This is a genomic window from Kitasatospora sp. NPDC087315, assembly GCF_044744345.1.
In the GTDB taxonomy this organism is placed as follows: Bacteria; Actinomycetota; Actinomycetes; order Streptomycetales; family Streptomycetaceae; genus Kitasatospora.
In genome coordinates this window covers 144,921-366,715 of the sequence record NZ_JBIUYD010000002.1, presented here as the reverse complement: position 1 = coordinate 366,715, position 221,795 = coordinate 144,921, and the positions used below count along the sequence as shown (strand labels likewise).

The 221,795-nt window shown below is 73.4% G+C and carries 222 protein-coding genes and 3 pseudogenes (2 of these 225 cut by a window edge); 136 read left to right on the top strand and 89 right to left on the bottom strand.

The genetic code is table 11. The annotated features are described in order from the left end of the window. A protein-coding gene (locus ACIO5D_RS04645) for a cation:dicarboxylate symporter family transporter (protein WP_400793918.1) crosses the window boundary here: on the bottom strand, positions 1 to 956 show its 5' portion. Its footprint begins 490 nt before the window's first position; the window shows 956 of its 1,446 coding nt (coding positions 1-956); the start codon lies at positions 954 to 956; the stop codon falls past the left edge of the window. Between the two features lie 166 nt (positions 957 to 1,122). Here ACIO5D_RS04645 and ACIO5D_RS04640 point away from each other — a divergent pair, with 166 nt between their 5' ends. Both ACIO5D_RS04640 and ACIO5D_RS04635 read left to right on the top strand, forming a co-directional pair. Beyond that, entirely contained in the window at positions 1,123 to 2,763 is a 1,641-nt protein-coding gene (locus ACIO5D_RS04640) for an ATP-binding protein (protein ID WP_400793917.1), read from the top strand. Next, a complete protein-coding gene (locus ACIO5D_RS04635; RefSeq protein ID WP_400793916.1) occupies positions 2,760 to 3,500 on the top strand; it encodes a response regulator in 741 nt (246 codons plus the stop codon). The genes ACIO5D_RS04640 and ACIO5D_RS04635 overlap by 4 nt, the downstream gene beginning before the upstream one ends. 70 nt (positions 3,501 to 3,570) lie before the next feature. On the opposite strand, the gene ACIO5D_RS04630 is transcribed toward ACIO5D_RS04635, so the two are convergent. Continuing rightward, positions 3,571 to 4,095 (bottom strand): class I SAM-dependent methyltransferase, encoded by a 525-nt coding sequence (locus ACIO5D_RS04630; protein ID WP_400793915.1) that lies wholly within the window; start codon positions 4,093 to 4,095, stop codon positions 3,571 to 3,573. Positions 4,096 to 4,254: 159 nt separating this feature from the next. On the opposite strand from ACIO5D_RS04630, the gene ACIO5D_RS04625 reads away from it, so the two are divergent. Both ACIO5D_RS04625 and ACIO5D_RS04620 read left to right on the top strand, forming a co-directional pair. After that, complete coding sequence (locus ACIO5D_RS04625; protein ID WP_400649638.1) at positions 4,255 to 5,637, top strand: diaminobutyrate--2-oxoglutarate transaminase family protein; 1,383 nt, start codon at positions 4,255 to 4,257, stop codon at positions 5,635 to 5,637. Between the two features lie 86 nt (positions 5,638 to 5,723). Then, positions 5,724 to 7,169, top strand: a complete 1,446-nt coding sequence (locus tag ACIO5D_RS04620) for a pyridoxal phosphate-dependent decarboxylase family protein (protein ID WP_400793967.1) — start codon at positions 5,724 to 5,726, stop codon at positions 7,167 to 7,169. A gap of 91 nt (positions 7,170 to 7,260) precedes the next feature. Here the strand turns inward: ACIO5D_RS04620 and ACIO5D_RS04615 are convergent, their stop codons facing one another. The 5 genes from ACIO5D_RS04615 to ACIO5D_RS04595 all read right to left on the bottom strand — a co-directional run bounded on the left by ACIO5D_RS04615 (position 7,261) and on the right by ACIO5D_RS04595 (position 14,269). Continuing rightward, positions 7,261 to 8,061, bottom strand: coding sequence for an inositol monophosphatase family protein (locus ACIO5D_RS04615; RefSeq protein ID WP_400650301.1), 801 nt, complete (start codon positions 8,059 to 8,061; stop codon positions 7,261 to 7,263). 152 nt (positions 8,062 to 8,213) lie between these two features. Next, positions 8,214 to 9,428 carry a type III PLP-dependent enzyme gene (locus ACIO5D_RS04610; RefSeq protein ID WP_363608542.1) on the bottom strand — a complete coding sequence of 405 codons (1,215 nt, stop codon included), beginning with the start codon at positions 9,426 to 9,428 and terminating at the stop codon, positions 8,214 to 8,216. Then, complete coding sequence (locus ACIO5D_RS04605; RefSeq protein WP_400793914.1) at positions 9,425 to 11,203, bottom strand: IucA/IucC family protein; 1,779 nt, start codon at positions 11,201 to 11,203, stop codon at positions 9,425 to 9,427. The genes ACIO5D_RS04610 and ACIO5D_RS04605 overlap by 4 nt, the downstream gene beginning before the upstream one ends. An 88-nt stretch (positions 11,204 to 11,291) precedes the next feature. After that, positions 11,292 to 13,034 (bottom strand): IucA/IucC family protein, encoded by a 1,743-nt coding sequence (locus ACIO5D_RS04600; RefSeq protein ID WP_400793966.1) that lies wholly within the window; start codon positions 13,032 to 13,034, stop codon positions 11,292 to 11,294. A 29-nt stretch (positions 13,035 to 13,063) separates the two neighbouring features. Continuing rightward, a complete protein-coding gene (locus ACIO5D_RS04595; protein WP_400793965.1) occupies positions 13,064 to 14,269 on the bottom strand; it encodes an acetyl-CoA carboxylase biotin carboxylase subunit family protein in 1,206 nt (401 codons plus the stop codon). A 203-nt stretch (positions 14,270 to 14,472) separates the two neighbouring features. On the opposite strand from ACIO5D_RS04595, the gene ACIO5D_RS04590 reads away from it, so the two are divergent. After that, entirely contained in the window at positions 14,473 to 15,258 is a 786-nt protein-coding gene (locus ACIO5D_RS04590) for an iron-sulfur protein (protein ID WP_400649630.1), read from the top strand. Between the two features lie 108 nt (positions 15,259 to 15,366). Here ACIO5D_RS04590 and ACIO5D_RS04585 read toward each other — a convergent pair whose 3' ends face one another. Beyond that, complete coding sequence (locus ACIO5D_RS04585; RefSeq protein WP_363608536.1) at positions 15,367 to 15,660, bottom strand: DUF6191 domain-containing protein; 294 nt, start codon at positions 15,658 to 15,660, stop codon at positions 15,367 to 15,369. A 133-nt stretch (positions 15,661 to 15,793) separates the two neighbouring features. On the opposite strand from ACIO5D_RS04585, the gene ACIO5D_RS04580 reads away from it, so the two are divergent. From ACIO5D_RS04580 to ACIO5D_RS04565, 4 genes are all read left to right on the top strand, one after another. After that, positions 15,794 to 16,549 (top strand): dienelactone hydrolase family protein, encoded by a 756-nt coding sequence (locus ACIO5D_RS04580; protein WP_400756403.1) that lies wholly within the window; start codon positions 15,794 to 15,796, stop codon positions 16,547 to 16,549. Positions 16,550 to 16,794: 245 nt separating this feature from the next. After that, positions 16,795 to 17,472: a hypothetical protein gene (locus ACIO5D_RS04575; protein WP_400793913.1), complete on the top strand. Its 678-nt coding sequence runs from the start codon at positions 16,795 to 16,797 to the stop codon at positions 17,470 to 17,472. Positions 17,473 to 17,510: 38 nt separating this feature from the next. Further along, positions 17,511 to 18,767, top strand: a complete 1,257-nt coding sequence (locus ACIO5D_RS04570; protein ID WP_400793912.1) for a nucleotidyl transferase AbiEii/AbiGii toxin family protein — start codon at positions 17,511 to 17,513, stop codon at positions 18,765 to 18,767. Positions 18,768 to 18,812: 45 nt separating this feature from the next. After that, a complete protein-coding gene (locus ACIO5D_RS04565) occupies positions 18,813 to 20,834 on the top strand; it encodes an SMI1/KNR4 family protein (RefSeq protein WP_400793911.1) in 2,022 nt (673 codons plus the stop codon). A gap of 70 nt (positions 20,835 to 20,904) precedes the next feature. Here ACIO5D_RS04565 and ACIO5D_RS04560 read toward each other — a convergent pair whose 3' ends face one another. After that, a complete protein-coding gene (locus tag ACIO5D_RS04560) occupies positions 20,905 to 21,708 on the bottom strand; it encodes a MerR family transcriptional regulator (RefSeq protein ID WP_400793910.1) in 804 nt (267 codons plus the stop codon). Positions 21,709 to 21,900: 192 nt separating this feature from the next. On the opposite strand from ACIO5D_RS04560, the gene ACIO5D_RS04555 reads away from it, so the two are divergent. The 3 genes from ACIO5D_RS04555 to ACIO5D_RS04545 are packed head-to-tail and all read left to right on the top strand — an operon-like array spanning position 21,901 to position 25,417. Next, positions 21,901 to 23,562 carry an NAD(P)/FAD-dependent oxidoreductase gene (locus tag ACIO5D_RS04555; protein ID WP_363608524.1) on the top strand — a complete coding sequence of 554 codons (1,662 nt, stop codon included), beginning with the start codon at positions 21,901 to 21,903 and terminating at the stop codon, positions 23,560 to 23,562. After that, positions 23,559 to 24,527 carry an alpha/beta fold hydrolase gene (locus ACIO5D_RS04550; protein WP_400649615.1) on the top strand — a complete coding sequence of 323 codons (969 nt, stop codon included), beginning with the start codon at positions 23,559 to 23,561 and terminating at the stop codon, positions 24,525 to 24,527. The genes ACIO5D_RS04555 and ACIO5D_RS04550 overlap by 4 nt, the downstream gene beginning before the upstream one ends. Then, complete coding sequence (locus tag ACIO5D_RS04545) at positions 24,524 to 25,417, top strand: SDR family oxidoreductase (protein WP_400649613.1); 894 nt, start codon at positions 24,524 to 24,526, stop codon at positions 25,415 to 25,417. The genes ACIO5D_RS04550 and ACIO5D_RS04545 overlap by 4 nt, the downstream gene beginning before the upstream one ends. A gap of 107 nt (positions 25,418 to 25,524) precedes the next feature. On the opposite strand, the gene ACIO5D_RS04540 is transcribed toward ACIO5D_RS04545, so the two are convergent. The 4 genes from ACIO5D_RS04540 to ACIO5D_RS04525 all read right to left on the bottom strand — a co-directional run bounded on the left by ACIO5D_RS04540 (position 25,525) and on the right by ACIO5D_RS04525 (position 28,739). Next, a complete protein-coding gene (locus tag ACIO5D_RS04540) occupies positions 25,525 to 26,700 on the bottom strand; it encodes a serine hydrolase domain-containing protein (RefSeq protein ID WP_400793909.1) in 1,176 nt (391 codons plus the stop codon). After that, positions 26,697 to 27,635 (bottom strand): DUF6895 family protein, encoded by a 939-nt coding sequence (locus ACIO5D_RS04535; RefSeq protein ID WP_400793908.1) that lies wholly within the window; start codon positions 27,633 to 27,635, stop codon positions 26,697 to 26,699. The genes ACIO5D_RS04540 and ACIO5D_RS04535 overlap by 4 nt, the downstream gene beginning before the upstream one ends. Continuing rightward, a complete protein-coding gene (locus tag ACIO5D_RS04530) occupies positions 27,632 to 28,402 on the bottom strand; it encodes a hypothetical protein (protein WP_363608513.1) in 771 nt (256 codons plus the stop codon). The genes ACIO5D_RS04535 and ACIO5D_RS04530 overlap by 4 nt, the downstream gene beginning before the upstream one ends. A gap of 136 nt (positions 28,403 to 28,538) precedes the next feature. Next, positions 28,539 to 28,739, bottom strand: a complete 201-nt coding sequence (locus tag ACIO5D_RS04525) for a hypothetical protein (protein ID WP_363608511.1) — start codon at positions 28,737 to 28,739, stop codon at positions 28,539 to 28,541. Between the two features lie 157 nt (positions 28,740 to 28,896). Here ACIO5D_RS04525 and ACIO5D_RS04520 point away from each other — a divergent pair, with 157 nt between their 5' ends. Both ACIO5D_RS04520 and ACIO5D_RS04515 read left to right on the top strand, forming a co-directional pair. After that, positions 28,897 to 29,670 carry an SDR family oxidoreductase gene (locus ACIO5D_RS04520; protein ID WP_363608509.1) on the top strand — a complete coding sequence of 258 codons (774 nt, stop codon included), beginning with the start codon at positions 28,897 to 28,899 and terminating at the stop codon, positions 29,668 to 29,670. Between the two features lie 167 nt (positions 29,671 to 29,837). Continuing rightward, positions 29,838 to 31,655, top strand: a complete 1,818-nt coding sequence (locus ACIO5D_RS04515) for an ABC transporter ATP-binding protein (protein ID WP_400649600.1) — start codon at positions 29,838 to 29,840, stop codon at positions 31,653 to 31,655. Positions 31,656 to 31,705: 50 nt separating this feature from the next. Here the strand turns inward: ACIO5D_RS04515 and ACIO5D_RS04510 are convergent, their stop codons facing one another. Continuing rightward, on the bottom strand, positions 31,706 to 32,374 hold the full coding sequence (locus tag ACIO5D_RS04510; RefSeq protein WP_363615259.1) for a lysophospholipid acyltransferase family protein: 669 nt from the start codon (positions 32,372 to 32,374) through the stop codon (positions 31,706 to 31,708). A 210-nt stretch (positions 32,375 to 32,584) separates the two neighbouring features. Here ACIO5D_RS04510 and ACIO5D_RS04505 point away from each other — a divergent pair, with 210 nt between their 5' ends. Further along, a complete protein-coding gene (locus ACIO5D_RS04505) occupies positions 32,585 to 32,797 on the top strand; it encodes an EF-hand domain-containing protein (protein ID WP_363615257.1) in 213 nt (70 codons plus the stop codon). Between the two features lie 101 nt (positions 32,798 to 32,898). Here the strand turns inward: ACIO5D_RS04505 and ACIO5D_RS04500 are convergent, their stop codons facing one another. After that, the gene (locus ACIO5D_RS04500; protein ID WP_400793907.1) at positions 32,899 to 35,115 is read right to left on the bottom strand and encodes a CDP-glycerol glycerophosphotransferase family protein; all 2,217 of its coding nucleotides are present in this window, start codon (positions 35,113 to 35,115) and stop codon (positions 32,899 to 32,901) included. A gap of 665 nt (positions 35,116 to 35,780) precedes the next feature. On the opposite strand from ACIO5D_RS04500, the gene ACIO5D_RS04495 reads away from it, so the two are divergent. Both ACIO5D_RS04495 and ACIO5D_RS04490 read left to right on the top strand, forming a co-directional pair. Continuing rightward, positions 35,781 to 36,047: a hypothetical protein gene (locus tag ACIO5D_RS04495; RefSeq protein WP_363606336.1), complete on the top strand. Its 267-nt coding sequence runs from the start codon at positions 35,781 to 35,783 to the stop codon at positions 36,045 to 36,047. A gap of 280 nt (positions 36,048 to 36,327) precedes the next feature. Continuing rightward, on the top strand, positions 36,328 to 36,795 hold the full coding sequence (locus ACIO5D_RS04490; RefSeq protein WP_363606338.1) for a YjbQ family protein: 468 nt from the start codon (positions 36,328 to 36,330) through the stop codon (positions 36,793 to 36,795). Positions 36,796 to 36,818: 23 nt separating this feature from the next. On the opposite strand, the gene ACIO5D_RS04485 is transcribed toward ACIO5D_RS04490, so the two are convergent. After that, positions 36,819 to 37,499: a DUF1990 family protein gene (locus ACIO5D_RS04485; RefSeq protein WP_400793906.1), complete on the bottom strand. Its 681-nt coding sequence runs from the start codon at positions 37,497 to 37,499 to the stop codon at positions 36,819 to 36,821. Between the two features lie 130 nt (positions 37,500 to 37,629). Here ACIO5D_RS04485 and ACIO5D_RS04480 point away from each other — a divergent pair, with 130 nt between their 5' ends. Next, entirely contained in the window at positions 37,630 to 37,863 is a 234-nt protein-coding gene (locus ACIO5D_RS04480) for a hypothetical protein (protein WP_400649592.1), read from the top strand. Between the two features lie 62 nt (positions 37,864 to 37,925). Here ACIO5D_RS04480 and ACIO5D_RS04475 read toward each other — a convergent pair whose 3' ends face one another. From ACIO5D_RS04475 to ACIO5D_RS04465, 3 genes are all read right to left on the bottom strand, one after another. Beyond that, positions 37,926 to 38,228, bottom strand: coding sequence for a hypothetical protein (locus tag ACIO5D_RS04475; protein ID WP_363606342.1), 303 nt, complete (start codon positions 38,226 to 38,228; stop codon positions 37,926 to 37,928). A 113-nt stretch (positions 38,229 to 38,341) separates the two neighbouring features. Then, positions 38,342 to 41,482 carry an AAA family ATPase gene (locus tag ACIO5D_RS04470; protein ID WP_400793905.1) on the bottom strand — a complete coding sequence of 1,047 codons (3,141 nt, stop codon included), beginning with the start codon at positions 41,480 to 41,482 and terminating at the stop codon, positions 38,342 to 38,344. After that, positions 41,479 to 42,648 (bottom strand): exonuclease SbcCD subunit D, encoded by a 1,170-nt coding sequence (locus ACIO5D_RS04465; protein ID WP_400793904.1) that lies wholly within the window; start codon positions 42,646 to 42,648, stop codon positions 41,479 to 41,481. The genes ACIO5D_RS04470 and ACIO5D_RS04465 overlap by 4 nt, the downstream gene beginning before the upstream one ends. 473 nt (positions 42,649 to 43,121) lie before the next feature. Here ACIO5D_RS04465 and ACIO5D_RS04460 point away from each other — a divergent pair, with 473 nt between their 5' ends. The 4 genes from ACIO5D_RS04460 to ACIO5D_RS04445 all read left to right on the top strand — a co-directional run bounded on the left by ACIO5D_RS04460 (position 43,122) and on the right by ACIO5D_RS04445 (position 46,321). Then, on the top strand, positions 43,122 to 43,988 hold the full coding sequence (locus tag ACIO5D_RS04460; protein WP_400793903.1) for a hypothetical protein: 867 nt from the start codon (positions 43,122 to 43,124) through the stop codon (positions 43,986 to 43,988). A gap of 204 nt (positions 43,989 to 44,192) precedes the next feature. Continuing rightward, positions 44,193 to 44,831: a hypothetical protein gene (locus ACIO5D_RS04455; protein WP_363606348.1), complete on the top strand. Its 639-nt coding sequence runs from the start codon at positions 44,193 to 44,195 to the stop codon at positions 44,829 to 44,831. Positions 44,832 to 44,835: 4 nt separating this feature from the next. Then, positions 44,836 to 45,381 carry a glyoxalase gene (locus ACIO5D_RS04450; RefSeq protein ID WP_400793902.1) on the top strand — a complete coding sequence of 182 codons (546 nt, stop codon included), beginning with the start codon at positions 44,836 to 44,838 and terminating at the stop codon, positions 45,379 to 45,381. A 160-nt stretch (positions 45,382 to 45,541) separates the two neighbouring features. Beyond that, complete coding sequence (locus ACIO5D_RS04445) at positions 45,542 to 46,321, top strand: SGNH/GDSL hydrolase family protein (RefSeq protein ID WP_400793901.1); 780 nt, start codon at positions 45,542 to 45,544, stop codon at positions 46,319 to 46,321. Positions 46,322 to 46,387: 66 nt separating this feature from the next. On the opposite strand, the gene ACIO5D_RS04440 is transcribed toward ACIO5D_RS04445, so the two are convergent. The 4 genes from ACIO5D_RS04440 to ACIO5D_RS04425 form a co-directional block, all read right to left on the bottom strand. Beyond that, positions 46,388 to 47,275 carry a nitroreductase/quinone reductase family protein gene (locus ACIO5D_RS04440; protein WP_400793900.1) on the bottom strand — a complete coding sequence of 296 codons (888 nt, stop codon included), beginning with the start codon at positions 47,273 to 47,275 and terminating at the stop codon, positions 46,388 to 46,390. A 474-nt stretch (positions 47,276 to 47,749) separates the two neighbouring features. After that, positions 47,750 to 48,625 carry a hypothetical protein gene (locus ACIO5D_RS04435; protein ID WP_400793899.1) on the bottom strand — a complete coding sequence of 292 codons (876 nt, stop codon included), beginning with the start codon at positions 48,623 to 48,625 and terminating at the stop codon, positions 47,750 to 47,752. A 162-nt stretch (positions 48,626 to 48,787) separates the two neighbouring features. Continuing rightward, positions 48,788 to 49,255: a hypothetical protein gene (locus ACIO5D_RS04430; protein ID WP_400649573.1), complete on the bottom strand. Its 468-nt coding sequence runs from the start codon at positions 49,253 to 49,255 to the stop codon at positions 48,788 to 48,790. Positions 49,256 to 49,501: 246 nt separating this feature from the next. Continuing rightward, complete coding sequence (locus ACIO5D_RS04425; protein ID WP_400649571.1) at positions 49,502 to 50,494, bottom strand: helix-turn-helix transcriptional regulator; 993 nt, start codon at positions 50,492 to 50,494, stop codon at positions 49,502 to 49,504. 108 nt (positions 50,495 to 50,602) lie between these two features. Between ACIO5D_RS04425 and ACIO5D_RS04420 the strand changes: the two genes are divergently transcribed. Beyond that, a complete protein-coding gene (locus tag ACIO5D_RS04420; RefSeq protein ID WP_363606356.1) occupies positions 50,603 to 51,007 on the top strand; it encodes a DUF3224 domain-containing protein in 405 nt (134 codons plus the stop codon). Positions 51,008 to 51,034: 27 nt separating this feature from the next. Here ACIO5D_RS04420 and ACIO5D_RS04415 read toward each other — a convergent pair whose 3' ends face one another. Next, positions 51,035 to 52,012 carry a TetR/AcrR family transcriptional regulator C-terminal domain-containing protein gene (locus tag ACIO5D_RS04415; protein ID WP_400756438.1) on the bottom strand — a complete coding sequence of 326 codons (978 nt, stop codon included), beginning with the start codon at positions 52,010 to 52,012 and terminating at the stop codon, positions 51,035 to 51,037. A 188-nt stretch (positions 52,013 to 52,200) separates the two neighbouring features. On the opposite strand from ACIO5D_RS04415, the gene ACIO5D_RS04410 reads away from it, so the two are divergent. Further along, positions 52,201 to 53,409, top strand: a complete 1,209-nt coding sequence (locus ACIO5D_RS04410) for an FAD-dependent monooxygenase (protein WP_400756439.1) — start codon at positions 52,201 to 52,203, stop codon at positions 53,407 to 53,409. On the opposite strand, the gene ACIO5D_RS04405 is transcribed toward ACIO5D_RS04410, so the two are convergent. After that, a complete protein-coding gene (locus ACIO5D_RS04405) occupies positions 53,391 to 53,543 on the bottom strand; it encodes a hypothetical protein (protein ID WP_400793898.1) in 153 nt (50 codons plus the stop codon). The two genes, ACIO5D_RS04410 and ACIO5D_RS04405, sit on opposite strands and share 19 nt — an antisense overlap. Here ACIO5D_RS04405 and ACIO5D_RS04400 point away from each other — a divergent pair. Continuing rightward, positions 53,542 to 53,802, top strand: a complete 261-nt coding sequence (locus ACIO5D_RS04400; protein ID WP_400793897.1) for a hypothetical protein — start codon at positions 53,542 to 53,544, stop codon at positions 53,800 to 53,802. The genes ACIO5D_RS04405 and ACIO5D_RS04400 overlap by 2 nt on opposite strands. 122 nt (positions 53,803 to 53,924) lie before the next feature. Here ACIO5D_RS04400 and ACIO5D_RS04395 read toward each other — a convergent pair whose 3' ends face one another. From ACIO5D_RS04395 to ACIO5D_RS04380, 4 genes are all read right to left on the bottom strand, one after another. After that, positions 53,925 to 54,152, bottom strand: coding sequence for a DUF397 domain-containing protein (locus ACIO5D_RS04395; protein ID WP_363606384.1), 228 nt, complete (start codon positions 54,150 to 54,152; stop codon positions 53,925 to 53,927). Beyond that, positions 54,149 to 54,481 (bottom strand): DUF5753 domain-containing protein, encoded by a 333-nt coding sequence (locus ACIO5D_RS04390; protein WP_400793964.1) that lies wholly within the window; start codon positions 54,479 to 54,481, stop codon positions 54,149 to 54,151. The genes ACIO5D_RS04395 and ACIO5D_RS04390 overlap by 4 nt, the downstream gene beginning before the upstream one ends. A 162-nt stretch (positions 54,482 to 54,643) precedes the next feature. Beyond that, complete coding sequence (locus tag ACIO5D_RS04385; RefSeq protein WP_400793896.1) at positions 54,644 to 55,780, bottom strand: polysaccharide deacetylase family protein; 1,137 nt, start codon at positions 55,778 to 55,780, stop codon at positions 54,644 to 54,646. 207 nt (positions 55,781 to 55,987) lie between these two features. Beyond that, entirely contained in the window at positions 55,988 to 57,817 is a 1,830-nt protein-coding gene (locus tag ACIO5D_RS04380) for an AMP-dependent synthetase/ligase (protein WP_400649544.1), read from the bottom strand. Between the two features lie 578 nt (positions 57,818 to 58,395). Between ACIO5D_RS04380 and ACIO5D_RS04375 the strand changes: the two genes are divergently transcribed. The 6 genes from ACIO5D_RS04375 to ACIO5D_RS04350 all read left to right on the top strand — a co-directional run bounded on the left by ACIO5D_RS04375 (position 58,396) and on the right by ACIO5D_RS04350 (position 64,418). Further along, complete coding sequence (locus ACIO5D_RS04375; RefSeq protein WP_400793895.1) at positions 58,396 to 61,314, top strand: nitrate- and nitrite sensing domain-containing protein; 2,919 nt, start codon at positions 58,396 to 58,398, stop codon at positions 61,312 to 61,314. Then, positions 61,311 to 61,730 carry a roadblock/LC7 domain-containing protein gene (locus ACIO5D_RS04370; protein WP_363606390.1) on the top strand — a complete coding sequence of 140 codons (420 nt, stop codon included), beginning with the start codon at positions 61,311 to 61,313 and terminating at the stop codon, positions 61,728 to 61,730. Before ACIO5D_RS04375 ends, ACIO5D_RS04370 begins: the two co-directional genes overlap by 4 nt. Before the next feature lie 8 nt (positions 61,731 to 61,738). Beyond that, positions 61,739 to 62,206, top strand: a complete 468-nt coding sequence (locus ACIO5D_RS04365; protein WP_363606391.1) for a DUF742 domain-containing protein — start codon at positions 61,739 to 61,741, stop codon at positions 62,204 to 62,206. 121 nt (positions 62,207 to 62,327) lie between these two features. Further along, positions 62,328 to 62,876 (top strand): ATP/GTP-binding protein, encoded by a 549-nt coding sequence (locus tag ACIO5D_RS04360; RefSeq protein ID WP_363606392.1) that lies wholly within the window; start codon positions 62,328 to 62,330, stop codon positions 62,874 to 62,876. Between the two features lie 527 nt (positions 62,877 to 63,403). Then, positions 63,404 to 63,532 carry a hypothetical protein gene (locus ACIO5D_RS04355; protein WP_363606393.1) on the top strand — a complete coding sequence of 43 codons (129 nt, stop codon included), beginning with the start codon at positions 63,404 to 63,406 and terminating at the stop codon, positions 63,530 to 63,532. A gap of 82 nt (positions 63,533 to 63,614) precedes the next feature. Continuing rightward, on the top strand, positions 63,615 to 64,418 hold the full coding sequence (locus tag ACIO5D_RS04350; RefSeq protein WP_400793894.1) for a winged helix-turn-helix domain-containing protein: 804 nt from the start codon (positions 63,615 to 63,617) through the stop codon (positions 64,416 to 64,418). Between the two features lie 105 nt (positions 64,419 to 64,523). On the opposite strand, the gene ACIO5D_RS04345 is transcribed toward ACIO5D_RS04350, so the two are convergent. Beyond that, the gene (locus ACIO5D_RS04345; protein WP_400793893.1) at positions 64,524 to 65,306 is read right to left on the bottom strand and encodes an IclR family transcriptional regulator; all 783 of its coding nucleotides are present in this window, start codon (positions 65,304 to 65,306) and stop codon (positions 64,524 to 64,526) included. 464 nt (positions 65,307 to 65,770) lie between these two features. Between ACIO5D_RS04345 and ACIO5D_RS04340 the strand changes: the two genes are divergently transcribed. From ACIO5D_RS04340 to ACIO5D_RS04315, 6 genes are all read left to right on the top strand, one after another. Next, positions 65,771 to 66,811 (top strand): ABC transporter substrate-binding protein, encoded by a 1,041-nt coding sequence (locus ACIO5D_RS04340; protein ID WP_400793892.1) that lies wholly within the window; start codon positions 65,771 to 65,773, stop codon positions 66,809 to 66,811. 205 nt (positions 66,812 to 67,016) lie between these two features. Next, on the top strand, positions 67,017 to 68,039 hold the full coding sequence (locus tag ACIO5D_RS04335) for an NrtA/SsuA/CpmA family ABC transporter substrate-binding protein (RefSeq protein ID WP_400793891.1): 1,023 nt from the start codon (positions 67,017 to 67,019) through the stop codon (positions 68,037 to 68,039). A gap of 71 nt (positions 68,040 to 68,110) precedes the next feature. Beyond that, positions 68,111 to 68,971 carry an ABC transporter permease gene (locus ACIO5D_RS04330; protein ID WP_363606401.1) on the top strand — a complete coding sequence of 287 codons (861 nt, stop codon included), beginning with the start codon at positions 68,111 to 68,113 and terminating at the stop codon, positions 68,969 to 68,971. Then, complete coding sequence (locus tag ACIO5D_RS04325; RefSeq protein WP_363606403.1) at positions 68,968 to 69,675, top strand: ABC transporter ATP-binding protein; 708 nt, start codon at positions 68,968 to 68,970, stop codon at positions 69,673 to 69,675. The genes ACIO5D_RS04330 and ACIO5D_RS04325 overlap by 4 nt, the downstream gene beginning before the upstream one ends. A gap of 80 nt (positions 69,676 to 69,755) precedes the next feature. Beyond that, positions 69,756 to 70,661: an ABC transporter substrate-binding protein gene (locus tag ACIO5D_RS04320; RefSeq protein ID WP_363606405.1), complete on the top strand. Its 906-nt coding sequence runs from the start codon at positions 69,756 to 69,758 to the stop codon at positions 70,659 to 70,661. Between the two features lie 3 nt (positions 70,662 to 70,664). Further along, entirely contained in the window at positions 70,665 to 71,741 is a 1,077-nt protein-coding gene (locus tag ACIO5D_RS04315) for an LLM class flavin-dependent oxidoreductase (RefSeq protein WP_363606406.1), read from the top strand. 95 nt (positions 71,742 to 71,836) lie between these two features. On the opposite strand, the gene ACIO5D_RS04310 is transcribed toward ACIO5D_RS04315, so the two are convergent. Then, positions 71,837 to 72,826, bottom strand: coding sequence for an aldo/keto reductase (locus tag ACIO5D_RS04310; protein ID WP_400793890.1), 990 nt, complete (start codon positions 72,824 to 72,826; stop codon positions 71,837 to 71,839). Positions 72,827 to 73,129: 303 nt separating this feature from the next. Here ACIO5D_RS04310 and ACIO5D_RS04305 point away from each other — a divergent pair, with 303 nt between their 5' ends. The 6 genes from ACIO5D_RS04305 to ACIO5D_RS04280 all read left to right on the top strand — a co-directional run bounded on the left by ACIO5D_RS04305 (position 73,130) and on the right by ACIO5D_RS04280 (position 78,433). Next, positions 73,130 to 74,149: an LLM class flavin-dependent oxidoreductase gene (locus tag ACIO5D_RS04305; RefSeq protein WP_363606409.1), complete on the top strand. Its 1,020-nt coding sequence runs from the start codon at positions 73,130 to 73,132 to the stop codon at positions 74,147 to 74,149. 230 nt (positions 74,150 to 74,379) lie between these two features. Beyond that, positions 74,380 to 74,946, top strand: coding sequence for a TetR/AcrR family transcriptional regulator (locus tag ACIO5D_RS04300; protein ID WP_363606411.1), 567 nt, complete (start codon positions 74,380 to 74,382; stop codon positions 74,944 to 74,946). Between the two features lie 75 nt (positions 74,947 to 75,021). Continuing rightward, positions 75,022 to 75,627, top strand: a complete 606-nt coding sequence (locus ACIO5D_RS04295; RefSeq protein WP_400793889.1) for a DUF4865 family protein — start codon at positions 75,022 to 75,024, stop codon at positions 75,625 to 75,627. A gap of 17 nt (positions 75,628 to 75,644) precedes the next feature. Continuing rightward, on the top strand, positions 75,645 to 76,079 hold the full coding sequence (locus tag ACIO5D_RS04290; RefSeq protein ID WP_400756454.1) for a carboxymuconolactone decarboxylase family protein: 435 nt from the start codon (positions 75,645 to 75,647) through the stop codon (positions 76,077 to 76,079). Continuing rightward, complete coding sequence (locus ACIO5D_RS04285) at positions 76,076 to 76,990, top strand: phosphotriesterase (RefSeq protein ID WP_400793888.1); 915 nt, start codon at positions 76,076 to 76,078, stop codon at positions 76,988 to 76,990. Before ACIO5D_RS04290 ends, ACIO5D_RS04285 begins: the two co-directional genes overlap by 4 nt. 300 nt (positions 76,991 to 77,290) lie before the next feature. Then, positions 77,291 to 78,433 carry an alpha/beta hydrolase-fold protein gene (locus tag ACIO5D_RS04280; protein ID WP_363606417.1) on the top strand — a complete coding sequence of 381 codons (1,143 nt, stop codon included), beginning with the start codon at positions 77,291 to 77,293 and terminating at the stop codon, positions 78,431 to 78,433. Between the two features lie 100 nt (positions 78,434 to 78,533). On the opposite strand, the gene ACIO5D_RS04275 is transcribed toward ACIO5D_RS04280, so the two are convergent. After that, on the bottom strand, positions 78,534 to 78,863 hold the full coding sequence (locus ACIO5D_RS04275) for a MoaF-related domain-containing protein (protein ID WP_363606418.1): 330 nt from the start codon (positions 78,861 to 78,863) through the stop codon (positions 78,534 to 78,536). A gap of 315 nt (positions 78,864 to 79,178) precedes the next feature. Between ACIO5D_RS04275 and ACIO5D_RS04270 the strand changes: the two genes are divergently transcribed. Beyond that, positions 79,179 to 80,492 (top strand): esterase/lipase family protein, encoded by a 1,314-nt coding sequence (locus tag ACIO5D_RS04270; RefSeq protein WP_400793887.1) that lies wholly within the window; start codon positions 79,179 to 79,181, stop codon positions 80,490 to 80,492. Positions 80,493 to 80,617: 125 nt separating this feature from the next. Here the strand turns inward: ACIO5D_RS04270 and ACIO5D_RS04265 are convergent, their stop codons facing one another. Together ACIO5D_RS04265 and ACIO5D_RS04260 are read right to left on the bottom strand one after the other, a co-directional pair. Next, positions 80,618 to 81,157: a hypothetical protein gene (locus ACIO5D_RS04265; protein ID WP_363606420.1), complete on the bottom strand. Its 540-nt coding sequence runs from the start codon at positions 81,155 to 81,157 to the stop codon at positions 80,618 to 80,620. Between the two features lie 303 nt (positions 81,158 to 81,460). Further along, entirely contained in the window at positions 81,461 to 82,258 is a 798-nt protein-coding gene (locus ACIO5D_RS04260; RefSeq protein WP_363606422.1) for an IclR family transcriptional regulator, read from the bottom strand. Positions 82,259 to 82,448: 190 nt separating this feature from the next. On the opposite strand from ACIO5D_RS04260, the gene aceB reads away from it, so the two are divergent. Beyond that, complete coding sequence (gene aceB, locus ACIO5D_RS04255; protein ID WP_400793886.1) at positions 82,449 to 84,128, top strand: malate synthase A; 1,680 nt, start codon at positions 82,449 to 82,451, stop codon at positions 84,126 to 84,128. Between the two features lie 471 nt (positions 84,129 to 84,599). Here aceB and ACIO5D_RS04250 read toward each other — a convergent pair whose 3' ends face one another. From ACIO5D_RS04250 to ACIO5D_RS04225, 6 genes are all read right to left on the bottom strand, one after another. Then, positions 84,600 to 85,985, bottom strand: a complete 1,386-nt coding sequence (locus ACIO5D_RS04250; protein WP_363606426.1) for an 8-oxoguanine deaminase — start codon at positions 85,983 to 85,985, stop codon at positions 84,600 to 84,602. Between the two features lie 96 nt (positions 85,986 to 86,081). Continuing rightward, positions 86,082 to 86,996: a factor-independent urate hydroxylase gene (pucL, locus tag ACIO5D_RS04245; RefSeq protein ID WP_400793885.1), complete on the bottom strand. Its 915-nt coding sequence runs from the start codon at positions 86,994 to 86,996 to the stop codon at positions 86,082 to 86,084. A gap of 27 nt (positions 86,997 to 87,023) precedes the next feature. Further along, on the bottom strand, positions 87,024 to 87,359 hold the full coding sequence (gene uraH, locus ACIO5D_RS04240) for a hydroxyisourate hydrolase (RefSeq protein ID WP_400649511.1): 336 nt from the start codon (positions 87,357 to 87,359) through the stop codon (positions 87,024 to 87,026). A gap of 55 nt (positions 87,360 to 87,414) precedes the next feature. Next, positions 87,415 to 87,918 carry a 2-oxo-4-hydroxy-4-carboxy-5-ureidoimidazoline decarboxylase gene (gene uraD, locus ACIO5D_RS04235; protein ID WP_363606431.1) on the bottom strand — a complete coding sequence of 168 codons (504 nt, stop codon included), beginning with the start codon at positions 87,916 to 87,918 and terminating at the stop codon, positions 87,415 to 87,417. Positions 87,919 to 88,122: 204 nt separating this feature from the next. Then, on the bottom strand, positions 88,123 to 88,503 hold the full coding sequence (locus ACIO5D_RS04230) for a helix-turn-helix domain-containing protein (protein WP_400649505.1): 381 nt from the start codon (positions 88,501 to 88,503) through the stop codon (positions 88,123 to 88,125). Then, positions 88,500 to 88,745 carry a thiamine-binding protein gene (locus ACIO5D_RS04225; RefSeq protein ID WP_400650290.1) on the bottom strand — a complete coding sequence of 82 codons (246 nt, stop codon included), beginning with the start codon at positions 88,743 to 88,745 and terminating at the stop codon, positions 88,500 to 88,502. The genes ACIO5D_RS04230 and ACIO5D_RS04225 overlap by 4 nt, the downstream gene beginning before the upstream one ends. A 248-nt stretch (positions 88,746 to 88,993) precedes the next feature. Here ACIO5D_RS04225 and ACIO5D_RS04220 point away from each other — a divergent pair, with 248 nt between their 5' ends. The 9 genes and pseudogenes from ACIO5D_RS04220 to ACIO5D_RS04180 all read left to right on the top strand — a co-directional run bounded on the left by ACIO5D_RS04220 (position 88,994) and on the right by ACIO5D_RS04180 (position 99,971). Continuing rightward, positions 88,994 to 90,145, top strand: coding sequence for a glycerate kinase (locus ACIO5D_RS04220; RefSeq protein WP_363606435.1), 1,152 nt, complete (start codon positions 88,994 to 88,996; stop codon positions 90,143 to 90,145). Positions 90,146 to 90,347: 202 nt separating this feature from the next. Beyond that, entirely contained in the window at positions 90,348 to 91,724 is a 1,377-nt protein-coding gene (allB, locus tag ACIO5D_RS04215) for an allantoinase AllB (protein WP_400793884.1), read from the top strand. Then, positions 91,721 to 92,773, top strand: a pseudogene (gene alc, locus ACIO5D_RS04210) (allantoicase); the annotation flags it as partial. The gene allB and the pseudogene alc, both read left to right, overlap by 4 nt. A 421-nt stretch (positions 92,774 to 93,194) precedes the next feature. After that, positions 93,195 to 93,974, top strand: coding sequence for an IclR family transcriptional regulator C-terminal domain-containing protein (locus tag ACIO5D_RS04205; protein WP_363606437.1), 780 nt, complete (start codon positions 93,195 to 93,197; stop codon positions 93,972 to 93,974). A 203-nt stretch (positions 93,975 to 94,177) separates the two neighbouring features. After that, positions 94,178 to 95,149, top strand: a complete 972-nt coding sequence (locus ACIO5D_RS04200) for a metal-dependent hydrolase (protein ID WP_363606439.1) — start codon at positions 94,178 to 94,180, stop codon at positions 95,147 to 95,149. 96 nt (positions 95,150 to 95,245) lie between these two features. Next, the gene (locus tag ACIO5D_RS04195) at positions 95,246 to 96,331 is read left to right on the top strand and encodes a PDR/VanB family oxidoreductase (protein ID WP_400649497.1); all 1,086 of its coding nucleotides are present in this window, start codon (positions 95,246 to 95,248) and stop codon (positions 96,329 to 96,331) included. A 14-nt stretch (positions 96,332 to 96,345) separates the two neighbouring features. After that, on the top strand, positions 96,346 to 97,212 hold the full coding sequence (locus ACIO5D_RS04190) for a M24 family metallopeptidase (protein WP_400793883.1): 867 nt from the start codon (positions 96,346 to 96,348) through the stop codon (positions 97,210 to 97,212). Next, positions 97,209 to 98,933 carry an SDR family oxidoreductase gene (locus tag ACIO5D_RS04185; RefSeq protein ID WP_400793882.1) on the top strand — a complete coding sequence of 575 codons (1,725 nt, stop codon included), beginning with the start codon at positions 97,209 to 97,211 and terminating at the stop codon, positions 98,931 to 98,933. Before ACIO5D_RS04190 ends, ACIO5D_RS04185 begins: the two co-directional genes overlap by 4 nt. A 123-nt stretch (positions 98,934 to 99,056) precedes the next feature. Beyond that, positions 99,057 to 99,971: an SDR family oxidoreductase gene (locus tag ACIO5D_RS04180; protein WP_363606445.1), complete on the top strand. Its 915-nt coding sequence runs from the start codon at positions 99,057 to 99,059 to the stop codon at positions 99,969 to 99,971. Here ACIO5D_RS04180 and ACIO5D_RS04175 read toward each other — a convergent pair. Continuing rightward, entirely contained in the window at positions 99,962 to 100,966 is a 1,005-nt protein-coding gene (locus ACIO5D_RS04175) for a helix-turn-helix transcriptional regulator (RefSeq protein WP_400649488.1), read from the bottom strand. The two genes, ACIO5D_RS04180 and ACIO5D_RS04175, sit on opposite strands and share 10 nt — an antisense overlap. 122 nt (positions 100,967 to 101,088) lie before the next feature. Between ACIO5D_RS04175 and ACIO5D_RS04170 the strand changes: the two genes are divergently transcribed. From ACIO5D_RS04170 to ACIO5D_RS04160, 3 genes are all read left to right on the top strand, one after another. Further along, a complete protein-coding gene (locus ACIO5D_RS04170; RefSeq protein ID WP_363606447.1) occupies positions 101,089 to 101,304 on the top strand; it encodes a cold shock domain-containing protein in 216 nt (71 codons plus the stop codon). 82 nt (positions 101,305 to 101,386) lie between these two features. Beyond that, positions 101,387 to 102,010 (top strand): LysE family translocator, encoded by a 624-nt coding sequence (locus ACIO5D_RS04165; protein WP_363606448.1) that lies wholly within the window; start codon positions 101,387 to 101,389, stop codon positions 102,008 to 102,010. 149 nt (positions 102,011 to 102,159) lie between these two features. Then, the gene (locus tag ACIO5D_RS04160) at positions 102,160 to 102,453 is read left to right on the top strand and encodes a hypothetical protein (RefSeq protein ID WP_363606450.1); all 294 of its coding nucleotides are present in this window, start codon (positions 102,160 to 102,162) and stop codon (positions 102,451 to 102,453) included. On the opposite strand, the gene ACIO5D_RS04155 is transcribed toward ACIO5D_RS04160, so the two are convergent. The 4 genes from ACIO5D_RS04155 to ACIO5D_RS04140 form a co-directional block, all read right to left on the bottom strand. Next, entirely contained in the window at positions 102,435 to 103,688 is a 1,254-nt protein-coding gene (locus tag ACIO5D_RS04155; RefSeq protein WP_400793881.1) for an XdhC family protein, read from the bottom strand. The two genes, ACIO5D_RS04160 and ACIO5D_RS04155, sit on opposite strands and share 19 nt — an antisense overlap. A 163-nt stretch (positions 103,689 to 103,851) precedes the next feature. Further along, on the bottom strand, positions 103,852 to 106,218 hold the full coding sequence (pucD, locus tag ACIO5D_RS04150) for a xanthine dehydrogenase subunit D (RefSeq protein ID WP_400756602.1): 2,367 nt from the start codon (positions 106,216 to 106,218) through the stop codon (positions 103,852 to 103,854). Positions 106,219 to 106,220: 2 nt separating this feature from the next. Beyond that, a complete protein-coding gene (locus tag ACIO5D_RS04145; RefSeq protein ID WP_363606452.1) occupies positions 106,221 to 106,706 on the bottom strand; it encodes a (2Fe-2S)-binding protein in 486 nt (161 codons plus the stop codon). Next, positions 106,703 to 107,590 (bottom strand): FAD binding domain-containing protein, encoded by an 888-nt coding sequence (locus ACIO5D_RS04140; RefSeq protein WP_400793880.1) that lies wholly within the window; start codon positions 107,588 to 107,590, stop codon positions 106,703 to 106,705. The genes ACIO5D_RS04145 and ACIO5D_RS04140 overlap by 4 nt, the downstream gene beginning before the upstream one ends. Positions 107,591 to 108,007: 417 nt before the next feature. On the opposite strand from ACIO5D_RS04140, the gene ACIO5D_RS04135 reads away from it, so the two are divergent. After that, on the top strand, positions 108,008 to 109,600 hold the full coding sequence (locus ACIO5D_RS04135) for a PucR family transcriptional regulator (RefSeq protein WP_400793879.1): 1,593 nt from the start codon (positions 108,008 to 108,010) through the stop codon (positions 109,598 to 109,600). Between the two features lie 82 nt (positions 109,601 to 109,682). Here ACIO5D_RS04135 and ACIO5D_RS04130 read toward each other — a convergent pair whose 3' ends face one another. Beyond that, on the bottom strand, positions 109,683 to 110,822 hold the full coding sequence (locus ACIO5D_RS04130; RefSeq protein ID WP_363606456.1) for an alpha/beta hydrolase-fold protein: 1,140 nt from the start codon (positions 110,820 to 110,822) through the stop codon (positions 109,683 to 109,685). Positions 110,823 to 111,136: 314 nt separating this feature from the next. Between ACIO5D_RS04130 and ACIO5D_RS04125 the strand changes: the two genes are divergently transcribed. From ACIO5D_RS04125 to ACIO5D_RS04095, 7 genes are all read left to right on the top strand, one after another. Then, positions 111,137 to 112,156: a substrate-binding domain-containing protein gene (locus ACIO5D_RS04125; RefSeq protein ID WP_363606458.1), complete on the top strand. Its 1,020-nt coding sequence runs from the start codon at positions 111,137 to 111,139 to the stop codon at positions 112,154 to 112,156. Next, complete coding sequence (locus ACIO5D_RS04120; RefSeq protein ID WP_363606459.1) at positions 112,153 to 113,181, top strand: ABC transporter permease; 1,029 nt, start codon at positions 112,153 to 112,155, stop codon at positions 113,179 to 113,181. The genes ACIO5D_RS04125 and ACIO5D_RS04120 overlap by 4 nt, the downstream gene beginning before the upstream one ends. Beyond that, positions 113,178 to 114,071, top strand: coding sequence for an ATP-binding cassette domain-containing protein (locus tag ACIO5D_RS04115; RefSeq protein ID WP_400793878.1), 894 nt, complete (start codon positions 113,178 to 113,180; stop codon positions 114,069 to 114,071). The genes ACIO5D_RS04120 and ACIO5D_RS04115 overlap by 4 nt, the downstream gene beginning before the upstream one ends. Beyond that, a complete protein-coding gene (locus tag ACIO5D_RS04110; protein ID WP_400649470.1) occupies positions 114,068 to 115,174 on the top strand; it encodes an ROK family glucokinase in 1,107 nt (368 codons plus the stop codon). The genes ACIO5D_RS04115 and ACIO5D_RS04110 overlap by 4 nt, the downstream gene beginning before the upstream one ends. A 131-nt stretch (positions 115,175 to 115,305) precedes the next feature. Beyond that, a complete protein-coding gene (gene ggt, locus ACIO5D_RS04105; RefSeq protein ID WP_400793877.1) occupies positions 115,306 to 117,093 on the top strand; it encodes a gamma-glutamyltransferase in 1,788 nt (595 codons plus the stop codon). Positions 117,094 to 117,210: 117 nt separating this feature from the next. Continuing rightward, a complete protein-coding gene (locus tag ACIO5D_RS04100; RefSeq protein WP_400756474.1) occupies positions 117,211 to 118,014 on the top strand; it encodes an exodeoxyribonuclease III in 804 nt (267 codons plus the stop codon). A 167-nt stretch (positions 118,015 to 118,181) separates the two neighbouring features. Next, positions 118,182 to 118,781 (top strand): hypothetical protein, encoded by a 600-nt coding sequence (locus tag ACIO5D_RS04095; protein ID WP_363606465.1) that lies wholly within the window; start codon positions 118,182 to 118,184, stop codon positions 118,779 to 118,781. A gap of 148 nt (positions 118,782 to 118,929) precedes the next feature. Here ACIO5D_RS04095 and ACIO5D_RS04090 read toward each other — a convergent pair whose 3' ends face one another. Then, positions 118,930 to 119,664 carry a lysoplasmalogenase gene (locus ACIO5D_RS04090; protein ID WP_400793876.1) on the bottom strand — a complete coding sequence of 245 codons (735 nt, stop codon included), beginning with the start codon at positions 119,662 to 119,664 and terminating at the stop codon, positions 118,930 to 118,932. A 231-nt stretch (positions 119,665 to 119,895) separates the two neighbouring features. Between ACIO5D_RS04090 and ACIO5D_RS04085 the strand changes: the two genes are divergently transcribed. Then, the gene (locus tag ACIO5D_RS04085) at positions 119,896 to 121,650 is read left to right on the top strand and encodes a DUF2398 family protein (protein ID WP_400793875.1); all 1,755 of its coding nucleotides are present in this window, start codon (positions 119,896 to 119,898) and stop codon (positions 121,648 to 121,650) included. Between the two features lie 81 nt (positions 121,651 to 121,731). Here ACIO5D_RS04085 and ACIO5D_RS04080 read toward each other — a convergent pair whose 3' ends face one another. Next, the gene (locus ACIO5D_RS04080) at positions 121,732 to 122,694 is read right to left on the bottom strand and encodes a helix-turn-helix domain-containing protein (RefSeq protein ID WP_363606469.1); all 963 of its coding nucleotides are present in this window, start codon (positions 122,692 to 122,694) and stop codon (positions 121,732 to 121,734) included. 107 nt (positions 122,695 to 122,801) lie between these two features. On the opposite strand from ACIO5D_RS04080, the gene ACIO5D_RS04075 reads away from it, so the two are divergent. Continuing rightward, positions 122,802 to 123,131 carry a putative quinol monooxygenase gene (locus tag ACIO5D_RS04075; protein ID WP_400793874.1) on the top strand — a complete coding sequence of 110 codons (330 nt, stop codon included), beginning with the start codon at positions 122,802 to 122,804 and terminating at the stop codon, positions 123,129 to 123,131. A gap of 37 nt (positions 123,132 to 123,168) precedes the next feature. Here the strand turns inward: ACIO5D_RS04075 and ACIO5D_RS04070 are convergent, their stop codons facing one another. The 4 genes from ACIO5D_RS04070 to ACIO5D_RS04055 all read right to left on the bottom strand — a co-directional run bounded on the left by ACIO5D_RS04070 (position 123,169) and on the right by ACIO5D_RS04055 (position 127,115). Further along, the gene (locus ACIO5D_RS04070) at positions 123,169 to 123,348 is read right to left on the bottom strand and encodes a hypothetical protein (RefSeq protein WP_363606472.1); all 180 of its coding nucleotides are present in this window, start codon (positions 123,346 to 123,348) and stop codon (positions 123,169 to 123,171) included. A gap of 136 nt (positions 123,349 to 123,484) precedes the next feature. After that, a complete protein-coding gene (locus tag ACIO5D_RS04065) occupies positions 123,485 to 125,143 on the bottom strand; it encodes a BCCT family transporter (RefSeq protein ID WP_363606474.1) in 1,659 nt (552 codons plus the stop codon). A gap of 296 nt (positions 125,144 to 125,439) precedes the next feature. After that, positions 125,440 to 126,090 carry a TetR/AcrR family transcriptional regulator gene (locus ACIO5D_RS04060; protein WP_363606475.1) on the bottom strand — a complete coding sequence of 217 codons (651 nt, stop codon included), beginning with the start codon at positions 126,088 to 126,090 and terminating at the stop codon, positions 125,440 to 125,442. A gap of 113 nt (positions 126,091 to 126,203) precedes the next feature. Continuing rightward, a complete protein-coding gene (locus tag ACIO5D_RS04055) occupies positions 126,204 to 127,115 on the bottom strand; it encodes an acyl-CoA thioesterase II (protein WP_363606477.1) in 912 nt (303 codons plus the stop codon). Positions 127,116 to 127,252: 137 nt separating this feature from the next. Here ACIO5D_RS04055 and ACIO5D_RS04050 point away from each other — a divergent pair, with 137 nt between their 5' ends. The 4 genes from ACIO5D_RS04050 (at position 127,253) to ACIO5D_RS04035 (ending at position 132,492) form a co-directional block, all read left to right on the top strand. Continuing rightward, a complete protein-coding gene (locus ACIO5D_RS04050; protein ID WP_363606478.1) occupies positions 127,253 to 128,665 on the top strand; it encodes an SWIM zinc finger family protein in 1,413 nt (470 codons plus the stop codon). Continuing rightward, positions 128,662 to 131,370 (top strand): DUF6493 family protein, encoded by a 2,709-nt coding sequence (locus ACIO5D_RS04045; protein ID WP_400793873.1) that lies wholly within the window; start codon positions 128,662 to 128,664, stop codon positions 131,368 to 131,370. The genes ACIO5D_RS04050 and ACIO5D_RS04045 overlap by 4 nt, the downstream gene beginning before the upstream one ends. Before the next feature lie 82 nt (positions 131,371 to 131,452). After that, the gene (locus tag ACIO5D_RS04040; protein ID WP_363606481.1) at positions 131,453 to 132,004 is read left to right on the top strand and encodes a TetR/AcrR family transcriptional regulator; all 552 of its coding nucleotides are present in this window, start codon (positions 131,453 to 131,455) and stop codon (positions 132,002 to 132,004) included. A gap of 104 nt (positions 132,005 to 132,108) precedes the next feature. Beyond that, the gene (locus ACIO5D_RS04035; RefSeq protein WP_400793872.1) at positions 132,109 to 132,492 is read left to right on the top strand and encodes a hypothetical protein; all 384 of its coding nucleotides are present in this window, start codon (positions 132,109 to 132,111) and stop codon (positions 132,490 to 132,492) included. 75 nt (positions 132,493 to 132,567) lie between these two features. On the opposite strand, the gene ACIO5D_RS04030 is transcribed toward ACIO5D_RS04035, so the two are convergent. The 3 genes from ACIO5D_RS04030 to ACIO5D_RS04020 form a co-directional block, all read right to left on the bottom strand. Then, positions 132,568 to 133,788, bottom strand: coding sequence for an MBL fold metallo-hydrolase (locus ACIO5D_RS04030; RefSeq protein WP_400793963.1), 1,221 nt, complete (start codon positions 133,786 to 133,788; stop codon positions 132,568 to 132,570). Between the two features lie 252 nt (positions 133,789 to 134,040). Next, complete coding sequence (locus ACIO5D_RS04025; protein WP_363606484.1) at positions 134,041 to 134,493, bottom strand: MaoC family dehydratase; 453 nt, start codon at positions 134,491 to 134,493, stop codon at positions 134,041 to 134,043. Between the two features lie 180 nt (positions 134,494 to 134,673). Continuing rightward, positions 134,674 to 135,105: a pyridoxamine 5'-phosphate oxidase family protein gene (locus ACIO5D_RS04020; RefSeq protein ID WP_363606485.1), complete on the bottom strand. Its 432-nt coding sequence runs from the start codon at positions 135,103 to 135,105 to the stop codon at positions 134,674 to 134,676. A 195-nt stretch (positions 135,106 to 135,300) separates the two neighbouring features. Here ACIO5D_RS04020 and ACIO5D_RS04015 point away from each other — a divergent pair, with 195 nt between their 5' ends. From ACIO5D_RS04015 to ACIO5D_RS03955, 13 genes are all read left to right on the top strand, one after another. After that, complete coding sequence (locus ACIO5D_RS04015; RefSeq protein WP_363606487.1) at positions 135,301 to 136,155, top strand: hypothetical protein; 855 nt, start codon at positions 135,301 to 135,303, stop codon at positions 136,153 to 136,155. Between the two features lie 195 nt (positions 136,156 to 136,350). Further along, on the top strand, positions 136,351 to 136,917 hold the full coding sequence (locus ACIO5D_RS04010) for a hypothetical protein (RefSeq protein WP_400793871.1): 567 nt from the start codon (positions 136,351 to 136,353) through the stop codon (positions 136,915 to 136,917). Further along, a complete protein-coding gene (locus ACIO5D_RS04005) occupies positions 136,911 to 137,852 on the top strand; it encodes a hypothetical protein (RefSeq protein WP_400649425.1) in 942 nt (313 codons plus the stop codon). Before ACIO5D_RS04010 ends, ACIO5D_RS04005 begins: the two co-directional genes overlap by 7 nt. Before the next feature lie 209 nt (positions 137,853 to 138,061). Next, a complete protein-coding gene (locus ACIO5D_RS04000) occupies positions 138,062 to 138,814 on the top strand; it encodes an SAF domain-containing protein (RefSeq protein WP_400649422.1) in 753 nt (250 codons plus the stop codon). A 1-nt stretch (position 138,815) separates the two neighbouring features. Beyond that, complete coding sequence (locus ACIO5D_RS03995) at positions 138,816 to 140,144, top strand: hypothetical protein (RefSeq protein WP_400793870.1); 1,329 nt, start codon at positions 138,816 to 138,818, stop codon at positions 140,142 to 140,144. After that, positions 140,134 to 141,783: an ATPase, T2SS/T4P/T4SS family gene (locus tag ACIO5D_RS03990; protein WP_363606494.1), complete on the top strand. Its 1,650-nt coding sequence runs from the start codon at positions 140,134 to 140,136 to the stop codon at positions 141,781 to 141,783. The genes ACIO5D_RS03995 and ACIO5D_RS03990 overlap by 11 nt, the downstream gene beginning before the upstream one ends. After that, on the top strand, positions 141,780 to 142,763 hold the full coding sequence (locus ACIO5D_RS03985; RefSeq protein ID WP_363606495.1) for a type II secretion system F family protein: 984 nt from the start codon (positions 141,780 to 141,782) through the stop codon (positions 142,761 to 142,763). Before ACIO5D_RS03990 ends, ACIO5D_RS03985 begins: the two co-directional genes overlap by 4 nt. Continuing rightward, positions 142,760 to 143,638 carry a hypothetical protein gene (locus ACIO5D_RS03980; protein ID WP_363606496.1) on the top strand — a complete coding sequence of 293 codons (879 nt, stop codon included), beginning with the start codon at positions 142,760 to 142,762 and terminating at the stop codon, positions 143,636 to 143,638. Before ACIO5D_RS03985 ends, ACIO5D_RS03980 begins: the two co-directional genes overlap by 4 nt. 57 nt (positions 143,639 to 143,695) lie before the next feature. Further along, the gene (locus ACIO5D_RS03975) at positions 143,696 to 143,983 is read left to right on the top strand and encodes a hypothetical protein (RefSeq protein ID WP_400649414.1); all 288 of its coding nucleotides are present in this window, start codon (positions 143,696 to 143,698) and stop codon (positions 143,981 to 143,983) included. A 35-nt stretch (positions 143,984 to 144,018) separates the two neighbouring features. Then, positions 144,019 to 144,393, top strand: coding sequence for a TadE/TadG family type IV pilus assembly protein (locus ACIO5D_RS03970; protein WP_400649411.1), 375 nt, complete (start codon positions 144,019 to 144,021; stop codon positions 144,391 to 144,393). Next, positions 144,390 to 144,860, top strand: coding sequence for a TadE family protein (locus ACIO5D_RS03965; protein WP_363606502.1), 471 nt, complete (start codon positions 144,390 to 144,392; stop codon positions 144,858 to 144,860). Before ACIO5D_RS03970 ends, ACIO5D_RS03965 begins: the two co-directional genes overlap by 4 nt. 181 nt (positions 144,861 to 145,041) lie before the next feature. Next, the gene (locus tag ACIO5D_RS03960; RefSeq protein ID WP_363606503.1) at positions 145,042 to 145,590 is read left to right on the top strand and encodes a hypothetical protein; all 549 of its coding nucleotides are present in this window, start codon (positions 145,042 to 145,044) and stop codon (positions 145,588 to 145,590) included. Next, positions 145,590 to 149,402, top strand: coding sequence for a LysM peptidoglycan-binding domain-containing protein (locus ACIO5D_RS03955; RefSeq protein WP_400793869.1), 3,813 nt, complete (start codon positions 145,590 to 145,592; stop codon positions 149,400 to 149,402). The genes ACIO5D_RS03960 and ACIO5D_RS03955 overlap by 1 nt, the downstream gene beginning before the upstream one ends. Positions 149,403 to 149,525: 123 nt before the next feature. Here ACIO5D_RS03955 and ACIO5D_RS03950 read toward each other — a convergent pair whose 3' ends face one another. Next, positions 149,526 to 149,684, bottom strand: coding sequence for a hypothetical protein (locus ACIO5D_RS03950; protein WP_400793868.1), 159 nt, complete (start codon positions 149,682 to 149,684; stop codon positions 149,526 to 149,528). Here ACIO5D_RS03950 and ACIO5D_RS03945 point away from each other — a divergent pair. After that, positions 149,674 to 150,291 (top strand): TetR/AcrR family transcriptional regulator, encoded by a 618-nt coding sequence (locus ACIO5D_RS03945; RefSeq protein ID WP_400793867.1) that lies wholly within the window; start codon positions 149,674 to 149,676, stop codon positions 150,289 to 150,291. The two genes, ACIO5D_RS03950 and ACIO5D_RS03945, sit on opposite strands and share 11 nt — an antisense overlap. A gap of 136 nt (positions 150,292 to 150,427) precedes the next feature. Next, complete coding sequence (locus tag ACIO5D_RS03940; protein ID WP_400793866.1) at positions 150,428 to 152,521, top strand: hypothetical protein; 2,094 nt, start codon at positions 150,428 to 150,430, stop codon at positions 152,519 to 152,521. Between the two features lie 101 nt (positions 152,522 to 152,622). On the opposite strand, the gene ACIO5D_RS03935 is transcribed toward ACIO5D_RS03940, so the two are convergent. From ACIO5D_RS03935 to ACIO5D_RS03920, 4 genes are all read right to left on the bottom strand, one after another. Continuing rightward, on the bottom strand, positions 152,623 to 154,002 hold the full coding sequence (locus ACIO5D_RS03935) for a S8 family serine peptidase (RefSeq protein WP_400793865.1): 1,380 nt from the start codon (positions 154,000 to 154,002) through the stop codon (positions 152,623 to 152,625). A gap of 196 nt (positions 154,003 to 154,198) precedes the next feature. Further along, positions 154,199 to 154,957, bottom strand: coding sequence for a 3-oxoacyl-ACP reductase FabG (gene fabG, locus ACIO5D_RS03930; RefSeq protein WP_363606508.1), 759 nt, complete (start codon positions 154,955 to 154,957; stop codon positions 154,199 to 154,201). Positions 154,958 to 154,967: 10 nt separating this feature from the next. Further along, on the bottom strand, positions 154,968 to 156,158 hold the full coding sequence (locus ACIO5D_RS03925; RefSeq protein WP_400649396.1) for a thiolase family protein: 1,191 nt from the start codon (positions 156,156 to 156,158) through the stop codon (positions 154,968 to 154,970). A gap of 130 nt (positions 156,159 to 156,288) precedes the next feature. Next, complete coding sequence (locus ACIO5D_RS03920) at positions 156,289 to 157,437, bottom strand: acyl-CoA dehydrogenase family protein (RefSeq protein ID WP_363606511.1); 1,149 nt, start codon at positions 157,435 to 157,437, stop codon at positions 156,289 to 156,291. 121 nt (positions 157,438 to 157,558) lie between these two features. Here ACIO5D_RS03920 and ACIO5D_RS03915 point away from each other — a divergent pair, with 121 nt between their 5' ends. After that, positions 157,559 to 158,290, top strand: coding sequence for a TetR/AcrR family transcriptional regulator C-terminal domain-containing protein (locus ACIO5D_RS03915; protein ID WP_400756498.1), 732 nt, complete (start codon positions 157,559 to 157,561; stop codon positions 158,288 to 158,290). Here ACIO5D_RS03915 and ACIO5D_RS03910 read toward each other — a convergent pair. The 7 genes from ACIO5D_RS03910 to ACIO5D_RS03880 form a co-directional block, all read right to left on the bottom strand. Then, the gene (locus ACIO5D_RS03910) at positions 158,233 to 159,447 is read right to left on the bottom strand and encodes a nitric oxide synthase oxygenase (protein WP_400756500.1); all 1,215 of its coding nucleotides are present in this window, start codon (positions 159,445 to 159,447) and stop codon (positions 158,233 to 158,235) included. The two genes, ACIO5D_RS03915 and ACIO5D_RS03910, sit on opposite strands and share 58 nt — an antisense overlap. A gap of 114 nt (positions 159,448 to 159,561) precedes the next feature. After that, positions 159,562 to 161,004: a sugar porter family MFS transporter gene (locus ACIO5D_RS03905; RefSeq protein WP_400793962.1), complete on the bottom strand. Its 1,443-nt coding sequence runs from the start codon at positions 161,002 to 161,004 to the stop codon at positions 159,562 to 159,564. Between the two features lie 194 nt (positions 161,005 to 161,198). Beyond that, a complete protein-coding gene (gene egtD, locus ACIO5D_RS03900) occupies positions 161,199 to 162,170 on the bottom strand; it encodes an L-histidine N(alpha)-methyltransferase (protein WP_400793864.1) in 972 nt (323 codons plus the stop codon). A gap of 65 nt (positions 162,171 to 162,235) precedes the next feature. Beyond that, complete coding sequence (gene egtC, locus ACIO5D_RS03895; RefSeq protein ID WP_400793863.1) at positions 162,236 to 162,982, bottom strand: ergothioneine biosynthesis protein EgtC; 747 nt, start codon at positions 162,980 to 162,982, stop codon at positions 162,236 to 162,238. After that, positions 162,982 to 164,337, bottom strand: coding sequence for an ergothioneine biosynthesis protein EgtB (gene egtB / locus ACIO5D_RS03890; RefSeq protein ID WP_400649385.1), 1,356 nt, complete (start codon positions 164,335 to 164,337; stop codon positions 162,982 to 162,984). The genes egtC and egtB overlap by 1 nt, the downstream gene beginning before the upstream one ends. After that, positions 164,334 to 165,623, bottom strand: coding sequence for an ergothioneine biosynthesis glutamate--cysteine ligase EgtA (gene egtA / locus ACIO5D_RS03885; RefSeq protein ID WP_400793862.1), 1,290 nt, complete (start codon positions 165,621 to 165,623; stop codon positions 164,334 to 164,336). The genes egtB and egtA overlap by 4 nt, the downstream gene beginning before the upstream one ends. 210 nt (positions 165,624 to 165,833) lie before the next feature. After that, entirely contained in the window at positions 165,834 to 167,012 is a 1,179-nt protein-coding gene (locus ACIO5D_RS03880) for an aminotransferase class I/II-fold pyridoxal phosphate-dependent enzyme (RefSeq protein WP_400793861.1), read from the bottom strand. 249 nt (positions 167,013 to 167,261) lie between these two features. Between ACIO5D_RS03880 and ACIO5D_RS03875 the strand changes: the two genes are divergently transcribed. Both ACIO5D_RS03875 and ACIO5D_RS03870 read left to right on the top strand, forming a co-directional pair. Continuing rightward, entirely contained in the window at positions 167,262 to 168,068 is an 807-nt protein-coding gene (locus ACIO5D_RS03875) for an SAM-dependent methyltransferase (RefSeq protein ID WP_363606523.1), read from the top strand. Between the two features lie 11 nt (positions 168,069 to 168,079). Continuing rightward, the gene (locus ACIO5D_RS03870) at positions 168,080 to 170,179 is read left to right on the top strand and encodes a putative bifunctional diguanylate cyclase/phosphodiesterase (RefSeq protein WP_400756506.1); all 2,100 of its coding nucleotides are present in this window, start codon (positions 168,080 to 168,082) and stop codon (positions 170,177 to 170,179) included. Between the two features lie 43 nt (positions 170,180 to 170,222). Here ACIO5D_RS03870 and ACIO5D_RS03865 read toward each other — a convergent pair. From ACIO5D_RS03865 to ACIO5D_RS03840, 6 genes and pseudogenes are all read right to left on the bottom strand, one after another. Further along, a pseudogene (locus tag ACIO5D_RS03865) lies at positions 170,223 to 170,507 on the bottom strand (GTP cyclohydrolase); the annotation flags it as partial. Positions 170,508 to 170,658: 151 nt separating this feature from the next. After that, on the bottom strand, positions 170,659 to 171,513 hold the full coding sequence (locus ACIO5D_RS03860) for a glutamate ligase domain-containing protein (RefSeq protein WP_400793860.1): 855 nt from the start codon (positions 171,511 to 171,513) through the stop codon (positions 170,659 to 170,661). A gap of 19 nt (positions 171,514 to 171,532) precedes the next feature. Then, complete coding sequence (locus ACIO5D_RS03855) at positions 171,533 to 172,621, bottom strand: ATP-grasp domain-containing protein (protein ID WP_400793859.1); 1,089 nt, start codon at positions 172,619 to 172,621, stop codon at positions 171,533 to 171,535. Further along, complete coding sequence (gene dapF / locus ACIO5D_RS03850) at positions 172,618 to 173,415, bottom strand: diaminopimelate epimerase (RefSeq protein WP_400793858.1); 798 nt, start codon at positions 173,413 to 173,415, stop codon at positions 172,618 to 172,620. The genes ACIO5D_RS03855 and dapF overlap by 4 nt, the downstream gene beginning before the upstream one ends. 218 nt (positions 173,416 to 173,633) lie before the next feature. After that, the gene (locus tag ACIO5D_RS03845) at positions 173,634 to 174,095 is read right to left on the bottom strand and encodes an ATP-binding protein (protein WP_400793857.1); all 462 of its coding nucleotides are present in this window, start codon (positions 174,093 to 174,095) and stop codon (positions 173,634 to 173,636) included. Positions 174,096 to 174,425: 330 nt separating this feature from the next. Next, entirely contained in the window at positions 174,426 to 174,959 is a 534-nt protein-coding gene (locus ACIO5D_RS03840; protein ID WP_400793856.1) for an ATP-binding protein, read from the bottom strand. A 237-nt stretch (positions 174,960 to 175,196) separates the two neighbouring features. On the opposite strand from ACIO5D_RS03840, the gene ACIO5D_RS03835 reads away from it, so the two are divergent. Further along, positions 175,197 to 176,063 carry a helix-turn-helix domain-containing protein gene (locus ACIO5D_RS03835; protein WP_400793855.1) on the top strand — a complete coding sequence of 289 codons (867 nt, stop codon included), beginning with the start codon at positions 175,197 to 175,199 and terminating at the stop codon, positions 176,061 to 176,063. A 1-nt stretch (position 176,064) separates the two neighbouring features. Further along, on the top strand, positions 176,065 to 176,307 hold the full coding sequence (locus ACIO5D_RS03830) for a hypothetical protein (protein ID WP_400793854.1): 243 nt from the start codon (positions 176,065 to 176,067) through the stop codon (positions 176,305 to 176,307). Positions 176,308 to 176,453: 146 nt separating this feature from the next. Here the strand turns inward: ACIO5D_RS03830 and ACIO5D_RS03825 are convergent, their stop codons facing one another. Next, positions 176,454 to 177,887, bottom strand: coding sequence for a hypothetical protein (locus tag ACIO5D_RS03825; RefSeq protein ID WP_400793853.1), 1,434 nt, complete (start codon positions 177,885 to 177,887; stop codon positions 176,454 to 176,456). A gap of 470 nt (positions 177,888 to 178,357) precedes the next feature. On the opposite strand from ACIO5D_RS03825, the gene ACIO5D_RS03820 reads away from it, so the two are divergent. After that, positions 178,358 to 178,714 carry a hypothetical protein gene (locus ACIO5D_RS03820; RefSeq protein WP_400793852.1) on the top strand — a complete coding sequence of 119 codons (357 nt, stop codon included), beginning with the start codon at positions 178,358 to 178,360 and terminating at the stop codon, positions 178,712 to 178,714. A gap of 7 nt (positions 178,715 to 178,721) precedes the next feature. On the opposite strand, the gene ACIO5D_RS03815 is transcribed toward ACIO5D_RS03820, so the two are convergent. The 11 genes from ACIO5D_RS03815 to ACIO5D_RS03765 form a co-directional block, all read right to left on the bottom strand. After that, positions 178,722 to 179,183, bottom strand: a complete 462-nt coding sequence (locus tag ACIO5D_RS03815) for a hypothetical protein (protein WP_400793851.1) — start codon at positions 179,181 to 179,183, stop codon at positions 178,722 to 178,724. Positions 179,184 to 179,275: 92 nt separating this feature from the next. Then, positions 179,276 to 179,770: a hypothetical protein gene (locus ACIO5D_RS03810; protein ID WP_400793850.1), complete on the bottom strand. Its 495-nt coding sequence runs from the start codon at positions 179,768 to 179,770 to the stop codon at positions 179,276 to 179,278. Between the two features lie 53 nt (positions 179,771 to 179,823). After that, positions 179,824 to 180,513: a hypothetical protein gene (locus ACIO5D_RS03805; protein ID WP_400793849.1), complete on the bottom strand. Its 690-nt coding sequence runs from the start codon at positions 180,511 to 180,513 to the stop codon at positions 179,824 to 179,826. A 51-nt stretch (positions 180,514 to 180,564) separates the two neighbouring features. After that, on the bottom strand, positions 180,565 to 180,720 hold the full coding sequence (locus ACIO5D_RS03800) for a hypothetical protein (RefSeq protein ID WP_400793848.1): 156 nt from the start codon (positions 180,718 to 180,720) through the stop codon (positions 180,565 to 180,567). Then, positions 180,717 to 180,950, bottom strand: coding sequence for a hypothetical protein (locus tag ACIO5D_RS03795; RefSeq protein ID WP_400793847.1), 234 nt, complete (start codon positions 180,948 to 180,950; stop codon positions 180,717 to 180,719). The genes ACIO5D_RS03800 and ACIO5D_RS03795 overlap by 4 nt, the downstream gene beginning before the upstream one ends. Continuing rightward, positions 180,947 to 181,189 carry a hypothetical protein gene (locus ACIO5D_RS03790; protein WP_400793846.1) on the bottom strand — a complete coding sequence of 81 codons (243 nt, stop codon included), beginning with the start codon at positions 181,187 to 181,189 and terminating at the stop codon, positions 180,947 to 180,949. Before ACIO5D_RS03790 ends, ACIO5D_RS03795 begins: the two co-directional genes overlap by 4 nt. Positions 181,190 to 181,287: 98 nt before the next feature. Continuing rightward, positions 181,288 to 181,599 (bottom strand): hypothetical protein, encoded by a 312-nt coding sequence (locus tag ACIO5D_RS03785; RefSeq protein WP_400793845.1) that lies wholly within the window; start codon positions 181,597 to 181,599, stop codon positions 181,288 to 181,290. 39 nt (positions 181,600 to 181,638) lie between these two features. Then, positions 181,639 to 181,827, bottom strand: coding sequence for a hypothetical protein (locus tag ACIO5D_RS03780; protein WP_400793844.1), 189 nt, complete (start codon positions 181,825 to 181,827; stop codon positions 181,639 to 181,641). Positions 181,828 to 181,879: 52 nt separating this feature from the next. Next, positions 181,880 to 182,698 (bottom strand): hypothetical protein, encoded by an 819-nt coding sequence (locus tag ACIO5D_RS03775; protein WP_400793843.1) that lies wholly within the window; start codon positions 182,696 to 182,698, stop codon positions 181,880 to 181,882. A 40-nt stretch (positions 182,699 to 182,738) separates the two neighbouring features. Then, positions 182,739 to 182,936, bottom strand: a complete 198-nt coding sequence (locus ACIO5D_RS03770; RefSeq protein ID WP_400793842.1) for a hypothetical protein — start codon at positions 182,934 to 182,936, stop codon at positions 182,739 to 182,741. A gap of 32 nt (positions 182,937 to 182,968) precedes the next feature. Continuing rightward, on the bottom strand, positions 182,969 to 183,259 hold the full coding sequence (locus ACIO5D_RS03765; RefSeq protein ID WP_400793841.1) for a hypothetical protein: 291 nt from the start codon (positions 183,257 to 183,259) through the stop codon (positions 182,969 to 182,971). Positions 183,260 to 183,834: 575 nt separating this feature from the next. On the opposite strand from ACIO5D_RS03765, the gene ACIO5D_RS03760 reads away from it, so the two are divergent. Genes ACIO5D_RS03760 through ACIO5D_RS03750 form a run of 3 tightly spaced genes read left to right on the top strand, consistent with a single transcriptional unit; the run spans position 183,835 to position 184,746 of the window. Beyond that, complete coding sequence (locus ACIO5D_RS03760; protein WP_400793840.1) at positions 183,835 to 184,158, top strand: HNH endonuclease; 324 nt, start codon at positions 183,835 to 183,837, stop codon at positions 184,156 to 184,158. After that, entirely contained in the window at positions 184,155 to 184,505 is a 351-nt protein-coding gene (locus ACIO5D_RS03755) for a hypothetical protein (protein ID WP_400793839.1), read from the top strand. Before ACIO5D_RS03760 ends, ACIO5D_RS03755 begins: the two co-directional genes overlap by 4 nt. Positions 184,506 to 184,518: 13 nt before the next feature. Beyond that, positions 184,519 to 184,746, top strand: coding sequence for a hypothetical protein (locus tag ACIO5D_RS03750; protein WP_400793838.1), 228 nt, complete (start codon positions 184,519 to 184,521; stop codon positions 184,744 to 184,746). Between the two features lie 10 nt (positions 184,747 to 184,756). On the opposite strand, the gene ACIO5D_RS03745 is transcribed toward ACIO5D_RS03750, so the two are convergent. Continuing rightward, positions 184,757 to 185,014 carry a hypothetical protein gene (locus ACIO5D_RS03745; RefSeq protein WP_400793837.1) on the bottom strand — a complete coding sequence of 86 codons (258 nt, stop codon included), beginning with the start codon at positions 185,012 to 185,014 and terminating at the stop codon, positions 184,757 to 184,759. Between the two features lie 99 nt (positions 185,015 to 185,113). On the opposite strand from ACIO5D_RS03745, the gene ACIO5D_RS03740 reads away from it, so the two are divergent. From ACIO5D_RS03740 to ACIO5D_RS03550, 39 genes are all read left to right on the top strand, one after another. Further along, positions 185,114 to 186,775 (top strand): terminase, encoded by a 1,662-nt coding sequence (locus ACIO5D_RS03740; RefSeq protein ID WP_400793836.1) that lies wholly within the window; start codon positions 185,114 to 185,116, stop codon positions 186,773 to 186,775. After that, positions 186,775 to 188,235 carry a phage portal protein gene (locus tag ACIO5D_RS03735; RefSeq protein WP_400793835.1) on the top strand — a complete coding sequence of 487 codons (1,461 nt, stop codon included), beginning with the start codon at positions 186,775 to 186,777 and terminating at the stop codon, positions 188,233 to 188,235. The genes ACIO5D_RS03740 and ACIO5D_RS03735 overlap by 1 nt, the downstream gene beginning before the upstream one ends. Beyond that, positions 188,156 to 189,052 carry a hypothetical protein gene (locus tag ACIO5D_RS03730; protein WP_400793833.1) on the top strand — a complete coding sequence of 299 codons (897 nt, stop codon included), beginning with the start codon at positions 188,156 to 188,158 and terminating at the stop codon, positions 189,050 to 189,052. Before ACIO5D_RS03735 ends, ACIO5D_RS03730 begins: the two co-directional genes overlap by 80 nt. A 7-nt stretch (positions 189,053 to 189,059) precedes the next feature. Further along, on the top strand, positions 189,060 to 189,566 hold the full coding sequence (locus tag ACIO5D_RS03725) for a hypothetical protein (protein WP_400793831.1): 507 nt from the start codon (positions 189,060 to 189,062) through the stop codon (positions 189,564 to 189,566). 68 nt (positions 189,567 to 189,634) lie between these two features. After that, the gene (locus tag ACIO5D_RS03720; protein ID WP_400793961.1) at positions 189,635 to 190,660 is read left to right on the top strand and encodes a P22 phage major capsid protein family protein; all 1,026 of its coding nucleotides are present in this window, start codon (positions 189,635 to 189,637) and stop codon (positions 190,658 to 190,660) included. Between the two features lie 9 nt (positions 190,661 to 190,669). After that, the gene (locus tag ACIO5D_RS03715; RefSeq protein WP_400793830.1) at positions 190,670 to 191,098 is read left to right on the top strand and encodes a hypothetical protein; all 429 of its coding nucleotides are present in this window, start codon (positions 190,670 to 190,672) and stop codon (positions 191,096 to 191,098) included. Positions 191,099 to 191,130: 32 nt separating this feature from the next. Beyond that, the gene (locus tag ACIO5D_RS03710) at positions 191,131 to 191,478 is read left to right on the top strand and encodes a hypothetical protein (protein ID WP_400793828.1); all 348 of its coding nucleotides are present in this window, start codon (positions 191,131 to 191,133) and stop codon (positions 191,476 to 191,478) included. After that, positions 191,459 to 191,746: a DUF5403 family protein gene (locus ACIO5D_RS03705; RefSeq protein WP_400793826.1), complete on the top strand. Its 288-nt coding sequence runs from the start codon at positions 191,459 to 191,461 to the stop codon at positions 191,744 to 191,746. Before ACIO5D_RS03710 ends, ACIO5D_RS03705 begins: the two co-directional genes overlap by 20 nt. Next, on the top strand, positions 191,743 to 192,171 hold the full coding sequence (locus ACIO5D_RS03700; protein WP_400793824.1) for a hypothetical protein: 429 nt from the start codon (positions 191,743 to 191,745) through the stop codon (positions 192,169 to 192,171). Before ACIO5D_RS03705 ends, ACIO5D_RS03700 begins: the two co-directional genes overlap by 4 nt. 19 nt (positions 192,172 to 192,190) lie before the next feature. After that, entirely contained in the window at positions 192,191 to 192,796 is a 606-nt protein-coding gene (locus ACIO5D_RS03695) for a hypothetical protein (RefSeq protein ID WP_400793823.1), read from the top strand. Positions 192,797 to 193,040: 244 nt separating this feature from the next. Then, on the top strand, positions 193,041 to 193,178 hold the full coding sequence (locus ACIO5D_RS03690; protein ID WP_400793821.1) for a hypothetical protein: 138 nt from the start codon (positions 193,041 to 193,043) through the stop codon (positions 193,176 to 193,178). A 59-nt stretch (positions 193,179 to 193,237) separates the two neighbouring features. Then, positions 193,238 to 193,681 (top strand): hypothetical protein, encoded by a 444-nt coding sequence (locus tag ACIO5D_RS03685; RefSeq protein ID WP_400793820.1) that lies wholly within the window; start codon positions 193,238 to 193,240, stop codon positions 193,679 to 193,681. A gap of 11 nt (positions 193,682 to 193,692) precedes the next feature. Then, positions 193,693 to 195,894, top strand: coding sequence for a hypothetical protein (locus ACIO5D_RS03680; RefSeq protein ID WP_400793818.1), 2,202 nt, complete (start codon positions 193,693 to 193,695; stop codon positions 195,892 to 195,894). 4 nt (positions 195,895 to 195,898) lie between these two features. Then, positions 195,899 to 197,107: a phage distal tail protein gene (locus ACIO5D_RS03675; RefSeq protein WP_400793817.1), complete on the top strand. Its 1,209-nt coding sequence runs from the start codon at positions 195,899 to 195,901 to the stop codon at positions 197,105 to 197,107. A gap of 14 nt (positions 197,108 to 197,121) precedes the next feature. Further along, the gene (locus ACIO5D_RS03670) at positions 197,122 to 198,267 is read left to right on the top strand and encodes a hypothetical protein (protein ID WP_400793816.1); all 1,146 of its coding nucleotides are present in this window, start codon (positions 197,122 to 197,124) and stop codon (positions 198,265 to 198,267) included. Continuing rightward, on the top strand, positions 198,267 to 199,436 hold the full coding sequence (locus tag ACIO5D_RS03665; RefSeq protein ID WP_400793814.1) for a hypothetical protein: 1,170 nt from the start codon (positions 198,267 to 198,269) through the stop codon (positions 199,434 to 199,436). The genes ACIO5D_RS03670 and ACIO5D_RS03665 overlap by 1 nt, the downstream gene beginning before the upstream one ends. After that, positions 199,433 to 199,954: a hypothetical protein gene (locus tag ACIO5D_RS03660; protein ID WP_400793812.1), complete on the top strand. Its 522-nt coding sequence runs from the start codon at positions 199,433 to 199,435 to the stop codon at positions 199,952 to 199,954. Before ACIO5D_RS03665 ends, ACIO5D_RS03660 begins: the two co-directional genes overlap by 4 nt. A 146-nt stretch (positions 199,955 to 200,100) precedes the next feature. Further along, positions 200,101 to 201,846, top strand: coding sequence for a LysM peptidoglycan-binding domain-containing protein (locus ACIO5D_RS03655; protein WP_400793810.1), 1,746 nt, complete (start codon positions 200,101 to 200,103; stop codon positions 201,844 to 201,846). Further along, a complete protein-coding gene (locus ACIO5D_RS03650) occupies positions 201,846 to 202,091 on the top strand; it encodes a hypothetical protein (RefSeq protein ID WP_400793808.1) in 246 nt (81 codons plus the stop codon). Before ACIO5D_RS03655 ends, ACIO5D_RS03650 begins: the two co-directional genes overlap by 1 nt. A 41-nt stretch (positions 202,092 to 202,132) precedes the next feature. Beyond that, positions 202,133 to 202,417: a hypothetical protein gene (locus tag ACIO5D_RS03645; RefSeq protein ID WP_400793806.1), complete on the top strand. Its 285-nt coding sequence runs from the start codon at positions 202,133 to 202,135 to the stop codon at positions 202,415 to 202,417. A 122-nt stretch (positions 202,418 to 202,539) separates the two neighbouring features. Next, positions 202,540 to 203,238 (top strand): hypothetical protein, encoded by a 699-nt coding sequence (locus ACIO5D_RS03640; RefSeq protein WP_400793805.1) that lies wholly within the window; start codon positions 202,540 to 202,542, stop codon positions 203,236 to 203,238. A gap of 119 nt (positions 203,239 to 203,357) precedes the next feature. Beyond that, positions 203,358 to 203,909 carry a hypothetical protein gene (locus ACIO5D_RS03635; protein ID WP_400793803.1) on the top strand — a complete coding sequence of 184 codons (552 nt, stop codon included), beginning with the start codon at positions 203,358 to 203,360 and terminating at the stop codon, positions 203,907 to 203,909. Then, positions 203,906 to 204,097 carry a hypothetical protein gene (locus tag ACIO5D_RS03630; RefSeq protein ID WP_400793802.1) on the top strand — a complete coding sequence of 64 codons (192 nt, stop codon included), beginning with the start codon at positions 203,906 to 203,908 and terminating at the stop codon, positions 204,095 to 204,097. Before ACIO5D_RS03635 ends, ACIO5D_RS03630 begins: the two co-directional genes overlap by 4 nt. Before the next feature lie 698 nt (positions 204,098 to 204,795). Beyond that, a complete protein-coding gene (locus ACIO5D_RS03625; RefSeq protein WP_400793801.1) occupies positions 204,796 to 205,593 on the top strand; it encodes a hypothetical protein in 798 nt (265 codons plus the stop codon). A gap of 111 nt (positions 205,594 to 205,704) precedes the next feature. Beyond that, on the top strand, positions 205,705 to 206,457 hold the full coding sequence (locus tag ACIO5D_RS03620; protein ID WP_400793800.1) for a hypothetical protein: 753 nt from the start codon (positions 205,705 to 205,707) through the stop codon (positions 206,455 to 206,457). Between the two features lie 80 nt (positions 206,458 to 206,537). Next, entirely contained in the window at positions 206,538 to 206,843 is a 306-nt protein-coding gene (locus ACIO5D_RS03615; RefSeq protein ID WP_400793799.1) for a hypothetical protein, read from the top strand. Continuing rightward, positions 206,840 to 207,016, top strand: coding sequence for a hypothetical protein (locus ACIO5D_RS03610; protein ID WP_400793798.1), 177 nt, complete (start codon positions 206,840 to 206,842; stop codon positions 207,014 to 207,016). The genes ACIO5D_RS03615 and ACIO5D_RS03610 overlap by 4 nt, the downstream gene beginning before the upstream one ends. Then, complete coding sequence (locus ACIO5D_RS03605) at positions 207,013 to 207,192, top strand: hypothetical protein (RefSeq protein ID WP_400793797.1); 180 nt, start codon at positions 207,013 to 207,015, stop codon at positions 207,190 to 207,192. The genes ACIO5D_RS03610 and ACIO5D_RS03605 overlap by 4 nt, the downstream gene beginning before the upstream one ends. A gap of 44 nt (positions 207,193 to 207,236) precedes the next feature. Next, positions 207,237 to 207,596: a hypothetical protein gene (locus ACIO5D_RS03600; protein ID WP_400793796.1), complete on the top strand. Its 360-nt coding sequence runs from the start codon at positions 207,237 to 207,239 to the stop codon at positions 207,594 to 207,596. A gap of 21 nt (positions 207,597 to 207,617) precedes the next feature. Next, a complete protein-coding gene (locus tag ACIO5D_RS03595; RefSeq protein ID WP_400793795.1) occupies positions 207,618 to 208,526 on the top strand; it encodes a toprim domain-containing protein in 909 nt (302 codons plus the stop codon). Beyond that, a complete protein-coding gene (locus ACIO5D_RS03590; RefSeq protein ID WP_400793794.1) occupies positions 208,505 to 210,058 on the top strand; it encodes a phage/plasmid primase, P4 family in 1,554 nt (517 codons plus the stop codon). The genes ACIO5D_RS03595 and ACIO5D_RS03590 overlap by 22 nt, the downstream gene beginning before the upstream one ends. 623 nt (positions 210,059 to 210,681) lie before the next feature. Continuing rightward, positions 210,682 to 212,541, top strand: a complete 1,860-nt coding sequence (locus tag ACIO5D_RS03585) for a DNA polymerase (RefSeq protein WP_400793793.1) — start codon at positions 210,682 to 210,684, stop codon at positions 212,539 to 212,541. Then, on the top strand, positions 212,531 to 212,986 hold the full coding sequence (locus ACIO5D_RS03580) for an endonuclease domain-containing protein (RefSeq protein WP_400793791.1): 456 nt from the start codon (positions 212,531 to 212,533) through the stop codon (positions 212,984 to 212,986). Before ACIO5D_RS03585 ends, ACIO5D_RS03580 begins: the two co-directional genes overlap by 11 nt. 751 nt (positions 212,987 to 213,737) lie before the next feature. Then, positions 213,738 to 214,799 (top strand): hypothetical protein, encoded by a 1,062-nt coding sequence (locus ACIO5D_RS03575; RefSeq protein WP_400793790.1) that lies wholly within the window; start codon positions 213,738 to 213,740, stop codon positions 214,797 to 214,799. A gap of 58 nt (positions 214,800 to 214,857) precedes the next feature. Further along, positions 214,858 to 215,034 carry a hypothetical protein gene (locus tag ACIO5D_RS03570; protein ID WP_400793789.1) on the top strand — a complete coding sequence of 59 codons (177 nt, stop codon included), beginning with the start codon at positions 214,858 to 214,860 and terminating at the stop codon, positions 215,032 to 215,034. Positions 215,035 to 215,050: 16 nt separating this feature from the next. Further along, a complete protein-coding gene (locus tag ACIO5D_RS03565) occupies positions 215,051 to 215,374 on the top strand; it encodes a hypothetical protein (RefSeq protein ID WP_400793787.1) in 324 nt (107 codons plus the stop codon). Beyond that, complete coding sequence (locus ACIO5D_RS03560) at positions 215,371 to 215,538, top strand: hypothetical protein (protein WP_400793785.1); 168 nt, start codon at positions 215,371 to 215,373, stop codon at positions 215,536 to 215,538. The genes ACIO5D_RS03565 and ACIO5D_RS03560 overlap by 4 nt, the downstream gene beginning before the upstream one ends. Continuing rightward, positions 215,522 to 216,058, top strand: coding sequence for a hypothetical protein (locus ACIO5D_RS03555; RefSeq protein ID WP_400793783.1), 537 nt, complete (start codon positions 215,522 to 215,524; stop codon positions 216,056 to 216,058). Before ACIO5D_RS03560 ends, ACIO5D_RS03555 begins: the two co-directional genes overlap by 17 nt. Further along, entirely contained in the window at positions 216,055 to 216,249 is a 195-nt protein-coding gene (locus tag ACIO5D_RS03550; protein ID WP_400793781.1) for a hypothetical protein, read from the top strand. Before ACIO5D_RS03555 ends, ACIO5D_RS03550 begins: the two co-directional genes overlap by 4 nt. A gap of 78 nt (positions 216,250 to 216,327) precedes the next feature. On the opposite strand, the gene ACIO5D_RS03545 is transcribed toward ACIO5D_RS03550, so the two are convergent. The 3 genes and pseudogenes from ACIO5D_RS03545 to ACIO5D_RS03535 form a co-directional block, all read right to left on the bottom strand. Continuing rightward, positions 216,328 to 217,914: a recombinase family protein gene (locus ACIO5D_RS03545; RefSeq protein WP_400793779.1), complete on the bottom strand. Its 1,587-nt coding sequence runs from the start codon at positions 217,912 to 217,914 to the stop codon at positions 216,328 to 216,330. A 64-nt stretch (positions 217,915 to 217,978) separates the two neighbouring features. Next, positions 217,979 to 218,341, bottom strand: a pseudogene (gene ribA / locus ACIO5D_RS03540) (GTP cyclohydrolase II RibA); the annotation flags it as partial. A gap of 185 nt (positions 218,342 to 218,526) precedes the next feature. Further along, complete coding sequence (locus tag ACIO5D_RS03535) at positions 218,527 to 219,249, bottom strand: hypothetical protein (RefSeq protein ID WP_400793778.1); 723 nt, start codon at positions 219,247 to 219,249, stop codon at positions 218,527 to 218,529. A 449-nt stretch (positions 219,250 to 219,698) separates the two neighbouring features. On the opposite strand from ACIO5D_RS03535, the gene gdhA reads away from it, so the two are divergent. Then, entirely contained in the window at positions 219,699 to 221,078 is a 1,380-nt protein-coding gene (gdhA, locus tag ACIO5D_RS03530; RefSeq protein ID WP_363606530.1) for an NADP-specific glutamate dehydrogenase, read from the top strand. A gap of 257 nt (positions 221,079 to 221,335) precedes the next feature. Beyond that, a protein-coding gene (locus ACIO5D_RS03525; RefSeq protein WP_400649370.1) for a GyrI-like domain-containing protein crosses the window boundary here: on the top strand, positions 221,336 to 221,795 show its 5' portion. The gene runs 413 nt beyond the window's last position; the window shows 460 of its 873 coding nt (coding positions 1-460); its start codon is at positions 221,336 to 221,338; its stop codon lies beyond the right edge, outside the window.

The window sequence follows — 221,795 nt, the reverse complement described above, 5'->3', positions numbered from 1 at the left end:
CCGTCCAGGTTGAAGCTGTAGCCGGTCGGCACCGTGATGCCGACCACCGGGCGGCTGACGCCCAGGTGTTCCATCTTGGCGATCAGCCGCGGCAGCGCGCTCTCCGAGGAGGAGGTGGAGAGGATCAGCAGGAACTCGCGGCCGAGGTAGCGCAGCAGCGCGAACACGTTCACCCCGGCGACCAGGCGCAGCAGCGCGCCGAGCACCACGACCACGAACAGCGCGCAGGTGACGTAGAAGCCGATCATGATCACGGCGAGGCTCTTCAGCGCGGCCGTGCCGGTCGCCCCGACCACCGCGGCCATCGCGCCGAACGCGCCGATCGGTGCCACCCACATGATCATCGCCATGATGCGGAACACCAGCCGCTGCATGTGCTCGATCCCGCGCAGCACCGGGGCGCCGACCGGGCCCATCGCCTGGAGGGCGAAGCCGGCCAGCAGCGCGACCAGCAGGGTCTGGAGCACCTTGCCCTCGGTGAGGGACGAGACCATGGTGGTCGGGATCATCCCGAGCAGGAAGTCGGTGGTGGACTGCGCCTCGCCGGCGGCGGCCTGGGCGTGGCCGGACTTGGCGAGCGCCGCGGTGAGGTGGAGGCCGGAGCCGGGCTCCAGCAGGTTGCCGACCGCCAGGCCGATGGCCAGCGCCACGGTCGACATGGTGAGGAAGTAGCCGAGGGCGAGCCCGCCGACCTTGCCGACCTTGGCGGCCTTGGTCACCGAGCCGATGCCCAGCACGATGGTGCAGAAGATGACCGGGCTGATCATCATCTTGATCAGGTTGACGAAGCCGGTCCCGACCGGCTTGAGGCCGACCGCGAAGCCGGGCGTGGCCAGTCCGACCACGACGCCCGCGACCACCGCCGCGATCACGGCGAGGTAGAGGTAGTGGGTGCGGTCCTTCGCTCTGACCCCGGCCGGCCGACCGGCCGGCCCTGCGACTCCGGTGATGGACATCTGCGGCTCCTTCGCCCTTGCACGTCCGGCAAGTCCTGGCGGCCCCGGGTGGTGGGCCGCTCCGACTATGGGCCCGCCTCGTGACGAAGGTCACGTTTGTGTTCATAGAGTTCACGGCACGCGGTGGCCGGCGGCTCTGCTCCGGGTGTGGTGCACACTGTCAGGCATGTCCGTGCGCACCCTCCCCGCTCCGCGCCGGCTGGTCCGCAGTCTGGCCGGGCAGCTCTTCGTCGTCCAAGTGGTCATCGTCGCCGCGGTGGTGGCGGGCGGCGCCGTGCTCGCCTACCTGTTCACCGCCGGCCGCACCGAGGCCGCGGCCCGCCGCCAGGTCACCGCCGTCGCCCGCGCGGTCGCCGATTCCCCGTCGGTGCGGGCCGCCGTCGCCGGGCCGGACCCGTCCGCGCTCCTCCAGCCGTACGCGGAGCAGGTGCGGGCGGACACCGGGGTCTCCTTCGTCACCGTGATGGACACCGCCGGGGTGCGCTGGACCCACCCGCTGCCCGAGCAGATCGGCAGGACCTTCCTCGGGCACATCGACTGGGCGCTGGCGGGGGAGACCCGCAGCGAGACGTACACCGGCACGCTGGGCCCGTCGGTCCGCGTCGTCACGCCCGTGCTGGACGACCGGGGCCGGGTGGTCGCGCTGGTCAGTGCGGGCCTCACGGTGCAGTCCATCTCCGCCCAGCTGCGCGGGCCGCTGCTGGCCCTGGCCGGTGTCGCGGTGGCCGCGCTCGCCCTCGGCGGGCTCGGCACCTACCTCGCCAACGCCCGGCTGCGGCGGCACACCCACGGCATGGGGCCGGCCGAACTCAGCCACCTCTACGAGTACCACCAGGCCACCCTGCACTCGGTGCGCGAGGGCCTGGTGCTGCTCGACCGTGGGCACCGGGTGGTGCTCTGCAATGACGCGGCCCGCGAACTCCTCGGCCTGTCGGGGGAATTGGAGGGGCAGCCGATCGCCGGTCTGGGCCTGCCGGAGGCGCTGCTCGACGCCGTGCTCGGCGCCGGGCCGGCGCGCGACGAGGTCCACCTCACCGCCGAGCGGGTGGTGGTGCTCAACACCTCCGTCATCGGCACCGGCCTCGGCCGGGTCGTCACCCTTCGCGACCACACCGAACTGCAGTCCCTAAGTGGCGAGTTGGACTCCGTCCGGGGCTTCACCGAAGCGCTCGGCACACAGGCGCACGAGGCCGCCAACCGGCTGCACGCCGTCGTCTCGCTGATCGAACTCGGCCGCCACGAACAGGCGGTGGAGTTCGCCACCGCCGAACTCGCCCTCGCCCAGCAGCTCACCGACCGGGTGGTCGCCGCCGTCGGCGAACCCGTACTGGCCGCCCTGTTGCTGGGCAAGGCCGCCCAGGCGGCCGAGCGGGGAGTGGACCTGACCCTCACCGAGGACAGCCGCATCGACGACGGTGTGCTGCCGCCGGACCTCTCCGACCGCGATCTGATCACCGTCCTCGGCAACCTGCTCGACAACGCGGTGGACGCGGCCGTCGCCGGCGCCGCCGGGAACCCCGCCCCGCCCGAGGTCGCCGTCACCGCCCGGATCGACGACGGCCACCTGCTGCTGCGGGTCGCCGACACCGGTGCCGGGATCGACCCGGCCGCCGTGGACGACGTGTTCCGGCGCGGCTGGAGCACCAAGCGGGACGCCCGCGGGCACGGCCTCGGGCTCGCCCTGGTCGCCCAGACCGTCCGGCGCAACGGCGGCACCGTCGAGGTCGGACGCGAGCACGGCGCGGTGCTGACCGTCCGGCTGCCGCTCACCCCGGCCGCCCGGCCGCAGCCGGCGGTGGCCCGGTGACCCCCGCACCTCCCGCCGTGCCGCCGACGCCGGCCGGACCGCCCGCGATCTCCGTCCTGGTGGTCGAGGACGACCCGGTGGCCGCGGCCGCCCACACCCTGTACGTCGAGCGCGAACCGGGCTTCCGCGCCGCCGGGACGGTGCACAGCTGCGCCGACGCCCTGCGCTTCCTGGGCCGGGCCCGCGCCGCCGGGACGCCCGTCGACCTCACCCTGCTCGACCTCTACCTGCCGGACGGCCACGGGCTCCAGCTCTGCCGCGGCCTGCGCGCCGCCGGCCACACCACCGACATCATCGCCGTCACCTCCGCCCGCGACCTGGCCATGGTCCGCCAGGCGGTCTCGGCGGGGGTCGTCCAGTACCTGCTGAAACCCTTCAGCGGCGCCGCCCTGCACGACCGCCTGGAGCGCTACGCCCGCTACCGCGACAGCCTGGGCCGTACCGGCGAGGCCACCGGCCAGGACGAGGTCGACCAGGCCCTCGCGCTGCTCCGCACCCCCGAGCGCACCGACCTGCCCAAGGGTCTCAGCGCCCCCACCCTGGACACCGTCGCCACCGTCCTGCGCGAGGCCGCCACCGGCCTCTCCGCGGCCGCGGCCGGCACCGAGGCCGGCGTCTCCCGGATCACCGCCCGCCGCTACCTGGAACACCTCGTCGACACCGGCCTCGCCGTCCGCGAACCCCAGTACGGCACGGTGGGCCGCCCCGAGCTCTGCTACCGCTGGCGGGGCAGGTGAGCCCCGGAGGCCGCCGCCCGGGGCGACCGCCCCGGACCCGGACGTGCGACCGTGCCGCCACCGGTGCCGACTACGGGTGGACCCGGGTCGCCAGGGCGAGGTACCGGTCGTCCCGGTCCGTGTAGCTGTCCAGGTGCCAGTGGGAGGCGGCGAGGAGGGGGCGCAGGCGGGGTTCGGCGCGCAGGTCGTCGGGGGTGAGGGCGCGGCCGTGGCGGGCGGCGAGGGCGGCGCGGCCGACGGGGTGGAACAGGGCGAGGGCGGCGCCGGGGCGGGTGACGCGGGCGAGTTCGCGCAGGGTGCGGGCCGGGTCGGGGAGGTGGGAGATCAGGCCGGCCGCGAACACGGCGTCCAGGGCGGCGCCGGGCAGCGGCAGCCGGGCGCAGTCGGCGCGCAGCAGGGGCAGGGCGCGGCCGGTGCCGCAGCCCGCGTCGAGGACGGACTGCCCGGGCCGCAGGCCGAGTTCGGCGATCGCGGCCGCGTAGCGCGGGCCGTCGTCGGGGAAGCGGGCGTCCCAGTCGGCGGCGCGGGTGGCGAAGAACTCGCGGGTCCGGGCGAGTTCGGCATCGTACGGCGAGGACGGGGGCAGCTGCGGCATGCCCGGAAGAGTAGCGCGCGGGCCGTAACCACCAGGGCGGTCGCTCGTTGGAGAAGCGGGGTTCGTGTCACTCGCCAGGGTGGTTCTCGCTGCCTGTGGGGGGAGCCGACACCAACGGTCGGTAAAGTTAGGCTTACCTAACTTGACTGGGAGTATGCCTTGACGCTCGCCGCTGAGCCCGCCACCGGGCCCGCCGTCCCCGCCCAGGCCCCGGGCGACGCCATCCTGCGCCGCCAGCGCGTCCGCGAGTCCGCCGCCCGTACCTACGCCCGCTCGTTCCCGATCGTCCCCGTGCGCGCCAACGGCATGACCGTCGAAGGTGCCGACGGCCGCCGCTACCTGGACTGCCTCTCCGGCGCCGGCACCCTCGCGCTCGGCCACAACCACCCCGTGGTGCTGGAAGCGATCCGCCGCACCCTCGACAGCGGAGCGCCGCTGCACCTGCTGGACCTCGCCACCGCCGAGAAGGACGACTTCACCACCGCCCTGTTCGAGAGCCTGCCGAAGGGCTTCGGCGAGCACGCCCGGGTGCACTTCTGCGGCCCCGCCGGGACGGACGCCGTCGAGGCCGCGCTCAAGCTGATGCAGACCGCCACCGGCCGCTCCGGCGCCCTCGCCTTCACCGGCGCCTACCACGGCATGACGGCCGGGGCCCTCGCGCTGACCGGCAACGTCGCCGTCAAGGAGCCGCTCCCCGGCGGCGGGGAGGTGGTCCGGCTGCCCTACCCGTACGGCTACCGCTGCCCGTTCGGCGTCGGTGGCGAGACCGGCGCGGACCTCGCCGCGACCTATGCCGAACGGCTGCTGGACGACCCCTCGGGCGGGGTGGTCAAGCCCGCCGCGATGGTCCTGGAGGTGGTCCAGGGCGAGGGCGGCGTCGTTCCCGCCCCCGACGGCTGGCTGCGCGCGATGCGCCGGATCACCGCCGAGCGCGGCATCCCGCTGATCGTGGACGAGGTACAGACCGGCGTCGGCCGCACCGGCGCGATGTGGGCGGTCGAGCACAGCGGGATCGTCCCCGACGCGATGGTGCTCTCCAAGGCGATCGGCGGCAGCCTCCCGCTCGCGGTCGTGGTCTACCGCGAGGACTACGACGGCTGGCGGCCCGGCGCGCACACCGGCACCTTCCGCGGCAACACCCTCGCCATGGCAGCCGGCGCGGCCACCCTCCGGTACGTCGCCGCCCACGGCCTGGCCGAGCGCGCCGCCCTGGTCGGCGCCAGGATGACCGGGTGGCTGCGGGCCCTCGCCGACGAACTGCCGGTGATCGGCGACGTCCGCGGCCGCGGGCTGATGCTCGGCGTCGAACTCGTCGACCCGGACGCCGAACCGGACGCCTGCGGAGCCCGCCCGGCCGCGCCCGCCCTCGCCGTCAGGGTCCGCGAGGCCTGCCTGGCCCGCGGCCTGATCGTCGAACTCGGCGGCCGCCACGACGCCGTACTGCGTCTGCTCCCGCCGCTCACCATCACCGACGAGCAGGTCGCCGCGGTCCTCGACCGGCTCGCCGACGCCATCCGGGCCGCCTCCGGGGAAACCCGGTGACGGCCCCCGACGAGCCCCGCCTCGACGGATCCCCGCCGGCGAACCCCGGCCCGGTCGACACCCCGCTCGACACCCCGCTCGACGCTCTGGCCGGCGGTGTCGCCGGCCCCGCCGCGCTCGGACCGCTGCTGGCCACGGTGCTGGACGCGCTCGACACCGGGGCCGCCCGGCGCGGCGGTCCGCTGCCCGCCGGCAGCCCGGCCGCGATCGCCGCGCTGGTCACCGAGACCCTGGCCGGCGCCCACGGCCGGGGCGCGCTCGCCCGCCTCACCGAACTGCTGGCCCACGGCGCCGCCGACCCCGCCGACCCGGCCTGCGCCGCCCACCTGCACTGCCCACCGCTCGCCGTCGCGGCCGCCGCCGACCTCGCGGTCAGCGCCCTCAACCCCTCCCAGGACTCCTGGGACCAGGCCCCCGCCGCCACCGCGCTGGAGACCGCGCTGATCGCCGAACTCGCCGTCCTGGTCGGCTACGACCCGGCCCGCGCAACCGGCGTGCTCACCTCCGGCGGCACCGAGTCCAACCTGATGGGCCTGATGCTGGCCAGGGACCAGAAACTCGACGGCATCGTCGAGTTGGACGGCATCCCGGCGGGTGTGACCCCCCGGATCATCGCCTCCCGCGCAGCGCACTTCTCCGTCCAGCGCGCCGCCGCCCTGCTCGGTCTCGGCGAACGCGCCGTCGTCCCCGTCCCGGTCGACCGCGAACTGCGCATGGACCCGGCCGCGTTGGAACGCGCCCTGGCCGAAACCAGCTGGGCCGGGCAGACCCCGATCGCCGTCGTCGCCACCGCCGGCACCACCGACACCGGCGCGATCGACCCGCTGCACACCGCCGCCGACCTCGCCGCCCGCTACGGTGCCTGGCTGCACGTGGACGCCGCGTACGGGGGCGGCGCGCTGCTCTCCGCGCGGCTCGCCCCGCTGCTGGACGGCATCGCCCGCGCCGACTCCGTCTCCCTCGACTGGCACAAGCTCGGCTGGCAGCCCGCCGCCGCCGGGATCTTCCTGACCCGCCGCGCCGAGAGCTACGTCTCGCTCGCCCGCCGCGCCGAGTACCTCAACCCGGCCGACGACGAGCAGGCCGGCTACCCCAGCCTGCTCGGCCGCTCACTGCGCACCACCCGGCGGGCCGACGCCTTCAAGATCGCCGTCACCCTGCGCACGCTCGGCCGGGACGGCCTGGGCAGGCTGGTCGACGCCTGCCACGAACTCGCCCTCGACACGGCCGAGGCCGTCCGCGCCGAGCCCGAACTGGAACTGCACGGCGAGCCCGTCCTCACCACGGTGGTGTTCCGCTACCGCCCGCCGGGGGAGCGGGACCCCGCCGCCGTGGACCGGCTCAACGGCGCCCTGCGCCGGGCGCTGCTGCGCACCGGCCGGGCCGTGGTCGGCCGTACCGAGCTGCCGGGCGAGGGCCCCGGCCGGGTCCGGCTGAAGCTGACGCTGCTCAACCCGCACACCACCCCGGCCGACGTGGGCGCGTTGCTGCACGAGGTGGTCCGGGCAGGCCGGGAGGCCGGGGCGGGGTGACGCGGGGCCGCGGCGACCACGTCCGCGCGGCGGCGGTTGGCCGGTGGTCCGGGCGGGCCGGTGGTTCGAGCGGGTCGGGGCCAGGCGGGCGCTACTCCCCGAACAGGACGGCCCGGGTCTGCTCCCAGGTCTCCTGGTCGGCGGCGACCAGCAGGCCGTCCTCGCCGCCCGGCGCCTCCGGCCGGTACGGGCTGCCGTCCAGCCGGGCGGAGACCCCGCCGGACTCGGTGACCAGCAGCGAACCGGGGGCGTGGTCCCACGGCAGGGTGCGCCAGTAGAGGATGAAGTCCAGCGCTCCCTCGACGAGGTCCGGGTACTCGATCCCGGCGGCGTTCCGGCCGGGCGTGAGCTCGCCGAAGGCCGCCGCGGCGCTGGTCTGGAGCCGGCGGTGCGACGCCGGGTCGAGGTAGCGGCTCTTCACCGAGCCGCGCCACTTGGCGGGCACGGCGGGTGCCGGGGTCCGGGTCAGCCGGTGGCCGTTCCGCCAGGCGCCGGCGCCCAGTTCGGCGCTGTAGCAGGTGGCGGTGACCGGCTGCCAGATCCACGCGGCGACGGTCTGCCCGGCGCGCACCAGCGAGGCCATCACGGCGTAGTCGGGGCGCCCGGCGATGAAGTTCGACGTGCCGTCGACCGGGTCCACCAGCCAGACGGCGGGCTCCGAGTGCAGGGCCTGCGCGAGGGCCGGGTCGGCGGCGACGGCCTCCTCGCCGACCACCGGGACGGGCAGCAGCTCGCGCAGCCGCCGCTCGATGATCACCTCGGCCTCGCGGTCGGCTATGGTCACGAGGTCGCCGGGGGCCTTCTCCATCACCTCGCCCGCGGCCAGGGCCCGGAACCGCGGCTCGACCACCTCGGCCGACGCCTCGGCGAGGATCTCCGCCACCTTGTCCATCAGCACGTGCCCGCTCCCTTCGCTGCCTACCACTCTCGCACGCCTGTGCGGTGGTGACCTGCGGCAGCCCCCTCGGCGGGGCGCGCGTCGCGGCCCCGCGCCGGGCTCCGCCGGTGTCCTCGGCAGCCCCCGGCAGCCTCCCGGCTGTGCCGTCAGCCGTCCCCGGTGGCCGCCCCGTCCAGATAGTGGAAGCCCGGGCGAGGGTGCATCAGGAACTCGTGGTGCGAGATGTTCCACCCGTACGCGCCGGCCATCGCGAACAGCACCCGGTCCGCCGTGCGCAGACCGTCCGCCGCCGGGGCGGCGCGGGCGAGCACGTCCTTCGGGGTGCAGAGCTGACCGGCCAGGGTGGCCCGGCCGGTGGTGACGGCGGGCCGCGGCCAGGGGTGGGGCCAGTCCGGCACCGGCAGCACCGAGAACGGCTGGTCGTGGCCGCGGGTGGCGGGGGTGCGCAGATGGTGGGTGCCGCCGCGGACCACCGCGAAGTCCTCGCCGTGGCTCCGCTTCACGTCCAGGACCTCGGTGGCGTACCAGCCGCAGTAGGAGGTCAGCGCGCGCCCCGGCTCGATCCGCAGGGTCAGGCCGGGGTGGCGGTCGAGAAGTCCGGCCAGGCCCGCGCCGAAGGCCGTCCAGTCGAAGCGGGCGGCCGGGTCGGCGTAGTCCACGGCCATGCCGCCGCCCACGTTGACCTCGTCCAGGACGAACCCGTGCCGGGTGGCCAGCGCGGCCGACCAGCCGACGATCCGCTCGGCGAGGGCCAGCTGCTCCCCGGCGGCCAGCCCGCTGGCCAGGTGGGCGTGCACACCGCGCAGCCGCAGCCGCCGTCCGAGTGGCCCGGCGAGCAGCCGGACGCACTCCTCGGCCCGCTCCGGGTCCAGCCCGAACGGGGTCGGCCGCCCGCCCATCGCCAGCGCCACCGAGGCGAGCGTGCCCGTCGCCACCGGCAGGTTGACCCGCAGCAGCACGTCCACCACGGTCTGCGGCCGCCCGGCCAGGACGGCGGCCAGCCGGTGCAGCTCCTGCTCGCTCTCGACGTGCCAGCGGTGCACCCCGGCGGCCACGGCGGCGGCGATCTCGGCGGGCGTCTTGCCCGGGCCGCCGAACGCCAGCCGGGCGCCCGGCACACTCGCCCGGACATGGGCCAACTCGCCTCCGCTGGAGACCTCGTAGCCGTCCACGGTGTCCCGCAGCGCGGTCAGCAGGGGGGCCTCGGGGTTGGCCTTGGCGGCGTAGTACAGCTCGACCCGCCGGGGCAGCGCGGCCCGGACGGCGGCGGCGTGCGCGCGCAGCGCCGCCAGGTCGTAGACGTAGGCGGGCAGCGCCTCCGGCGCGAGGCCGGCCACGTGCCGGCGGACGGCCTCGGTCATCGGGCACTCCCTGCGGCAGCGGGAACGGCGGTGGCGGGAACGGGCCGAGCGCCCGCGAGCGCGTCCCGGCCCGGGGGCTGCACGGCCCCCGCCAGGACGTGCCCGGCCAGCGGGGACGGCAGCCGGACGTACCCGGCCTCGCGGTCCGCCTTGCGCTCCCAGCGGGTGAGCAGGTTGGCCTTGGCGGGCAGCGGCGCCCCGGCGAGCAGGGCGCGCAGCCTCGGCGGGCAGCCGTGGGCGTGTGCGTACCGTGCCAGTGTGTGGCGGACGGCCTCCCAGAGGGCGCCCTCCAGCGCGGGGTGGCGGTCGGCGAGCGCGGCCAGCAGTTCGGCGATGTGGTTGACCAGCAGGCAGTAGACGACGCGGTCCCAGCCGCGCTCGGCGTCGTACGCCATCGGCCCGGCCACCTCGGGCGGCAGGACGGCGAGCGGGGCGGCGTTCCGTTCGGGGAGGAGCTTGGTGCCCTCCAGGTCGCGGAAGATCACCTGGGCGGGCCACCCGGCCGCGTCCACACCGATCAGCACGTTCTGCAGGTGCGGCTCCAGCACCACGCCGTGGTCGAAGTAGGCGGCCAGCACGGGTGGGACCAGCAGCCGCAGATAGGCGTTCCACCAGTCGAGCGCCGCCCGCCCGTCCTCCCGTCGTTCCCCGCCCCCGGGGCCGTCCCGCTGCCCGAGCAGCCGCGAGATGTGCGCCGAGCTGGTCGGGTGCTCGTCGGCGACGGCGGCCGCGAGCAGCGGGGTGACGCCGGGCCGCAGCACACCGGCGAAGCCCTCCCGGACGATCAGGCCGAAGCCCTCGTACAGCGCCTGGTCCGGGCGGCCGTCGGCGCCGGGCAGGGCGAGGGTGCGGAACGCCGGTTCGCGCAGCACCGCGGCGTCCGGGAAGCGCTCGGCGAGGTCGGCCAGCGCCGGGGCGAGCAGCCGGGTGAGCGCGACGGCGCCGGTCAGCTCGTACGCGGCGTTCTTGCGCAGACAGTTGGTGATCCGGACGTTGAGGCTGAACTTCAGGAACGCGCCCGCGCCGTGCAGGGTGCGCACCGAGGCGGTGGCGGTGAACGGTTCCCCGCCGGGCCCGAGGTCCAGGATCTCCCCGCCGGCCAGCGCGTCACGCAACAGCGGGTGGTCGGCGAGGAGCTGGTACTGCCAGGGGTGGGCGGGCAGCAGTCGGTAACCGGCGGGCGCCTCGCCCAGTCCGTCCAGCAGCGCGGTGGCCCGCTCGTCCAGCGAGGAGTGCGCGAGCAGTTCCTCCCGGACGGCGAGGTGATGCAGCCGGAAGACGGCCCGGGACTCCGGCGCGTAGGCGCGCCAGTCGCCGCGCGCGGCGGAGCGGGACTTCGGGGCGGGGTGGAAGCGATGGCCGAACAGCAGGGCCTGTTCGGACTCCAGGTAGCGGTCGGTGCCGGGTTGTGGTCGGTTCTCCAGCCCCTCCCGCACGCCGTCATGGCTGGACGCCAGCTGGTCGAGGAACTCCTCGTTCACCGTTCCGGTCCGCAGCTCCAGCTCGTGCTGGACGTGCCCGGCCAGCTCACGCCAGTCCAGCTCGGTCCAGCCGTCCGGGCGTTCCTCCTCCACCGGGCCGGTGAAGCGGTGCGCGCCGAGCAGCGAGGTGCGGCGCAGCGTGATCCGCAGCCGGACGCCCCGCCGGGGCAGCCGGACCAGCAGCCGGCCGTCGGTGACGGCGGTCGGGCGCTCGGGTGCGGAGACCTCGCGCAGCAGGCAGTTGAGCAGGGTGTGGGCCACCGCCTGGTCGGCGGTCGGCAGTTCGTGGGTCATCGGCGACTCCAGCGCTTGCGGGACGGGAGGGCTGATCCGGTGGCCGCGACGGCACCGATTCCGGAGTACCACGCCACGGTGTTCGCGCTCATCGCGCGGGCCCGGGCGCCAGGAGGTAGTTGGGGCCGCTGGTGTAGTGCTTGTTGATGTCGGCGGCACCCGAGCGCTGCTTGCCGAGCAGGGTGCCGGCGGTGACCATGGCCTTGACGGGCAGCCGCCCGGCGTCCAGCAGGGCGGTGCGCAGCGGTGCGCCGGCCGGTCCGATCCGGTCGACGGCCTCGGTCAGGCGGCCGCGCAACAGGGCCAGGGTGTCGGTGAGTTCGGCGCGGCCGTGTGCGGCGAGGCCGAACGCCAGGGCGCCGGTGCAGAGATGGCCGGTGATGGTGGTGAACAGGTCGGTCAGCGGCCGGTCGTCCGTGCCGAAGATCCGGGCGTCGTCGAACTCCTCCCGGGCCGGGGCCTGTTCGCCGAGGGTGGCGGCGAGCCGGCCGGTGTGGACGCGCGGTCCGTCGTCGTCCTTGTAGAGCAGCCGCAGGCCGTCGCCGTCCAGGACGAGCGAGGTGTTCTGCTGGTGGGACTCCAGCGCGATGCCATAGCCGAACAGTGTGGTCTGCCAGTCGAGCAGCAGCTCCAGCAGGGCGTCGTAGAGGGCGAGCGGGTCACCGCCGTAGTAGCGGTCGGCCAGGTGGTCGAGGACGAGGCGGCCGCCGGGGGCGGGGGCCAGCAGGGCGGCCAGCGGGACGGTGACGGCCCGGTCGAGGCCGGCGGGGTAGCGGCGGCAGAGGACGGCGAGCAGTTCGTGCCCGGCGTGGGCCCAGCTCTGTTCGTCGGCGTGCAGGATTCGCCCGGCCAGGCGCGGTTCGCGGGCCAGCACGGCCTCGACCAGTCGCTGGCCGGCGGCGCCGTCGAGCAGGGTGCCGGGCTTGATGGTGCGCCGGTTGAGCCGGCCCAGCGTGGCGGTGGCGAGCGGGAGTTTGAGGTGGCGGGCGGGGTCGTCGGCGACCGCGACGGTGCGCATGGAGAGGGTGGGGACGACGGTCAGGTAGGGCCGGTCGGCGAGCACGGCGCGGTCGGCCAGGCCGGTGGCGCGCAGGGCCTCGGCGAGCGGCGCGCCGACGGTGAGGGGGTGCACCGGCAGGGTGGCCCAGGCGGCGTCGCCGCCGTCCAGGCCGAGGCCGAGCCAGCTGGGGGTGGGCCACCAGCTGGGCAGCGGCCGGTCGCCGTGCGCGGTGACGGCGCCGGCCGGGAGGGCCAGCCAGCGCAGTTCGAAAGCCGGGTGGAACTCCGGTGCATACGAGCGGAGTTGCTGTTCGGTGAGGCCGGCCCGGCCGCGCGCGGTGGGGTAGACCGGGTGGTCGAGATAGGCGGCGAGGGTGTCGTGGCCGAGGGCGGCGGCGGGGCCGGTCCAGTCGGCCGGGTCCGCGCCGTAGAGGTCGGTGAGCGCGGTGTGCACCTCGGCCCGGGAGCGCCGGTGCAGTTCCATGGTGGCCAGGGTCTGCCGGCACTCCTCGGTGAAGGCCGCCCAGCCGGGCCGGTCCTCGTCCTCGGAGAGCCCGGCGAGGGCGGCCACCACGGCCTCCAGGGAGGTGAGTCCGGTGCCGTGGAGTTCCAGCAGCGGCCGCCGGGCCGCGTACTCGCACTGGAAGCCCTCCGCGGCGACGGGCAGGGCGAGGCCGGCCTCGGGGAGGACCAGCCAGCGCCCGTCCGCCCGGTCCTCGGGCCGGCTGTGGCTGCGCAGCCCGAGCACGTCCTCGCGCAGCAGCGCGGAGAGCACCCGCAGGGTCAACTGGGCTTCGGCGGAATGGGGTTCGACGGAGTCCGGGCCGGTGATGTTCGCATCGGATGCAGGGCGCGCGGTGCTCACGGGGTGATCTCCCAGCGGTTGGCCGCGCGGAAGCGGGCGACGGCGGTGTCCACGGCGGCCTGGTCGGTGCCGACGGCCCAGATGACGCCGAGGTAGTCCCGGTTGGTGCGGTAGTGCTCGTGGCGTTCGCCGAGCGGGCGCAGCGGCCGGTAGGCGAGCCGGACGCCGTCGCGCTCCTCGTCGTACGGCCCGGGGGCGGCGGTGAGGATGCCGGCCCGGTCGGCGCAGACGGCCTCGTTGCGGGCGCGGCGGGCGGTGTCGGCGCAGTGCTCGCCGAGGTCCTCGGGCAGTGCGCGGCCGAGGTGGGCGCCGAGGATGTGCTCGAACAGCGGGATGCCGAGGACCTCGGCGAGCATCAGGTCGCACTGGTCGCCGATGGCACGGTAGTTGACCTCGATGATCCGGGCCCGGCCGTCCGGCTGGACGACGAACTCGGTGTGGCACGCGCCGAGCCCGATGCCGATCGCGTCGAGCTGGGTGAGCACCTGGCCGACCACGTGCGGCGGGTGCGCGGGGGTGAACTCCAGTGCCTCCTCGATGAAGTGCGGGGGAGGGGAGAGCCTGGTCCGGAAGCCGCCGAGGACATGCCGCCGCCGACCGTCACCAAGCGTCTCCAGGGTGTGCAGCCGCCCCGGCAGGAACTCCTCGACGACGAGGGTGGCACCGGCCCGGCGGTGCTGGATCTCCCGGCAGCGGAGCGCCAGTTCGGCGGCGTCGCCGACCAGTGTGACGTCCTCGCTGGCGACGCCCTCGCGCGGTTTGACGACGCAGGGGAACGGCGGGTCCAGCTCGGCCGGGTCCTGCCCGGGCGCCAGCTCGGCGGACCAGACGGAGTCCAGGCCGGCCAGGGCGAGGTGGCGGCGGAGCTGGCCCTTGTCCTTGGCGCGCAGCGCGGCCTTCCAGTCCTTGGCGGGCAGCCCGAAGTACTCGGCGGCCAGGGCGGTCTGGGTCTGGAGGTGGTCGCTGTTGCTGAAGACCGCGTCGGGCGCGTGGTGACGGGAGATGCGGCTGACCACCGCGCGGAAGTCCGGTGCCTCGCACTCCAGCACCTCGGGCGCGAACTCCATTCCGGTGTAGGCGCGGTGGTGAGGGCCGGCGTGGTCGGTGAGCACGGTGACGTCCAGCCCGAGCCGGGCGGCGGCCGGGAGGAACCCCTCGGTGACCGAGTCGGTGGGATTGAGGGCGAGCAGATAGAGCCGCATGTCTGGCCTCTCCGTGGTGCGGACGGCTGCCGCCGGGGCCGCGGTGTCCGGCGGGTCGATTCTCGGCACGGGGCGAGATCCTAGGTTAGGTTTGCCTAAGTCCGTCAAGTCGCCCCGGTGTGGTCCGGGGCATCCATTGATCGCCTATAAGGTAAGCCTCACCTCATTCGATCTCGGGAGTGCCGATGATCTCGGGAACACCTGTGCCCGCCGTGCCCCGCGTCGCGCAGCCCCTCCGCGCGGACTACCGGCGGCTGTCCGACCTCTGCCCGGTGCTGCGGGTCCGGCTGCTCGCCGCCGGCGAACCGCCCCCGCCGGCGGCCATGGGCTGGTACTCGGCGGTCGAACTCGTCCGTGACCCACAGGCGCTGGATGCCGCGCTGGCCGGCGAGGCCGCCCGGATCGCCGCGGCCGACGGCACCGCCCCGCGCCCCCATGTCACCGCCTCCCGGCTGCTGCACCACTACCTGTGGTCCGTCTGCGTCCTGATCGCCGGACCATGGCACCTCGGCCGCCGGGTGCCCACGATCGACCCCGCGGACCTCTGGCTGCACGCCCCCACCGGCGACCTCGCGCTCCGCCCGCGCGACCACATCACCCTCCCCGGTGACGACGAACTCCGCGCCGAACTGCGCGCCGCCGTCGTCACCCACGTCGAACCCCTGCTCACCGCCTTCGCCGCCCCCACCCGGCGCGGCACCCGGGCGCTGTGGGGCATGGTGACGGACGATCTCGCCTCCGCGATCTGGTACCTCGGCCGGATGCTGGGCGAGGAGGACGCCGCCGTCGCCGCCGCCGAGGCCGTCCTGCCCGGCGGCACCCTGCCGCTGCCCGGTGCCGCCGCCTTCCGCCGCCTGACCGGCGCCGACGGCCGCGAGCACATCACCCGCACCCGGCTCGGCTGCTGCCTCTACTACGCGGTCGGCCCCGCCCCCGCCTGCCTCACCTGCCCCCGGACCTCGGACGAGGAACGCCTGCACCGCCTCTGACGCCCCGTCCGTCACGAGCGGGCCGCGGCACCGGTGCCGGTGACGGCCGCCACGCTCGCCCACATGCTCCGCGCCCGGGGAGCCCGAACCGCGGCCGGTCGATGCCGCTCACGCTCCCCGCGGCAGCTCCCGCCGCCCGAACACCGCGACGCCCCGTTCCAGGTCGACCCCCGTCCCGGGCGGAGCACCCGCCAGGTTGTCGTCCCGCAGGGCCAGCTGCTCCTGGCGCTGCTCGATCTGGACCCGCTTGTTGGGGTTGAAGAGGGCGTGCAACTCCTCGATCCCGGCGGCGCCGAGGCCCACCCCGGTACTCCGCGCGCCCGGGCTCCGCCCGCGTCGCCCGATCCGGCGCACCGCGACCGACCCGATCAGCACCAGCATCAGCGCCGCCATCGTCAACATGCACACGACTATCGCCATGCTGGTCCAACGAGCCCCGGCCGCGCCTTGGTTCCGAGTACCCTGCACCGTGGATCATCTCCCGGACGACCATCTCCCGGACAGTCGTCCCCCCGACAACGGAAGCGAGACGCCGATGGCCACCGTGCGCGGAACATCCGTGGACATCCCCACCCAGGACGGCACCGCCGACGCCTACCTGACCCACCCGGACGACGGCGCGCCCCACCCCGCCGTCCTGTTCTACCTGGACGCCTTCGGGCTCCGGCCGCACATCCGGGCGATGGCGGACCGGCTCGCGGCCGCCGGCTACACCGTCCTGGTGCCCAACGTCTTCTACCGGCACGGCCGCGCGCCGGTCGTCGAACTGCCCGAGTTCATCGCCGCGGGCGCGGACCCGGGCCTGTTCGAACGCCTCGGCCCCATCGTGGGGTCGCTCACCCCGGAGCAGACGGAGCGCGACGCCGACGCCTACCTCCGCTGGCTGGCCGACTCCCCGCTCGCCGCCGACGGGCCGGTGGGCATCACCGGCTACTGCCTGGGCGCCCGGCTGGCCCTGCTGACGGCCGCCGACCACCCCGAGCGGGTCGCGGCGGCGGCCGGCTTCCACGGCGGCTTCCTGGCCACCGAGGCAGAGGACAGCCCGCACCTGCTCGCCGACCGGATCACCGCGGAGCTGTACTTCGGGCACGCCGACCAGGACCCTGCGCTCCCCGCCGAGCAGATCGACCGTCTGACGAAGGCCCTCACCGCCGCCGGTGTCCGCCACACCGCCGAGGTGTACGAGGGAGCCCACCACGGCTTCACCCAGGCCGACACCGACCGCTACGACGCGGCGGCGGACGAACGGCACTGGACCGCGCTGCTGGCCCTGCTGGAGCGCGCGCTCTGAGATGATGAGCCGCCTTCCCGCCCGGCCCCCAGGCGGCCACCGTGCGGCAACTCCCCGACGGCACCTGGACGACCCTCACACCCCGCCCTCGGCCGCCCCCTGACGCACCGACTTCCACGCACTGATCGACCCCGAGGCCATCGTCCGAGGTGCAAGGCCGTGGCGTACGGGAGAGTTCGCCCGGCCTCGGGGTGGATGGAAAACCGGTGTCGGCGAGCGTCCTGAGCTGGGATGATCATGTGGTGGTGCACACTGACTACCCACTCCCTCCGTCGCCGGCCGAGGCCGGCTTCCTCGGCGAGTTCGAGACCCATGTGACCGTCGCCTGCCCGGACGGCGATCTGCCGGGGCTCGAACGGTGGGCCGCCGAGCGCGGAGTGAAGCTCCTCCACATCCGCCTCGCCCGGGGCCGGACCAAGTCCCAGCCGATGGTGACCCTGAACGGCGCCGGATCGCTGCGCCAACAGCGTGTCGCGGCGGAGGAGTTGACGGACGGTCTGAGCGCCGCCGGGTACCGGCCGGTGCGGGTGAAGATCGAGGCCACGCCCTGGACGGACGGCGTTCCGGCGAGCGACGAGGACGCGCGCCGGCTCGGCCCGGAGCGGTACTTCGAGCACCATCTCAAGGTGGCTCTCGCCGCCGACGCCGAGCGCGAGGCCCTGACCGCCGTCGCCGCCGGCCACGGCGCGCACGTCTCCTGGAACGCCCGCCGGGTGGCCGGGCCGTCCGGGCGGCAGCAGCGGTTCGTTACCCAGCGCTGCCACGGCGTCGGCCTGCGGACGGCGGGGGACCGGCTGGACCGGCTGGTCGGCGCGGTCGCCGGGGCCGGCTTCGACATCCTCTCGGTGGAACGGGAGTTCGTCGTGTACGACAGCAATCTGGCGGTGGACGACGGTTGGTTCGACGGAACGGACAGACGATGACCGGCACCTGGGAATCCTTCGGATGGCGTAATCGGGAGGTGCCGAAGGCCCCGCTCGACGACGAACGGCGCCCGGGGTACGGGCTGCCGCTGACGCTCCGGCCGGTACAGGACCCGCGCGCGGTCCAGAAGGCGGTTTTCGACCCCGCCCTCAAGCAGTACCCGAACGCCTACCGGGCCACCGACCCCCGGTTCGCGGACCGCGAGGTCGGGCTCGCCTGGCGGGACGCCCGGCGCCGCGCCATCGACCTCGTCCTCGCCGGCATCGCCGGCTCGGACTGGGCCGACCACCTGGTGCTGCGCGGCAGTGTCCTGCTGCGCGGCTGGTACGGCGAGGCGGCGCGCGAGCCGGGCGACCTGGACTTCGTGGTCACCCCGGCCGACTGGGAGATCGGGGAGCCCCGGACGGCCGCGATGATCGACGGCATAGCCCGCGCCGCCGAGCTGGCGGCCGGGCAAGCTGCCGCCGGGCACCCGGTGCGCTTCGACGCGGCAGGCGCCGTGAGCGAGGACATCTGGACGTACGAGCGCGTTCCCGGCCGGCGCCTGGCCCTGCCCTGGACGGCCGAGGGGCTCCCCGGCGGCACCGTGCAGCTCGACTTCGTGTTCAACGAGCGGCTGCCGGTGGCGCCGGAGCGACGGCTGGTCCGTCCGCTGGCGGACGGGCCCGGTGCCCCGGTGCTCGGGGTCACCCCCGAACTCTCGCTCGCGTGGAAGCTGATGTGGCTGGTCACCGACCGGTACCCGCAGGGCAAGGACCTCTACGACGCGGTGCTGCTGGCCGAGTCGTGCCGGCTGCGCCGGTCGGTGCTGCGGGACGCCTTCGTGGGCGGGGAGCACTGGTACGCCTTCCACCCCGTCACCGCGGCGAGGATCGGGGAGCTGGCGGTGGACCTGGAGTGGGACGACTTCGCCCGGGAGTATCCCGAGGTCGAGGGCGGCCCCGAGCAGTACGTCCGACGGCTGGCCGAGGCCCTGGCACCGACCTTCGACGGCGACGACGGGACCGGCCCCGAGGCGAAGCGCTGGTGGCTGGCGGGCTGGGTGGACCGGTATCGCGAGGTGCTCGACAGCGCCGGTATGCCGGAGGTCCAGCGGCGGCTCGCCACCTCCGACGCCCCGGCCGCCCTCGCGATCGTCATCACCCGGGAACTGCTCGGAGGTGAGCGGTGCCGCTTCGAGGACGCCTGCGCCGTCGTCCTGGCGGAGCCGGCCTGGTCCGGCCTGGTCGACCGGTACGGGCGGGACCCGGAGTGGTGGGCCGGCCTGGTGCGAGAGGCCCGCGACGGGGCGTGAGCGCCGGTCGACGGACTGTCAGTGGCGGGTGCGAGGATCGCCGCCATGACCGAGGAGACCTTCGACTGGCGTTCGTTCCTCACCCGGTGGAGCGAGGAGTGGGCGGACGCGCACGCCGACGCCGACGACAACAGGGCGGGTGACGAAGAGCCGCTGCGTGCCCGCTGGCTGGGGTTCGAGCCCGCGTCCGCCGAGCGGACAGCCGCGATGGAGGCGTGGGTGGGGCAGCCGCTGCCGCCGTCGTACCGGGCCTTCCTGGAGGTCAGCGACGGCTGGCGGCACGCGGGCGGCTTCGTCTGGCGGCTCGCCGGTACCGAGGGGGCCCGTTGGCACCGGGACGGCGCGGGGGTGGGGCGGCTCGACCGTGAGTTCCTGGACGAGAACTCCTCGCCGGAGCAGGTCATGCGGGCCGGGATGTGGGATCGCGCGTTGCAGTTGGACGTCGAGTCCGACCTGGTGCTCGTCCTGCTCGACCCGCTCGACCGGGACGAGGCCGGGGAGTGGGCGGTCTACCGGCACGCGTCCTGGTCCGGTGGCCCGCCGACCAGGTACGGGTCGTTCCGGGCGTTCATGGCCGCCATGTACCGCGAGTTCCACCGGCTTGCCTCCGGCCGTACGGAGGGGAGGTTCGTCAACAGCACGACCCGGGCGCTGGACGAACTGGTCGAGCAGGGCCGGGCCGAGGCGCTGCGCGGGGGGTACGAGCGGGCCGAGGCGGCACTGAAGGAGGCGGCGGAGTTCGGCAGGCCGCGCGCCACGGAGATGCTCGACCAGATCAGGCGTCTTCTCGGGCAGACCTGGTCGGTCGGCTTTGGCGGCCTGGCGGCCGATCCGCGTTACACCGGTGACGTGGTGGCCGTGCTGGCGGCCGAGCACATCCGGTCCCAACGCGACCAGGGTTCATGGGAGTTCGTGCTGCGTTCCGCGTCCGGAGAGGTGCGCGGCGCGGCGGCGGAGATCCTGCGGCAGGTGGCGGAGCAGACCTTCCGCTACACCGCTCCCGGCGCGTTCGGCCGGGCCGTGGAGCACGCCCGGGAGCAGGCGCGATGGGGCGGCACGGACGAGGCCTGGCGGACGCTGCTCGCCGGGTTGCCGCACTGGACACCGCTGGGGCCGGACCACCTCGCGCCGCTCGGCCTGCTCGCCGACCCCCTCCTCGGGCCGCTCGTCACGCCGGAGCGCGGACGTGAACTCCTCGCCGTCCCGAGGGGCGGGTACGCCGACGACGGACCGGCGGGGGTCGTCGCCCCGGCCGGCGGGTCGGGGTCCGGCTCCAGGTGCGGCTCCGGGTGCGGGTGCGGGGGCGAGTCCGGGTGCGATGGCCTGGCCTGGCTGGCCGCCGAGGACCGGCAGGGGCGCCATGACGGGTACCGCTTCGTCCTGGTCGAGGGTGTGGCCCCGGACGAACTGCCCGCCCGGTTCGGGGCGGACGGCGACGCCACCGCGCTGGGTGCGCCGATGACCCGTTGGGAGGCTCAGCGGCAACGGTTCGCCGGCGGCGTGAGTTCGACGTACGACGACAAGGCGCAGGCCTTCGTCGCCCGGGCCGGAGCCGGTTGGAGCGTCGCGTTCGACACGGACCCGGCCTCCTTCTGCGCCCCGCGCTTCGAGTCCCCGGCCGCAGCCGACTCGCACGGCACCCGGGCGGTCGTGGTCTGGGGCGTACCGGCCGAGTCGCACGCGGCCGGGGACGGCCTGTTCCACCTCTCCGTCGCGGAGGACGGCGAGGAGCGGTACGCGTACACCGTCGAGGGCGCTGACATCCGCCGCAGCGGCGCGATACCGCCGGCGCTCGACCCGGACCGGTTCTTCGCCCGGGGTGAGGACGCCGGCCCGGACCACGTCATTGCGGAACACGTTCTACCGGAGCAGGACGACCGGCGGGGCGATCGGCGGGCCGAGCGCGCGGCTCTGACGGCGATCGCGGCAGAGTTCGGTGTCGCGCTGCCCCGCTTCGCCCTCACCGAGGGCCGTCTGCACTCCTTCACCACCCGCTCGTGGACGCGCCCGCCGGGGCCCGGCGAGAGCTACGGGGAACTCAGGTGGATGGCGGCGGGCGAGAGCTGACGTGCGGTCGCACCGTGACGGCCACCGGGGTCACCGGGGTCGCGGGGGTCGCCGGGGCGGACCGGCTTTCCTACGGACCGCAGGCGTCCTCGCCCTCGCCGCTGGCGCGTGGCTCCAGCCGCCGCTGGCGCAGCAGTTCCTCGTACTCGGCGTGCACCCGCCGGTCCATCGCCAGCGCGAACTGCGCGTCCGCCACCGTCCGGGCCAGCGGGCGTACCCGGAGGATCCGCTCGGTCAGCCGGGCCGCCTCGCCGGGCGGCAGCGGGGCGTCGGCGGAGAGCGCGCCGAGCAGCTGCTCGGCGACCACGGTGGTGAAGATCTCGGCGATCGCGTCCACGTGCTCCCGGGTGCGCCGGCTGGCCTCCAGGACGGCGGAGAGCGGCACCCCCTCGGCGACCAGCGCCGTCGTGGCGTCCATCAGCCGGCGGCTGACGTGGGTGATGCCGTCGTCCTCCACGGTGATGTAGCCCCGGGCGATGGACTCGGCGGTGTTCTCCTCGGTCAGCTGGTCGCCGAAGGTGGCCTTGAGCTCTTCCCAGTCCAGGCGCACCGGCGTCTCGTCCGACCAGGGCGCGACGATCGCGGCCTCCAGCCCGATCAGCTCGGCGACGTCCCGGCCGCTCTCGCCGGCGCCGATCAACTCGGCGATACCGCCCAGGGTGTGGCCGCGCTCCAGCAGTTCGGCGATCACCCGCAGGCGGGCCAGGTGGGCGTCGCCGTACCAGGCGATCCGGCCCTCCCTGCGGGGCGGCGGGAGCAGTTTGCGCTCGCGGTAGAAACGCAGCGTGCGGGCGGTGATGCCGGCCGCTTCGGCCAGTTCCTCCACCCGGTACTCGCGTTGTCCGTCGTCCGCAGCCGCTCTGAGCTTCTCCACGGCGCTCAGCATAGGACCGGCGGTCGTCGAAACGGGGTGGTCGTCCTTCTTCCATCAACTGTCAGCAAGGGCTACCCTGCCAACCATGCCAGTGATTGCTGGCATGGTTACCCGGTCTCCGGGGGGACGCTTCCCGGGACAGTTCCTCTTGGCAGTGTGCAATCCGCGATCCCACCCTCAGGAGGACGCCGCATGGCATCCAGCACCAAGCGCCCCCGGCCCGGCACGCCCGCCCAGGAGGCCGGAAACACCCAGGACGCCGACGACTCCCACGACGCGCACGACGTCCCGGAGACCGACGACGCCCCGGCCGCCCACGACCCCCAGGCCCCCGCGGCCGTCCCGCACGTCCGGGTGGCGGTCATCGGCTCCGGCTTCGGCGGCCTCGGCGCCGGCGTCCGGCTGCGCCGCGCCGGCATCACCGACTTCGTCATCCTGGAGCGCGCCGACTCGGTCGGCGGCACCTGGCGGGACAACAGCTACCCCGGCTGCGCCTGCGACGTCCCCTCGCACCTCTACTCCTTCTCCTTCGCGCCCAACCCCGACTGGCCGCGCAGCTTCTCCGGCCAGCCCGACATCCGCGCCTACCTGGAGAAGGTCGCCGACGTCTTCGGCCTCCGCCCCCACCTGCGCTTCAACACCGAACTCACCGAAGCCCGTTGGGAGGCCGAGCAGACCCGCTGGCGGATCACCACCACCGCCGGTCAGTGGACCGCCGACGCGATCGTCTCCGCCTCCGGGGCGCTCGCCGACCCGCAGATCCCCGACCTGCCGGGCCTGGACACCTTCCCCGGCAAGGTGTTCCACTCCTCCCGCTGGGACCACGACTACGACCTCGCGGGCCGGCGGGTCGCCATGGTCGGCACCGGCGCCTCCGCCGCCCAGATCATCCCGTCCATCCAGCCGAAGGTCGGCCGGCTGACGGTCTTCCAGCGCACCCCCGCCTGGGTCCTCCCGCGCGGCGACCGCGAGATCAGCGGGCTGGAGAAGTGGCTCCACGGGCGGCTGCCCGTCACCGCCAGGATCCGCCGTGGCGCGCTGTTCGCGCTCCGCGAGCTCCAGGTGGACGCCTTCGTCCGCCGGCCCGGCGCGCTGCGCCTCGTCCAGGGGCTCGCCGAGCGGCACCTCGCGCAGGGCGTCGCCGACCCGGCGCTGCGGGCCCGGCTCACCCCGGACTACCGGATCGGCTGCAAGCGCATCCTGCTCAGCAACACCTACTACCCGGCACTCGCCGCCGCCAACACCGAGGTGGTCGCCTCCGGCCTGCGCGAGGTGCGCGGTTCGACCCTGGTCGCGGCCGACGGCAGCGAGCACGAGGTGGACGCGATCGTCTTCGGCACCGGCTTCCACGTCACCGACATGCCGATCGGCGCACGGGTGTTCGGTGCCAACGGCACCAGCCTCGCCGAGGAGTGGAAGGACGGCATGGAGGCACTGCGCGGGTCCACCGTGCACGGCTTCCCGAACCTCTTCTTCGTCGTCGGCCCCAACACCGGCCTCGGCAACAGCTCGATGATCCTGATGATCGAGTCCCAGCTGAACTATCTGATCGACGCGCTCACCACGCTCCGCTCCGTCGGCGCCACCGCGATGCAGCCGACCGCCCGCGCGCAGCGGCACTGGAACCTCGAACTCCAGCACCGGATGGACCGCACCGTCTGGACCACCGGCGGCTGCCGCAGCTGGTACCTGGACAGCAGTGGCAGGAACACCGTGCTCTGGCCCGCCTCCACCACCGCGTTCCGCCGCGCCACCCGCAAGGTGGACCTCGCCGAGTACGAGCTGATCATGCGTACCGCGCCCGCGCCCGCCGCCGGCGCCGCCACCGCCACCACCGAGGAGGCCCTGGTATGAGCCCGACGCTCCCGGCCGACTGCCTTCCGCCCGCTCCCGTCGAGGAGTTGGACGTCCGCTCGACCGACGGCATCCGGCTGCACGTCGAGATTCACGGGCAGCCCGCGGCGCCGACCGTCGTCCTCGCCCACGGCTGGACCTGCTCGACCGCCTTCTGGGCCCCGGTCATCCACCAACTCGCCGACCGTTACCGGGTGGTGGCCTACGACCAGCGCGGCCACGGTCGCAGCGAGATCCCGCCGAGCCGGGTCCGCTACTCCACCCGGGCGCTCGCCGAGGACCTCTCGGCCGTGCTCACCCGGACCGTCCCGGCGGGGGAGCGGGCCCTCCTCGTCGGCCACAGCATGGGCGGCATGACCATCATGGCCGCCGCCGGCCGCCCCGAGGTCGCCGAACGCACCGCCGCCGCCCTGCTGGTCTCCACCGGCCCCGCCGACCTGATCGCCGAACTGACCATCCTGCCGGGAGCGGTGCGCTCCCCGGGGCTGCGCCGCTTCCTCCACCGCCGGCTGCTGGGTTCCCGGCTGCCGCTCGGGCCGGTCGGCCCGGCCAGCCGCGCCGGGCTCAAGTACGTGACGATGGGAGCGGCGTCACCCACCGACCGGGTGCAGGCGGCGGCCCGGATCGTGCACGCCTGCCCGACCGCCGTCCGGGCCAACTGGGCGGGCGTGCTGGAGCGGCTGGACGTCAGGGCCGGACTCGCCCGGCTCACCGTGCCGACCGCCGTCATGGTCGGCACCGAGGACCGGATGACGCCCCCGGTGCACGCCCACCGGATGGTCGCCGCGCTGGCCGACCCGCAGGGACTGCTCCTGCTGCCCGGCATTGGCCACATGCTGCCCGTCGAGCGGCCCGCAGAGGTCGTCGCCGAGATCCACCGCCTCGCGGGCGCCCATCTCGCCGTCGCCCACCCGCCCGGCGTCCAGCCGTCGGCCGCCTCACTTGAGAGGACCGCCGACGCATGAACGCCATTCCGCCGCTCTCCGCGCAGGTCGTCGTGATCACCGGTGCCGCCCGAGGCGTGGGCGCCGCGCTCGCCCGCACGCTCGCCCGGCGCGGCGCCGAGGTCGCCCTGGTCGGCCTGGAGCCGGCCGAGCTGAAGAACGTCGCCGCCCTCTGCGGACCGACCGCCACCGCCTGGGAGGCCGATGTCACCGACATCGACGCGCTCACCGAGGCCGCCCGGCAGATCAAGGAACACCACGGCCGGATCGACACCGTCGTCGCCAACGCCGGCATCGCCGTCGGCGGCCCGCTGCTGGACAGTGACCACCGGGTGTTCAGCCGGGTGATCGAGGTCAACCTCCTCGGCAGTGTCGCCACCGCCCGGGCCTTCCTCCCCGCCCTCACCGAGAGCCGCGGTTACCTCCTCCAGATCGCCTCGCTCGCCGCGATCGCGCCTGCCCCGCTGATGAGCGCGTACTGCGCCAGCAAGTCGGGCGTCGAGGCCTTCGCCCACGCGCTCCGCGCCGAGGTCGCCCACCAGGGCGTCAAGGTCGGGGTCGGCTACCTGAGCTGGACCGACACCGACATGGTGCGCGGCGCCGACCAGGACGTCGTCCTCGCCCGGATGCGCTCCCGGCTGCCCTGGCCGGCCGGCAAGACCTACCCGCTGGATCCGGCGGTCGCCCGCCTCGCCGCGGGCATCTCCCGCCGCTCCGCCCACGTCTACGCCCAGGCCTGGCTGCGCGGCATTCAGCCGGTCCGCTGGCTCCTCCCCACCCTGATCGCCGCAGTCGGCTCCCGCGATGTCGCCAGGCTGGCCCCGGAGCTGAAGGCCACCGCCGCCACCCGGACGCGCCCCGTCGGCGCGGGCGGCGCCGCCGACGAAGCGGCGCGCGGCGAACGGACCTGAGCGGCACGGGCAACGGAGGATAGGTAACAGACAACAAGCAACAGATAACAGATTTCGAAATCTGTTATCTGTTACTTGTTGTCCGAACCTTGTCCGCCCGCGCAGCCTTACCTGGCAACGTGCTTCAGTACCTCGTAGCCGCGCTGGACGAAGCGTCCGTCCAGCGCCGGGCCGCAGTTGGCCAGAGCCCCGACGACCGAGGCGGTCTGGGGGCAGAAGCCGACCAGTGAGGTGAAGCCGCGCGTGGCGCCGGAGTGGAAGAAGAGGTCGCGGCCGCCGACGCGCCGGTGGTTCCAGACCAGGCAGAGCTGGTCGGTCGAGCGTGGCAACCGCAGCCGGAGCTGCTGGACGTCGTCCAGAGCCTCTCTCAATTCGCTTTCCTCGCCGGGAAGATGCGCGCGGAGGAAGCGCAGCACATCGGCGCCGCCGGCGCGGACGGCGCCGGCGCCGGGCAGGCCGGGGATGCGCCAGGGCGGCAGCGGGCGGCCTCGCCGGTGTCCGACGGCCCGGTCGGGGGCGTCGGGGGAGCAGGTGGTGGACCGCAGGTCCAGCGGGCGGAGAATGCGGTCGGCGAGCAGCTCGGGGTAGGTGGCGCCACCGGCCTCGGTGAGCAGGCGGCCGAGCAGGGCGACACCGTAGTTGGAGTAGCCGAACCAGCTTCCTGGTCTGTGGTGCACGGTGGTTCGCGCCAGGCCCTCCCTCAACTGCTCGTCAAGATAGGCGGCGTACGGGTTGCTGAACCAGGTGGGGACGGCCTCCGCGAGCAGGCCGGGCGGCAGTCCGGGAAGGCCGGAGGTGTGGGTGGCCAGGTGGAGCAGCCGGATCGGGCCGCCGCGGCGGACGGTCGCAGGGCGCCAGCGCTCGGGGAGGTGGCGTTCCACCGGGTCGTCCAGGGCGAGTTCGCCACGGGCCGCCATGGTGGCGAGCAGCAGTGCCGTGAACGTCTTGGTCACCGAGCCGAGTTCGAAAACGGTCTCGGGCGTGCACGGCGCGGCGCTGTCGCGGGCGAGCCGCCCGTGGCAGCGGACGGCCTGCCGGTCGCCGCGGGCCACCGCCAGTGTGACGGCGGTGGCGTGCGGAGCGGCGGCCCGTACGAGTTCGGCCAGCTCCGGCTCGCCGAAGCCGTCGAGTTCGCCGGGTTCGCCCAGGTCGTCGAGGCGATCCAGGCCGCCCGGGCCGCCCAGACCGTAGGGCCCGCCAGTCGTGGTGGGCCCGCCAGGCCCGTTCACCGGGCCGAACGCGTCGGGCTCCCCCGAACCGCCGAGGGCGCCCGCCACGTTCATGCGGCCACGGCGGCGCCGCCGAGCGCGCGGGAGAGGGTGACGGTGCCGGCCACCACCCCGACCACGGCGGTGTGTTCGTGGTCCTTGAACGCCTGGGCCGGATCCTCCGATACGGGTTCGGAGCTGTCGCGGGGGATCAGTCCGTCCTCGCGCTGAACGGCGGCCAGCGCCTCCCAGCCCTGCATGCCGGTGACGGGCTCGCCGATGCACGAGTCCACCACCAGCAGTTCGCCGACCAGGTCCCACTCGCCGACCTCCAGCCAGATGTCCACCCAGACGGGCAGCCAGGCGCGGACGAAGTCGGCCATCGGCTCGGGCAGGCCTTCCGGTCGGGCGCCCCAGTCGGTGAGATGGAAGACGGCATGAGTGATGTGGTAGCCGGTCATCCAGTCCATGGCCCACGGTTCGGGCGTGGCGCTGAGCCATGTCCCGGCGGCGAGGGCGGCCCAGTCGTCCGGCCGGTCGGCGAGGCCCACCACCCGGCGGGCGTTGGCGACGGCGAGCCGGCGGCCGGGCAGGATCTCGACGGCGTGCACGGACCGCAGCCGGCTGAGCGACGCCAGCAGCTCTTCCAGTGCGGGATGCCGGTAGCCGGCCCTGGCGAAGTGGACATAGGTTTCCAGCGGGTCGGTCATCACCAGATGACGCAACTGCCGCTCGTAGAGGAGGTTTCCGTTCTGCAGCTGGGACCAGCCGAAGTCCAGCATGTCGCGGGCGACCTGGGCGTCCCGCGGGCCGGTGACGCCGTCCCGCAGGACCAGCGAGGCGGCCAGCGCGCATTCGGCGATCGGCTTGTAGGCGTTGTTGGGGTCGGAGAGGTCGACGGTGACGTTGTCCGGGAGCCGGCCGAAGCCGCGTTCATGGGAGGCGTGCAGCCAGGCCATGGCACGCGAGCCGATCTGCTGTGCGATGGACAGCCGCTGATCGTCCGTCATGCCGTCGCTCCGTTCGGGGTGATGGCCAGCAGGGCTTCGGCGATGCCGAGTTCGAGCGCGGTTCGGGAGCTGCCGTCTCCGGCGGCGTGGATCCGCTCCAGCACCGGTTCGACCTCCAACGGCAGTGACAGGCCTTCGGCCCGGGACCAGGCGAGCCAGCGGGCGAGCCGGGCGGCCACCCGGTGGTCGCGGCGCAGCATGGAGCGGACGGTGCCCCGGGCGAGCGCAAGGGTGTGGGTGCGGGCGGTCCGGTGCACCGGGCCGTCGAGGCCGGGCAGGGCGAGCGCGGAGAGCTGGGCCATCCGGACCGACCAGGCCTGCCAGGCATGCGGTTGCGGCTGCGGCGCGTGGTCGGGCTGGGGTGCGCGGAGGGAGAGTTCCGCCAGGCCGGGAGTGCTGATGGAGCGCAGGGTCCGGGCGAACAAGGCCCCGGTGGCCCAGTCCCGCCAGGCGGCGATCAGTGCGGCGCCCTCGGGGGCGTCCGGGCCGTCCGCCTCGGCGGCGGTTGACGGAAAGGCCCGGTGCGCCTCGGCGAGCAGCAGGACGGCCTCGGTGTCGGGCGCGGCGCCGCCGAGCAGTTGCGGGGCGAACAGGTCCGGCCCGAGCACCCGGACGGCGGCGAGCAGCGGCCGGGACGCGTTGGCCGTGCCGGGGTCGACGAGCGCGACCGCACCCCCGGCGCCCCGAAGGGCGCCGAGGGTCTGGGCCGCCATCTGCTCGACCGCTGCGGCGTACTCGTCGCGGAGCGAGGTATGGGCGAATGACATGGCTGGGTGGTCCTCCTTGAGGAAGGCTTCACGAAGGCTTGCGGGGAGGCCCGTTGGGAGAAGTTCCACATCGGTGGGCTTCGCGACGGGTGGCTTCACCGCGCAAGCCTTCGTGCGTGGCCGGTACCCGTTCCGGTTACCGGGTCTTCTCCTTGGGCGGCTTCGGGGACAGAAGGATGAGGCCCAGCAGCAACAGCAGCCCGGCGGCTTCGGGGCGGTACGTGGGCGCGTCGCTGACGACGGCCTCGTCCTCCACCATCAGGGCGCCGAGGGTGTCGAGTTCGGCCCGGGTCGCGCGCGACGCCGGGGCTTTTCCGGTCAGGTACTGAGCAAGCATCAGAAGTGCCTCCTCATAGGATCGTCATCGCCTGGTCCGGCGATGCCCCCGGACCGACCTTATGAGCGCCCACCGATACCTGCATCCGCAGTGCGCTGATCGGTTACCTTTCCGGTCTGTTGGGCCCGCCGGGGGTGGGGTCGGTACGGTCGGGGATATGACCACTGCCTTGATCACCGGCGCGACCGCCGGCATCGGAGCCGCGTTCGCCCGCCGGCTCGCCCGGAGCGGCTATCAACTCGTCCTGGTGGCCCGGGACACCGGGCGGCTGGAACGTTCCGCCGCGGACCTGCACGCGAAGTACGGCGTCGAGACGGAGGTGCTCACCGCCGATCTCGCCACCGACGAGGGCATCGCGGCCGTCGAGGCCCGGCTGGCCGATGCCGCCCGCCCGGTGGACCTGCTGGTGAACAACGCCGGCTTCGGCAACAAGGGCGCGTTCCTGACCGTCCCGCTCCAGGACGAACTGGACATGCTGAAGGTGCACATCGAGGCGATCCTGCGGCTGACCACGGCGGCCCTGCCGGGCATGCGCGAGCGGCGGCGCGGGGCGATCGTCAACGTCGCCTCGGTCGCGGCCTTCCTGCCGCGCGGCACGTACGGTGCCAGCAAGGCGTGGGTGGTGAGCTTCACCCAGGGGGTACTGCGCGATGTCGGCGGGACGGGAGTGCGGCTGATGGCGCTCTGCCCGGGCTTCACCCGGACCGAGTTCCACCAGCGGGCGGGCATGGGGACGGGCAACATCCCGTCCTGGGGCTGGCTGTCCGCTGAACGGGTGGTGGACGAGGCCATGCGGGACCTGGCCCGCGGCCGTTCGCTGTCCATCCCGGGCAAGCGCTACAAGGTCGCGATCGCGGCCGCCCGGCTGCTGCCGTCCGGCGCGCTCGGCGGGCTCTCCTCCAAGGCGGCGCGCACCTACGGACCCAACTAGGGCTTGCCCGACGGCCGGGGGCCGGTCGGGCGGCGGTCGGGGAGCGCGGGAATAGAGTGAGCCTCATTATTAGCTTTGCTAACTATGAGCTATTCTCGCTGTGCTGGTGGCCGCCCGACCGCCATGCCCGCCGCGCGCCCGCGCGTCCGACCCCGGGAGGTCCGCCCTTGAGGCCCGAAGGCATCCGATGGACCCCACCCGAGCGCGCCGAGGGCGAGCCCCGCCCGCCGTCCCAGTGGCGCCGGATCCTCGCGCTCTTCCGCCCGTACCGCGGCCGGCTCGCCGTGGTCGGCCTGCTGGTGGCGGCCTCCGCGGTGGTCTCGGTGGTGTCGCCGTTCCTGCTGAAGGCCGTCCTCGACACGGCCATCCCCGAGGGCCGCACCGGGCTGCTCAGCCTGCTCGTGCTCGGGATGATCGCCACCGCCGTGGTGAACAGCGTCTTCAACGTGCTGCAGACGCTGATCTCCACCACCGTCGGCCAGCGCGTCATGCACGACCTGCGCACCGCGGTCTACAGCCACCTCCAGCGGATGTCGCTGGCGTTCTTCACCCGGACCCGCACCGGTGAGGTGCAGTCCAGGATCGCCAACGACATCGGCGGCATGCAGTCCACGGTGACCTCCACCGCCACCTCGCTGGTCTCCAACTTCACCAGCGTGATCGCCTCGGTGGTCGCCATGGTGGCGCTGGACTGGCGGCTGACCGTGGTCTCCCTGCTGCTCCTGCCGCTCTTCGTGTGGATCAGCCGCCGGGTGGGCAACGAGCGCAAGAAGATCACCACCGAGCGGCAGAAGCAGCTCGCCGCGATGAGCTCGGCGGTGCAGGAGTCGCTCTCGGTCAGCGGCATCCTGCTCGGCCGCACCATGGGCCGCTCCCACTCGCTCTCCCGGGAGTTCACCGAGCAGTCCGACCAGCTGGCCGAGCTGGAGGTGCGCGCCAGCATGGCCGGGCGCTGGCGGATGAACACCATCCAGATCGTGATGGCCGCGATGCCCGCGGTGATCTACTGGGCGGCCGGCCTGGCCGCGGCCGGCGGTTCGCCGATCGTCTCGGTCGGCACCCTGGTCGCCTTCGTCTCGCTCCAGCAGGGCCTCTTCCGGCCGACCGTCAGCCTGCTCTCGACCGGTGTGGAGGTGCAGACCTCGCTGGCGCTGTTCCACCGGATCTTCGAGTACCTCGACCTGCCGGTGGAGATCGCCGAGCCCGAGCGGCCGGTCGGCCTGGAGAAGATCCGGGGCGAGGTCCGCTTCGAGGGGGTGGAGTTCCGCTACGACCCGGAGCAGGAACGGCCCACCCTGTCCGGCGTCGAGCTCAAGGTCCCGGCCGGCGGCTCACTCGCCGTGGTCGGCGAGACCGGCTCCGGCAAGACCACGCTCAGCTACCTCGTCCCCCGGCTGTACGACGTGACCGGCGGCCGGGTCACCATCGACGGCGTGGACGTGCGCGAGCTGTCCTTCGAGACGCTGTCCCGGGCGGTCGGCGTGGTCTCCCAGGAGACCTACCTCTTCCATGCCTCGGTCGCCGACAACCTGCGCTTCGCCAAGCCGGACGCCACCGACGCCGAACTGGTCGCCGCCGCCGAGGCCGCGCAGATCCACACGACCGTCGCCGGACTGCCGAACGGCTACGACACCCTGGTCGGCGAGCGCGGCTACCGCTTCTCGGGCGGGGAGAAGCAGCGCCTCGCCCTCGCCCGGACCATCCTGCGCAACCCGCCGGTGCTGATCCTGGACGAGGCCACCAGCGCGCTGGACAACCGCACCGAACGTGCCGTCCAGCAGGCCATCGACACCCTGGCGGCGGGCCGGACCACCATCACCATCGCCCACCGGCTCTCCACCGTCCGGGCGGCCGACCAGATCGTCGTCCTGGACCGGGGTGAGATCGCCGAGCTGGGCAGCCATGACGAACTGGTCGAGGCGGACGGCCGGTACGCGGCGCTGCTGCGGCGCGAGGCGCCGACGGCCGTGCTGGACCGGGCCTGACGGGCGCGCGTTCCGGCCGCGCGTACCGCAGGGCCGGGTACCGCCCGGGGTCAGGCGGCCTTGGGGACCTCGTTGTAGCTCTCCACGACCTCCTGGCCGGAGAGCTGCTGGATCGCCCGCATCACCTCGTCGGTGACCTGCCGCCGGGCCTTCAGCGAGCGGGCCTGCCCGTGCAGTTCGTCGAAGTGCAGCGGTTCGCCGAAGCGGACCGTCACCTTGCGGACGCGCGGCACGCGCTTGCCGATCGGCAGGATCTGCTCCGGGCCCTCCAGCGCCACCGGCACCACCGGGACACCGGCGGTGAGGGCCAGCCAGGCCACGCCGGTCTTGCCCCGGTACAGCCGGCCGTCGAGCGAGCGGGTGCCCTCGGGGTAGATGCCGAACGCCTTGCCGTCCTCCAGGATCTCCAGCGCCGACTCCAGCGAGGCCTGGGCGGAACGGTAGGTGCCGCGCTCGACCGGCACCGCGCCGATCGACTCGAAGAAGCCCTTGGACAGCGCGCCCTTCAGCCCGGTGCCGGTGAAGTACTCGGCCTTGGCCAGGAAGTGCACCCGGCGCGGCGCGGTCAGCGGGATCACCACGCTGTCGATGAAGGAGAGGTGATTGCTGGCCAGGATCACGCCGCCCTTGCGCGGTACGTTCTCCAGACCTTCGATGTTCGGCCGCCAGATCCCCCGGGAGAGCGGTTTCAGCACCAGCTTGGTGACGAGATTGAGCATGGTCCCTCCCTGGACGAGCATGCCCGGGAGGCGCCCGGGCCTGAACATACGACAATCGGTGATCGGTTCCCGGCCGGGCCGAGATCAGAACCGCAGACTACGACACCCACCCCCGAGCCCGTCCACTCCCGCCGGCCGTGGCGCTCGCCACGGCCGGGTAGGGTACGGCCGTCGGAAACGCACATCAGCAGTTCATAGGAGGGGCAACTCATGGCAGACGTCGACACGATCCGCGCGGCCTTCGACAAGTACGACGTGAACGGCGACGGCCGGATCACCGCCGCCGAGTACGCCAGGGTCGCGCGCGAGCTCGGCGACCTGACCACGTCGATCTCGGTGGCCGAGGCCGTCATCAAGCAGATGGACACCAACCACGACGGCGAGCTGACCTTCGACGAGTTCCTGGCCGCGCGTCAGGGCTGAGTCCGGTCGCAGCCTGCGGGGCCCGCCGGGCGCGGGCCCCGCAGCCGTGTTCCCGGCCCTCCGGTCTCAGCCCCCGGCTGCCGCCCCCTGGGCTGCCGGCCTCAGCTCTCGGTCGGGAACACCCGGCGGACCACCCGCTCCGCCGCCCCGCCGTCGTCCCACGGGCAGAACCGCTCCCGGAACCTCGCCCGCGCGGCCGGCTCCGGGTCGCCCGCCAGCAGCGCCGCCGCCAGCCCGCCGGCGTCCACCGTCACCGCGCCGGGCGGCTCCGCGAACAGGTCGAAGTAGACCCCGCGCACCCGCCGGTACTCGTCCCAGTCCGGCGCGAAGATCACGATCGGCCGGTCCAGCACGGCGTAGTCGAACATCATCGACGAATAGTCCGTGACCAGGACGTCCGCCGCCAGGTACAGGTCCTCCACGGTCGGGTGCGCGGAGACGTCCACGATCTCCGCCGCGCCCTCGCCCGCCGCCAGGTCGCCCGGGCCGCCGGTGTGGAAGTAGTGGGTCCGCACCAGCAGGGTGAAGCCGGGCCCGAGCCGCCTGGCCAGCTCGCGCACGTCCAGCAGCGGTACGTACCCGCCGCGGCCCTCACGGTGGGTCGGCGCGTACAGCACCGCCGTCCGGTCCGGGGCCAGCCCGAACCGTTCGCGCATCGCGGCCACCTCGGCCGGCGTGGTGTTCGCCAGCCGGTCGTTGCGCGGGTAACCGGTGTCCAGCATCTCGTAGCGGCCGGGGAAGGCCCGGGCGAAGTGCTCGCTGGTGTGCGGGTTCGAGGAGACCAGGAAGTCCCAGCGGTCGACGGCCTCCTGCAGCCGGTCGAAGTCCATCCCGTCCGCGGCGGCCGGGTGGTCCCTGAGGTCCATGCCCATCGCCTTCAGCGGCGTGCCGTGCTGGGTCTGCACGTGCACCGTGCCCGGCCGCTTGACCATCGTGCGCGGGAAGTTGACGTTGTTGACGAAGTACTTGGCGGTCGCCATCGCCTTCAGATAGGCGGGCGTGTTGACGATCACGTACGGCACCCCGGCCGGCAGGGTGGCCGCCTGGGCGCGGTTCTCCACCACCCAGACACCCCGGACGCCGGGCACCAGTTCCTTCGCCTTCTCGTAGATCGCGGCCGGGCTGCACGCGTAACCCCGGTGCCAGTAGGCCGCGTAGACCGCCAGGTGCTCGTCCAGCGGCAGCCGGCGGAACGCGTTGTACGCGGTGAAACGGGCGCTGCTGCGCACCCCGCGCTTCACCGCCGGGGCCACCGCCCGTGCCCCGCGCTTGAGTTCGCGCGGCAGCCGGCCGGTACGGCGCAGCTCCGCGTACGCGATCCGCGATCCGCGCGCCGCCAGCCGGTACTGCACGCCGCGCAGGCCGCCGGGGAAGCGGTAGCCGGCCGGCCGGTGGCGGCCGAAGTGCTCGGAGATCCGGCGGAAGAAGTCCTTGCGCAGCTCGGGCGGGACCAGCCCCGGGGTGTCGTAGACGGTCAGCGCCTGCTGGACGGTCCGCTCGAAGACCAGGGTGCGCAGGGTGTCGGGGACGGGCCGGCCCGGGCGGTCCGGACGGTCGAGGAAGCCGAAGATCGCGTCGTACTGGGCGAAGGCGTCGGCGTGCTTGGGGGAGGCGGTGCTGGTGATCGCGCCGGCCCGGCCGCGCCGGTAGAAGTAGCAGGGGCGGTCGAGGTAGCGCAGCCGTTCGGCGGCCAGCAGCGCCGGGTAGGTGACCGAGATGTCCTCGTAGAACCCGCGCCCGAAGGAGACGCCGAGGCCGGTCAGGAACTCGCGGCGGAACACCTTGTTCCAGACCGACATCACGGTCCGGAACAGCGCCGGGTGCTCGGCCAGCGTGCAGCCCTCGACCAGCGGGGAGCCGGCCAGCACGTGCCGCCAGGGGTTGGGCTCGGTGCCGCCGTCGGGGTAGACGTGGGTGAAGCCGGTGAGCAGGACGTCGGCCGGGGTCTCGCGCCGGTGCTCCTGCTCCAGTTCGTCGAGGACCGCCCCGACGGTGCCCTCGGGGAGCCAGTCGTCGCTGTCGACGAACCAGACGTACTCGCCGCGCACCTCGGGGAGGGCAGCGGTACGGGCGCCGCCGAGGCCCTGGTTCTCGGTGAGGTGCAGGACGCGCAGCCGGGGGTCGCGGGCCGCGTACTCGTCCAGGATCGCGCCGCAGCGGTCGGGGGAGAGGTCGTCGACCGCGATCACTTCGAAGCGGGGCCCGCCGGCCGCGCCGGACCTCTCGGCCGGGCCTGGTTCGAGGATCGAGTCGAGGCAGCGGGGCAGGAAGCGCTCCACTCCGTGGACCGGGAGCACGATGCTGAGGAGAACTGGCACGCTGGCCGAGTCTACCGAGCCGGACCAGCGGCGGAGCCGCCCGGGTGCGACCGCCCGGCCGGTACGGGGCGGAGGCCGGAACCGCCGGTGCCGGACCCTGTGCGGGACGGCACCGGCAGTCTGGTGGTGGCCCGGCCGACCCTCTACGGCCGAGCCGCCGGTCCGGACCCCTTCCGAGCCTGGCCGCCGCAGCGTCGAGGCGGCCTGGCAGTGGCTCGGAGGAGCCGGAAATCTTCATCAGTCGAACACATGACTGGACACTCTCCCCTAAAGGGGCGTCGATAGAGATATTGCTTGGAGGGTCCGTTTGAGTCAATCCCTCGTATGTGTTCACTTCCTGAAGTGATTTTCCCGGAGTGGCTGCGTGGAGAGGCGTCACCTTCTCTCGTCGCCTCTCCGGTCACCCGGCTCCTGGCGGTGCCCCCGTGCGCCCGGCGCGTGCCTCCCGGCCGGGCGCAGCGCCGGTGCGCCCGGGGCCCCGGGCGCACCGGCCGGTCGTGCACCATCATCGATGCCTAGTCGTGACCGGCCCGGCGGCCCCTGGTGCAGCGTCAGTTGACGCCGCACGATACGGTGGCAGAACACCAGGACGGTTGCGCGAAGACCGTCTGTCACGGATAGTCTTCGCCTCACGGCCCTGGCGCCTCGTAGGGGTGGGAATACTGATGGAACAGATGCAAGTGCGGACTCGGCCCCGAGTGCCGGCGATCCAGTGCGGTGTCGGCGCGACCGGCCGCCGGATCGACCGCCACCTGGCTGTGCTCGGCGCGCCCGCACTCCCGGCGGTGGAGACCGCCGAGGCGGTCGGGTTGATAAGGGAACTGACGCCCCGCGGCGCCAGTGCCCCGACCGCCCGTCGCCGTCACGCGCGGGTGTCGCTGCTGACGCCGCTGCGCCGACTGCGCCGGAGCCTCTTCGGCGGGCGAGGCTAGGGCCCTCACGGCTCGCTGTCGCGCCGCTCGGCACGCGACCCGACGGACCTCCGGGACCGTCGGGTCTTCGGCGTGTCCGGATGTCTCCTTCGCGGGGCGCGGTGCCGGGTTGTTCCGGGGTTCCTGGAGGCTCCCGGGGGGCTGCTTCGGGCCGCCCGCGCGAGCCCGGTTCTCCGGGCGGGAAGGTCTGAACCTCTCAGCGTACGACACCTTGCCCACCTGGCACGGAGAGTCGGCGAGGCAGGTCATCGCACCCCCGGGCGTGGGCCAGGATGGCGTCATGGCGGACAACATCCACTCCACCCCCCTGCAATTCCCTTCCTCCTACTCCAGCACCTTTCACTCCACGACCTTCGAGATCACCACCGGCAGCCACGAGGTGGCGCTCGACATCACCGACCGCTGCGCGGAGTTCCTCAACGAGCAGGCGACCGGGCGCGACGGTCTGCTCAATGTCTTCGTACCGCACGCCACAGCGGGCATCGCCGTTCTGGAAACCGGTTCGGGCAGCGACGACGACTTCCTCGCCACCCTGCGCGAGCTGCTGCCCCCCGACGACCGCTGGCGCCACCGCCACGGCAGCCCCGGCCACGGCCGCGACCACGTGGTGCCCGGCCTGGTCGCCCCGCACGCCACCCTGCCGGTCATCGGCGGTCAACTGGCGCTCGGCATCTGGCAGTCCGTGGTCCTGATCGACACCAATGGCGACAACCCGCACCGGACGGTCCGGCTGTCCTTCCTGGGCTGACGCGCCACCGTTCGGCCGACGGGCTACCGCTGGATCGCGGTGTCCGGGGCGTCGGTGTTCCGGGCCCCGGTGTCCGAGAGAGCTGTAGTGCCGGACGGGCCTGCGGTGCCCGACATGGCCGGGGCGCCGGCCGGGGCGGTCGTGGCGGCAGTGCCGTCCGCGGCCGCCCCGGCGACCGCCGCGAGATAGCGCTCGATCGCCAGGTACTGGCAGAGCACCGCCACCGGGCGGCCCAGCCGCGCGTACCAGGCGGCGAGCCGGGAGAAGGCCGTGACCTCGAACCACACCTCGCCCGCCGCGTCCATGCTCACCAGGAACGCCTCCTCGCCGCACTCCGGGTGTCCCGGCAGCGTCCCGTACGCGAAGCCGATCCGGTCCGGCGCGGCCACCGTCCACACCACCCGGCAGGGGATCACCAGGTGCGGGCGCCGCAGCCCGGGCAGGCTCAGCCGCAGCAGCACGGTGGCGCCCTGCTCGGCGGGGGCGTACGGGTGGACGGCGAACCCGCTGCCCAGCTGGCTGCCCCAGCCGAGGACGTACCGTCCGGCCCGCTCCAGCACCTCCGGCCCGTGCCCGAGGTGGATCCGCCGCCGCAGCTGCGCGTACCCCGCGGGCAGTCGGGCGTCCCGGGTGGCACCCACCTCCGGGTAGTCGGGCGAGGCGGCGCGGGCGGCTTCAAGGCGCCGGTGGAGAGCGGTCGGCATGGGCCCCACCGTAGCGGGCGCGTTCGGCGGGTGAGGCGGTCGGTCCGGGTGGCGGGTCGCTGGGCCGAGCCCCGCCACCCGGGCCCGGACGACCTTGCGGGCAGGCGGGGGAGCGGAGTAGGAAGGCGGCATGAGCGAAGCGGTGGACACGGCGGGCGTGCTGAACGAGGACGACGGGCCGGTCTGTGCCCTGGTTCCCACCGGGGCGGAGGCGGCGCTGACGCGTGCCCCGGAGTCGGCCGGTCCGCGCGCGGACTGCGTGCTGTGCGGGGAGCCGACCGAACTGCCCGCCGACCACCCCGGCAGCACGCTCTGCCCCGTCTGCGCCTGGCAGCAGGCCCAGCGGATCGCCTGCACCGGCTGACGGACGCCCCGTGGTCCCATGGCCGCCTGTCCGTTACACCCGATGAGGTGCACCGGGCTGGCTCAGCCGTCGGTGTCGGGGAGCGGGCCGACCCTGGTCACGGCTCCGGTCCACCAGCCCGGTTGATCGGTGGCCGCCCAGTCGACGTCCAGCTCCCGGCAGGTGAGCTCCGCGGCCTTGAGCCGCATGGCGGCCTGAGCGGTCTCCGGCTCGCAGGAGACCGCAGGACGATCGAGAGCGCCGTCGGCGATGCCCCGGGGGTTCTCGAAGTACACGGCGTAGCGCCAGCGGTCAGGGGTGCGGTACAGGACGAGCGTCCTCGGCGTCCCGAAAGTACGCCAGTACGGCTTTCGTGCGTTTCCCATGCCCGCACGGTATCGGTGCGGGTGCGGACTGCCCGCACCCCGGGCGGCCGGCCCGGAGATCACGCGGGCCGGCCGGCTCGCCGCACCCCGGCCGGCTCGGCGTCGCCCGCCCCTCAGGCGTCCTCCCGGCCGGCCAGGGCGAGGGTGGAGCCGTGACGGCCCTTGCGGACCAGCAGCTGGGCCGGGATCCGGCTGCGCAGGTCGGCCACGTGGCTGACGATGCCGACTGCGCGATCCCGCTCCCGCAGCCCGTCGAGGACGTCCATCACCTCCTCCAGCGCCTGCTCGTCCAGCGTTCCGAAGCCCTCGTCGATGAAGAGGGTGTCCAGCGGCATCCCGCCGGCCTCGTCGGTGACCACGTCCGCGAGGCCGAGGGCCAGGGCGAGCGAGGCGAAGAAGCTCTCGCCGCCGGAGAGCGTCGCGGTGTCCCGTTCGGTGCCGGTCCAGGCGTCGACCACACGCAGCGCCAGGCCCGAGCGCTTGTTGCCGGTGCCCCGGTCGTCGCTGTGGACGAGGGTGTAGCGGCCGCCCGACATCCGCACCAGGCGATCGCTCGCCGCCGCCGCGACCTGCTCCAGCCGGGCCGCCAGGACGTACGACTCCAGGCGCATCCGCAGCCGGTTCTCGGTGGAGGTGCCGGCCGCCAGCGCGGCGAGCCGGTTGATCCGGCCGTAACGGACCAGGGCCGGGGCCAGCGAAGCGGCCAGCTCAGCCAGCCGCCGCCCGATCGCGGCCAGCGCCTCGCAGCGCTCGCGCGCCGCGGCCTGGGCGGCGTGCGCCCGGCGCAGCCGGTCGACGGCCTCCTGGAGCCGGGCCCGCGCGCCCGGCACGTCCGCCGGAGGGCGGGCCGCCGCCTCGACCAGCTCGGGCAGCGCGAGCTGCCGCTCCACCGCCGCCAGCTCGGCACGGTGCCGCTCCAGCCGGGCCTCCAGCTGCTCGCGCTCCTCCCGTCGCAGCAGGACGGCGGTGGCCTCCTCCGCGCTCGGGAACCCGGCCGCCACCGCGGCCCTGGCCAGCTCGTCGTCGGCGTTCTTCAGCCGGAGCGCCGCCTCCGTACCGGCCCGCGCGGCCGCGGCCAGCGCCGCCACGCCCCCGGTGAGCCGGGTGAGCGCCGCCGCCCGGTCGGCCACCGAGGGCGCGTCGCCCCGGGCGGCGGCCACCCGTTCGGCCAGGTCCGTCCGCTCGGTGCGGAGCGCCTGGATCCGGGCCGTGAGCGCGGCGCTGCGCTCACCGGCCTCGCGCAGTGCGGCGAGCCGGACGGTCTGCTCCCGCGTCAGCCGCTCGACCCGCTGGGTGACCGGGCCCAGCCCCTCCGCCACCCGCAGCGCCTCGCGGTGCTCCCGCTCCAGCGCGGTGAGCGCCTCCGCCAGCGTCTCCGTGCTCTCCGGCCCGGCCGCGCCGGCGGCGGTGGCCTCGCGGACCCGGAGCCCGGCCAGCTCCCGTTCGGCGGTGTCCGCCGCCTGCTCGGCCGCAGTCTGGGCCGCCCTGGCCCGCTCCTCGTCCTCCGCGCTGACCTGGCCGCCCGCGGGCCGGGCCGGCGCCGGGTGCTCCGGCGAGCCGCAGACCCGGCAGGACTCGCCGGGCCGCAGCTGTGCCGCCAGTTCGGCGGCCATGCCGCCGAGCCGGCGTTCACGCAGGTCCTGGCTGTGTTCGCGGGCGTCCAGCGCCCGGGCCCGCAGGGCCAGCGCCCGGGGCTCCGCGTCCCGGATCTCCGCGCGCAGTCCGTCCCGGCCGCGGGCGGCGGCCAGGCGGTCCGTCGCCTCGCCGCGCCGCGTGTCCACCTGCTCGACCCGTGCACCCGCGGCCCGGGCCGCGGACTGCTCCTCCTGCAACGTGGCGAGCCGGCCGTCGAAGCCGTCCAGCCACTCACCCGCCTCCTCGGCCAGCTCCTCGGCCCGCTGCCGGTCGGCGTCCAGCGCCCGCTCCTGGTGCCCGAGCTCGGCGCACCGCCGCTCGTCGGCCTGCGCCGCCTCCAGCCGGACCACCTCGGCCCGCAGCCGGAGCTCGGCCTGCGCCAGCTCCTCGGCCTCCGCATGGGCGAGCGCCGGGCCCGTGCCGGCCATGACGCGGGCCTCGTCCGGGCCGTAGGCCTTGTCCGGCCCGGCCGCCCCGTCGGGGACACGCTCCCCGCCCGGGACGCGTGCCGTCTCCGGGATGCGCGCCAGCGCCGCGCGGTGGCGCCGCTCCTCGTCGCCCGCCACGCGGTAGGCCTCGGCGGCGGCCTCGCGCAGCCGTAGCACCGACTCCACGCCGACGGCCGCCTGCGCGGCGGCCAGCCTCCGCCGGTCGCGCCCCAGCGCCGCCTCGCCCTCGGCGAGCCGGGCGGCCTGGAGCGCCGCCTCCTGGTGGCGCCGCTGCCGGCCGGCCAGCTCCTCGGCGGCCTCCCGCGCCAGCTGCGCCTCCCGGTGGCCGGCCTCGGCCCCGGCCAGCGCGGCATCGGCGACCGCGAGCTGTTCGGCGGCGCCGCTGCGTAGCATGGCGGCCCAGCCGAGCACCCCGCCGGCGAGATCGGTGCCGGACCGCGTGGGCTCGTCCTCGGCGGGTACCCAGCCCTCGGCGGGCTCGGCCGCCGGGCCGGCCGCCTGTTCGGCCTTGCTGGCCAAGTCCCGAAGGCTCCGCCGCCCGGACTGGACGGCGGCCTCCTGGGCCCTGCGCTGTTCGGCCAGCCAGGACTCGACCTGCCCGAACCGCTCGGTGTCGAACAGCCGGCTCAGCAGCTTGCCCCGCTCCACGGCGTCCGCGCGCAGGAAGCGTGCGAAGTCGCCCTGCGGCAGCAGCACCACCTGGCAGAACTGCTCCCGGCTCATCCCGATCAGCCGGTGGATCTCCTCGCCGGCCTCCTGGTGCGATTTGCTGACCGCCTGCCAGCCGGGTGCGCCCCCGCCCGCGTCGGCCGTCCACTCGCGCAGCAGGGTCTGGGCCCGCTCGACCGTCGTCCCCGTGCCGACCTTCTTCGGCCGTCGCTGCTCCGGGAGCCGGGTGATCTCCAGCCGCCGCCCGCCGAGCGTCAGCTCCAGCCTGACCTCGGTCAGCCGCCGCGGGTCGGCGTGGTCGCTGCGCAGCCGGCTGGCCCGGCGGGCGCCGGGCACCTCGCCGTAGAGGGCGAAGCAGACCGCGTCCAGCACGCTGCTCTTGCCCGCGCCGGTGGCACCGCGCAGCAGGAAGAGCCCGCCGGCGGAGAGGGCGTCGAAGTCGACCGTCTCGGCGCCGGCGAACGGGCCGAAGGCGGTGACGGTCAGCCTGTGCAGTCTCATCGGGGCAGCTCCGCCTTCCGGTCGGTGGTCTCCCGGACGCTCTCGAAGCCCTCGCGCAGCCAGCCCAGCTCGTCCCCGTCCGGTTCGGAGCCCGGGCGGACGTGGCGGAGGAAGCCCTCGGCGATCTCCAGATCCGCGCGCCCGCTCACCCGGGCCGCGTACGACTGCGAGGGCGCCGCCTCGGCCTCCTCGGGGTCGAAGAGCAGTTGCAGGGTGTGCGGGAAGCGCCGGCGCAGCTTCTCCATCGGCTCGGCGGGGCGGCCCGGGTCGGTCAGGGTCGCCTGTACCCAGGACTGCTCGAACGGCGCGTACCTCTCGTCGGACAGCAGCTCGTCGAGCCTTCCGCGCAGGCAGGCCAGCGGGCGCGGCCGCGGGCAGTCGATCCGCTCGGCGGCCACCGAACCGTCCGCGGCGAGGTCGACCAGCCACATCGTCTTGCGCTGGGTGGCCTCGGAGAAGGAGTAGGCGAGCGGGGATCCGCTGTAGCGCAGGTGCGGGGCGAGGGTCTGGCAGCCGTGCAGGTGGCCGAGCGCGGCGTAGTGCACACCGTCGAAGACCGAGGCGGGCACGGAGGCGACGCCGCCCACCGCGATGTCCCGCTCGCTGTCGCTGGGCGCGCCGCCGGTGACGAAGGCGTGCGCCAGCACCACCGCCCTGGTACCGGCCGGGCGGGCCGCCAGGTCGGCTCTGACCTGGTCCATCGCCGCGCCGAGCACCGCCGCGTGGCCGCCGCGCTCCAGCCCGAAGCGCTCCCGGACCAGCGTCGGCTCCAGGTACGGCAGCCCGTAGACGGCGACCGGCCCGTGCGCGTCCGCCAGCAGCACGGGCACCGCGCACTCGCCGGGGTCGGTGCGCAGATGGACGCCCGCCCGGCCGATCAGCCCGGCGCCCACCCCCAGGCGGCGGGCCGAGTCGTGGTTGCCGCTGATGAACACCGTCGGCACGCCGAGCCCGGCCAGCCGGTGCAGCACGTCGTCGAACATGGCGACCGCCTCCAGGCCCGGCAGCGCACGGTCGTACACGTCGCCGGCGACCAGCACGGCGTCCACGCGCTCGGCCCGGACCACCGCCACGAGGTGGTCCAGGAAGGCGCGCTGGGCGTCGTGCAGGCTCTCCCGGTGGAACGAACGCCCGAGATGCCAGTCGGAGGTATGCAGCAGTCGCATGGTCCCCGACCCTAACGTCCGTCACCGACAACGCGGCCCGGAACTGGGATCCCGCCCGTTCCACCGGCCTGCCGGGAATCGCTCTGGGTGGATTGTCGGTGACGGTGTGTAGGTTCTCGATCGTCGGTCGCCCGCGGGATTCCGGGGCGGCCGTGAGAGATGCGAGAAGAGAGAGGGAAGCCATGTCCGTTCGGTCCCGGTACATCGAGTTCTCCGGTCCGGTCGGCCCTGCCGGTTCCGACCGGTACCGGGCGGCGGTGCCGACGGGGAGGCGGGGTCTGCCGCGGGTTCGGGTGCACGCCGGGCAGCGCCCGGGCCCGGGCGGGCCGGGGGGTGGCCTGCCCGGCGGCGGTGCCTCGTCGGGTGGTGGGCCTCCGGCCGGGGGTCCTCCGCGCGGGGGCGGGGCGGGCGGGCCCGGCGGGCGTGCGCGTCGCCGGGGTGGCGGCTCGCGGGGCGCGCCGCCCCCGGAGCCGGTGGCCCTCGCGGTGGCCGCCCGGGCCGCCGACTTCGTGGGCCTGGCCCGGTACGGGCTGTTCGGCACCGCCCCCTACCGGGAGTACCTGCGGCGGACGGAGAGCCGGCTCCGAGCGCTGCGCGGGCAGGGGGTGGAGGTGCACCTGCGGGTGTTCGACGCGGCCGACTACGAGGACTACTGCGAGGCGTTCGGCCTCGACCCCGGTGAGGCGGCCGCCCGGGTCGCGTACGCGGCCGATCCGCAGCTGGCCGGGGAGCCCTTCGTGTACGCGGGGGAGCGGCTGGCCGAGTTGCTTCCGGTACTGGTCGACGACCACCGGGCCAGGGTACGGATCTCGGTCGCCGGCGAGGCGCTGCTGGACGCGGTCGGCGACGGCCCGTACGGGCAGCGGCGGCTGGTGGCGGTGATGAGGTTCGTCACCGCCGCCTACCTGGCACTGGCCGGGGGCGCGGGCGAGGGCTGCCACCTGCTGACGCTGCGCTGCCACGGCCCGGAGGACGGCGAAGAGCTCACCGCCGCGGCGGACGTCCGTGTCGAGGGCGGTCGGCTCGTCGGCACGGGGCGGGACGCGGAGGCGTTCTGCGTCACGCTGGCCGCGGGCGTGGCCGCGCGCGGCTCCGGCGCGCTGCTGCTGCACGGCGACCCGGCCGCGTCCGCCGGACCGCAGGTGCGCGGCTGGGCGCTGGCGGGCGGGCGGTTGCGGCCGATGGCCGTCCAGGAGGTGGCCGACTCGCTCACCGACGACGCCGACCGGGGGCTGCCCTTCCCGCCGGGAGCCGTGCGGCTGCCGGGCTTTCCGCTGCCGGACGGCCCGTCGGCGGCGGGGCCGTCCGGGGCCGAGGACGGGGGTGAGCCCCTGGGCTGACCAGCCGGTTCTGGCCCGGGTGTCCACCAAGCGGCGCTGGGGACTGTTCATCGACCGCCTGTTCGGGGAAGATTTCGGGGAAGATCAACAGGAGGAGCGGGCGGTGCCCCATGCCGCCGCTCCCGAAGCTCTGCCCCGAACCGCGTACCGCAGGTCTCCCCGCGCACCGCCGGTCCGGCGAGCCCGACACGGAGAGGGGGACGCATGGGCCGGATCGAGTTCAGCGCGGAGATCGCCGAGCTGCTCGGCAAGGTGCGGCGGCGTCCCACCGCGGGCTGGCCGTGGCGACCGGGGGAGCCGGTGCCCGCCGGGCTGCCGGTGAAGCAGTCGTGGGGGTGGCTGTTCGCCCCCGACGGCCGGGTGCTGACCCTGGTCAACCCCCGGGACGGCATCGTCTCGCTCCCCGGCGGTTCACTGGAACCGGAGGACACCGGCGATCCGGGCTCGGCGCTGGCACGGGAGGCGGCCGAGGAGGCCCAGGCCGTGATCGGCGCGCCCTACTACCTGGGCTACCTCTACGACCGGGTCGGCTCGGCCAACGGCGGGCACGAGTGTGCGCGGGTCCGGATGGCCGCCGCGCTGCGCGCCGTCGGCCCCAGCGCCGCGGACCCGGCCTCGGGCCGGCACTACCGGCGGCTGCTGGTCGCGCCCGGCCTCGCCGTCGAACTGCTCGGCTGGGGCGGGCCCGGGCTGCGTCAGGCCCGGTCGGCGGTGTCCGCCGCCGTCCAGTGGCTGGGTGTGCCCGCCGCCGCCAACGAGACGATCGAGGAACTGCCGGCCGGGGGCGCCGTGGTGTTCCCCGGCACCGCCCACTCGGGCACCGTCTACCCGGCCGGAGGCTGAGCCGGTGACGCTGCCGACGCCGGAACCGCGGGCTGCCGGGCAACCGGCCGCGTCGTCGTCCCCGGGCGCGGAGTGGGGCGAGGAACCGGCCGCGCCGTCGCTCCCGGACGGGCAGCCGGACGCGCAACCCGGCACGGCCGGGGACCGGCGCGGGCTGTTCCACCACGTCGAGCTGTGGGTGGACGACCTCGCCACCGCCGAGGCGCAGTGGGCCCCGGTCCTGCTCGCCCTCGGCTGCGAGCCGTTCCAGCACTGGCCCGCCGGCCGCAGCTGGCGCCTCGGCGCCGCGTACCTGGTGATCGAGCAGTCGCCCGCCCTGCTGCCGGGCGGCCACCAGCGCCTGCGCGCCGGGCTCAACCACCTCGCCGTGCACGGCTCACGCGAGGCGGTGGCCGCCGCGCTCTCCGCCGGCTGGACGGTACGTGTCGACACCGGTGAGGCCGCGCACCTGATCGACGGTCAGGGCTTCGAGCTTGAGGTCGTCTACCGTGCCGCGCCCGCCGACCCCTTGGGCGCGACCCCCGGCGCGAACGGCGCGAACGGGGTCTGACCAGCGCGGAAGCGCCCGTGTGGGATCCAATTCACCCCGTCGTTATCAGACTGTTCGTCAATATCCTTGGCATGACCACTTCCCGGGGAAGCTACTGCCTGGTATCACTTCTGTGACCCTCGTCACTCCAGGAGACTTCATGCTGCGCCCCACTCGTGTCATGTCGACTTCCGCCCTCGCGGCGGCCCTCACCCTGACCACCTTCTTCGCCGCCTCGTCAGCCGGCGCGGCCACCGTCAACTACGTCGCGCTGGGGGACTCGTACTCCGCCGGCGTCGGCGCCGGCAGCTACACCAGCGAGAGCGGAAGCTGCAAGCGGAGCACCAACGCGTACCCCTACCTCTGGAAGAACGCGCACTCCCCGTCCTCCTTCTCCTTCGTGGCCTGCTCCGGTGCCAAAACCGGTGACGTGCTCAACAACCAGCTGTCGGCGCTGACCTCCGGCACCACGCTGGTCAGCATCAGCATCGGCGGCAACGACGCGGGCTTCGCCGGCACCATGCAGACCTGCGTGCTGGACTCGGAGAGCGCCTGCCTCAGCGCCGTCGCCACCGCGAAGAACTACGCCACCAACACCCTGCCCGCCCAGCTCGACCGGGTGTACTCGGCCATCCACGCCAAGGCCCCCAACGCCCGTGTGGTGGTGCTGGGTTACCCGCACCTGTACAAGATCGGCGGCAGCTGCATCTTCGGCATCGGCGACACCAAGCGCGCCGCCATCAACAGCGCGGCCGACGCGCTCGACGGCGTCCTCGCCAAGCGCGCCGCCAACGCCGGGTTCGCCTTCGGCGACGTCCGCAGCATCTTCACCGAGCACGAGATCTGCGGCTCCAGCACCACCTGGCTGAACAGCACCACCCTCCCCGTCGACGAGAGCTACCACCCCAAGGCCTCCGGCCAGTCCGGCGGCTACCTGCCCGTCTTCTCCGCGCAGGTGTAGCACCCCCGCTCCGCCGGTCCTCCCCCTCCCCCCGAAGGGGGCGGGCCGGCGGAGCGTCACCAGGCCCTACGCCCTCGGCCGCGGGTTCGGCGGGAACGGAATCCCGGCGAGGACGGGCAGCAGGGACTCCTCCTCATAGGCCAGATGCGCCTCCAGCTCCGCCGACATCCGCGCCAGCTCGGACCGGAACCGGTCCGGATCGGCCGCCCCGATACCGGTCAGCAGCGCCACCAGGCCGTCCTTGATCCGGGCCACCGCCCGGTGCTCCTCGCCCAGCCGTTCCAGCGTTCCGCGCAGCTGCGGATGGCTCCGGGCCAGCGCCGGGAAGACGGCGCCGTCCTCCCCGGTGTGATGGTGGGCCAGGCCCTCGCAGAAGGCCAGGCAGTGCTGCCGCAACTGGAGCCCCAGGCCCGGCGGGCGGCCGTCCGCCCACCCGGCCTCGAAGTGCGCGTCGGCCTCCTCGCGGACGTACCGCAGCTGCTCCCGCAGCCAGGTGTGGACCTCCAGCAGCTTGTCCGCGAGGCTGCGCACCTCGCGCGGCGGGGCCGTGGAGCCCTCCAGCACCACGACCGGCAACACCCGTGCGGTGTGCGCCCGGTAGTCGCCGTACCCCGGTGCCGCCCGGACCACGGCCTCGAACAGCCGGTCCCGCCGCGCACCCTCGGCCGGTACCGCGATCGCGTCGAACACCTCCGTTCCGAGCTCCACCCGCACCACCGGGCGGGCGAGCAGATTGCGGTACCAGTGCGGGTGCTCCGGCGCCCCGGCCGCCGACGCGACGACCAGCAGCAGCCCGTCGGCCCGGACGTACCCGAGCGGCACCGTGTGCGGGCGGCCCGACCTCGCGCCGGTGGTGGTCAGCAACAGCAGGTCACCCCCCTCGAAGGGGCCGCCGACCCGGCCGCCGTTGGCGCGGAATTCCTCGATGATCGCTTCATTGAAAGACATGGGCATACGTGTGTGTGAAGTCTCCGGAAAAGGGGAGCCGAGGCCGCGGACAGAACGGCGCACGCACGCGACGGAACGACAACGAGGCGGGCGCGCGCAGGCACTGCTGCGACCGCTTGCGTCAGATCAGGGGAGCGGAGTGAGAACTCATCGCGCATCGTCCCTCGGTGAAAGGTGCTCGCCCGGTCACCGGCCGGCCCACATCTCTTTGGCCGGCGCCACGCTGCACGCCCCCATTGGAGTCACCCCACCCACCGCCTGTCAACGAGCGTGATCACGCCGGATGGCCGTCCCGTCGGTGGCCCGGGGATTCTCGCGGGCGCGTGTCGCCGGGGTTTTCGGCCCGGTCGAACCAGTGGTCCGCCGGTGGCGAGGGCGGAACGCTGCCGGGCTCCGGGATCACCTCCGCGGCCCGAACGGCCGCGGCCCCGGCCGACGTGGTGTCGGGCCGGGGCCGCGGTAGGGCTTGTTCGGGACCGCTCAGGCGCACTTCGTGGTGCGGTTGGCGAGCGCGACCCCGGTGACCTTGTCGCCGTCCACGGTGAACTCGTACTGCCAGCCCGGCTTGCCCTCGACCGGCAGCTGGAACTTGCCGCTCTTGGTCAACTCCAGGCCCTTGGCGCCGTAGGCCTGCTTGAGCGCGTCCACGGTCGAACCGGCGCCGATGCCCTCGGCGGTCCGGGCGTCCGCCGGAGCGACCAGCTCGCGCAGTCCGTCGACGCCGAAGGAGACCCGCCCGGCGGTCAGGAACGCCGCGTCCCGGGCCTCGCGGGCCACCATCAGCTGGGCGGTGGACATCGTCGCGTCCGCGATCGTCTTGGCGTCGGCCGCGGAGTTCTTGGCCGAGCCGTACGCGCCCGCGGCGAACTCGGCCGCCTCCTTCGCCGAGGCGTTCGGCGGGAGGGTCGAGCCGGCGGCGGGCTTCTTGAGCGCGTCCGCCTTGGCGTTCAGGTCCTTGTAGGTGGCCTCGGTGGCCGCCTCGGAGGCCATCCGGGCGGCGTCCGGCGCCGGGCCGCCCTTGTAGGCGAAGTCGGTGCAGCCGTCGAGCAGCGACACCGGTGCGGGCTCCAGCGCGCCGGTCGCCAGCGCCGCGTCCTTCGCGATACCCGGCGTCAGGCCGCGGTAGCCGGCGGCGCCGAACGCCACCGGCGTCGGCGTCGCGCTCGCCGGGGCGGTCGCGCTCGCGGCGGCGCCGGTCCGGGCGGCGGCCGCTCCCGTGGCCTTCGAGTCGGCGGCGTCGTCGTTACAGGCCGACGCGCCGGCGACGACCAGCGCGACCGTCAGCCCGGCGCCCGCCAGGCGCCGCAGTGCGGGGTTCTTCCCCAAGTCGATCTCCCCCTTCGTTTCGGAGGACACGGTAGCGAAGCTGCGTGGACGATCCATGCCGGGTTCCGGGCGGGCGCATCCGCCGGTCGGCCAACTCGGCTTTCGGCAAGGGGGATTGGTGGCCGCCCCGCACGCCGCCCCCGGCCCCGGTGAGGGAGATCACATCCGCCGCGCCGGCCCGCGCGCCACCGTTCAGCACTGATCCCGGACGTGGCGGTCGAACTCCTCGATCGCCCAGGTCCTGCCGCCCGCCCAGACCTGGCCGGGGTTCAGGCCGGAGATGTCCAGTGGGGTGAAGCTGAGCCAGGAGTGGGCCGGTTCCGTGGTGCGGACACTGATGTTGTAAGACGTCCCGTCGGTGAGCGGTGGTGGCGTGGTGCCCTCGGCCGACCAGCCGGCCGGCGGCTGGAACAGCGGGAACGAGGTGGCCCCGTGGGCTTTCTGCGGCGTCAAGCTGAGCCGTGAGTCGCTGCGGTGTTCAGAGACGGTGATGAAATCGTAGGCCTCGTCGCCACAGGTCCGCAGCAGCACCACGGGCTGGCCGTTCTCGACGGTGATGCCGGTGATACTCCGCTCCGGTGGGGTGCAGCCGCCCAGCAGCAGCACCGTCACGACCGACCCCAGCCCCCAGTACAGCGTGTGAACTCCCCGATCCCTCATGCGCACGAGTCTCGCCAGGGCGGATCGCGCTTCGGCCACGGAGGGGGCACACCTGGATACCGGAGGCGAGTGCGGCGGGGCCGCGAAATCCCTGATGGCAGGGGGTCGGTGGTCTGTTGAGGCCCGGAGCCGTGGCCGGACACCGCGGTGGGATCCCGGCCGCGCGGAGGGCCCGCGCGGACGACAACCGCGACAGCCAGCTCCTGGGGAGGATCGCCGGGCGCGTCCAGGCACGGATCGAGGAGGTCAGCAGCCCGTGTCCGGGTAGCGGTCCGCCAGGGCCGCGACCGCGCGGGCGACGGCCGCGCGCAGTCCGGGCGGGCCCAGGACCTCGGCCTCCGCGCCGAGTCGGAGCAGGTCGCCGACCGCGACGGACTCCGTCTCGACGGGCAGGTCCGCCTCCACCCAGCCGGCCCCGTCCGGCTGGGAGGCCCCTTCCAGCGCGCGCAGACCCGCCGAGCCGAACTGGGCCGGCAGCAGCTTCTGCGCGAGTGGGGAGAGCCGGACCCGGGCCGTCTGCCGGTGGCAGGCGGCCTCCAGCCGCCGGGACGACTCCTGCCAGTAGGCGGCCAGATCGAAGCCGGCGGGCCGATGGAAGGCGTCCGGCCGTTCGGGGGCGTCCGGCTCCGTCTCCACGGCCAGGAATCGGGAGATCCGGTACGTCCGGACGGTTTCGCCGGCCCGCGCGACCAGATACCAGATGCCGCCCTTGAGGACCAGGCCGAGCGGGTGCAGCTCGCGGTCCACCTCGCCGCGCCAGCGGCGGTAGCGGGTGCGCAGCGGGCGCTGTTCCCAGACGGCTTCGGCGATCTGCGCGAGGTGCGGCACCGGGTCGGCCTCCCGGAACCAGGCGGGCGCGTCCAGGTGGAAGCGGTCCTGGATGTGCCGGGCGCGCCCGGCCAGTTCGGCGGGGAGGGCGGCCTGGAGCTTGAGCTGGGCGGCGGCGAGGTCGGCGCCGAGGCCGAGCTCCCGCGCCGGGCCGGGTGCGCCGGCCAGAAACAGCGACCCGGCCTGGGCATCGGTGAGCCCGGTGAGCCGGGTGCGATAGCCGTCCAGCAGCCGGTAACCGCCCTCGGGGCCGCGGTCGGCGCAGACCGGGACACCGGAGGCGCCGAGGGCCTCGATGTCGCGGTAGACGGTGCGGACCGAAACCTCCAGCTCGCGGGCGAGTTCGGGGGCGGTCATCCGGCCACGGGTCTGGAGCAGCAGGAGGAGGGAGAGGAGCCGGTCGGCGCGCATGGGGCCATTGTGTCGCCCGTACCTGACACGAGGTGTCAGGTACGGGCGGGAAGCTGATCACGCCTCGCCGCACGGATCAGGCCGTGCGGCGGATCGAAAGGAACGCGCATGCCCACGCAGACCAGCGGCCGGTTCACCTTCGCCAACTGGGAGGAGGCCCCGGTCGGCCCGGCCGACGGAACGCCGAGGCTCGCCCATGCCTCCGTCGCCAACAGCTTCACCGGGGGCATCGAAGCGGCCGGTACCACCTGCGAGTACGCCATCGTGTATGTCGGGGAGAGCGTCGGCACGTTCACCGGCATGGAGGTTGTGACGGGTGCCGTCGACGGCCGCAAGGGCTCGTTCGCGCTGGAGGAGCGCGGCACCTTCGACGCGGAGGCCACCCGCTGCACCTTCGAGGTGGTGCCGGGCTCGGGCACGGGCGAACTGGCCGGCCTGCGCGGGACGGGGAGCTTCACCTCCCGCCACGGCACGCCCGCCGTCGAGTACACCTTCGGGTACGAGCTGGGCTGACCGCCCGGCGGTGCCGGCGGCGTCGGCTCAGGGCGTCTCCTCGAGGAGTGCGGCGATGCCGTCGAGGAGGCGTTGCAGGCCGAACTCGAACAGCTCGTCCAGGTCGAAGTCGTACCCGGCCGTGGTGAGCCGCGCGAGTGTGGGGAATCGACCGGTGGCCAGGATGGCCTGGAACACCGGCTCCTGGGTGTCCAGCCACTCCTCGTTGTTCTGGCCGCTGAGCGCCTCCGCCTCCGCCTCCAGCTCGACGTTGACAGCGGTGCCGCGAACGTAGTTGAACAACGTGAGGTGGGTGGTGAACATCGTCTGCAGGTCCAGACCGCGGCCGTCCAGGGCGGTGAGCACCCACTCGGTGAAGGGCAGTGCGCCGGCGACGGGCTGGGGCCGGGTCACCGACAGGGTCGGCGCGAGCCACGGGTGGCGACGGAACATGTCCCACAGCGTTCGGGCGGCCAGCGTGAGCCGGTCCCGCCAGCTTTCCGGCGGATCGGCGGGGAACGGCCACTGGGAGAGGGTCGCGTCCAGCATCCGCATCAGCAGGTCGTCCTTGTCGGCCACGTGCCGGTACAGCGACATGGTCGCGACCCCGAGATCGGCGGCGACCCGGCGCATGGAGACCGCGGCGACTCCCTCCGCGTCGGCGACCGCGACGGCCGAAGCGACGATCCGCCCGACCGTCAGCGTCTGGTCCGAGCCGCGCTTTCGGTGGGTGGACGATGCCGGGGCGGCGGGTGTGTCCGGGTGAGGCGAGGCCGGGAGCGGGCCGGTGCCCACGGGGCGGCGCCCGGCTTCGACGACTGTGCCGATGCCCGGGACCGCGCGGACCAGGCCCTCGCGGCGGAGCTCGGTGAGCGCCTTTGTCGCGGTCGCCATCGCGACGCCCCACTGCCGGGTGATCTCACGGGTCGAGGGCACCCGGTCGCCCGGTGCGAGCTCGCCCGCCTCGATCCGCTGCCGCAGTTCGGCGACGATCTGGCCGCAGCGTGGCGCTCGCTGTCCGCTCACCGGCGTCCCCTCCGCACTAGTGCACCTGAACGCGCACCACCCTAGTCCCCAGCTCGGTGTTCTCCCCAACCGTGCCCGTCCGGGTGGAGCAGGCGCTCCAGCACTAGTGCACCTAAGGGTCAACTCGCCTTGGTGGCAATGGTTTCCTGGCTTGTCTGATCTCATGTGTACGCCGTACATTCGGCGCTATGGGGAACACCGACGTACTCATCTCCGGCGCCGGCATCGCCGGGCCCGCGCTCGCGTACTGGCTGCGCAGGGCAGGCATCACCGTCACCGTCGTCGAGCGCGCGCCCGCGCCGCGGCCGGGCGGCCAGACCGTGGACCTGCGCGGCGCCGGGCGCACCGTGATGGCGCGTATGGGACTGCTGGAGCAGGCGCGGGCGACCAGCGTCGACCAGCGTGGCATCGCCTTCGTCGACGCCTCCGGCCGGCACACCGCCCGGATGACGGCGGACAGCTTCGGCGGCGAGGGAATCATTTCGGAGATCGAGATACTGCGCGGCGACCTCGGCCGCCTGCTGTACGAGGCGACCCTGCCGGAGACGGAGTACCTGTTCGATGACACCATCACCGCGCTCGACCAGGACGACGACGGCGTCACCGTCGCCTTCGAGAAAGCCGAGCCGCGTCGATACGGCCTGGTCGTCGGGGCGGACGGGCTGCACTCCGCGGTGCGCGCACTGGCCTTCGGCCCGGAGTCGGCGTACGTCCGCCCGCTGAACGTGTACACCGCCTGGTTCACGGCCACCGATGAGCTGGACCTCGACGGCTGGTTCCAGATGTACAACGCACCCGGCGGGCTCGTCGCGTCGGCCCGTCCGGGCCGCCTCCCCGGAGAGATCAAGGCCGGCCTCAGCTTCCGGTCGCCACCGATCGCCTACGACCGCCACGACACCGCCGCGCAGCAGGACATGATGGCCGACCGATTCGCCGGTGCGGGCTGGGAGGTCCCGCGGCTGCTGCGGGCGATGCGCACCGCGCCGGACTTCTTCTTCGACTCCATGGGCCAGGTGCGGCTCGACCACTGGTCTCGCGGCCGGGTGGTGCTGCTCGGTGACGCCGGCTACTGCCCGACGCCGCTCACCGGTCTGGGAACGAGCGTGGCCCTGGTCGGCGCCTACGTGCTGGCCGGCGAGCTCGCCACCGCCGACGGAGACCACCGTGCCGCCTTCCGGAACTACGACCGGGTGATGCGCCCCTATGTCGGCCAGGCCCAGCGACTGCCGCCCGGCGGTGCTTCGGGATACGCGCCCTCCAGCGCGCTAGCCATCCGCTTGCGGGACCTCTCGATGCGCTCGATGAACCGCTGGCCGATGCGGAACCTGCTTGCCGCGCAGTTCGCCAAGGCCGGAGACATCACCCTGCCCGAGTACGGTCACGCACCCGCGCTGTAGTACCCGGCGCGGGCGCGGCCGGGGCGAACGGCCTTCGCCGGGACGGCGCCGCCGTGCTCCTTCGCCCGGGTCGGGCCGGTCGGCCCGGTGGCCTGGTGGACCGGCGCTTCGCAGCCGTGATCGACTGGGACCATGAGCTTGTCCGTGAATGTGTTCGTCGTTGACAAAGACGGCCGGATGGATGTGGTGGATGTCCCGGTGGGCAGTTCCGACCTCGCGGGCTTCGAGAGCTGGCGCACCGTGTTCGTACGGCGGATCTCGCCGGATCCGTTCGCGTCCTTGGGGGGCGGGAAGTGCCTGGTGGCACCGGTGTTTGACCGGCCCATAGCCGGTTTCGTGAGGTGTCGGCGGCTTCCCGCAGCCGGGGGCCGACTCTCCGTCGGCCGCCGGTGAGTCACATCAGTCGCGTGCGTCGTTGGCCGTACTGACCGGGGCTGGCGCCCGCGTGAGTGGCGGCCGGGTGGGAGGCGTCTCGACTCAGGGTGGCCGGTGGCTCGATCGTGGACAGCTGGGCGTCAGAGTTCGCCGGCGATGACGCCGGTGCGGAAGGCGTGCCACTCGGTTTCGGTGAACAGGAGGGCCGGGCGGTCGGGGTTCTTGGAGTCGCGCACGGCGCGGGCGCCGTTGGGGAGGACGGCGATCTCGACGCACTCATGCTCGCCCACGCTGGCAGAGGACTTGGTCCAGGCCGCGTTGGAGAGGTCGATGGCGTACAGCTCGGCCTTGGAGGACTCGGCGTTCATGTCCGTTTTCCTTTTTCTAGGTGTGCGATCAGTGCGAGCGAGTCGTCAGGAGACAAAGCTGCAGCAACGATCCGCTCATACGCGGTGGTGTAGCTCTTCACGCCGTGGGCGTCCTCAATGTAGGTCGCGCCGATCAGGTTCTCCAAGACCACAACAGTTGGGACCGGGCCCCGGAATCTGATCAGGCTGAAAGGGCCCGCGCTCCCTGGGTGGGGCGTAGAGCTGAGTGGCATGACTTGGATCGTGACGTTCGGCAGGTCCGGGACATGAAGGAGGTTACGTAGTGACTCGCGCATGACGACGGGCTTTATGGCGAATCGTTGGTGCAGGACAGCTGGATGCCTTCGCCCTGGCCAACGTGCGGTGCCGGCAAGGGGATCGGGTCATGGGTGGGGCGGCCCGGAGGTGGCATGCGCACCGTCTCTCCGGGGACCGCCCGATGCTGTGAGGCGCGCCGCCGGTCCCCCCGGGGCTGGCGGCGCGCCCAGGAGTCAGCGCAGGTAGGAGGCCAGGCCCGCCGGCTTGAGGCCGGCCGCGTCGGCTGCCGCCAGGGCGCGCTGGAGGTCGGTGGCCAGGGTGTCGGTCCAGTGCATCAGGACGATGTCGCCGGGCTGCAAGGGGCCCTCGTGCCAGACGTTGGAAGCGCCCCAGCTGAAGTCGGCGTCGGCGGTCAGGACGGTGCGCATGCCGCAGTTGGCGGCGGCCTGGAGGGTGTCGGCGTTCCAGGTGAAGTAGGGCGGGCGGAAGACGGTGGGGGCGGTGCCGAAAGTGCGGGTCAGGGAGTCGCGGGCGTCGCAGATCTCGACCTGCTGCTCGGCGGGGGAGAGCGTGGTGAGGTCCGGGTGGGAGACGCTGTGGTCCTGGATGGACGAACCGGGCACGGCGGTGACCCGCTGGAAGAAGCCGGGGTCGGCGGCGGCCGGCATCGGCAGCGGGAAGGCGGTGATCGGCAGCTTGTGGTCGGCGATGAACTGCTCCGCCTCGGGGGTGCGCTGCCAGCCGTCGTCCACGGTGAAGAAGACGACCTTGTCCTTGGTCGGGACGGACGGGGTGGCCGTCGCCGGGGCGGGGGCCGGGCCGTCCACCCGGACGTCGTCGACGGAGAACGGGCCCTGCTGGTACCAGCCGTGGACGTACAGCCGGACGGTGCGCGCGGTGGGGCCGGTGGTGAAACGGGTGGTCAGCTGCTGCCAGCCGCCGTTGGTGTTCTCCGTCCAGGCGGGGGCGACGTCGCGGCCGGTGCCGGTGGCGCCCAGGTAGACGAACTTGCCGCGTACCCAAGCCGAGGCGGTGTACGTGGTGTTGGGCTGGACGGAGACGGTCTGGGCGCACTCGCCGGTGGAGTTGTCGCCCGCCGGGGTGACGGTGAGCGCGGAGCTGCCGGAGTGCGGGGCGGCGGTGGTGGCCGCGGCCTCGGCGGGGCCGCCGGCGCAGCTCCAGCCGGGGACGCTGCCCCAGTCGGCGAGCGAGGAGGCGGGGATCTCGAAGCCGGGGTTGGTGGCCAGGTTGACGGTGGGAGCGGCGGGGGCGGTGGGGCTGGTGGGGCCGGTGTCGGCGGACGCCGGGGCGGCGAGGCCGCAGACGGTGAGCGCGGCGCACGTGGCGAGCGCGGACAGGCGCGAGGACATGGACAAGTGGGGACTCCTGCGTGGGGGAAACGCACCCGTGGGGAGGGCGCGTCGGAACGGGTTGGGGCGCTCCCCGAGGGGCGGGAGCCGTTGGCGTGCCGCACTCAGACCGAGGCAAAACAATGGACTGGACCACTCGGATCGTCAAGGGAGCGGCAGGTCGAACGATCGCCGTACGGCCGACGACAAAGGGGACAAGACGAACCGTCAGGGGACGTACAGTTCCTCGATGTCCTGGCGGTGGAACTCCGTGATCACCGTTCGCCGCAGCTTCAGCGAGGGCGTGACCAGCCCCTGGGCCTGGCTGAACTCCCTTGGCAGCAGCCGGAACGCGCGGATCGACTCGGCCCGGGAGACCGCGGTGTTCGCCGCCGCCACCGCCCGCTGGATCTCGGCGTGCAGTTCCTCGTCGGCGAGCACCGCCCAGGTGTCCAGCTGCCCGCGCCCGTGACTCTTCAGCCAGTGCGCGAGCGCCGTCGGGTCGAGCGTGATCAGCGCGGCCACGTACGGGCGGTCGTCGCCGACCACCAGGCACTGGGAGACCAGCGGATGCGCCTGGACCCGCTGCTCCAGGGCGGCGGGGGCGAGGTTCTTGCCGCTGCTGGTGACGATCAGGTCCTTCTTGCGGCCGGTGATGGAGAGGTAGCCGCCCTCGTCCAGGGAGCCGAGGTCGCCGGTGCCGAACCAGCCGTCGTGCAGCGATTCGGCCGTGCAGCGCGGGTGGTTGAGGTATCCGCCGAAGACGCTGCCGCCGCGCACCCACACCTCGCCGTCGTCGGCGATGGCCACCGAGGCGCCGGGCAGCGGGTGGCCGACCGTACCGAGCTTCTGCCGCCCGGCCGGGTTGGCGGTGATCGCGGCCGTGGTCTCGGTCAGGCCGTAGCCCTCGTAGATGTTGAGGCCGATGCCGGTGAAGAAGAGGCCGAGCTCCCGCCGGAGCGTCGAGCCGCCGCACACCATGGTGCGCACCCGTCCGCCGAGCACGGACCGCAGCCGCTGGTAGACGGTCCGCTCGTACGCCAGGTGCCGTAACCGCAGTTTGGGGCCCGGGCCGGGGCCGTGGCCGAACGCGCGGCGCTCCCGGGCGGCGGCCCAGTCGACGGCCACCTGCCGGGCCTGCTCGAAGAGTTCGCCCCGCCCGGCCCGCTCGGCGGAGCGCCGGGCCTGCTGGAAGATCTTGTCGAAGATGTAGGGCACGGCGTGCAGGAACGTGGGCCGGTAGGAGGCGAGGGCGGGTAACAGGACGTCGGTGGAGACCTCGGGGAGGTGGCCGAGCCGGAACCCGCCGCGCATCGCCGCGACCTGCACGGCCCGGGCGTAGACGTGTGCCAGCGGGAGGAAGAGCAGGGTGGACGGCTGGCCGCCGCCGGTGTCCTGGAAGACGTCGGCCCAGCCGCCGATCAGGCTGTCGGCCTCGGCGGTCAGGTTGGCGTGGGTGATCAGGCAGCCCTTGGGCGGGCCGGTGGTGCCGGAGGTGTAGACGATGGTGGCGATGTTCTCGGCGGCGACGCCGAGCCGTTGGCGGTGGACCAGCGAGTCGGGCACCCCGCGCCCGTCCTCGGTGATCGCGGTGACGCAGTCACGGTCCAGCTGCCAGATGCCGGTCAGGTCCGGCAGCGCGTCACAGACCGCGCCGATCGTCATGGCGTGGTCCTCGTCCTCGACCACGCAGGCCACCGCCTGGGTCTCGGCGAGGATCCAGCGGACCTGCTCGGCCGCCGAGGTGGGGTAGATCGGGACGGGGATCGCGCCGATCGACCACAGCGCGTAGTCGAACAGCGTCCACTCGTAGCGGGTGCGGGACATCAGGGCGACCCGGTCGCCGTACCGCACGCCCCGGGTCAGCAGGCCCTTGGCGAGCGCCAGCACCTCGTCGCGGAAGGCCAGCGCGGTGACCTCGCGCCACTCCTGCGAGCCCTCGTCCTGGCGGGCCAGCTGGACCAGTTCGGGCGTGCGTTCGGCGGTGTCGTACAGCGAGTCGGCCAGTCCGCCGGCGGCCGGGGGCCGGTCCAGGGCGGGGGTGGTGAACTCGCGCACATCGCCCCCGATCCTGTTGCGGCCCTGCCTGCCGGGCCCGTGGGGCGTCCGGATCGGCGGCGCGCTGGACGGTCGGGCAGGTGCAGCGAAACTATCGGATTGCTCTGCCACTGCCCAGGGTTGTGACCGTGACGCGACGAGATCGGCACCGGCGCGTGGGGAAAGTGCCGCCGGGGGGAGCGGTCCGGGCAGGGCGCGTGATGGGTGAATCCGGGATGTCGGGGATGATTCGGACATGATCAGGGCGGGGGTGCGAAGAGTGGGCATTCGACCCTCGAACGAGTGGTCAGGGCGTAGTAGGCTCTCGCAGACCTGCGACCGGGGCCCTCCCGGCCGGGCCCGATCCGACGTCCACGACCCGCCCACGACCCGTCCGCGAACCGACCTCCAGCCGGCCTCCAGCCGACCGCGATCTCACTGCGATCTCGCCGCGATCCGACTGTGATCCGGCCGAGATCCTGACACGCAGCCGACCCGCAGCCACCACCCCCAGCCGACCGTCAGCCGACCTCCGTCCGGGCTCCCGAAGCCTCGAACCGCTCCCCGTCCGCGCCTGGCACTTCCCGACCGAGGACTCCATGCGTCTGCGCAGCAGCTCGATCCGCGCGAAGATCATCGCGCTGCTCCTGGTGCCCATCGTCGCGCTCACCGCCCTGTGGGTGTACGCGACGCTCGCCACCACCGGAGACGTCTGGACCCAGCTGGAGGTCAGCAGTACGTACAAGGAGTTCGGGACGCCGGTCGACCGGTACGCCGACGACCTGCAGAACGAACGCCGCGCCGCCGTCCAGCGGCTGGCGGACCCCGGCTCGCGGGCCGCCCGGGACGCCTTCGAGCAGGCCCAGGCGGTCACCGACCGTGACCTCGCCGTCCTGCGGGTCAAGAAGGACAGCGGCGCGGCCGGCCGGCTGGACGCGGCCCAGCGCGGCCGCTATGTGCAGATCCTCGCCGCCGCCGACCAACTCGCCCCGCTGCGCGGCCAGATCAACCGTACGGCGCTCAACTGGGAGTTCGCGCTCGGTCAGTACAGCGACCTGATCAAGCCCACCTTCGGCTTCCGGTCCGCCTACGTCGCCCGCCAGAGCGGCCAACTGCCCCGCCAGGGAACGATCCTGAACGAACTGGTGCGCGCCCGCGAGTACCTCGCGCAGGAGGACGCGGCGATGGAGGGGCTGCGCACCACCACCGGCCGGGTCACCGCCGAGCAGTACCAGGTGGCGCTGGACGCCCTGCACAACCAGCAGGCCCTGTTCACCGTCTACATCGCCGAGCTGGACCCGGTCGACCAGGCCGACTACATCGCGCTGCGCGGCGGCGAGGCGTGGGCCGCGCTGGCCCGTGCCGAGGCCGACTTCGTGGGCGCCGGCGGCCCGGACCGGGTGGTCCGGGCGATCGGCGGCGACTCCTGGCGGGAGACCGCCGAGCGGGCGCTGGACGACCTCGCCGCGATCAACTCCCGGCTGGCCGGCAGCCTCGGGGACCGCGAACGCTCGTACGCGATCGGGCTGCTCTGGCGCGGCGGCATCGCCGGTGCGATCGGCCTGGTCGCGGTGGTGCTCTCGATCATGATCTCGTACCGGATCGGCCGCGGCATGGTCCGCGAGCTGATCGGCCTGCGCAACGCGGCGAACGAACTGGCCGGTACCCGGCTGCCCTCGGTGATGCTGCGGCTGCGGCGTGGCGAGGCGGTGGACGTCGCGGCCGAGGCGCCGGAGCTGCAGTTCGGGCCGGCCGAGGTCGGGCAGGTCGGACGGGCGATCAACGCGGTGCAGCGGGCCGCCGTCGAGGCCGCGGTCGAGCAGGCCGAACTGCGGCGCGGCGTCGCGGCGGTCTTCGTCAACCTGGCCCGGCGCAGCCAGGTGCTGCTGCACCGCCAGCTGACCCTGCTGGACACCATGGAGCGCCGCACCGAGGACCCGGCGGAGCTGGAGGACCTGTTCAAGGTCGACCACCTCACCACCCGGATGAGGCGGCACGCCGAGGGCCTGATCATCCTGGCGGGCGGGTCGCCGGGGCGTGCCTGGCGCAAGCCGGTGCGGATGGTGGACGTGGTGCGCGCCGCCGTCGGCGAGGTGGAGGACTACGCCCGGGTGACCGTCCGGCCGTTCCCCGGCACCGGGCTGCTCGGCAGCGCGGTCGCGGACGTCACCCACCTGGTCGCCGAACTCGTCGAGAACGCGGCGGTGTTCTCCCCGCCGAGCACCCAGGTCACCGTCCAGGGCGAGGTGGTGGCGCACGGCTTCGCGCTGGAGATCGACGACCGGGGGCTCGGACTGAGCGAGCAGGCACTCGGCGAGATCAACGAACGGCTCGCGGTGGAGCAGGAGTTCGACCTCGCGGACACCGACCGGCTGGGGCTGTTCGTGGTCAGCCGGCTGGCCCGGCGGCACGGCATCCGGGTCCATCTGCGGCCCTCGCCGTACGGGGGGACCACCGCGGTGGTGCTGATCCCGCGCGAGCTGCTGGCGGAGGCGCCGGACGGACTGCCCGAACCCCCGGCCGCCGCGTCGGCCGTGTCCGCCGCGTCCGCCGTCGGCGGCAGGGCCAGGCCCGCCCAGGCCAGGCCCGCCCAGGCCAGGGCCGCCCAGGCCCGGCGGGGCCAGCGGGACCTGGTCGCCGTGCCCGCGCTGGGCGGCGAGGGCGGTGGCCTCGGCGAGGTCGGCGGATCCGGTGGCCTCGGCGATTTCGGTGATTCAGGTGATTCCGGCGATTTCGGTGCGGAGGGCGCCGATGGTGCCCGGGGCGGCGGCCGTGCGGCCGAGGCGGCGCAGGGCGGGAGGCACCGGGGGAGTGGCGGGCCGCGTCCGTCGGCGCCCGAACCGACCCGGACGCCGGGAGGTCTGCCGCGCCGGGCGCGGGTCAAGGGCGGGCCGGTGCTGGTGCCCGCGCCGAACGGTGAGACCGTGTCCGGCACCGGCCGGCACCGCCGGACGGGTGTGCCGCAGGCGGGCTCCGGTCCTGCTGACGTCGGTCCTGCCGACGCCGGCCCGGTGGACCCCGGTGTCGTGGGCTCCCGACCAGCGGACTCCGGCCCCGCCGACCGGCGGCCCGCCGACGGTGCCCTGCCGCGCCGCATCCGGCAGGCCAACCTCGCCCCGCAGCTCAAGGAACGTGCCGGACAGGAGGCCGAGAGGGCCGCGGCCGGTGCCGAATCCGCCCGCGAGCGCTTGCCGGAAGAGGCGCGGGCGACCTTCGCCTCCTTCCAGCGCGGTTTCACCCGAGGCCGCGGTACGGGCACCCCGCCTGCCTCGGGCACGCCGGCCGCATCGTCCCGATCGTCCGTCCGGCCCGCCGCCGTACCCACCTGGAGCCCGCCCGACCCGGCCCGCCGGGCGATCTCCCCGGCGCCCGCGCCGGCCGCTCTGCCCGCGCCGTCCGGCGGCGCGTCGGCCCCCCTGGCGCGCCGCGTACCACCCGCACCGCCGGCACGATTCGCACCACCTGTACTACCCGCACCACCCGCACCACCCGCTCCAGCGGAAGGAACAGATTCATGACCACTTCGACGCAGCCGTCCGGGGACCTCAACTGGCTTCTGGACGACCTGGTGGGGCGCGTCGCGGCCCTGCGGCACGCGGTGATCCTGTCCAGCGACGGACTGGCCACCGGGGCGTCCCGCGACCTCGACCGCGAGGACGCCGAGCACCTGGCCGCCGTCGCGGCCGGCTTCCACAGCCTGGCCAAGGGCGCCGGCGGGCACTTCAAGGTCGGCGGCGTCCGGCAGACCATGGTCGAGCTGGACGAGGCGTTCCTCTTCATCACCGCCGCCGGCGACGGCAGCTGCCTGGCCGTGCTCAGCGAGGCCGAGGCGGACATCGGCCAGATCGCCTACGAGATGGCCCTGCTGGTCAAGCGGGTCGGTGAGCACCTGGCCGCCGAGCCGCGCACCGAGACCGCCCCGCCGGGGAGATGAGCGGTCCGATGGCGGAGGACGAGCCGAGGCGGGAGCGGGACGACCCGGGCGGGGACGAGCCCGAGGTCGACCTGTTCCGGCCGCGCACCCCGGTCGACGAGCGCTGGTTCGACGACGACGCCGGCCCGGTGGTGCGCCTGTACTCGATGACCCGGGGCCGTACCCGACCGGTCGAGGACGGCCTGTTCGACCTGATCTCGCTGATCACCGCCGTCGAGCCCGGACCCGGTTCGGGGGCCGTGCCCGCGCACGTGCTCGACCCGGAGCACCAGACCATCCTGGCCTGGTGCCGCCGGGAGCCGCTGTCCGTCGCCGAGCTGGGCTCCTACACCGACCTGCCGGTCAGTGTGGTTCGGGTGCTGCTCGGCGACCTCTACGACGCCGAGCTGATCAGCGTCACCCGACCCGTTCCGCTCGCCGAGCTGCCGGACGAGCGCCTGCTGCGAGACGTGATCAATGGACTCCGTGCGCTCTGACGCCGCTGCTTCCGCCGCCTTTTCCGGTCCCGGTCCCGGTGCCGCCGGTAGTACCGGTGCCGCCGTTCCCGCCGGCCCGGGGGCCAACGATCCGCGCTGGCGCGGCGGACCGGCCGTCGCCGTGAAGATCCTCGTCGCGGGCGGGTTCGGCGCGGGCAAGACGACGCTGGTCGGCTCGGTCAGCGAGATCCGCCCGCTGCGCACCGAGGAGGAGCTCAGCGAGCTGGGCCGCCCGGTGGACGACACCGCGGGTGTCGAGGCCAAGCGGACCACCACGGTGGCGATGGACTTCGGCCGGATCGACCTGCGGCCCGGGCTCGCTCTCTACCTGTTCGGCACCCCCGGCCAGGACCGGTTCTGGTTCGTCTGGGACGAGCTGGCGCGCGGCTCGCTCGGCGCGGTGGTGCTGGCCGACACCCGGCGGCTGGCGGACTGCTTCCCGTCGGTGGACTTCTTCGAGCAGCGCGGCATCCCCTTCGTGGTCGCGGTGAACTGCTTCGACGGTACCGAGGTGTTCTCCCCCGAGGAGGTCCGCGACGCGCTCGACCTCGACGCGGACATCCCGGTGCTGCTCTGCGACGCCCGGCGCCGCGAGGACGGCAAGGAGCTGCTGGTCACGCTGGTCGAGCACGCCGCCGTACGCCGCCGAGGGGCGTCGGCGGGAGCCTGAGCCGACCGCGCCGTCTCATTCGGCCGTCCGAATCCCGGACGTCCGGCGCATGGAAGGTTGCCTTGACCGGCGCGGCGTGGAAGGCTCAGTGGGCGAAAGCCGTCCGGCCCTGCCGCCGGGACGTACCGAGACCGTGGGGGAGGGCAGCACCGTGACCGTCGACCACCGGCGTGCCGTCACCGTGCCCACCCCCGTCACGCCGACGCTGACGATCCGCCGGTACATCGACCACGCGCTCATCTGCAGCGCCTGCTGTCGGTGACCGGTCAGCCCGCCCTCGGTCCGTCGACAGCCCGCCGGGTCGACCGGGCCATCCCTTCCCGACGTTCCTGACGTTCCGTCAACTCGTCGACCCGGCCGTACCGGACACCCCGTCCGGCGCGCCGCACCTGCCCCGGCCCGCTTCGCGGAGAGCACCAGTGAACCTCGCCTGCCCCAGCTCCAGCCCTGCCGCCGCTACCGTCCGCGTGACGGGGGCGACACTCCCGGTGCGCTGCAACGGTCCGTTCACATGGTTGAATACGTGCATGAACAACGTCGTGGACAGCAGCCGAGGTCACTCCGACCTCGAGCCGTTCTGGCCGTCCCGGCAGCCGCACCTGTTCGACCAGACGTGTCCGGGTTCGCCCAGCGCGTCCCGGCTCTCCGCCCGCTGACCTCAAATCAGCCCCCGGCAGTTCGCCCGGTCGACGCGCAGACGACTCCACCCCGTCCGTCACGCGCGAAATGAGCGGCACCATGTCTTCTTCCTCCACGGCCACCCTTCCCCTGCCCGCCGCGACCCCGCACCTGCGCGCGGTCCGCTCCCTCCCCCCGACCGCCGAACGATGGCACGGCGGGTCCGCCCCGCAGCGCCCGGCGGCCGTTCCCCAGCACCCCGGCGCCTCCGCGCACCCCGGTGCCTCGCAGCACCCGTCCGCCGTCCAGGCCCCGCAGACCGCCCCGGCTCCGCAGGCGCCGCAGGCCCTGCTCGCCGCGCTGCCGGAGGGGGCCACCGTCGTCGCCGCGCTCCCGCAGGGCGCGTTGCCGCAGGCTCTGCTCGCCCAGTACGGCGCGCAGTTCGGCACGCAGTTCGGCGGCGCGACCGGGCACCCGATGGTCGGGTACCTGGTGCTCGTGCCCGCGGAGAACCCGCTTGTGGCGGCCCCGGTCACGGCTCCCGCCGTCGTCCAGACTCCGCCCGTCGGGCCGACCGGAGCCGCGGCGGCCGCCGCCGTCTCCGGACCCGCCGCGGTCCGGCCGGTCCGGCCCGCCGGCCGGGGCATCGCCGTCGACGTGGAGCGCCGCAACGCCTATGTCGACGGACGGCTGCTCGATCTCACCTACCTCGAGTTCGAGCTGCTGGCCCACCTGACCGAGCACCCGCAGCGGGTGCACACCCGCGATCACCTGGTCTCCGCCGTCTGGGGCTACGGCCACGTCGGCGACGGCCGCACGGTGGACGTGCACGTGGCCCGGCTGCGCCGCAAGCTCGGATCAGCCTACCGGGACAGCATCGTGACGGTCCGTCGGGTCGGCTACAAGTACACCCCGGTGGCGTGAACCGCCGCTGAACCAGGCCGGGCGGGCCGCTCGTCCATCGCGGACGTCAGGCCCGCCCGGCCCCGTTGACGATACGTCAGGGAAATTCGCTCGACGGGCGGCCGGTCACGCCCGCTGGTCGGGCGGCAGCAACAGGACGGCCAGTGCGCTCGCGCAGGTCCGCGCGTGCCCGAGGAACCAGTCCAGTCGGTCGTCCGTCAGGTGGGCCGGTGTCGAGCGCACGGCCAGGGCGAACCGGGCCTGCCCGGAGCGGTCCAGGACCGGGACGGCCGCGGTGCGCACCCCGGCGGCCGACTCGCCGTCGTTGAGTGCGAAGCCGGCTATTCGGACCTTCGCCAACTCCTCGGCCAGCCGCTCCGGTTCGGTGATGGTCCGGTCGGTGAACGGGTGCAGCGGGCCGAGCGCCGCCGCGCCCGCGTCCCCCTGGCGCGGCCAGGCGAGCAGCACCTTTCCGAGCGCGGTGGAGTGCAGCGGCCGGCGCAGCCCGAGCCCGGTGTCCGGGCGGACCGAGGCGCCGACCAGGATCACCGCGTGCGACCCGCTGCGGATCGCCAGGTCCGCGGTGGCGCCGGTGCGCTTGGCGAGCAGGTCCAGTTCCGGCGCGGCCAGGTGCAGTCCCCGCTGGTGGAAGCTGAGTTGGCCGAGTTCGGCGACGGCCGGGCCGAGCCGGTACCGGGCGGTCTGCTCGTCCTGTTCCAGGAAGCCGGCGCTGACCAGCGTCCGGGCCAGCCGGTGCGCGGTGGAGACCGACAGGCCCATCCGGCGGGCCAGGTCCGAGGCGCTCAGGTCGGGGCCGTTGTCGTGGAAACAGTGCAGCAGCCCGAGGGCCCGCTGGACGGCCTGCGCACCGGCCGGCGGGCTCTGGACGGCGGTGGCGGCCTCGGCCATGGCACCTCGCGTTCTGTCCGACGCTCCGGCTGGTTCACCGAAGTCACTTCCAGACTATGGCAGCCAGTGCTTCGGGATTGTGTCGGCGGCGTTGCAATGGAATGGCGTTCATGAACAAGTGATCCCACCATGTGGCAAAGGCTTGCTTCGTGCTCCCTTGCCGTGGAACGCTCGGCACATCGCCACCGAGCAGGACCGAGCAAGGCCGAGTGGTGTCGAGCAACACCGAACAGCACCAAGCAGTACCGGGCAGTACCGAACAGCACCAAGCATTACCGAGCAGGACCACAGGAACCACCGAACCCGCAGGAAGGAGCAGCGCCGTGACGACCCACCGGTGCCCCGCCCCCTGCGCCTGTTGTCGCTGACGCCTCCCCGCGCCTCCCGCACTCCCTGAAGCTCCACGCCCTGTGCCGCGCCCAGCCGCGCCCGCGCACTCCCCGTTGCAGAGGAACCCCACCACCGTGCCCAGTCACGCCCCCAGCGCCCAGGCGACCTCCGAAGCCGCCCCGGACACCCTCTGGTTCACTCGCTGCCCCGTCCCCACCGCCACCGGCATCGCCGCCGACCAGGGGTGGCTCGCCAAGGAGTTCGCCGCCGACGGCATCACCGTCCGCTCGCTCCAGGACGCGCCGCCGGAGGTGGCCGCCGACCACCACTACACCCACGCCCTCACCGGCCTGTTCCGCGAGGGCGGCAACGTCCCGGCGCTCTGGGCCCGTTCGCGCGGTGAGCAGACCCGGCTGATCGGCCTCACCTGGATCGAGGAACGCCAGGTCGTCCTGGTCCGGGCCGGCAGCGGCATCACCACCCCCGGGCAGTTGCGCGGTCTGCGTCTGGCCGTCCCACGTCATGGGATCGGTATCGACTTCTGGCGGGCGATGGCCCTGGCCGGGCTGCACGGCGCCCTCTCGCTCGCCGGACTCACCCTGGACGAAGCCGAGTTGGTCGATGTGCCGGCCGCCCCCGGAGGTGGCCAGTGGGCCGCCGAACTCGCCGCGCTGCGTGACGGTGTGGTGGACGCGGTCTACGTCAAGGGTGCGCTCGCCGTCGAGGCCGCCCGCCGGTTCGGCGCCGAGGTCGCCGTCAAGCTGGACACCGCGCCGGACCGCCGCACCCGGGTGAACAACGGCACGCCCCGCCCGGTGACCGTCCACCAGCGTCTGCTGGACGACCACCCCGACCTGGTGGTCCGGTTCCTCGCCGTCCTGCTGGACGCCGCCGACTGGGCCGTCGACAACCCCGCCGAGGTGGTCCGGATCCTCCAGGCCGAGACCGGCGCCGGAGCCGAGGGCGTCACCGGGGCGTACGCGGCGGGCAGCCACCGCGCCCTGCATCTCGACCTCTCCGAGGAGCGCCTCGGTCTGCTGGAGCAGCAGGAGCGCTTCCTGCGCGGCCAGGGCTTCCTCGACGCGGCCGTCGACATCCGTGCCTGGACCGACCCCGAGCCGCTGCGTGCGGCCCGCGAGCTGCTCGACCGTCGTCGCGCGGCTGTGCGCGACTGACGGGCGGCAGGGAACAGAAAACAGAAAACAGGAAACAGATGACGGATAACAGATTTCGTTTTCTGTTACCCGTTGCCCGTTACCTGTCGCCCGCCCGACCGCCCGCCCGCCCGACCGCCCGCCCGCCCGACCGCTCGCCCACCCCTCCGCCACCGCCCGTCATCAGCAGCCCCCGACCAGCTGCCGATCCATCAGGAGTTGACCCGTGAAGACCCCCCGCCTCGCCCTCGCTGCCACCGCGCTGCTCGCCACCACCGCCCTGGCCGCCTGCGGCTCGTCCGCCGACGGGGCCAAGGCCTCCGCCGACGGCGGGGGCAAGGCCGAGGTGGTCCTGCGACTGCCCGACCCGGGCAACAACGGCTTCCTCGCCCTCGGCAAGAAGGACGGCTCGCTGGACCGGGCCCTGGCCGCCGTCCACGCCAAGGTCTCCTGGACCGGCAGCGCCGGCCCGTTCGCCCCCGCCGCCCAGGCGCTCTCCGCCGACCAGCTGGACGTCGCGCTGGGCTCGATCACCTCGGCCGTCGCCGCGCTCGCCCAGAAGCCCGGCTTCAAGCTGTTCGCCCAGACCGCCCCCGACGGCGTCGGCGAGGGGATCCTGGTGAAGAACGACTCGCCCATCAAGTCCGTCCAGGACCTGGTCGGCCGGAAGGTCGCCGTCTCCCAGGGCGGCACCAGCGAGTACCTGCTGCTCAAGGCGCTGGAGAAGAACAGCATCCCGGCCGACAAGGTCGAGCGCGTCTACCTGCGCGCCGACCAGACCTCGGGCGTCTTCAACTCCGGCCAGGTGGACGCCTGGGCCACCTGGAACACCTTCTCCACCCCGTCGATCGCCAACTCCGGCGCGCACTTCCTGGTCAACGGCAAGGAGGTGGGCTCCGACAACTACGCGGTCTGGGCGGTGCGCAACGGCTTCGCCGAGAAGCACCCCGACGTGGTCAAGGCCTTCTACACCTACCTGCACGAGAACGGCCTCAAGGAGAAGGCCGACCCGGCCGCCTACCTCAACGTCTTCACCGACTCCGGACCGACCGCCGTCACCCCGGCAGAGAAGGACATCGCGGTCAACATCGGCAAGCAGGGCGCGACCGCCGACGTGATCGCCGACGCCGACATCGCCCGCTTCGGCACCGTCGCCCAGTTCTTCGCCGACCAGAAGGTCACCAAGCAGCCGGTCGACGTCAAGCCGTACCTGATCGACATCAGCAAGATCGCGGACGGTGCCAAGTGAGCCCTGCCCCCTCGACAGCGGCAACACCAGCGGCAACACCGGCCGCAACGACACCGGCAGAGGCGGCACCGGTGGCCGCCGGTGGCCACACCCCCGCCGACACCGCGGCCGCCCTCGAAGCCGGCCTGGTCGTCCCCCGGACCAGGCTGCCCGCGCCCCGCCCGCGCGCCCTCGCCGTGATCCTGCGTACCATCGGCCCGCTCGCCCTGCTCGGCGGCTGGGCCCTGGCCTCCGCCACCGGCGTGCTCACCCAGGACGTGCTCGCCTCGCCCGCCCAGGTCGCCGAGGCGGTTGGCGAGCTCTGGGGCAACGGCCAGCTCACCGACGCCCTCGCGGTCTCGCTCACCCGGGCCGGCCTGGGCCTGGTCTTCGGAGCCGCCACCGGTCTGGTGCTGGGCGTGGTCACCGGGTTCTTCCGGCTCGGCGACGAACTGCTGGACTCCGCCGTCCAGGTCCTGCGGACCGTGCCCTTCCTCGCCCTGGTGCCGCTCTTCATGGTCTGGTTCGGCATCACCGAGACGGCGAAGATCGCCCTGATCGGTGTCGCCACCAGCTTCCCGATGTACGTCTCCACCTCCGGCGGCGTCCGCAACACCGACCGCAAGCTGATCGAGGCGATGCGCAGCTTCGGCCTCGGCCGCTGGGCGATCGTCCGTACGGTCGTGCTGCCCGGCGCGCTGCCCTCGCTGCTCTCCGGCCTGCGGCTGTCCATGACGCTCAGTGTGATCGCGCTGATCGCCGCCGAGGAGATCAACTCCACCGAGGGCATCGGCTATCTGATGGCCCAGGCGCAGAACTACTCCCGCACCGACATCCTCGCCGTCTGCATCCTGATCTACGGACTCCTCGGCCTCACCGCCGACGGCATCGTCCGTGTGCTGGAACGGTTCCTGATGCCCTGGCGCAAGGCCACCCAAGGAGCAGGCCGATGACCACCGTCGCGTCCCCCGCCGTGCACATCCGCGGTCTGCGCCGGGTGTTCGGTACCCGGGCCGTCCTCGACGGCGTCGATCTGTCCATCGCGCGCGGGGAGTTCGTCGCGCTGCTCGGTGCCAGCGGTACCGGCAAGACCACCCTGCTGCGGATCCTGGGAGCCCTGGACAAGGCCGACGGCGGCACCGTCCTCGTTCCGCCGGTGCGCACCGTGGTCTTCCAGGAGCCCAGGCTCGTGCCCTCCAAGCGGGTGCTCGCCAATGTCACCGTCGGCCTGCCACGTGGCGCGGCCACCCGGGAGACCGGCCTCACCGCGCTGGCCGAGGTCGGCCTGGAGAAGCACGCCGACGCCTGGCCCGCCACCCTCTCCGGTGGCGAGGCGCAGCGGGCGGCGCTGGCCCGGGCGCTCGTCCGCGAGCCCCAACTGCTCTTGCTGGACGAGCCGTTCGCCGCCCTGGACGCGCTCACCCGGCTGCGGATGCAGGACCTCGTCGGCGACCTGGTCCGCCGCCACCGCCCGGCCGTCCTGCTGGTCACCCACGATGTGGAGGAGGCCGTCCGGCTGGCCGACCGGGTCGCCGTCCTGCGCGACGGCAACCTCGTCCGCGATGAGCGGGTCACCGTCGACCGTCCCCGCGACCCGGCCGACCCGGCCTTCGCCGAGCTGCGCCGACAACTGCTCGCGGACCTCGGCGTCCACTGATCCGACCCGCCCCGAACCACCCTGACCCTTCCGGCAATCCCGCCCAGCAACCCCGCTCAGCACCAATGGAGTTGATCCCCATGGCCATCACCCTCGGCGTCCACGCCAGCAACCCCTCGCTCTACTACCTCTCCCGCCTGGACTACCTGAACGAGGAACTGGCCCCGCTCGGCGAGACCGGCGTGTTCCACCGCTACGCGGACGGCACCCGCACCGGCGAACTGCTCGCCGACGGCACCATCGACTTCGGCGGCACCGGCTCCACTCCGCCGGTCACCGCCCAGGCCGCCGGGTACGACCTGGTGTACGCGGCGGTCTCCGCGCCCCGCCCCGACCACGGCGCGCTGCTGGTGCGTGCCGACGGTCCGGTGCGGGCCGTCGCCGACCTCAGGGGCGGCACCGTCGTCCTCGGCATCGGTTCCTGGCAGACCCACCTGCTCGCCAAGGCGCTGCACGCCGAGGGCCTCTCCTACGCCGACGACATCACCCCGGTCCGCCCGGCCGCCGGGGAGGACCCGGCGCAGCGGCTGCGTGACGGCGAGATCGCCGGCTGGATCGCCCAGGGCGCCGAACTGGCCGCCGCCCGCCGGACCGGGGAGTTCCGCGAGCTGATCCGCACCGGGGACTTCATCACCGACCGCTCGGTCTTCTTCACCCGCCGGGACTTCGCCACCGACCGCCCCGAGGTGGTGGCCGCGATCGGCGCCGCGCTGCGCCGGGCCGACGCCTGGGTGGCCGCCAACCTGGCCGAGGCCGCCGCGATCGCCGCCGACGACCTCGGTGGCACCGCCGAGGACTGGCAGAGTGCGCTGGCCGTCCTGCCGTGGCGGCTGGAGCCCGCCACGACCGCCTTCGTGGCCGAGCAGCAGGAGGCCGCGGACATCTTCCACGGGGTCGGCTTCATCGGCCGCGCGCTGACCGTCGCCGACGCCCATCTGCCCGCGCTGGAGGCCCCGGTGGCCGCCGCACTGGCCAAGGCGGTCTGAGTCGTGGCCTCCGAATTCCTCTGGTACATCATCCCGCGCGAGGGCCACTACCCGTGGGAGCCGGCCGGGCGCCGCCCGACGGACCTCCGCTACCTCCAGCAACTCGCGGGCAGTGTGGAGCGGTTGGGCTACACGGGCGCCCTGCTCGCCACCGACCTCTACGACGTGTGGGACCTCGGCAACGCGCTGGCCGCCGCCACCACCCCGGCGTTCAAGCCGTTGCTGGCGATCCACCCCGGGCTGGTCTCGCCCACCCTGCTGGCCAAGATGGCGCTCAGCTTCGACCATCTGCACGGCAGCCGGCTGCGGTTCAACGTGGTCAACGGCTCCACCGCGCAGCTGCGCGAGTACGGCCTGGACGTCGAGCACGACGACCGCTACCGGCTCAGCGCCGAGTACTGGTCGATCGTCAAGCGCCTCACCTCGGGCGAAGTCTTCGACCACAAGGGCGAGTTCTACAACCTGAAGAACGCCGGCGCGAGCCTGCGCGAGCTCACCCCGGTCCAGCCGGGCGGCATCCCGCTCTGGTTCGGCGGCAGTTCGGCGGCCGGCATCGAGATGGCCGCCGAGCACGTGGACGTCTACCTCACCTGGGGCGAGCCGCCGCACCTGCTCAAGGAGAAGCTGGACCTGGTCCGCGAACGCGCCGCCGCGTACGGGCGCACCCTGCGGATCGGGCTGCGGCTGCACCTGATCGTCCGCGACACCGAGGACGAGGCCTGGGCCGCCGCGGACCGGCTGCTCGACGTCACCAGCGAGGCCACCTACGCGCGCCAGCTCGGCGGTGCCAAGGGGGAGGACGGGGTCGGCTGGCAGCGCCAGTTCCGCCAGCACGGCGGCAAGGTCCCGGCCCGCGCCCGGGAGCTGGAGAGCTACCCGAACCTCTGGCCGGGGATGAGCCTGTTCCGCCCCGGTCCCGGTACGGCGGTGGTCGGCTCGACGGCCCAGGTGATCGAACGCCTCCAGGAGTTCGAGTCGCTGGGCGTGGACACCTTCATACTCTCCGGCAACCCGCTGCTCGAAGAGGCCCACCGGGTGGCCGAGACGGTGCTACCGGCGCTGGGCGTCACCCGCCGGTAGCGCACCGGTCAGCAGGGTGAACGGCGCCGGCCAGGTCACGCGGCGCGGCCCGAACGCCCCACCCGGGGGCGCCGGGGCCGCGCCGCGCGCCGTCCTCAGCGGCTCAGCCGGTCGATCTCCGCCAGCTCCTCGGCCGTCAGCGGACCGCCGTTCAGCGCGTCGATGTTCTGGTCCAGCTGGGCGACGGAGCTGGCGCCGATGATCACCGACACCACCCGCTCGTCGCGCAGCACCCAGGAGAGCGCCAGCTGCGCGAGCGTCTGCCCGCGCCGCTCGGCCACCTTGTTCAGCGCCCGCAGCTGCTCCAGCTTCGGGCCGGTCAGCGCCTCCTTGTTCAGGAAGTGCCCGACCGACATCCGCGATCCGGCCGGCACCTCGCCCGCGAGGTAACGGTCTGTCAGCAGCCCCTGGGCGAGCGGGGAGTAGGAGATCAGGCTGGTCCCGGTCTCGCCGACCGCGTCCAGCACGCCCTCCTCCACGGAGCGGTTGAGAATCGAGTACGCCGACTGGTTCATCAGCACCGGCGTGCCCAGCTCCCGCAGGATCTCCACCGCCTTCCGGTGCTGCTCCGCCGGGTAGTTGGAGATGCCCGCGTACAGCGCCTTGCCCGCGCGCACCGCCGAGTCCAGCGCGCCCATCGTCTCCTCCAGCGGAGTGTCCGGGTCGTAGCGGTGCGAGTAGAAGATGTCGACGTAGTCCAGGTCCATCCGGCCCAGCGACTGGTCCAGGCTGGCCAGCAGGTACTTGCGGCTGCCGCCGTCCCCGTACGGGCCGGGCCACATGTCCCAGCCGGCCTTGGTGGCGATGAACAGCTCGTCCCGGTACGGACGGAAGTCCTGCGCGAACAGGTAGCCGAAGTTGCGTTCGGCGCTGCCGTACGGCGGGCCGTAGTTGTTCGCCAGGTCGAAGTGGGTGATGCCGCGGTCGAAGGCGCGGCGCAGCACCGCCCGCTGCACCTCCAGCGGCTGGGCGTCACCGAAGTTGTGCCACAGGCCCAGTGAGACGGCGGGCAGCTGTACGCCGCTGCGGCCGGCCCGGCGGTAGGTCATCGAGGCATAGCGGTCATCCGCCGCGAGGTAGGTCATGCCGGACATCCTGCCAGCCCCGGCCCTCCGATCAAGCTCTTGCCCCGTTCCTGAGCGGTGCATATGCTCGCGGTGGATCGTGTGTGTGCGAGGCGAGGGAGAGTCGGTATGTCCGTGTACGCCGCACCCCTGCGCTGTTGTCGTCCCCGCAGCACCTCGCGCTGACGCCGCCACCGAGCCGATTCCGCGCGATCCCTCCCCGGTGCCGCCCCCGGGTGAGCGCGGCCGTGTCCGGAGTGCTCAGCCCGGGCCGCCGCGCCGTCCTCGCCGAACTCCCACCGAGTGCCCCACAAGGAGACCGCCATGCGGTTCACCGTCTCGTCCCTCGTCGCCAACGGCCCCGACCCCGTCACCGGTGTGCGGCGCACCCCGAACGAGAAGCTGCACAACGTCATCGACCAGGCCGTCACCGCCGAGGAACTCGGCTACGACGGCTACGGGGTGGGGGAGCGGCACGGCGAGCCGTTCCTCTCCCCGGCGCCGCCCGTGCTGCTCAGCGCCATCGCCGCCCGCACCTCGACGATCCGGCTGTTCACCACCGTGACGGTGCTCAGCATCCTGGACCCGGTCCGGGTCGCCGAGGACTACGCCCTGCTCGACCAACTCTCCGGCGGCCGCCTCGAACTGATCATCGGCAAGGGCAACGACCCGCGCCACTTCGACCTGTTCGGCCTGCCCGAGGAACGGCAGTGGGACGCGCTGGCCGAGAACTACGCTCTGCTGCGCCGGCTCTGGCGCGAGGAGAAGGTGACCTGGGAGGGCGGCACCCGGCCGCCGCTCAAGGACGCGACCATCTCGCCGCGCCCGTTCCAGGACCCGATCCCGGTCTGGCACGGCAGTGCCACCAGCACCCAGTCCACCGACCTGGCGGCCCGCTACGGGGACCCGCTGTTCTCCGCCAACTCCTTCCACCCGCTGGCCAAGTACAAGGCCCTGGTGGACCACTACCGCGAGCGCTGGGAGCACTACGGCCGTGACCCGAAGGACGCCCGGGTCGGCACCAGTTTTGGCGGCCTGTTCATCGCCAGGCGCTCGCAGGACGCCGTCGAGGGCTTCCGCCCGTACTGGGACGCGCTGTTCAACTCGGCGGCCGGCAAGCACAACAACTCGCCGTTCGAGTCGCTGGAGGACGCGCTGGAGCGCGGCTCGGCGCTGGTCGGCAGCCCGCAGCAGGTGATCGAGAAGATCCACCGCTACCACGAGGCCTTCGGCAACGAGGTCGTCGGGATCGGAGTGGACTCGCTCACCGAGGACGTCCAGCACGAGCAGCTGGAGCTGTTCGCGAGCGAGGTCGCCCCGGTGATCCGGCGGGAGCTGCCCTGACGGCCCCTCGGGGGTGACGTACACCTCACCCGGACCGCGGGGCCCGGGGGAATGCCGCCCGCCGTTCCGGGGGACGACGATCACAGGGAGGGCCGTGGACCGCCGGGGGGCGGCCCACGGCCCTCGGCAGGCCTGTCGGGATCTGTCGGGGTGTGTCGGGCCGTGCCCGGCCGGGCCGTTCCCGGTGCACCCCTGGCGTTCTGTACCTACTGGTATGTACAGTGATCGGTATGGCAACCCAGGACCGTCTCATCGAGAGCACCCAGGAACTCCTCTGGGAGCGCGGCTACGTCGGCACCAGCCCCAAGGCCATCCAGCAGCGCGCGGGCGTCGGCCAGGGCAGCATGTACCACCACTTCGACGGCAAACCCGATCTGGCCGCCGCCGCCCTGCGCCGCAGCGCCGAGCAGCTGCGCGCCGTCGCCGAGGCCGACCTGGCCGGGCCCGGCACCGCCTACGACCGCATCGCGGCCTATCTGCACCGCGAACGCGACGTGCTGCGCGGCTGCCGGATCGGCCGGATGGCCCAGGACCCGGAGGTGATCGCCGACCCGCGGCTGCGCGCGCCCGTCGAGGAGACCTTCGACTGGCTGCGCGGCCGGCTGGCCGAACTGGTGGCCGAGGGGCAGACCGCCGGCGAGCTGATCCCCGGTGCCGACCCGGCCGACACCGCCGCCGCGGTGGTCGCCGTCGTGCAGGGCGGCTACGTCCTCGCCCGCGCGGCCGGCTCCGCCGAACCGTTCGAGCAGGCCGTCCGGGGCGCCCTCGGCCTGCTCGCCGCCCACCGCTCCCGCTGAGGCCCGGTCCCCGCGTCGCACCGCCCGCCGCCCTGCCCCGCCCCGTCCCGCCCGGCCGTTCCGGAGGTACCGCCCGTGCACGCCATGCAGTACGAGATCACCCTCCCCGCCGACTACGACATGGGGATCATCCGGAAGCGGGTCGCCGACAAGGGCCACCTGCTCGACGACTACCCCGGCCTCGGCCTCAAGGCGTACCTGGTGCGCGAGCGCGGCCGACGCGGGGCCGCCTCCCGGCCGGAGACCGGAGGAGGCTCACCGGTCAACCAGTACGCGCCGTTCTACCTCTGGCGCACCCCCGAGGGGATGAACAGCTTCCTCTGGGGCCCGGGCTTCCGGGGCGTGAGCGCCGACTTCGGCCGCCCGGCCGTCCGGCACTGGCTCGGAGCCGGACTGCGCCGGGGCACCGCGACAGGGAGCCCGGCCGCCGCCACCCGCCGTATCGAACGGCTCCCGGAGGACGCGGACCCGGCCGAGGCGGTCGAGCGGGCCCTTGCCGGGCTGCCCGACCACCCCGGCCTGCACACGGCCGCCGTCGCCGTCGACCCGGCCCGCTGGGAGCTGCTGCGGATCGCGCTCTGGCACGGCGACGCACCCGAGGACGAGCCCGGCGTCCACTACCGCGTACTGCACCTCTGCCGCCCCGAACTCGACCGGCTGCCCGCCGGCCGCCACTGGTGAAAGGACCGCCCGACCCGATGGAACCCGCCGACCTCACCCCCGCCCCGCTCGACCGCGCCGCCGGCTACGCGCTGCTCAACGACCTCGCCGGACCGCAGACCCAGGCCGACACCCTGCGCGGCCTGGACGAGGTGGCACCCGGCTTCCCCGACTGGATCGTCACCAGCCTGTTCGGCGGCACCTACCAGCGGCCCGGCCTCTCCCCGCGCGACCGCCAGGTCGCCAACCTGGCCGCGCTCACCGCCCTCGGTGGCGTCGAGCCGCAGCTCGCCGACCACGTCCGCAACAGCCTGCGGATCGGCCTCACCCGGGAGGAGATCACCGAGGTGCTGGTCCACCTCGCGCCCTACGTCGGCGTCCCCAAGGCGCTCGCGGGCCTGCGGGCCGCGACCGCGGCCTTCGCCGAGTACGCCGCCGCGGCCGAGGACACCACCGACCCGGATGCCGCGTGACCGCCACCGTCCGGACGGTGCTCGGCGACCTCGATCCGGCCGAACTCGGCGTCTGCGACTCCCACGACCACCTCTTCCTCCGCAGCCCCCGGCTGCCCGGCGAGGAACTGGACGACCAGGGGGCCGCCGCCGAGGTGCTGCGCGCCTTCGCGGCGGCCGGCGGCCGGGCGCTCGTCCAGTGGACCCCGCACGGCATGGGCCGGGGCGGCGCCGCGCTCGCCGGGCTGTCGCGCGGCGCCGGCGTCCACCTCGTCGCGGCCACCGGTCTGCACCAGGCCGTCCACTACGACCCGGACGGGCTCGCCGACCTGTACGACGGACTGGCCGGGCTGTTCACCGCCGAGCTGACCACCGGCCTGCGCGGGGCGCCGGCCGGCACCAGGGCCGGACTGATCAAGGTGGCCGGCGACTACCACGGCCTCGGCGAGCACACCCGCCGGGTGATGGCGGCCGCCGCCGAGGCGCACCACGCCACCGGCGCGCCGATCGCGGTCCACCACGAACTCGGCACCGCCGCGCTTGACGTCCTGGACCTGCTCTGCGGTCGGTACGGCGTCCCGCCCCGGCGGATCGTCCTCGGCCACCTCAACCGGCTCCCCGACCTCCGGCTGCACCGGCACCTCGCCGCCTCCGGCGCCTACCTCGCGCTGGACGGCCCCTCCCGCGCCCACCACGCCACCGACCACCACCTGTTCGACACCATCGCCGCCCTCGCCGAGGCCGGCCACGCCGCCCAGCTGCTCCTCGGCGGCGACACCACCACCCGTGGCGCCCGCCACAGCCCCGGCCCGACCCACCTCCTGACCGCGCTCGCACCCCGCCTCGCCCGCGAGTTCGGCCCCGCCCTCCCGCACCAGCTCCTCACCGCCAACCCCGCCCGCGCCTTCGCCGCCGAGTGGGCGGCGCCCTGACGGACCGGCCCGTTCGTTCCTCGTGATCCGGCGGGCCGGGTCCGCGCCCGCGACCACCGGCGCGCCCTCGGCGACCCGCGCCCCCGTCCCGCTCCTGTCGCCTCCGTCACCCCGCATACCCGCTGGTCGGCGGGTCCGCGGCAGCCTCCCGGACCGCTAGGGTGGTTGATCGCGCCTCGGCGGGGGCTTCCGCGACGAGCGGGGGAACCGGGGCGGCCGTCCTGGATGTCCTAGGGGTTGTCCGTCGGACAGGCCCTAGGGGCGGGGACGGGGAGTTCGAGGCGTGGGAGCAAGTAGGACATGGGTCTGACGAGCCACAAGGTGCTGGCGCTGACCGTATTGATCGCCGTCGTGATGATGGCGGGCACCGTCTGGCTGTGGCCGAGACTGGCGAAGCGGAGCTGGCAGGCGGTGCTCGGCCGGATCGGCACGCTGCTCGCCACCCAGCTCACCGTGCTCGCCGCGCTGGGCCTGGTGGCGAACAACTACTTCGCCTTCTACAGCAGCTGGGACGACCTGCTCGGCACCGGCGACAACGGCCCGGTCGTCATCCAGAACAAGGTGGACGCCTCCGGCCGGCTGCGGGTGGAGACCATCGGGCACGCGGAGGTCCAGGGCGGCGGGGCGCTCGGCCGCGACCCCGGAAAGTCCGGGGAGATCCGCGAGGTCCGGATCGACGGGGCCACCACCCGGCTCTCCACCGAGGGGTACGTCTACCTGCCGCCGCAGTACTTCCAGCCGGAGTACGCGCAGAAGCAGTTCCCGGCGGTGATCGTCAGCACCGGCTTCCCCGGCATCGCCAAGAACCTGGTGACCCGCCTCAACTACCCGGGCGCGGCGCTGAAGCTGCTCCAGGAGGGGAAGATGCAGCCGACCGTGATGGTGCTGATGCGCCCCTCGCCCGCGCTGCCGCAGGACACCGAGTGCGAGGACATCCCCGGTGGCGCACAGTCCGAGACGTACTTCACCAAGGACGTCCCGTCCGCGATCCAGGCGTCGTTCCGGGTCTCCGCCGACCCGCAGGCGTGGGGCTTCATGGGCAACTCGACCGGTGGCTACTGCGCGCTCAAGCTGGCCATGCGCCACCCGGAGGTCTTCCCGACCGCCGTCTCGCTCTCCGGTTACTACCAGGCGGCCGACGACCCGACCACCGGTGACCTCTTCAAGGGCAGCGAGCAGCGCCGCAACGAGGCGGACCTGATCTGGCGACTGAAGAACCTGCCCCAGCCCAAGGCGTCCGTGCTGCTGGCCGGCACCAAGGAGGGCGACGGTGAATACCGGCGCGACACCGAGCAGTTCGTGGCCGCCGTGCACAGCCCGATGAAGGTGTCGTACAGCATGCTGCAGACCGGCGGCCACAACTTCGAGACCTGGGGCAAGCTGCTGCCGTCCTCGCTGGAGTGGCTCTCCCAGCACCTCCGGGTGCCCGGCCAGCCGGTCTGAGCCCCCGGCCGCCCTGCCGGCCCCTGACAGCCCGGCCGGTTCCGGCGGGGCGTCGGGGCCGGGGCGGGGGCGGGGGCCGGGGCTTCGGCTCAAGGCCTGCTCAGGCCACCGGCTCCAGCGTCCCGGTGTGCAGCTCGCCGACCCGGCCACCCTCGCCCTCGTACGTCCAGAAGGCGCGCACCGTCAGCCTGGCGAGGTCCATCACATGGCTGACGGTGATGCCGCTCTGCTCGGTCCAGCTGACGAAGTACAGCTCCGGCCCGACCTCGGCGACGTGCAGCGTCACGTCCTCCCACTGGCCCGCCGACTCGCCGAGGCCCTCCCAGCGCAGCCGCTTGCCGTCGGCCGAGTAGGCGTTGCGGAAGGCCGCACCGTTGTCGACCTGGAAGAGATAGGTACGGCCGGCGAAGGCGGGCAGGGGCGCGGTCATGGTTGGGCGTGTCCTCGTCTCTTGTGCGGAGCGGTACGGATGGACCTCCAACTTATCCGACCCGGCGACCTTTCCCGGCGTACTCGGGGACACCCGCCACGGCACCGGTCCCACGGCACCGGTCCCCACGGCGCGGATCACCACGGCACGGGGATCGCCATGGCCCCGGGGCGCCGGAGCCCGGGGACGCCACGGCGCGAAGCGCCACGACGGCCGCCCGCCGGGTGTGCGACCGGCACATGGGCGCTCCGGCGGGCCGACCGTACCGTGCAGGCTCCGGCCCACCGGGACGTGGGCCCGACCAGGGAGCCGCCCATGAACCCCGCCAGAGATCCGCACGCCGCAAGCGGCATGAGCCCCGTCCGCGACGGCAGGGACTCCAGACGCCCGGCCGCCGCCCTCGCCGCCGTCCTGCTCACCCTGGCCGCCCTCCTGCTGGGCGCGCCGCCCCGGGCCTCGGCCGCCGCGCCGCTCACCCTGGAGGCGACCTACCCCTCACCCGGTAACGGCTGGGCCAAGGTCGAGCGCTATCTGGACACCACCGCCGGCTTCCACGCCGAGCAGTACCCGGCCGACGGCCGCGGCGACCAGGACGGCGCCCGTCTCACGTACTTCGGCGGCGTCCGCCAACCGTTCTCCGGCCGCTTCCTGCTCTACTCGGCGGCCGGCTGGGACACCGGCAGCCGCCAGACCCCCGTCCTGCTCGTCCACGGTGCCAACGACAACGCCGACCGCGCCTGGGCCAACCCCGGCGAGAGCGGCAGCTGCGGTGCGTCCGGCTGTCCGTCCACCGGCCTGGCCCAGTACCTCGCCTCGACCGGCCACCGCGTCTTCGCGATCAACTTCGCCCACAAGAACGGCGACAACCTGATGCAGGCGCAGGCCGTCGGCGACGCCGTCGCGCTGATCCGGGCCCGGCTCGGCGTCCCCCAGGTGGACGTGGTCGCGTGGAGCAAGGGCGAGGTCGCGGCCCGCGCGTACGTCTCCTCGGTGCGCCCCTCCTGGGGCCGGGCATACGCGGGGGACGTCCGCCGCCTGGTCACGCTCGGCGGCCCGAACGGCGGCCTCGACTACGTGTACGCCCACGGCTGGGCCTTCTCGCTCGCGACCTGGCCGGCCTGCGGCGGCAGCGCCAACGCGCCGTCCCCGCACCTCTTCATGACCTGCTACGGCACGTACACCTCGCAGCCCTGCCTCGGCGTGCTGCCCAGCGGCGGCCACGACTGCTACCCGGGGCAGCGGCAGCTGCTCGCCCGCTGGGACGGCACCTACGGGGTGGACGGCACCGCCCAGGACTGGTGGACGACGTACTACGGCGGCCAGGGCTTCTACACCTCGGGCCAGGGCATCCAGGCGGCCATCGACGCCGGTTCGCTGATCGGACCGCTCCAGCGGGCCGGGGTCCCGGCCGCCGTCCGCGGCTACCTGCTCGCGGGCGGCTCGGCCGACATCCCGGGAGTCCTCAACGAGAACCGGGGGCCCAGCGACGGCATCGTCTTCACCGCGAGCGCGCTGGACACCACCGGGATCGGTACGGTCGGCGGCACCCGGCTGCTCGCCGGGCTCAACCACCTGGAACTGGCCTGGGCGCCGGAGTCGATGAGCCAGGTGGACGCCTGGCTCGACTGACCGGCCCCGGAGCCCTGTTGACCGGCCGCCTGCGCCGGCGGCCCGGGCGCGACAACGCCCGGGCCGCCGTCACCGGCTCGCCGTCAGCCGGTCCGCGTCAGCGGATCTCCGTCAGCGGATCTCCGTCAGCGGATCTCCGTCTCGACGACGGGGATCGCGAACGGCTGCTTGTCGTTCGACGTGTTCCGGTCGTCGTCGCCGCGCACCGAGACCCAGCCCCCGAGCAGCGTTCCGGGGGCCGGGACGGTGCGCGCCAGCCGGACCGGGATCAGCGCCGTCGCGCTCCGCAGTGCGGGCAGGCCGGCCGGGAAGGTGCAGTGCACCCGGTGGCCGTCCTGGAACGGGGCGCAGTTCTCCGGGAAGTACGGGCCCTCCGGCGTCACGCCCGCCGGCAGGGTGACCACCACCGTGAACGGCGAGGCGGTGCGGTCGGGGCCGCGGTTGCCGACGACGGCGTGCACCGTGGTGGTGCCACCGGGTGCGGCGGGGTCCGGGTCCAGCCCGATGACCTCCAGGTCGGAGTCGGAGGCCGTCGCGGCCGTGGCGCCGGGCCCGGCCGAGGGGGCGGTCGACGGTGCGGCCGTGGCCGGCCATTGCAGACCGGCCCAGGCGGGCCCGGCCGTCAGTGCCGTCAGCGCACAACCCGCCGTCAGCGCGGAACCCACCGCGACAGCGCCGCGCACCGCGGCCCGCCGGCCCGACGATCCCGGGGCCGACGTTCCCGGGGCCGAACCCCCGTCCGATCCCTGAACCGAACCACGAACGGATCCTCTGCGGGACATCGCCGCTCACCCTGCCCTTGCGTTCCCGGTGCCCGCGCCGTCGCGGGCCGCGTCCGCAACAGCCTGGCCGACCGGCTCCCCGCCGCTGCCGCAACCCGCCCCCGGCCGCTCGAACGGGGGAAAACCCGCACCGGAAGTCGGCCGGCCCGACTTCCGGTGTTCACCGGCGGCCGGACCGGCGGATCGTCAGGGCGCGAGGACCTGCCCCAGCCGGGTCGCGATCCGGTGCATCACCGGCACCAGCGACGAGCTGCCGTCCTGCTCCTCCAGCGCCCGGATGCGCGCCTCCGGGCCGGAGACCGAGATCGCCGCAGGGGTCGGCGCGCCCGGCACCGCGAGCGCGATGCAGCGCACCCCGATCTCCTGCTCCTGGTCGTCCACCACATAGCCGCGCTCGCGCGCCTCGGCGAGCTGGGCCATCAGCTCCTGCGGGTCGGTCAGCGTGTACGAGGTGTGCGCGGGCAGCGGGTCGGGGCCGAGGACGGCGCGTGCCTCCTCCTCCGGCAGCTGCGCCAGCAGGGCCTTGCCGACGCCCGTGCAGTGCGGCTGCGCCCGCCGCCCGACCTCGGTGAACATCCGCATCGAGCGCCGCGACTGCACCTGCCCGACGTAGACCACCTCACCGCCCTCCAGCACGGCCAGGTTGGCCGTCTCGCCGGTGGCCTCCATCAGTTCGGCCAGGTACGGGCGGGCCCAGCTGCCGAGCAGCCGGCCGGCCGTCTCGCCGAGCCGGATCAGCCGGGGGCCCAGGGTGTAGCGGCGCGTGGTGTCCTGGCGGACATAGCCCTGCTGGACGAGGGTACGAACCAGGCGGTGGATGGTCGGCATGGGCAGGCCGGAGGAGGTGGAGAGCTCGCTGAGCGTCGCGATGCCCCCGGAGTCGGCCAGCGCCTCCAGCAGCTGGAAGGCGCGCTCGACGGACTGCACGCCGCCGCTCGCGCGGTCCGTGCCCGTCGTCGATGCGGTCTCGGGGGTGGCGACCACCGGCGTTCCCTTCACTGTGGGGGGAGGATCAGAGCCTCCGCGATCGCTTCAACAAACCGTTGAAATTCTGTATCGCGGAAACTAGTCTCCACCTTACAGAATCGGGCCCTCCGGCAGCCGGGTTCGGTTCGAGGCAGTTCCCGCCGGAGCTCCCTTCGTCGGGCTCAACCGCCTTAGGAGTGTCCTGCCCATGGCCACAGATCAGGGACCCTCGCCCAGCCCCGGGCCGGGGGTGCCCCCGGACGCCCTCTCCGCCGCTCCGGCCGTCACCGTCGCCGGTCCGCGCGTCCACCGGGCGGAGGAGGTGCTCACCCCGGAGGCGGTCGCCTTCGTCGCCGGACTCCACCGCGCCTTCGAGGGCCGTCGGCAGGAGCTCCTGGCCCGCCGCAGGGCCCGCCGCGCCGAGATCGCCGAGGCCGGCACCCTGGACTTCCTCCCCGGGACGGCCCACATCCGGGCCGGCGACTGGAGGGTGGCCGAGGCCCCCCGCGCACTCCAGGACCGCCGGGTCGAGATCACCGGCCCGACCGACCGCAAGATGGTCATCAACGCCCTCAACTCCGGCGCCCGGGTCTGGCTCGCCGACTTCGAGGACGCCACCTCCCCGACCTGGGAGAACGTGGTCGGCGGCCAGATCAACCTGATCGACGCCTTCGAGGGCGGGATCGACTTCACCGGGCCGCAGGGCAGGGCGTACGCCCTGCGGCCCGCCGCCGAACTGGCCACCGTGGTGGTCCGCCCACGCGGCTGGCACCTGGACGAGACGCACCTGCTGGTCGACGGTGCCCCGGTGGCCGGCGCCCTTCTCGACTTCGGCCTCTACTTCTTCCACAACGCGGCCCGGCTGATCGCGCGCGGCCCCGAGGACCCGAACTCCGGCCCGTACTTCTACCTGCCGAAGACCGAGAGCCACCTCGAGGCCCGGCTCTGGAACGACGTCTTCACCCACGCCCAGGCCGCGCTCGGCATCCCGTACGGCACCGTCCGCGCCACCGTGCTGATCGAGACCATCACCGCCGCGTTCGAGATGGACGAGATCCTCTACGAGCTGCGCGACCACGCCGCCGGGCTCAACGCGGGCCGCTGGGACTACCTGTTCTCGATCGTCAAGAACTTCCGCGACGCCGGCGAGCACTACATCCTGCCCGACCGCAACACCGTCACCATGGCCTCCCCGTTCATGGCCGCCTACACCCGCCTGCTGGTGCGGACCTGCCACCGGCGCGGCGCCCACGCGATCGGCGGCATGGCCGCGTTCATCCCCAGCCGCCGCGACCCCGAGGTCACCGCCGCCGCGCTGGAGAAGGTCAAGGCCGACAAGGACCGCGAGGCCGGCCACGGTTTCGACGGCTCCTGGGTCGCCCACCCCGACCTCGTCCCGGTCGCCCGCGCCTCCTTCGACGCCGTCCTCGGTGAGCGCCCCCACCAGAAGGACAACCCCGGCCCGGCCGAACCGGTCACCGCCGCCCAGCTGCTGGACATCGCGGGCGCCGGCGGCAGCTGCACCCGCGCCGGGCTGCACAACGCCGTCCAGGTCGGCGTGCGCTACATCGAGGCGTGGCTGCGTGGCCTCGGCGCCGTCGCCATCTTCCACCTGATGGAGGACGCCGCCACCGCCGAGATCTCCCGTTCGCAGGTCTGGCAGTGGATCCACAACGGCGTCGTGCTCGCCGACACCGGCGAGAAGGCCACCGCGGCCCTGGTGCGGCGGCTGGTGGCCGAGGAGCTGGCCGGGCTCCGGGCCGGGCTGGGTGCCGACGCCTACGCCGGCGGGCGCTGGGACGAGGCCGCCGCGCTCTTCGAACAGGTCGCCCTGGCCGAGGAGTTCGTGGACTTCCTGACCCTCCCCGCGCTTCCCCTGCTGGACTGAGCCCCGCTCCGCCCAGTGGCGGCGGCCGGCGCGCCTGCCCCGCCACGCCGCGGCCCCGGACCCCCGCCGTGGGTCCGGGGCCGCGGTCCGCTGTCATGCCGGGGTGGTCGTCCGGAGGCCGACGGCCTCGGCGGCTTCCACCAGGCGCTTGTCGTAGGCGAGGAACCAGGCCACCGACGGCGCCACGCTGAGCGCGGCGGCCACACGGATGGCCGTCCAGCGACCGGAGTGTCCCGCCGGGTGCGAGGCGGCCCGCCTGGTCGAAGAGGGCCGGGGTGAGCCGCAGAACGGCCGCGATGCCCAGCCAGTCCTCGGCGTTCCGGCGGGAGACCGGATCGGTCCGGGCGGCGTGCGTGGCGCGACGCGGCTCCGTGCGGGTCGGATCGCCGGTGACGACGAGCGCTCCGCCCGGTCCGTCCAGCCGCTCCAGCAGGGCGGCGCCGCGGTCGTGAGTCCAAGGGGGAGGGAGGGTCAGCCGGGGCGGGTGGCGAGTTCCCTGGCGGCACGGGCGCAGGCCTGGGCGATCCGGTCCTCGTCGACGGTGGTCAGCCGGCCCCGCTCGACCACGGCGTTGCCGTTGACGAAGAGGGCGGTCAGCGGGGGCAGGGCGCCGAGGGTGAGGGCGGCGACCGGGTCGGCGATCGAGGAGTGCATGATGCCGTCGATCTTCCACAGGGCGAGGTCGGCCAGCTTGCCGGCCTCGATGGAGCCGATCTCGTTCTGCCGGCCGAGCACCCGGGCGCCGCCCATGGTGCCGAGGCGCAGCGCCTGCCGGCCGGTCAGCGCGGTGGGGGAGCCGTGCAGCCGGTTGATCAGCAGGGCGTTGCGCAGCTCGGTGCCCAGCTCGCCGGACTCGTTGGAGGCGGTGCCGTCCACGCCGAGGCCGACCGGGACGCCTGCCGCCAGCATGTCGGGGACGCGGGCGATGCCGGCCGCCAGGCGGGCGTTGGAGGAGGGGCAGTGCGCCACGCCGGTGCCGGTCTCGGCGAACTTGACGAGGTCGGAGTCGTCCATGTGGACGCAGTGCGCCATCCAGACGTCCTCGCCGAGCCAGCCGACCGACTCGAAGTAGTCGGTCGGGCCCATGCCGAACAGCTCCTTGCAGAACTGTTCCTCCTCGGCCGTCTCCGAGCCGTGGGTGTGCAGCCGGACGCCCTTGCGGCGGGCCAGGAGGGCGGTCTCGCGCATCAGCTCGGTGGAGACCGAGAAGGGGGAGCAGGGGGCGATGGCGATCCGCAGCATCGAGTCGAAGGAGGCGTCGTGGTAGCGGTCCACGGCGGCCTCGGAGGCGATCAGGACGGCCTCGGTCGACTCGACCGCGTGGTCCGGCGGCAGCCCGCCGTCCTTCTTCCCGCGGTCCATCGAGCCGCGCAGCGCGGTGAAGCGCAGACCGAGCTCCTGGACGGCCTCGATCTCGGCGCCGAGGATGTCGCCGCCGTCCCGGGGGAAGACGTAGTGGTGGTCGGCGGCCGTCGTGCAGCCGGACTTGAGCAGGGCGGCGGCCGAGCCCTGGGCGGCGGCGTGGACGAGCCGGTCGTCGATCCGGGCCCAGGTCGGGTAGAGCGCCACCAGCCAGTCGAACAGGATGGCGTCCTGGGCCAGGCCGCGGGTGATCCACTGGTAGAAGTGGTGGTGGGTGTTGACCAGGCCGGGGGTGAGGAGGTGGCCCTCGCCGTCGATCCGGCGTACCACGTTGTCCGGCCACTGCGGGGCGGGGCCGTCGCCGACCGACTCGATCCGGTTGCCGAGGACGACCACGTGGCCGCGGGCGTACTCGGTGTCGTCGGCGTCGACCGTCGCGACGGCGACGTTCTCGATCACGATCCGCCGGCCGGCGGGCGGGGGCTGGACTGCCATGGTGGGGCTCCTGGGGGGAGGGCCGACGGGGGAGCACGCTGAGCGGGGGTGCGACGGCCCCCGCGTACCCGGCGGCGGTCACGGGGGCGCTCCGGGTCAGGCGACCGGGATGACCGGGGTGACGCCCTCGCGGTGCACGGTGCCCTCGATCAGGCCGTACATCCGGTCGGCGGCGTAGTAGACCTCGTTCTCGTTCGTCAGGCCGAACGGTTCCAGGTCGACCAGGAAGTGGTGCTTGTTGGGGAGTTCCAGGCGGACCTCGTCCACCTCGGCGCGGTTGTCGAGGACCCGGGTGCCCATCGCGTGCAGGGTCTGCTGCAACGAGTAGGAGTAGGTCCCGGCGAACGCCTCCAGCAGATGGCGGCGGACCTGGGTGTAGCAGCGGTTCCAGTTGGGCCGGGCCTCGTCGCCCCGGCCGGTGAAGCCGTACGCCCAACGGGCCGTCACCTGGGTGGCGAGGATGCGGTCGTAGGCCTCCCGCAGCGTGGTGTACCCGTCCTTGAGGTAGCCCCGGAACTCCGAGTCGGTGGAGTTCAGCACGACGAGGTCCCTGAGGCCCGAGATGACCCGGACGGTCTCGCCGTCGTAGGCGATCTCGGTGGTGCGGGTCTCCTGCCCGTTGCGGACGAAGGAGTGGCCGGTCTCCTCCGGACCGGTGAAGCGGGCCGAGCCGTCGGACGTCCTGATCCGGTCCCAGGCGTACTCCTCGATCCGGATCCGGGCGCGGTGGACGGGGTCGGTGCTGTCGACGAAGTGGCGGGCCAGCGCGATGCCGAAGGCCTCGGCCGACTCGATCCCGTGCTCCTTGGCGAAGGCGTAGACGGTGTTCTTGGTGGTGTCGGTGGGGAGGCAGTTGGCGTTCGACCCGGTGAGGTGGACGTCCTCGAAGTCGCCGGAGAGGGCGACCGAGACGTTCAGGTCCTTGATCTCGTGCCGGGTCGAGTCGCGGCTGATCCGGACGATGCGGTTCTCCGCCTTGCCGTACTGGTTCTGGCCGAGCACATGGGCCATGGCATGGCTCCCAATCAATGAAGTGGCCTAGCTTCCGCGGTAGACCGAGTATCCGAACGGGTTCAGCAGCAGCGGCACGTGGTAGTGGTGCTGCGCGGGCGCGATCGTGAAGACGATCGCGACCTCGGGGAAGAACGGCGTCCCGTCCGACACCGCGGCGAAGTAAGCGGCGGTGCCGAAGCGGAGCCGGACGACCGAGCCCGCCTCCGCGGCCGGCAGGTCCTCGGCCCGGCCGTCGGAGTCCGTGACGGAGGCGCCGAGCACCTGCCAGCCACCCTCGGTCTGCAGTGCGAGCTCGACCGGGACGCCGGCGGCCGGGCGGCCCAGGCTGGTGTCGAGCACATGGGTGGAGATGCCGGTCATGGGCGAAGTGACCTTACTGATGGCAGAGGTGGGACCTGTCGGATCTGACGGTACGTCAGGATCCGTCGAGCAGCCGGTTGATGCGGATGTCGTTGATTCTGCGCAGCTCGCCCCGGGTGATCTCCGTCTCGGTGGCGGCGTCGTTGGGGTGGCGCTCGCGCAGGGCGGCGAGCATGGTGGCCGCGGTGCGGCCGGTCGCGCAGATCAGGAACGCATGGCCGAACTTCGCCTCGTAGGCGGCGTTGGCCTCGTGCAGGGCGTCGAGGAGAGCGCCGTCCGCCCCCCGGATGCCGGCCTGCTCGCGCTCGGCGGTGGCGTCGCCCGCCATGGGTGTGCCGATCCGGGCGTGGCCGGCCATCGCGTCGCGCAGGTCTTCGGTGGTCAGCGTGGCCATGGCCGCCTCGTTGGCGGCGAGCAGGGCCTCGCGGTCGGGCCACGGCCGGGCTGCCGCGACGGTGGTGGCCCAGCGGGGGCTGGAACAGATCTCCAGCAGGAGGGCCGTCAGGTCGGCGGCGTCGGCCGCGGCCAGGGCGTCGAGGACGTGGGGGCGGTTGGTCACGGGTGGACCTCCTGGAGAGTGGCGCCACCCGCACAAGCTAGATCTGCCCACCCGGGCCGTCAACACTTTGTTGAACAGTTGGTGGTTATGGTGTGAATCGGTCCCGGTCGCGGGGGCGTTCCGTTGTGCGATACGCCGAACGCGCCCGCCGGGGGCCGGTCCCGGCCGGTCCGGACCGACTCCCGGCCCCCGGTGCCGCCGCGATCAGCCGGACTTCGAACCGTCCTGGCGGTTGAGGTAGTTGTAGACGGTGAAGCGGCTGACCCCGAGCGCCGAGGCGACCGTCTCCACCCCGTGGCGGACGGTGAAGGCGCCGCGCTCCTCCAGGAGGGCGACCACCCGCTGCTTCTCCCCGCGGTCCAGCTCGGCCAGCGGGCGGCCGTCGAACTGGCGGGTCATCTCCGCCAGCAGCCGGTCCAGCGCGCTGCTCAGGTGCGGCAGCCGGACGGCCAGGGCCGGGGCGCCCTCCCACTCCAGCACCACGTCCTCGCCCTTCGCCTCGGCCGGCGGGACGGGCGTCGCGCCGATCGCGTCCAGCAGCGGCTTCACCGCCGCGGCGAGCGGGTGCTCCGCATGCTCGGTCACGGCCTACCGCCCTCCTCGCCGAGCACGCTGACCTGGACCGAGATCCGGGTCGCGCCGGCGTCCAGGGTCTCCCGCAGCAGCTTGGTCACGGCGGCCAGGACCTGGTCGGCCTCGCCCTCCGCGCCGGTGCCGAACGGGCCGACCGCGACGGTCAGGCCGGCCTCGTCGACCGCCTTCCGGGCCGCCACGGCGTGCTCCGGGAACGTCTCCAGTTCGAACGGTTCTGTCGTGAACTCCACCATCAATCGCACTTGCTCACTTTAGGGCTTGTCTGACCATTCCCGCCGCGCGTTGATGTGACGCGAATGGTCGGACAAGCCCTGACGAGCGCGGGCGCGTCCCGGTCGGGGGCCGGTCTCCGGCAGGCCGTACGCCGATCCCCTGGGCGGGCGCCGCACCCGGTCGCCGGGCGGCGGAGGCGCCGAGCCCCGCCCCCAGGGCACATGCTTGTCGGACCATCGCCAGACCGTCCGGAAGTGAGGCCCGCACCATGCCCGCCACCCCCCGCCAGGGCCATGTGGTCGTAGCTCCCGACAAGTTCAAGGGCACGCTGGAGGCCGCCGAGGCCGCCGCACGGATCGCCGCCGGGATCCGCCGGGCCGCACCCGGTACCGAGGTCCGCGAACTGCCCGTCGCCGACGGCGGCGAGGGCACCCTGGCGGCCGCGCTGGCGGCCGGCTTCACCAGGATCCCGGCCGAGGTGACCGGCCCGACCGGGCTGCCGGTGGCCGCCGCGTTCGCCGTCCGGGGCGACACCGCCGTGGTCGAACTGGCGCAGGCCGCCGGACTGGCCCGCCTCCCCGGCGGCCGGACCGCCCCGCTCGCGGCCGGCTCGTACGGGGTCGGCCAGTTGATCGGCCGGGCGGTGGCCCTGGGCGCCCGGCGGATCGTGCTCGGCCTCGGCGGCAGCGCCTGCACCGACGGCGGCGCGGGCATGGTCCAGGCGCTCGGCGTCCGTCTGCTGGACGCCGACGGCGCCGAACTCCCGGCCGGCGGCGCCGCGCTGCGCCGGCTGGCCCGGATCGACCTCGGCCGGTCGGCCGACGTGCTCGCCGGGGCCGGCGTCGTGGTGGCCTGCGACGTGGACAACCCACTGCTCGGCCCGCGCGGCGCGGCCGCCGTGTACGGCCCGCAGAAGGGTGCCGGCGCCGACGACCTGGTGGTACTGGAGGAGGGGCTGACCCGCTTCGCCGACCTGGTCGGCGCCGCCGTCGGCCGGGACCTGCGCGACGCCCCCGGGGCCGGTGCCGCGGGCGGGGTGGGCTTCGCCGCCCTCGCCCTGCTGGGTGCCACCATGCGGCCCGGCATCGCGTTGATGCTCGAACTGCTGGGCTTCGCCGAGGCGGTGCGGGGCGCACGCCTGGTCGTGACCGGCGAGGGCTGTCTGGACGCGCAGACGCTGCACGGCAAGGCCCCCGCCGGGGTGGCCGCGGCGGCTGCCCGGTCGGAAGTCCCGGTGGTCGCCGTGGCGGGACGGCTGGAGCTGTCGGAGCGGGAGTGGCGGGCGGCCGGGTTCGCCGGGGCGTACGCGCTCACCGAGCTGGCCGAGCGGCCCGGGGACAGCACGACCAGGGCGGCCGAGCTGGCCGAGGTCGCGGGGGAGCGGCTGGCGGTCGCCTTCCTCGGGGGCGGTGCGGCTTGATCTTCCGCGCGCGATCGGCCGTTGACGTTTTGTTGAAGGCGGGCCTAGGCTCCCAGCACGCTGCCGCCGCCGACCCGGTCGGGGTCAGACCCGCGGCCCCAACTGCCGTGCATGCCTTCGCTGTTCCCTCGCCGCTCCCTGCCGCACCTGCTTCGCCGTTCCCTTCGGTGTCTCCACCCGTCCCCAGGTTTCGGAGGTTCAGATGCCCCCCAGCGAGACTCCGCCGCACCCGGCGGTGATCCGCTCCCGCAGGGTGGTCCTGCCGGACGGCGAACGCCCCGCCGATGTGCTGATCCGGGACGGACGGATCGAGCGGGTCGCCGCGCACGGCTCGGCGCCCGTCGACGGCCGGCCGGTGACCGACCTCGGTGACACCGCCCTGCTCCCCGGCCTGGTCGACACCCATGTGCACGTGAACGAGCCGGGCCGGACGGCGTGGGAGGGTTTCGCCACCGCCACCCGGGCCGCCGCGGCCGGCGGCGTCACCACGATCGTCGACATGCCGCTCAACTCCGTTCCGCCCACCACCACCCCCGACGGCCTGGCGGCCAAACGGCGGACCGCGGAGGGCCAGGCCTGGGTCGACCTCGGCTTCTGGGGCGGCGCCGTCCCCGGCAACGTCCCGGACCTCCAACCGCTCCACGACGCCGGGGTGTTCGGCTTCAAGAGCTTCCTCGCACCCTCCGGGGTGGCCGAGTTCCCGCACGTCGAGCAGGCCGCCCTGGAGGCCGCGCTGGCCGAACAGGCCCGGATCGGCGCCCTGGCGATCGTCCACGCCGAGGACCCGGCCGTCCTGGCCGCCGCGCCCCAACGGCCCGGCGCGCACTACCGCGACTTCCTCGCCTCCCGCCCGGCCGCCGCCGAGACCGCCGCCGTCGCCCGGCTGCTCGACACGGCCCGTCGCACCGGCGCCCGGGTCCACATCCTGCACGTCTCCGCCGCCGCCGTGCTGCCGCTGCTGCGCCGGGCCCGCGAGGACGGTGTCCGGGTGACCGCCGAGACCTGTCCGCATTACCTCACCCTCGCGGCCGAGGAGGTGCCGGACGGCGACACCGCCTTCAAGTGCTGCCCGCCGATCCGCGACGAGTCCAACCGCGACCGGCTCTGGGAGGCCCTGGCGAACGGCGAGTTCGCCGCGGTCGTCTCGGACCACTCGCCGTCCACCCCGGACCTCAAGCTGCTGCCCGAACTCGGCGGCAGCGGCGACTTCGCGGCCGCCTGGGGCGGGATCGCCTCCCTCCAGCTGGGCCTGCCCGCCGTCTGGACCGAGGCCCGCCGGCGCGGCCACACCCTCGCCGACGTGGTCCGCTGGATGGCCGCCGGCCCGGCCGCGCTGGCCGGTCTGACCGGCACCAAGGGCGCCATCGCCGCCGGTGGCGACGCCGATCTGGTCGCCTTCGACCCCGACGGCGCGTTCGCGGTGCGCGCCGCCGAACTGCACCACCGCAACCCCGTCACCCCGTACGCGGGCCGGACGCTGACCGGCACCGTCCGCACCACCTGGCTCGGCGGCCGGGTGGTCGACCCCGCCGCCGAGCCCTTCGGCCGCCAGATCACCCGACCCCAGGAGCCGAAGTGAGCACCGTCCACACCCCGAGTGCCCCGTTCACCGAGCTGGTCGACCTGGCGTCCCGGCTGCTCGGCGCCGGCGTCGTCGCCACCAACGAGGACACCTTCGCGGACGCCGAGAACCTGCTGGTCGCCCGGCCCGCCGAGTTCCGCCCGCACACCTTCGGCCACAAGGGCCAGATCATGGACGGCTGGGAGTCCAAGCGCCGCCGCGGCGTCAGCGCCGACCAGCCGCACCCCGCCGACGACGACCACGACTGGACGATCGTGCGGCTCGGCGCCGGCGGCGTGATCCGTGGCGTGATCGTCGACACCGCCCACTTCACCGGCAACCACCCGGAGAGCGCCTCGGTCGAGGCCGCCTCGGTGCCCGGCCACCCCTCGCCCGAGGAACTCCAGGCCGCCGCGTGGGTCGAACTGGTGCCGCGCACCCCGCTCCGGGGTGACACCGCGCACGAGTTCGCCGTCGACAGCCCGGCCCGCTTCACCCACGTCCGCCTCAACATCTTCCCGGACGGCGGCGTCGCCCGGCTGCGGGTGCACGGCGAGGTGCTGCCCGACCCCCGTGAGCTGGACGGTCTCACCTTCGACCTGGCCGCCCAGGAGTACGGCGGCGTGGCCGAGGCGGCGTCCGACCGCTACTTCTCCTCCCCGCACAACCTGAACGCTCCCGGCCGTGCCTCCGTCATGGGCGAGGGCTGGGAGACCAGGCGTCGGCGCGACAAGGCCAACGACTGGGTGCGGATCGCCCTGGCCGCCGGCGGCGAGGTCCTGGCCGTCGAGGTGGACACCACCCACTTCGTCGCCAACGCGCCCGGCTGGGCCGACCTGACCGGCTACGACGCCTCCGCGGGCGGCGACCCGCCCGAGGACGCGGCCGGCTGGTTCGAGCTCCTGCCCCGTACCCGCCTCCAGCCCGACACCCGGCACCGCTTCCGGCTCGACGCCGGCCGCCCGGTGACCCATGTGCGGATCAACGTCCACCCGGACGGCGGCCTGGCCCGGCTCCGGCTGACCGGCCGGCTCACCGAGGCGGGCCGTGCCGCCCTCGCGCTGCGCTGGTTCGACGCCGTCCCGGCCGCCGAGGCCGTCGCCGCCCTGACCGGGGCGGGCCTGGCCGGCGAGGAGGCCGCCGCGCTGACCGCCGCCCGCCCGCTGTCCGGCCGGTCCGCGGCCACCGCCGCCGTCGCCGCGCTTTGGCCGGCGGACCGCGCGGATGACGGCGCGAACGGCGGTCCGGACGACGGGTACTCCGCCCGCCGCCGCGCGGCCGTCCGGAGTCTGCTCGGAATCTGACCGTCCGACACCCCGGGTGGATGCCGCCGGATCCCGGCGCGGACGTAACGGCCGGGCCGGTGCCAGTCAAGTCCTTCGTGCAACCTCCACCAATATTGGCGGAGGACAACTGCCGGAGCCCATGGGTGGCTAGGCTGGAGAAGCTTGCGGGTGGTTTCGCGGGCGGACATCGGAAGGGGACGACATGTCGACACCAGCCCCGGGTCGTCACGCCACGCTGGACCAGGGCGAGCCCGGTCCGTTCACCTCCCTGCAGCACGCCCTCAGACTGCTGGAGGCCGTCGACCGGCACCCCGACGGCGCCACCCTGGTCGCTCTCGCCCGGGAGACGTCCCTGGCGCTGCCGACCGTCCGCCGGCTCGCCGAGATCCTGGAGATCGAGGGCTATCTCCAGTGCCAGGACGGCGGTTGGGTGCTCGGCGGCACCTTCGCGCTGCTCGGCCAGCACAACCGGGAGCAGCTGGTGCGGGCCCGGCTGAACCGCAAACTCGCCGAACTGCGTGACGAGTTGGGCGCGGCGGTGTACTTCAGCCGCTACCACGACGGCGAGCTGTCGGTGGAGGCGGTCGCCGCGGCCGACGACGCCCCGGCGGTGCAGGAGTGGGTGGACTTCCGGGCCACCGCGCACGCCAGCGCGATCGGCAAGTGCCTGCTCAGCCAGCTCGACCACGACGCCCGCCGGGACCACCTGTCCCGGCACCCGGTGGCCCGGCTGACCTCCCGGACGGTCGTCGACGCCGACCAGTTGATGCACCGGCTGGAGCGCCAGCCCGCCACCGTGCCGGTGCTGGACTTCCAGGAGTACGCGCTCGGCACGGTCTGTGCCGCCGTCCCGGTGACGGCGGGCAGCACCGTCGGCTGCCTGGCCACCTCGATGCCGGTCGGCAATGTGCACCGGCTCAAGGCCGCCGCCGAACTGCTCGCGGCCCGTGCCGCGCCGCTGATGCTCGCGATGGCCGTCTGACGGCCCAGCGGTCGCCCGTACCACGAAGCCCCGCCGGCCGAGGCGGGGCTTTGGTGTTTCCCGGGGTTCGTTCCGGCGCACATCACTTATTAGACTTGATGTCGATAAGAGTGTCGAAACCCTTGAAGCGGGGCTCTACCCGCGAGTAGGTTGCCCTGGAACCGAGCGCGAGCCACCCGCCCCCCGGTCAGGAGGCCCCAGCCATGCCCCGTTCCACCGCCCCCGTCCCCGGCGTCCCCGCGGTCCCTACCGCCCCCGCCGTGACCGCCCCCGCCGTGACCGTCCCCGTCCTCGCCGGCCCCGCCGCCCGGGTCCACGAGAGCCTCGTCCTGGAGCCCCGGGACGTGCGCTTCGACTGGTCCGGGCTGCCGCTGCACTGGATCCCCGACGAGCCGGTGGCCACCCACATCATCAACGTCCTGCACCTGCTGCTGCCCGAGGGGGAGCGCTGGTTCGTCAAGGTGTTCAAGGAGGCCCTGCCGCTGATCCGGGACGAGCAGCTGCGCGAGGAGGTGCTCGGCTTCATCGGCCAGGAGGCCATCCACGCCGAGGCCCACCAGGAGGTCCTGGACCACCTGCTCGGCCAGGGCCTCGACCCGCGCCCCTACGTCCGTCAGATCGCCTGGCTGTTCCGGCGCGTCCTCGGCGACCGGCCCGGCCTGACGCCCGCCCAGCAGCGCGAGAACGTCATCGAGCGGGTCGCCTTCGTCGCGGCGATCGAGCACTTCACCGCCTTCCTGGGCAACTGGGCGCTCAACTCCCCGGGCCTGGACCGCGCCAAGGCCGACCCGACCATGCTCGACCTGCTCCGCTGGCACGGCGCCGAGGAGGTCGAACACCGCAGCGTCGCCTACGACCTGATGGTCCACCTGGACCCGGGCTATCTGCGCCGGATCCGCGGCATGGCCGTCTCCGGACCGCTGCTGGTCCACCTCTGGGTGCGCGGCGCCCGCTTCCTGCTGGCCGCCGACCCCACCCTCGACGGGCGGCTGCGGCCCAGCTGGCGCGAGGCGGGACGGATCGCCCGGCGCGGGCTGCTGCCCGACCCGGTCGCGTCGCTCCGCTCCGGCCTGCGGTACCTGCGGCCCGGCTACCACCCCACCCAGGAGGGCTCCTCCAGCCAGGCGCTCGGCTACCTCGCCACCTCCCCGGCCGCCCGCGCCGCCGCCCACTGAGCCCGCCACCGGCCGGGCCGCCTGCCGCCCGTGCCACCAACCGCCCGTGCCACCCGACGCCCGAGCCACCCGACGAGAACGGGGACCGACCGCCCGATGGACCTGCGCACCCCGCCCCCCGACCTCTACGGCCGCCCCCGCGCCGACCGGTTCATGCGGCGCCTCACCGCCTTCGGCGACCGCTACACCCCGGCCCTCGCCGGCCCGCTGCTGCGCCGCAACCCCCGGCGCCCGCCCGGCCGCCCCACCCCGCCGCTGCAACTCGTCGTCACCGGCCGCCGCCAGGTCGCCGCCGACGTCGTCGAGCTGCGGCTCGCCGACCCCTCCGGCACCGCGCTCCCGCCCTGGCAGCCCGGCGCACACCTGCGCCTCGCCCTGCCCTCCGGCCGCGAGCGCCACTACTCGCTCTGCGGCGACCCGGCCGACCGCGCCGCCTACCGGATCGCCGTCCGCCGGCTGCCCGCGGGCGGCGGCGGCTCGGTGGAGATCCACGACGAACTGCACCCCGGCAGCCGCCTGACGGCCCGCCGCCCGCGCAACGGCTTCGCGTTCTGCGCCGAACCGGCCGTGCTGCTGCTGGCCGGCGGCATCGGCATCACCCCGCTGCTGCCGATGGCCCGCGAGGCACGGCGGCACGGCCTGGACTGGCGGCTGCTCCACGTCGGCCGCAGCGCCGACACCCTCCCGTACACGGACGAGCTGCGCGCCCTCGACCCGCACCGCGTCACCCTGCGCACCGACGACGAGCACGGCGTTCCCACCGGCGCCGAACTGCTGGCCCACGCCCCGCGCGGGGCCGCCGTCTACTGCTGCGGACCGGCCCCGATGCTCGCCGCCGTCCAGCGCGCCCTGGACGAATCACCCGCCGCCGCCCTGCACTTCGAGCGGTTCGGTGCCGCCCCGGTCACCGACGGCGAACCGTTCACCGTCCGCCTCGGCGCGACCGGCCCGGCGCTGGACGTCCCCGCCGACCGCTCCGCCCTGGACATCCTCCGCGAGACCCGCCCCGACCTGCCGTACTCCTGCCACCAGGGCTTCTGCGGTACTTGCGAGGTCCGGCTGCTGGCCGGCACCCCCGACCACCGCGACCGCCGCCTCACCCCCGAACAGCGTGCCGCCGGCGCCCTGCTGCCCTGCGTCTCCCGGGCCGCCGAGGGCGAGACCCTGGTCCTCGATCTGTAGCAAGGAGCCCCGTCGTGGCCGAGCCCCCGTCCTTCCCGTTCACCGCGCACGACCTCGCCCGCTTCCGCGAGACCCAGCAACTCGCCTACCACTGCGCCGAACAGGTCGCCGCCTGGATCGAACCGGGCGTCACCGAGCGGCAGGCCACCGCGGAGCTGCGCCGCCGCCTGGTCGCGGCCGGTGTGCGGGACTTCTTCCACATCCCGTTCGCCTGGTTCGGGGACCGGACGGCGTTCCGGCACTTCCACACCCCGCTCCAGTTCTTCGCGGGAGGCCGGCGGCTGGCCGAGGGCATGCCCTATGTGCTGGACTGCGCACCGGTGGTGGACGGCTACACCGCCGACATCGGCTACGGCGGCAAGGTCGGCGAGAACCCGGTCTGGGACCGTCTCGCCGCCGACCTCAAGGTCTACCGCGAGCTGATCCTCGCCGAGGTCCGCGCCCGCAAACCGCTCGACGAGGTGTACGCGGCGGTGGACGCGCAGATCGCCGCGCACGGCTACGACAACCGCCACCAGGTCTACCCCGGCCGGGTGATCGGCCACCAGGTGACCAGGACGACCACCCGCGGCCCGGCCGGGGTGAACGTCCTCGGCTTCGGCGTCCGGACCCTCCAGACGCTCGGCCGCGAGCTGATCGGCGAACGCCTGCACGGCCGTTCACCGCTCTGGGCGGACGGCCGGTCCTCCCGGCACGCGCCGACCCCGGGCCTCTGGGCGGTGGAGCCGCACATCGCCTTCCGCAAGGTGGGCATCAAGTTCGAGGAACTGCTCGTGGTGACGGACGACGACGCGTACTGGCTCGACGACGACCTGCCGCACGTCCGGCGCTGGACCGTGCGGGAGACCCCGCAGCAGACCGCCCAGGAGGCGACCCGATGACGACGACCACCCGCCGCCGGACCGTCCGCTCCGGCGGGCTGCCGCTCGCCGTCTTCGAGGACGGCGACCCGGCCGCCCCCACCGTCCTGCTGGTGCACGGCTACCCGGACACCCATGTGGTCTGGGACGACATCGCCGCCGACCTCGCCCGCGACCACCACGTGGTCCGCTACGACGTGCGCGGCGCCGGCGAGTCGGGCGCGCCGGCCACCCGCGACGGCTACCGGCTGGAGCACCTCGCCGCCGACCTCCTCGCCGTCGCCGACGCCGTCAGCCCGGACCGCCCGGTGCACGTCGTCGCCCACGACTGGGGCTCGCTGCAGTCCTGGGAGGCCGTCACCGCGCCCGGCGCCGGGCAGCGGATCGCCTCCTACACCACCATGTCCGGCCCCTGCCTGGACCACCTGGGGTACTGGCTGCGCGAGCGCTACCGCCGGCCCACCCCGCGCCACCTGCGGCAACTGCTCTCCCAGGGCGTGCACTCCTGGTACATCACCGCCTTCCACCTGCCCTTCCTCGCCCCCGGCGTCTGGCGGCTCGGCCTTGCCCGGGCCTGGCCCCGGGTGCTGCGCGACCTGGAGGGCGTCACCCCGCGCCCCGGCCACCCGCAGCCCACCCTGCGGCGGGACGCCGTGCGCGGCATCGAGCTGTACCGGGCCAATATGCGCCCCGCCCTGGGCCACCCGCGCGAGCGGCCCACCGAGGTGCCCGTCCAGCTGATCACCCTCACCGAGGACCACTACGTCGGAGAGTTCCTCTCCGAGGGGCTGGAGCGCTGGGTGCCGCGGCTGACCCGCCGTTCGCTGCGCGCCTCCCACTGGTCCGCCCTGCTGGAGAAGGGGTCCGCCGTGGCCGCCATGGTCCGCGAGTTCACCGCCCGGGTCGACGCCGGACAGCCCGGCGCGGCCCCGGACCCCGGCCGGCTGGTCGTCGTCACCGGCGGCGGCAGCGGCATCGGACGGGCCACCGCGCTCGCCTTCGCCGAGGACGGCGCCCGGGTGGTGGTCTGCGACCTCGACCTCGCCGCCGCCGAGCGCACCGCCGAACTCGCCGCCCTGATCGGCCCGCCCGCCCACGCCTACCGGGTGGACGTCAGCGACGGCGCTGCCGTGGACGCCTTCGCCCAGCAGGTCGCCGCCGAGCACGGGGTGCCCGACGTGGTCGTCAACAACGCGGGCATCGGCCACTCCGGGACGTTCCTGCAGACCACCGAGAAGGAGTGGCAGCGCGTCCTGGACGTCAACCTCTGGGGCGTGATCCACGGCTGCCGCGCCTTCGGCTCGCTGATGGCCGAGCGCGCCGAGGGCGGCCACATCGTCAACCTCGCCTCGGCGGCGGCCTATCTGCCCGCCAAGGCGCTGACCGCCTACGCCACCAGCAAGGCCGCCGTCTTCATGCTCTCCGACTGCCTGCGCGCCGAACTGGCCGGGCACGGCATCGGCGTCTCCACGATCTGCCCCGGCATCGTCAACACCAACATCACCCGCACCTCCACCTTCTCCGCCACCACCCCCGCCCAGCAGACCGCCAAACAGGCCCGCGCCGCCAAGCTCTACGCCCGCCGCGGCTTCCCGCCCGAGAAGGTCGCCGCCGCCATCCTGCACGCCGTCCGCACCGGCAAACCCGTCGTCCCCGTCACCCCCGAGGCGAAACTCGCCCGCCTCCTCAGCCGCCTCTCCCCGGGCCTGCTCCGCCTCGCCGCCCGCCTCGACGTCACCTGACGGCAGGCCTCGCGGCCTCCCGCGGCGCTTCTTCGCACTACCGCGGGGAATCCCGACAGGAGGTGTCGGGATTCCACGGCAGCATCGGCGGGGTCGGAGCGAGCACGAGGGAAGGAGCAGGGCATGACACAGCCGCTGAAGGGCAGGGTCGCGCTGGTCGCGGGGGCGACGCGGGGGGCGGGGCGGGCGATCGCCGTCCAGCTGGGGGCCGCGGGGGCCACGGTGTACGGGACGGGGCGCAGTGCCGAGGGGCACCGGTCGGAGTACGGGCGGGCGGAGACGCTGGAGGAGACGGCGGAGCTGGTCACGGCGGCCGGCGGGCGGGGGATCGCGGTGCGGGCGGACCACCTGGTGCCGGCCGAGGTGGCGGCGGTGGCCGAGCGGATCGACGCCGAACAGGGCGGGCTGGACATCCTGGTCAACGACATCTGGGGCGGCGAGCAACTGTTCGCCTGGGACCGTCCGGTCTGGGAGCACGACCTCGACAAGGGGCTGCGCCTGCTGCGTCTCGCGGTCGAGACGCACGCCGTCACCAGTCACCACCTGCTGCCGTTGCTGCTGCGCAGGCCCGGCGGGCTGGTGGTGGAGATGACGGACGGCACCGCCGAGTACAACGCGAACCGCTACCGGATGTCGTTCTTCTACGACCTCGCCAAGGCCTCCGTGCTGCGGATGGCGTTCGCACTGGGGCACGAACTCGGCCCGCGCGGGGCGACGGCGGTCGCCCTGACGCCCGGCTGGATGCGCTCGGAGATCATGCTGGAGCACTTCGGCGTCACCGAGGAGACCTGGCGCGAGGCGACCGAGCGGGAGCCGCAGTTCGGCATCTCGGAGTCGCCCGGCTATGTCGGCCGGGCGGTGGTGGCGCTGGCCGCCGACCCGGACGTGGCGCGCTGGAACGGGACGTCCCTCTCCAGCGGCGCCCTGGCCGGGGAATACGGCTTCACCGATCTGGACGGCAGCCGGCCGGACGCCTGGCGCTACCTGGTGGACGCGGAGACGGCGGAAGGGCCGCTGGACCCGGCCGGCTACCGCTGAGCGGAAACGCCGTACAGGGCGGCGGTGCGGGCCGCCGCCTGGGCCAACCGCCTTCGCAGCGGCGGCGGTTCGAGCACCTCGGCCTCCGGTCCGAGCCGCAGCAGCTCGTCGTAGGCGACCTCCAGTGATTCGACGGGGAGCCGGACGGTCACCCAGCCGTGGCCGTCCGGCTCCCCGGCGGTGGCGAGGGCCTGCCGGGCGGGGACGGGCTCCAGCAGCCGGGGGAGCAGCTCGGTGCCCAGCGGGCTCAGCCGTACCGTGACACTCTCCCGCAGCAGGGACCGGGCGAACGCGGCCGCGCTGGCCTCCCAGAACGCCCCGAGGTCGAACTCCTCGTCCCGCTCGAAGCGTTCGGGCAGCGGCTCGGCGCTCTCCAGCCGGTCCACCCGGTACACCCGCGGCTCGGTGGCACCCTCCGGGCGGGCCACCAGGTACCAGGTGCCCGCCTTCAGCACCAGCCCGTACGGCCGCAGCGTCCGCGCCACGGTCTCCGTCCGCTCGGGGGTTTCCGTCCGCTCGGCGGCCCGCCGCCGGTAGCGGGCCCGCAGCAGCCGCTCGCCCCAGACGGCCCGGGAGACCTCGGTGAGCAGCGGGGGAGCCGGCGCGGTGCGGAACCAGCCGGGCGCGTCCAGGTGGAACCGCCGCACCCCGGCGGCCGGCGCCTCGCCGAGTTCGTTCAGCACCTTCAGCCGGGCGGTCAGTGCCGGGTCGGCGAGCCCCATGTCGCCCAGCGGGCCGGGCAGTCCGGCGAGCAGCAGCACCTCGGCCTCGGCCCGGTCCAGCCCGGTCAGCCGGGTGCGGTAGCCGTCCAGCAGCCGGTAGCCGCCGGCCCGCCCGCGCTCCGCGTACACCGGCACCCCGGCCTCGGCGAGCGCCAGCACGTCCCGCTGGACGGTGCGCTCGGACACCTCCAGTTCGGCCGCCAGCTCGGCCCCGGTCATGGTCCGCCGCGCCTGCAGCAGCAACAGCAGCGAGATCGCCCGCGCCGCCCGCATCCGCTCCGCCTTTCCCTCCCGGTCGTCCCGCTGATGCCCGATCCTAGGACGCGCGCCCCACCCCCACTGCACCGATCATGGGTGCCACAGGGCCATCACCCGGCGCGAGCGAAGGAGCACCCATGGCCACCGGCACCGTGAAGTCCTACAACGCCGACCACGGCTACGGCACGATCACCCCCGACGACGAGGGACCCGCGCTGTACGTCTACTTCGACTCGATCCTGGGCGCGCGCGAGGACGGGGGCGCGCGCGGCCTCGCCGTGGGCCAGAAGGTGGAGTACGACCCGACCGAACAGGAGGGCCGGCCGGTCGCGGAGCGCGTCCGGCCGCGGTGAGCCGGCGCCGGGACCGCGTGCCGGGACCGCGTGCCGGGACCGTGTGCCGGGGCCGGGAGTCGGGAGCCTAGGATCGAGGCCCATGGAGATCTCGACCGCCCTCTGGTCCTTCGCCCTCGTCGTGGGGCTGCTCACCCTCACCCCCGGTCTCGACACCGCGCTGATCCTGCGCACCTCCGCGCTCGGCCACCGCCGGCAGGCGTGGGGCGTGGTGCTCGGCATCCAGACCGGCACGCTGATCTGGGGCACCCTCACCTCGGCCGGGGTGACGGCGCTGCTGACCGCCTCCCATCTGGCGTACGAGATCGTCCGCTGGGCCGGGGCCGCGTACCTGGTCTGGATGGGCGTGGGGATGCTGCGCAGCCGGGGCGCCGAGCCGGCGGCGGACGCGGTGGGGCCCGCGGACGGCGGTTTCGGGTACGGCTGGCGGCGCGGCACGCTGACCAATCTGCTGAACCCCAAGGTCGGCGTCTTCTATGTGGCGATGCTGCCGCAGTTCATCCCGGCGGGCGCGCCGCACTTCGCCACCGGTGTGGCGCTGACCTGCGTGCACGTCGTGGAGGGGGTGCTCTGGTCGACGGTCCTGGTGGGCTTCGCCCAGGTGGTGCGCGGCTGGCTGCGCAGGCCCGCCGCGCGCCGGGTGCTGGACCGGGTGACCGGTGCGGTGGTGGTCGGCTTCGGGCTGAAGCTGGCGGTCTCCGAGTAAGGCCGTGTGGCGGGCCGCAGAGCGGGGCAGGGGCGGCGACTGGGCAGCGTCACCCGGGTGGTGGCCAGCGATGGCCGCCCCGGGCCGGTCCGGGCTGCACTGGAGGCGACACGGCCCCGGCCCGGCGGGCCGGAGACAGGAGCGGCCCCATGGCCATCATCGCGACGTTCGAGTTCCCCGGGGTCGGTCTGGCCCAGTACGAGGAGGCCGTGGACCGGCTGACCGGCGGTGCGGGCCTCAACGCGCCGTCCGACTGGCCGGTGCGCGGGCTGGTGCTGCACACGGCGGGCCCGACGCCGGACGGCGGCTGGCTGGTCACCGACGTGTGGGAGTCCCGGGAGGCGTTCGAACACTATGCGGCGGTGCTGATGCCGATCCTCCAGGAGGTCGGCATCCCGGCCGTGCCGCCGCTGCTCTGCCAGGCCTACAACGTGGTGACCTGAGCGCGTTCAGGCCGCGTGCGACCGCGGCTTCCCGGCCTCGGCCCGTCCGTTCGCGCCAGGTCGTGGTGGATCGGCCCGCTGCCGGAGCTCAGCGGCCGGCAGCCGCCGCCGCGGCGGTGGGCGATGATCTCGGCGGCCACCGAGACGGCCGTCTCCTCGGGGGTGCGGGCGCCGAGGTCGAGGCCGATCGGGGAGCGCAGCCGGGCGATCTCGGCGTCGGTGAGGCCGGCCTCGCGCAGCCGGGCCAGCCGGTCGTGGTGGGTGCGGCGCGAGCCCATCGCGCCGACGTAGCCGACCGGCAGCCGCAGGGCGCGTTCCAGCAGCGGGATGTCGAACTTGGCGTCGTGGGTGAGGACGCAGAGCACCGTCCGCCCGTCGATCGCCGCCGCGCCGTCCGGGAGGGCCAGCTGGGAGTCGAGGTAGCGGTGCGGCCAGTCCACGACGACCTGGTCGGCCTCGGGGAAGCGGCGTTCGGTGGCGAAGACCGGGCGGGCGTCGCAGACGGTGACGTGGTAGCCGAGGAACTTGCCGATCCGCACCACGGCGGCGGCGAAGTCGATGGCGCCGAAGACCAGCATGCGGGGCGGGGGAACGCAGGACTCGACGAAGACGGTGACGCTGCCTTGCTCACGGACGGTGGCCGGTTCACGTTCGCCGCAGGGGCGCCCGTCCAGGCCGAGGACGACCCGGCCGGTGCGTCCGGCGTCCAGCATGGCCCGCGCCTCGGCGGTGATCGCGCGCTCCAGCGCGGTGAGGCGGTGCGCGGCGGGGCGCGCGGGGGAGAGGGAGCCGTGGCGGGTGTCGGCGGTGACGGCGAGGGCGGCGCCGACCAGCCCGCCGGGGCCGGCGATCACCCGGGCGAGGGCCACCGGGGTGCCGGCGGCGATGGCCGCGATGCCGGTGTCCAGGGCGGGGTCGGTGCCGGGGGTGACCGGCTGGACGAAGACGTCCAGGACGCCGCCGCAGGTCAGGCCGACCGCGAAGGCGTCCTCGTCGTTGTAGCCGAACCGCTTCAGCACCGGTTCGCCGGAGGCGAGGGCGGCCCGGCACAGCTCGTACACGGCGCCCTCGACGCAGCCGCCGGAGACACTGCCGACCGCTTCGCCGGCCGCGTCCACGGCGAGGGCCGCCCCCGGGTCGCGCGGCGCGCTGCCGGCGACCCCGACGACGGTGGCCACGGCGAAGGAGCGCCCGGACGCGTGCCAGGCCCGCAGCTGCTCGGCGATGTCCTGCATGTCGGGGAACTCCTCGCGCGACGAAGTCGGGGCGGGCCGGAAGGGCCGCCGTACGGGAAACGATTCCGGCCCGGCGACGGTGCGGCCGGCGCGCGGTTCGTCGGCGACGGCCGAGCCCCCAGGACGGCCGCGGCCCCGGGGACGTTCGGACCGGCCCGCCGGGCTACCGCGCCCCGGGGGCCTCGGTGGTCAGGTGCTCGGGCCGGACCGGGATCCGGTGCAGCGCCAGCCCGGTGGCGTCGCGGATGGCGGCCACGATGGACGGCGTCGCGGAGACGGTCGGGGCCTCGCCCACCCCGCGCAGCCCGTACGGGGCGTGCGGGTCGGGCAGTTCGAGGAGCTCCACCGGCATCGGCGGGGTGTCCAGGATGGTGGGGATCAGGTAGTCGGTGAAGGAGGCGTTGCGCACCTTCCCGTCCTTGACGACGATCTCCTCCATCACGGCCAGGCCGAGCGCCTGGGCGCAGCCGCCCTGGATCTGGCCGACCACCGAGAGCGGGTTGAGCGCCTTGCCGACGTCCTGGACGGCGGTCAGCTCGACCACCTTGACCAGGCCGAGTTCGACGTCCACGTCGACGACCGCGCGGTTGGCGCAGAAGGAGTACTGGAGGTGGCCGGAGCCCTGCCCGGTCTCCTTGTCGAACGGGACGGTCGGGCGGTGGTGGTGCTCGCGGGTGAGGTCGATCGCGTCGTCGCCGAGCAGGTCGACCATGGCCACCAGCGGGCCGGCCGACGCCGAGACCACCGTTCCGGCGCTCAGCGTGAGATCGTGGTGGGTCCAGCCGTAACGCCGGCGGCCCTTCTCGATCAGCGCCTGCCGGACGGCCTCGGCGGCGAGCTTGACCGCGCCGCCGGTCATGTAGGTCTGCCGGGAGGCGGAGGTCGAACCGGCCGAGCCGACCTCGGTGTTGGCCGGCTGGATGGTCACCTGCTCGACGCCCAGCTCGGTGCGGGCGATCTGGGCGTGCACGGTGACCCCGCCCTGGCCGACCTCCGCCATCGCGGTGTGCACCATGGCGACCGGCTCGCCGCCGATCACCTCCAGCCGCACCCGGGCGGTGGAGTAGTCGTCGAAGCCCTCGGAGAAGCCGACGTTCTTGATGCCGACCGAGTAGCCGACACCGCGCACGATGCCCTCGCCGTGCGAGGTGTTGGACAGCGCGCCCGGGAGCCGCCGGATGTCCGGGCGGTCGGGGTCCAGCGGTGGCGGGAGCGGCATGTCCTTGACGCGGCGCAGGAGTTCGGCGACCGGGGCGGGTGAGTCGATCCGCTGGCCGGTGGGCAGCCGGTCGCCCTCGGCCATCGCGTTCAGCCGCCGCAGCTCGACCGGGTCCATGCCCAGGGCGGCGGCCAGCTTGTCCATCTGCGTCTCGTAGCCGAACGCGGCCTGGACGGCGCCGAATCCGCGCATCGCCCCGCAGGGCGGGTTGTTGCTGTAGAGCGCGATGGCGTGCATCCGCACGTTCGGGATCACGTACGGGCCGTGGCCGAGCGAGGCCGCGTTGCCGACCACGGCGGGTGAGGAGGAGGCGTACGCACCGCCGTCCAGCACGATCCGGCAGTCGGCGAAGACCAGCCTGCCGTCCCGGGTGGCGCCGTGCTCGTACGTCATCCGGGCCGGGTGGCGGTGGACATGGCCGAAGAAGGACTCGTCGCGGGAGTAGACGATCTTGACCGGCCTGCCGGTGCGCAGCGCCAGCAGACCGGCGTGGATCTGCATCGAGAGGTCCTCGCGACCGCCGAAGGCGCCGCCGACGCCGGCCAGGGTGAGCCGGATCCTCTCCTCCGGCAGGGCCAGCACGGGGGCCATCTGCCGGCGGTCCACGTGCAGCCACTGGGTGGCGATGTAGAGGTCGATGCCGCCGTCCTCGGCGGGCACCGCCAGGCCGGACTCGGGGCCGAGGAAGGCCTGGTCCTGCATGCCGACCTCGTAGCTGCCGCTGACGGTGACGTCCGCCATCGCCCGCACCTCGTCGGTCACCCCGAGGCCGGAGACCAGCCGCTGCTCGTGGCAGATGTTGCCGTGCCCGTGCGACCTGTACTCGTGCGGCTCGTGCACATGGCCGTGGGTCTCCGGGTCGAGGCACTGCTCCTCGGTGGTGATCGGGGTGAGCACCTCGTACTCGACCCTGATCCGCTCCACCGCGCGGCGGGCCGTCTCCGGGTGGTCGGCCGCGACCAGCGCGATCGCCTCGCCGTGGTGGCGGACCTTGTCGATCGCCAGGACCGGCTGGTCCTGGATCTCCAGGCCGTAGTACTTGGAGCCCGGGATGTCCTCGTGGGTGAGCACGGCGTACACCCCGGGCAGCCGCAGCGCCTCGGAGACGTCCACCGAGCGGATGGTGGCGCGGGGGTGCGGCGAGCGCAGGGCCGTACCCCAGAGCATGTCCTCGTGCCACAGGTCGGACGAGTAGGCGAACTCGCCCCTGACCTTCAGCGCGCCGTCCGGGCGCAGCGGCGAGCCGCCGACGCCGTCCCCGCCGGTCTGCCGGATGTCCTGGAGGTTCTTCTGGCCCCGGAGGGTGCGCATGCTCATTCCGCGACCGCCTTGCCGCCCATGCGGGCGGAGGCCAGCCGCACCGCGTCCATGATCTTCCCGTAGCCGGTGCAGCGGCAGAGGTTGCCGGAGAGCGCCTCGCGGATGTCGTCGTCGCCCGGCCGGGCGTCCCTGGCGAGCAGCGCGTCGGTCTGCACCAGCAGGCCGGGGGTGCAGAAGCCGCACTGGACGGCCCCGGCGTCGACGAACGCCTGCTGGACGAGGCCCAGTTCACCGTTCTCGCCGGTCAGGCCCTCGACCGTGCGGACGTCCCGGTCCTGGACCTGGCCGGCCGCGACCAGGCAGGAACAGACCGGCACGCCGTCCAGGTAGACCGTGCAGGAGCCGCACTCGCCCTGCTCGCAGGCGTTCTTCGAGCCCGGCAGGCCCACGCGCTCGCGCAGCACGTACAGCAGGCTCTCGCCCTCCCACACGTCGTCGGCCTCGACCGGCCTGCCGTTGGCGGTGAATGTGACCCTCATGCCGCGCTCCCGATCTGCTTGCCGTAGTCGTTCCACGTCCAGGTGAGGGTGCGCCGGGCCAGCACGGCCAGCGCGTGCCGCCGGTAGTCGGCGGTGCCGCGGACGTCGTCGATCGGTGCGGCGGCGGCCTTCACCAGCTCGCCGAACCGCTGAACCACCCCGGCGCCCAGCGGGCCGCCGGACTCCCAGAGGCCGCGCCCGGCGAGCACGCCCTGGAGGTACTCCTCGGCCTCGACGGCGCGGCGCGGCGTGGGGGCGGCCGAGCCGATCCCGGTGCCGACGGTGCCGCTCCCCGGGTGGAGGGCGAAGCCGAACGCGCAGACCGCGATCACCATGGCGTTGCGGGTGCCGACCTTGGAGAACTGCTGGGGGCCGTCCGCGACCGGGATCCGCACGGCGCGGATCAGCTCGTCCGGCTCCAGCGAGTTGCGCTTCACCCCGACGTAGAACTCGTCGATGGGGATCAACCGGGTGCCGCGCACCGAGGCGGCCTCCACGAGGACGTCCCGGCCGGCCGCCAGCAGCGCGGGGTGCGCGTCACCGGCGGGCGAGGCACCGCCGAGGTTGCCGCCCACGCTGCCGCGGTTGCGGATCTGCGGCGAGCCGACGGTGCGGGCCGCCAGCGCCAGGCCGGGCAGCGGGCCGGACAGCTCGTCGATGATCCGGCGGTAGGGGACGGCGGCGCCGAGCCGCACGACATCGCCGTCGTTCGACCAGGTGGTGAGCTCGTTGACGCGGTTGAGGTCGAGGAGCGCGGATGGCCGGCGCACGTCGAAGTTCAGCTCGACCATGACGTCCGTACCGCCCGAGAGGGGCAGCGCGGTCGGGTGCCCGGCCTTCGCCGCGAGCGCCTCGTCCCAGGTGGCGGGCCGAAGGAACTCCATACGGGGGTCTCCTCACGTCGTCGGCGCCAGGACGGGTGGGCCCGGTGCCCGCCGCCCGGTGCCCGGATCGCGTGGACCGCCTCGTCGCCTCGGCGCCGGATGCCGGTCACCGGCGTCGTTCCGGCGGCGTGTGGACAGTGAACCGCCGGGACGGGCCCGTCGGCAGTCACCGATGGCATGAAGCCCCGGCTCTGGTGCCGCCCGGCATCCTGTACGTTCCTCTAAGGAGGGGAATCGCGCATCCCAGCCGTGGAGCGGACACCACCGACGACCGTGACCCGGCCGCGGTTCCCGAGCCGCGGGCCCGTGATCCGGGCACCGGCCGGTCCGTCCCCCCGAGCCCGGCCGGTCGGGCAGACTGTGAGCCCGGCCGAGCGCCCGGGCCGCCCTCACCCCCAGCCCGTTAGGAGTCCGCGGATGCGTGTCCGTGACCTGCTCGCCCCCGGTGCCCCGCGTCTGCGCCTGCTCGCGGCCGAGGAGGAGCTGGACCGGCAGGTCGGCGGTGTGATGACCACGGACCTGCACGACCCGGGCCGCTATCTGCACGGCGGCGAGCTGGTGCTCACCGGCATGCTCTGGCGCACCGGCCCGGCGGACTCCGAGCGCTTCGTGCGGACCATCGCGGCCGGCGGCGCGGTCGCCCTGGCGGCCGGCGAGGCCGAGGTCGGGCCCGTCCCCGAGGACCTGATCGAGGCCTGTCGCCGGCACCGGATGCCGCTGCTGGCGGTCCCCGACGACATCGCGTTCGGCACCGTCGCCGAGTTCATCGGCCGCCAGGTCTCCGCCGACCGCGCCGCCGACCTCGCCGCCCTGGTGGACCGTCACCGTCTGCTGGTCTCCGCGGCCGGCGGCGGTGGCCTGGACGCCGTCCTCGACCTGCTCGGCGGCGACCTCGACCTGGACTGCTGGGTGCTCACCCCCACCGGATCGGTGATCGCCGGTCCGGCCGAACGGCTCTCCGCCGACGACCGGGACCAGCTGGTCCGCGCCCACCTCGGCGCCCAGCGCGGGCGCCGTCGCCCCCCGCACCTGGCCCGGCTGCGCACCGGCGCCTACTCGCTGCTGCCCGCGCCCGCCGTTCCCGACACCGGGACGCCGCTCGCCGACTGGCTGCTGGCGGTCGCCGGTGACATCACCGAGTGGACCACCAAGCGCCAGCAGCTCGCCGAGAACCTGGCCGGGCTGGTCGCCGCCGAGCGCCACCGCCGGGACGAGGGCCGCCGGCTGCGCCGCCGCCTCGCCGACGAGGCGCTGACGCTGCTCCAGCGCGACGCCGACCCGGCCGAGATCAGCCGCGCCCTCTACGCCTCCTCGGCGATGGCCGCCCGCTACGAGAGCACCGAGCCCGGGCGCCGGACGGCGCAGGGTTCCTGGCTGGTGCTCAGCGCCGAGGGGACGGGTCTGCCGGAGGGGGCGGTGCGGCCGATCCTGGAGGAAGCCCTCAACGGGACCACCGACCGCGCCCTGGTCGCCGGGGCCGGCGACGACGCGGTGGTGGTGCTGCCGGTCCTCGACAGCCCGGTGCCCGCCGACGCCCTGCGCGAGCTGCTCGCCCCGCTGGAGGCCGGCCTCGGTCCGGAGGGCCGGATCACCCTCGGCGTCTCCGCCCCCGCCTCCGAGGCGGGCGGCCTGCGCGGCGCCCTGGAGGAGGCCCGGCACGCCCGCCGGATCGCCGCCGCCCGGGTGGGCCGGGTCTGCGTCGCCGGTCCGGAGGAGCTGGCCTCGCACGTGCTGCTGCTGGCCGCCGTCCCGGACGAGGTCCGCCGGGCGTTCCGCGGCCGGCTGCTGGACAAGGTGATCGGGTACGACCTCGAGCACCAGGCGGACCTGGTCCGCACCCTGGAGGCGTTCCTGCGCTCGGACGGCTCCTGGACGCGCTGCGCCGCCCAGCTGCACGTCCACGTCAACACCCTGCGCTACCGGATCGGCCGGATCGAGGAGCTGACCGGGCGGGACCTCTCCCGCCTGGAGGACCGGGTGGACTTCTACCTGGCCCTGGAACTGGCCTGAGCCGGTAGGTACCGGCCGGACGGACCGAGGGCCCGCCACGACGCCGGTTTCCGGCGGTCGTGGCGGGCCCTTCGGCGCGGTGCTACGGCTGGACCGGGATCACCCCGGTGAGCCACTCGAAGACCCCGGGCACCATGTTCTTCCAGACGTCACTGGAGTGCGGGCCGGTGGTCTCCACCGGCTGGACGGTGGTGGGCGCCTTGGCGACGTCCTTCATCGCGACCGCGCCCTCGTAGCCGTCGCCCTTGTTGCCGCTCATGTAGAGGGCGACCTTCGGCGGCTGGCCGGCGCTCTTGAGGATGTTGACCGGGTTGTTGGCCTCGCGCAGCTTGGCGTCCTTGCCGACCAGGGAGTCCGGCTCGGTGGCCGGGTCGTTGTAGCCGGAGAGGCTGACGCCGGCCCGGTAGCGGTCGGGGTGGGCGACCGCCAGCTTGGTGGCGCAGTGCGCGCCGGCCGAGTACCCGGCGACGGCCCAGCGGTCCGGGGCGGGGTCGGCCCGGAAGTTGTCCAGCACCATCTGCGGTACGTCGCGGGTCAGCCAGGCCTCGGCGTTGACCTTGCCCGGTACGTCGGCGCAGCCGGTGTCGGTGTGGTTGCCGAGCAGCAGGGTGCGCGGCGAGACCAGGATGAACGGCGCCACCTTGCCCTGCTGCATCAGCGGCTTCAGCTGGTCGGAGACCTTCAGCGTGCCGTACCAGGTGGAGGAGGAGCCCGGGTAGCCCGGGATCAGCTCGACGACCGGGAACTTCTTGTCCTTGAAGGCCGGGTCGTTGTACTGCGGCGGCAGCCAGACCAGCACCTCGCCGTCGACCCCGGAGACCTGGCCCTTGAGGTCGGTCTTCTGGACGTCGCCCGGCACCTTCGGGTCGTCCACGCCGTGGAACTGCTGCAGCACCTTGGTCGGTTTGGCGTCGCCCCCGCCCTCCTGGCCGTGGCCGGCGCCCGTGCCGTGCTCGGCCGGCGGGACGGGGGGCACGGCCCGGACGTGGTTGCCGGTGCCGAGCAGGTCGTCCCAGGTGCCGTAGATCAGGTTGGCGTTGTTGACCATGACGAAGACCATCGTCACGGCGGTGATCTGGCAGAAGACGATCATGGCAAGTCTGGACAGGATCCGCACCGGTCGAGGTCCGCGGACCTTGCCCCAGAGCAGCATCGCCACCGCGATGGAGATCGGCACGAGGATCACCGTGCAGACGAAGAATGGCGTACCTGTCAGTTGCATCAAGTTCTCGTATCCGGGTTTCAAGCCGCTCCGGGCCCCACTCGCCCGGAACGCGCTCCAATGGCATCAGACGGTGGGGAACGGGAGATCGGTTGCCGTTCAAATCTGTGCGGAACCTGAGAGGAACATCACGTTTCCGGGATGTTCCGTTTTCGGGCCGGACCTAGTCTGCCACCCAATCGGCCCTGTCCTGGACGGCGTTGCCAGCCAACTCCCAGGATCGCCACTCAGCAGGGCACGATACCGCGCGTACGGACCCGGCCGGCGGGCGAGGCGGTGCAATACCGCGCGCGCCGGGAAGCGAGACTATGGGGATGAGCAATACCCGCTTTCGTCCTTACCGCCGGTTCTGGCCCGCCTGCGCCGCCCTGGCACTGGTGGTCGCCGTGGCCGGTTGCAGCAGTACCGGGGGCAGACGCGCCGAGCAGGCCCGCGCCAAGGCCGCGGCCGGCGCCGGCAGCGCTGTCACCACCCCGCGCTGGAAGGTCGCCATGGTGACCCACGCGGGCGCCGGCGACGCGTTCTGGGACACCGTGCGCAAGGGTGCCGAGCAGGCCGCGGCCAAGGACAACATCACCTTCCTGTACTCCAACGACGCGCAGACCCAGAACCAGGTCCAGCTCGTCCAGGCCGCCATCGACCAGAAGGTCGACGGCCTGCTGGTCACCCTCGCCAAGGGCGACGCGCTCGGCGACGTCCTCGGCAAGGCCAAGGCGGCCGGCATCCCGGTGATCACCATCAACTCCGGCCAGGAGTACTCGGCCAGGTTCGGCGCGCTCACCCACATCGGCCAGGACGAGTCCACCGCCGGCCAGGCCGCCGGCACCGAGCTGGCCGCGCGCGGCCGCAGGAACGTCCTCTGCGTCATCCACGAGCAGGGCAACGTGGGCCAGGAGCAGCGCTGCGCCGGTGCCCGGAGCACGGCCGGCGGCCCCTTCCAGGTGCTCTACGTGGACGGCGTCAACATGCCCGACGCCCGCGCCGCCGTCTCCGCCCGGCTCCAGGCCGACCCGGCCATCGACACCGTGCTCACCCTCTCCGCGCCGATGGCCGCCACCGGCCTCCAGGCCATCCAGGACGCCCGCCGCGACGTCGAACTCGACACCTTCGACCTGGGCGCCCAGGTGGTGGCCGGCCTCAAGTCCGGCAGCGTCGGCTTCGCCGTCGACCAGCAGCCCTACCTCCAGGGCTACGAGGGCGTCGACCTGCTCTGGCTGTACCGCTCCAACCTGGACGCGCTCGGCGGCGGCAAGCCCGTCCTGACCGGCCCGCAGATCCTCACCCGGGACGACGCCGACGCGCTCGCCGAGTACGTCGCGAGGGGGACCAGGTGAGCACCGACCTCCTCGCCCAGGACCGCCCGGCGGCACTGCGCCGGCTCTTCGCCCGGCCCGAGTTCGGCTCGCTGATCGCCGCCGCCGCGGTGTTCCTGGTCTTCGCCGCCGTCGCCGAGCCGTTCCTGCGGGTCTCCTCGCTGGGCACGGTGCTGTACGCGGCCTCCACCATCGGGATCATGGCGGTGCCGGTCTCGCTGCTGATGATCGGCGGCGAGTTCGACCTCTCGGCCGGGGTGCTGGTCACCACCGCGGCCCTGACCTCGTCGATGGTCTCCTACCAGCTCACCGCCGTGACCTGGGTCGGTGTGCTGGTCTCGCTGCTGGTCGCGCTGGCCGTCGGCGGCTTCAACGGCTGGATGCTCAGCCGGACGAAGCTGCCCAGCTTCATCGTCACCCTCGGCACGTTCCTGATGCTGACCGGTGCCAACCTCGGCGTCACCAAGCTGGTCTCCGGCACCGTCTCCACCAAGCCGATCTCCGACATGCGGGGCTTCGCCTCCTGCCGCTGGCTGTTCGCCTCCGAGGTCACCGTCGGCGGGCTGACGATCAAGGCCACCGTCTGGTGGTGGCTCGGCCTGCTGCTGGTCGGCAGCTGGGTGCTGCTGCGGACCCGCTTCGGCAACTGGATCTTCGCGGTCGGCGGCGACGCGGACGCGGCCCGCGCGGTCGGCGTGCCCGTCGCCCGGACCAAGACCCTGCTCTACCTCGGCGTCGGCTTCGGCGCCTGGGTGCTCGGCCAGCACCTGCTGTTCTCCTTCGACACCGTGCAGTCCGGCGAGGGCGTCGGCAACGAGCTGATCTACATCGTCGCGGCGGTCATCGGCGGCTGCCTGATCACCGGCGGCTACGGCTCGGTGGCCGGCTCCGCGCTCGGCGCGCTGATCTTCGGCATGGCCAGCAAGGGGATCATCTACGCCCAGTGGAACCCGGACTGGTTCAAGTTCTTCCTGGGCGCGATGCTGCTGCTCGCCGCCCTGCTGAACTCCTGGGTCAAGCGCCGGGCCGAACGGGGGCCGCGATGAGCGACAGCACGAACCACGGGACGAACGAACTGCTCGCCCTGGACGGCGTCGGCAAGACGTACGGCACGGTCCGGGCGCTCCAGGACGTCTCGCTCACCCTGCGGGCCGGCGAGATCAGCTGCGTGCTCGGCGACAACGGCGCCGGGAAGTCCACCCTGATCAAGATCATCGCCGGGCTGCACCAGCACGACGAGGGCGTCTACACCGTCGGCGGCGAGGAGGTCCGCCTGGCCTCCCCGCGCCAGGCCCTGGACCGCGGCATCGCCACCGTCTACCAGGACCTCGCGGTGGTGCCGCTGATGCCGGTCTGGCGCAACTTCTTCCTCGGCTCCGAACAGGGCACCAAGCGCTGGGGCTGGTTCGGCCCGCTGCGCCTGGACGCCGACGGGATGCGCGCCACCACCCGCGAGGCGCTCGCCCGGATGGGCATCGACCTGTACGACGTGGACCGCCCGATCGGCACCCTCTCCGGCGGTCAGCGGCAGTGCGTGGCGATCGCCCGGGCCGTCCACTTCGGCGCCAGGGTGCTGATCCTGGACGAGCCGACGGCCGCGCTCGGCGTCAAGCAGTCCGGGGTGGTGCTCAAGTACGTCGACGCCGCCCGCGACGCCGGGCTCGGAGTCGTCCTGATCACCCACAACCCGCACCACGCCTACCTGGTCGGCGACCACTTCACCCTGCTCAAGCGGGGGCGGATGGCCGGCAGCCACCCCCGGGCGGAGATCAGCCTCGAACAGCTCACCACCGAGATGGCGGGCGGCTCCGACCTCGCCGAGCTCTCGCACGAGCTCGGCCGCAGTGAGCCCCGCCCGGACTCCCGCCCCGGTTCCCCTTCCAGCTCCCCGTCCGACCCCGGCCCCGATTCCCGTGAGGAGCGTCCGCAGCCGTGACCAGCCCCAACGGCCCCACCCGGCCGGCCGTCCTGCCCACCCTGCTCGGCCTCGGACCGCGCGCCGAGCGCCGCCGCCGGGCCCTGCCCGCCAGCATCCTGCGGCTGCCCACCATCGGCGTCGACATCGGCGGCACCAAGGTGGTCGCGGGCGTGGTGGACGGCGAGGGCACGATCCTGGAGAAGCTGCGCACCGACACCCCGCACCGGAGCAAGAGCCCCAGGGTGGTCGAGGACGTCATCGTCGAGCTGGTGCTCCAGCTCGCCGACCGGCACGACGTCCACGCGGTCGGGATCGGCGCGGCCGGCTGGGTGGACGCCGACCGCTCCAAGGTGCTCTTCGCCCCGCACCTGAACTGGCGCAACGAGCCGCTCCAGCAGGCGCTCAGCGAGCGGCTGCGGTTCCCGGTGATCGTCGAGAACGACGCCAACGCCGCCGCCTGGGCCGAGTGGCGGTTCGGCGCCGGGCGCGGCGAGGACCACATGGTGATGCTCACCCTCGGCACCGGCATCGGCGGCGCGGTCGTCCGCGACGGCTACGTGGACCGGGGCAAGTACGGGCTGGCGGGGGAGTTCGGGCACATGCAGGTGGTGCCCGGCGGCCACCGCTGCCCGTGCGGCAACCGGGGCTGCTGGGAGCAGTACTCCTCCGGCAACGCGCTGGTGCGCGACGCGCGCGAGCTGGTCGCCGAGGAGTCGCCGGTGGTGCAGCCGCTGCTGGCCAGGGCCGGCGGCACCGTCGAGGGCATCACCGGCCCGCTGGTCACCGAGGCGGCCCGGGCCGGCGACCCGACCGCCACCGAACTGCTGTACGAGGTCGGCACCTGGCTCGGCATCGGCATCGCCAACCTGGCCGCCGCCCTCGACCCGGGCCGCTTCGTGATCGGCGGCGGTGTCTCCGAGGCCGGCGACCTGCTGATCGGCCCGGCCCGGGACACCTTCCGCCGCACCCTCACCGGCCGCGGCTTCCGCCCCGAGGCCACCATCGTGCACGCCGCCCTCGGCAACGAGGCCGGTCTGGTCGGCGCCGCCGACCTGGCCCGCCAGGTGGCCCGCCGTTTCCGCACCATCAAGCGCCGCCGGGTGGAGCGCAGCGTGCTGTAGCTCCCGCCACGGGCGCCGCGGGCCACGGGCCGTGCGGAACGTCAACTACCCGTTGGTAGTCACGAGGCCCTGTTGTCCGGGCCATGCCTCCTGTGAAACAACGGAGTTGACGCCCACTCAGGAGGCCCCGGATGAGAGCTCTGGCCCGTATCGCCCCGCCGCTCCTGCTCGCCACCGCCCTGGTCTGGTCCACCGTCGGACCGGCCGGGGCGGCGGCGCCACCGCCCAAGGTGCCCGAGGCGGTGGGCTGGGGCGGGGCGGTGGCCAGCGTGGACGCCGACGCCACGGCGGCCGGCATCGAGGTGCTGCGCAAGGGCGGCAACGCGGTGGACGCCGCCGTCGCCGTCGCGGCCGCGCTCGGGGTCACCGAGCCCTACTCGGCCGGCATCGGCGGGGGCGGCTACTTCGTCTACTACGACCACGACAGCGGCCGGGTCTCCACCATCGACGGCCGCGAGGTCGCCTCCCGGACCGCCGACGAGTCGCTCTTCCTGGAGGACGGCCGGCCGCTGGCCTTCGCCGACGCCGTCACCAGTGGCCTCTCGGTCGGCGTGCCCGGCACCCCCGCGACCTGGGAGACGGCCGTCCGGGAGTGGGGCCGGCACTCGCTGGGCGACGCGCTGGCGCCCGCCCGGCGGATCGCCGAGCAGGGCTTCACCGTCGACCAGACCTTCCAGGACCAGACCGCGCTCAACCAGGACCGGTTCAAGGACTTCCCCGCCACCGCGAAGCTCTTCCTGCCCGGCGGCAGACTCCCCGCCGTCGGCTCCACCCTGCGCAACCCCGATCTCGCCGCCACCTACGGCCAGTTGGCCAAGGAGGGCGCCAAGGCGCTCTACCAGGGCGACCTCGGCGCCGACATCGTCCGGGCCGTCCAGCACCCCCCGGTGGACCCGGCCTCCGGGCGCGACGCCCGCCCCGGCAAGGTGGACGCCACCGACCTGGCCGACTACCAGGTCCGCCGCCAGCAGCCCACCCACGTCGCCTACCGCGACTACGACGTCTACTCCATCGCCCCGTCCAGCTCCGGCGGCACCACCGTCGGCGAGGCACTGGGCATCCTGGAGGACGGCGAGCTGTCCCGGCTGAGCGCCACGCAGTACTACCACCACTTCCTGGACGCCTCCCGGATCGCCTTCGCCGACCGCAACCGCTGGGTCGGCGACCCGCGCTTCTCGTCCGTGCCCACCAGGGAACTGCTCTCCGAGCGGTACGCCGCCTCCCGGGCCTGCCTGATCAGCCCCGACCGGGCGCTCACCAGCCCGCTCGCCCCCGGCGACCCGCGCCACCCGGCCGACTGCGCCTCGTACGGCCCGGCGGTGGCCGAGCCGTACGAGGGGCTGAGCACCACCCACCTGAGCGTCGCCGACCGCTGGGGCAACGTCGTCTCGTACACCCTCACCCTGGAGCAGACCGGCGGCAGCGGCATCACCGTCCCCGGCCGCGGCTTCCTGCTCAACAACGAACTGACCGACTTCGACTTCACCCCGCTCACCCCCGGGGTGCCCGACCCCAACCTGCCCGGGCCCGGCAAGCGGCCGCGCTCCTCGATCTCGCCGACCATCGTGCTGCGCGACGGCGAGCCCCTCCTCGCGGCCGGCTCGCCCGGCGGCGCGACCATCGTCACCACCACGCTCCAGGTGCTGCTCGGCCGGCTCGACCGCGGCCTGAGCCTGGAGCAGGCGATCGCCGCGCCGCGCGCCAGCCAGCGCAACACGGCCGCCACCCAGGCCGAACCGGCCTTCCTCGCGCTGCCCGAGCGGGCCCGGCTGGAGGCGCTCGGGCACGTGTTCAGCGGCACCCCGGAGATCGGCGCCGCGACCGGCGTCGAGCGCCTGCCGGACGGCCGCTGGGTGGCGGCCGCCGAACCGGTGCGCCGGGGCGGCGGCGCGGCGGCGGTGGTCCGGCCCGCGCCCTGAGCCCGGCCGCCGGATCCCTTGGGCAGGCCCGGCCTGTCAGTGGGCGGCGGTAGATTCGGGGTGGGCGTCCGGCTGGGCGCCCACCCCTCGTCCGTACCACCGGGAAGGCCGCCCGCCGTGACCGTCCGCATCGCCACCTGGAACATCAACTCCGTGACCGCGCGGCTGCCCAAGCTCCTGGAGTGGCTGGAGAGCGCCAAGCCGGACGTGCTCTGTCTCCAGGAGCTCAAGTGCGCCGCCGACGCCTTCCCGTACGAGGCGGTGCGCGAGCTCGGCTACGAGACGGCCGCCCACGGCAACGGCCGGTGGAACGGCGTCGCCATCGTCTCCCGGCTCGGCCTGGACGACGTGGTGCGGGACCTCCCCGGCCAGCCCGGCTACCTCGCCGACGACGCCCTGCTGCCCGACGTCGAGCCGCGGGCCGTCGCCGCCACCTGCGGGCCGGTCCGGGTCTGGTCCGTCTACGTGCCCAACGGCCGCGAGGTCGGCCACGCCCACTACCGCTACAAGCTGGAGTGGCTGGAGGCCCTGCGCAAGGCCTCGGTCGAGGACGCCGCCGGCCCGCGCCCCTTCGCCGTCCTCGGCGACTTCAACATCGCCCCCACCGACGAGGACGTCTTCGACGTCGCCGCCTTCGAAGGCCTGACCCACATCACCCCCGCCGAGCGCGCCGCGCTCGCCGCCCTCGGCGAGGCCGGCCTCCAGGACGTCGTGCCCCGCCCGCTCAAGTACGACCGGCCCTACACCTACTGGGACTACCGCCAGCTGGCCTTCCCGAAGAACCGGGGCATGCGGATCGACCTCACCTACGCCAACAAGGCCTTCGCCGACGCCGTCACCGACAGTTATGTGGACCGCGAGGCCCGCAAGGGCAAGGGCACCTCGGACCACGCGCCGGTCGTGGTGGACCTCGACCTGTGAGTCACGCGCGGTGAGTCACGCTGTGTGAGTGGCCGTCGCCCGAACGGTCCAGAGCGGTGGCCGAGCGGGTGAGGCCTGCATACCGTCGGTGAATGACTGGGTGTAGTTGTTCGATCACGGGGACTTCGGAGTCCCCGGCTGCGCCCGAGAATTCCGGAGGTTCCGGTATGCGCCCCACGCGTACGGCCGCCGCCGCCCTGATCGGCGCGACGGTGCTGACCGGTCTTACGGCCCCCCTCGCGCTGGCCAAGGACGGCGCGGCCACCGTCAGCCCGTCCCAGGCCGCACCGGGCCAGACCGTGAAGGTCACGGTCTCCTGCGAGAAGTCCGACAAGCCCAACGCCAAGACCATCACCGCCAACTCCCCGGCCTTCGAGGGCGGCCCGGCCACCCTCACGCTGGGGTCGGACGGCAAGCACACCGGCTCCGTCCGGCTGGCGGGCAAGTACGGCGGTGACAGCAAGGTGGACGGCAACTGCCCCGACGGCGGTGCCTTCGCCACCAATGTCAACGTGAAGGACGCCGGCGGCTCCGTACCCAGCCAGGGCCTCGGCGAATTCGGAAAGGCCGCGGGGGAGTGGGCCGGCTCGCTCGGCCAGTCCGGCGTGGGCGGCCAGCAGGTCGCCCCGCACGGCGCCGTGCAGACCGGCCTCGGCGGCTCGGTCGCGGCCGATCCGATCGAGCTGGCCGGCGGCGCGGCGCTGGTCGCCGGGGGGGTCGGCGGCTTCTGGCTGCTGCGGCGGCGCGGCGGCGCCGGATCCCTCTGAGCGGCCCCCGGCCGTGCTCCGTCCGGGTCTGTTCCGCTGACGTCTGTTCCGTTCGCGAGCGTGCCGTTCGCGAGTGTTCCGTTCGAGAGTGCTCCGTGAGCGCCGCCGGGCCCGGGGGTCCGGCGGCGCTCAGGTGCGCGGGCCCCGCTCAGGCGGGCGCGGGACCGGCCGGGGCGGTCTTCGCGTTCTCCTGGTCCTCCTCGGGGAGGGCCCGAAGGGTGCCGCTGGCCAGCAGGTACTGGGCCAGGATGTATGTCGCCATGATCCAGAACTGGTGTCCCGGCAGCTCCCGCCACTTCGCCAGCTGGGTCGCGATCAGCGTGTCGGAGAGCAGGAACAGCCCCCCGCCCAGTCCGGTCCGCCAGCCGAGCCCGGCCGAGGTGACGGCGGTGGAGGCCAGCAGCAGGCTGTAGCCGGCCACCGGCACCCGCAGCTCGCCGAGGTCCGGCCAGAGCCGGCCGACCAGGGTCACCCAGGCCGTCGCGTACGCGGCGGCGACCACCAGCGCCCGCCGCCGGTCGCTGAGCGCCCCGCGCCGGACGAACATCGTCACGTAGCAGACGTGCGCCGCCGCGAAGGAGCCCATACCGGCCAGGAAGGCGGTGTCGTTGCCGAGCTGGAGCAGGACGTCCCCGCCCGCGCTCAGCAGCAGCGCGGGCACCAGCAGCTTCGGCGCCCCGGCGCCCCGGTCCCCGGCGGCGGTCAGGCTGTGTGCGGCCAGCAGCGGCATCAGGGCCGGTTTGGTGGCGTGCTGCAGGACGGACGTGCCGGTGAGGATCGCGCCCAGATGGGCCGCCGAGGTGGCGGCGAAGCCGCTGAGCAGCCCGGTGGCGGAGCGCAGGCGTCCGCCGAGCACGGCGCGGGTGGTCGTACGGATGCTCATGCGGCGGTGACCTCCGGAAGGGGCGGCGGGGGGTGGGCTGGTCCGTCGTGGCACGATAGGCGACCGGCGGCGTCCGGGGGAAGAGCCTTGTTACCGGCGCGTAGCGGCCGGCCGCCCTGCCAGGGCGCGGCGGTGGATCCCGGCCGCGTCCCGGCGGCGGTCCGCCAATTCGCCGGCTGGTCCGGTTGCTGCCACCGGGGGCGGCGCCCACCGTCTACTCTGGTCCACGACATGGAGCAGCAGGAGTACGCGACCGGCACCACACAGGTGGCCGGTGGCACGGCGGACGGGCACACGGGCGAGGCGGGGCGCAACAGCACCGACGCCGCCGTCGCCGTACGCGAAGCCCGCCCTGACGGTCCGCAGGGGGGCCGGTCGGCCGGGAGTGCCGCCGCACCGTCGCCCGATCCCGGACTGCTCCGGCTCGCCCACTGGTTCGCCGCGGCCGATCCGGGCACCGCCGACGACCTCTGCACCGCCTCCTTCGGCCTCTACCCGGCCCGCCACTTCGGCGTCTGTGCCGAGCCGGCGGCCGGTGCCGGAGCGGATGCCGACGTCAGCTGGTGGCACGGCCCCACCGCGCACGCCCCGGCCGTGCTCCGCTCCCGCGAGGCCCGCCCGTCGCGCGGGCCGCGGCGGGCCCGGCGGGACGCGGCCGCGCTGCCCGTCGTCCTCTCAGGGGCCAAGCCGGGCAGGCCCGGCAAGCACCGCAAGCCCGAGCGGTCCCGGGCGGTGGCCGCACCGCAGGATCGTTCCGCCGCCGCCGAGCGCCGGATCGCCGCCCGCCTGCTGCTCGCCCACCCGCTGGTCACGGCCTCCGGGCCGCACGCCGACGGCTTCCCGCTGATCCGCCGTCACCGTGACTGGCTGACCGAACGCTTCGCCACCCTGCTCGGCTACCGGCTGGTCGTCGGCCCCTGGCATGCCCGCCTCTGCAAGGCCGGGCTTGGCCCCGGCGCCGCCCGCCGCCTCGAACACCCCGTCACCGGTGCCCCGTTCACCCCCGCCGGGTACGCCCAACTCGCCCTCGCCCTGGCCCTGTTGGTGGACGCTCCGGAGCGGCTGCCGCTCGACCGGCTGCTGGCCGCGATGCACGAGGCCGCGCCCGCGCTGGCCGCAGCCCCCGCCGACCGGGCCATGGCCCTCGCCGCGCTGGCGGACTGGCAGGTGCTCACCGACCTGCCGGCCGACCCGGCCGACCCGGCCGACCCGCGCGCGCGGACCGCCGTCCTGACGGTGGACCGGGAGCTCGCCCGGGCCGTCCCGGCCGGCCCGCCCGCCCTCGCCGACGACGCCGCCGACCTGATCCGCCGCGCCGCCGAGGCCGAGCCCGCGACGGCCGTCCGCCGCCTCCTCGCCGAGACCCCGGCCGTGCTCGCCGCCGACCTGTCCGAGAAGCAGCGCGCCTGGCTGCACCGCCACCGCCACACCGGCCCGGCCGCCCTCGCCGACTTCCTCGGCCTGGAGGCCGAGCTGCGTGCCGAGGGCGTCGCCCTGCTCGACCCCGCCGACGAGCTGACCGACCTCGCCCTCCCCGGCGCGGGCACCCTCGCCCAGGCCACCCTGCTGCTGGTCGAGCGCCTGGTCGAGGAGGTCCGCCCGCTCCCCGGCGAGCCGGCCGCAGGCCTCGATCTGCCGATCCCCGAGGTGCCGATCCCCGACGCGCTGATAGACGGTGTCCTGGGCGACCTCGCCGACGAGTACGGCCTCCCGGCCGGCTGGCGCCGCGACTACCTCGCCGACCGCACCGCCCTGCGCCGCGACGCGCTGGACCTGCTCCACCGGATGGGCCTGATCACCCCCGCCCCGCGCGGCACCCGGCCCCCGGGCTGGCTCCTCCGCGCCCCCGCCGCCCGCTACGCCCCGGCGGCCGACCTGCTCCCCGCGCCCGGCAGCGGCCGCCACTCCCGACCGGACGCACCGGACGCACCGGACGCACCGGCGATCCCGGCGCCCACGGCCCCACGGGCGGAGCAGCGGGCGTAGCGCCCGGCCGAGGCTGAGGCCGAGGCCGAGGTACCCCCTGCCGGTGCGCCGCCCGGTTGCCGCGTGCTCACCCGTGCCTTCTCACCCGAGCCGCCGCAGCCGGCCTGGGGTGGTCCCCAGCCGCTCGCGCAGGAGGGTGGTGAGGGTCGTGGCGTTCTCGTAGCCCACCCGCCGGGCCACCGCCTCGGTCGGCAGGGTGGTGGTGCGCAGGAGGTGCACCGCGTGGTCGAGGCGGATCCGCTGGGCGAAGCGAAGCGGGGAGACGCCCACCACCCGGGCGAGGGCGCGCTGCAGCGTGCGCTCGCTCGTGCCGATGGCCCGGGCGGCGTCCGCGATGCGCAGCGGCCGGTCGAGGTGCTCGCGGACCCAGCGCTCGAAGGCGCCGACCGTCGGGTCGGCGCGGGCGAGGTGGCCGGGGACGGCGTAACCGGCCTGGGTGGGGCGGGAGTCGGCGACGAGGTAGCGCGCGGCGAGGTCGGCCAGCGCCGGACTGCCGTCCCGTACCAGGCAGAGCGCCAGGTCGAGGTGGGCCATGGCGGCCCCGGCCGTGGTGACACCGGGCGCCCGGGCGACCATCAGGCTCTCGTCCAGAGCCACCCGCGGGTAGCGGCGGCGGAACTCGGGCGCGAGCCACCAGCTGGTGGTGGCGGGCAGCCCGTCGAGCACGCCGCTCTCGGCGAGCACGAAGGTGCCGGTGCAGGCCGCCGCCAGGGCGATCCCGTCCGCGCGGGCCTGCCGGACCGTTTCGAGGACGGGCCGCTGCCCGGGGGCGGTGACCCACGCGGTGAGCGGTTCCGGCTGCTTCCGCCAGGCCCCGGGCACCACCAGGACGTCCGGGGCTCCGGCGGCCTCCGGCGTGGCGGTGTCCACCAGGTGCCCGGCGGCCGTCCGCACCGGGCCGTACGGGCTGACACACCGCACCTGCCAGGCGGGCGGGGGCTGCGGGAGCTCCCGGCGCAGTTCGTTGGCGGTCCGCAGCACGTCGAGCACCGCGGCGAGGCCGGAATCGAAGACCCCGTCGGCGACCAGGACCGAGACTCTCATGTCGGAAACGGTAAGGGATGTGTCGGATCCGCCACTGGAGGGGCCGGTGGCCCCGCCCCTACGGTGGGCAGCCAGCGGCCCCGACAGCCACTCAGGAAGGAATGCCGATGACCGATCCCGCCGTCTCCGCGACCACCCGCGTCGGACTGATCGTCCGCCTGGAGGCCAGACCGGAACACGCCCAGGAGCTCCAGGAACTCCTCACCGGCGCCCTCGACCTCGCCCGGGAGGAGACCGGCACCACGGTCTGGTTCGTGCTGCGCCTCGGTCCGGCCTCCTTCGCCATCGTCGACGCCTTCCCGGACGACGGGGCCCGCCAGGCCCACATCGACGGCCGGATCGCCGACCTCCTCCGCACCGAGGGCCCGCGCCTGCTGGCCGCCCGGGTGGAGGTCAGCCCGGTCGACGTGCTGGCCGCGAAGCTCCCCGCGGCCTGAACCCCCGGCCGTACCGGCGGGCCCGGGGCGGCGGGGCTCACGGTCTGGCGGTGGCGGTGGCCACGGTGCCGTGCTGGACGGTCTCGACGGTGACGGCCACGCCGCAGGCGCCGAGGATGACGGAGGCGAGAACGGCGGTGCACGCGAGGAAGCGGCGGTGCCGCTGGGGGAGCGGGAAGCGCGGTTCCTGGAGGGCTGCCGGAGGGTTGGCGTTCATGGCACGGAGGTTTCCAGGGCGGTGTGAACGGTCGCTACGCACGGGTGAAGTCCGGATGGGGGGCGGGCGTCGGATTGGGCCCGATATGCCCCACCCCGCACCGCCCCACCCCGAGCGGGGGCGGGGCGGTGCGAATTCACCTGAACGGGGGACGGTCGCGCCGGCGGGCGTCGGCCATCGCCTCGCCCACGGCGACCCGGACGGCATCCCGTAGGCCGTGGGCCGGGTGGAACCGGGACGGGCCGGCCGCCGGGTCCTCCCGCAGCTCCTTCACGAGGGAGACGCAGAGCAGCAGCATCACCACGACGAACGGCAGCGCGACCAGGATGGTGGCGTTCTGCAGCGCGGTGAGCCCGCCCGCCAGCAGCAGCGCGGCGGCCACCCCGCCCATCAGGACGCCCCAGACCACCACCAGCCAGGTGCGGGGGTGCAGGGAGCCCCGGCTGGAGAGCGAGCCGAGGACCAGCGAGGCGGAGTCGGCGCTGGTGACGAAGAAGGTCATCACCAGCAGCACCGCGACCACGCTGGTCACCGAGCCGAGCGGGAGCGAGCGCAGCATCTCGAACAGCGACGCCTCGGCGCCCTGCGGGATGGTGGCGACCAGGTCGGCCGCGCCGGTGGAGTCCAGCCGGATCGCCGTCCCGCCCATCACGCAGAACCAGATCACCGTCGCCCCGCTGGGCACCAGCAGTACGCCGAGCAGGAACTGCCGGACGGTGCGGCCGCGCGAGATCCGGGCGATGAAGGTGCCGACGAACGGCGCCCAGGAGAGCCACCAGGCCCAGTAGAAGATCGTCCAGGTGCCGAGCCAGCTCTCGTCGGTGAAGGCCCCGGTCTGGGTGGACATGGTGAGCAGGTCGGAGAGGTAGCCGCCGACGCTGGAGGGGATCGAGTCCAGGACGAACACCGAGGGGCCGAACACGAAGACGAAGACCATGATCAGCGAGGCCAGTACGACGTTCGCGGTGGAGAGCCACTTGACGCCCTTGTGGACGCCGGAGAAGGCGGAGAGGACGAAGGCCGCGGTCAGCGAGCCGATGATGATCAGCTGGGCGTGCTGGGTGTTGCGCACCGAGGAGATGTAGCCGAGGCCGTCCGCGACCTGGAGGGCGCCGAGGCCGAGGCTGGTGGCGGAGCCGAAGACGGTGGCGAAGACGGCGAGCATGTCGATTCCCCGGCCGGCCCAGCCGTCCGCGCCGCGCTGTCCGATCAGCGGGACGAAGGCGGCGGAGATCCGGTTGCCCCGGCCCTTGCGGAAGGTGGTGTAGGCGAGCGCGAGGCCGCCGACCGCGTAGATCGCCCACGGGTGCAGGGTCCAGTGGAACAGCGAGAACTCCAGCGCCTGCTGGGCGGCGGCGGCGCTCCGCGGTTCCAGGCCGGAGCCCGGCTGCGGGGCGGCGAAGAGCTGGAGCGGCTCGCCGACGCCGTAGAACATCAGGCCGATGCCCATGCCGGCGCTGAACATCATGGCGATCCAGGCGATGGTGCTGAACTCCGGTTCGTCGTCGTCGCGCCCGAGCCGGATCCGGCCGAAGCGGCTGAACGCGAGCAGGACGGCGAGCACCAGGAAGACATCGGCGGCGACCACGAACAGCCAGCCGAAGTTGTGCAGGACCCAGCCCAGCGCGGTGCTGGAGGTCCGGCCGAGGGAGTCCTCGGCGAAGACGCCCCAGGCGACCACCCCGAGCACCAGGACGGCGCTGATCCCGAACACCGCCCGGTCGGTGGGGAGGGTCGAGGCCGGTTGGTCCGGTTCCGTCGGATCGGGCTCGGGGGTCGGCGGATGACTGCTCATCGGGGTGCCTCTCGTGGCGTACTGGGGCTCGGCGACATGATCAGAAATTGGCTACATGTCGTACTATGTCCAGTTCGTGCCGGGAGGGCGGGGAGGGCACGCCGGGGAAGGGGCCGTCGGGCGGGGTGCGCGGGCCCCGGCCCCGGGCCGTGCGAACGGGCCCTCGGGCCGCCTGGCCGGTCGCGAAGTCCAGCAGCAGTCGGCGCAGTTCGGGCAGCCGCTCGGTCACCGCCAGCTGGCCGCAGGCGAGTTCGGCCGCAGGCCGGTCCGCCGGCGACCGGTCCGGCCGGGCCCGGTCAGACGGTCGGCTGGACCTCGTACGGGGCGGGGTACGGCGTCTCGTACGGGGTCAGCACCAGCCGCACCACGTCCTCCAGCCGCCGCCGGGCGTCCCCGAGCGTGGTGCGGCCGGTCACCCAGGCGGTCAGCTCGCCCTGCCAGGCGTGCCCGACGATGTGCCGCACCAGATCGCTCGCGGCGGCCGGGACCTCGGCCATCACCGCCTGGAGCGCGGCACTGTCGGCCCGGGCCATGCCCTGCAGGGCCTCGCTGGCGAAGGGATCCGTGGAGGCGGCGACGGCCACCCGGAGCCGGGCCAGCTCGGGCTGGCGCTGGTAGGCCCGCATGCCGCCGCGGACGAAGCGCACCACCCGGTCGGTGGCCCCCAGCCCGGCGCGCGGCCCGCGCAGCTCCGCCACCAGGTCGGCCAGCAGCAGCCGATGCCACTCGGCGATCGCCGCCGCCAGCAGATGGTCCTTGGAGGAGAAGTAGCGGTACGCCGTCCCCAGGGCGACTCCGGACCGCTCGCAGACCTGTTTCATCTGCAGCCGCTCGACGCCGATCTCGTTCACCAGGGCAAGCGCGGCCGCGATCAGGCTTTCGCGGCGTTCGAGCTGACGCGGAGACATCGCCTCCACCGGTCGTGGTGACAGGTCAACCTTGGTCACCCGCACCATGATACGGCTCAGGACCGCTCAGGAGTATGACGCCGACCGGCCGCCCGGAGTTCGCCCCCCGGACACCGGCCCGGGTGAGGGCGTGAGGGGCGGCCGGCCGGTGGTCAGCGGAGCCGGGCCGACCTCTCCCGGACCAGGGCCTCCTGGGTGGCGGAGGCCACCAGCCGCCCGCTCCGGTCGTAGAAATCGCCGTGCGACAGGCCCCGGCCGTCCGAGGCGGACGGGCTGCGCTGGTCGAACAGCAGCCACTCGTCGGCCCGGAACGGCCGGTGGAACCACATCGAGTGGTCCAGCGAGGCGAGGATCAGCCGGGGCGGCTCGGTCAGCTGGAAATAGCTCGGCTGCACGTGCAGTCCGGCCGTGGACCCCAGCGTGAGGTCCGAGAGGTAGGTGAGCGCGCCGACGTGCAGCAGCGGGTCGTCGGCGGGCAGCGGGGAGCCGGTGCGCAGCCAGACGAACTGCTGCTGCATGCCCGGGGCGGCCGGCGGCACCCCGGGCGCGTCCGGCGGGACGAACCGCAGTTCCATGGTGCGGAAGCCGGCCGTGCGGTCGAAGTCCCGGCGGGCGGCCTCGTCCCAGAGCGAGAACGCGTCCGGCACCTCCTCGGGGCCGGGCAGCGGGGGCATCGCGCGGCGGCGGTCGTCCGCCGGCTCGGGCCGCTTGAAGGAGGCGGAGAGGGTGAAGACCGCGTCCCCGTTCTGGACCGCCGTCACCTGGCGGGTGGCGTACGACAGGCCCTCGCGGACCCGGTCGACCTCGTAGTGGATCGGGCGGGTCGGGTCGCCGGGGAGCAGGAAGTAGCCGTGCAGCGAGTGCGCCACGCGGCCGGCCTCGACGGTGTGCCCGGCGGCGGTCAGTGCCTGTGCGGCGACCTGGCCGCCGAAGGCCCGCATCGGGGCTCCGGCGTGGCAGCGGCCCCGGAACGTGTTCTCGTCCAGCCGTTCGATCCGTAGCAGCTCGGCGAACGATCCGGCGCTGTCGGTGGCCCGTCTCTCCTGTTCGGTCACTTCAGTCACAGGCCCATAGTGACAGAAGCCCGCACTATGGGGGACGTGAGCCGATCGGCCAGTTCGAAAGGGCGGTAGGTATAGAACCTGTTTCAGTATTGGCCGGGCCCGACGGGCTGTCAGTGCCGCCGCCTAACGTGCTCGCCATGTCGCAAGCCGCACACGCGTACGCCTATCTGCGCCCGTCCGCCGTCCTCGACGGAGCCGACGGCCCGCGCCTCGCCCTGGAGACCTCCGGCGGCGCCACCCCGCTCGGGGCGGTCGCCAACCCGCGCTTCTTCGCGGGCTTCCTCGCCGATCCGGCACCGGCCGCCGCCGCGCTGCTCGCCGTCGCCGATGTCGCCGCCGCCCGCTACTACCAGCCGCAGCTGCGCGCCTCGCTGGACCCGGTGGTCACCGCCAACGGGGACCGGCTGCGCTTCGAGTCCTTCTCGGGCTGCTGCGGCGTCTACGCCCGTCTCGACGTGCTGGAGGCCGGCCTCGACGGGGACGACATCGGCCACGGCACCACCAACGTGGACGTCAACAACCCGCTGCGGGAGGCGCTCACCCGGATCGGCCCGGCCGACCCGCTGCACCTCGCCGTCGGACCGGACGCGCTGGAGGTGACCACCTTCGACGGGCCGGTCGTGGAGAAGAAGGTCCCGCTGCCCGAGCGCTGGCTGCGCGGCTTCGCCGAGACCCAGGTGACCGCCGCCGGCTTCGACCTGCGGGCCGAGCTGCCCGCCGCCGAGGCGGTCCGCTTCCTGCGCTCGCTGCCGCGCGCCGGCAGTGGCGGCCGGGCCGCGGCCCGCACCGCCCAGTGGGTGGTCCCGGCCGGCCGGACGCTGCGGCCGACCACCCGCCCGGTGCCCGGCGCGGTCTGCCTGCCCGGCCCGGAGCGGCTGGTGGCCCTGCAGCGCGTACTCCGGCACGCGCTGGCGCTGCGGGTGTACGGGCCGGTGGCGGCCGACGGACCGGTGGCCTCGGCCTGGGAGGCGGTGCTGCCGGGGATGCGCCTCACGCTCACCCTCTCGCCCGACGCCTCCCGGGGCTTCTCCGGCGAGGGCGGGGTGCTGGGCGCGCTGGCCACCGGCACCGCCGAGCAGGACGCCGAGCTGGTCGCGGTGCTGCTCGCCTGGGAGCCGCGGATCGAGGTGGCCGAGCTGGCCGAGCAGTCCGGGCTCACCCCCGCCCGGGTGCGGGCCGCCCTCACCCGGCTGGGCACCGCCGGGCAGATCGGCTACGACACGGCGGAGGCCGCGTACTTCCACCGGCAGCTGCCGTACGACGCCGGCCGGGCGGAGGCGCGCAACCCGCGGCTGCGGGCCGCGCAGGCCCTGGTCGCGGCGGGCGCGGTGCGGCTGGAGGCGGGCGGTGCGCTCGCCACGGTGACGGTGGACGACCACCTCCAGCGGGTACGGACGGACGAGGCGGGCCGGGCGAGCTGCACCTGCCTCTGGTGGGCCAAGTACCGGGGCGGGCGCGGGCCGTGCAAGCACGCGCTGGCGGTCGGGATGGTCCGCGAGGCGGCCGCGGCCGGCGCGGTTCCGGCGACGGGCGCGGAGGTGGCCCGATGAGCGGGGTCACGGAGCCGGGGAGCCGGGTCGAGGAGCTGCTGCGGGCGGTGCGGGAGGGGCGGGGACCGCAGATCCCGGCCCTGGTGGCCGCACTGGACCCGGCCGAACGGCGGGCCTGCCTGCCGGAGCTGAAGGCGCTGCGCAAGCAGGTCCGGGGCGAGTGGTCCAAGGAGGCGAGCGCGCGGTCCGGGGCGCTGCTGTTCGCGGGCGCCGGCTGCCACGCGGGGCCGGCCGCCGCCGCCACCTGGATCGGCGGGCGGGACTTCGCCGGCCGGTCCTGGGCCCGCCACCCCGCGCTCGCCGACGTGGTCGAGGCGCAGCCGGTGGAGTGGCAGATCGAGGTGGTCACCCGGCTCTCGGCGCGGCCCGTCCAGCAGTGGGGCTGGGACCTCTACCCGCTGATCGAGCGGGTGGTGCGGCGCACCGGCTGCCCGGTGCCCGACTCCGAGGCCTTCACCACCGAGTGGCTGCGCCAGGTCTCCTCCGGCGGAGGCGGCCGCCGCGGCGAGTCCACCACGCTGCTGGAACGGCTGCGCCGCGACCCGTACCTGCCGGTGCTGCTGCCCAAGGTGTTCGAACTCGCCGACATCGGCTCGATGCTGGACCACCGGCGCAGCGACCGGCCGGGGGACTTCTGGCCGGAGGCGGTCGCCGGGCTGGCGGCCGAGGGCGTGCTGGACCGCGCCGGGCTGATCGACCGCTGCCTGGCCCGGCTGGTGCGCGGTGGCAGGCCGGGCGACCAGCGGCTCTTCCTGGTGACCTTGCAGGCCCTCGCGCCCACCCCCGGGGAGTACGCGGGGCAGGTGCGCAGCCTGGTGGCGCTGCTGGACGGCCTCTCGGCGGTGGCCGGCCACGCCCAGCAGGTGCTGACCGAGCTCGACGAGGCGGGCCTGGTCGAGGCGGAGGTGCTGACCGAGGCCTCGGCGGTGGTGCTGTTCCGGACCGAGAAGAAGCTCGTCCGGGCCCAGCTGGGCTGGCTGGAGAAGGCGGCCCGGCGTTCGCCGGAGCGGGCCGGCCCGGTGGTGCTGGCGGCGGCCGAGGCCTTCGGCCACCCCGACACGGCCCTCCAGGAGCGGGCGCTCAACGTGGTGGCCCGCCACCTCAAGGCGGCCGGCGAGGCCGTTCTGCCCGAGCTGCGGTTCGCCGCCGAGGGGCTCAGCCCGGCCCACCACGCCCGGGCCGGCGTGCTGCTCGGCGCGCCGGTGGGCGGCGACGACCCGGACACCGGGTGGACCGAGCTGCTGCCCCCCGTCCCGGTGCCGCGTCCGCTGGGGGAGCCGATCGCCACCCCGGCCGAGGTGGCCGAGGAACTGTCGGCCCTGCTGGCGGCGGAGCAGCCGGAGGTCGCCGTCTTCGAACGGACCCTGGACGGCCTGGTCCGGCACGCCCACCGGGACCGGGCGGCGCTGGCCGAGGCGCTCGGGCCGGTGCTGCGGGTGCACCCGTGGAACGGCCCCGGACGGTGGGCCGACTGCTCGCCGCAGGACGTCCTGTACGTCGCGCTCGCGATCACCGGGGAGGTCGATCCGCACCGCCGGGACTCGTTCTGGCGCCGGCAGACGCGGTCCCCGCTGCGCGGTGAGCACAACACCGTCCACGGGAACGTCCTCGCCGCCCGGCTGACGGAGGCGGCCCAGCGGGTGACGGCGGACCGGCCGCCGCTGCTGCTGGCCACGCCCACCGACGCGACCGGTGCGCTGGCGGCGGCGGTGCTGGTCGAGCGGGTGGCCGGGTACGAGGCGGCGGGCGTCGAACCGGGGCCGGCGGACCTGCACACCGCGCTGCTGCGGCTGACCCCGGCCCCGGACGGCGAGGTGCCGGCCGCCGCCGGGCGGCTGGCCTCACCGGCCGGGCGCTGGGTGGCCCGGTGGCTGCGCGAGGGCGGGCTGCCCCGCCGGCGCTCCGAGCGGGTGGTCTTCGCGCCCATGGCGGGGGCCAAGCCGGTCCACCGCTACTGGGAGCGCTGGTGGGAGGAGCTGAAGCGGGTCGTCGTGGCCCAGCCCGGCATCGGTGCCGGCCCCGAGGGCCCGGCGGGCGAGCGGCTGGGCGCCGACTTCCGGGCGCTGCTGGAGGGCACCGAGCCGAGCGTGGCGCGGGTCAGGAAGCAGGCCGAGTGGCAGTGGCAGCCGACCGCGCACTGGGCCGCGCTCCTCCCGCACCACCGCGAGGAGCTGGCCGCCCGCTGGCTGGACTGGTTCGCCGGGGTCGCGGACCGTGAGATCCGCGGCCCGGCCCGGATGCTGCCCCCGCTCGCCGAGGCCGGCGGCCCGGCCGGGCTCGCGGTGCACCTCGCGGTGGCGTACGGCCTGGGCGCGCGGTTCCCCGAGGACCGGACGGCGGCGGTGGACGCGCTGCTGGTGCTCGCCGCGCGCGGGGACCTGGACGCCGGGCTGCTCGGCCGGGAGCTGGCCGAACTGGTCGCCATCGGCGCGGTCAAGCCGGTCCGGCTGGGCCAGGCGGTGGCGGCGGCCGCCGAGACCGGCGCGTACGCCACGGTCTGGTCGGTCCTGGCGGCCGCCCTGCCGGGCCTGCTGGCCGGCGAGCCTACGCGGGGCGCGGGGGACGTGGTCGCGGTGGCGGCGGACTGTGCGCGCCGGTGTTCGGCGCGCGGGCCGATCGAGCAGGTGAGCGCGGTGGCGCAGCGCTCAGGGTCGAGCCGGCTGGTCAAGGAGGCGCGGGCGCTGCGGGAGGTGCTGGCGGGCTGATCCCGGGCGGCGGTGGGGGCGGCCGGGAGTTTGAGAACACTCGTTCTTGACTGAGTGTTCTTAAACTCGTAGGGTCCTGGGCATGGGAAGACCACGCGCCTTCGACGAGGACGAGGCCGTTCAGGCGGCAGCCGAGCTGTTCGCCACCCGGGGCTACGAAGGCACCTCGGTGGACGATCTGGTCACCGGCCTCGGCGTGCACCGGGGCAGCCTTTACAAGGTGTTCGGCAGTAAACGCGGCCTCTATCTGACCGCGCTGCGCCGCCACCTGGACCAGGAGGTGCTGCCGCTCGCGGCGGCCCTCGGCGAGGCCCGCGACCTGCCCGCCGTACTGGCCCAGGCCGCCGCCGGGTACGACGGCGGCCGGGCCGCCGGGCTGCTGCTGTTCGCGGCGGCCGAGCGGGCGCCGTCCGACCCGGACGTCGCCGCGCTCGTCGAGGAGGGGTTCGCCGCGCTCGACCGGGCGATCGGACGGGTCCTGTCCGCCTCCGGCGATCCCGCGGGCGGTTCGCCCGACGGGCCGGCCGGGGTGCTGGCCGCCACCGTGCTCGGTCTGCGCCTGCGGGCCCGCGCCGGGGTCGGCGGGCCGTCGCCCGTCGCCGTGGCGGCGCTCGCCGGCCGCCTCACGGGCTGACCCGCCGGGCGCCGTCACACCACCACTGCACCGTCACCACCGCACCGTCACCACCGCACCGTCACCACCGCACCGTCACCGGCAACAGAACTGGGGAACGCTCCATGGCTCACGTGAGTGTCAGCAACGGCCTGCTCGTCGTCGAGATCGAAGGGCTCGACCGGCTCTGGGCGGTCAAGAGCAGGATCGAGATCCCGCTCGGCAACGTCCGGGGCGCCACGCTCGACCCGGGGATCCTCCGTGAGCCCAAGGGCGTCAAGGCCGGCGGCACGTACTTCCCCGGGCTGATCACGGCCGGGACGTTCCGGTCGGGCGGCGAATGGGTCTTCTGGGACGTCAAGAACCCGGCCAGGGCCGTGGTGATCGAACTCGCCGACGAGCGGTACAGCCGGCTGATCGTCGAGGTCGACGACCCGCACGCCACCGTGGACCTGGTCGAGCGGCGGAAGGGCGCGCCGCCGGCCGGGCCGGTGGCGGCGGAGCGGTAGGAGGGCGGGAGAACGGCAGGGGACCGGCCCCGCGTTCGGGCGGCGGCCCGAGTGCCGCCGCCCCGGCGGGCCCGGTCAGACGGGGACGCCGTCGTCCTCGGCCGAGGCCTTCGACCGCGCCGACCCGTTCGCGCCGGCCGGGTCCGCGCCGTCCGGGACCGGTGGCCGTGGGCCCGTCGGCTGCGGTTCGGACGGCTGTTCCTCCGCCGGCCGCGTCGTGACCGCCCGCCACCAGAGACGCAGGGCCGGGGCCTCCACCGGCTCGAAGGGCTTGCCCGGCCGGGGCACCGCCAGCCGGGCGCCGAGCGACTGGGCCGCCGCGACCACCCGCTCGGCGGGTTCGTCCCAGGGGTGCAGCGCCAGGTTGAAGGTGCACCAGTGGATCGGCAGCAGCAGCTCGCCGCCGAGGTCCAGGTGCGCCCGGACGCCCTCCTCGGGCGTCATGTGCACCTCGGGCCAGAAGTCGCTGTACGCGCCGACCTGCATCATCGTCGCGTCGAACGGGCCGAGCCGGCGGCCGACCTCGGCGAAGCCCGGGAAGTAGCCGGTGTCCCCGCTGTGGAACAGCCGGTGCCCGCCGCCGGCCACCACCCAGGACGCCCAGAGGAACAGCGCGCTGGTGCGCGGGCCGCGGCTGCAGTAGTGCCGGGCCGGGGTGGCGGTCAGGGTCAGCCCGGCGACCTCGGCCGACTCCCACCAGTCCAGCTCGACCAGCCGGTCGGCCGGCACCCCCCAGTGCTCCAGGTGCGCGCCGACCCCGAGCGGCACGGCGAACACCGCGCCGGTGCCGGTCAGCTCGCGGATGGTGGCCATGTCCAGGTGGTCGTAGTGGTCGTGCGAGACCACCACCACGTCCACCGGGCCGAGTTCGGTGAGCGGCAGCGGCACCGGGTGCAGCCGCTTGGGGCCGGTCCAGCCGAACGGGGAGCAGCGGTCGCCCCAGACCGGGTCGAACAGCACCCGGCGGCCGCCGATCTCGGCCAGCACGGTGGCGTGGCCGAGCCAGGTGAGCCGCAGGCCCGAGGCGGGCGGCCGGGCCAGGTCGGCGGGGAGCAGCCGGTGCACCGGCACGGCGGCGCCGGGCGCCCGGCGGGTCCTGTCGCCGGTGAGCTGGGCCCGGGTGATCTCCAGCGGGGTGCGCTCGTACACCAGCCGGCGGGTGGGCAGCGGGTTGCGGAAGGCGCCGTCGGCGAACTGCGGTGAGCGGTGGATCCTGGACAGCCGCTCGCCCCGCGGCTCGGCCCCGAAGGCGTCCGTCCGGACCCGGTGCCAGGCCGCGCGGGACAGTCCGGCCAGACCCGGGGGAGTGGCGAGCTGTGGGGTGAGACCGGCGACGCGGGTGAACCACGGGACGGGGCGGGGCACGGCACCTCCAAGGACGGTTACGGCTACCGGGCATGCCGGGGCGCGTACCGAGGGCGGTGGGGCCTCTGCGATACGACAACCATCTCGTCGGAGGTTACTCGCCGTGGGCCGTCCGGACCTGGTGAGCGGCCCCGCGCACGCCGTTCGGCGTAGCGGGGGCCGGGGCGGGACCTACGCCGGGACCTACGCGTAGAAGAGGGTGATCGCCTCCGCGACGCAGTGCGGCTTGGCGCTCTCCGCGCTGCTGATGGTGAACCGGACCACCGTCCGGACGCCGCCGGGCACCTCGGTGGCGGAGACCAGCTCGGCCGTCGCCCGGACCGCCGTGCCGACCGGCAGCGGCGCCGGGAAACGGACCTTCTCCGAGCCGTAGTTCAGCGCCATCCGGACGCCCCCGACGCTGTAGCACTCCTTGGCCAGCATCGGGACGAGCGACAGCGTGAGGTAACCGTGCGCGATCGTCGAGCCGAACCGGCTCTCCTTCGCCCGCTCCGGATCCACGTGGATCCACTGGTGGTCACCGGTGGCCTCGGCGAACAGGTCGATCCGCTCCTGCTCGACGGTGTGCCACTGGCTGGTGCCCAGCTCGGTGCCGACGGCGGCGGTCAGCTCGGCGAGGGAGGCGAAGGACGTCACGGGTGCTCCTGGGTGAGGGTGAGGACTCCGGCAGAGTATGCCCAGTCGCCGGTCACCTGTCAGGAGCCGGTCCCGATCGGGGTCGCACCGCCGGACGGCCGCCGAACGCCTGTCGGAGGGCGGGGGGTTCGGGAAGGCGCGGGCCCGGGAGCGCGGCGCCGGGAGCAGGAGCGCGGGAGTTCAGGACCGCTGGACGCTGCGGCCGACCGGCAGCAGCCGCCGGCCGCTGACCAGCTCCGGTACCAGCGAGACGAACATCGGGTCCGGGTCGCCGACCCAGGGCCGCAGACCGGAGCGCAGCGCACGCCGGTACTGCTCCGGATCGCGCACCACGTCCGCCCGGCCGTGCACCAGCACGCTCCAGCCGGTCCGGGTGACCGGGTCCAGCTGGTCCGCCTGGAAGGCCACGACCGTGCCGTCCAGCCCCCGCGCGGTCGTACTGCCCCGGCGCACCGCCAGCAGTAGCCGTCCGTCCGGCGCGACCTCGAAGGAGACCGGCAGGACCGCCGGCAGCGCGTGCTCGGTGTACACCACGCGCCCGACGGGCACGGTGCTGAGCAGCCGCAGGCACTCGGCCTCGCTCAGGGACTCCACACGGTCGTCACGGTCCATGTGTCCGATCGTCCTCCTGTCGGTGCGGTGGCCGATAGGGCCCATGGTCCCTGAGCGGGCAGGACGGGAGCCCCGTTCGCGGGCGCCCGGGCGGTAGCTTGTCCGGCGGCGGTACGGGAGAGCGCGGTCGTACGGGAGTGCGGGCGCGACAGGCGGTTCCGGGTGTCCCGGGGCCGGCGAGGAGGGGGCGTGCGGATGGTCGGCGGAGTCGATCTGGTGGTGATCGGGGCGGACGGCGGGCCCGACCGCGGCTTCGGGGGCTCGGCGCGCGCGGCGGACGGCGCCCGGCTGCTCGCCGAGGTCCTGCCCGGGATGTGCTTCGACGCCGGCTCGGCCGGCTGCCGGGTCGCCGTGGTGGACCCGGGCGCGGACGCCAACACCATGCTCACCGCCGTCCGGGAGGCGGCCCAGCGCCCCGGCCGGTGGCTGGTGGTCTGTCTGGTCGGCCAGTTGGCCGCCGATCCGCGCGGGCGGCGGCTCGCCCTGGTCACCGGTGGCAGCACCGCCGACAACGCCTACCGGCGCGGGCTGGCCTGGGACTGGGTGGTGAGCGCGATGGTCCACGGCGACCAGGAGGAGGCGCTGCTGCTGGTGGACGCCGTCGCGGACCGGGACACCTGGGCGGCACTCGAACGCGGGGGCGGCGAGGACGGGGCCGGTGAACTGCTCAGCTATCCGCGCGTCCCGCTCTGGGGCCGGGTCGGCCGCTTCACCCCCGGCCGGCGTGGCCGGGACGCCGTCCTGCCCGGCGGTGAAGGATCGTTCAGCCAGGTGCTCACCGACGTCCTCCGGCAAGGGGTCCCGGGCGCGCCGGCCGCCGTCGCCCCGCTGGACCTCCAGCCGGCCGTCGCCGCGCTGCTCGACGGGGGCGGGCCCGCCGCCGGAAGCGGCGCGCCGGGCGCACGCCTGCTCGTACCGCCGCAGGGCGGGCGCCTGTTGATGCGCAATCGGGCCGCGGTTCGGGGCGCATTGGCCGGATTGTCGCTTTCCGAGGAACTGTTGGCCGTTCTGTGGCGAGAAAGTGCTCCGACGGATCCGCCTTCCGCGTAAGGTCAGGGGGCCCGAGGTGTTGCCGTGAAGGGCCGGGTTGGCGAAGAATCGACGCACTCGCAGCAACACCGGCGGGACGGCGGAATTCTTCTGGCGGCCACGGAGCACGAACGGGGTCGGTCGCGATGAGGTGGGGCGATGCGGCAGCGCGGAATTGTGGTGCGCCCTGGGGTTGTTGGGGCCAGTGGGGTGGTTTTGGCGATGCTGCTGAGTGCGTGTGCGGCCAGCGGTGACGCCGGTTCCGTCGACCGCCTGGGGACGACTGCGCCCAGTGTCGCGGCGGTGACCCCGGTAGCTCCTTCGGGTGGTCCCGCAAACGACCGGATCGCGCCGACCGAAGGCCCCGAAGGGGCGGCGGGCCGTGCGGTGCTGAGGACCTATCAGGACTGGTGGACGGCGCAGACGGAGGCTTTCGGCCGTTCCGATTCGGACGGTTCCACGCTGGAGGCCTACTCCTCGGGGAGCGCGCTGGGCGGAGCCCTCGTCAATCTCCGTCAGCTCCACGACGCCAAAATGGTGATGATCGGCAGCCCGCGGAATTCCCCCGTGGTGAAGACCCTTGATCTGACGGCCGCTCCACAGACCGCCGTGATCGAGGACTGCCTCGATGTGACGGGCTGGCATCAGGCCGATGCCACCACCCGTGCGACAAAGGATCCGCGGGAACGGCTGACGCGGTACATCGCGACGGTTTCCCTACGGAAGTTCGATGCCCGGTGGCTGATCTACGAGTTCAAGCGGGAGGTGGACCGAACATGCTGAAACCCGTACGGCGATTCGCGATCCGCGCGATGGTGTTCGCCGCTTTGCTGTTATCCCCCGTGGTCCCCGCGGCGGCGGACCCGACGCCCGGTGGGGAGGTCAACCACTGCACGGTGAACGTGATCTGTGCGGGCACCAACGAACCGGGCACCAAGCCCACCCCCGGTACCGGCGGCGGGGGCGGCGGGGGCGGCGGCGGTCCCGAGCTCTGCAGCTACCACGACGTGGAGTGGCCCTGCCACGACCCGGAGCTGGGCTGGTTCAGCAACTCGACCGGCTGCTACTACCAGCTCACCAACCCGCAGCCCCCGGCGGACTCGCCCGACTGGGAGGGCCACAAGCCCTCGGACGGGGCGGTCTACGACAAGACCTGCCGCTCGTCCGACGGCGGGCAGAGCGCGCCCCAACCCACGTTCTTCGCCCAGGCGCCGGCCGGCCCGCCGCCGGACAACCCGGCCGCGCTCGCCAGGCAGGCGGCCGACCGCATCACCTTCCCCGCCCCGGTGCCGGGCATCGCGCCCCAGGGCACGGCGGTCGTGGGCGTGCCGGTCTGGCTCTGGCTGGACCAGTCGAAGGGTTCCGCGGTGCCGGCCCCGGTGACGGTGCACGGCAACACCCTCTCGGTGACGGTCACCCCCAAGCTGGACCGGGTGGTCTGGGACCTCGGTGACGGCAGGGTCGAGACGTGCGAGGGACAGGCCGCCCCCGGGACGCCGTACGACCCCGCGTACGGTGCCGCCGCGTCGCCCACCTGCGGGCACGTGTTCGCCAAGGGCTCGGCCACCTTGCCGACCGGCACGTTCTTCGGGAGCGTCACGGCGCACTGGACGGCCTATGTCACCGTCACCGGCAGCAACCAGAAGATCGACCCGCTCCAGATGACCCGGATGACCGACCTCGAACTGCGGGTGGCCGAGGTGCAGGTCCTCAACTGACCGCCGGGCGAAGGGAGTAGCCGTCCGGTGCGGGGCGGGCGCGGCGCCTCCCGAGCGTGGCACTGTCCGAACACAGCACTGTCCTCAACACTGCACAGTCCTCAACGCAGCGCTGTCCTCAACGATGTGGGAAAGGCCGGAACCCGGTGGAGAACCGTACATTTGCGACGCCGGGATCCGGCGCGTCCGGGGCGGCGGGGGTGTCCGTGGTGGAGCCGGAGCAGGGGCGCGCCACACCGCACTCACCGGGGCGGACGCTGCGGGCGAGGCGGCGGCGGCCGGCCGTGCTGGCGATGGCGGTGGCGCTGATAGCCGCCGGTGGGCTGGGCGGCGCGGTGCTCTACAACAGCACCGGGCAGCGGGTCGCCGTGCTGGCGCTCGCCCGGGACGTGCCGTACGGGCAGGTGGTGACCGACGCCGACCTGGTGGTGGCGCGGATCGCGAGCGATCCGGCGCTCAAGCCGCTGGGGGCCGTCGACCGGAAGGACGCGGTCGGGATGCGGGCCGCCACGGACCTGAGGCGCGGCGCGCTGCTGCTGAAGGCGGACCTCGCACAGGCGCTGACGGTGCAGCCGGGGCAGCTGGTGGTCGGGGTCTCGGCCAAGCGCACCCAGCTGCCGGCCACCAGGCTCCAGCCGGGCGCGCAGATCGTCGTGGTCTTCACCCCGGACACCGGCCGTCCGGACTCGCTGGCCGCGGTGGTCACCACGATCGGGCGGGTGGACACCGACGGCAGCCAGGTGGTGGACGTGGCGGTGCCGGCGGCCGACGCCGCCCGGCTGGCCGCCTGGGTGGCGAGCGGGCGGATCCAGGTGGTGCTGGCGCCGCGCGGCGCGGCGGCGGGCGGCGCGCCGTCGGGCGGCGCTCCCGGCACCCCCACGCCGTCGGGCACGGCCCCGTCGGGCACCGCCCCGGGGACGGCCGCCCCGTCCGCGTCGCAGTCCGGGGCGGGTGGGGCCTGAGATGGCCGTGATCGCGGTGGTCGGCGGCCCGGGGGCCCCGGGCGCGACCACGACGGCACTGGCGCTGCTGCTGGCCTGGCCGCTGCAGCCGGGGCGCCGGGTCCTGCTGGTGGAGTGCGACCCGGACGGCGGCGCGGTGCTCGCCGGCGCGCTGGAGGGCCGGGTCGAGGCCGTGTACGGGCTGCGCAACCTCGCCGTCGCGGACCGGCGCGGGCTGCTCGCCCAGGCGCTCTGGGAACAGCTGATCGACCTCTCGCCCGAGGGCGGCGCCGACCGGCTGCTGCTGCCCGGGCTGACCGACCCCACCCAGGCGCCCGGGCTCGCCTACACCTGGGAGCCGCTGATGGAGGTGCTGCACGGCCTCGAACAGCAGGGCTACGACGTGATCCTGGACCTCGGGCGCTCCGGCGCCACCGGGACCAGCGCCGTGCTGGCCCGGCGGGCCGACGTGGTGGCGGCCACCGTACGGACCACGCTGCGCGGGCTGAGCGCGGTCCGGCCCCGGCTGGCCGCGCTGGCCGAGGACCTGGCGACGGCCGGCACCGGGGCGGACGCCCTGGGGCTGCTGCTGGTCACCGAGGGGCCGTACTCGGGGGCGGAGGTGGCGCGCGAGTTCGGGCTGCCGGTGCTCGGGCAGCTGCCGCACGCGGTGCGCACCGCGCGGGTGCTGTCGGACGGCGGGGACATCACCGACCGGCGGTTCATCCGCTCGGAGCTGATGCGCACCGCCCGGTCGGCGGCCGACGAGGTGCAGCTGCTGGTGCGCCGCCGCCGGCAGCGGCTGGCGCCCTCGGCCGCGCCCGCGCAGGTCGCGGCGGTGCCGACGGCCGAGGGGGAGCCGTCCGGGTACCCGCCGCAGGCGGCCCAGCCACCGCAGCAGCCGTCCCCGTCGTCCCCGTCGTTCGGCCAGCCGCCGCAGCACGGCGCGCCGCCGGTGATCACCACCGGGCCGGTGGCGCCGCTCGCGGGGCTGGCGCCCCAGCCGGCCGCGCCGGCGCCGTTCCCGGCACACGTCCAGCCGCAACATGTCCAGCCACCGCAGCACGTCCAGCCACCGCAGCAGGCCCGGCCGCCGAAGCATGCCGCGCCCTCGCCGCACGTCCGACCGGAGCAGCACGTCCAGCCACAGCAGTACGTCCAGCCGCAGCAGTCGCCGGGCGCACCGCAGCAGTACGGGCAGCCGCAGTCCGTCCAGCCACAGCCGTACGCGCAGCCCGCCCACCCCCAGCCCGCCCACCCGCAGCCGTACGCGCAGCCGCCCCAGCCCCACGGCCAGGCGCCGCAGCAGCAGCCGCACGTCACCTACGGGGAGGTGCTCCGTGCGCGGTAGCCCCCTGCATCAGCACCCGGCGGCCGACCCGGCCGCGCTGCCCTGGGCGGCGCCCCAGCCGGTGCCCCAGGCCGGTCCGGTCGCCCCCGGCCCGGTGGCACCCGGTCCGGTCCGGCCCGGGCCGATCGCGCCCGGAGCGCCCCAGCCGCCGCACGGGGGCGGGTACCCGGGCGCCCACCAGGGCGGCGCCGCGACGCCCACCGCCGTCCCCTCCCAGCTGCCCGCGCTCGACCGGCGCGGCGCCGGCACCCGGCCGGCCGTCGACCCGCAGGTGGCGCGCGAGCTCAAGCGCCAGGTGGCGGCCGAACTGCACCAGCAGATCACCCGGTTGACCACCACCTCCGGTGCCGAGCCGGACCGCGCCACCCGCCGCCAGCGCGGCCGGGCGCTGATCGAGGAGGCCGTCGCCCGCTGGTCCGACGCCTACGCGCAGACCCACGGCATCCCGCCGACCCGGGAGCAGGACCGCGCCCTCGCCGAGGCCGTCTTCGACCTGCTCTTCCGGGCCGGCCGGCTCCAGCCCTACCTGGACGACCCGGACATCGAGAACATCCTGATCAACGGCTGCGACGACGTCTGGGTCTCCCGGGTGCACCAACCCCTGCGCCAGGTACCGCCGGTGGCCGACAGCGACGCCGAACTCGTCGAACTGCTCCAGGACCTCGCCCGGCAGCACGGCGGCGGCGAGCGCAGCCTCTCGACCGCCAGCCCGACGCTCGCGCTGCGGCTGGAGGGCGGCATGCGCCTCCAGGCGCTCACCGAGGTGACGCCGCGCCCGTACGTGGCGATCCGCCGTCACCGGGTGGCCTCGGCGACGCTCACCGAGATGGTCCAGCTCGGCACCCTGGACTCCACCCTGGCCGCCTTCCTGGGCTCGGCGATCCGGGCCAGGAAGAACGTGATGATCACCGGCACCCAGGGCGTCGGCAAGACCAGCCTGCTGCGCGCGATGGCCGCCGAGATCCCGCCGGACGAACGGATCGGCACCCTGGAGTCGGAGTTCGAGCTCTGGCTGCACACCCTCGGCCATCTGCGCCAGGTCGTCCCGATGGAGGCCCGCGAGGGCAACGGCGAGCGCGTCGAGGGCCGGATGGCGGGCGAGCTGACGATCGGCGACCTCATCCCGGCCGCGCTGCGGATGACCCTCTCCCGGATCATCGTCGGCGAGGTCCGCTCCGGCGAGGTCGTCCCGATGCTGCGCGTGATGACCAACGGCGAGGGCGGCTCGATGTGCACCCTGCACGCGCGCGGCCCGCACATGGTGGTCGACCGGATCGCCGAACTCTGCCTGGAGTACGGCTCGCACATGACCGACATGCTCGCCTACCGCCTCACCGCCAACGCCGTGGACCTCATCGTGCACGTCGCGATGGTCGACGAGACGGCCGTCGGCGGCCGCCGCCACCGCTTCGTCTCGCACGTCATGGAGGTCACCGGCCTCGGCGAGAGCGGCCGGCCCGCGCTGAACACGGTGTTCGGCCCGCGCCCCGACCTGGGCGAGCCGCGCGCCGTCCCGCACACCCCGCCGAACTGCCTGGACGACCTGCGCCGGGCCGGCTTCGACGCCTCGCTGCTCGGCTCCCGGTACGGGAGCTGGACCGCGCCGCTCCAGCTGCGGATCGGCGGTGGCGCGCGATGATGCTGCTCTTCGCCCTGTGCGGACTGCTGGTCGCCACCGGCCTGGTCGCCCTGGTGGCCTGGGCCCGCGGCAGCGCGGGGACCGGCGAGGAGGGGGACGGCGACCGCACGCCGGCCAACCCGCTGGCCGGCCGCGCCCACGTCTTCTGGTACGGCGCCCCCGGCACCGCCCCCGCCCGGGTGGCGCGGCTGCGCCGGGTCCAGCTGCCGCTGGCACTGATCGGCGCGGCCCTGGCCTGGCTGTTCACCGGCATCCCGCTGACCGCGCTGCTGGTGCCGCTGGCCGTCTTCGGGCTGCCCTGGCTGTTCGACACCACCCGACCCGACACCCACCGGATCGAACGGCTGGAGGCGCTCTCCGAGTGGACCCAGCGCATCGCGGACGTGCTGCTGCTCGGCGTCGGCCTCAACCAGGCCATCGTCACCAGCCGCCGGACCGCCCCGGCCGCGCTGGAGGAGGAGGTGGGTGAGCTGGCCGCCCGGCTGCAGGCCCGCTGGCGGCCCGAGGAGGCGCTGCGCGCCTTCGCCGACAGCATCGCCGACGCCACCGCGGACAAGGTGCTAGCCGCCCTGCTGCTGCGGGCCGGGGACAGCGGTCCCGGCCTCGCCCGGGCCCTCTCCGACATGGCCGACTCGGTCCGCGAGGAGGTCCGCCAGCGCCGCGTCATCGAGGCCGACCGGGCCAAGCACCGCACCACCATCCGCTGGCTGGTCGGCATCATCGTGCTGGTCGTCACCCTCGGCTCGTTCAACACCGACTACACCAGGCCGTACAGCTCCCTGCTGGGGCAGGTGGTGCTCGGCGTGGTGGCCGCGCTGTTCGTGGCGGTGATCGCCTGGATGCGCGCGCTCGCCTCGCACCCGCCGGTGCCCCGGCTGCTGGAGGCCGACCGGCGCAGCCGGGCCGGCCGGCGGTCCGGACCGGGCGCGGAACAGACCGACGCCACCGACGGCGAACGACACCTCGGGGAGGTGCGGTGATCTCCCCCTGGTCCGTGCTGGCCGGCGCGATCGCGGCCGGCGGCGTCGCCCTGCTGGTGTCCGAACTCCGCCCCGCCCCGCCCGACCTGGGCCAGGCGCTGGACCGGCTGCACCGCACCCCCGCCGACCGGGTGCCCGACCCGGACGAGCGGCCTCGCTGGTTCGACCGGATCGGCGAGCGCTCGATCGGCCTGCGCGGCGTGCGGATCCCGCAGCGCGAGCTGTCGCTGATCGGCCGCGCCCCCGCCCGGTTCATGGCGCACAAGCTGCTCTTCGCCCTGATCGGCCTGGTCCTCCCGGCCTATCTGGCGGCGATGGCGGTGCTGCTGGACATGGGCCTGCCGTTCGCCCTGCCGCTGCTGCTCGGGCCGCTGCTGGCCGGGCTGCTCTGGTTCGTCCCGGACGCCATCGTGCGCGGCGAGGCCAAGGAGGCGCGGACCGAGTACCTGCACGGCATCGCCGCCTACCTGGAGCTCGTCGCGCTCGAACGGGCCGCCGACTGCGGGCCCGCCGAGGCGCTGCGCCGGGCCGCCTCGGTCGGGCGCGGCCCGGTCTTCCGCCGGATCCGGGAGGCCCTGGACCGGGCCGCCACCGACCGGCTGCCGCCCTGGGCCGGCCTGGACGCGCTCGCCGTCGAGCTCGGGCTGACCCCGCTGCAGGACGTCGCGGACATCATGCGGATCTCCGGCACCGACGGCGCCGCCGTCTACGACACGCTGCGGGCCCGGGCCAAGGGCCTGCGCGGCGAACTGCTCGCCGAGGACCTGGCCCGCGCCAACGCCGACAGTGAGCGGATGGTCGCTCCCGGGGCCGCGCTGACCCTGCTGATGACCGTCCTGATCGTCTTCCCCGCGCTGCACCAGATGCTCAACTGAGATCAGTACACAGGCAGTTGTGATCAGCAGTCACCACACCACACCCCGGGAGTCCCGATGAACGTCCAACTGAAGAACCTGGCAGGCCGGTTGATCCGGCCGGCCCTGCTACCCGTCCAGTTCGCCCTGCTGCTCTTCCACTTCCGGGTGGGCCGGCTGCGCGCCGCCCGGGCCCGTGGCGACCGCGGTGCCATCAGCATCGAACTCGCCCTGGCGATCATCGCGTTGGTCTTCGTCGCCGGGGCCGTCGCGGTGGCCCTGTACGCGCTGAAGGACAAGGTCGTGAACAAGGTCAAGGAGGACCCGAACCTGCCGGGCGCGGGCGGGGGAGGTGCGACCGGGTGATTCGCCGACCCCGTCGCCGCACCGACCGCGGGGCGATGAGCCTGAGCCTGGCCATCGTCTTCCCCGTGGTGCTCCTGCTCGTCCTGATCGTCGTCCAGGGCTCGATGTGGTGGTACAACCGCCAACTCGCGCTCACCGCCGCCCGCGAGGGTGTGGACGCCGGCCGGGTGCAGGGGAACGCGAGCGACGCGGTGAAGGACGCCGCGGCGAGGCGGCAGGCCGAGGACTTCCTCGGCCGGCAGGGCGAACGCGACTACCGCGTGAGCACGGACGGGAGTACGCCGGTGCTGATCAGGGTCACCGTCGAAGTGACGCCGCCGATCCTGATACCCGGCGTCACTCCGCCGACCATCACCCAGCACGCCGAGGCGCCGCGCGAGCGGTTCGTCCCCCCGAAGGCGGTGCCGTGAGGCGCTCGGCCCGGTGGTGGCGGACCACCCGCGCGCGGCGGTCGGCCCGCGGGCGGGACGGCGGCGGGGTGGCGATCGAGGCGGCGATCGTCGCCCCGGGCGTCGTCGGCCTGATCCTGGTGGCCATCGCCGCCGGCCGGGTGCAGACCACGGCCGGCACGGTGGAGGCGGCGGCCCGCTCGGCGGCCCGGACGGTCTCGATGGCGCGCGGCGTGGAGAGCACGAGGGACCTGGCCCGGACGACGGCCGTGGACACCCTGCGCCAGCAGGGCGTCGACTGCCGCGGCCTGGACGTCCAGGCCACGGACGGCCAGATCGAGGTCCGGGGCAGGGCGATCAGGACCGTCAAGGTGACGGTGCGCTGCGACGTCGGCCTGGACGACCTGCTGTTCGGGCCGAGGATGCCGCTGACGAAGCACCTCGTCGGGGAGTTCACCTCCGTCCTCGACCGGTACCGCGGCGAGTGACCGGGAGTGGGCCCGGGCGGGGCCCGACGGGATACCCCCGCCGGGGATTGGTGACAGCCCGGGGATTGGGAACGGCCCGCGCGGGGGAGACGCAAGCGGAGAGCGCCCGGGGGATGACGGTACGAAGCGGAACGGTTCCCGAGGGAGCCGGTGGGGAGACGAACGTGCGGGAGGGGGCGTGATGGTGCGCACACCCGTGGGAGACGGCCCGGCTGGCCGGGGTGCCCCGGGCGGGCGGGACGGCCTGCGTGGCCCGGGTGACTCGGGCGTCCCGCGTGGCCGGGGCTTCCTGCGTGCCCTGGGTGCCCGGCGCGGCCGGTCGGACCAGGGTGCGATCGCGATCTTCGTGGCGATCTGCGCCGCGTTCCTGGTCCTGGTGATCGCCCTGGTCATCGACGCAGGCGGCCGGCTGCGGGTCGCCGAACGGACCGACGGCTACGCCCAGGAGGCCGCCCGGGTGGGCGGCCAGCAGCTCGACGAGGCCGCCGTGCTCCAGGGCGAGGGGTACCGGGTCAAGCAGGAGTACGTCAAAGAGGCCGCCAACAGCTACCTCGGCCTGTACGGCCTCGCCGTCCACAACGTCGAGTTCTCCGGCGACGGTTCGGTCGTCACCATCACGGTGCAGGCGGACTACCGGCCGGCCCTGCTGGGCGAACTCGGCAAACAGAAGGTGACGGGCAAGGGCAGTGCGACCCTCGTCCACGGAGTCGAGAAAGCGGAGACCGACTGATGGCCGCGCCACGTGCCAAGGACCAAGCCCGAGCCGGACGTTCGGCCCGTGGCGGGCCAGCCTCCCCGGCGCCCGGCCGCCGGCCGGCGCCGCTGCCGCCCCGCCGCGGCCGCGGTGGATCCGTACTCACCGCGCTCGCCGCGCTGGTCGCCCTGCTCGGCCTGCTGGTCGGCGTCCCCGCCCTGCTGCTCTACGGCACCCAGGCGGTGGCCGCGATGGGCGAGGTCGCGCCGGACGGCCTCGGCCAGGCGCTGACCAGCCCGGACGACGGGCGGCTCTTCCTCTGGCTGCTGGTCGCGATCGGCTGGCTGGGGTGGCTCTGCTTCGCGCTCTCCGTCCTGCTGGAGATCCCGGCCCAGCTGCGCGGCCGGATCGCCCGGCGGATCCCGGCGTTCGGCTGGAGCCAGCGGGTCGCGGCCGGGCTGGTCGGTTCGGTGATCGCCCTGCTGCCGGTCGCCGGTTCGGCCTTCGCCGCCGCCCCCGACCGGGCCCCGGCCGCCTCGGCCCCGGCCCAGTTGACCGCCGGCGTGCAGCGGGCCGCGCTGACCGCCGCGCAGGCGGCGCCCGCGCTGACGCCCGCCGCCGAGCAGAACCCCACCTACACCGTGCGCGACAGCCGCCCGGCCGACAGCCTCTGGTCCATCGCCGAGCGTCAACTCGGCTCGGGGGAGCGCTGGGTGGAGATCGCCAAGCTCAACGACGGCCGGGTGATGGACGGTTCGGGAATCCGCTTCGACGCGGACCGGCCGATCCAGCCCGGCTGGGAGCTGCTGATGCCGGGCGACGCCAAGGCCCCGGCACCGGCGCCCGCCCCGGCCCCCGCGCCGCCGGCTCCGACCGCACCGCAGTCCGGGACCACCGGCACCGGGCACGCCACGGTGACGGTCGCCGCCGGGGACAGTCTGTCGGGCATCGCGCAGCGGGAGCTGGGCGACGCCGAGGCCTGGCCGCAGCTGTTCGAGGCGAACAAGGGCGCCCAGGCGCCGGACGGCGAGCGGCTGACGGACCCGGACGTGGTGGTGCCGGGGATGGTGCTGACCGTCCCGGGGGCGGCCACGCCTGCTCCCGCGCCCGCACCCGCTCCGGCCCCGGCTCCCGCCGGCCAGGCTCCGGCCCCCGCGCCGTCCGCCCCCGCCACCCAGGCGCCCGCCCCGGCCCCCGCGCCCGCGACGCAGGCCCCCGGCCAGGCACCGGGCCAGGCCCCCGCCGCCCACGCCGAGGACGCCACGAGCGACGACTACACCGTCGCCCTCGCCGCCTCCACCGTCGGCGTCCTGCTCGCCGCCGTCATGGTCGGTGCCGTCGCCCGCAAGCGCGGCGCCCAGCTGCGCGCCCGCCGTCCCCGGCACCGCATCGCCATGCCCGCCGCCCCGGCCGCCGCCTTCGAGGCCGAGCTCAAGGCCCGCCAGGACGACAGCGGCCTCGACCTGCTCGACCGCGCCCTGCGCACCATGGCCCGCAACACCGTGCGCGGCGGCAAGCGGCTGCCCGCCATCGTCGCCGCCCGGATCACCGCGGGCCGCACGGTCGAGCTGCACCTCGCCGGCCCGGCCGCCCCGATCGCCCCGTTCCGCGCCGCCCACACGCCCAACATCTGGTGGTGCGCCGCCGACTCCGGCGAACTGCTCTCGCCCGCCCAGGCCCGCAAGACCGCCGCGCCCTACCCGGCCCTGGTCACCCTCGGCTCCTCGCCGGACGGTTCGGTAGTCCTCGCCGACCTGGAGACCGTCCGGCTGCTCCACCTGTCCGGCCACCCGGACGACGCCCGGGACGTGCTGCGCACCCTCGCCATCGAGCTGGCCCACAGCCCGCTCGCGGACCGCCTCCACCTGCACCTGGTGGACCTCGTCGAGGAACTGCCGATCAGCGGCCCGGCCGCCGAGCGCGTCCACCGCCACCCCACCCTGGAGGCCGCCCTCACCGCGCTCGGCCCGCGCACCGCCAAGGCCCGCGCCACGCTGGTCGCCGCCGAGGCCGCCAGCCCCCGGGACGCGCGCAGCCGCGGCCAGGCCGACGAGTCCTGGGTCCCGGAGATCGTGCTCTGCGCCCAGCAGCCCGGTGGCGAGATCCCGGCCGAACTCGGCCGCCTGCTCGACGCCCGCCCCCGGACGTGCGTCGCCGTGGTCACCCGCGCGCCCGAGCGCGGCACCGGCCCGGTCGCCCGCTGGACCCTGCCCTCCACCGGCCAGGCCACCATCCCCGGGCTGCACCTCACCCTGGAGCTCCAGCGCCTGACCACCCGGCAGTACGAGCAGGTCTCCGAACTGCTCAGGGCCGCCGACGACACCACCCAGCACCCCGCCCCCGCCTGGACCCTGGACGGCCCCGGCACCGACCTCGAACCGGCCGAACTCCCCTCCGGGGTACCGGTGCTGGCCGCCGTCGGCGCGCGCACGGAGACCTCCGGCGAGGTGGACGGCGGCACCGAGGCGGCCGGTCCGCGGCTGATCGCCCGGGTCATCGGCACCGGCGCCAGCCCCTTCGCGGGCACCGACCCGGCCGCGCCCGCCGCGCCGGGGCCCCGCTACATCGTCAACGGCCTCGGCCGGCGGGCCGGCACCCCCGCCGTGCCGCCCGCCCGGACGGGCGACGCCGGGCCGGACGCGGGACCGGCCGCCGGGTTCGACGTCGCGCCGGATGCCGAGCCGGACATCGACGAGACCACGCAGAACCTCCGACTGCCCGCCGCCGTCGAGGCGGTCGTCCCGGTGGCCCCGGTGTCGCCGGTCGAGCCCGTGGACCCCGCCCGGCCGGTGCCGCCGCAGCCGCCCGCCGAACCCCTGCCGACCCACGATCCCGCGCCCGCGCCCACCGGCACCGACCCGCGCGTCCCGGCCCGCCCGGAACCGTCCCCCGAACCGTCCCCCGCAGCCGCAGCCGCAGCCGCCGCCGCAGCCGCCGCCGAGCCCGAGCCTGCCACCGAGTCGGCTGCCGGTCCGGCCGCCGAGCCCGGTCCGGCCGCCGTCGCCCCGGTGGCCCGCACCTCCTCCGGCCGCTCCGACAGCGACGACCTGCTCGCCATCCTCCGCTCCCCGGAGGCGCACGCCGTCCGCACCGCCCCCCGGATCCGCCTCCTCGGCCCCGTCGACGTGGCGTGCACGAGCGGCACGGCCGACCCGACCGCCCTGCTGCGGCTCACCGAGCTCGCCGCCTACCTGGCGCTGCGCCCCGGCGCCGACCACGCCGCGCTCGACCACGACCTGCACCCCGGCGCGGCCCACCTCGACCCGCACCCCACCGTCGCCGACGCCAAGAGCCCGCTGCCCGGCAAACTCGCCGACCTGGCCGCCTGGTTCGGCAACTCGACCGAGGGGCGCGCCTTCCTGCCCATCGACACCACCGAGGGCTACGCCTTCGCCCCGACCGTCACCTGCGACTGGGACGAGTTCCGCAGCCTCTACCGCCGGGGCATGCGCAGCACCAGCGCCACGGCGGACGCGGCCCTCGCCCACGCCCTCGCCCTGGTCCGGGGAGCCCCGTTCGCCGAGGCCCCGCCCGCCGCGTACGGCTGGGCCGAGGCCGAGCGGCAGGACATGATCGCCGCGATCGTCGACACCGCCCACGAACTCGCCGCCCGCCGCCTCCAGTACGGCGACCACCGCAGCGCCGAGGCCGCCGTCTTCCGCGGCCTCGCCGTCGCCCCGGACGTCGAACTCCTGCACCGCGACCTGTTCTACGCCTACGCCTCCGCCGGCGCCCGCGACCAGCTCGTCCGCGCGGTCAACCGGCTCGACGCCCTCAGCCGCCGCACCGGCCGCGACCTCGACGCCGACACCGTCGCCCTCCTGCGCGACCTCCTCTCGGGCTCGTGACCACCGCCGTGCTCACGGAATCCACGATTCCGTGAGCACGGCGGGCGGGCCGAGCCCGGCGCCCGGTGCGTACGGCCCCGGATCTCCCGGGCCGATGGACAAGGCCCGGGTGCTCGGTCGGTTTCAGGGGCCGACGTACTCGTACACACCGCCGTCGGGGTGGCGCAGGACCGCGCGGTGGCCGTTGGGCGTGGGCTGGGCGGGCATCACCACGACGGCACCGGCCGCCACCCCCCGCTCGACCGCGGCCGCCAGGTCGGAGACCGCCAGGGTGGCCGCCACGGCGGCGACCCGCTGGACCGCCTCCTCCGGTCCGCTGAACAGCAGGCTGATGTTCGCCGACGAGGGGGTGCTGGTCTCCCTGGAGCGGATCGCCCGGCACGCCGGGGTCGGCTCGGCGACGCTGCACCGCCACTTCCGGGGGCGCCGGGCACTGGCCGCGGCCGTCCTGGACGAGCAGGTCCGCGGCCTGTGTGCCCGGGCGGACCGGCTGTCGGCCGAACTCCCGCCGGGCCCGGCCCTGGAAGCCTGGCTGCTGGCCGTCGTCCGGCACAGCGGCACCTTCCGCGGGCTGGCCGTGCTCCTGTCGGAGGAGCTCGCCGAGCCCGGCGACCGGGTCGAAGCACGACACGACCGGGTGCGCGCGACCGGTGCCGAACTCCTGCGCCGGGCCCAGCGGGCGGGTGCGGCAAGGACGGACGTCACGGTCTCCGAACTGCTCGGCCTGGCCAACGCGATCGCGATCGCCACCGCCCACGGTCAGGACCGGGAGCGACAGGCCCGGCACCTGCTCGACCTCGTGGTCACCGGAGTACGCCCCCGCGCGGCGACGCCTCCGCGCGCCTCCGACGGACGGACAGTCGGACCGGGTGTACCCGAAGGACCCTGACGGTCCGCCGACCGCCCACCCGGCCTGGCTCGGGTGAGCCGGGATCTCGTAGGGTGGCGGAAAACGGCGTGGTGGCAGGCACCACGGGGCAAGGGCATCAGACGCCGCTGAGCGGCGGGGTGGGCGGTGACCAGAGATGGCGGAAACGACAGCTGTCCCGGGAGGTCCCGATCCGCTGGCGGACGCGGGGCCCTGGGACGCCGTACCGCCCGGTGCGCCGCGCAACCCGTACGAGGAGCATCCACCCGGCCCCGCCGCCCTCTACGAACCCCCGGCGCCGGTCCCCGCCCCGCCGCCCGCGCCGCCCACCGGATGGACCGTCACCGGGATGCCCGCCGTGGTCCCACCGCCCTCGGCGACGCCGCCGCCGGTCGGCCTGCCCGGCGCCACCCCCGCCCACGGCGTGGTCGGCCTGGCCGGCGCCAACGGCTTCGGCACCGCGCCGCGCGGGCGGATCCTGGTGGTCGAAGGCGGCTACGGCACCTCCGGCCGCCGCACCTGGGGCCGCGGCGGGCCCGCGCAGGCGCCCGTGCTGTCCGCGATGCTCGCCGCCGTGCAACCGCAGGTGCTGCTCGCGGCGGACGCCGTGGACGCCGTCCACCTCCCCGGCGCCAGCGACCCGCACACCGTGCTGGCCCACCTGCGCGCCGCCGCCCGCCACCCCGGACCGCTGCTCGTCCATCTCGGCGGCCACCTGCTCGCCGACAAGCGCGGCGGTCAGCTCCACCTCACCCTGCGCGACTCCAAGCCCGGCAGCGTCCGGCAGGACGGCCTCGCCTGGCAGTCCATCGCCGCCGAGCTGCGCCATCGCCCGGCGGAGTGGCAGACCCTCGTCATCGCCGACCTGAGCGCGGACCAGCAGGCCTGGCCGTTCCTCCAGGGCACCGTCTCGCCGCTCGCCGACGGCCTCCCGCTCTGGGCGGTGGTCAGCCCGGACCCGGAGCAGATCGGCACCTTCACCCGCGCCCTGATCGAGGCGCTGCACGGCGGCCGCCCCGGCGCCGATGCCGTCCTGGCGCCCGAACAGCTGCGCCAGCAGGTGTACTCGGTGCTCCGCCCGGACGTCGTCATCCTGGCCACCCACGCGCCCGACCGCCCGATCTTCCGCAACACCGCCCGCCGCGCCGACGGCCCCCTGCCGGACGCCGTCCCGTACGACGGCCCGGGCCCGGCCGCCGTCCTGCCCCGCCCGGCCGCCCCGCACGACACCCCCGCGCCGCGGCCGCCCGTCACCCTGGACAAGCCCGCCGCGGCCGCGTTCGCGCCGGGCGCCGCCGCGGGTACCCCGGTGGCCGTGTCCGTGGCGGCCCCGGTGGCCCCGGTGGCTGTCGTGACGGCCGCAGCCGGGGCCGGGACGCCGCCCGAGGGGCCGGTGAACCTGCTGAAGGCCCACATCGCCCCCACCCCTCCGCGGCCGGCCCGGCCCGTCAGCCTGCTGAAGCCGTACGCCTGGCAGCCGCCGGCCCCGGTCGGGGTGACGCTGGACAAGGCGCTCCCGGCGGATGCGGTGCCTCCGGACGACGTGCCTTCGGACCCGCTGCCGTCGGCGGCCGAACCGTCGGACGCCGTGCCCGCCGACGCCGTGCCCGCCGACGCCGCGCCGCCGACCGCCCCGGAACCGGCCGGCGCCGTGCCGGCCATCGAGCCCGCTGCCGAGGTGTCGGCCGACGGCCGGCCCGGTGACGCCGAACCGGCCGGGGTCGCGCCGGTGGACGCCGAGCCCGGGGACGCCACACCCGCGCCCGCGCCCGATCACGAGCCTCAGCCCGAGCCCCGGCTCGCCCCCGCACCCCGCGCCGACTACCGCGAGGTGATCGGCCGGATCGTCCGCAGCGCCGACGCGGGGGAGCACGCCGCCGCCGCCGATCTCGCCCTCGCCCTCGAACTGGAGGCGACCGCCGAGCACGGCGCCGTCTCCGCGCCCGTGCTCCAGGTGCGGCAGGTCCGGGCGCATGTGTGCCGGCTCGCCGGGAAGACGGCCGAGGCGGCGGACATCTACCGCGAGGTGGCCCTGACGCTGCTCCGCTCCCAGGGCCCGGACCACCCGGAGACCCAGCAGGCGGCCACCAACGCCGAGGCCTGCTGGCGGGCGATCCAGGACCGGGCGGAGGCCATCCGGATCGCCCCCGGGATCATCGAGCTCCGCGCCTGCCTGCCGGGCCCGGACGGCCGCAAGCTCCGCGCGGCCGAACGCCACCTGGCCCAGCTCGCCGCGGCCGACCGCGTCTGAGGGGCCGGCGCCCCCGAACCGGCCCGCCCCGGACATGACGACGGAGTGGGAAGTCGGCCGGCCGACTTCCCACTCCGTCCTGTCAAGAGCCGGTCGAGCGGTTACCGCCCGGCGATCGCGTGGACGAACTTCGCCCCGTCGATGGTGCCGAGGCCGCTGGCGAGGTCGTAGCCCTTCGCGGCCTGGTAGCCCGTCACGGTGTCCCAGGAGTTGTCGCCCGTGGTCACGTCGACCAGGCCGCTCCACTGCTGCGGGAGCAGGTTGAGGCCGTAGAGGCGCCAGTTGAGCTGGCCGAGGCGGTGCCCGGCGAGCTGGTCGGCGAGGGCGACGACGCCGGAGAAGATCGGGGTCGCCTCGCTGGTGCCGCCGGTGAGGTGCCAGCCGACCGAGGTCGGGTCGTACGACTCGTACGTCCAGGCGCCGCCGTCCACGGCCGCGCTCATGCTGATGTCGGGGGTGCCGCGGTGGTTGCCGGTGACGTTGGCGACGCCGGCCTGGTACAAGGGGCGCTCGAAGATGCCGGAGACCCCGCCACCGCCCGCGCCGTACTTGTCGTGCCAGACCTTGTCGGGCGCGGTCCGCTTGCCGGCGTCGTCCAGGCTGAGCTGGGTGCCGCCGATCGAGGTGACCAGCGGGTCGGAGGACGGCCAGGAGTTGACCCGGTACGGGTAGAGGTCGGTGCCGTTCTCCTGGGCGTCGGTCGCGCCGTTGTCGCCGGAGGCGGCGAGCACGGTGACGTCGCGGGCGGCGGCCTCCTTGAAGGCGTAGCGCAGGTCGGTCAGGGACTTGAAGTCGCCCTTGTCGTAGCCGGGGAAGGTGTTCTCGGTGGCGCCGAAGCTCTGCGAGATCACGTCGGCCCGGCCGGACTTGATGAGGGCCCGCTCGGCGTCCATCATCTCGGGCAGACCGGTCGTTCCCTCGGTCTCGGCGACGCCGGTCTCCACCAGGACGATGTGCGCGTCGGGGGCGATGGCGTGGGCGTACTCGACGTCCAGGGTGGTCTCGCCGGCCCAGCCGGTGTGGTCGGGGTTGGTGGGGTCGAAGACCGGGACGTTGCCCCACTTGACCACCTCGACCTGGGTGTCCGGGATGCCCCACTGCTTGTCGAAGACCTCCAGGTCGTGCTGGATGGTCGGCGAGCCGAAGGAGTCGACGATGACGATGGTGCGGCCCTTGCCGGTGACACCCTCCTGGTACAGCGGGTCCAGGTTGTAGGCGGTCCGGTACTGGAGCGGGGAGTAGCAGTGGATGCCGATCTGGCTGACGCACTGCGAGGTGGAGAGCGGGGCCGGCCGCCCGACGGCGCTGGTGTGGCCGCTGGAGGCGGGGCGGACGTGGACGCCGGACGCCGGGTGCGCGGAGGCGGGGGACGCGGCGGAGGCGGCGCCGAGCGCCGGCACGGAGACACTGGCGGCCGTGAGGGCGGTGGCCCCGGCGGCGAACAGGGCCAGGGCGCGGCGGAGGGTGGCGGGGCTGCCCATGGGACTCCTTGGGACGCAGGGCCCGACCTGGTCCGGTCGGGTCGGTCCGGCCATCCCATCGAGAGCCGCATGATCATGCCATAGTCATTTGGAACCGTCGGCATGGTCATGCCTGACCACGAGAAAAGGTAAAGGCCGTCCCAGGTGAAGGTAACCCGGCACCGGGGACGGCATGCTGATGAAACGTCAGATCATCTCACCGGGCTCCACCATTGACGTACAGCGTCTGCCCGCTGACGTACGAGGCGTCCTCGCTCGCCAGGAAGGCCACCACCGAGGCGACCTCCTCGGGGCGCCCGACCCGCCGCAGCGGCGTCCGGGCGGAGGCGTCCGCCTGGTGCTCCTCCGCGGTGGCGCCGACCCGTTCGGCCGTGGCGGCCGTCATGGGGGTGGCGATGTAGCCGGGGGCGACGGCGTTGACGTTGATGTTGAACGGGCCCAGCTCGATCGCCAGGGTGGCGGTCAGCCCCTGGATCCCGGCCTTGGCGGCGGCGTAGTTGGCCTGGCCCCGGTTGCCGAGGGCCGAGCGCGAGCTGAGCGAGACGATCTTGCCGTACTTCTGCGCCACCATGTAGGTCTGGGCGACGTGGCAGCAGTTGTAGGCGCTGGTCAGGTTGACCGTCAGCACCGCGTCCCAGTCGGCCTTCGGCATCCTGAAGAACAGGTTGTCCCGGGTGATCCCGGCGTTGTTCACCAGGATGTGCACCCCGCCGAGGTCCCGGGCGATCTCGGCGAAGACGGCCTCCACCGCCTCGTAGTCGGCCACGTCGCAGCCGTACGCCCGCGCGGTGCCGCCCTTGGCGGTGATCTCCCCGGCCGTCCCGGCGGCCCGCTCGGCGCTCAGGTCGACCACGGCCACGGCCGCGCCCTCCTCCGCCAGCAGCCGCGCGGTGGCCGCGCCGATGCCCTGCGCCGCACCGGTGACGACGGCGACCCTGCCTGCGAAACGAGTCACAGCAACTCCCTCAAGAGACGTTCTCGACGAGGACGGCGGTGCCCTGACCGACGCCCACACACATGGTGGCCAGCCCGCGCCCGGCGCCGGTGCGGCGCATCCGGTGCAGCAGGGTGGTGAGGATGCGGGCGCCGGAGCCGCCCAGCGGGTGGCCGAGCGCGATCGCCCCACCGGTCGGGTTGACCAGCTCCGGGTCGAGGCCCAGCTGGTCGGTGCCGGCCAGCACCTGGGCGGCGAACGCCTCGTTGAGCTCGGCCTCCTCCAGCGAGTCGATCGACCAGCCGGCCCGCCCGAGCGCCTTCCGGGTGGCCGGCACCGGGCCGATGCCCATCACGTCCGGGTGCACCCCGGCCGAGGCGCCCGCGACGTACCGGCCGAGCGGCCGGAGGCCCAGCCCGGCCAGGGCCTCCTCGCTGACCAGCACCAGCCCGGCCGCGCCGTCGTTCATCGGCGAGGCGTTGCCCGCCGTCACCGTGCCGCCCGGGCGGAAGGCCGGCTTCAGCCGGGCCAGCTTCTCCAGACTGGTGTCCTCGCGGATGCCCTCGTCCTGGTGGACCGTCACCCCGTCCGGGCGTTCGACAGGGATCAGCTCGGCGTCGAAGTGTCCGTCCTTGCGGGCGGCGGCGGCCCGCTGGTGGCTGCGCAGCGCGAAGGCGTCCTGGCGCTCCCGGCCGATGCCGTGGCGGACGGCGACCTCCTCGGCCGTCTCGCCCATGCTGAGCACGCCGTGCAGGTCGGCCATCCGGGGGTTGGTGAGCCGCCAGCCGAGCCGGGTGTCGTAGGTCTCGATCCGGTGCGGCAGCGCCTCGTCGGGGCGGGGGAGGACGAAGGGCGCTCGGGTCATCGACTCGCAGCCGCCGGCCAGCACCACGTCGGCCTCGCCGGAGCCGATCGCCCGGGCGGCCATGGTGACGGCCTCCAGGCCGGAGGCGCAGAGCCGGTTGACGGTGGCGCCGGGCACGGTGTCGGGGAGGCCGGCCAGCAGGACGGCCATCCGCGCGGCGTTGCGGTTGTCCTCGCCGGCCTGGTTGGCGGCGCCCCAGTAGACGTCGTCGATCCGGGCCGGGTCGAGGGCGGGTACGTCGGCGAGCAGGGCGCGCAGCACGGTGGCCGAGAGGTCGTCGGGGCGGACCGTGGCGAGCGCTCCGCGCAGCCGGCCGATGGGTGTGCGGCGGGCTGCGGCGAAGTAGACAGGACGCACGTCGTCGGGCTCCTTATCGTTTTGTCGATATCGCTTTGTCGATCATGGTGTCGATCTCGATCTCGATCGCGGTGTCGGTCGCGGTGTCGGTGCGGCGGGGGTTCTCCCCGGGCGGGGGGTTCTCCCCGGCTCAGAAGGCGTTGACGCCGGTGAGCGCCCGCCCGATGAGCAGCTTGTGGATCTGGCTGGTGCCCTCGTAGAGGGTCATCACCCGCGCGTCGCGCAGGTACCGGCCGACGGGGTACTCGTCGGTGAAGCCGTAGCCACCGAACACCTGGAGCGCGTTGTTGGCGGCCCGGACGGCGGCCTCGCTCGCGTAGAGCTTGGCGACGGAGGACTCGGTGGCGAACGGCAGGCCGCGGTCGATGTGGTCGGCGGCCTTCCAGGTGAGCAGCCGGGCGGCCTCGACGTCCACCGCGATGTCGGAGAGCAGCTCCTGCACCAGCTGGTGCGCGGCGATCGGCCGGCCGAACTGCTCGCGCTCGCCCGCGTACCGGACGGCGGCCTCCAGGCAGGCCCGGGCGATGCCGACGCAGCCGGCCGCGACGGACATCCGGCCCTTGGCGAGGGCGGCCATCGCCACGGTGAAGCCCTTGCCCTCGGGGCCGAGCCGGGCGCTGTCGGGCACGCGGACGGCATCGAGGGCGAGTTCCGCGGTGGCCTGGCCGCGCAGGCCGAGCTTGCCGTGGATCTCGGTGCGGGCGAAGCCGGGCAGGCCGGTCGGGACGAGGAAGGCGGTGATGCCGCGGTGGCCGGCCTCCCCGGTGCGGGCGAAGAGCAGGGCGACGTCCGCCCACGTCCCGTTGGTGATGAACGTCTTGGCGCCGGTGATCAGCCAGTCCCCGCCGTCCCGGACGGCCCGGGTGGTGAGGGCGGCGGCGTCGGAGCCGGTGCCGGGCTCGGTGAGCGCGAAGCAGCCGAGCGCCTCGCCGGAGGTGAGCCGGGGCAGCCAGTGCCGTTTCTGCTCCGTGCTGCCGTAGGCCTCGACCGACTTGGCGACCAGGCCGAGCGAGACCGAGACGATTCCGCGCACGGCGGAGTCGCCCCGGCCCAGCTCCTCCAGGACCAGGCAGTAGGCGAGGTGGTCGCCGCCGCTGCCGCCGTGCTCCTCGGGGAGGGTGAGGCCGAGGAAGCCGAGCCTCCCCAGCTTGCCGACGATCGCGCGGTCCACGGACTCGGCGCGGTCCCACGCGGCGGCGTACGGCGCGATCTCGCGGTCGGTGAAGGCCGCCGCCAGGTCGCGGACGGCGGCCTGCTCCTCGGACAGCTCCAGATTCATCGCGGCCTCGTTAAACTAGCGCTGCAAGTTTTACCGGGACTGTAACGCCGACCGGGCCGCGCTGGGAAGAGGCGCCTGCCAGAATCGGTCCCCACCCCACTCGACCGGAGGAACCGCGACGATGGCCCGCCCGCGCACCCCCCTGCTCAGCCGCGAGCGCATCGTCACCGCCGCTCTGCTGCTCATCGACACCGAGGGCCTGGACGCGCTCTCCACCCGCCGCCTCGCCACCGAGCTGTCGGTCAGCGGGCCGTCCCTCTACAACCACGTCGCCACCAAGGACGACCTGCTGGACGCGGTGGTGGACAGCGTGATGGGCGAGGTCGACCTGTCGATGTTCACCGCCGGGGTGCCCTGGCCCGCCGCCCTGCGCGACTGGGCCCGCTCCTACCGGGCCGCCCTCGCCGCGCACCCCAACATCGTCCCGGTGCTCGCCCAGGGCCCCGGGCGCCGGCCGAACGCGCTGCGGCTGGCCGACGCCGTCTTCGGCTGCCTGGTCGAGGCGGGCTGGCCGCGTGGGCAGGCCACCCGGATCGGCGCGCTGATGCGGTACTTCGTCACCGGCTCGGCGCTGGCCTCCTTCGCGGCCGGTTTTCCCGAGGACGCCGGGCTGTACGACGCGGCCGACTACCCGCACCTGGGCGAGGCCCACCGGCTCGCGGAGCACCGGGGGGCGGTCGACGAGGGCGCCTTCGAGACCGGGCTGGAGGCGCTCCTCGACGGCCTCGCCCTACGCTACGAACGGACCGTCCGGCAGGGGCGCCCGGGCTACCCGGACCAGCCGGAGCACCCGGATCACCAGGGCTCGCGGGCCACGAAGGCCGGCCGCAGCGAGGGGTCCACCGGGTCGTAGTACCGGTGGTAGACGGGGGTGAGCCCACCGGAGACCGGGGGCACGATCCAGCTCCAGTCGGCGGGGGTGGGCCGCCCCAGCCGCTGCTCCTGGGCGATGTGCCGCAGGAACCGCTCCGACTCGGTGTGGTGGTCGGCGATGGTCACCCCGGCCTCCTGGAACGAGTGCAGCACCGCGATGTTGAGCTCCACCAGCGCCCGGTCGCGCCAGAGGGTGCGCGCGCTGGAGGTGTCCAGGCCGAGCCGGCCGGCGACCGTCGCCAGCATGTCGTACCGGTCGGCGTCGGCCAGGTCGCGGGCGCCGATCTCGGTGCCCATGTACCAGCCGTTGAACGGCGCGGTGGGGTAGCGGACGCCCCCGATCTCCAGCGTCATGTCGCTGATCGCGGGCACCGCGTACCAGCGCAGGCCGAGCTCCGCGAACCAGGCGTGGTCGGGGTGGGTGAGCCGGACCTCCAGCGTGGTGTCGTCCGGCAGTCCGTACCAGCGGGGCCGGGCGCCGGGCCGCTCCTGGACCAGCAGCGGCAGCACCTCGAACCGCTCCCCGCCGCACTTCCAGCCGAGGTCCCGGGCGCGGGCGGTCAGCTGGGCGCCGGCCGGGTCCCCGATCCAGCCGCCGTCCCCGGCCGGGTGGCCGGCGTAGCGGACCAGCTGCTGGTTGAGGACGCGGGCGGCCGGCCGGCCGGGCCGGTCGGGGGCGAACACCGAGATCACCGGGCGGATCCGGCCGCCGTTGCCGGCCAGCCGCAGGTGCTCGAAGCACTCGGTGGCGATGTCGTCGGCGGAGGACAGCTGCCGCAGGTCGCGCACCACCAGGCTGCGCCAGTACAGCCGGCCGATGCAGCGGGCCGCGTTGCGCCAGGCGAGCCGGGCGCCGTAGGTGAGTTCGGCGGACGTCTGCCGGTAGGTCCCGGTGCGGTCGATCTCGTCGAGGACGGCCCGGACCCGCGCGGCCGGGTCACCGGTGCCGGGCTGCTCGCGGTGGAACTGCCGGACGAAGGCGGCGGCCTGGCCGGGGTCGGTGAAGTGCCCCGCCCGGGGCGGGGGTTCGGGAACGAGCGGCGGCCCGGGCGCGGGGTGCGCATGGGCGAACGGGCAGCCGTCGGCCGGGGCCGTCACGGGTCTGCGGGTACGGAGCCGGTTGAAGATCAAGGACACATCCCTCCTGCCGGACAGGAGTACCGGAGGTGTGCGGCCCACCGCAGGGAGTGAACGATTCGGCCCCGCGCCCGGGCGATTGGCGATAGGGTTTGGGCCGGTCCGACTGTCGGATCAGCCCATGTCCTCCAGTCGGATGCCCTTGGTCTCCTTCACGAACCGCGCCACGAAGAGGACGGACAACGCGGCGAAGGCCGCGTACACCAGGTAGGTCGCCGAGAGGTTCCAGCGCGAGAGCGACGGGAACGACACGGTGATCGCCCAGTTGGCGATCCACTGCGCGGAGGCGGCGACGGAGAGCGCGGCGGCCCGGATCCGGTTCGGGAACATCTCGCCGAGCATCACCCAGACGACCACACCCCAGGACATCGCGAAGAACAGCACGAAGGCGTTGGCGGCAATCAGCGCGACGGTGCCCTGGAGGTCGGGGAGGGTGACGTTGTCGCCGCTGCCGGTGGCGGCGGAGAACGCCCAGCCGCAGGCGCCGAGCGCGAGGGCCATCCCGGCGGAGCCGATCAGGGCGAGCGGCTTGCGGCCGATCCGGTCCACCAGCAGGATCGCGACCACGGTGCCCAGGATGTTGATGACCGAGCCGATGAAGCTGATCAGCAGCGAGTTGCTCTGGTCGATGCCGACCGACTGCCAGAGGATCGACGAGTAGTAGAAGATCACGTTGATGCCGACCAGCTGCTGGAAGACCGAGAGGCCGATGCCGACCCAGACGATCGGCAGCAGGCCGAACCGGCCGCCCAGCAGGTCGCGGAAGCGCGGCCGGTGGTCGGAGTCGATCAGTGCCCTGATCTCGGCGATCCGGGCCCCGGTGTCGGAGCCCTCGCCCTCGACCTCGGCGAGTACGGCGCGGGCCTCGTCCAGCCGGCCGGCCGAGATCAGATAGCGGGGGGACTCGGGGATGGTCGAGGCGAGCACGAAGTAGACGGCGGCCGGCACGACGCAGATGCCGAGCATCCACTGCCAGGCCTCCAGACCGAGCAGGTGGCCGCGGGTCTCACCGCCGGCGGCGTTCGCCAGCATCCAGTTGACCAGCTGGGATATCGCGATGCCGAGCACGATCGCGGCCTGCTGGAAGGAGGCCAGCCGGCCCCGGTACCTGGTCGGCGCGACCTCGGCGATGTAGGTCGGGGCGATCACCGAGGCGATGCCGATGGCCGCCCCGCCGAGGACCCGCCAGCAGGCGAGGTCCCAGGCCGAGAACGGCAGCATCGAGCCGACGGCGCTCACCGCGAAGAGCAGCGCGCCCGCCTTCATCACCGTGATCCGGCCGTACCGGTCGGCGAACCGCCCGGCCAGCGCGGCGCCCACGGCGGAGCCGAGCAGTGCCGAGGAGACGATCAGACCGGTCACGCCGTCGCCGACGCCGAACTTCTCCTGGATGCCGGAGACGGCGCCGTTGATCACGGAGCTGTCGTAGCCGAACAGGAACCCGCCGAGGGCCGCGACGGCGGTGATGAAGACGACGAAGCCGAGGCGGCCGGAGGACGCGGTCTCCGTCCCCGAGGGCCCGGCGGGCCTCGGAGACGGAGACCCGGCGGACTCCAAGGGCTGCTTGGTGACGCTCACGATCTTGACTCCTGGTACTCAACGCTGAGTTCGGTAGCCGAGATCGTAACCCCTCAATGTTCAAGTGTTGTACATCGGGAAGCTCAGATTTTGCTCTGAGTATTAGTAAAGTGAACGATCAAACTCGGCCGGGTAAGGGCAGGCGGGGTGCGGGCGGCCGGGGTGCGGGCAGGTCAGGCCGGGGTGGCCAGCGACAGCCCGAACCGGCCCTCGTCGTCCGTCCACCAGTGGTCCAGCCGCAGCCCGGCCGCGGCCAGTTCCTCGGTGACCCGCTCCTGGCGGAACTTGGCCGAGACCTCGGTCCGCAGCTCCTCGCCCCGGTCGAAGTGGACCGGCAGGTTCAGGGCCGGGATCTTCACGGTCTGCGCGCGCAGTGAGCGCAGCCGCATCTCGATCCACTCCTGCCCGGCGTCCCAGACCGCCACGTGCTCGAAGGCGTCCGGGTCGAAGTCCGCCTCCAGCTCCCGGTTCAGCACGTTGAGCACATTGCGGTTGAACTCGGCGGTCACCCCGGCCGCGTCGTCGTAGGCGGCGACCAGCACCCGCGGGTCCTTGACCAGGTCGGTGCCGAGCAGCAGGAAGTCGCCGGGGTCGAGCGCGGCGCGCAGCCCGCGCAGGAAGGTCGCCCGTTCGGCGGGCAGCAGGTTGCCCAGGGTGCCGCCGAGGAAGGCGACCAGGCGGGGTCCGCCGTCCGGGGGCAGCCCGAGCCGGGCGGTGAAGTCGGCCAGTACGCCGTGCACGGCCAGCCCCGGGTACTCGGCCGCGAGCGCTTCGCCGGCCGAGGCCAGCGCGCTCTCGCTGACGTCCACCGGCACGTAGGTGTGCAGGGTGCCGAGGTCGCGCAGCGCGCTCAGCAGCAGCCTGGTCTTCTCGGAGGAGCCCGAGCCCAGTTCCACCAGGGTGCGGGCCCGGGTGGCCGCGGCGATCTCGCCGGCCCGGGCGGTCAGGATGGCCCGCTCGGCCCGGGTGGGGTAGTACTCCGGCAGCCGGGTGATCTCCTCGAACAGTTCGCTGCCCCGGGCGTCGTAGAACCACTTCGGCGGCAGCCATTTGGGCTCGGCGGTCAGGCCCCGCCGCACGTCGTGCCGCAGGGCGGTGCTGAAGTGGTCGGCGGGCAGCAGGCGGGTGAGATCAAATGTGCTCATGACAGGTCGATCCTCTATTCAAAAGGTGAAGGAGAGGGGGAGTGTGACGTTCGCGCGGCCGGGCCTCAGCCGGCCGGGAGCGGGCGTATGGTGACGCCCTCGGGGCCGGCCAGCAGCAGCGAGCGGTCCGGGACGGCGGTCCAGGCCGGGTCGTCGTCGTACGGCTCGGAGGCGACCAGCACGCCGCGCCCCGGCAGGGTCCGGTGGTGCAGGGTGTCGCCCCAGGCGGTCGCGGCGAGCGTCCGGCCGTCGGTGAGCAGCAGGTTGAGCCGGCCGGTGGTGTGCGCGGCCACGTCCGCGACGGTGCCGGCCAGCGCCGCGCCGAGCTCGGCGCCCGCCCGTAGCCGGTGCAGCGCCAGGCCCCAGAGCAGCGCCGAGTCCGTCCGGGCCTCCAGGTCCAGCAGTTCGGCGGGCGGCAGCAGTCCGGCCAGCGCGTCCAGCTTCTTCGGCCAGCCCGTCACCGCGCCGTTGTGGCTGAACAGCCAGCGCCCGGCGGCGAACGGCGCGGCCGCCGCCTCGCCCGGCGCGCAGCCCTCGGTGGCCGAGCGGACGGCCGCCAGCAGCGCCCGGGTGCGGATCACCCGGGCGAGGTCCGCGAACGAGGCGTCCGCCCAGATCGGCCCGGCCCGCCGGTAGCGGGCGGGCGCCTCGTCGCCGTCCGCGTACCAGCCGAGCCCGAAGCCGTCCGCGTTGACCGTGCCGTACTGCTGCACCCGGGGCGCCCAGGACTGCTGGTAGAGCCCGAACGGCGGCTCCACCAGCAGCTCCCGGGGCGCCACCGGCTCGCCCAGATAGGCGAGATGGCGGCACATCAGCCGGCCGCCGGGTCGGCGGCGGTGCGGAACCCGGCGAAGATCTGCCGCCGGACCGGATAGTCCCAGTTGCGGAAGGTGCCCCGGCAGGCGACCGGCGCGACGGCGAAGCAGCCGCCGCGCAGCACCTTGTACTCGGGCCCGAAGAAGACCTCCGAGTACTCCCGGTACGGCCAGGCCCGGAAGCCCGGGTACGGCCGGAAGTCGCTGGCCGTCCACTCCCAGACGTCGCCCATCAACTGACGTACCCCGTAAGGGGATTCGCCGCCCGGGTAGCTGCCGGCCGGGGCCGGGCGCAGATGCCGCTGGCCGAGGTTGGCGTGCCCGGGGGAGGGTGCGCCGTCGCCCCACGGGTAGCGGCGGGAGCGGCCGGTGGCCGGGTCGTGCCGGGCGGCCTTCTCCCACTCCGCCTCGGTCGGCAGCCGCCGGCCGGCCCACCGCGCGTACGCGTCCGCCTCGTACCAGCTGACGTGCAGCACCGGCTCGTCCCCGGGCACCGGCTCCAGCAGGCCGAACCGCCTGCGCAGCCACTGGCCGTCCTCGCGGTGCCAGAACAGCGGGGCGGTCAGCCCTGCCCGCTGCCGGTGTTCCCAGCCCTCGGCGGTCCACCAGCGCGGCTCGTCGTAGCCGCCGTCGGCGATGAACCGCTGGTAGGCGCCGTTGGTGACGGGCGTGGTGTCCAGCAGGAAGGCGGGCAGTTCGACCCGGTGCGCCGGGCGCTCGTTGTCCAGCGCCCACGGCTCGGTGTCGGTGCCCATGGTGAACGGCCCGGCGGGGACGAGGACTTCGGCCGGCAGTGTGGCCGCGTCGGCGGGTGCGGGCGGCGGCGGGGGAGCGGCCAGGACGGGCTCGCCCGACCGCAGCTGATGGGTGATCAGCATGGTCTCGTCGTGCTGCTGTTCGTGCTGGGCGATCATGCCGAAGGCGAATCCGGCGTCCAGCAGCGGTGCGCCCTCCAGCGGGCTGGCGGCCAGCAGGTCGAGCACCCGGCCGCGGACCTCGTGGGCGTACGCGCGGGCCTCGCCGGGCGGCAGCAGCGGCAGGCTGGGGCGCTCGGCGCGCGGGTGCTCGAAGGCGTCGTAGAGCGGGTCGATCTCGGGGTGCATCGGGTCGCGGCCGCCGACGTTGCGCAGCAGCCAGAGCTCCTCCTGGTTGCCGATGTGGGCGAGGTCCCAGACCAGCGGGGACATCAGCGGGGAGTGCTGGGCGGTGAGGTCGCGCTCCCCGACGCAGTCGGTCAGCGCGGCGGTCCGGGCCCGGGCGGCCAGCAGCTCGTTCGCGATCGTCTCGCGCAGCGCCTCCGGGGTGGCGGGGGCGTCGGCGGGGGCGTCGGTCGGGCGGGCGTCGTCGATCATGGTGCGGCCTCCTCCGGGGGAGTGGGGCGGGTGCCGGCGCGCAGGGCGTCCAGCTGGTCGTCGGCGGGGCAGCGGCCGCGCGCGGGGTAGCGCTCGGCGTACTCGGCGACGACGGCGCGCAGCCGCTCGGCGCCGGGCAGACGGCCCAGCGCGGCGTCGGCGGCGGCGAAGCAGGCGAGGGCGGCGCGGCGCAGCCCCGGGTCGGCGACGGCCAGGGTGGCGGCCCGGCGCCAGACGTCGCTGCGCGGTGGCAGCGGGCCGTCGGCGCACCCCAGCGGGTCCAGCGCGGCCAGCGCGGCGTCGGCGGCCGGCGGGTCCTCCAGCAGCGCGGTGACCAGGGCGGTCGGGACGATCCAGCCGTCACCGGGCTGGGCGTCGATCATCCGCAGCTCCAGATGGCCCTGCGGCCGCACCGGAGGGAAGAGCGTGGTGCGGTGGTAGTCCAGGTCGGCCAGGGTGGGCGGGCGTTCGCCGGCGCCGGCCAGCCAGTCGCGGAAGGTCAGTCCGGCCGGGGCCGTCCAGGGCAGCCCGCCCGGTCGGCGGATGCAGAGCACCTCGGCGTCCAGCACGTAGCGGGACCAGGCCTCGCGCGGGTCGCCGTGGTCCGGGCCGGGGGCGAGGGTGCGGGAGGGGTCCATCCTGGACCAGACGGTCTGCCGGGTGGACCGGTGGCCGGTCGGCTTCCCGTCGAGTAAAGGGGAGTTGGCGAAGGCCGCGACCAGGACGGGGCCCAGCCGGTGGGCCAGCCGCCAGCGCCGGTCCAGCGCCTGCGGGCCCTCCTCGGCCCCGGCGTCCAGGCAGACCTGGACGGAGGCGGTGCCGGTCATCATGATCCGGCCCCAGGGCCCGGCCGAGTCGAAGAATCGTTCCATCGCCAGATAGCGAGGGTGGTCCAGGACCATCAGACGGGGGCGGGCCAGCGGATCGGTACCGGTACCCGTGAGACGCAGGCCCTGCGCCGCGAAGGCGGCCCGCAGGGCGGCGAGATCGCGCCGGGTTTCGTCGACGCAGGCCGTGAGGCCGGGGGCGGGCGGGGAGCTGAGCTCGACCTGACCGCCGGGTTCGAGGGTGAGACGGGCGCCGGAGGGAAGTGAGGTCCCGTCCGGGCCGCCGAGTGGCAGTGAGTCCAACGCGGCGTGCAGCCGCTCCGGTAGGACGGGGCCGGTCGGACATCGGTTGTCGTGGACGAACCACTCGACTTCGATGCCGACCAGCCGGGGAGGTCCGATCTTGAAGCAGACACCTGACATGTGGCTGCGCGCCGCCGACTCGGTCAGTGGCGTCACCCCGCCCGGGGGCGGTTCCGCGCTCTGCCGGTCGGGTGGGCTGGTGGGTGGGCTGGTCGGGCGAACGGGTATCACCGGACTCACCATCCTCGGGATCACGATTGCGGCCCGGTCTACTCTGCCCAGTCTGCTACGGACCATGCGGGCCTGCTCCGCAAACATCTCGTGAAGAGATGTATCCGCAGGTCAGAGGTGGTGCAATCGGGTGAATCAGGGCTTTCGCAGCCGGGCCAGCCGGGCCAGTGCCCGCGCCAGCTCCGGGCCGGGCAGGGCGTAGTTGAGCCGGAGTCCGCCGCGCCCGCCGGGCCCGAAGTCGGCGCCGTCCGAGACCTCCAGGGCGCAGCGCTCCAGCAGCGCCGCCCGGGCGTCCGCGGCCGGCAGGCCGAGCGCGGCGGCGTCCAGCCAGAGCAGGTACGAGGCCTGTGGCGCGGAGCGGACGGCGTCACCGAGCACAGCGGTCAACTCGTCCCGGGCGGTGGTGAGATGACGCAGCAGGGCGTCCAGCCACGGCCCGCCGTGCCGCAGCGCCGCCCGCTGCACCACCTGCTCCAGCAGCCCGCCCTCCCAGAGGCCGTACCCGGCCATCACCTCGCCGAGCCGCCCGCGCAGCGCAGGGTCCGGGACGAGTGCGAAGCAGCTGGGGATGCCGGAGGTGTTGAAGGTCTTGCCGACCGAGTTGAGGGTGACCGTCCGGTCGCGCAGCGGGCCCGCCACGGCCACCGCGACGGGGTGGCGGTGGCCGGGGTGGGTGAGGTCGCCGTGCACCTCGTCGGAGAGCAGCACCCCGCCCGCCCGCGCCGCGGCCTCGGCGAGCCCGTGGATCTCCGCCGCCGTCCAGACCCGGCCGGACGGGTTGTGCGGGCTGCTCAACAGCACCGCCCCGGGCCGGTGCCGGGCGAAGGCGTCCAGCGGCAGCCGGTAGCCGGTGCGGTCGCCGGTGCCGTCGTTACCGTCGTGGACCAGCGGGATCTCCCGGTACGGCAGCCGGGCGGCCCGGCAGAGCTGGGCGAAGCCGCCCCACTCGGGCGTCGGGAACAGCACCGGCCCGGCCGGGCGGACCGCCTCCAGCAGCAGCCGGACGGCGGTCCGGGGCCCGAACGGCAGCAGCAGCACCCACGCCGGGTCCACCGCGACGCCGTGCCGCGCCCGGTACCAGTCGGCCACCAGGGCCCGCCCGGCCGGATCGCAGACCGTGTACCCGTACGCCCGGTGCCGCGCCCGTCGCGCCAGCGCCTCGGCGACGGCCGGTGGACCGGGCAGGTCCATGTCGGCCAGACCCAGTGCGATCACCCCGTCCGGCCCGCCGGCCGTCCGCGCCCACTTGCTGCTCCCCGTCCCGGCCCGGTCGAAGGGCAGTCCGAAGCCGAAGTCGTCCGGCGCGGTCGTCATGGGAGCCTCCGTAGGGTGTGAGACGGCCCGGTCCGCCGTCAGGCTAGGGCGTCCGCTCTCGTTCCGTCCTCGTTCCGTCCGGCGGTCAGGTCCGTTTCCGGCCCCCGCTGCCACCCGGGCAGGACGGCAGAACTCCGCTTGCACGCGTTCAGCGTGCAGAGGAGGATCTTTTGTGCTTGTAGTCTCATCTGTCGCAGCCATCTCTTCAGATCGCTGCGTCCTCAGAACCGGAGTGAAGGAGTCCCGAAGATGCGGCGACCGAACTGGGTACCGGAGGGCACGGACCTGGACAAACCGAACGCCGCACGGGTCTACGACTACTACCTCGGGGGATCGCACAACTTCGAGGTGGACCGGGAGATGGCCCGCAAGGCGATCGCCCTCTGGCCGGAGCTGCCCCAGATCATGCGTTCCAACCGGGCCTTCCTCCGCCGGGCCGTGCAGTTCCTCGCCGAGCGGGGCATCACCCGCTTCCTGGACATCGGCTCCGGCATCCCGACCTTCGGCGCCGTGCACGAGCACGCCCGCGCGATCCGCCCCGAGACCGAGGTCGTCTACATCGACCGCGACCCGGTCGCCGTCGCGCACAGCCGGCTGCTGCTGGAGAACGACCCGCAGAGCGCCGTCGTCCAGGCCGACCTCCGGGACATCGACGACCTGCTGAGCCGCCCCGAGGTGAAGGCGCTGCTGGCGGCCGGCGAACCGGTGGGCGTCCTGCTGGTCGCCGTCATGCACTTCGTCAGCGACGCCGAGGAGCCGCGGAAGCTGCTCTCGGTGCTGCATGACGCCCTCCCGCCCGGCAGCGCGCTGGTCCTCTCGCACGCCTCCCTGGAGGGCCGCCCCGACCAGGCGGAGGACCACCAGAAGCTCTACCAGCGGACCCCCACCCCGCTGACCATGCGCACCCACGAGCAGATCACCGCCATGTTCACCGGCTTCGAGCTGGTCGAGCCGGGCGTGGTCTACCTGCCGCAGTGGCGCCCCGACCAGCCGGAGGCGGTCGGGCAGCACCCCGAGCGGATGACCGGGGTGGCGGGCGTGGGGTTCCGTCCGTGAGCGGAGCGCCGGTGCCGAGCAGCCCCGAACGGTTCCACGAGGACTGGGCGCGGCTGCTCTCCGGCGACCACGGCACGGCGGTCCACCCCGGCCTGCTCGGCCGGCTGATCTCCCGGACCGCCGCGCTGCTCCACCGGGCCCAGCTGGACGAGCCGTTCGAACCGCACCTGGCCGCCCGGGCCGGCGCCGAGCTCGTCGACGCGCACTTCACCGACCCGGTGGTGCTGGCCCGGGCGGTCGAACTGCTGCAGGAACAGCCGGTCGCCGACGGCCGCGGGCCCGCCCTCTGCGGCGCGTTCGCGGCCGGCTGGGCCGACGCCCTGCGCGAGCGCACCCTGCGCGAGCAGGAGGCGATCATGACCGCCGCCGACGTGGCCCGCAAGGAGGCCGAACGGGCCCTGCGCGCCTCCGAGGCCCGCTTTCGCGCGCTCTTCGAGAGCGCGGCCATCGGCATCGGCATCGGCGACACCGACGGCAACATCCTGGCCGTCAACCGCGCCCTCCAGGAGCTGTTCGGCGCCGGCCCGGAGGACATGCAGGGCCGTCGGGTCGGCGACCTCGTCCACCCCGAGGACACCCCCGGCGTCTGGGAGGCGTACGAGGAGCTGATCAGCGGCAAACGGGACTACTTCCAGTTCGACAAGCCGTACTACCGGCAGGACGGCGAGGTGGTCTGGACCCACCTCACGGTCTCGCTGATCCGCGACGACGACGGCCGCCCGGTGTACCAGGTCGCCATGCTGGAGGACGTCACCGACCGCTACCGGCTCCAGGAGCGGCTGCGCCACCAGGCCACCCACGACCCGCTGACCGGCCTGCCCAACCGGGCGGCCTTCTTCGAACGGCTGGAGAAGCTCTTCGAGGAGCCGGACCCGGGCGCCCGGTTCGGCCTCTGCTACGTGGACCTCGACGGGTTCAAGGTGGTCAACGACAGCCTCGGCCACGACACCGGCGACCAACTGCTCTCCGCCGTCGCCGACCGGCTCAAGGCCGCCCTCACCCCGCTCGGCCATCTGGTCGCCCGGCTCGGCGGCGACGAGTTCGTGGTGCTGCTGGAGAACTGCCGGGGCGAACAGGAGGCGGTCGCCGCCGCCAAGACCGTCCTCAAGGCGCTGGCCGGGCCAGTGCTGATCGGGGACCACAAGCTCGCCGTCGGCGCCAGCGTGGGCGTGCTGGAGCGCCGGGTCTCCACCACCACCCCCGGCGCCGCCGTCCGCGCCGCCGACCTGACGCTGTACCGGGCCAAGGAGGCCGGCCGCGGCCGCTGGACGCTGTTCGACCCCAAGGAGAACGCCCGCGCCGTCAGCCGCTACGCCGTCTCGGTGCGGATGCCGGCCGCCCTCGACCGGGGCGAGTTCTTCATCGACTACCAGCCGCTCTACGCGCTGGCCGACGGCCGGCTCGCCGCCGTGGAGGCGCTGGTGCGCTGGCGTCACCCGCAGCTCGGCGTGCTCGGACCGGACGAGTTCGTGACCACCGCCGAGGAGACCGGCCTGATCATGCCGCTCGGCCGGTGGGTGCTGGAGCAGGCCTGCGGCCAGGCCGCCGACTGGATCAAGCGGTTCGGCGACGACGCGCCCCAGCTCAACGTCAACCTGGCGGTCCGCCAGGCCCGCAGCGCCGCTCTGGTCACCGACCTCGGCCGGATCCTCGACTCCACCGGCCTGGACCCGGCCCGGCTCCAGCTGGAGATCACCGAGTCCACCGTGGTCGGCCCCGAGGACGAGGCGCTGCGCACCCTGCACGGGCTGGTCGACCTCGGCGTCTCGCTCGCCGTGGACGACTTCGGCACCGGCTGGTCCAACCTCGCCTACCTGCGCGACCTGCCGGTCTCCGGCCTGAAGATCGCCGGCTCCTTCGTCGGCGACCTGCACGACCCGGGCAAGGACGAGTCCACCGGCTGGCGGATCGTCAGCGGCCTGGTGTCGATGGCGCACGCGCTGGGCCTGACCGTCACGGCCGAGGGCGTGGAGACCCGGCGGGACGCCGAGCGGCTGCGCACCATCGGCTGCGACTGGGCCCAGGGCTGGCACTTCGGCCGCCCGGTGCGGCCGGGCGAGATCGCCCGCCGGATCACCGAGGAGCCGAAGGGACGACCGGTCGAGGACTGAGCCGGCCGGCCCTCCCGCGCCGGACCGTCCGCGCGTCCGCCGCTCAGCCGACCAGGCGGGACAGCTCGATCGAGTGGCCGGTGCGCTCCACCTTCGCCCGCAGGTAGCGGACGTTGCTCGCCGACAGGTGCACGCCCGTCGGCACCCGGCGCTCGACGGCGATGCCGAGGCCGGCCAGCTGCGCCGCCTTGTCCGGGTTGTTGCTCAGCAGGTCGATGCCGGTGGCGCCGAGCGCGGCGAGCATCTGGGCGGCGGCGGTGTAGTCGCGCCCGTCCTCGGGCAGGCCGAGCGCGGTGTTGGCGTCGTAGGTGTCCAGGCCGGAGTCCTGGGGTAACGGCACACCCCTCCACCTTGTTCCCGACCTGCGGAAACGGACCGAGGTAGCCGCATATGCGACGCGGCGATTTGCACGGGAGGGGCGCTCTCTGGTGCTGACCAGAGGGCGCCCCTCCCGGCTTCGTAACGGCACGGTGGCAGGTCTAGTGTCCTGTGATCGGCTGCCCGAAAAGCTCCTGGGCGATCTGCCACAGCTCTCCGCCGCGCGAAGCCTTCAGAAGTACCTTGTCGCCTGGGCGAACGATCGTCTCCAGGTAGGCCGCGGCGGTGTGGTTGTCCGCGACCCTGGCAACCTCGGGCACCCCGCCCGCGAGTGCGCCGGCAGTAAGCTGGACGACGTTGGGACTGTTGCCGACAACGATCAGCTGGTCGATTCCCTCCTCACCGACCAGTCGGCCTACGGCCTGGTGCTCCTCGGCGGCCATCTCGCCCAGCTCCAGCATTTCGCCGAGTACGGCGATAGTGCGGGTCACGGCCGGGAAGGTGATGGCTCGCCCGCTGTAGGAGGCGCTGAGGCGACTCAGGGGGACCCGGTCGTGAGTCTGGCCCCAGCCGGAAGGGTCGCGGAAGAGGATCGTGGGGTCCTCTCCGGGCTCGAAGCCAAGGGCAACCACAAGGTGGCCGCCCTTGCGGCCGTCCTCGGGGAACTTCTCCGTGACGGAAATGATGACCGGTGCGGCTTTGAGCCGGGCGGTCAGCTCCTCGGCCGGCACGGCTTCGGTCTGCCCCGGGACACCGTAGACCTCAGCCAGGCTGGCGATGCCCGCGTGGAGCCAGCCACGTTCTGTTAGTGCCCCCTTCTCGACACCAAGCTGAATCAGCTCGGTGAGGGTCGGCGGCTCCTGGCCGTATGCCAGCAGGATCATCCGAAGCGCTGCCATGCCGCAGGCTCGATCGGACCACTCGGCCCGGTCACCCAAGGCGGCCCCGCCGTGGCGTTCCCACTCATCAGGCTCGATCCGCTGACGGCACATGGGAACGTGATGGGCCAACAACATGGCAGCAGCCTCCGGAAGATCAGGCCACGGATTCCCGCTGTCCGGGGAATCCGGTGAAGTGCGGAGTGGGCAGGGGAACATCGTACGGCGGGCGAGCCATCGCCTCGTGGACCAGCGCCAGCACCACGTCACCGTGACTGAGTCCGCACAGGCCCGCGCCGACCGCGAAGTTGCTGCCGCTCGACATGCCGGGCGTGCCGTTCACCTCCAGGGCGAAGACCTGGAAGTCCGCGGTGATGATGAAGTCGATCCTCGCGGAGCCCTTCAGGCCGAGCCCGCGCCAGAGCGTCTTTGCGTGCTCCAGCACGGCGGCTCGGACCTCAGCCGGCAGGTCGGCCGCCGCTACGGTGACACCGCCGGCGGCGTCCTCGTCCAGCTTGGTCGCGGCGTCGTAGAAGTCGGCCTGGTGGACCTCGGTGAACAGCGGCGGGAAGAGGAGCACCGAGTCCCCGGGCAGCTCCAGCAAGCCGACAGTCACGGACTGGCCGCTGACGTACTTCTCGATCAGGACGGGGTGCCTCTGAGGGCCGGAGGCGTCCGCCAGAGCCCCGAGGAGATCGACCTCTTCCCGAACCAAGGCCATGCCGACGCTGGAGCCGCCCAGGGGCGGCTTGACCATGACGGCCTGCCCGCTCCACTCCACGGCGCTGCCGGTCCACTCCCACCAGGCGGGCGTGGGGACACCGAGCGACCCCATGACCCGCTTGCAGAGGATCTTGTCCGCAGCGACCGCGGAGGCCGCGACGCCGCTGCCGCAGTACGGAATCCGCAGGTACTCCAACAGCCCTTGCAGCCGGCCGTCCTCGCCGAAGGGCCCGTGGAGGTTCGAGAGAGCCGCGTCGAAGCCGGTGAGGCGCGGGACGAAGGTCGGCTCACACGGGTTCAGGATCTCGAACCGCAGGCCGAGCTCGCCGAGCGTCCGGCTCAGCGCGGTGATGGAGAGCTGATCAACCGGGCTCTTGTCGATGTAGAGCCGGTCCTCCTCGCTCACGGGGCCGTAGACCAGCGCGACGTTGAGGTCCTGCCGGCTCTGCTGCCAGTCTCGGAGGCCGACGGCGGCGGCCTTGACGGCGGCCTCGTCGTTGTCGGGGCTCAGGAAGACGGTCATGCCAGTACTCCTTCGTAGACCTTGGTGACGGGGCCGGACACCCAGAAGGACTTGCCGGGGCGTCCGGAGTGGGGGCTGACGACGAGCGGGGTGCCGGCCCTGTTCTGCACGGTGATCGGCTTGGAGCCGGAGACGAGTCCGCGTTCGACCGCGATCACGGCAGCGGCCACCGCCCCGGAACCGCAGCTCAGCGTCTCGGCCTCGACACCGCGTTCGTAGGTGCGAAGGCGCAGGACCTGATTGCCGAGCGCCTGCACGAAATTGACGTTCGTCCCGACCGGGGCCAGCTTTTCGTGGTGGCACACTGACCGGCCGAAGCACTCGGCCTCGATCGAATCGACCTCGGGCACGAAGCCAACCACGTGCTCCGTGCCGGTGTGGGCCGAGTCGAACCAGATGATGCGTCCGTCCCAACCGGCCTGGAGGACGCGCATCTCCACCTTGCCGACCTCGGCCGTGACCCGGACGTTGGTGGAGGTGACGACGGCCTCGTGCTCGACGCCGGCCATCTCCAAGGTCATCTCGCTCAGGCCGAAGGTGTCGGCCGCGTCGGCGGCGGCGCAGCGCAAGGCGTTCCCGCACATCGTCGCCTCGCTGCCGTCCGCGTTGTAGCAGGTGACGCGAAGGCGGCCATCCGTGACCTGGGCGCTGATCACCAGGCCGTCAGCCCCGATACCGAACTGGCGGTTGCAGAGCTTCTGCGCCATAAGCGGCCAGTTGATGCCGTCGTAGCGGTCCGGGTTGGTGAGGAGGATGAAGTCGTTCCCCGCTCCGTGGCTCTTCTTGAACTGCATGATTCCGCTCCTTTACGGGTTGCAGGGGCCTGCCCGCTCGCAGCGGCTCGCCGATTCAGACGGCAGCTTGGGGGCGCGGCGGGCAGGACGTCGGACCCGCAGAGAGGGCAGGCCGACGTGGACCTCCGACATGCGGAGGGCGGGGGCGGGGGGGTGTGGGGGGAGGGGCCCAGCCCAACGGACTTCCCCATCCGAAATGGGCTGGGAGTCTCAGGGGCTCAGTACTGCGAGGGGCGTCGGCCGAGCCGGAGTTCGGCCCACACGACCTTGCCACGAGCGTGCAGGTCGAGCCCCCACCGATGCGACAAGCTGTTCACGACGAGCAACCCCCGACCGCGCGTCGGCGTGTGGTTGGCATCGGCTGGCAGATCGGCGTCCACGAAGACCGGCAGAAAGCAGGAACCATCGCTGACCTCGACTTTGATCAAGGATTCACCCAACCGCTCGATCGAGAACCCGATCTTGCGCTGGCACCCCGTTGCGATGGCATTCGACATCAGCTCATTCGCCACCAGCACGGCGTTGTCGATGAGGTCGAAGAGTCCCCAGGAGGCCAAGGCAGCATCCACCAACCACCGGGCCAGCTTCGCGGATTCGGGTGCGTAGGGGTACTCCGCGGTGAAACTCGTGAGGGGTTCGCTCGGCGCGGCCTGGATGGGCGCCTCGGCGGTGGCGGTCACGATGTCCCTACCTCCATCCGTCTTAATCCGTTCAAGAACCTCACCGCGGCCTCGGGGGACACCGGCTGCCGCTGACCGTTCCCCTGAAGCTCGGCGATCTCCTCGGGGCTGAAGTGATCCCGGAGAGCCTGGCCGGGCGTTCGGCGAACGAGCAGGGGCTCGGCCCTGGCGGCGCGGCCAGCCTCCACGACCGACGCGAGTCGAAGAGCTCGGATCTGGGCTTCGAGGTCCGCCAGCATCGATCGGTTGAGTCGGACCTCGATGACGGGTGGGGGGCGCTCCCCGGTGGGGTCGGGGCGGATTCCGCTGAAAGTGATCCGGATGGACTGCTCAGGCCGATCGAGGCGTTCCAACCGCGACGGCGGGATTTCTTCGACGGAGATCCGGCCCCGGCGAAGCGGAGAGCTGTCCTGCGGGTAAGGCTGTATGGACATGTCGTCCATGGCTGGATTCATTGCCGTCCCCCTTGAAAGTGGCGCAGACGATCTTGTAGTGCTCGACCGGGTTGAGGTCCCAGTGCCACCGCGCGGTCAGCTCCGTGATCAGCTCGAACCCCCGGCCACCGGTTTCGTACATCCCGGCCGTGCGCGGCTTCGGGAGGTCCATCGAGCTGTCCAGCACCTCGATCCATGGGAGCCGATTCCACAGCGCCACGAAGGTGACCCTGAACGGCGTCCTGGCGTGCCGGAGCGCGTTCGTGGCCAGCTCGGACGCGACGATCACGGGGTCGCTGTGATCGAGCTTGATGGCCTGGCAGCTTTCCTTGACGAGCTGTCGGACTCCTCGAACCGATGTGGGGTCGGTATCGAAGGGTTCTGATCGGAACAGACGGACCACGTTGCTCAGGTGGGCGTGATCGAACACGATTTGCACAGCTCCTCCACGGATCGGCCGGAGGGAGCCATGCGTCATCGCAGACGCATTACACTCCGCAGTTGGCACGTTGCGGGTTGGCGCGAGATTGATAATCCTCGTACGAGCACTCGTACGCAAGCCTTCCGTGATGACCCGTCAAAGTTCACTCTCGCGGCGCTCGGTTGACGCTGTGCGCGCTACGCTCGTCCCAGGACCGTTTCCGCTGTACAGGGAGTAGAGAGCTTGGTGACGAAGCCGCAGACATCCCGCGCGATGGCGAACGTCGGCCGGCGGCTGAGGGCGCTTCGTCTGGAGGCACGCCCGCGCCCCACGCAAGCCGCAGTCGGCAAGGCCATCGGCAAGAGTCAAGACATGGTGTCCCTCTTCGAGAAGGGCGGGCAGCTTCCCACTGACGTGCAGCTGCGGAAGATACTGGACCTCTACGGTGTGGATCAGGCGACTCGGCTTGACCTGATGGCGGAGATCAGAGAGGCCAGGGAGTCGGAAGCGGTTTGGTGGGCGGAGTATGTCGCGCATCTACCACGTAGCTTGGTCAAGCTCATCGAGCTTGAGGACAGCGCCTCCCAGATCAGTATCGTGACGGGCAGCCTGATCCCGTGGCCCTTCCAAACCTTGGAGTACATGAAGGGTGTCGACGAGTTCGCCTCTCATGAGGTCGGGGTGGAACGCCTGGCTGCTCAACATGAGGTAAGGGTGAGGCGGCAGGAGATCGTCACCCGGACCGATCGGCCGGCGGCGGTCGATGTTCTCTTCTCCGAGGCTGCCATCCGCCCCCAGGTCGGTGGCCCGGAGGTGATGCGAGACCAGTTGGCTCGGATCATCAAGATGGCGGCAATGCCCAATGTCCGCCTCCGGGTCCTGCCGTTCTCGGCGGGAGCTGCGGCTGCGACGCAGCTCTTCCTGAACATCATGGACTTCCCCAACCCGAAGGACCCCGGGGTCGCGGCGATTGATACCGGGACGGGGGTCGTCTTCGCGGAGGACCCCAAGGAAGTGCGGGCTCGTCGTCGCATGTTTGACTACCTGGTAAGAAATGCGCTGGATCCTGACGACTCCGTGGGGCTGATCAGCGCCGCACTCAAGGAACTGTGACATGGAAAAGCAAGAGCTGTACGACGTGACGCCGCCTGTCTCCGATCGCTTCAAGTCCCCCCTGAGCCAGGCGAACGGTACGTGCGCGACGTTCGCGCCGATCGCGAATGCGGACGGGCAGCTCGTCGGGGTCTTCGTGGGTGACAGCCAGAACCCTGACATCCTCGGCGTCCGCCTCACCCCGAGTGAATTCGTTGCCATGGCCGATGGGATGGACGCCATCCGCAAGCGGCTCGGCCTGTAGGCGTCTCCCCCCGGTAGCCCCCCGCCTCCCACGGAGGCGGGGGGGCGCTCTGCGTTTGAGGCCGGGGACCCAACCCGGATCAGGCTCCGGCACTCGGCATTCCGGTAGTGGGGCCGGTGCTCACGAGGAGGGGGTGGGGCCTGGTGTCACCCGGTACTGCTCTTCCTCCTCCGGGGGCGGGATCGGTGCGGCGATGGACAGCTCGATGGCTGCGGCCCCGGCGGGTGAGGTAGCCCCGTCGGCTGGCGGCAGCTGCCGCGACCCACGCCCCGGCGGCGTTCTTGGGCATCCAGACGCCCCCGTGCTTCTCCACGGTCCCGATCTGCTCTCCGAGGCCCCGGATGACCCGGTACTGACCTCTGCGGCCTTCGTAGTCGAGTTCGAAGCACCGTGGATTCCATCGGCCGTCGGGCAGGACGTTGTCGGGGTGAATGCTCAGGGGTGTTCTCCTTCTCCAGGATGGGAGGGGGTGGGGCCTGGTGCCAGCGGTCGGCGGGGTTGTCGACGGCCGGCCGGGTGGGCGAAGCGGGGGTGGGCTCTGGTGTCCGGTCCCCGATCTCGACGCCGTCGGCGAGCAGCTGCCGTACGGCGGCGTCGGCCTGGTGGCGGTAGGGGTGGCGGGAGATGAAGTGGCCGTTCTCCCGGATCTCGTACGGGTCGTGGGCGAAGTCGCGGTCGTTGAGGGTGACGTCGAGCTGGCGGTCGTGGCCCGAGCCGGTGACGGTCCAGCGGCCGGCACCCACCGCGGACCACGTCAGGTCGATGTCCGCTCCGGTCCGGGCCCTTTCGGCGCGCTCGCGCTCGGCCTGCTCGTCGGCCCGGCGCTGGTGCTTGGCCTCCCGCTCTGCCTGGTGCTGCCGCTCGACCTCCTCACGACGCCGCAGGAACTCGGCGCGGCTCTGGGCGGCCTGGCGCTCCAGCTCCAAGGCGCGCTGGCGGGTGGCCTCCCGACGGCGGGCGGCTTCCTCGCCACTGGGCAGCGGGGGCAGGGCCTGGGGTTCGTGGCGGGCGGGCCAGGGTTCGGCGAGGTCGGCGCGGTGGTGCCGCCAGATGGTGAGCATGGCGCGGCCGTCGGCGGTGGCCACCACGTCACCGCGTTCGTCCTGGCGGAGGAACCCGGCGGCGATGACCAGTTCCACCACCTTCCGTCGTACCCGGCGGCCCTTGGCGTCGAGGCGGGCCCCGGCGGGGACGAGGCGGTAGCCGGTGCCGTCCCACCACACGCCGCCTTCGGAGGGGTGCAGGGTGGCCGCCGTGACGAGGGCGTAGACACGGGCGGTCCAGCCGGACTGTTCGCGGGCTTCGCGGGTGCGCTGAGCGGCGACGAACCGGCGGAAGTCCGCTTCGTGGTCGTCGGCGTGGAGGCGGGCGGCGTGGTGGGCGTCGTCGCGGTGGCCGTGGGTGTCGCCGACCTGGGCCGGGCGCCCGGAGTATCGGTCGCCGCAGGACAGGCACCATACCGCCCCACCCTCGCCACGGTGGCCTGCGGGGCCGACGCCGACCGGGCAGGGGTTGCGCAGCCCCCACTCCAGGGCGGTGCCGCCGCCGGGTATCCAGGGGGCACGGGTGGGGGTGGGCACTGGTGTCTCTCCTGGGTGGTGCGGGGTGGTCGCTGTGAGTGGTCGGTTGGGGTACTCGGCGTAGTGGCCTATGTCATAATGTCTTTTTTATTGACATTTTAAAAAATATATAGACATAGGCTCTCTCGGTGGGACTCAACCCAACTCGGGGTCCGGCACTCGTCATTTCGACAGGGTGGGGCCGGCGACGACGGCCCCACCCCCATGCCACCGGGGACGGGGTGGGGCCTGGTGTCGGCGGGGTGGGTCAGTCGGTGCCGGCCCTTCGACCCGCGACCTGGCAGGACCGAATGGCGAGCCCGTCAGCCGTATTCTGGGCGCGCCCTCGCACGAGTGACACCTGGTGCTTCGTGGGCGGATGGGCGCTATATCTGGACGCACGATCACCCTCGGCGGCGAGGCAGAGGTCACCCGCCAGCGCCCACACGCCACGACAGTGCGCAGGCGCCCCACCTTCAACAGGAGTACACGTGAACGTGCGCAGGAAGATCACCGTCTTGGTCATGGCCACCGCGCTGACGGCCGGCCTGGCCGCGATCGGCTTCCCGGCATCCGCCGCAGACTGCGGTGTCCGTTCCGATCGCCGGCTGTACTGCGACCACAAGGCCGGAGCCAAGGGCTACGAGCAGCGCTCCTACCAGTCGGTAAGCAAGGGCCAACTCGGCGGTACCTTCGACTGGTTCGAGTGCTGGGGCCACGGCGACCCGCACGCGGGCGGCAACAACATCTGGTACTGGACCCAGCTCGACAACGGTTCGTGGGGCAACGTGCCCGCCTTCGACGTCAGCAGCCCAGTGGATCCGGCTCCCGGTCTGCGCGAGTGCTGACCCTGGCTCAGCGGTGTGCGGTGGCGAGGTGCCGCTTGCGGCACTCGTCGGTGTAGCCCTTGCCTGCGTTCTTCGTCTCCCACCCGCAGGTACACACGGCCCGGGAGTACGCCCGGCCGGGGCAGCCCTCAGTCAGGGGCTTGCCGCTGCTGGTGTGCTTGTGGGTGGGCGGGCACTCGGTGCCGTCGGTGTGGTGGTCGGTGCGGGGCGCGGTGAACTTCGGCCGGTGGGCCCGGGGCGGGGCCTGGTGCCAGGTGCTGCGGCGGCGGGCGTCTGCCTCCTGTTCGGCGTCCCACTCGGCTTCGGTGAGGGCGTCGCCGACACACAGCGGCTCGGTGTGGTCGTACCAGGTCTCCCAGTCGCCCGCGACGATGCGCTCGGCCTCGGCCTGGGCCGCCTCGGGGGTGGGGGCGAGGACGGGCGCCACGTGCACGGTGATGACGTCCACGGCAACGATGTACTTGGGCAAGCTGTTGTCTCCTGCGCTGCTCGGGGGTGGGGCCTGGGGTCTGGCCGGGCCTCGGCGCGGTCCGGAGGGTGTCCGGGCCGCACCGGGGCGGGTCAGGCCGCCAGGACGGTGCCGCTGACGAGCAGGCCGGGCAGGCAGTCCTGGAGGAGAGCGGGGCGTATCAGGATGCCGTCGCCTTCGCGGGCCCAGTCCGAGCTGTTGCCGGGGTCGGTGCGGAAGATGGCGAACAGGGGGCCGCCGTCGGCGGGGACGACCGTCCGGGCCCCGTTCGCGCTCGACCCGGCACCGGCCTCCCAGGGGCTGGTTTCGCTGGCGACGCCGTAGCGCACGGTGCCGTCCTTCTCGGTCCAGCGCTGCCAGCCCTTGCCCTTGCTGCGGATCTTGCTGGGCTTCGGGGTGCGGCGGGGGTCGGGCCCGATCTTCACCGCGCGGCCGGGGCTGCTGAGCTTGGGCAGGTCAAGCGCGAGTTGCACGGCCTTGGTGTGCCGGGCCTGTGCGCCGCGCTGGCTGGCCGGGGTGGTGACGACGACGGGCTTCTTCTTGCCGGGCAGGCGGAGCGTGGTCGTGAGGGTGACGGGGGTGGGCACTGGTGTCTCCTGCGGTGGGGCGGGGGTGGGGGCCTGGTGTCAGCGGCGGGCGGTCATGCCGCCGATGCGGCCTGAGTGGTCGGGAGCGAGGCGTTAAGGGCTCGCAACACCGCCTCGGCCATGGCGGCGTTGAGGTGCGAGCACTCGATGTGCACGCCGCCGAACCGCGACCGGCTGATCTTGATTTCGGCGTGCGGGGCGCTCCAGGAGGCGTCGGGCCCCTGGTTCCACCGCAGGGTCCGGGTGGTGTCCTCCCCGTTCCGTCGGGAATCCGCCCCGGGCGGTCGGCCAGTGGTGAGCGGCACGGCCTTGAGTTGCCGGGCGATGGTGGTCACCTCGTGCACGTCGGTGAGGTGCCGGTGCTGTCTGCGGCTCATCTCGGCGACAGCCGCGTCCAGGGCGGGCAGCAGCCGCCGCTGCACGTCGCGCGCGACCTGGGTGGGGGTCTTCGCCCGGGTCACGGTGATGCTTCCCGTCTCCAGGCCGTGGCGGTCGTAGTACGTCGCGTTGTCGGGGAGGCTGCTGTGCATCCACCACCGGTCGTGGTGCAGGCGTTCCTGCTGGATCAGGATTCGGGAGCCGTCCTCTGTGCGGATCAGTTCGACGCAGGGGTGCCAGTCGGGGACGCGTCGGGGGTCCACGGTCCATTCGCTGGTGCCGAGTGCCTGCGCGAGTCCTTCAGCCAGCGTCAGCAAGTCGGCGCGGAGTTCGGCCTGGGCGTCCTGGGGGTTGTGAGGGGTCATGGGGTCCGTTCGTGGGGTGCGGTGGGGGTGGGGCCTGGTGCCAGAGCGGGCCTACACGGTGGGGGCGAGGAGTCGGAGGACTCGTTCCTTCAGCTCCGCCAGTTCGGCCTGTAGGGCGTCGTTCGCGGCGCGGAGGGCGGTCACGCGGGCGCGCATCTCGTTCAGTTCGGCGGGGTCTATCTCGAAGTCGGTGTACAGCTCGGTCACAGCGGGAGTCCGTCGACGCGCTCCCCGACGGGGTGGGCCCTGGTGTACGCGCTGCGGGCGGCGTGCCCTTCACGGGTGACGCGCCACATGCCGTGGACGGCGGATGGACGGAGGTATCCGGCCTCGGCCAGCCGGACGGTGAGGGTGCCGTTCGGATCGGCGACATCGGCCCCGATGCGGTCGGCGTAGGCCCAGTGCGACAGAAGCGCGAACCCCTCGGCGGTGATCACTTGCCGGTCTCCAACTCGCGGATGAGCGCTTCCAGTTCGGCGGTGAGGTCGAGCAGCAGTTCCCGGGAGTCGTGGGCGCGGTCGTCGTTCTTCTGGTCGTAGTCGCCCATGTACTCGTCTTCGGCGGGCTGGTCGGGGTGGTCGGGATCGTAGGTTGGGATGCACTCGTGGAAGGTGGCTTCCCAGTCGCGTTCGTTACGGCGGACGCGGTCAACGAGGGCTTGGAGCTGTGCGGACATGGCGGTGCCTTTGGTTCGGTGTGGGGGTGGGGCCTGGTGTCTGTGCACCCATGGCGTGGGCCCGGCGGTGTGCTGGGCCCTCACCAAAGGGGCGCAGCTCAGATGGAGCGGAAGACGTATCCGCCGGTCGTGTGGGCGTAGTCGCAGTTCCACGCGATCATGTCGAGTCGGGGAGTCCAGCCCCGGCAACTCTCGACGGCGGTGCGGTACTCGTCGTCCATCTCCATGAGCATGGCGTGGGCGAAGTCCTCCAGGTCGGCCCACTGGCCGCTGAACGCCTCTTCGAAGGTCTCTACGGCGTACTCGGCGTTCCCGACGAGTGCGGCGTAGGCGGTGAGGGCTTCAAGGTCGGCGATCATCAGTCCGGCGTCATCGGCCAGTCCGGCAAGGTAGTCAGCGGTGCGGCTCATGGTGGTCTCTCTCGGGTCGGGGCGGTGGTGAGGGGCGGATCAGGCGGCGGTGAGCGGGTCGGCCAACAGCTCGTCCAACATGAGGTCCAGGCCCCAGGCCGCAGAGTCGTCGTGGCGCATGTCCAAGAACGCGGCGCACATCGCGGGGGCCTGCTCCGGGTGGTCCTGTGCGGCCATGGCCAGGCGCGGCCAGTAGTGGGCGATCTCAAGGGCGGTGGTGCGGGTCATGGCTGTAACTCCGGTCTGCTGTTGAGTGGTTGGAGGGGGTGGGGCCTGGTGCCTACGCGGCGCGGCCGTACAGCGCGCGGTATCCCTGCTTCGAGCCGCGCACGATGGCGCGGACGTCTTCGCGGTACGCGGCACCCTGTCGGGCGGCGTAGCCGTCCAGGTAGGGCGTCAGGACGGCCGTCAGGGGCTTGCCGGTGGTCCAGCCAGCGCCGCCGGTCAGCGTGGGTGCGGCCCAGCGCACGGGCGGGCACGACTCTTCGAGTGCGCAGCCCCGGCAGAGCGGTTCACCGTCCCGGGTGTCCATGGGGGTCAGCCACTCGTCACAGTCGGAGCACTGCGCGTACCCCATGCCAGACAAGGCCTTCTCCACCATGTCCATGGTGATCTCACCGAGCGACGGGCAGTCCAGTTCGCGCAGCACGTCCTCACCGTCCACCCCGTCCGGCAGGGTGAGGGGCGAACCTTCGATCTCTTCGACCATGGCGGCGTGCTCCCGCTCGCTGTGGTCGTGGTTGTCCAGGAACGGGTATCCGTGCAGGCAGGCCGTCACGCGCTCGGCCACCGCTACGGCGGCCGGGTTGTCTGCGTCGTACATGATCCAGCCCGTGTCGTCCCACGTGCCGCCGATCGGGCCGCACTCCTCCGTGAACCAGCGCTTGGCCGTCTCGTAGTTGGACGTCGCGCGGACCTGTTCGACCTCGGTGGCGTACCAGTGGTCCCCGTCTTCCAGGAACCCGGACACGTCCATCACGAGGGCGATGCGGGCCCATTCGTGTGCCTCGGACTCGTTGAGCAGGTTCTGCGCGGTGTCGTAGCTGCTGCCGAACTTGTCTACGGCGGAGCGGAGTTCGGGGGCGAGTGTGGCGTTCATGGTGCGTTCCTTGCTTGGTGCGGGGCGGTTCGGGGGTGAGTTAGCGGGAGAGCCAGTCGCAGGCGTACGCGCTGCCCTGGTCACAGGCGTCGGCCATGGCGTCCTGCCATCCGTTGTTGAACGCTTCGACCTGTACAGCGTCCGGCGCAGCCGGTTCGGCGGTCGTGTGGCCAACTGCCCACCCGCCAAGGGCGGCCACGGCCAGAGCAAGGGCGACCAGGGTGCGGCGCAGGTTCATCGGGGTGTCTCCAAGGGGTTGAGTCGGTCCGGTCAGCGGGCGGTGCGGCGGTTGCGCTTGCCCCGACGGGTGCCGATCTCGGCGCGGTCGCGGTCGTAGGCGTTCACCAGTGCGGGGGCGGCGGTTACCGGCTCCGGTGCGGGGGCCTCGGCCGGGCCCTGCGCAGCCCGCTTGACCAGTCCGGGCACCTTGCGGACCCAGTGGGCGACAAGGGCCGTCAGCAGGGCCGCCGCGAGCCCTCCGCCCCGGTTGTGGCTCTGCCACGGGGCGCCCGCCAGCAGCATGACCAGACCCAGGGCGGCGGGGGTGAGGTGATTACGCATTGTGATCCCGTTTCGGTCGGTCCGTCGCTTGCAGGACCAACACTGCACCACGGCATCAGCGAAAGTCCAACGGCGATCACGTGACTCACATCACATATGGCGAAGCGCTCGATCTCGCCAAGGTGGAAGGCGCGCGCTCACGTGAAGCGAAGCCAATTCCCTTGCAAGAAAAGGGAATTGGCGGCCGTGTTGCGTCGGTTCGACGGTTGCTGCGAGGGGGCCCGGGGGGTGCCTCCCGTGCGCGTTCCTTCATTGCCCGGAGCGTCATAGCAGCCGAGATCCGATACGAACGCCGGCCGACCGCTTCTTCTGGATCATCAACGCAGCGTGACCAGCAGGTATGCGCTCACTGCCATGCACTGACTGCGGAGAGTAAGGCCGCGGGCGTCGGTCGGCGTGTTAACCGGGGTGCCTAAATACATGTGGAGGCAGCTACGCGCGTGCGCGCACCCCGCTGCTGCGGCACCCGGGCCGGCCTCCCCTCGCAGCCCCGTCAGGGCAACGCTCCCCGGTCGGTCCTCTCTCCCCGGTCGTGGTCGAGCACCTGGCGGGGCCCTGCGCTCAAGGAGGTTGCCGTGGCCGCGAGTTCACGCCGGACGACCCCGCTTCCCCCGCACTGGGCCCGCTTTCGCCGCGCGGTGATGAACCGCGACGGCTGGATGTGCCAGCACGTCCGCTATGACACCGGCGAGCCGTGCGGGGAGCCCGCGCGCCACTGCGACCACATCGTCCCCGCCTCCGAAGGCGGCCCCGACGCCCCCGCCAACCTCCGCGCCCTGTGCGACTGGCACGTCCTGCGCAAGGACGCGGCCGACGCCGGCCGAGCCCGCAAGAGGGCCGCCGCGGACCGCTGGCAGCCCGCCCGAACCCGCCGACCGCACCCCGGGGAGGTCCGTTGAACGTCGACCCGACCGAGAAGGACCCGGCGAAGATCCGCGCCGCGCTGATCGCCCTGTACGAGACCGAGTTGGACCTGGAGCCGACCGACCTCGCGCTGATCGACATCGCTGCACCGATGCTCGCCCGCGCCGCCCAGCTCGACGCCGTGGTGAAGCGCGAAGGCCAGATGATCCCCGGTGGCAACCGCGCCGGGATGTTCGTCCTCCACCCGGGCATCGGGCAGGCCCAGACCAGCCGCACGCAGGCCGCCAGCCACCTCGCCAAGATCCGCGGTGAGGGCGACGGCCCCAAGCGCGGCCACAACGCCCGCGACGCCGTGGGCGTCCGCTGGGGCAACCGAGTCTGAGAAGGGGGCCGTCTTGGCGCGCCGCAAGACCCGGGCCGCCGGCCCCTCGGACGAGTCCCTGCGCATCGCACGGACGATCGTCTACTACGAGGCGTGTTTGGACTCCGAGGTCCCGCACGCTGTCGCCCGCGAGCTGTGGGCCCACGACATGACTTCGCCCTTCGCGGCTGGTGAGCACGTCTCCGATGGAGCTGCCCGGCTGCTGGAGGAGCGCGCCCGCCGGGAGGCAGCCCAGCCGTAGAGCGAGGTCGTCAGTCTTCCTCCCGAGGGGGTTGCGCCCGGCGTTGCCGTAGTTCCTCACGCCTGGTTTCTTGCATGCTCTCGAACCGGCGAGTCTCGGCTTCGGTTTGCGTCGCGTGGATGTCGACCAGCGTCTTCAGGAACATGCGGGCCGCGATGATTGCCCCGGTGGCCAGAACTACCAGCAGTTCGGGGCGGACGGCTGCGGAGCTGACAGGATCGAGCGAGTCGTCCGGGAGCGGGTCCGGTCCATCAAAGTGCTCTGACATGGCGACAGCTTAGAGCGTCTTCCGGGCCGATTCAGCCGCCCGCCTTCCGAGTTGAGCAGAGCGGACCACCGTGCCGCCTGAGGAGATCCGCTCCAGGAGGTGGCCGTCCTGACCATCACCTACGAACCCGTCCGCACCATCGCGGACACCGCCCCCCACCCGCACCGCACCCTCGCGGGCGAGCTGCTGCGCTGGAGCGCACGCGCGTTCCGGCCCGACTGGAAGTACACCCCCGAGCAGGTCAGAATCCTCGCCCGCTGGTACGAGCTGCGCGACGACGCCGTTCCCGAGGACCCCAACGACCCTGAGACCTGGGGCCGGGCCTTCCGCTGGGAGTCCGGCACCGTGCGCCGCCTGAAGGGCTGGGGCAAGGACCCGATGTTCGCCTCCATCAGCGCGATGGAGTTCGTCGGCCCGTGCCGCCTGACCGGCTTCCGCGAGGACGGCTCGCCGATCGGCGGCCCGCCGGCCGAGTCCTGGGTGCAGATCTTCGCCACCGCCGCCGCGCAGAACGTGAACACGATGAGCGCGTTCTCCACGATCTTCAGCCAGGCCGCCATCGACCGGTACGCGATCAAGCTGGGCCAAGAGGTCTGCTACGCCTCGCAGGCCGACACCGACGGCCGCCAGTGCCGCCTGGAGGCGAAGGCTTCGTCCTTCCGCGCTGCGGAGGGCGGGCGCCCATCGTTTTCCCTGCTCAACGAGACGTGGCACTGGGTGACCTCCAACGGGGGCCCCCGCCTGGCAGCCACCATCCGACCCAACAGCACCAAGGTCGGCGGCAGGACGATGGAGATCACCAACGCCCCGGTGATCGGGGAAGGCAGCGTCGCCGAAGAGACCTGGTACGCCTTCCAGAAGCAACGCGACGGGGTGAACCGGAACGCGGGCATCTACTACGACTCGGTGGAGGCCCCGCCCGGGGTCGACCTGGCCGACGAGGACCAGCTGCGCGCCGCGATCCTGTGCGCCCGGGGCGACTCGGTGTGGATCAACCCCGAGCGGGTGATGCGCGACATCTGGTCCGCGTCCACCTCGGAGGACGAGTCCCGCCGGAAGTACCTCAACCAGCTCTCCAGCCACGACGACGCGCTGGTGGACCGGGATACCTGGGACCTCGCCACGGTCGAGCCTGCCGACGGCATCAAGCCGGGCGAGCGGATCGTGCTGGCCTTCGACGGCGGCAAGACGGACGACTCAACCGCCCTCCTGGCGATGCGCGTGCGGGACCGCCTGGTCCAGAAGATCGCGCTGTGGGAGAAGCCGGACGGTCCGGCCGGCAAGGGCTGGGAGGTCGACGGCACCGAGGTCAACGACATGGTCGGCCACACCTTCAAGACCTACACCGTCGTCGCGTTCTTCGCCGACGTCGCGGGCTGGGAGGGCTGGGTCGCCGACTGGTCGGAGACCTACGGCAAGCACCTGCTGATCAAGGCGTCCGGCAAGTCGAGCTGCGGCTTCGACATGCGCGCCAACCAACGCGAAATCACGACCGAACACATGGCGATGGTCGGCGCGATCGAGGCCCAGGCCCTTCCGCACGTGCGGGACTACTCGCTGACCCGGCACACCCTCAACGCCCGCAAGAGGCCCAACAAGTTCGGCATCGGGTTCGGCAAGGAAAGCCGCGAGTCGAAGTTGAAGGTGGACCTCTACGCCACGATGGTGATCGCCTGGATCGCCCTGCGCCGCCTCATGGAGAGCGGCAAGCTCAAGCCCCCGAAGGCCCCCGGCCAGCTACAGACCCGAGGAGGGTTCTGATGTCCCTCCCCGTCGTACTCCAGCGTGCCCGGCACGCGAAGGGGCTGATCGACCGCGACCAGGAGCGGCTGAACCTGGTCGACCGCTACGCCCGCGGCCTGCACCGTGCGCCGTGGATGCCGGCCAAGGCCAACAGCGAGTTCAAGGACCTCGTGAAGCGGAGCATCGTGAACGTCTCCGCCCTCGCGGTGGAGGCCCCGCTGAACGCCCTGCGGGTGCAGGGCTTCCGCAAGCCCGGCTCGGGTGAGAACGCCTTCGAGTGGAAGTACTGGCAGGCCAACCGGCTGGACGAGCGGCAGAACGCCGTCCACCGAGCGGCGCTGACCTCGGGGGCGGCCTACGCCGTGGTGACCCCGGACCCGCGCAAGGGCCGCCGCGAGCCGATGATCCGCGCGTACGACGCGATCAGCACGGTGGCCGTCTACGCCGACCCGGCGTGGGACGAGTACCCGGTGTATGCGCTGCACGTGCCCGAGCAGCAGCCGGACGAGCACCGCACGCTGGCGTTCCTGTGGGACGACGTGGCGAAGCACACCGTGGACCTGGACGCCGAGCCGGAGGCCGCGGTGCTCGCCTCCGAGCCGCACGGCATGGGCCTGTGCCCGGTGGTGCGGTTCTCCCCGGCGGTGGACCTTCGGGGCCGCAGCCGAAGCCTGGTCGAGCCGCTGATCGTCGCGCAGGACCGCCTCAACCAGCAGACGCTGTCCCTGCTGCTCACCGAGCACTGGGGAGCCCACGCGATCCGCTGGGCCTCCGGTCTCGCCCCGTCCGAGCGGCTGGACCCGGAGACCGGTGACCCGCTGCGCGACCCGGAGACCGGCGAACCGGTCTACGACGTCCCCTCGCTGGACCCGTCCACCCTGCTGATGGCGCCCAACAGCGACGCCCGGTTCGGGCAGCTCCCCACGATGCCGACCGGTGATCTGCTGGCCTCCCGCCGCCAGACGATCGAAGAGATGATGGGCCTGGCCGACGTGCCGCCGCACTACCTCGCCGGGTCGAACCTGGTGAACCTGAGCGCGGACGCACTGGCCGCCGCCGAGACCTCGTTCAAGCGGTTCCTGTCCACGCTTCAGGACTCGCTGGGCGAGTCGTGGGAGTCGGTGTTCCGGCTGTGCGCGCGAGCGGCCGGCCGGGGCGAGATCGAGCAGGACGAGAGCCAGGTCGAGTGGGCCGAGAAGGCGACACGGAGCCTCGCCCAGGCCGCAGACGCGATGGTCAAGCTCATGCAGCAGGGCGTCCCGCTCTCGGTCGCGCTGCGCAAGGTCCCCGGCTTCTCGCAGGCCGACATTGACGAGGCGGTGAAGGCCGCCGAGGAGGCCGCCCGCAAGGCGGAGCAGGCCGAAGCCGAGGCCCTGAAGCAGCAGAAGGAGGCGGCCGGTGGGATGGACCCCGCGAAGCGCCGAGATTCTGCGGGCGGTGGCCGCGTACCAGCTCGCGCAGGAAGCGCTGGCCGCTAGCTTCGCCGCCCGCTGGGCGAAGGCCCTGGCCGCCGTCGAAGCCCGTGAGGTCGCCGGTTCGCTGAGCGAGCTGGAGGCCGCGTACGCGGCGGCGGTCCGCGAATCCGCGGCGGCCTCCTACGCGCTGTCGATCTCCTTCTACCGCCTGGTGCGGGCGCTGGAGACCGGCCGCGTGATCGGCGGCCCCGGCTACCGCCCAGGTGCCTCGCTGGGCTCCCTGTGGCAGGACTTCAACAGCTTGACGGGCAAGCGAACCGGCTCCGGACCGCGCACGCCTCTGCCCGTCGACACCCGCAACCCCTTCCCCGCCGAAGACCTGAAACGCGAGGCCGAACGGGCCGCTGAAACGTTCCGCCACCAGGTCGCCGACCGGGTGGCCAAGCACGAGCGCGAGCGCGCCGGCCGGGGCTCGGCCGCGCTGGACGACGCCGAGCTGATGGCCTGGGAACGCGAGTTCCTGGAGTCGCTGAAGACCGGCGGTTCGGGTGCGGGCGGGATGCTCGTCCAGGACGGCGGCCGGGACATGATCCACACCACGCTGCAGAACGACCCCGGGGCGCTCGGCTACTACCGCAAGACCGACGCGAACCCCTGCTACTTCTGCGCGCTCATGGCTGGCCGGGGCGCGATCTACAAGTCCAAGCGCACGGCCGCGTTCGGCGCGCACCCGCACTGCCACTGCCAGGCCGTCCCCATCTTCTCCCGCCGCTACCAGCTCCCCGCCGCCAACGACCGGTTCTCCCGGATGTGGCGCGACTTCGGCGGCGGGTCGCTGGCGGACTGGCGCACCTACTACAGCAAGACCACGAAGACTTAGGAGAGTTGTGTCCGAGACCCCGACGCCCGAGCCCCCGACCCTGGCCGAGGCGATCCCCGGCGGCGTGGTGAACCCGGCCACTCCGCCCGTGCCCGAGCAGCCTGAGCAGTCCGAGGCCCCCGCCGTGGAGAGCGGCGAGCAGACGCCGGCCGCCCCGGCTCCGGTGGAGCCGGACTACAAGGCGCTGTACGAGAAGATGCAGGCCGACCTGGACGCCACCCGCGAGCGCTCCGCCGAGGCCGGTGTCGAGGCGGACGAGCTGCGTGCGCAGGTCGCCCAACTCCAGGAGCAGGCCCTTCGCGACCGCATTGCCGCCGAGTACGCCCTGCCGCCGGTCCTCGCCGCCCTGGTCCAGGGCGGCGACGAGGCCGCGGTGCGGGCCCACGCCGAGCAGCTGGCCGCCGTCGCCGCGCCGAAGCCCCTGCTGGGTGCCGGCGGGCTGACCCCGCACGCCGAGCCCGACCCGTACAAGGGCCTCGCCGAGAAGCTGCGCCAGCGCCGCTACGGCATCTGACCCCCACCCGCACCGCATGAGGCCGCCCTGCCCCGGGGCGGCCTTCCGTCTTCCCGAGGAACAGCGCCATCTCTCTCAACCCCGCACGTGCCAACGCCTTCCAGAACCCGGACAAGCTGGTCACCCAGGCTCTCGCGAACCTGAAGGACAGCGTTGTCCTGGCGAACATGTTCGACCGCCGCGCGGCGTCCGAATTCGTCAACGCCACCGGCCAGACGATTTCGATCCGCCGCCCCGCCCGCCTGAAGGGCGCGGAGGAGGCGATCGACGCCAAGCGCAAGTTCAACGACACTTCGACGTGGATTCAGTCGGAGAACCTGAACGAGGGCCTGCTCGACGTCAAGCTCGACACCCACGCCTACTCCGCGGTGGACCTCTCCGACGCTGAGCTGTCGCTCGACCTGCTGTCCTTCGGCGAGCAGGTCATGGTCCCGCAGATCGACTCGATCACCGAGCGCCTGGAGAACAAGGTCGCCTCGGCGATGACCGAGTTCCCCGAGGTCGCCACCGCCGCGAAGATCCCGGTCGACCTCACCAAGGCCGCGTCCGACGAGCAGGCCGGCCAGATGGTCCGCAAGGCGCTCGCCCGCCTGCGCGTCCAGCTCAACAAGGAGAACATCCCCGCCGAGGGCCGGACCGCCGTCCTCGGCTCCGAGGCCGCGTTCTACCTGCTGAACTCCTCCTCCGTCCTCAACGCCGCCGAGCACGCCGACGGCGGCGCGGCCCTGAAGGAGAGCACCCTCGGCCGCATCCACGGCTTCAAGATCGTGGAGTCCACCAACGGCGTGCTGAACCCGATGGGCATCTACGCCTTCCACAAGAGCGCGATCCAGCTCGTCTCCGGCGCGCCGTCGGTGCCGGAGTCCGCGAAGGGTGGCCGGCAGAGCGCGAATGGCTTCGCGCTGCGCTGGATCAAGGATTACAACAGCGGCGCGGCGATGGAGCGTTCGTTCCTGTCGAGCTACTGGGGCACCACCCTGGTCACCGACCTGAAGAAGGGCGAGACCAACTGGCAGGACCCGAAGAACCTGGTCAAGGTCCGGGGCGTGAAGGTCACCTTCTCCGGCGAGCCGGCCGCCGCGCCCGCGAAGTAAGGGGCCGCCGTGGTGATCGACGTCGCCGACCTCTTCAAACGGCTGGGCAAGCCCGCCCCCGAGCCCGGTACTCCGGACTGGGAGCGGGCGTCCGCCGCTCTGGAAGACGCGTTCTGGGTGATCGCCGCCACCGGCCACCCGGCGTGGTCGCCCGAGCGGCACCCTCCGGTGATCCGCACCCTGGCCCTGGCCGTCGCCGACCGCCGCTTCCGCAACCCGGAGGGCTACGTGCAGGAGCAGGCCGGAGAGGTGTCCTACCGGATGCCGGACGGCACGCCGATCGGCCTCGCGCTCACCCGGGGCGAGGTCGCGCTGATCGAGCGGGTGGCAGGCCGAGGTGGGTTGAAGTCCGTGACCGGCCGCCGTGAGGCGGTCTCGCGCGGGCTGCGCACCGGCTACCCGTTCCCGGACCCCGAGGACTCCTGGGGGCCGGTGTGAGCCTGTTGGAGCGGGGCCGTACCCGCGTGACCGTGCACACCATCCGCATGGTCGATGACGGCTACGGCGACCGTCGGCCGGCGTCCGGGCCGAGCACCAGCTACTCGGCCTGGGTCGCCCCGGTCGGCGACGCCGCAGGCTGGCGGGCCCCGGTCGGCGCTCAGGTCGGCTGGTCCCCGCCGATCCGCCGCAAGGTGGTGTTCCCGCCGGACGTCGTGATCGACAAGTGGTCGGCCTTGGAGTTCGCCGACGACGGCGACCCCGGTACCCGCTGGACCGTGGTGGACGCCCCGCGCGCCCACCACGGCGCTTCCGACCGCATGCGGTTCGTGACCGTGATCGTGGAGGGGGGCGGCCAAAGTGGCGGAGATCCGTCCTGACCTGGACTCCGTGGTCGCCGCTCTCCCCGGCGTGATGGGCGCCCTCAAGCTGGAGGCCGAGGAGCGCAAGGCCCGCGTGGTCGCGAAGGCCAGCTTGCACATCGACACCGGCGAGTTCATCGCCGGGCTGAAGGTGAAGCGGCATGCCAAGGGCTACGCGATCGTCAACGCGGACCCCCTCGCCGCTCACAAGAACTGGGGCGGCTGGAACGAGCGGGCCGGGCGTCACGTGGACGGTATCCACGCGATGGAAGCGGCCCTGTGGTGAGCCACGTGCCGTACCTGATGCCCGACTCCGAGCGCATCGTCCTGGAGGCCCTGCGCACCGTGTTCCCCGGCGTCCGCTGCGCGGTCTACCTCCCTACCGACTGGCAGCTCGCCCTGCGCGAGGCCGGCGGCCTGGTGATCGCCCGCCGCGTCGGCGGGACGATGAAGGACAAGCGCTTCATAGACGAGGGCATGTTCGTCGTCCAGACCTACGCCACCAGCCGCGCGGGCGCCTCCCTGTTGGCCCGCCGTGCCCGCGCTGGTCTGGTGCGCCTGTGCTTCGAGCAGTTCGGCAACGCCGACGGCTACTTGAGCCGCTTCCGCGAGGCCACCGGGCCGATCATGACCACCGACCCCATGACCGAGGCCCAGCCGGACTTCTACCGGTTCTCGGCCAACTACATGATCGCTACAAGGCCCCGCTGAGGGCCGGAAAGGAGTCAGCTTGGCTGCTGACGACGCCCCGGTCCTGGTACCGGGCACCGGATACATATACGTCGCCCCGCCGGGTACCCCGCTGCCGGACCTGAGCAAGCCGGGCTTCGACCCGAAGGACTCGACCAAGTGGGGGCCCGAGGGCCTGACCTGGAAGTCCATCGGCAACACCAGCCTGGACAACGGCATCGAGATGTCGGTCGACGGCGACGAGCCCGAGGTACTGGGCTCGTGGCAGCAGAAGAGCCTCAAGACCACGGACCCCGGCAAGACGTACGCGGTGACGATCAACCTCAGTGACTTCACCGCCGAGTCGTACCGGCTGTACTACGGCACCGACAAGGGCCTGGATGCCAAGGGGCTGTTCTCGATTCCGACGTCCCCCGCCGCGCAGAACCGCGCGCTGATGGTCGCCGCCGTGGACGGCACGAAGGCCGTCGTGTGGCACTACCCGAAGACGTCGATCATCGGCGCGGACTCGGTGACCATGGACCCCGCCACGCTCGGCGAGATGCCGGTGAAGGCCACCGTCGTGGCCCTCAACCAGAGCACCCCGCTCGGCTCCGTCACCCCCGTGTTCGACCTGGCCGCCGGCCTCCAGGCTCCGGCCGCCTGATCCACCCGCACAGCACCCCCAGCAAGGAGAGTCACCCCTGAGCACCACCCTGGACTTCGCCGCCCTCGCCGCCGAGGCCGAGCGCAAGCACACCGGCAAGGGCGTCAAGTTCGTTGCCAAGAACGGCAAGAAGCTGCGGCTTCGCCGGATCGAAGCCCTGCCCGGCAAGGACCTCACGGCCTCGCTCGCCCTGCTGGACATCGTCCAGTCGGAGAAGGTCAGCAACGAGCGCAGGATCGAGGCGATGTCCGCGCTGCTGGTCTCGGTGGCCTCCGACAAGAAGGCGATGCGTGAGTCCGTGGACGCGCTGCCGCTGCCGGAGCAGATGAAGATCCTTGAGGGCTGGATGGAGGAGGCCGCGCCGGGGGAAGCCGCGGCCTGATCAGGCTGCTGGACGAGCACGGCGCGGAGATCACCGCCGACCTGCGCCGCTTCTTCGGCGTGGACGTCCTGGACTTCGTCCGGGGCCGGCACTCCGCCCGCTACGTCCTCGCCCTGATCGGGACGCTCCCCGACGACTCGGCGACGCTGGCCGCCCTGCGCGGTGGCCGCGAGGCGCTGGGCTGGGACGCGGCGACCTATGTCCTGGCGGACTTGGTGGACGCCGTGCAGGCGCTCACCCACGTCCAGGTCGCCAAGGCGTCGAAGAACCCGCGCAGCGTGGAGAAGCCGCAGCCCTACCCGCGCCCGTACGCCAAGCGCGCCCGCCGCAGCTCCGGCGCTAGCAACCCCTTCTCCGCCGCGCTCCAGCGCGAGGTCGGCGAAGGCGGGGGCCCGGCGGTGGCCGAGCCCTCTTCCCCCCTTGCAGAAACGTTTCGCCTTCCGGCGGCCGTGCTCGCGCGCTCCACCGCGCCTGAGCGGCCCGCGCCGGTCCGACTCACGTAGGAGGTGAGCCTGTGGCCGGCCCCGGCGGCAAGGAGGCCGGACGCGTCCACGTGCGCGTCCTGCCCGACACCAGCGACTTCCGCAGGAAGCTCAAGGACTACCTGGAGATGCTGGAGAAGTACACCAAGCTCTCCGTCAAGCTGGATCTTGACACCACGGGCGTGAACGCCCGGCTGCGGGAGCTGACCCACGACCGCAACGTCCGGGTCAACGTCGTCGCCGACACGGGCGAGGCCGCCGCCCGGATCGCCGCGCTCACCCGCGAGCGACGATCCCGGGTCCGGGCGGACGCGGACACCGCGCCGGCCGAGGCCCAGATCCGGGCCTTCACCGGCCGCCGCTGGCGGCTGGGGATCAACGTCCACCTCGCAAGGGGTGGGCTGGACCGGGTCAAGTCCGGTCTGCGGGACCTGGGTTCGGGGGTCGCGGAGGTCGCCCGGAACTTCGGGAGGCTCTTCACCCTCTCGATCGAGCAGACGGCCTCCGCCCTCCAGGGCATCGGGTCGGGCATCAGCTCGGCCGCCCAGGGCACTCTGGGCATGGCGGCCGGGTTCGCCCAGTCCGCCGCAGCGGCAGCCCCGTTGCTGGTCGCGGTGATGGCCATCGCCTCGTGGGTGACGGTCGTCGCCTCCGGGCTGGTCGCCGTCCTGGCGCTGGCGGCCCTGCCGGTTCTGCCGCTTGGCCTCGCGGCCGTCGCGGCGGCGGGCGACATGAAGGCCCTCGGCGACAAAGCCGAGGAGGCGATGCAGCGGGCGTCGGCGGCGCTGAAGCCCGCCACGGCGCTGATGCGCTCCGAGTTCGGGGGCGCGCTTCGCGACATCACGGGCTGGTTCCGCCAGGCCGAACCGCAGGTCAAGGCGTTTTTTGACGCCGGGGCGCAGTTCGTACGCCCCATGGTGAAGTCGATCACCGACTTCACCGACGTCCTCTTCCCCAAGCTCACGGCGGCGGTGCAGACGCCGGGGATGAAGGCGTTCACCGACGAGCTGCCGGTTGCGCTCGTCGGCATCGGAGCCGCCTTCGGCGACTTCTTCCTCACGCTCTCGAACGGGGGCGACCGGCTCAAGCTGATCTTGAGCCCCCTGGTCGGTGTCCTGGACGCCGTCCTCCAGGGGATGGCCTCCCTGGCGGTCCAGTTCTCGCCCGAGATCGCCGCGTCGATCTCCTGGTTCGCGGACGCGCTTCGCCAGTTTTTCGGCGTCTTCTCCGAGAACGCCGCCGCAACTGCGTCCCTGATGCGGCTGGTCGACCTGAGCCTGCGGGCACTGGTCGTCGTCTTCGGCATCACGATGGCCGCCTGGGACGCCCTGGCGGTCGGGGCCGTCGCGGCCTGGCACGCCGTCCAGGCAGCCTGGGACGGGCTGACGTCCGCCACGTCCGCAACCTGGTCCGCGGTGACCTCCTGGACATCCTCCACCTGGTCGTCGGTGACGTCCGCCGTCTCGTCGGCGGCATCGTCGGCGGCCAACGCCGCTTCGACCGCATGGAGAAACGTTTCTGCATGGACGTCGTCAGCCTGGGCGTCGGTGACCTCGTGGACCTCCTCGTCCTGGGCGTCGGTGACGTCCACCGTCGCGTCGGCGGCCTCGTCGGTCGGCTCGGCCGTCTCGGCGGCCTGGCGGAACGTGACCTCGTGGACGTCGTCGGCGTGGAACTCCTGCACTAGCGCGGTGAGTTCGGCGTGGTCGAACATGACCAGCGCCGTGTCGACCGGCGTCGGCAACGTCGTCTCGTACGTGGCCTCGCTGCCCGGCAAGATCCTCTCGGCGATCGGCGACCTGGGCTCGCTCTTGTTCGACAAGGGCAAGAGCGCGATCCAAGGGCTGATCAACGGCATGAAGTCGATCAGCGTGACCGGCGTCGTCTCCAGCATCGTCGGCAGCCTCAACCCGTTCAAGTCGGCCGCCCCCGCCCCGCAGGCCGCCGCGCCGCGCTCGCTGATGGCCGCCCCGATGGCCTTCGCCGCCGTGCCGGCCGCCGCCTACGCGAGCCCGCTGGAGCAGGCCCTTCGCCCCGTCGCCTCGGGGCTTCGCTCTCTCGACTCCTACGGCTACGGCCAGCGCGCCGCCGCCGGCCTGCGCCACCCGGACACCTCGTCCAAGGCCGACCCGGGGCGCTACGGCGCGCACATCACCGTCAACGCCCGCACCAACGCGGACCCCCACGAGATCGGCAAGGCCATCGCGTGGGAGCTGAAGACCTCCGGGAGGTAGCTGCTTGGGGGCTCTCTCCCCACCCTTCATCGCCGATGTCACCGCCCGCAGCGCCCGCGTCTTCTTCACGAAGGTCGCGGGCGCGTGGACGGACGTCGAAACCACCAACGCCCTTACGGGCAAAGCCCACTACGACGCCGAAGACCCGGCCTGGCCGGGCACCGCCCTGGTCGGCGACCAGGGCCCGCTGGGCGACGACCCGCCACTGGAGCCGGACACCGAGTACCGGGTCCGCTACCACAGCACCGGCCCCAACCTGGACGCCTGGTCGGAGCCGGTCACCTTCCGCACCCTGCCGGACCTGCCGCCCCCGACACGGCCCGACATCGGCCCCCAGCCCAGCGCCCACAACCCCTACACCGGCCAGCCGTGGACCGCGTCATGGGGCGGGCTGCTGCTCGGTGAGGACTCCTCCGTTGTGCTGGAGGAGGTGTCCGGCCTCCTGGACGCCCCGGACGTGCGCACCTCGGACGCCGAGCTGCTGCAACGCGACGGCCTGACCCCGGGCACCGACTACATGGGCGCGCGCACCGTCACCCTGACCATGCTGGCCCTGGACGACCACGAGCTTCCCGCCCTGCTGGCCGCGTTCGCCCCCGGCGGTGACGAGAAGCCGTTCGAGTTCGCGTTCCCCGGGGTGGCCGGCGGGAAGGCCCGGATCAAAGCCCGGGTGCGCAAGCGCGCCGTCACCGTGGACCGCGAGTTCCACGCGGGCCGCCGCCGTGTCACGGTCGAGCTGCTGGCCACCGACCCCCGGCTGTACTCGGCCGACGAGGCGACCGCGACCGTGGCCGTGGCCGCCCCGCGCGAAGGCCGGCCGATCTTCCCGCTGACGTTCCCGTTCGACCTCGGCGACGGACCCGCCACCCGGGCCGCCCCGGACATCGCCAACACCGGATCGGTCGACACCTGGCCCGTCGTACGCCTGACCCCGCGTTCCGGGGAGGTACGCGACCCGTCGCTGACCCTCGTCCACGGCGGCGTCCGCCGCCGCTTCGGGACCCGGGGGCTCCAGGTGGGCCGCGGTGACGCCCTCGTGATCGACATGGGCCGCCGCCGCATCACCCTCAACGGGGCATCGCGCTTCGGACAGGTCGACCCGGGCTCCAACTGGTTCGCCCTTCCCCCAGGGGCGAGCACCGTTCAACTCGACGTACTTGAAGGCCCCCAAGGGGTCACGGCGGACGTGCAGTGGCGCTCCGCCTGGATGTAAGGACCCCTGTTTCTTTGGCAGTTGAACTCCGCGCCCCACTCTTCATTCAGCAGGGCCGCTACGACGCGCTCGACCTGCGGACCATGATCGGCGGTACCCGGGGCGCCCACGTCGGCGTCTGCGGCCCCACCGCCCTGATGGTCGAGAAGGTCGACAACCCCACCCCGCGCGTGTCCGTGGCCGCCGGGTCGGTGTGGCTGCCCGACGACGTCGCCGTGTCCCACAAGGGCGCGGTGCACTTCGCCAACCTGGACGCCAGCATTCAGCTCCAGTGCTCCACCCCCAAGCCCGGGGAGGCCGCGCGCCAAGACCTGGTGGTGGCCTTCGCTGACCCCGACTCCGTCCCGGCCGGCCCCCAGCTCGCCGATATCCGCACCACGGCGGACCAGTTCATGCAGTCCGTCTCCTACGCGGCCGACGGCACCCCGTACGCCACCGCCGCCTCCGGCACGCAGGTGACCAAGGAGGGCGCGAAGGGCTGGTCGATCGCCGTGCTCGCCGAGTCCACCCCCGGCGCACGCGACTGGCCGGTGCCCTCCAACAGCCTCCGCCTGGCCATCGTCTCCATCAGCCAGACGGGCATCACCGGCATCGAGGACCAGCGGTTCGTCGTCGCCGGGCAGCTCGACACCACCCCACTGCGCCACCTGCGCACCGCAGGCGCCCAGGGCATCGCCCAGGCCGCCACCGGTGCCCCGGCCGGCTCCCTGGTCTACGACTCGATCAGCACCGCCGTGCACAAGGTGACCGGACCGAGCTCCACCGCGCCGCTCGTCCCCGGGGCCGTCCGCCTGGACGCCTCCTACCAGGCGGGCGACGGCGCGTGGGGCGCGGAGGGCTGGCACCAGTTCACCGCCCCAGCCACCCCCTACCCGCGCCTGGTGACGGTCCACTTCGAAGTCAGCTACCGGGGCGAGTTCGGCGAAGGGTGGATCACCCCGCTGGTCGTCGGCCACGGCGAGCGCCGCCGCGCGGGCCGCCCCCAGTACACCCGGGCCGGAGACTCCCGCGACGCTCGGGGCTGCGCCACCGTCCGGGTACCGGCCGGCACCCCACTGAACGTCGCGACGGTCTGCTCTCCCGACCACACGGAGAACAACAACGTCAAGTTCATCTCGGCGTGGACGTCCTACGCCGAAGCCGTCGTGGTGGCGGCCTGATGGACGACAGCTACCGCGTGATCCTCTCCGAGTTCAAGGGCGGCCGACTGCTGGCCGAACTGCCCGTCTCGGCCCTGAACTACCGCTCCATCCTCAACGCCCCCGGGGCCGCGAGCTTCAGCGTGCCGCTGGCCGCCGAACCGCTGGCGGGCCTGGACTGGTCGCTCATCTCGCCGTGGCGGATCATCGCCCACGTCCAGCGCGGCAGCCGCGTCCTGTGGGGCGGCCCGCTGCTCTCCTGGTCCGTCGACCTGGCCGCCGAGGAGATGACCCTCGACTGCGTGGGCCTGTGGGAGTACTACCGCCGCAACATGATCAACCTCGGGTACTCCACCGGGACGACGCCGCGCGAACAGACCACGATTGCCCGGGAGTTGATCCAGCAGTTCGCCGACAACCCCTCGCCCGTCGCCCCCGGCCAGCCCGGCTACTGGGGCAGCAACGGCCCCGGCGCGCTCACCTTCGGCCCCGACCTGGACACGATGAGACGTGAGCGCACCTACGACTGGTTCGCGTGGAAGTCGGTCGGCGAGGCCGTCGAGCAGATGGCGAACGTGATCAAGGGGTTCGATTTCCGCATCGACCACGACTGGGACATTGACGCCCGCGTGATCCGCAACCACTTCCGCTTCCTCTACCCGGCCGGAGGCCAGGACACCGGCATCGTCCTGGAGCACGGGGCGAACTGCACCGTCACCACGGTCACCTCCGACGGCGACAAGATGTGCACCGAGACCGGCGTCAACGGCGCTGGCGAAGGCTGGAGCCAGCTCAAATCCTGGTGGTACAACGGCCAGTTGGAGACCGAGGACGGCCGCCGCATCCCGCGCCTCGCGTCCATCGCCACGAACAACAGCGTGGTGCGGGTCGAGACCCTGACCGCGCAGGCCGAGCGCATGATCGCCGTCGGCGCGTTCCCCGTCGTCGTCCCCGAGGTCACCCTGCACCCGGGCGGCGAGTACTCCGCCGCCGAGCTGCGCGTCGGCCACAAGATCCGCGTCCGCGCCCGCACCGCCCGCTGGCCCGGCATCGACGCCGAGTACGTCATCCAGGAGATCGCCACCAAGGTCACCCGCAGCGGCGAGGAGACCACCCTCAGCCTGGTCCCCGTCACGATCTTCGAGCGCGTGGACGACTGGGTGAAGGGCGAACTGGAGATGGCCGCATGACCGTCTACGGCCGCCCCACCCTCGCCGACGAGTTCCAGGGCATCGACACCCGCCTGGCCGCGATGGAGCGCACCGCCAGCGCTCTGGGCGCGGTCCTGCCCATGACCCCCTACCGGCCCGGCCTGGACGTCGCCACCGCCTGGCGCGCCGCCGCCACCATCCCCACCGCCGGCATCGCCCACCCCGTCCTGCGCCTGGACTGCCGAGTCTCCAGCCGCACCGGCGCGAACGTCTGGCTCAGGCTGTTCGACGTCGACAAGGCCCGCGCGGTCACCGCGGAGTGGCAGTACACCGGCGGCGCACTCAACAACGGCTGGGTCCGCCTGGACTGGGTCCTGCCCAACGGCGGCGGCCAGCCCGGCGAATGGCAGCGCGTCCTGCTCCAGACCCGCACCGACGTGGAAGGCGGAGGCACCGTCGATCCCGGCGTGGCCATGGCCCTGCCGCTCAACCAGGCTCCGAAGGCGACCGAGGCCGGCACCTGGACCCCCGTGCCGATCCCGCCCGGCTACGCCTGACCGAAATACCCATCCTAGGAACGTTCCTAGGATCACGCCCTTAAGGATCTTGTATCTCTCTCGAAGCAGTTATTACCGAGGCCAACAAATGGGCTGACCAGAGCTACCGGGGCGACCTCTCCCCGAACGGCAAGTACTACAACACCGTGTTCGGGAAGTGGTACGCCCCGGGCTTCAACCACGAACCGTTCTGCGACATGTTCGTCTCCTGGTGCGCCGACAAGGGCGGCGAGGCCGCAGCAGTCGGCCGGTACGCGTTCTGCCCCTCGCACGTCCAGTTCTTCCGCAACAAGGGCCGGTGGCACGGCCGAGGCGAGCAGTTCCGGCGCGGCGACATCATCTTCTTCAGCTGGGACGGCGGCCCGACCGCCGACCACGTGGGCATCGTCCTGGAGGACTCCGCTCCCGGCCAGCAGGTCAAGACCGTCGAGGGCAACACCGCCCGGGGCGACGGCGCAGGCCAGGGCTCCGGCGGCTACGTCGCTCGCAAGACCCGCCCGCGCTCTGTCGTACTCGGCGTCGGCCGCCCCGCCTACAGCTCCGGCCCCACCACCCCGAACCCGCCGACCGGCCAGGCCGTCACCATCAACGGCCTGCCGTACGGCCCGGGTGCGCGCGGCGAGCACATCACCGCCATGGGCCACGCCCTGGTGCGCGCTGGCTGCTCCCGCTACAAGGAGGGCCCCGGGCCGGTGTGGGGCACCGCCGACACCGAGAGCTTCCGCGCCTGGCAGATCAAGATCGGCGACACCGACAGCGCCGACGGCATCCCCGGCCCGAAGCAGCTCGCCCGCCTGCTCGCCGAGTTCGGCAGCGCCCCCGCGCCGCAGCCGCCGGCCACCCGCACGATCACCGTCCGTCGGGGCATGACGCTCGGCGGGATCGCCGTCGCGCTCGGCACCACCGTTGCCGGGCTGCTCGCGTTGAACCCCCAGATCTCCAACCCGGATCGGATCACCGAGGGCCAGGAGATCACCGTGCCCGCCGCCACCGCGTCGCCGACGGCCGCGCCGACCGCCGATCCGGCCACCGCGGACCCGGCGTTCCCCCCGGCCCCGGCCGAGCCCGAGCAGCCCGCGCCCAGCCCGGACCCACTGCCCGCACCGGCCCCGGGCGCGGCCACCCACACCGTCGCCGCCGGGGACACCCTTGCCGCCATCGCCGCCCGCTACGGCGTGGGTCTGGACGCCGTGGTCAACGCCAACCCGCAGGTGCTCGACCCGGACCGGATCGAGGTCGGCCAGGTCATCAGCCTGCCGACCGCCGCCGCCGGGGCCACCGCCGCGCCGGTCCACACCGTCGTCCCCGGCGACACCCTGTGGGACCTCGCCGCCTGCTACCGCGTCACCCTGGAAGCCCTGGTCGCCGCGAACACCAGCACCGTGGCCAACCCCGACCTGATCTTCCCCGAGCAGTCGATCGTGATCCCCGACGGCTCCGCGCCCGTCCCACGCCCGGCAGCCCCGAAGGCCCCTGCCCCGGAGCGCGCCGCGCCCGCACCGGTCGAACCCACCCCGGCCCCGCCGGTCGAGGAGGTGCCGGCCGCACCGAGCACCGGCTACTCCGACGACCTCGCCGGGTGGATCGAGCAGGCCCGGGACATCCTGCGCGCCAACGGCGATCTCGTCCCCAGCGCGGCGGCGATCGAGCACCGCGTCATGGTCGAGTCCGGCGGCAACCCGCTCGCCGAGAACCACTGGGATTCCAACGAGGCCCTTTACGGCGGGACGTACGGCCTCCTCCAGACGATCCGGCCGACCTTCGACGCCTACTCGCTTCCCGGCCACCGCAACATCCTCAACCCCGTGGACTCGATCCTCGCCGGGGTCCGCTACGCGAACGCCACCTACGGCAGCTTCGAGTCGATCGCCTGGAACTCAGGGGGGTACTGATGGCCAGCGAGGACGAGCGCCTGGGCGGCGTGGTCATCGGCCCCCGCGAAATCTACGACACCCTGGTCGAGGTCCGAGAAGACGTCCGCTCACTCGCCCAGAGCGGTGATGCCGTAGACCAGACGCTCAAGGACCACGAGGACCGCGTCCGCGCGCTGGAGCGCTGGCGCTACGGCGTCGTCGCCTCCGGACTCGCCGGAGGCACCGCACTGATCACTAACGTAGTCGCACGCCTGAAGGGCTGACCAAGATCGAAGACCTGAAGAACTGGATCACCGAAAACCCCGTGCGGGCGCGCTCAGCCATCGTCGCGCTGCTCACCGTGCTGGGCACCGTCATGCCGAAGCTCGCAGGGATCGAGACCAACGAGACCGTCATCGGCCTGCTGCTCGCCGTCGCCGCGATGGCCGGCGGGCACTCCGCGGGTAAGCGCGTGGTCACCCACGCGACCGACGCCGCGAACTCCGAGGCGGCCCGCACCGAAGCGCTGGCCCAGTGCTGCGCGTGCCCGCACGCCGACACCACGCCCGCCCCTGTGCTCGGCACGGACGAGATGAAACCGAAGCGATGAACCCCGCCCCGACCCGCCTTATGGCAGGTCGGGGCCTTTTCTCGTCCCCGGAGCCAGCGTGGTGGAATGGATGGCCGGGGCCGTTGGTTGCAAAACGGTCCCCGGTCGACTGAGAGGAACCCATGCCCCCGAGGAAGCAGACAACGCCGCACTGGCAGGAGGTCCCCGGCGCACAGGACGCGATGGACAGGGCTCTCCCCTTGCTAGCTGCGGTTCGGGCACGCGAGTACGGGCCTCTCGCCGCCGTCGTATTCGAGACCGCACTGCTCTTCGCGAACGCCGACGGCCTGCCGGATCTGGGCCGTACCAGCCACAACGCCAAGAAGTGGATGTCTGACCTGCTGGATGCGGGGGGGTACAAGCCTGTCCCGGGAGACTCGAAGGAGCGGCGGGAGAGGCTGGCAGCAGATCGGCAGGCTGTCTTGCAGGGCGTCCGCGCTGCGATGTCCCCGATCCGGGTGACGTATGTCCGGAGCATGGACGGCAATCCCGCCGAGCGAGAGCGGATGTTTCCCGGACTGACCTCGTCGGACGCGATCTTCGCGTACTACAAGATCAAGCCGAAGGCCCAGAGCGAGCTTCGGCTTGAGGACTACCACCGTAAGGCGGCACTCCAGAGCATCGGGGCCGCTGCGCTAGGGGCCGAGACCGACGTCCCGTCGAGTCGCGGTGCCGAGGTGGTTCACACCGTCCAGCGCGCCGTTGCAGCCCTGACTCCTGCGTCCTTCGCTTCACTCGACCCTCAGACCCGGGACCAGCTCCGCCGGGAACTCGCCGAGACCCGCGCCGCGCTCCTCGCGCTGGAGGAGTCCCTGAGCTGACCGCCCGCCCCCTGGCCCCGCCTTCCCCACCTCGGGGAGGGCGGGGCTTTTTCGCGTTTCCGGGCCCTCGCCGCCGGCTGTTAACCGGGGCGCCTCAACGACGGCGAGGAGGTTTGGACATGAAGAGCATCGCACTGATCGGCCGGGCCCGGTCTGGCAAGGACACAGCGGCCGGCATGCTGCGCGAGCACGGGTACGTCCGGCTCGCGCTGGCCGACCCGCTCAAGCAGATGGCCTACGACATCGACCCGGTGGTGGGCACCGAGCTGCTGGGTGTTCACGCCCCGGCGATCGTTCACTTGGCCGACGCGGTGGACCGCTACGGCTGGGAGGCCGTGAAGGACAAGTTCCCGCAGGCCCGCCGGTTCTTGCAGCGGCTCGGCACCGAGGGCATCCGCAGGCACGTCAACCCGGACTTCTGGATCGAGAAGTGCCTGCGCGCCGCCGCTGTCCACGGCTCGGTCGTCGTGACCGACGTGCGCTTCGCCAACGAGGTGGACACGCTGCGCGCCGCCGGGTTCGCCATCTGGTTCATCGACCGGGGCGGAGCCGACGGCGACCACCCCAGCGAACAGCTCGGCCCCGAGCACGCCGACCGCACCGTGCCCAACACCGGCTCCCTCCCCAACTTCCACACCCGAATCCGCGAAGCCCTGGAGGCCACCGCATGACCCTGCGCGACCGCTTCGACGCGATCGACCGCACCGCGACCGCGATCGAGAACGTCGTCTTCGTCTACACCCCCGTGCCGGACCTGCTGACGCCGGACGAGCGCGAGGCCGACGAGCAGGCCGCGAACGCCCGCGTCCAGGCGGAGGTGCCCGGCTACTTGGAGACACTGCCGTCGCTTCAGAAGTGAATTCAATGCCCATAGTCATTGCGTTAAGAAATCTCAAGCCTCGCCCGGAATGGGCGGCGACCAGGGGCAATTCGTGAACGCTCTATGCATTCCGATGTGATTTCGGCAGGTAGGTTTTTACTGTGAGATCATATGCATGACAACTCTGCTTCTGACCTGCGGCGATACTTGCAACTAGGTAAATCCCCAGTAGCAACCTCAGGCGTCCGGGGGCTGGAGAGAGCGGCCTTCACAGTTGCTCTCCACATGAATACCCCCGCAGACCTGCGCGTTTGATGGAATGTCATGCGTGACGGTACTCTCCTGCAAGCGAGTGCGGGCCACATCTCGGTCTAGGAGAGTGGCCCGCGTTTCCTCGCTGCCCCTGCGAAAGAGCATCGGAAGAGGTTCCATCATGACACACCAGCACCGCCCCCTATCGGCCAACGGAGGTGGCGACCGTCCCGTCACGTGGCGAGACGTCGCGGTCTACGGGCACGGGCTGCTCACGACTGCGGCCCTTTATTTCCCGGTCAAGCCGACCGTGGCTGCTGTCGCCGTCGGCTTGACCGGTCCGGCGATGTGGGAGCTGTTGCGCCGTCAGCGCTGAGCACGGCTCGGTAAGGTATGTAAGTAAGTAAGTAAGTAAGGCTCCATCAGCCCCGGTTGTCCCGTTCGGACAGCCGGGGCTTTTGCATGCCCGCACATGGAAGGAACGCATGTCCGAAGGCGTCCGTACGATCCACCAGCGGGGTTCCCGCTACTACATCCACCCGGAGGCCGGCGACCTCGCCCCCTCGGTGACGTCCATCCTGAACATGGAGGCCAAGCCGTTCCTCCAGGACTGGGCGGCTGGCATGGCCGCCGATGCCGCGGTGACCGACCTGGAGGTCGTCCAGCGCATCGCCGCCCGCGACCGCCAGGCCGCCGTCGACTTCTTGAAGTACGCCGCCAAGCGCTACACCAAGGTCCGCGCCGACGTCGGCTCGCTGGTGCACGACTACTTCGAGCTGCGGCTGCGCGGTGAGGAGGCGCCCTACCCGCACCACGACGTCGAGCCGTACGTGCCGCACATCGAAGCGTGGCTCGACCGCTACCAGCCCGAGCTGCTGCACGCCGAAGACGTCGCCTGGTCGCGGGAGCACGGCTACGCGGGCTCGTTCGACTTCATGGTGAAGATCAACGGGAAGACGGTCCTGGGCGACCTGAAGACCGCCAAGAGCGTGTATCTGTCGGTCGCCTACCAGCTCGCCGCGTACGCCCATGCGGACGACCTGATCACCGTGGACCGCAAGATCCAGGCGTTTCCGAAGATCGACGCCGGGGCGGTGCTGCACATCACCCCGCACCGGGCTGAGTTCCGCCCGGTCAAGATCGACCGTGAGGTGTTCGACCGGTTCCTGACCCTGCGCCGCCGCTTCGCGGACGACCGGGCCTCGGACGCCGGGATCATCGGCCGCGTGGCCTGGAAGAACGAGGCCGGCCGTCTGACCGGCACCGCCCGCCGCGCGTCCTGACCCGGGCCTGTTAACCGCTCCGACTCAACCCCCACAGGGGCTTGTTAACCACCCCGACTTGAACACACGGGGCGCTCTACCGGCGGCCCGCACCCGACAGAACGGAAGCACTTGAGCGACGCACTCAACAACATCTTCAACAGCGACCCGGAGCTGGCGGAGCGCGCGGAACGGGCCGAGGCCAACGCCCGCCCGGACATCGCGGGCACCTTCCGCGCCTATGAGCCGGACCCGGCTGGCGGCTTCCCCCGTGCCCTGCACACGTGGCGCGTCACCAGCGCGGTACCGGCAACCGCGGAGGCGGTGGCGGAGCTGCTGGGCGGCACGCTGCACGAGCTGGACACCGAAGCCGAGGACGCCATCGCGGTGGACACCGACATCGACCGCGTCGAGGTCGTCATCGACGGCCCGGACGCGATCGAGTTCGACATGAAGCACTGGGTGAACGGCAAGCTCGCCCACCATTGCAACACCCGGACCTTCCTCAGCCCGCCGGAGGACGTGGGTGCGCCGTGCCGCTGCCCACGCACCATCGCAGAGCTGCGGGCGCGGGCGAAGGACGAGCGGGGCCCCAAGCCGGACATCCGCGTCAACTTCCGGCTCGCGCACGACCCGCACCTGGGCGTCTTCCGTTACAAGACGTCGGGCTGGACGCTGATCAGCGAGCTGCCCGCGCTGAAGAACGCGCTGGCGAAGGTCGGCGGCCCGGCCCTGGTCCACCTGGTCAACGAGCGCGTGCAGTACACGAGCAAGGCCGGCCGGGACGTGGACTACCAGAAGCTCACCGCCAAGGTCATCAAGCCGTACGAGCAGGCGATCACCGACACCCCGGCTTCGGCCGTCGAGGAGGAGCCGCCGTTCTAACGGCGCTCCGCACCACCACACCAGCGGGACCGGTCCTTCGGGGCCGGTCCCGCTCCCGTTTCCCTGGAGAGAGAAGCCCTTTGCACACCCCGACCAGTGCGGAGCCGATCCCGGCCCGCCTCGTCAACCCTCTGGCCGCCACCGACCGCGCGCAGGAGATCATGCGCTCGGCGTTCCGCGCGTCCCCGCGCCCGCCGTCGGCCGGTACCCGCAACTCGCAGGCCAAGCTCACCGAGCGCAAGGTCTACGCCATCCGCCGCGCCGCCGACCTGGGCGCCAGCCTGTCCGCGCTCGCGGAGGCGTTCGACATCTCCGAGCGAGCGTGCCGCCACATCGCGCGGCGGACCTCCTGGGCCCACCTGCCGGAGGAGGCCCCGGCCCGGTGACCGACCCCTTCACCCCCCTGTGGAAGGTCCCGCCCGAGCAGCGCCGAACCTTCCTGCACGCCCGAGCACGGGCACTCGCCGCCGAAGGCGCGTCCCCGCGTCGACTGCTGCGGGCCTCCGACGCGGCCCACGTCGCCGACTTCCGCGAACCCCGCGCACCGGAGGAGACATGACCTACCGAATCGGTCCCGGCACCGCCCCGGCGATCGGGGACCTGTACAGGGCTGGACCCGGCGACACGATCGTGTTCCTCCACGACGCACGCAGTCGGCCCGATTGGCTGCGCTACTGGCAGGCTGCGGCTGTCGCCGTGTTCCGGGGCGCTGCCCTGACGGTGGTGAGCGCCTAGTGGCTAACCGCTCGAAGGCGAGAGGCACGGGGTGGGAGTCCGCGGTGGCCGACTACTTGAACGAACAGTTGGGCCTGTACCGGGAGGTCTGGAGGGACGGCGACCGCGCCGTGCGCTGGAAGGACCCGCTGGACCGGGACAACGTCCGCCGCCAGGTCCAGGAGGGCGTCAACGACATCGGCGACCTCGGGGTGCGCCCCTTCGCCGGAGAGTGCAAGGCCGAGAAGTCGTACGACCTCGCCTCGTACGTCCGCCAGGCCGAGGCCGAGGCCGTCAACGCGGGGATGCCGTTCGGCGTCGCGTACGTGAAGCGCCCCCGGGCGAAGACCGAGGACGGGTACGCCGTCACGTCCATCCGCACCCACGCGGCGATCGTCAAGGCCCTTCGGGAGGCCGGTTACTGAGAGAGGAGAGGGCAGTTGCGCATGTCGGCGATCCTGGACCGCCTGGAGGAGTGGCGGGACTACCAGCCTGGTGAGTGGGTCGCCCGCTGCCCGGCCCACGACGACCGTAAGCCGTCGCTGTGGATCAACTTGAAGACGTCCGGCATGGTGGGCCTGGCCTGCCGCGCCGGGTGCGCCTTCGAGGACGTCGTCGCCGGGATGGACCTGCTGCCCCGCAACCTGTTCAACGTGGACGCCGGGGGCCTGGTAGCCGTCGCCGAGGCCCGGCCGGAGCCGGTGTCGCCGTTCCTGACGGCCGGGCTGCGGGTGTGGCTGGACGGTCTGCCGGCTGGTGAGGCTGAGGCAGCCCCGGCTGTCGGCTATGCACAGAAACGTTTCGGCCTGAGTGCGGCGGACCAGGAGCGGCTGGGCCTGCGCTGGTGGCCGGGCCCGCAGCCGTGTCCCGAGTGGGTTCCGGCCTCGTTCGTCCGGTATCCCCGCCTCGTCGTGCCGATGCACGACTTCGCGGGAGTGGCCAGGGGCGCGCAGGGGCGGGACCTCTCGGGGCGCTGCCCCGGCCGGTGGATCTCGCTCGCCAACCCGGACGGCTTCGAGTGGCAGCGGTACGGGGTGTTCCCCGGGCCGGACCCGGCTGCGCCGTGGATCGTCGCCGAGGGCCTGTCGGACCCGCTGGCCGTGGTCGCCGACGGCTACAACGCCGTCGGGGTGCGCGGGGCCGCGCTGCTCAACAACGACCCCGCCACGTTGAACGCGCTGGCCACCGGCCTGGCGGGGCGCGACGTGCGGGTGTGCGGCGACAACGACCGCTCCGGCCGGGAGTTCACCCGGACCATCCTCGCCGCCCTCCACCAACGGGAGGTGCACGCCCGGCAGTTGACCCTGCCTGCCGGATTCAAGGACTACGCAGTATGGAGAGAGAAGAGACGGTGACGTACGCCATCGACAGCCTGACCACCCCCTACGAGCTGGACCGGCCGTCGCTGACGCTGCCGCCGGCCGAGGCGGTGGCCGCCTACCGTGAGGCGGCGTCCCGGTACGGCGCGAGTGACATCGTCAACGCCCACGCGCTGGTGCAGTACACCCGCAACGGCGTCCGGTACGCCGACGGCGTGGGCTTCCACGTCTGGAGCGGGACGCACTGGGTCCGCAACGAGGTGCTGGTGCGCCAGGCCGCCCACGACCTCGGGGCCGCGATGGTGGAGACCTTGGCCCGGGAGAAGGCAATCATCCGCGAGGCGCTGGCGCTGAAGCTCGCCGGGGACGCACTGGAGGCCGAGTACGAGAAGCAGGTCGCCGCTCTCCCTCTGGCGAAGGCGTCGAAGGGCTTCACCATGGCCCGACGCATTGACGACCTGATGCGCGAGCTGGCCTCGGTGCGCGGAGTCCACTGCACGGTGGACGACTTCGACAACCAGCCGCACCTGCTCAGCTTCGCCGACTGCACGGTGGACCTGCGCACGGGCGCGGCCCAGCCGCACGACCCGGCGGACATGCTGACCAAGGCCCTCCCGTGGAAGTACAACCCGCAGGCGAAGGCCACGCGTTGGCTGCGGTTCCTGGACGAGGTGTTCCCCACCGAGCCGCTGATGGTCGACTACATGCGCCGCCTGTGCGGGTATGGCATCACCGGCTCGACGGCGGAGCAGGCGTTCGCGGTGCTGGTCGGTGTCGGCGCGAACGGCAAGAGCGTCTTCCTGGACACTCTCAGCCACACGTTCGCCGCGCTCTCCGAGACGACGAGGTTCGAGACCTTCGAGGATCGCGGAAGCTCAATCCCCGCTGACCTGGCCGCGCTGCGCGGGGCCCGGATGGTGATGGCCTCGGAGGGCGAGGCCGGCAAGCCCATGAGCGAGTCGGTGTTGAAGCGGGCGACCGGCAGCGACCGGCTCACCGCCCGGTTCATGCGGGAGAACTTCTTCACCTACCAGCCAACTTTCCTGCTCTGGCTGGCCTCCAACCACACACCCGCGTTCAGGTCGCAGGACGAAGGTCTCTGGAGGCGGGTGAAGTTGATCAAGTTCGACAAGTACTTCAAGCCTGAGGAGCGGGACCACTCCATCTTCGACACGTTGCGGGGGGAGGCCGAGGGCATCGCCGCGTGGGCGGTGGCCGGCGCGGTCGAGTGGTACGCCGAGGGCCTGAAGGAGCCCGGCTGCATCAAGGCCGCGACCACGAACTTCAAGGAGAACAGCGACGCCTTGGCGGAGTTCCTGACGGATGTTCTGGTGAAGACCGGCGACGACCGGCAGCACGTGCCCTCGCAGGACGCGTACACCGCGTACCGCGACTGGTGCGATGCGCAAGGCGAGAAGGCGTGGACCCGCCGCGGATTCGTCAGTGCTCTGGACGAGCGAGGCATCCGCCAGCACCGCATGACCCGGGGCCGCGTGCTGCTCGGCGTCCAGTTCACCAGCCAGGAACCCGCCGGGCCGGGAGTCTTCGACACCACCAACGAGTGGTGACGCTTGGCCTCGACCTGCACAACGAGCCGGGAGGCGGCGCCCTCAGGACAACTCATCCCAACCGCAGGGCAGCCGCAGCCTCCAAGGCGGAGTGAGCCGCGCGTGCGGCGTCACCCGCAATGCTGATTGCTTCCTGGTTAGACGAATCCGCATCTCCCAGAGCGATAGAAGCGCCCGCCAGACTGCGGCCTAGATGGACTATTTCGGAGTCCATTCCGGCAAGTCTTACCTCCGACAGCGCCTTGGTGAGCTTCGACCTGGCTTCGTAACGCGCAGCTCGGGCCTCCAGCGTGTCAGGGACCCCTTCTCGGCGGGCTACGTGTTTGAGGTATTGAGCCGCCCGGTGGTCTGTGGCGGCTCCAAGGAGTTGTGCCACTGCCCCTCGCTGTGCCTGTCGGTCCCGGTCACGCCGGGCTGTCCGGTTAGCCAGATGTTGCATGGCTCCGGTGACCGCAGCTCCCAACAATGTGCCCAACACAGCGATTAGTGCGATCCCCACGGTGATGCCCCCAACCCGCCTGGCATGCGAACGCCCTTTGGTGGCGTACCCAACTCCAGGCTTCATCCCCAAGAACTCAGCGTAAGACGGCGGTTGATCCGTTGGAAATACCTTTAGGAGCGCAATGCGGGTACACCCGTACCGGCTGGCCCAAGAGTCGGTCGAGATCAAGGTCCCCGAAAACTGGGACGACCTGCGGGAGTTCCGCACCTGGTGGACCGGCCACGCGAACGCCGGGACGCTGCTGGGCTTCGACACCGAGACCACCGGCCTGGCCTGGACGGACCGCATACGGCTCGTCCAGTTCGGCGACACCCACACCGCCTGGGTGCTCCCCGTCGAACTCGGCGGCCCGTTCCGCGAAGCCACGCGCGAGGCGCTGGCGAACCTGCCGAACCTCGTCGCCCACAACCTCGCCTTCGACGCACTGAAGGTCGACACCGAGCTGGGCATCCGGCTCGAAGACCTCTACCCCCGCGCCCAGGACTCCCGCGTGGCCGCCCATCTGCTCGACAGCCGCCACGACTACGAGGGCGGCGTCGGCCTGTCCCTCAAGCCGCTGTCGGCCTGGTACGTCGACCCCGGCGCACCCGACACGCAGAACGATCTGACCCGCGTGTTCAACAGCCTGGGCCTCACCAAGGAGAACGGCTGGGCGCGGATCGCCCTCTCGCACGACGTCTACGAGCTGTACGCCGGTCTCGACGCAGTCCTCGTCGCCCGACTGCTGCCCAAGCTGCTGGCCCGGTACAAGGCCGAGGGCCTGCGCTCGGCACTGCTGCCCTACGAGCACCGCCTTGCCCTGGTGTGCGCGAAGCTCCAGCGTCGGGGCATGCTGATTGACCCCGTTTATACCGAGGGCCTGGCCGGCCGGCTCGGTCGGGAGAAGAAGCGGTTCTCCGCTGTGGCTGCCCGGTTCGGGGTGTCCTCGGTGAACAGTCCGGACCAGGTGGCCGGCGCACTGCTGGGCATGGGTGAGGTGTTGACGGAGAAGACCGACAGCGACGCGCTGTCGGTGGCTAAGGAGGTCCTGCTGCCGATGGCCGACCTTGACCCGGACTGGGTCCGGCTCGGGATGCGCGAGCCCAACGCCTTGGCCGACGCGGTGTTGAGGGCGAAGAGGGCCGGTAAGTGGTCCAGCAGCTACGCCGAGGCGATGCTGAACAACCGGGACGCTTTCGACCGCATCCACCCGAAGATCAACCCGCTGGGCGCGCAGACCGGCCGGGCGTCCCACTCGGACCCGGCGATGGCACAGCTCCCCTCTCACGGATGGGAGGTGCGGCGGTGCGTGGTCGCTGAACCGGGGTCCGTCTACTTTTCCGTGGACCAGCAGGCGGTCGAGCTTCGGGTGCTGGCCGCGCTGTCGGGCGAGTCGCGGATGATCCGGGCCATCGCAGACGGTCACGACCTGCACGGGTTCGCCGCTGAGTTGATGTTCGGCTCGGAGTACACCAAGGATCAGCGCACCCTGGCGAAGATTGCCGGGCTCGGCACCGCTTACCAGGGCGGTGCCGCGACGCTGGCGAAGCAGACCGGCCAGGACGTCGAGGTCATGCGGGACACGCTGAGGCGGTACGGCAGGGCCTTTCCCGGGATCAAGAGGTGGGCGCGGAAGATGCAGCGCCAGGCTCTTGCCGAGCGCTGCACGATGACCACGGCGGTGGGCCGCCGGCTCCACCTGGACCGGGACAAGCTGTACAAGTCCGTTGCCTACGCCTGCCAGTCGACCGCCCGCGACACCATGGGCCAGGCGCTCATCACCATGGACGACCAGGGCCTTACGCCCTTCCTCACCATGTGGGTGCACGACGAGGTGGTGGGTACTGCCCCGAAGAAGGAGGCCGCGGAGGTGGCCCAGGCGTGCGCCGACGCCATGAAGATGACTCTCAAGGGCGTCCCTCTGGACACCGACGCCGAGGTCTACGGGCCGAGCTGGGCCGACGGCTACAAGCTGCCGAAGGAGTGGGCCTATGCGGCGTGAAGTACGGCTCCCCGAAAGCGAGTTCACACAGTTCTGCGAGGTGTGCGACGACGAGAAGCCGCTGACCCGGTTCGGCCGGCGCAAGCGCGCCCCGAACGGGCGGGCGAACGTGTGCCGGGACTGTGTGCGCGCGGCGAACAACCGGGCCAGCCGCGACCCGCAGGTGGTCCGCAAGCGCCGGGACGCCCGCCTGTGGCGGGTCTACGGCATCACCCTGGCCGACTACGAGCGCATGGGCCGCCAGCAGCGCTGGCGCTGCGCGATCTGTGGCCAGAAGGCGGTGGCGGGGGACCGCCTGGTGGTGGACCACGACCACGACAAGCCGAAGGGGCAGGCGGTGCGGAGGCTGCTGTGCCGGGGCGAGAACTCGGCCTTGGGGCACTTCGGCGACTCCTCGGCCCGCATGGACCGGGGCTCCGCGTACCTGCGCCGCCATGGCAAGTAGCCCAGATCACATTGCAAACTCTTGACCTTTGGATGCCCAGGTCACGGACCTTGATCGGGACTTGCGACCCTGTCCATATAGGGACTAAAGGCCCAGAAAGCAGCATTGCTGGCACGGCGCCCGCCCTCTAATCTCTGTCGAGCATTTGTGAATAAGTGGTGAGTAAACCTTGAAAGGTGATCAAGTTGCGGCGGGCGAGCTGGGGAGGTTTCGCCGGCACCCGCCGCCTGCTCGCCCGGCGGGCGCCCGTCCGCCAAGGGCTTTCGGTGGCCGCGTTCCCGGGCTCTGGCTGCCCCTTCCGTCGTGCGCTGGGCCTGCGGGCCGAGTTCCGCCTTCCAGTGGGCATGCTCGGCTGCGGATGCCGCCGGCATGAGCGGAAGGTCGCCATCCTTGATCTCCGGTCCTTAGCGACCGAGCACGCCCACCGCTCCGTGCGGCCCGAGCCCAACCGGGCCCGCGCCGTACGGCCTTCGCATCTGCGGCTCTCCCGCTGCATGGCGCTCTTCACGTGCCGCCTTGCCCTCTCGATCGCCCCGGCCTGCGGCCGGGGAGTCCCGGGAGTCTGACGACCTGACCTGGTGACAGGTCTCTCCAGGCCCCTGCCCTTCGGCTGATCCCGAACCGGCAGGGGCTTTTCCATGCCCCGACGTGGCCACAAGTGCCTGCCGGGGCTTTGTCATGCCCTGGCGCGCCCGCCGCGCGGCGATACCGCACGCCCATCTATATGTCCTGTACATGCCAAGGAACTTTCATGTCTTCGCGCTGCTCGGCCATCACCCCTGTCCTGATCCTGGAAGCCCAGACCCCCAAGCCCCTGCCCGCCCTGACCGGCATGGGCAAGCTCGACCGGGGCCGGGTGGCGACGGAGGAGATCCTGAACGGACTTGAGGGCATTGCCCTGTCCGTCTCCCGCAAACGGGCCCAGCAGATGGAGGGCGACAGCCACCAGGCCGCCCAGGACATTGCCCAGGAGATGCGCCTGAGCTTCTGGCGCGCCCTCCACACATGGGATGTGAACGCCCCCAACACCGCCGAGTTCACCTCCTACGCCTTCCAGCGCGCCAAGCTCGACGGCCGCCAGGCCGCCGCCCGCGAGATCGCCCCCGCCGCGCCGCGATCGGCCGCAGGCGCCTTCATGGGCGCCCTCTCCCGCTGCGCAGGCGACTTCGAGGCCGCGAAGCAAGAGCTGATCAGCCACCCGGAGACCAAACGCCGCTTCACACCCGAGAGGGCCGAGTACGTCGCCGCTGCCTTCCTGCGTCCCACGCCGATCGCCACCGTGTCGGAGAGCGCGCTCGAAGACTCTCCCGCCCAGGACCCGGACCACCTGGTGGAGTACACCGCGCTCGGCACCACCCCGCGTGCCGCCCGCCTGCACCTGGCCGTCAACGACGGCCGCCCGGTCGTCGTCGGAGCCACCACCGAGGGCTGGTGCACCGACCTCCAGCCCTCGCTGGCACACAACCCTGTCGCCGTGTCCCGCGACGCCGTGCGCTGCAAGGGCGTGCGCGTCACCGGCACCAAGCGGGGCAAGCACGCCACCGGGGCGATCATCGACCGCGACGCGGAGGCCGAGACCAGCACCCGGTTCGCCGCCGCCGCCCAGGCCAAGGCCGCCGAACTGCTGGCCGGCATGTCCCCCACCGAGGCCGCCATCGCCCGGCTCGCCTACGGATTCGACGGCAACCCCCCGATGCTCACCGACACCGGGAAGCTCGACGCCACCGCGATAGCCGAGGCCCTGGGCAAGACCCCCGGCACCGTCAAAGCGGCGTGGTCCAGGGCCGTAAGGAAGCTGCGGGCCGCCGCGTGAGGGCCGCTGTTAACCGTCCTGTCTCAAGCCTTCCGAACCCCACCGGAAGGAACCCGCGATGAAGTCCCCAGTCGGAACCTACGAGCTGACCGGCGGCGCGAGACTGCGCGTCTTCGCCGACCACGGCGACAGCGACGGCTACGGCCTGGAGATCACCCGCGACGGCCGGACCGTGCGCTACGACGCCGGGCACTCCGCCCGCGAAGTCCAAGCCTTCCTAGCCCTGTTCACCTGATCGAGGAGAGAGAACCATGATCGAGACCACCGAGCACAAGGCCACCCTCACAACCCGGTTCGGCTCCGCCGTCGGAGTCCGCAACGACCGCATGGGCGGGCAACTCGCCCTCAGCGTCGGGGCGGAGACAGGGCGCCCTGCCCGCCTGAACGCCCAGCAGTGCCGCACGCTGTCCGCCTACCTCGCCCGCCAGGCGACCGAGCTGGAACGTGCCGAGAAGGTCGAGCGCGTCTCCGCCCCGACGGGGTGTCAGACCGCGGGCCCCTCGTCCGGCGGCCTGTATGACCCGCCCGCCGCGCGCCCGCAGTTCGGCATCGACGCGTACTGGGCGGACCGGTGACCCGCACCGAAGCCCTGGCCCTCGCCCCGAAGGCCGTCGCCGAAATGTCCACCAACAGCAGGGGCTACCAGGACGGCTGCCCCTTCGATGCCCGCGTAAGGGCGACCCTCCAGCTTGCCGAGTTCCTGATGAACGGAGAGACCACCCATGACGACCGCCCCTGAACCGCAGACTGTCCGCCTGGACGAGCAGCGTTTCCCCTGCAAGTACGACGGGCCCTCCGGTTTCGCCCGCGTCCACGTCGACGGCGAGGGAGACATCGGCCTCCTGGTCCGCTCCGGCGACCCGAACGACACCGCCTCCTCCATCTATCTGAACCCCGAAGTCGCCGAGGCCCTGAGCCTCACCCTGAACGACGCCGCAACGCAGTCACGCACCCTCGCGGAGGAGATCCGGCGAGTGCAGGCAGAAGAAGCCGAGGCCACCAAGCGCCTCGGCGAGCTGGACGCCGCCCGCCAGGTCGAAGATGCCCGCCACGCCGGAAGCCCCTACATGGTGGCCGGTGGCTCCACCTCGCCGGCCGCCGTCCCGCCGCCGACCTTCGCGGACGTGATGCTCCCGCAGACCGACACCACCGCGGAACGCGAGCGGGCGTTCCTGCGCGCGAGCGAACTGCTCGGCCCGGACGCCGGAGTCGCCGCCCGAATCGCCATGGCGAACTACCTCCTCCAGGGGGCGCAGTGACCCTCCCCACGGTCCGCGCGGTCGTCCACCAGGCCGCCCGCGCCTACGAAGCCCGCACCCCGGCGGGCGAGCGCGTCATCGTGATCGAGACGCAGCACACCGCGCCCGGACAGATCACCCGGACGGTCGTCCCCCTCCCGGAGCACGTTGCACTCGATCTCGCCGCCAGCATTGAATCCGTCGGCTGGTGATCATTACCCCCTGACCCCCCACCACGGCCCCCGGCTGGCACTGCTCGCACAGTGCCAGCTGGGGGCCTTTTTCGCGTTTCAGGACCCACTCGCGCCGGGCTTCTTCTCCTCCGGCGGCTTCCACCCGCGCGGCTTCGCCCACTCGATGACGATTCGAGCCGGCGTGACGCGCTGACCGGAGTAATCGGCCTTCCGGATGAAGATCTTGTCGATGGCGAGTCGCAAGAGTTGGCCCCGGTAGGTGTCGTCCGAGGTATCCCACAGCTTCGCGCAACGGCCGGGGTCAGTGAGGACGGAGATGTCCCCGAGCGGCTGCGCCACCTTCTCCCATTCCTTCCGCGCAGTCTCAACATCGGCCACTGCCGACCGCCGGAGTTGGACGAACGTGCTCTCACCGTCACGGCCGGCGTAGGCTCCGGCGGCGTTCAAGCGGTCGAGCCGGGCGACTGCTTCTTCGGCAACCTTGAGTTGGCCCCGAGCTTCGGCCTCCGCCTTACTCTCCTCCGGTCGGGACAGCACGACCCAGCGTTCACCCACGGCCAGCATGGTTGGGTCTAGGGGGTCCTTCGCAGCTAGACGCTTCTTCCACTCGGCGAGCACGACACGGAGTACCCCTGCCCGTTGAGCGCTCGCCGGTTCCGGACACGGGATGCCCGCGATGTGGGCGGAACACCGGAATGAGTGCCCAATGGACGTTGCACGGTGGCCGGTTTTCTCATCGAACCCCCCTCCAACGCACCAGGTGAGGCCAGCGGCGGGGGAGTTCTCGACAGGCGCCTGGTCCTCGGCTCGCTCGCTGCCGAAGCCGGCCGGACGCTCCACTCCGGCGGCTTTCCGGCGGTGCTTGTCCCAGACTGCCTGCGAGATGCCGGTGAAGCCCTTGGCGAAGACACGGACCTTCTTCCCCTTGGCGTTGAGGTAGATCACGGGTGCGCCCTTGACGGTCACGACCTGCCAGCCGAGGTAGACAGGGTTCCGGAGGATCTTTCCGACCGTGGTCGCCCGCCAGGGGCCGCCCCTCGGGGCGGTGTACCCATCGGCGGTGAGCCCGGCCGCGATCTTCTGCTGAGACTTTCCTTCGGCGGCTGCGTTGTGAATACGCTCCACGATCGGCCACTGCTTGTTGCCCTTGAGCTTCCGGTTCTTCGTGACCTTGAGCCCAAACGGCACCGTGGCGAGCCATTTTCCCTCGTCGCGCTGCTCGGCCTTCGTGTCCCGAACCTTCTCGGACAGGACGCGGCTGTACTCGCGGGCCTGCTCTGCCTCGGCGACGATGCGCAATCGGTCGGCGGAGACCTCGGTGTCCAGCCCGTTGAGATAGAAGTACAGCCGCTTCCCGGGCACGTCGAGGATCTTCAACACGTCGCCCGCGCCCTGGCGGCTGTACCGCGACGAGTCGTAGACCCACAGGCAGTCCGACTCGCCTTCGAGCAGCGCGTGCACCGCCGCGTCGAAATCCGGGCGCTTCACGCCCTTCTTGTAGGCGGACAGGTTCTCCCGGAAGACGCGGCGGATTTCATACCCGTTCGCCTTGCCCCACGCTCGGCCCTTCGTCTCCTGGGCCTTGAGAGACAGGATGTTCCGGGTAGCCCTGCCCTGGACGACCTGCGACTTCCGCAGGAGGAGGTCCAGATAGCGGACCTGATCGTCTGCCGTGCGCGCCATGCTCTCACTCTCCGGTCAGCGGCGCGCACCCGCACCCTGGGAGGTGGCAGTCTGGTTACGCGCTCTGCAGGGCGTAGGCGTCCAGCTTGTTGTAGAGGCCGATGCCCCGGCCCTCCTGCCGCAGGTAGAGCAGGTAGCCGCCCGCCTCGCTGATCCGCTCCACCGACTCGCGCAGCTGCGGTCCGCAGTCGCACCGGTCCGAGCCGAACACGTCGCCGGTCAGGCACTCCGAGTGCAGCCGGACCAGCGGCGTCCCGCCCTGCGACACCTCGCCGAAGGCCAGCGCCAGGTGCTCGGCGCCGTCGGCCAGGCCGTGGAAGGTGAAGACCTCGGCCTCGGCGCGGTAGCCGTCCGGGAAGGTCAGCGGGATGCGCACACGCGAACGCACGGTGGCGGGGCCGGGCTGCGGCGTGGCGGGCTGCGGCATGGGTGGGGCCTCCGTTACTGGGGTGGTGTTCCGGTAGTCGACCGTACTAGGTAGTTCCAATTTGAACAACAAGCTTCCGCGAGTCCTTCCCCCGCCGTGGCAATGGCAGCGGCAGCGGCGGGGAGCGGGAAGCGGGACGGGGCGGGAAAGGAAACGGCGCCGGCGCCAGGGCGCGGCGGTGGACGCTACTTCACCCGGCTGGTCATCGCGGCGCGGATGGTGCGGGTGCGCTCGGCGAGGCCGGGGAGGTCGAGGTCGGTGACGCTGCCGACGGTGGTGAAGTCGGCCCAGGCGCAGACGGCGAGGACGCCACCGTGCCCGTTCGGGGTGGCGGAGCACTTGAGGGCGCCGCCGAGCGGGCCGGCCGGGAAGGCGGTGTACGGGGCGGTGGGGGCTTGCGGGGCGTGGCCGCCGACGGTGACCGGGGCGAGCGACGGGTCCGGCCCGCCGAGCAGGTCGTCCAGTTCGCGGACCGGGCTGGAGAAGTTGCCGGTGGCGCCGATCACGATGAAATCGGTCCCGGTGGAACCGGGTCGGCGGTAGCCGGTGACGAAGTGCTCGCGGAAGCGGAGGTAGGCGAGGGTGTCGGGGAAGATCTCCGCGTTCCGGGCGGCGTACGAGCCCGAGGTGTCCGGCTCCCTGATCAGGTCGCCGATGCTCTGCACCGGGTCCAGCCGGTTCCGCACCGGGTCGTCCGGACCGAGCACGGTGGCCAGCAGTCCGGCCGCCACCAGTGCAGCCAGTACGCCGCCCGACACCTTCCAGGTCCGCCGTGACACCCGCCGGTACCACGGCGGCACCGGCCCCTCCGGCTCCGCCCAGCGGGACTTCAACCGGTCGGCGGAGGTCTCGGGTGCGGGCGCGGGTTCGGCTGTGCTGCCGGTGGTGTCGGCGTCGTTGTTCGGCATGGCGCGGTGGCGATTCCTCCCGGACGGCCGCCCGGATGCCCGGACGGATGTTCGGGTCGGAACAATGCGGCCCCGGACGCCGCTCCGTCAAACGCATTGGGGGCGCTCCCCCGGGAACCGGCACCCGGGGCGCCCGCCGGCTGTGAGCTTGCTCACGGTCGGGCGGGGTGTGGCGGGGCGAGCGGTCGGTCGAGGGGGCGTGGCGCCGGGGAATGTCCGCTATTCGGAGAGTTGGGCGCGGGCCGCATCGTGGCAGAGCGGTTCCACCATGTGGATGGGGTCGTACATGGGGTGTTAACACTGGGACACTACCCGGATAACAGCGGTCCTGTATGCCGCTTCGGCGCGCAAGGACAGCGCGATGCCCTCAATGGCGAGGGGGACCGCCGGCGTTCCCCGATACGGGACGTCTCGCGCGCGACTGACGACCACGGAAGGTCCTGAATCTGATGCCGGTCACCTCTCGTTCCTCCGCGTCCCACGACGCCGAGAACCGTGTCATCGAGTCCCTCTACGCCGAGGTTCTGCGCCGCAACCAGGGCGAGCTGGAGTTCCACCAGGCTGTCCGGGAGGTCCTGGAGACCCTCGGCCCGGTGCTGGCCAGGCGGCCCGAGTTCGTCGACGCCCGGATCATCGAGCGGATCTGCGAGCCCGAGCGCCAGCTGATCTTCCGGGTGCCGTGGTCGGACGACAAGGGTGGCATCCACGTCAACCGCGGCTTCCGGGTCGAGTTCAGCAGCGTGCTCGGCCCCTACAAGGGCGGCCTGCGCTTCCACCCGTCCGTCAACCTGGGCATCGTCAAGTTCCTCGGCTTCGAGCAGATCTTCAAGAACGCGCTCACCGGGATGCCGATCGGCGGCGGCAAGGGCGGTGCCGACTTCGACCCGAAGGGCCGCTCGGACGCCGAGATCATGCGGTTCTGCCAGTCCTTCATGACCGAGCTCCACCGCCACCTGGGCGAGTACACCGACGTCCCGGCCGGTGACATCGGCGTCGGCGGCCGCGAGATCGGCTACCTCTTCGGCCAGTACAAGCGGATCACCAACCGCTACGAGTCCGGCGTCCTCACCGGCAAGGGCCTCGGCTGGGGCGGCGCGCAGGCCCGCACCGAGGCCACCGGCTACGGCTGCGTGCTCTTCACCGCCGAGATGCTGCGCAGCCGGGGCGAGAGCCTGGAGGGCCAGCGGGTGGTCGTCTCCGGCTCGGGCAACGTCGCCATCTACGCGATCGAGAAGGCGCAGCAGCTCGGCGCGACCGTGGTCACCTGCTCCGACTCCTCCGGCTACGTCGTGGACGAGAAGGGCATCGACCTCGCCCTGCTCAAGGAGGTCAAGGAGGTCCGCCGCGGCCGGATCTCCGAGTACGCCGAACTGCGCGGCGGCCACGTCAAGTTCGTCGCCGGTCCGGGCGTCTGGAGCGTGCCGTGCGACGTCGCGCTGCCCTGTGCCACCCAGAACGAGCTGGACGAGACGGACGCGCTCGCGCTCGTCCGGGGCGGCGTCAAGGCGGTCGCCGAGGGCGCCAACATGCCCACCACCCCGGAGGCCGTCCGGGTCCTCCAGGAGGCGGGCGTGGCCTTCGCGCCGGGCAAGGCGGCCAACGCGGGTGGCGTCGCCACCAGCGCGCTGGAGATGCAGCAGAACGCCTCGCGCGACTCCTGGACCTTCGCCCACACCGAGGAGCGGCTCGCCGAGATCATGCGGCACATCCACGACTCCTGCTTCACCACGGCCGAGCGCTACGGCAGCCCGGGCAACTACGTGGTGGGCGCGAACATCGCGGGCTTCGAGCTGGTCGCGGACGCGATGCTGGCGCAGGGCCTGATCTGATCCTGCGCACCCTTCCGCGGGTCCTCCCGCGGCTCTGCTGACCCGGGCCCCCGGTCGGTCCTTCGTGACCGGCCGGGGGCCCGGGCCGTTCGCCGTTGGCCGCTCGATGCTTGCCGTTCGTCGTTCGTCGGGGGCTGGGCCGGAACGGTGGTGCCGTGCCGTCTGCCGGACCCGACCGGAGCGGGCACAGGATGTCGGGTGCGGCAGGGTGGGTCCTTTCTACGGTGGTGAGCAGTAAGGGAAGGACGGGGGCTGGCATGCTGGAGCAGCTGAACCGGGCCATGGAGCACATCGAGGACCGGCTCGACCAGCCGGTCGAGGTGGCCGAACTGGCGCGGATCGCGATGACGTCGGAGTACCACTTCCGGCGGTTGTTCTCCGCGCTGGCCGGGATGCCGCTGTCGGAGTACGTCCGGCGTCGGCGGCTGACCGTTGCCGGGGCCGAAGTGCTGTCCGGCGAACGGACGTTGCTGGAGGTGGCGGTCCGCTGCGGCTACACCTCGGGGGAGGCGTTCGCCCGGGCGTTCCGGGCGATGCACGGCGTCGGGCCCGGGGAGGCCCGGCGCGGTGGTGCGGCGCTGCGGTCCCAGCCCCGGATGTCCTTCCGACTCGTCGTGGAAGGGAGTAGCAGTATGGAGTACCGCATCGTGGAGAAGCCCGAGTTCCGGGTGGTGGGCAGGCGGACCCGGGTGCCGCTGGTCTGCGAGGGGGTGAACC

Excerpts from the sequence above, each read along its gene's own strand:
- ACIO5D_RS04640 (WP_400793917.1), top strand. The coding sequence starts at position 1,123 with ATGTCCGTGCGCACCCTCCCCGCTCCGCGCCGGCTGGTCCGCAGTCTG.
- ACIO5D_RS04630 (WP_400793915.1), bottom strand. The coding sequence starts at position 4,095 with ATGCCGCAGCTGCCCCCGTCCTCGCCGTACGATGCCGAACTCGCCCGG.
- ACIO5D_RS04615 (WP_400650301.1), bottom strand. The coding sequence starts at position 8,061 with ATGGACAAGGTGGCGGAGATCCTCGCCGAGGCGTCGGCCGAGGTGGTC.
- ACIO5D_RS04610 (WP_363608542.1), bottom strand. The coding sequence starts at position 9,428 with ATGACCGAGGCCGTCCGCCGGCACGTGGCCGGCCTCGCGCCGGAGGCG.
- ACIO5D_RS04605 (WP_400793914.1), bottom strand. The coding sequence starts at position 11,203 with ATGACCCACGAACTGCCGACCGCCGACCAGGCGGTGGCCCACACCCTG.
- ACIO5D_RS04595 (WP_400793965.1), bottom strand. The coding sequence starts at position 14,269 with ATGCGGCTCTATCTGCTCGCCCTCAATCCCACCGACTCGGTCACCGAG.
- ACIO5D_RS04585 (WP_363608536.1), bottom strand. The coding sequence starts at position 15,660 with ATGTTGACGATGGCGGCGCTGATGCTGGTGCTGATCGGGTCGGTCGCG.
- ACIO5D_RS04580 (WP_400756403.1), top strand. The coding sequence starts at position 15,794 with ATGGCCACCGTGCGCGGAACATCCGTGGACATCCCCACCCAGGACGGC.
- ACIO5D_RS04565 (WP_400793911.1), top strand. The coding sequence starts at position 18,813 with ATGACCGAGGAGACCTTCGACTGGCGTTCGTTCCTCACCCGGTGGAGC.
- ACIO5D_RS04555 (WP_363608524.1), top strand. The coding sequence starts at position 21,901 with ATGGCATCCAGCACCAAGCGCCCCCGGCCCGGCACGCCCGCCCAGGAG.
- ACIO5D_RS04550 (WP_400649615.1), top strand. The coding sequence starts at position 23,559 with ATGAGCCCGACGCTCCCGGCCGACTGCCTTCCGCCCGCTCCCGTCGAG.
- ACIO5D_RS04545 (WP_400649613.1), top strand. The coding sequence starts at position 24,524 with ATGAACGCCATTCCGCCGCTCTCCGCGCAGGTCGTCGTGATCACCGGT.
- ACIO5D_RS04540 (WP_400793909.1), bottom strand. The coding sequence starts at position 26,700 with ATGAACGTGGCGGGCGCCCTCGGCGGTTCGGGGGAGCCCGACGCGTTC.
- ACIO5D_RS04535 (WP_400793908.1), bottom strand. The coding sequence starts at position 27,635 with ATGACGGACGATCAGCGGCTGTCCATCGCACAGCAGATCGGCTCGCGT.
- ACIO5D_RS04530 (WP_363608513.1), bottom strand. The coding sequence starts at position 28,402 with ATGTCATTCGCCCATACCTCGCTCCGCGACGAGTACGCCGCAGCGGTC.
- ACIO5D_RS04525 (WP_363608511.1), bottom strand. The coding sequence starts at position 28,739 with ATGCTTGCTCAGTACCTGACCGGAAAAGCCCCGGCGTCGCGCGCGACC.
- ACIO5D_RS04520 (WP_363608509.1), top strand. The coding sequence starts at position 28,897 with ATGACCACTGCCTTGATCACCGGCGCGACCGCCGGCATCGGAGCCGCG.
- ACIO5D_RS04510 (WP_363615259.1), bottom strand. The coding sequence starts at position 32,374 with ATGCTCAATCTCGTCACCAAGCTGGTGCTGAAACCGCTCTCCCGGGGG.
- ACIO5D_RS04505 (WP_363615257.1), top strand. The coding sequence starts at position 32,585 with ATGGCAGACGTCGACACGATCCGCGCGGCCTTCGACAAGTACGACGTG.
- ACIO5D_RS04495 (WP_363606336.1), top strand. The coding sequence starts at position 35,781 with ATGGAACAGATGCAAGTGCGGACTCGGCCCCGAGTGCCGGCGATCCAG.
- ACIO5D_RS04490 (WP_363606338.1), top strand. The coding sequence starts at position 36,328 with ATGGCGGACAACATCCACTCCACCCCCCTGCAATTCCCTTCCTCCTAC.
- ACIO5D_RS04485 (WP_400793906.1), bottom strand. The coding sequence starts at position 37,499 with ATGCCGACCGCTCTCCACCGGCGCCTTGAAGCCGCCCGCGCCGCCTCG.
- ACIO5D_RS04480 (WP_400649592.1), top strand. The coding sequence starts at position 37,630 with ATGAGCGAAGCGGTGGACACGGCGGGCGTGCTGAACGAGGACGACGGG.
- ACIO5D_RS04475 (WP_363606342.1), bottom strand. The coding sequence starts at position 38,228 with ATGGGAAACGCACGAAAGCCGTACTGGCGTACTTTCGGGACGCCGAGG.
- ACIO5D_RS04470 (WP_400793905.1), bottom strand. The coding sequence starts at position 41,482 with ATGAGACTGCACAGGCTGACCGTCACCGCCTTCGGCCCGTTCGCCGGC.
- ACIO5D_RS04465 (WP_400793904.1), bottom strand. The coding sequence starts at position 42,648 with ATGCGACTGCTGCATACCTCCGACTGGCATCTCGGGCGTTCGTTCCAC.
- ACIO5D_RS04455 (WP_363606348.1), top strand. The coding sequence starts at position 44,193 with ATGGGCCGGATCGAGTTCAGCGCGGAGATCGCCGAGCTGCTCGGCAAG.
- ACIO5D_RS04445 (WP_400793901.1), top strand. The coding sequence starts at position 45,542 with ATGTCGACTTCCGCCCTCGCGGCGGCCCTCACCCTGACCACCTTCTTC.
- ACIO5D_RS04440 (WP_400793900.1), bottom strand. The coding sequence starts at position 47,275 with ATGCCCATGTCTTTCAATGAAGCGATCATCGAGGAATTCCGCGCCAAC.
- ACIO5D_RS04430 (WP_400649573.1), bottom strand. The coding sequence starts at position 49,255 with ATGAGGGATCGGGGAGTTCACACGCTGTACTGGGGGCTGGGGTCGGTC.
- ACIO5D_RS04425 (WP_400649571.1), bottom strand. The coding sequence starts at position 50,494 with ATGCGCGCCGACCGGCTCCTCTCCCTCCTCCTGCTGCTCCAGACCCGT.
- ACIO5D_RS04420 (WP_363606356.1), top strand. The coding sequence starts at position 50,603 with ATGCCCACGCAGACCAGCGGCCGGTTCACCTTCGCCAACTGGGAGGAG.
- ACIO5D_RS04410 (WP_400756439.1), top strand. The coding sequence starts at position 52,201 with ATGGGGAACACCGACGTACTCATCTCCGGCGCCGGCATCGCCGGGCCC.
- ACIO5D_RS04400 (WP_400793897.1), top strand. The coding sequence starts at position 53,542 with ATGAGCTTGTCCGTGAATGTGTTCGTCGTTGACAAAGACGGCCGGATG.
- ACIO5D_RS04405 (WP_400793898.1), bottom strand. The coding sequence starts at position 53,543 with ATGGTCCCAGTCGATCACGGCTGCGAAGCGCCGGTCCACCAGGCCACC.
- ACIO5D_RS04395 (WP_363606384.1), bottom strand. The coding sequence starts at position 54,152 with ATGAACGCCGAGTCCTCCAAGGCCGAGCTGTACGCCATCGACCTCTCC.
- ACIO5D_RS04385 (WP_400793896.1), bottom strand. The coding sequence starts at position 55,780 with ATGTCCTCGCGCCTGTCCGCGCTCGCCACGTGCGCCGCGCTCACCGTC.
- ACIO5D_RS04375 (WP_400793895.1), top strand. The coding sequence starts at position 58,396 with ATGCGTCTGCGCAGCAGCTCGATCCGCGCGAAGATCATCGCGCTGCTC.
- ACIO5D_RS04370 (WP_363606390.1), top strand. The coding sequence starts at position 61,311 with ATGACCACTTCGACGCAGCCGTCCGGGGACCTCAACTGGCTTCTGGAC.
- ACIO5D_RS04365 (WP_363606391.1), top strand. The coding sequence starts at position 61,739 with ATGGCGGAGGACGAGCCGAGGCGGGAGCGGGACGACCCGGGCGGGGAC.
- ACIO5D_RS04355 (WP_363606393.1), top strand. The coding sequence starts at position 63,404 with ATGAACAACGTCGTGGACAGCAGCCGAGGTCACTCCGACCTCGAGCCG.
- ACIO5D_RS04350 (WP_400793894.1), top strand. The coding sequence starts at position 63,615 with ATGTCTTCTTCCTCCACGGCCACCCTTCCCCTGCCCGCCGCGACCCCG.
- ACIO5D_RS04345 (WP_400793893.1), bottom strand. The coding sequence starts at position 65,306 with ATGGCCGAGGCCGCCACCGCCGTCCAGAGCCCGCCGGCCGGTGCGCAG.
- ACIO5D_RS04325 (WP_363606403.1), top strand. The coding sequence starts at position 68,968 with ATGACCACCGTCGCGTCCCCCGCCGTGCACATCCGCGGTCTGCGCCGG.
- ACIO5D_RS04320 (WP_363606405.1), top strand. The coding sequence starts at position 69,756 with ATGGCCATCACCCTCGGCGTCCACGCCAGCAACCCCTCGCTCTACTAC.
- ACIO5D_RS04310 (WP_400793890.1), bottom strand. The coding sequence starts at position 72,826 with ATGACCTACCTCGCGGCGGATGACCGCTATGCCTCGATGACCTACCGC.
- ACIO5D_RS04305 (WP_363606409.1), top strand. The coding sequence starts at position 73,130 with ATGCGGTTCACCGTCTCGTCCCTCGTCGCCAACGGCCCCGACCCCGTC.
- ACIO5D_RS04300 (WP_363606411.1), top strand. The coding sequence starts at position 74,380 with ATGGCAACCCAGGACCGTCTCATCGAGAGCACCCAGGAACTCCTCTGG.
- ACIO5D_RS04290 (WP_400756454.1), top strand. The coding sequence starts at position 75,645 with ATGGAACCCGCCGACCTCACCCCCGCCCCGCTCGACCGCGCCGCCGGC.
- ACIO5D_RS04280 (WP_363606417.1), top strand. The coding sequence starts at position 77,291 with ATGGGTCTGACGAGCCACAAGGTGCTGGCGCTGACCGTATTGATCGCC.
- ACIO5D_RS04275 (WP_363606418.1), bottom strand. The coding sequence starts at position 78,863 with ATGACCGCGCCCCTGCCCGCCTTCGCCGGCCGTACCTATCTCTTCCAG.
- ACIO5D_RS04270 (WP_400793887.1), top strand. The coding sequence starts at position 79,179 with ATGAACCCCGCCAGAGATCCGCACGCCGCAAGCGGCATGAGCCCCGTC.
- aceB (WP_400793886.1), top strand. The coding sequence starts at position 82,449 with ATGGCCACAGATCAGGGACCCTCGCCCAGCCCCGGGCCGGGGGTGCCC.
- ACIO5D_RS04250 (WP_363606426.1), bottom strand. The coding sequence starts at position 85,985 with ATGGCAGTCCAGCCCCCGCCCGCCGGCCGGCGGATCGTGATCGAGAAC.
- pucL (WP_400793885.1), bottom strand. The coding sequence starts at position 86,996 with ATGGCCCATGTGCTCGGCCAGAACCAGTACGGCAAGGCGGAGAACCGC.
- uraH (WP_400649511.1), bottom strand. The coding sequence starts at position 87,359 with ATGACCGGCATCTCCACCCATGTGCTCGACACCAGCCTGGGCCGCCCG.
- ACIO5D_RS04225 (WP_400650290.1), bottom strand. The coding sequence starts at position 88,745 with ATGGTGGAGTTCACGACAGAACCGTTCGAACTGGAGACGTTCCCGGAG.
- ACIO5D_RS04220 (WP_363606435.1), top strand. The coding sequence starts at position 88,994 with ATGCCCGCCACCCCCCGCCAGGGCCATGTGGTCGTAGCTCCCGACAAG.
- allB (WP_400793884.1), top strand. The coding sequence starts at position 90,348 with ATGCCCCCCAGCGAGACTCCGCCGCACCCGGCGGTGATCCGCTCCCGC.
- ACIO5D_RS04205 (WP_363606437.1), top strand. The coding sequence starts at position 93,195 with ATGTCGACACCAGCCCCGGGTCGTCACGCCACGCTGGACCAGGGCGAG.
- ACIO5D_RS04200 (WP_363606439.1), top strand. The coding sequence starts at position 94,178 with ATGCCCCGTTCCACCGCCCCCGTCCCCGGCGTCCCCGCGGTCCCTACC.
- ACIO5D_RS04195 (WP_400649497.1), top strand. The coding sequence starts at position 95,246 with ATGGACCTGCGCACCCCGCCCCCCGACCTCTACGGCCGCCCCCGCGCC.
- ACIO5D_RS04185 (WP_400793882.1), top strand. The coding sequence starts at position 97,209 with ATGACGACGACCACCCGCCGCCGGACCGTCCGCTCCGGCGGGCTGCCG.
- ACIO5D_RS04180 (WP_363606445.1), top strand. The coding sequence starts at position 99,057 with ATGACACAGCCGCTGAAGGGCAGGGTCGCGCTGGTCGCGGGGGCGACG.
- ACIO5D_RS04175 (WP_400649488.1), bottom strand. The coding sequence starts at position 100,966 with ATGCGGGCGGCGCGGGCGATCTCGCTGCTGTTGCTGCTGCAGGCGCGG.
- ACIO5D_RS04170 (WP_363606447.1), top strand. The coding sequence starts at position 101,089 with ATGGCCACCGGCACCGTGAAGTCCTACAACGCCGACCACGGCTACGGC.
- ACIO5D_RS04165 (WP_363606448.1), top strand. The coding sequence starts at position 101,387 with ATGGAGATCTCGACCGCCCTCTGGTCCTTCGCCCTCGTCGTGGGGCTG.
- ACIO5D_RS04160 (WP_363606450.1), top strand. The coding sequence starts at position 102,160 with ATGGCCATCATCGCGACGTTCGAGTTCCCCGGGGTCGGTCTGGCCCAG.
- ACIO5D_RS04155 (WP_400793881.1), bottom strand. The coding sequence starts at position 103,688 with ATGCAGGACATCGCCGAGCAGCTGCGGGCCTGGCACGCGTCCGGGCGC.
- pucD (WP_400756602.1), bottom strand. The coding sequence starts at position 106,218 with ATGCGCACCCTCCGGGGCCAGAAGAACCTCCAGGACATCCGGCAGACC.
- ACIO5D_RS04145 (WP_363606452.1), bottom strand. The coding sequence starts at position 106,706 with ATGAGGGTCACATTCACCGCCAACGGCAGGCCGGTCGAGGCCGACGAC.
- ACIO5D_RS04140 (WP_400793880.1), bottom strand. The coding sequence starts at position 107,590 with ATGGAGTTCCTTCGGCCCGCCACCTGGGACGAGGCGCTCGCGGCGAAG.
- ACIO5D_RS04135 (WP_400793879.1), top strand. The coding sequence starts at position 108,008 with ATGCGTGTCCGTGACCTGCTCGCCCCCGGTGCCCCGCGTCTGCGCCTG.
- ACIO5D_RS04130 (WP_363606456.1), bottom strand. The coding sequence starts at position 110,822 with ATGCAACTGACAGGTACGCCATTCTTCGTCTGCACGGTGATCCTCGTG.
- ACIO5D_RS04125 (WP_363606458.1), top strand. The coding sequence starts at position 111,137 with ATGAGCAATACCCGCTTTCGTCCTTACCGCCGGTTCTGGCCCGCCTGC.
- ACIO5D_RS04115 (WP_400793878.1), top strand. The coding sequence starts at position 113,178 with ATGAGCGACAGCACGAACCACGGGACGAACGAACTGCTCGCCCTGGAC.
- ggt (WP_400793877.1), top strand. The coding sequence starts at position 115,306 with ATGAGAGCTCTGGCCCGTATCGCCCCGCCGCTCCTGCTCGCCACCGCC.
- ACIO5D_RS04095 (WP_363606465.1), top strand. The coding sequence starts at position 118,182 with ATGCGCCCCACGCGTACGGCCGCCGCCGCCCTGATCGGCGCGACGGTG.
- ACIO5D_RS04090 (WP_400793876.1), bottom strand. The coding sequence starts at position 119,664 with ATGAGCATCCGTACGACCACCCGCGCCGTGCTCGGCGGACGCCTGCGC.
- ACIO5D_RS04085 (WP_400793875.1), top strand. The coding sequence starts at position 119,896 with ATGGAGCAGCAGGAGTACGCGACCGGCACCACACAGGTGGCCGGTGGC.
- ACIO5D_RS04080 (WP_363606469.1), bottom strand. The coding sequence starts at position 122,694 with ATGAGAGTCTCGGTCCTGGTCGCCGACGGGGTCTTCGATTCCGGCCTC.
- ACIO5D_RS04075 (WP_400793874.1), top strand. The coding sequence starts at position 122,802 with ATGACCGATCCCGCCGTCTCCGCGACCACCCGCGTCGGACTGATCGTC.
- ACIO5D_RS04070 (WP_363606472.1), bottom strand. The coding sequence starts at position 123,348 with ATGAACGCCAACCCTCCGGCAGCCCTCCAGGAACCGCGCTTCCCGCTC.
- ACIO5D_RS04065 (WP_363606474.1), bottom strand. The coding sequence starts at position 125,143 with ATGAGCAGTCATCCGCCGACCCCCGAGCCCGATCCGACGGAACCGGAC.
- ACIO5D_RS04050 (WP_363606478.1), top strand. The coding sequence starts at position 127,253 with ATGTCGCAAGCCGCACACGCGTACGCCTATCTGCGCCCGTCCGCCGTC.
- ACIO5D_RS04045 (WP_400793873.1), top strand. The coding sequence starts at position 128,662 with ATGAGCGGGGTCACGGAGCCGGGGAGCCGGGTCGAGGAGCTGCTGCGG.
- ACIO5D_RS04040 (WP_363606481.1), top strand. The coding sequence starts at position 131,453 with ATGGGAAGACCACGCGCCTTCGACGAGGACGAGGCCGTTCAGGCGGCA.
- ACIO5D_RS04035 (WP_400793872.1), top strand. The coding sequence starts at position 132,109 with ATGGCTCACGTGAGTGTCAGCAACGGCCTGCTCGTCGTCGAGATCGAA.
- ACIO5D_RS04020 (WP_363606485.1), bottom strand. The coding sequence starts at position 135,105 with ATGGACCGTGACGACCGTGTGGAGTCCCTGAGCGAGGCCGAGTGCCTG.
- ACIO5D_RS04015 (WP_363606487.1), top strand. The coding sequence starts at position 135,301 with ATGGTCGGCGGAGTCGATCTGGTGGTGATCGGGGCGGACGGCGGGCCC.
- ACIO5D_RS04005 (WP_400649425.1), top strand. The coding sequence starts at position 136,911 with ATGCTGAAACCCGTACGGCGATTCGCGATCCGCGCGATGGTGTTCGCC.
- ACIO5D_RS03995 (WP_400793870.1), top strand. The coding sequence starts at position 138,816 with ATGGCCGTGATCGCGGTGGTCGGCGGCCCGGGGGCCCCGGGCGCGACC.
- ACIO5D_RS03985 (WP_363606495.1), top strand. The coding sequence starts at position 141,780 with ATGATGCTGCTCTTCGCCCTGTGCGGACTGCTGGTCGCCACCGGCCTG.
- ACIO5D_RS03975 (WP_400649414.1), top strand. The coding sequence starts at position 143,696 with ATGAACGTCCAACTGAAGAACCTGGCAGGCCGGTTGATCCGGCCGGCC.
- ACIO5D_RS03970 (WP_400649411.1), top strand. The coding sequence starts at position 144,019 with ATGAGCCTGAGCCTGGCCATCGTCTTCCCCGTGGTGCTCCTGCTCGTC.
- ACIO5D_RS03960 (WP_363606503.1), top strand. The coding sequence starts at position 145,042 with ATGGTGCGCACACCCGTGGGAGACGGCCCGGCTGGCCGGGGTGCCCCG.
- ACIO5D_RS03955 (WP_400793869.1), top strand. The coding sequence starts at position 145,590 with ATGGCCGCGCCACGTGCCAAGGACCAAGCCCGAGCCGGACGTTCGGCC.
- ACIO5D_RS03940 (WP_400793866.1), top strand. The coding sequence starts at position 150,428 with ATGGCGGAAACGACAGCTGTCCCGGGAGGTCCCGATCCGCTGGCGGAC.
- ACIO5D_RS03935 (WP_400793865.1), bottom strand. The coding sequence starts at position 154,002 with ATGGGCAGCCCCGCCACCCTCCGCCGCGCCCTGGCCCTGTTCGCCGCC.
- ACIO5D_RS03920 (WP_363606511.1), bottom strand. The coding sequence starts at position 157,437 with ATGAATCTGGAGCTGTCCGAGGAGCAGGCCGCCGTCCGCGACCTGGCG.
- ACIO5D_RS03915 (WP_400756498.1), top strand. The coding sequence starts at position 157,559 with ATGGCCCGCCCGCGCACCCCCCTGCTCAGCCGCGAGCGCATCGTCACC.
- egtD (WP_400793864.1), bottom strand. The coding sequence starts at position 162,170 with ATGAGCACATTTGATCTCACCCGCCTGCTGCCCGCCGACCACTTCAGC.
- egtC (WP_400793863.1), bottom strand. The coding sequence starts at position 162,982 with ATGTGCCGCCATCTCGCCTATCTGGGCGAGCCGGTGGCGCCCCGGGAG.
- egtB (WP_400649385.1), bottom strand. The coding sequence starts at position 164,337 with ATGATCGACGACGCCCGCCCGACCGACGCCCCCGCCGACGCCCCCGCC.
- ACIO5D_RS03880 (WP_400793861.1), bottom strand. The coding sequence starts at position 167,012 with ATGACGACCGCGCCGGACGACTTCGGCTTCGGACTGCCCTTCGACCGG.
- ACIO5D_RS03875 (WP_363606523.1), top strand. The coding sequence starts at position 167,262 with ATGCGGCGACCGAACTGGGTACCGGAGGGCACGGACCTGGACAAACCG.
- ACIO5D_RS03860 (WP_400793860.1), bottom strand. The coding sequence starts at position 171,513 with ATGTTGTTGGCCCATCACGTTCCCATGTGCCGTCAGCGGATCGAGCCT.
- ACIO5D_RS03855 (WP_400793859.1), bottom strand. The coding sequence starts at position 172,621 with ATGACCGTCTTCCTGAGCCCCGACAACGACGAGGCCGCCGTCAAGGCC.
- dapF (WP_400793858.1), bottom strand. The coding sequence starts at position 173,415 with ATGCAGTTCAAGAAGAGCCACGGAGCGGGGAACGACTTCATCCTCCTC.
- ACIO5D_RS03830 (WP_400793854.1), top strand. The coding sequence starts at position 176,065 with ATGGAAAAGCAAGAGCTGTACGACGTGACGCCGCCTGTCTCCGATCGC.
- ACIO5D_RS03805 (WP_400793849.1), bottom strand. The coding sequence starts at position 180,513 with ATGACCCCTCACAACCCCCAGGACGCCCAGGCCGAACTCCGCGCCGAC.
- ACIO5D_RS03790 (WP_400793846.1), bottom strand. The coding sequence starts at position 181,189 with ATGTCCGCACAGCTCCAAGCCCTCGTTGACCGCGTCCGCCGTAACGAA.
- ACIO5D_RS03785 (WP_400793845.1), bottom strand. The coding sequence starts at position 181,599 with ATGAGCCGCACCGCTGACTACCTTGCCGGACTGGCCGATGACGCCGGA.
- ACIO5D_RS03780 (WP_400793844.1), bottom strand. The coding sequence starts at position 181,827 with ATGACCCGCACCACCGCCCTTGAGATCGCCCACTACTGGCCGCGCCTG.
- ACIO5D_RS03775 (WP_400793843.1), bottom strand. The coding sequence starts at position 182,698 with ATGAACGCCACACTCGCCCCCGAACTCCGCTCCGCCGTAGACAAGTTC.
- ACIO5D_RS03770 (WP_400793842.1), bottom strand. The coding sequence starts at position 182,936 with ATGAACCTGCGCCGCACCCTGGTCGCCCTTGCTCTGGCCGTGGCCGCC.
- ACIO5D_RS03765 (WP_400793841.1), bottom strand. The coding sequence starts at position 183,259 with ATGCGTAATCACCTCACCCCCGCCGCCCTGGGTCTGGTCATGCTGCTG.
- ACIO5D_RS03745 (WP_400793837.1), bottom strand. The coding sequence starts at position 185,014 with ATGTCAGAGCACTTTGATGGACCGGACCCGCTCCCGGACGACTCGCTC.
- ACIO5D_RS03735 (WP_400793835.1), top strand. The coding sequence starts at position 186,775 with ATGTCCCTCCCCGTCGTACTCCAGCGTGCCCGGCACGCGAAGGGGCTG.
- ACIO5D_RS03690 (WP_400793821.1), top strand. The coding sequence starts at position 193,041 with ATGTCCGCGCTGCTGGTCTCGGTGGCCTCCGACAAGAAGGCGATGCGT.
- ACIO5D_RS03665 (WP_400793814.1), top strand. The coding sequence starts at position 198,267 with ATGGACGACAGCTACCGCGTGATCCTCTCCGAGTTCAAGGGCGGCCGA.
- ACIO5D_RS03660 (WP_400793812.1), top strand. The coding sequence starts at position 199,433 with ATGACCGTCTACGGCCGCCCCACCCTCGCCGACGAGTTCCAGGGCATC.
- ACIO5D_RS03650 (WP_400793808.1), top strand. The coding sequence starts at position 201,846 with ATGGCCAGCGAGGACGAGCGCCTGGGCGGCGTGGTCATCGGCCCCCGC.
- ACIO5D_RS03640 (WP_400793805.1), top strand. The coding sequence starts at position 202,540 with ATGCCCCCGAGGAAGCAGACAACGCCGCACTGGCAGGAGGTCCCCGGC.
- ACIO5D_RS03635 (WP_400793803.1), top strand. The coding sequence starts at position 203,358 with ATGAAGAGCATCGCACTGATCGGCCGGGCCCGGTCTGGCAAGGACACA.
- ACIO5D_RS03630 (WP_400793802.1), top strand. The coding sequence starts at position 203,906 with ATGACCCTGCGCGACCGCTTCGACGCGATCGACCGCACCGCGACCGCG.
- ACIO5D_RS03625 (WP_400793801.1), top strand. The coding sequence starts at position 204,796 with ATGTCCGAAGGCGTCCGTACGATCCACCAGCGGGGTTCCCGCTACTAC.
- ACIO5D_RS03605 (WP_400793797.1), top strand. The coding sequence starts at position 207,013 with ATGACCTACCGAATCGGTCCCGGCACCGCCCCGGCGATCGGGGACCTG.
- ACIO5D_RS03595 (WP_400793795.1), top strand. The coding sequence starts at position 207,618 with ATGTCGGCGATCCTGGACCGCCTGGAGGAGTGGCGGGACTACCAGCCT.
- ACIO5D_RS03590 (WP_400793794.1), top strand. The coding sequence starts at position 208,505 with ATGGAGAGAGAAGAGACGGTGACGTACGCCATCGACAGCCTGACCACC.
- ACIO5D_RS03585 (WP_400793793.1), top strand. The coding sequence starts at position 210,682 with ATGCGGGTACACCCGTACCGGCTGGCCCAAGAGTCGGTCGAGATCAAG.
- ACIO5D_RS03580 (WP_400793791.1), top strand. The coding sequence starts at position 212,531 with ATGCGGCGTGAAGTACGGCTCCCCGAAAGCGAGTTCACACAGTTCTGC.
- ACIO5D_RS03575 (WP_400793790.1), top strand. The coding sequence starts at position 213,738 with ATGTCTTCGCGCTGCTCGGCCATCACCCCTGTCCTGATCCTGGAAGCC.
- ACIO5D_RS03570 (WP_400793789.1), top strand. The coding sequence starts at position 214,858 with ATGAAGTCCCCAGTCGGAACCTACGAGCTGACCGGCGGCGCGAGACTG.
- ACIO5D_RS03565 (WP_400793787.1), top strand. The coding sequence starts at position 215,051 with ATGATCGAGACCACCGAGCACAAGGCCACCCTCACAACCCGGTTCGGC.
- ACIO5D_RS03555 (WP_400793783.1), top strand. The coding sequence starts at position 215,522 with ATGACGACCGCCCCTGAACCGCAGACTGTCCGCCTGGACGAGCAGCGT.
- ACIO5D_RS03545 (WP_400793779.1), bottom strand. The coding sequence starts at position 217,914 with ATGGCGCGCACGGCAGACGATCAGGTCCGCTATCTGGACCTCCTCCTG.
- ACIO5D_RS03535 (WP_400793778.1), bottom strand. The coding sequence starts at position 219,249 with ATGCCGAACAACGACGCCGACACCACCGGCAGCACAGCCGAACCCGCG.
- gdhA (WP_363606530.1), top strand. The coding sequence starts at position 219,699 with ATGCCGGTCACCTCTCGTTCCTCCGCGTCCCACGACGCCGAGAACCGT.